The organism is Ruegeria sp. CRTD044 (assembly GCF_059613485.1).
This window is the reverse complement of record NZ_JBXWSP010000017.1, coordinates 1-168,565: the sequence shown is the minus strand read 5'-3', so window position 1 is coordinate 168,565 and position 168,565 is coordinate 1. Positions and strand designations below refer to the sequence as shown.

The window sequence follows — 168,565 nt, the reverse complement described above, 5'->3', positions numbered from 1 at the left end:
GCGGTTGTAGCTCAGTTGGTTAGAGTACCGGCCTGTCACGCCGGGGGTCGCGGGTTCGAGCCCCGTCAACCGCGCCACTTCTCCTTAAAAGTCGTTGCGTTCCCTGTGGACACAGTTTTGCTTTTCTGGACAATCGGTCCCGGCAGGTAGCACGCAGTCGGGGTTTTCGATGGTCAGCTTGAACCGCGTCGTCATGGTTCGGCAAAGCAAGAAATGGATAGGGAGTCTGGGGCCTGAGGCGCTGGATTGCGCCGAAATTTCGGGAAAATGGGGAACGCAGTTCGGGTTTCGCAGCCATACCCAGATCTGGCATCGTCAGCACGATATCTGCAAAGGCCCGCTGATGGATGAGCGCGCGGAGGTTCGGCAATTCGATCTGATACTGGCCAACCAGGTCTGGGAACATCTTGACCGGCCCTATGAAGCCACTCTGAACGTGCTCGAAATGCTGCGGCCGGGAGGGTGGTTTTGGTTGGCCGTGCCGTTCTTCATCCCATTCCATGCCGCACCGCACGACTGTTCGCGTTGGTCGGCGCGGGGATTGCGCAACCTGCTGACCGAATGTGGCTTTGATCCGGAAAGTATACAGGCCGCGCAATGGGGCAACCGTCAGGCGGCTTTGCGCAACCTCGAACCGGTCTGGCCGCCCGTCTATGACCCTGAAACCGACAGTCTGGAAAACGACCCGGATTTTCCGATCTGTGCCTGGGCCATGGCGCGAAAGCCCGAAGACGGGTGACCCAAGCGGAGAAAATCTGCTCGTTCACACTTTGTTCTAACTTTTCGGTTGGAGACTCAGCGTCGCTCGCCTATCTCTAGGACACTTGTGTGTTGGGGGCCTGGATGGCTGAGCTGAAGAATATCGAGGTGCGCGGCGCGCGCGAGCACAACCTGAAAAACATCGACGTGGACATTCCGCGCGATCAGCTGGTTGTCGTCACGGGGCTGTCCGGTTCAGGCAAGTCGTCCTTGGCGTTCGACACGATCTATGCCGAGGGCCAGCGCCGCTATGTCGAAAGCCTGTCGGCCTATGCGCGCCAGTTTCTGGACATGATGGAAAAGCCCGATGTGGATCACATCAGCGGCCTGTCCCCAGCGATCTCGATCGAGCAGAAGACCACGTCGAAGAACCCGCGGTCGACCGTGGGAACGGTGACCGAGATCTATGATTATCTGCGCCTGCTGTTCGCGCGCGCAGGCACGCCCTACAGCCCCGCCACCGGTTTGCCGATCGAAGCCCAGCAGGTTCAGGACATGGTCGATCGGATCATGGCGATGGAGGAGGGCACCCGAGGCTATCTGCTGGCGCCCATCGTTCGCGACCGCAAGGGTGAGTACAAGAAAGAGTTTCTGGAACTGCGCAAGCAGGGGTTCCAGCGCGTCAAGGTCGATGGCCAGTTCTACGAACTGGACGAGCCGCCGACGCTGGACAAGAAGTTCCGCCATGACATCGACGTGGTCGTTGACAGGATCGTCGTGCGCGAGGGGATGGAGACCCGCCTGGCCGACAGCCTGCGCACCGCGCTGGACCTGGCCGATGGCATCGCGATACTGGAGACCGCCCCGCGCGAGGGCGAGCCCGAGCGCATCACGTTCTCCGAGAACTTTGCCTGTCCGGTCAGTGGGTTCACCATCCCCGAGATCGAACCGCGCCTGTTTTCGTTCAACGCGCCTTTTGGGGCTTGCCCGGATTGCGACGGGCTGGGGGTCGAGCTGTTTTTCGACGAACGGCTTGTGGTGCCCGATCAAACGCTGAAACTGTATGACGGTGCGCTGGCCCCGTGGCGCAAGGGTAAGTCGCCCTATTTCCTGCAGACGATCGAGGCGATCGCGCGCCACTATGAGTTCGACAAGAACACGCCGTGGAAGGACCTTCCGGCGCATGTGCAGCAGGTGTTTCTGCATGGCTCGGGCGATGATGAAATCCAGTTCCGCTATGACGAAGGCGGACGGGTCTATCAGGTGACCCGCAGCTTTGAAGGCGTGATCCCGAACATGGAGCGCCGCTATCGCGAAACCGACAGCGCGTGGATCCGCGAGGAATTCGAGCGGTATCAGAACAACCGTCCCTGCCACACCTGCGAGGGTTATCGACTGCGACCCGAGGCGTTGGCCGTCAAGATCGCAGGGCTGCATGTTGGCCAGGTGGTCGAGATGTCGATCAAAGAGGCTCTGGCCTGGGTAGAGGACGCGCCGAACCACCTGAGCGCCCAGAAGAACGAGATCGCCCGCGCGATTCTCAAAGAGATCCGCGAGCGGCTGGGATTTCTGAATAACGTAGGTTTGGAATACCTTACGCTGTCTCGTTCAAGTGGCACCCTGTCAGGCGGCGAAAGCCAGCGCATCCGGCTGGCCAGCCAGATCGGCTCGGGCCTGACCGGCGTGCTTTACGTGCTGGACGAACCCTCGATCGGGCTGCACCAGCGCGACAATGACCGCCTTTTGGGCACGCTGAAGAACCTGCGCGATCAGGGCAATACCGTGATCGTCGTCGAACATGACGAGGAAGCCATCCGCGAAGCCGACTATGTGTTCGACATCGGCCCCGGTGCCGGCGTACATGGCGGGCAGGTGGTCAGCCACGGTACGCCCGAGCAGATCGCAGCGGATGCGGCCTCGATCACGGGGCAGTATCTGTCGGGGGTGCGGGAAATTCCGGTGCCCGCCGAGCGGCGCAAAGGGAACAAGAAAAAGGTAACGGTTGTAAAGGCTTCGGGCAACAACCTCAAAGACGTGACGGCCGAGTTTCCGCTGGGCAAGTTCGTCTGCGTGACCGGGGTGTCCGGCGGCGGCAAGTCGACCCTGACGATCGAGACGCTGTTCAGGACCGCCTCGATGCGTCTGAACGGCGCGCGTCAGACGCCTGCGCCCTGCGAAACGATCAAGGGGCTGGAACATCTGGACAAGGTGATCGACATCGACCAGCGGCCCATCGGGCGCACGCCGCGATCGAACCCGGCCACCTATACCGGCGCCTTCACCCCGATCCGCGACTGGTTCGCCGGTCTGCCCGAGGCCAAGGCGAGGGGATACAAGCCCGGGCGGTTCAGTTTCAACGTCAAGGGCGGGCGCTGCGAGGCCTGCCAAGGCGACGGGGTCATCAAGATCGAGATGCATTTCCTGCCCGACGTCTATGTCACCTGCGAGACCTGCAAGGGCGCGCGCTACAACCGCGAGACGCTCGAGATCAAGTTCAAGGGAAAGTCCATCGCCGACGTTCTGGACATGACGGTTGAGGACGCGCAGGAGTTCTTCAAGGCCGTACCTTCGATCCGCGACAAGATGGATGCGCTGGCTCGGGTCGGGCTGGGCTATATCAAGGTCGGCCAGCAGGCCACGACCCTGTCAGGCGGCGAGGCGCAGCGGGTCAAGCTTTCGAAAGAACTGGCTAAACGTTCGACGGGCCGGACCTTGTACATCCTCGATGAGCCTACCACCGGCCTGCATTTCGAAGATGTGCGCAAGCTGTTGGAAGTGCTGCATGAATTGGTCGACCAAGGCAACACGGTCGTGGTGATCGAACACAATCTGGACGTGGTGAAAACCGCCGACTGGATCATCGACATCGGCCCCGAGGGTGGTGATGGCGGTGGCGAGATCGTTGCCGTGGGCACCCCGGAAGAGGTCGCCGAATGTGAGCGCAGCCACACCGGGCGATACCTCAAGCCGATGCTGAACCCCGAACGCGTGGCGGCCGAGTAGGCTGCCTTCGCTTCAATACAGAATATCCGCCACCGCGCCGATCAGGTTCAGCACTTTGCGCGTGTCGGGGTCGATGCTGTAGACGTAGTCGCCCGCGCGAACGTAGTTGCCGCCGCGTTTCAGACCATAGCGGTACGGATCGTCGATCCAGACATAGTCGCGATCAATCCGGTCGCCGACCTTGTACCAGTTCTTGACTTGGCCGGGCGGGACGCAGGGCACGGCCTTCTTGGCCAACCCGGGCGGGCAGTTGGCAACGGATTTTGCGCCTTTCTGCGGGGCCACGCGCTCGACCGAGAACGTGTCCTTGTTCTTTCCCTTGCCTTTGCCGTTGTCAGCCAGCGTCGAGACCGGGGTCAGTGACAGGCCGGCAAGCAGTGCAATATTCAACAGTGTCTTCATGGGCGGTTCCCCTCGGTTCGTCGCGCCGTCATGCCGCTTTTCCCAGTATTTTGGAATGCCCGCCAGAAGTGCAAGCCCTGGGCGGCGAAATGCCGCCCAAGCTCAGCTGCGGCCGCGCTTTTCGAACCGGGGCAGCATGGCCGAGAAATCCATGCCCTTGCCGTCTTCGGATTCGACGAACTGTTCGTACAGTGCAGTGGCGATCTGGCCCATCGGCGTGTCCGCATCGGCGCTTTCGGCGGCCTGCTGGCTGAGCCGCAGATCCTTGAGCATCAGCTCGGCAGCGAAACCGGGCTTGTAGCCGTTGTCGGCAGGTGACTGCGGCCCGACACCGGGGGCGGGGCAATAGGCATTCATGCTCCAGCTGTAGCCAGACGAAGTGCTGACCACGTCGAACATCTTCTGCCGGTCCAGGCCCAGCTTGTCGGCCAAGGCAAAGGCCTCGCAAGTGGCGATCATGGTGACGCCCAAGATCATGTTGTTGCAGATCTTGGCGGCCTGACCGGCGCCCGCCGCGCCGCAATGCACCGCCTTCTGGCCCATGATCTCGAACAGCGGGGCCGCCTTGGCAAAGGCCGCGTCCGAGCCACCGGCCATGAAGGTCAGCGTGCCTGCGGCCGCGCCACCGATTCCGCCCGAAACGGGCGCGTCCACGGCCAGAAGCCCGGCCTGTTCGGCCTGGTTCGCCACGGCGCGGGCGCTGTCCACATCGACGGTCGAGCAGTCGATGAACACCGCGCCTTTTTCCATGTGTGGAATGATCTGATCGGCCACCGCGCGCAGGATGTCGCCATTGGGCAGCATGGTGATGACCGCCTCGGCCCCGCGGACAGCATCAATGGCCGTTTCAGCCTTGGTCACGCCCTCGACCGACACGCCCGCGGTGTCGAACCCGGTCACGTCGTGACCGGCCTTGGCCAGATTGGCCGCCATCGGCGCGCCCATGTTGCCCAGGCCAATGAATCCGATCTTCATGTTTCACTCCTCCTCGAATGTCAGCGTGTCCGCGCCGAGCGGCGTCAGCATCCGTGATACCGCCGCGGCCGGTACGTTCATGTCCGCAAACTGCCATTTCGGGTTGCGGTCCTTGTCGATGATCTGCGCCCGGATACCTTCGAGAAAGTCGCCATGCTCCATCGACCGGAAGGTAAAGCGGTATTCCAGCTCCAGCGCCTTGCGCATGGTCAGGGCCGGGCCGCGCAGGCGGTGCAGCATCTCGATCGTGCAGGCCATGGACAGCGGCGAATTGCGGCCCATCGCCTCGAGCGCGCCGCGCGTGAATTCGGTGTTGCCATTGCGCAGGTCGGTCAGCACGTCGCCCAGGGTTTCACCCCCGAAGAAACGGTCGATGTCGTCCTGCGGCAAGGTGCGGTCTGGGGCAGGGGCGGCGTGTTCGGTCAGCAGGTCGGCCTGGCCCGAGGCTTCGAGCATCTCGATCAAGTCGGGCCATTGGTCCTGCGGGATGAAGTGGTCGGCGAAACCGGCATAGATGGCGTCACCCGGACCTATGCGCGCGCCGGTGACGCCCAGATATTCGCCCAGCCGCCCTGGCGCCAGCGCCAGCAGCAGCGACCCGCCCACATCCGGCACCAGCCCGATCGAGCACTCGGGCATCGCGATCTTCGAGCTTTCGCCGACGATCCGGTGCGTGCCGTGACAGCCGATGCCCACGCCGCCGCCCATCGTAAAGCCCTGCAGGAAGCTGACCACGGGCTTGGGATATTCAAAGATCATCGCGTTCAGGCGGTATTCATCGCGCCAGAACTTCTGCCCATAGGCATAGTCGCCCTTGGTGCCCGTTGTGTACAACTCGGCAATATCACCGCCCGCGCAAAATGCCTTTTCGCCCTCGGCATCAAGGATGACCAGATCGACCTCGTCATCCTCGCGCCAATTGCGCAGGGCGGTGTCGATGGCCATGCACATCTCGTAGCTCAGCGCATTCAGGGCCTTGGGCCGGGTCAGGGTGATCCGGCCGGCGCGGCCCGTGGTGCGGATGTCGATATCGGACATGGAAACCTCAGCGATGGGCGAGCAGTTGGCGGGCAACGATCACGCGCATGATCTCGTTCGTGCCTTCCAGAATTTGATGCACTCGCAGATCGCGCACAAGCTTTTCGATGCCGTAATCGGCCAAATAGCCGTAGCCGCCATGCAACTGCAGGCACTGATCGACCACTTTCGATCCTGTCTCGGTCACGAATTTCTTGGCCATCGCGCAGAACTTGGTGGCGTCGGGCGCGCCCTGATCCAGCTTCCAGGCCGCCTGACGCAGGAAGGTGCGGGCGGCCTGCAGCTCGATCTCCATGTCGGCCAGCCGGAATTGCAGGGCCTGGAACTGGTCGATGGTCTGGCCGAAGGCCTTGCGTTCGGACATGTACTGCAGCGTCATGTCCAGCCCCGCCTGTGCCGCGCCCAGCGAGCATGAGGCGATGTTCAGGCGCCCGCCGTCCAAGCCCATCATCGCGTATTTGAACCCGTCGCCCTCGGTCCCCACGAGGTTTTCGGCCGGGATCTTGCAGTCGTCGAACTGGACCTGCGCGGTGGGCTGGCTTTTCCAGCCCATCTTTTGTTCCAGCGCCCCAAAGCTGAGGCCCGGTGTGCCGTCCTCAACATAAACCGTCGAGATTCCCTTGGGTCCGTCGCCGCCTGTGCGCACCATGCAGACATAGGCATCGGAATAGCCGCCGCCCGAGATGAAGGCCTTGGTGCCGTTCAGCGTATAACCGTCGTTGGTGCGCTCGGCCCGTGTCTTGAGCGCCGCCGCGTCCGAGCCCGAGCCCGGTTCGGTCAGGCAATAGCTGAGCACCGTGTTCAGGCTGAGAACGTCGGGCATGATGCGCGATTTCAATTCATCGCTTGCAAAGCTGTCCAGCATCTTGGCGCACATGTTGTGGATCGACAGAAAGGCCGCGACCGAGGGGCAGGCCATCGACAGCGCCTCGAACACCAACGTGGCGTCAAGACGGGTCAGGCCCGAGCCGCCGCATTCTTCGGACACGTAGAGCCCTCCAAAGCCCAGTTCGCCGACCTTGGGCCACAGATCCTTGGGTATGGTGCCCTCGGCCTCCCACTGACGGGCGAAAGGTGCGATCTGTTCTTGCCCGAACGCGTAGGCCATATCGAAAATGGCCGTCTGTTCCTCGGTCAGCGCGAAATCCATGGCCGGTCTCCCCCTTGTGGCGACGTGAATTGAACGACTGTTTATTTATTGCGCAATCCTTACAGAAATTTTTCACGCGGAGCAAACCCCGTGATGCATGTGCGGTGGATTTGGGTGATTGCCAAAAGGCGGTTATGCTGAGCTATTCGTTTTAGTGATTGATCGGAGTTGTGGATGTCGAATTACAAGATGGCCGTGGTAGCGATACACGGAATGGGCAGCCAGTCGGTCGGGCCGAACCAGCCGTCCTCGGTGCCGACGTTTTCGAGCGACTTGCACGACCGGGTGGGGCTGCAGTTGGGGCAGGACATGAGCAAAGTTGCCTGGCACGAGGTGATCTGGGCGCAAATCCTGCAGGGGCGGCAGATGGACTATCTGAACAGCATAAGCCCCTATACTGGCTATGACCGCACGCGCCGTTTCGTTGTATGCAACCTGTCTGACGCGGCATCCTATCGCCCGACCCCCGACGGCAGCGACAAAACCTATGCCGCAATCCATGAACGAGTTGCGCAGGTGATACGCATCGTCCGGTTTCAGATCGGCGAGCGTGCCCCCATCCTGATCGTCGCCCATTCCCTGGGTGGGCATATCATGTCGAACTACATCTATGACCTTCAGCGCCATCTGCGCCACGGTGGATTGCCGCAGCACGGTGTTCCGGTGGAAGACATGCAGACAGTGGCCGGGCTGGTCACGTTTGGCTGCAACATCCCGATCTTTCTGTTCGCCTATCCCGAACAGGACATCACGCCGATCCAACGCCCCAACCAGGAATTGCCATTGACCCTGCAATTCCATAACTGGTGGCAGAACTATTATGACAAGCACGACGTTCTTGGCTTCCCCCTTGGACCGATCGCGCCCAGCTATGGGCAGCTTGTCGGAACGGGGGAGATCACCGACCAGGCAATCCGGGTCGGGAATATCTTCACCGGATGGAATCCGTTTTCGCACAATGGGTATTGGAAAGCCCGCAGCCTGTACGAGCCCGTGGCCGACCGGATCAGACAGATCCTCAATGCGGTGTGAGAGTCAGAGATCAGCGTGGAATTCGTCAATCAGGTGCCGGACCACCGCCTGGCCCGGATCGTCGCCATTGGCCAGCGCTTCGGCGTGAACGCGACGCTGTCGCGTGGCTGAGGTGCCGCTCTCGGCGATCTGACGCAAACGGGCCAACTCGGCCATGGTGCCCAATGCTTCGGCATCTTCGGCCAACATGCCCATCAACTCGCCCATCAGGTCGGGCATCGGCTTGATCGAGCGGTCTCCGAAGTCGATAAGCCCTTCACCCACACCGTAGCGCTGCGCTCGCCAACGGTTTTCGCCGATCAGGAACCGATCATATTGCCGCCAGCGCAGGTTGCGGTCTTTCAGACGGCAGAGCATTCGGTTCAATGCCTGTACCATGGCCGCCAGCGACAGCGCGTGTTCCATGCGAGGCTGCACATCCATGATCCGCGTCTCGAGAGTCGGATAGCTGTGCGACGGTCGGAGGTCCCACCAGATTTTCGAGGTATCCTCGATTACACCCAATTCGACCAGGACACCGGTGGTGCGCTCGTATTCGGACCAACTGCCAAAAATGGGGGGCAGGCCGGTGCGGGGCAGGTTGTCGAACACCGTGAGGCGATAGGAAGACAGCCCGGTATCCTGTCCGTTCCAGAATGGTGAGGAGGTTGAAAGCGCCAGCAGATGCGGCAGGAAATAGCTGAGCTGTGGCAGGATATCGGCGCGCTGCGCGGGATCGTCTACACCGACATGCACGTGCATGCCGCAGATCAGCATCCGGCGGGCCACGCCGCCGAGGGCATGTTGCAGGTTGTCATAGCGTTCCTTGCGCGTATGATGCTGGTCTTTCCAATCTGCAAACGGGTGGCAGGACACGGCGATCGGTGCCATGTTGTGCTCGGCGGCGCGCTTGGCGACACCGGACCGCAGCCGCCTGAGGTCCTCTCGTGCGGATTTGACCGTGGTATGCGGGCGGGTTCCAACCTCGATCTGGCATTGCAGGAATTCCGGGCTGACCTGGCCCTCAAAGTCCGCCTGGCAGGACTTCATCAATGCCTCGGGCGCCTGCGCCAGTTGCAAGCTGTCGCGATCGACAAGCAGGTATTCCTCTTCGATGCCGATCGTGAAATCCTGCTGCATGTGCGGGCCTCCCGTTCCCTCTTCAGATTCAGTGAATACGGAATCCGCTCTTTTGCCAAGGCTTTGGCGCCATCGACCTTGCGCTGACCCGGGTGCCGACGGTAAGCACCGCAGAAGCCAGACAGATAATCGGAGCCGTGTGTCGTGAAACCCAGGAAATTCCCGAAGCTAAATGCGTTCTTGGACAGGTTCGGCACACGGTTGATCGACAAGGCCCCCGAGAGGGATGAGCGGGCACGGCTTGAAGCATTCGAGCGGGCAGGCGGCCTGACCCGACCTGCCTATGCCCTGTCACCCGGGATGGAAGGGTTCGATATTGCCGAACTGGTCGCCGAGTATACGGTCCATGCAGAAGCACTGGCTGCTTTGAAGGATCCTGAGCGGAACCAGACCGGCTACCGGATCGGAAACGGGTACTACGACAGTCCGGACGCCGATGCTCTGTACTTGATGATCCGACGGTTCAAGCCGAAACGCGTCGTCGAGGTCGGATGTGGAAACTCCACCCGAGTGACCCGGCAGGCCGTTCTTGATGGTGGCTTGGAAACCCGGATCACGGCGGTTGACCCGTATCCGCGCGCAGACATCGCGCATGTGGTTGATCAATTCGAACAGAAACGACTGGAAGAGGTCGACGCATCCGTGTTCGATCAGCTCGAGGCCGGAGACGTTCTGTTCATCGATTCGAGCCATGTCGTGCGCATGAGCAATGACGTAGCGCATCTGTTCTGCCGCATCATCCCGAACCTGAAACCAGGCGTCGTGATCCATGTCCACGATGTTTTTTTGCCCTATGAATACCCCAAGCGGTTTTTCTATGACTGCCCGGGTTGGGGCGAGCAGTATATGCTGCACGCGTTGCTGCAATCTGGTTCGTTTTCAATGCTTTGGCCCGGTTACTACCTTCAGCAGGCGCGTCCCGATGCCGTCGAAGCCTTGCCCTTTCTGACAGAAGGCCGAGCGCAGAGTATCTGGGTTCAGAAACGATAAAGCTGAAGTTTTTCGTGATCCGCTTTTCGAAAGCGCGCGTACCCCTTTCCATATCACGCTGGAGAGGAGACTAAACATGTTCCGTCGTACATTCATGGGTGCCGCAGCCGCCGTCGCACTCGCACTGCCGATGAAAGCCCAAGCTGCAGACATCGTGGACACCGCCGTTTCGGCCGGGTCGTTCAACACGCTGGTTGCCGCTGTTCAGGCCGCCGGTCTGGTGGACACGCTGAAGGGCAAAGGCCCCTACACTGTATTCGCGCCCACCGATGAAGCTTTTGCCGCTCTGCCCGAAGGCACGGTTGAGACGCTGCTGATGCCCGAAAACAAGGATCAATTGGTCGCCATCCTGACCTATCACGTTGTGCCAGCAAAAGTGATGTCGGGTGACATTGCCGGTAAGCGCGCCAAGGTCCTGACAGTCCAGGGCGAGCGTCTGAGCGTGAATGCCAAGAATGGCGTCAAGGTCGATGGAGCGAATGTCGTTCAGGCCGACATCGAGGCCAGCAACGGGGTCATCCACGTCGTCGACACGGTTCTGATCCCCGAGTAATCAAGCCACTCGCCACAAAATCAAAGCCCCGGTCGCTCGGCCGGGGCTTTGTCGTTTCAAAGCAGTCTGACTTTTGTTCCGATCTGGACCAGAGGATACAGTTCCTCGACATGCTGGTTGTACAACCCGATGCACCCGGATGAACTTTGGCGTCCGATCTTGCGGGTGTCATGTGTGCCATGCACCAGATAAGCCGGCCAGGACAGGTACATGGCGCGGGTGCCAAGTGGGTTGCCCGGATCCCCACCTTCCATGCGGACCGGCAGGTTGGGATCGCGCTCGCGCATCGAAGCGGTCGGCGTCCAGCTGGGATTTTCCGCTTTGCGCACGACTTCGGTGTAGCCACGTTTGGTCAGCTCTTCGCTCATGGGAACCGAGCTGGGGTACAGCTTGTACGTGCCGTCAGGACCCCAATAATGCACCGCCCGGCTGGTTATGTCAGCCAGCAAACAGCCCACGCCCAGTTCATCGAAGTGATCCTGCCAGTCCTGCTTGGAAAAGGACGATACGTTGCGGCGAACGGGAAGCTGAGTACTGATCGCCTCTTCGCTCTGAGGGAAGGCGTCCTGGCTCTGCGCCCGCAACAAGGTCGGCGACGCCAATACGGATGCTACCCCCAAAAGGGCCGAGCGGCGGGAAATTCTGGTTGTCACGATGGCCTCCTGGCGACTGACTGCTCGAATTTTCGGCCAATTTATGCCGAGCAGAGAGGTGAAGCCAGAGGTCGGTGCTGAAATTCTCGTGAACGCGTCCAGACTTGCGCAGTTTTTTGCCAAGCAGAAGCGGTACAAGGCGGCGGTTGGCGGATTGGGTCTGCCTGCGGACAAAAAGGCCGCCTCAATTTAGGGCGGCCTTTGTTCTTAAATTCAGTCTGTTAATCCATCGCTTTGAAGTTGAACTCGCCACCTTCCTTGATGCCCGACGGCCAGCGCGACGTCACGGTCTTGGTGCGGGTGTAGAACTTGAAGCTGTCCGGGCCGTGCTGGTTCAGGTCTCCGAACATGGATTTCTTCCAGCCGCCGAAGGTGTGATAGGCCAGCGGCACCGGGATCGGGACGTTGATGCCAACCATGCCGATATTGACCCGGCTGGCGAAATCACGGGCGGTGTCGCCGTCGCGGGTGAAGATCGCTGTGCCGTTGCCGTATTCATGGTCCATCGCCAGCTTCAGCGCCTCTTCGTAGGATCCGGCACGGACGGTGGACAGAACGGGGCCGAAGATCTCCTGCTTGTAGATGTCCATGTCAGGGGTGACATGGTCGAACAGGTGGGGGCCGACAAAGAAACCGTCTTCATAGCCCTGCAGTTTGAAGTCGCGGTTGTCGACGACCAGTTTCGCGCCCTGTTCCACGCCCGAGTTGATCAGGCCCAGGATGCGTTCCTTGGCGGCGGCGGTCACGACCGGCCCCATATCGACGTCGTCGCCCGCGGTATAGGGGCCGACTTTCAGCTTTTCGATGCGCGGCACCAGTTTCTCGATCAGCGCGTCAGCGGTTTCCTCGCCCACCGGAACCGCCACCGAAACGGCCATGCAGCGTTCGCCGGCAGCGCCGAAACCGGCGCCCACCAGCGCGTCGGCGGCCTGATCCAGGTCGGCGTCGGGCATCACGATCATGTGGTTCTTGGCCCCGCCAAAACACTGGGCGCGTTTGCCGTTCGCCGTGGCGCGCGAATAGATGTATTGCGCGATGGGGGTCGAGCCGACGAAGGACACACCCTGAATGATCTCGCTGTCCAGCAGGGTGTCCACGGCTTCCTTGTCGCCGTTGACGACTTGGAACACACCTTTGGGCAGACCGGCCTCGACGAACAGTTCGGCCAGCATCAGCGGTACCGATGGGTCACGTTCCGATGGTTTCAGAACCACCGCGTTGCCGCAGGCCAGTGCAGGGCCGACATGCCAAAGGGGCATCATGGCCGGGAAGTTGAACGGCATGATGGCGGCGACAACGCCCAGCGGCTGGCGCATGGAATACATGTCAATGCCGGGGCCGGCGCTGTCGGTGAATTCACCCTTCAGCATCTGCGGGGCGCCGATGCAGTATTCGATCACCTCGAGCCCGCGCTGCAGGTCGCCTTTGGCGTCGGGCAGGGTCTTGCCGTGCTCGCGGCTCAGCGCCTCGGCCAGCTTGTCCATGTCGCGATGCATCAGGTGGACCATCTGCATCATTACGCGGGCGCGCTTTTGCGGGTTGGTCGCGCCCCATGCGGGCTGGGCTGCAGCGGCGTGTTCGATAGCTGCCATGGTCTCGGCGGTGCTGGCCATCGGGCATTTGTACTGAACCTCGCCCGTGGCAGGGTTGAAGACGTTGTCAAATCGACCGGATGTGCCGGGCGTGTATTCACCGTTGATGAAATGGGTCAGGTCTTGCATCGCAAACTCCTCCGCTGAATTTGCGCGCAGCATAGGCTTGCATAAATCTCATGAACAGAGGCAATATCCCAAAAGAGTTTTGCAAAAATGCAGGGGTAAAGATGGATCCGAACTGGGATGACATGCGCGTATTCCTGGCGGTTGCGCGCGAGGAAAGCCTGTCTTCGGCCGGGCGGTTGCTCAAGATTGACCCGGCGACAGTTGGGCGGCGGGTTTCCCGGTTGGAATTGGCACTGAAAGCGCCGCTTTTTACGAAGTCACCGCAGGGCTACGTACTGACCTCGGCCGGAGAGCGACTGTTCGAGCACGCTCAAGGCGCTGAAGAGGCGATGCGCGCAGCGGCTGGCGCGATGGAAGGCGCGACCAAGTCGCTGAGCGGTCAAATCCGGATTGGTGCTCCGGACGGAAGCGCCAACTATCTGCTGCCGCAAGTCTGCGCCAAAATCAGCGACTCGAATCCCGACCTGGACATACAGATCCTGGCCTTGCCGCGGATCATCAACCTGTCGCGCCGCGAGGCGGATATGGCCATCACCGTCAGCGCCCCAACGGCCGGCAAGCTGCTGGTGCAAAAGATCAGCGACTACAAGCTGCATATGGTGGCAACCGCCGACTATCTTTCGCGGCATGGTCCAATTCGCTCGGTCAGTGACCTGAAGGGTCACCGCATGATCGGTTATATCCCGGACATGATCTTCGACCGCGAGCTCGATTACCTCAACGATCTGGGTATTGATCGTGTCCCACTTGCATCGAACTCGGTTTCGGTGCAACTGCGGCAAGCCTCGCTGGGTACCGGGGTGTGTATCGCGCATGACTTCACGTTGCCATTCCATCCTCAGCTGAAAAAAATTCTGACGGATCAAGTCAGTCTGACGCGCAGCTTTCACCTGGTGCGCCATCAGGGTGATCAACGCAACGAACGGTTGAACCGATTTGCAGATGCGCTAAGCCGGGGAATTCGCGACGAAGTTGCGCGGCTGGAAGCCGAAGCCCAAGCTTGACAGGCTGATCTAATCGGGCAACGCTTTGGAAAACGGGAAAATTATTTCGGAGGTATTGCCCATGCTTGTACAGGCCATTCTGAAGTCCAAGTCGACGGACGGGGTTGTGACGGTGGCGCCTTCGATGACCGTGTCCGACGCGGCAAAGATTCTGGCCGATAAGCGCATTGGTACGGTTATCGTATCGGAGGACGATGGCGAAACCGCAGCCGGCATCCTCTCGGAACGCGATATCGTGCGGGAATTGGCCGCCAGTGGCAGCGGGTGCCTGACACAGCCGGTCAGCGCCTACATGACTAAGAAACTGGTGACCGCGACCCAACAGGACAAGGTGCAGGACGTACTCGCTCGTATGACCGAAGGTCGGTTCCGCCACATGCCGATTGTCGAAGATGGCAAACTGATTGGGATCGTCACTCTGGGTGACGTCGTAAAAGCGCAATTGTCCGAACTGGCCATGGAAAAAGATGCCCTGCAGGGCATGATCATGGGGCACTAGCCCCATTTGACGACATTGCGGCCTCTTGCAGCTGCGGAAAACTTGTGTTTGCTTGCGCAGAAATTTTCTTGCTCAGGAGGGCGCGATGCGGGTTGGATTATATCCGGGAACCTTTGACCCCATCACCATGGGTCATATCGATATCATCCGCCGGGCAGCCATGCTGGTCGACAAGCTGGTGATCGGCGTCGCGATCAACCGCGACAAGGGTCCGCTGTTCTCGCTCGAAGAGCGGGTGGCCATGATCGAGGCGGAATGCGCCTACCTGACCGAACAGACCGGCACCGAAATTGTTGCGCATCCGTTCGAAAACCTGCTGATAGACTGCGCCCGGGACGTAGGGGCGCAGATCATCGTACGCGGCCTGCGTGCTGTTGCCGATTTCGAATATGAATTTCAGATGGTTGGGATGAACCGGGCGCTCGACGATTCGATCGAGACCGTGTTCCTGATGGCCGAAGCCCGACACCAGGCGATTGCCTCGAAACTGGTCAAGGAAATCGCCCGGCTGGGTGGGGACGTGTCGAAATTCGTCACGCCCCAGGTCAATATCGCACTGAAAGAGCGGTTAGGCTAGGGCGCCCATCGCGGCAGCGGTGTCCAGCATCCGGTTCGAGAAACCCCACTCGTTGTCATACCAGGCCAGAACACGGACCAGCGTGCCGTCGGTCACCTTGGTTTCGGCCAGCGACACGGTCGAGCTGTGGGAATCGTGGTTGAAATCGATCGAGATCAACGGGCGGGTTTCCGCAGCCAGAACGGTCGGGATCTTGGCCGCGGCCTCGGTGAACAGGGCGTTGACCTCGTCTTCGGTGGTGGGGCGCGATACCTCGACCACCAAGTCGACGACCGAGACATTCGGGGTGGGAACCCGGATCGCCTGACCGGTCAGCTTGCCCTGCAACTGCGGCAGAACCAGCCCCACGGCCGAGGCCGCGCCGGTGGTGGTCGGGATCATCGACAGGGCAGCCGCGCGCGACAGGTACGGGTCCTTTCCGGCAGTGTCATGCACCGGCTGGCTGGCGGTGTAGGCGTGCACCGTGGTCATGTTGCCGTGTACGATACCCAAGCCCGCATCCAGCGCGGCAGCGACCGGCGACAGGCAGTTGGTGGTGCAGGATGCGTTGGAAACCACGGTGTCGGCGGCGGTCAGCTCGTGGTCGTTCACGCCGAACACCACGGTTTTTACCTCGCCATCCCCACGTGCTGGCGCCGAGATCAGAACCTTCTTCGCGCCGTTCTTGAAATGGCGAGACGCAGCTTCGCGCGTGCGGAACACGCCGGTGCATTCCAGAACCACGTCGACGTCCGACCAATCCAGCGCCTCGGGGTCGCGCTCGCTGGTCAGCCGGATCGGGCCCGCGCCTACGTCAAGCCCGGCCTCGCTCAGGGTGACCGGTTTGGCGTAACGGCCATGCACGCTGTCGAACTCGAACAGATGCGCATTCATTTCCGGTTTGGCGAGGTCGTTGATCGCGACGATCTGCACATCCGTACGACCGCTTTCCATCAAGCCGCGCAGGACACCGCGCCCGATCCGTCCAAATCCGTTGATTGCAAGTTTGAGTGTCATGTCGCGCTCCGTCTAAATGGCCGCTAAGCCGCGATTGAAATCAGTTAGCGCTAACAAAGGCAGTCAGGCGAAAATGTCAAGCAAAACCTCTGTCAGCGCCAGAACGCGACCCAGTCGAGAAAGTCGTAGAACTTCTTGCCGAGGAACAGGAGATGCTCGGTTCCAAACAGCGCGAAATCCAGCATCAGACCACCAAGGATGAGGACTCCCAGCCAGATCGCGATTTGGTTTGTCATTGCTGCTCCGAACAAAAAAGCCCGCCCAGATAACCTGAGCGGGCGACGCGGTTCAAGCGGTCTTGATGAGATCAGTTAAGCCGTCCCATGGCGACGGCCACATCGGCCATGCGTACCGAGAAGCCCCATTCGTTGTCGTACCACGCCAGCACGCGGACCATGCGGCCGTCCACGACGCGAGTCTGGTCGGGCGCGAAGATCGAGCTTTCTTCGGTGTGGTTGAAATCGGTCGAAACCAGCGGTGCAGGTTCATAGCCCAGAACGCGCTGCATCGGCCCCTTGGCGGCCTCGGCCACGATGGCGTTGACCTCGTCGACGGTCACCTCGCGCGCGGCGCGGAAGGTCAGGTCGACGGCCGACACGTTCGGTGTGGGCACGCGAATGGCCGAGCCGTCCAGACGCCCCTTGAGGTTTGGCAGAACCTCGCCCAAAGCCTTGGCAGCGCCGGTGCTTGTGGGGATCATAGACATGGCGGCGGCGCGGGCGCGGTACAGGTCGCCGTGGCGGCGGTCCAGCGTGGGCTGGTCGCCGGTATAGGCGTGGATCGTGGTCATGATGCCGTTTTCGATGCCGATGCCTTCGTCCAGAACCTTGGCAAGCGGGGCAAGGCAGTTCGTGGTGCACGAGCCATTCGACACCATCCTATCGTTGGCGGTCAGGCTGTTGTGGTTGACGCCGAACACGATCGTCTTGTCCACGTTCTTGCCCGGGGCCGACAGCAGAACCTTATGCGCGCCACGCTCAAGGTGCGTTTTGGCCTTCAGCCCGTCGTTGAACTTGCCGGTGCATTCAAGAACGACGTCGCAGCCTTCCCAGTCCAGCTCGTTCATGTCGTAGGTCGAGAACATCTGCATAGGCCCGCGACCCAGGTCCATCGTGTTGCCGCTGATCGAGACATCGCGTGGAAAGCGGCCGTGGATGCTGTCGTATTTCAGCAGATGCGCCGAGGTTTCAAGCGGTCCGGTGGCGTTGACCTTGATCACTTCGATGTCGTTGCGGCCTGACGCGGCGATGTGCGACAGGGTACAGCGGCCGATGCGGCCAAAACCATTGATGCCGACCTTGATGGTCATGTGACGTCTCCAAATCCGCTTGTGTTCCGGGCGATATAGCGATGATCGGCCCATCTAAAAAGATAGAAAATATCATATTTGCAATGTGTTAGCGCAAACTTCGTGTGGTTGCGCTAACGCTTGCGCTAGCTGTCGGATCGGTTAGGGTCCAAAGTGCGACGGATGAACGGAAAGGATGCGGCATGAGCGGTTTGCTGGCCCTGTTGGACGATGTGGCGGGAATCGCCAAAGTGGCGGCGGCCTCGGTCGACGATGTGGCGGCGGCCGCAGGCAAGGCGGGGGCCAAGACAGCGGGCGTGATCATCGATGACGCGGCCGTCACGCCGAAATACGTCCAAGGGTTCGCCCCTGCGCGCGAATTGCCGATCATCTGGCGCATCGCGCGCGGGTCGATGTTCAACAAGGTCATTCTGCTGCTGCCGGTGGCGCTGTTGCTGGCGAATTTCGCGCCGTGGCTAATAACGCCCTTGCTGATGATCGGTGGGTCATACCTGTGCTTCGAGGGCGCCGAGAAGATTTTTCACGTGCTGTTTCCGCATGGAAGCCACGTGATCGAAGAAGACATGAACGTGCGTGATCCGGGTCATCTGGAGGAGCAGAAGATCAAGGGCGCGATCAAGACCGATTTCATCCTGTCGGCCGAAATCATGACCATCGCTCTTTCTGCCATTGAGGCGCCGAATGTCTGGATGCAGGCCGCGACGCTGGCGGTTGTGGGGATCGGTGTCACGGTGGCCGTCTATGGCTCGGTCGCGTTGATCGTCAAAATGGACGATGTCGGGCTTTATCTGGCCAAGAACGCGCCGACACCGATCGGCCGCGGGTTGGGCCGCGGGCTGGTCAAGGCGATGCCGAAGGTCATGAAGACGCTGTCGGTCGTTGGCACCGCGGCGATGCTGTGGGTAGGTGGCTCGATCATGATCCATGGGCTCGAGGTGCTGGGCTTTGGCTGGCTCGGCCACCACATCCACGATTGGGCCTATGCGGCCGGTGATGCCGTGTCCGATCAATGGGCCGGTGCGGTGGAGTGGATCAGCAAGGCCGCGATGGACGGCGTGTTCGGGCTGGCCTGGGGGTTCGTTCTGATCCCGTTGGCGACCAAGGTCATCGCGCCGCTGTGGCCCAAAAAGGCAGAGCAGACAGCGGACCATTGAGTCCCAAAAGAAAAGGGCGGCACGATGACCGCCCTTTGATTGCTCGGATCGGCTGGATCAGCCCAGCAATTCCTTGACCTTGGCAACCGTCGCCTCGGCGGTGATGCCGAAATGCTTGTACAGTTCGCCTGCGGGAGCGGACGCGCCAAAGCTCGACATGCCGATGAAACCGGCCTTGGCCTCGCGGCCACGCTCGCCCAGCAGCCAGCGGTCCCAGCCGCCGGCACGAACGGCGGCCTCGATGCCGACGCGGACGGGGCCGGCGGGCAGGACCTTCTTGCGATAGGCTTCGTCCTGCTCGGCGAACAGCTCCATGCAGGGCATCGAAACGACCCGGGTGCCGATCCCTTCGGCCTCGAGCCTCGCTTTTGCCTCCATGGCCAGCGACACCTCGGACCCGGTGGCGATCAGGATCGCCTGACGCTTGCCCTCGGCCTCGGCCAGAACATAGGCGCCTTGGGCGGTCAGGTTCTTGGTCTTGTGTTGGGTGCGCACGGTCGGCACGCCCTGGCGGGTCAGCGACAGAACCGAGGGGCTGTCCTTGAAGGTCAGCGCCAGTTCCCAGGCCTCGGCGGTCTCGACGGTGTCGGCGGGGCGGAACACATAGGTGTTCGGCGTCGCGCGCGAGATCGCCAGATGCTCGACCGGCTGGTGCGTCGGGCCGTCTTCGCCCAGACCGATCGAGTCATGGGTCATCACGAAAACGCTGGGGATCTTCATCAGCGCGGCCAGACGCATCGACGGGCGCGCATAGTCAGTAAAGGCCATGAAGGTACCGCCATAGGGGCGGATGCCACCATGCAGCGCCATGCCGTTCATCGCCGCGGCCATGCCGTGTTCACGGATGCCATAGTGGATGTAGCGGCCCTTGCGGTTCTCCGGCAGGAACACGCCCATATCGGCTGATTTGGTGTTGTTCGACCCGGTCAGGTCCGCCGAACCGCCGACCGTCTCGGTCATGATCGGGTTCACGACGTTCAGCACCTTTTCCGACGAGGCGCGGGTGGCCAGCTTGGGTTGATCCTCGGAGACCTGCTTTTTGAAGGTACGGATTGCGCCGGCCAGCTTTTTCGGCGCCTCGAAAGCATAAGCGCGGTTGAACTCGGCCTGCTTGCGCTCGGACAGTTGGGCAAACCGCTCTTCCCATGCCTTCCGTTCCATTGCGCCACGCGCGCCGATCGCTTCCCAGTCCGATTTCACCTCGGCGGGGATTTCGAACGGGCCATAAGGCCAGCCATAGGCTTCTTTCGCGGCTTTCAGCTGTTCGGCATCGGTAAGAGCGCCGTGACCTTTCGAGGTATCCTGCGCGGCATGACCCAGCGCGATATGGCTTTCGCAGGCGATCATGGTCGGTTTCTTCGACGCCTTTGCTTGCACAATCGCCGCATCGATGGCCTTGGGATCATGGCCGTCAATCTCGATCACATGCCAGCCCGAAGCGGCGAACCGGCGCACCTGATCAGTGCGGTCGGCGATGTCCACGGTGCCGTCGATGGTGATGTTGTTGTTGTCCCAGAACACGATCAGCTTGCTCAGCTCGTGCCGACCGGCCAGAGTGATGGCCTCCTGGCTGACACCTTCCATCAGGCAGCCGTCGCCGGCGATTACATAGGTGTAGTGGTCGACAACCTTTTTGCCGTAATGGGCCCGCTGGATTTCTTCGGCCATCGCAAAACCGACGGCATTGGCAATTCCTTGCCCAAGAGGACCCGTGGTGGTTTCGACACCATCAATCAGGAAGTTTTCCGGGTGGCCGGCGGTTTTCGCGCCCAGTTGGCGGAAGTTCTTGATCTCGTCCAGAGTAACTGCGCTGTTGCCCGTCAGATAGAGCAGGGAATAGATCAGCATCGAGCCATGGCCAGCCGACAGGATGAACCGGTCGCGGTCAGGCCAGTTTGGGGCCGAGGCGTCGAATTTCAGGTGTTTTTCAAACAACACGGTCGCGACGTCGGCCATGCCCATCGGCATTCCGGAATGGCCGGAATTGGCGGCGGCGACAGCATCAAGGGTCAGGGTGCGAATGGCCGCAGCCTTCGCCCAGTGTTCAGGGTTGGCATTGCGCAGCGCAGTCAGGTCCACGGGTGTTGTTCCTTTGGATTACGGCAGATTGCGGGCTGAATACCATCCACCCCCCAAAGTGCAAGCGGAACCCGGCGCGGCGCATTGCCATCGCTTCAAGAGTGTTGCTCAAGTCTTTGAAAGCAAAGAGTGGGTATTTTGGCGAACATTCCGTTAGACTAAGTACCGGTACGAGCCGTATTGATTCGGCCATCGGAAAAACAGAACGAACCTTGGTAAAGAGGTGACAGGGGCAATGAGCCAGATCGAAGATTTACAGCGACGCATCATGGCCGCGATGGATCGGATTGGCACCGGGATCGAGGCGTTGCAATCGGCGGGTCCGGTCTCGGGTAGCGAAGATGGACAATTGCGCGCCGCTCTGGACGAGGAAAAGCTGGCCAATGCGCAATTGGAAGAGCGCCTGAAGTCTCTGAAAGAGCGGCATGACCAGGAAATCGACGCTTTGCGCGCCCAGTTGGGCGAGTCCAATGCCAAACTGGCCACCGTCGAGGCCGCGCGTGCGGAGCTGGCCGAAGCCAAGGCCGCGCTTGAAAACCAGGACGAAGGTGCAGCGCTGAAGGCCGAGATCTCCGAATTGCGGCGGCAGTTGGAGGATTCCGAGCGTATCCCCGAATTGAATGCCGAACTGGAAATGCTGCGGGCCGAACGCGCCAGCCACGGCGCCGCCATGTCGCGGCTGGATGACGACCTGCAGCGCTTGCGCAAGGCAAATGACCAATTGCGCGAAGCGGTCGACGAGCTGCGAAAGGCTGCCGAGGACGGCGTTCCCGATGCCGAGCTTCTAAACAAGGCAACCGTGGCCGAACTGGAGGCCACCCGGGCCGCCCACGCCACCGACGCGGCCGAAGCTCACGCGGTTCTGGCACGGCTTGAGCCATTGCTGACCCATGCCAACCTGGCCGAAGGAGAGGTAGAGTAATGCCCGAGGTTACCATTCATATCGGCGGGCGCGGATTTGAGGTTTCCTGCCAAGACGGCGAGGAGCCGTTTCTGCACGCAGCCGCGAAGATGCTGGACGATGAGGCCCAGGTGATGGCCGACCAGATTGGCCGTATGCCCGAGTCGCGGATGCTGTTGATGGCGGGGCTTATGCTGGCCGACAAAGCAGCGGCCACTGAGGATCGCATCAAGACACTCGAGGCGAAGCTGGCCGAAGTTGAAGGCGAATTGGAGCGTATGCGCAGTGCGCCCGCGCCAGAACCAGAACGGATCGAAGTGGCCGTTGTCCCGCCCTCGGTTACCGACACACTTGCAGAGATGGCGGCACGAGCCGAGGCGCTGGCCTCGGTGATCGAAGAGAAGAACGCGAGATGACACATTTACGGACTTTGTGCCTGGCGGCTTTGGTCGGGGCGGTCTCGGGCCCGGCAATGGCGCAGATCGACATCCTATCGGTGACCTTCACCTGCGAAAATGGCGTTGAGCTGCCCGTGACATACTTAAACCCTTCCGACGGCGAAGGGGCTGCGGCGATGATCGTCGATGGTCAGTTGATTGCGTTGCGCCAGGTCCTGAGCGGCTCGGGCATCCGTTACGAGTCGGTCAACGGGCAGGGGACGTATACCCTGCGGTCGAAGGGCTGGAACGCGATGGTCAGTTTCGCGGCGGCCGGAGCCACCGACGAAACCGATATTTTGAAAGACTGTGTCAGCCGCTGAGCGGCTGATCAGGCGTTTGCCTCGCGGATTTTGTCGGCGGCTTCCTTGTTGTAGGCGACACCGTTTTCGTCGAACAGCGTGTCCAGCTCCCCCGACAGGGTCATTTCCGTGATGATATCACAACCACCCACAAATTCGCCCTTGACGTAGAGTTGAGGCACAGTCGGCCAATCCGAATAGTCCTTGATGCCCTGGCGGATTTCCTCGTCGGCCAGAACGTTCACGTCGGTGTATTCGACACCCATATAGTTCAGAACACCGGCCACCCGAGATGAAAATCCGCACTGCGGCATTTCTTTGGTGCCCTTCATGTACAGCACCACATCGTTGCTTTTGACGGTCTCGTCGATCTGGGTCTTAACGTCGGTCATTTCGCGTTTCCTTGTTTACGTTCGTCCGTCTGTCGAGCGGTCATTTCGATCGGCGGCTGCGCCACCAGTTTCTTGGTTCAGTACCCTGGTTCATCGCATGAACCTCGTCGATTACATTGACTTTTGTCACGCCGTCGGCTTCCCATGGTCTGTGTTTCAAAGCGTTGGGGTCGGGGCGCATATCCGACAATCGTCTTGTTCTGTTCCGTTTCAGATAAGCTTCGACGGTTGCCGCGGCAACCACCAGTCCACCGACACATATTCCGATCCAGACAACCCAACCAATCATGTCATATGGCCGAATAGTCGGATGCCATCGGGGTGAACAAGGCAGCAATTGCCATCACCAGTGTGAGCATGGCACTGACCGCCGTGGGTCTCATCACTCGGGTACTTTCGTGGTCAAAGCCAGCGCGTGCAACTCGCCATCCGGGCCGTCCATTTTGCCCTTCAGAGCCGCATAGACCGCGCGCTGCTGCTGGACCCTGTTCTTCCCGCGAAAGCTTTCGTCCACGACCATGGCGGACATGTGTACGCCATCGGTGCCGCCGACCTGGATTTCCGCATTCGGAAAGGCTTCGCGCAGCAGATGTTCGATTTCGTGGGCGCTCATTGGCATTTAGGATACTCCTGAAGGTCTTTTCAAAGATGTAGAGCGATGCCGAAGCCCGCGCAAGGGTGTGCAGCACCCTTGGAAAGGTCAGATCCCGCGCTGATCGAACAGCGCAGGATCCGAGTATGGTTCAGCGTCGTCGCGCTCAGGCGACGGCCTCGGCAAAACTGCTGCAATACAGCGCTGAGAGTTCACTAAGAGGAGCTTCGGACGCTCCGATCCGCACGGTTTCTCCGGTAAAGCGACCGACCGAAACCAGCGGCACGCCCGCCCGGCCTGCGGCGATCATCAGCGCCTCGGCCTGATCGAAGTTGCAGGCCACCAAGTAACGGCCCTGATCCTCACCGAACAGGAATTCGGTCGGGGCGTCATCAAGATGCAAACCCACGCCAGCGGCTTCGGCCAGTTCGAAGGCCGCCAGTGCAAGGCCGCCGTCGCTCAGGTCAGTACAGGCCTTGATCATCTCGCGATTGGCCCGGATGAAGTCGCCGTTGCGCTTTTCAGCATCCAGATCCACGTGCGGGGCGTCGCCATCTTCGCGGTTGAAGACCTCGGCCAGCAGGGCGGATTGGCCCAGATGCCCCTTGGTTTCGCCGATCACCAGCGCCACATGTCCTTCGCGAACTTCGGTGCCGATGATTTCGTCGGCGTGCTCCAAAAGGCCGACCGCACCGATGGTCGGTGTGGGCAGGATCGCCTGACCGTCGGTTTCGTTGTACAGCGACACGTTGCCCGAAACGATCGGCATGTCCAGTGCGGCCACGGCGGCGCCGATGCCTTGGATGGCACCGACGAACTGGCCCATGATCTCGGGCTTTTCGGGGTTGCCGAAATTCAGGTTGTCGGTGGTGGCCAGCGGTTTGGCACCCACGGCGGTCAGGTTGCGATAGGCTTCGGCCACGGCCTGCTTGCCGCCTTCCTCGGGGTTGGCGCGCACGTATCGCGGGGTCACGTCCGAGGTGAAGGCCAGCACCTTGTCGGAGCCATGTACGCGCACCATGCCTGCTCCAACACCGGGCGTACGCGCCGTGTCAGCCATCACCATGGTGTCGTATTGCTCATAGACCCAGTGCTTGCTTGCGTAGTTGGGCGACGAGATCAGCGCCCGCAGCCCGTCGATCGGGTCGATCTGCGGCACCTCGCCCAGATCTTCGGCCGCCGGGGTGGGAACCCAGGGGCGGTCGTATTCCGGTGCGGTCGAGGCCAGCTTCGACAGCGGAAGGTCGGCTTTGATTTCGCCGTTGTGCATGATCAGAAAACGGTCTTCGGCGATGGTTTCACCGACGATGGCGAAATCCAGATCCCATTTCTCGAACACGGCGCGGGCTTCGGCCTCAAGCTCGGGCTTCAGCACCATCAGCATGCGTTCCTGGGACTCGGACAGCATCATCTCATAGGCGGTCATGTTTTCTTCGCGCTGGGGCACGTTTTCCAGGTCCAGCCGGACACCCAACCCGCCCTTGTCGCCCATCTCGACGGCCGAGCAGGTCAGACCCGCCGCGCCCATGTCCTGAATCGAGATCACGGCGCCGGTTTGCATCAGCTCCAGCGTCGCCTCCATCAGGCGTTTTTCGGTGAAGGGGTCACCGACCTGCACGGTCGGGCGCTTTTCCTCGATCGTGTCGTCGAATTCGGCCGAGGCCATGGTGGCGCCGCCCACGCCGTCGCGGCCGGTCTTGGCGCCCAGATAGACGACGGGCATGCCCACGCCCGACGCGGCCGAGTAGAAGATCTTGTCGGCATCGGCCAGCCCGGCGGCAAAGGCGTTCACGAGGCAGTTGCCATTGTAGGCCGGGTGGAACCGAACTTCACCGCCCACGGTCGGCACGCCGAAACAATTTCCGTAGCCACCGATGCCTTCCACCACGCCGTTGACCAGTTGGCGGGTCTTGGGGTGGTCGAGTTCGCCGAAGGACAGCGCGTTCATTGCCGCGATGGGACGCGCGCCCATGGTGAACACGTCACGCAGGATGCCGCCCACTCCGGTTGCCGCGCCTTGATAGGGTTCGATGTACGAGGGGTGGTTGTGGCTTTCCATCTTGAAGACCACGGCCTGCCCGTCGCCGATATCGACCACACCGGCGTTTTCACCCGGGCCGCAGATCACCTGAGGGCCCGAGGTGGGCAGGGTGCGCAGCCATTTCTTCGAGGATTTGTAGGAACAGTGCTCGTTCCACATAGCCGAGAAGATGCCGAGCTCGGTAAAGGTCGGCTCGCGCCCGATAATCTCGAGGATCATATCGTATTCTTCGGGTTTCAACCCGTGTGCGGCAATCAGATCCGGTGTGATGGCGGGCTCTTGCATCGTGTGTCCTGTTTCCAAGGTGGCCGGGATTGCGGGCCTTTTAGGGCAACCGGGCGATTTGGGAAAGGGTCAAGAGCGCGCAGCGAACAGGAACCGGCCTTTTGCTGGCAGAATGCAGCGGTCTGCGACCGGGAAAATGCCGGTCGCACCACCGTTTTGACGGGGACAGTAGCGCGTGCGCCGCTGTCCCACCGCCGTTATTGAGGCGGCTCTTCCTTCTTGTTCACGGCGTCGGCCGCGGCCGCGCCGATCGCCGCTTTCTGTTGTTCGCTCAGGTTTTCGGCCTCTTCCAACCCGGGGATGGCAACGCGTACCTCGCGGCGGGCAAAGTCGATCCCGTTCTCCTTGAACGCGGCCTTGACCCGATTGAAGATCTCCTTGCGCAGGGTGAACTGCTTGCCGGGCTTGGCCATGAACTTGCCGCGGATGATCATGCCGACATCGTCAAAGTCGAACACGCCCTGCGATTTGAAGGGCTGCAGGAAGCCATCCTTGTGGACCGGGTCCTCCATCATCTCGGCGCCGATCTTCTTGAAGATCTTCTTGACCTTGTTCGGGTCGGTGTCGAAGGGCACGGTGAATTTCAGCTTCATGATGACCCAGTCGCGGCTGTAGTTGGTCAGCTTCTGGATCTCACCGTAAGGAATGGTGTGAACCGGGCCGCGATGGTGGCGCAGTTGCATCGAGCGGATCGAGATCTTTTCCACCGTGCCGGTGGTGCCGCCCACATCGACGTATTCGCCCACGCGGAAGGCATCGTCGATCAGGAAGAAGATGCCGCCCACGATGTCCGAGACCAGTTTCTGCGCGCCAAAGCCGATGGCCAGGCCCAGGATCCCGGCGCCAGCCAGAAGCGGTGTGATGTCCAGGCCCAGCGCGCCCAGCGCCAGCAGGGCGAAGATCACCGAGATCGCGACCTGAGCTGTCACGCGCAGCAACGGCAGAACCGTGGCCAGTCGCGAGCCGCCGGCACCGCCGCCTTCGCCGGCTTCCTCATCGGGGCTCTGCTCCGAAGCCGTCTGCTCTTTGGCAAGCCGGCGGTTGATCCAGAGCGAGACGACCTCGTTCAGGATGTAGCCGATTGCGATGATGATGAAGAACTGAACCAGCTTGCTGCCGGTTTCCGAGTCCCCGCCCGCTATATCCTGCAGGTCCAGATTCCAGGCATTCGCAATCATCAAAATGACCAGAATACCGGCCAGAACGCGTCCGATGCGGATGTAGCTACGTTTGGTCGATTTGTAGGCACGTTCCGCGATCGGGCCATCGCCCATCATCGGCGGCAGCAGGTGCCGGGTCAGCCCTCGGATCAGCGTGTCGAGTGCCGGTGCGATCAACAGCCAGAACATCGTGACGAAATGCGCGCCTTCGGCCAGAAGGGCAAACACGGCCGGATTACGCTGAGCGGCGAGGAATTCGACCAAAAGCCAGGTACCCGCCGACACGGCGATCGCGAAATACGGATAGTAGCGGGCGACTTCTTCGTCGAAATGCGTACGATCCGGATCGGAACCACGCATCATGTCGGTCAAGCCGTTGCGGGCCGTCCATGCAATGACGCCGACATAGATGTGGATGGCGGTGTTCAGCCAGAAACCAAGGCGCGATTCACCCGGCATCACGCCATTCATTGCATTGAAATCAAGGATGAAGAGGGTGAACCCGATCAGCAGGAACAGGCCGATCAGGTTCCGATGCAGGTATTTTGCCCATTTGTCATTCACATTGACCAGTCGCAGATTGCTCTGCTTCGGAGCCAGAATGAAACGGGAAATCGCGGCTCCGAGGCGGGGGAACCAGATCAGGAAGAACACGAAGGGTGCCGCCTGGGCAATCTGTTGTTCGTCCAGCAATCGACGCCCGACGAAGACCAGCGTGTAATAAAAGACAAGCAGCCCCAGAAACTCGACGCAGAAGCGCTTGAACAGAAAGACAACGGCGCCTTTTAGGTTGGTCGAGGCATCCCCATCGACGACTTTGATCCACCGGCGGGTCCAAAGGCCAACCGCCGTTTCTGCGGCGTACCCGATTGCCAGCGCCAGGAAGGTGAACCCGAACAGGGTTGCCAGACCGCTTGCGCCAAACTTGTTTCCGAAATTGCTGAACGCTTCGACCTGCGCCGAAACCAGCAGCGGAACCTTGCGGATGACATCCAGCCAAGACGCAGCCATGTCGCCCGCCGAGGATGAGATCGTTTGCAGCAGCCCCTTCCGGGAAGTCTGCGTTTCGGCCTGTTTCGCCGCGACCGCATCAAGCCGTTCCAGCAGAATGGCCCGGACCTGATCGTCAGACATTCTCGCCACCAGATCGTCGACCTGTTCGGGGGTCAGATCTTCGGGGATGGTCACATGGGTGGTTGTGGGTTCGCTGGTGCTCTGGGCCATGCTTGGCCGAGCCAGGAACGTGACGGATACCAACGCCATCAAAAACAGGCGGAGTAGGCTGGTCATAAACTTTGTCCTCGAACACGAAATATTATGGTTTTCCGCGATCATAGGCCCGTTGGCAAAATAATTCCAAACGATTTGGCACCGAGCGCGCGGGTGCAGGCCAAAAAAAAGGCCGAGCACTAAGCTCGGCCGTAGTCCAACAGGGAGGTATGAAGATGATGAGCGTTTCAGCATCATCGCCTTCGAGTGCTCATTTAGGGGTCACTCTGTGAACGATCAAGGTTTTTTGGGCGCATTGAGGGCATGTCCGCTATGCTGAGGGCGCATAGCTACAGTTTTCCCAGATGTTTCAGCTGTTTGCGGTGCGCAATAATTTCATCTTGAACGAAATCACGGAACGCTGCGACCCGTTTTGAGTGCCTCAGTTCTTCGGGATAGGCCAAATATACCGGCACATTCGCCGTCTCGATGTCGGACAGGATCGGGACTAGGTCGGGGAAATCCTCGGTCACGTAGTCGGGCAGGACGCCAATTCCCAGGTCATTCAGAACACCCTGAAGAACACCGAAGTAGTTGTTCACCGTCAGCAGTGAGCTGGGTTCGTAGGTCATCAGGTGACTGACCATCGAAGCGCCAACGCCAACCTGGGGTGCGGCGGGGGTCTGACAGATCAGGCGGTGTTTCGAAATGTCCTCCAGCGTCTGAGGCGCGCCTCCGTGCGAATCCAAGTAGGTCTTGGTCGCATACAACATCATTCGAACGGTCATCAGTCGCTTGCGGACAAGATCGGCCTGACTGGGTTCCTTCATCCGGATCGCGACATCTGCTTCGCGCATCGGAAGATCCAGCACACGTTCTTCGAGCATCAGGTCAATATTCAGGTCCGGATACTGCTCGTACAGCTTGGGCAGGCGCGGCGCCAGCCACAGGGTCCCGAAGCCAAAAGTCGTGGTGACCCGCAGGACTCCAAAGACCTCATCCTCGCTGTCTCGGATTCGCGCCGCGGCTGCGTCCAGACGCTTGGACATGGCCGTTGTTGCATCGAACAGAAGCTCGCCCTGTTCCGTTAGAATCAGACCACGGGCGTGGCGGTGGAACAGTGTGGCGCCCAGCGATTCCTCAAGCGCGCGAACCTGACGGCTGACGGCGGATTGGGACAGATTCAGCTTGTCTCCGGCATGCGTCAGGCTGCCGGCGTCAGCTACCGCGTGAAATATTCTGAGCTTGTCCCAATTCATCGTCGCAACTTTCGTTATCCTTTGGCAGCCCTATATGAAAGAGGTAACAAATTCCATATTCAAACGGGGAAATCGTTACAGAACAGGGGGAATTTTGTATACAGGTCAGAAATTATGACCTAAAATGACGTCAAATGCAGCACACTATTCCGACGTGGGGAGGCGTCTGATGAGTCAGCCAAAGATTTCGCTCAATGACCGTTTCGATCTGACCAAAAGCCCGGTGCTTTTGAATGGTACTCAGGCGCTTGTGCGTCTTATGATGATGCAGAAGGCCCGCGATACCGCCGCGGGTCTCAATACTGCCGGTCTGGTCACCGGTTATCGGGGGTCTCCGCTGGGTGCGGTCGATCTGCAAATGTCACGCGCCGAAAAGCAGTTGGCCGAGTGTGATGTGACTTTTCAATACGGTCTGAACGAGGACCTGGCCGCCACAGCCCTGTGGGGCAGCCAGCAGGCGGGTCTGCGCGGCGATGGAAAATATGACGGCGTTTTTGGCCTGTGGTACGGCAAGGGTCCGGGCGTGGACCGGTCCGGTGACGTGATGCGCCACGCCAACATGGCCGGCAGCGCCAAGCATGGCGGCGTGCTGATGGCGATGGGCGACGATCACACGGGCGAAAGCTCGACCGTGCTGCACCAATCGGAATGGTCGCTGGTCGACATGTACATGCCCGTGGTCAGCCCGGCCGGAGTGCAGGAAATCCTCGACTATGGAATCTACGGCTTTGCCCTCAGCCGGTTTGCCGGGGTCTGGGTCGGTCTCAAGACGATGAAGGACACGATCGAGGTGACCTCGGTCGTGGATGGCCGGCCCGATCGGATGCAGCTGGTGACGCCGGAATTCGACATGCCCGAGGGCGGGCTGAACATTCGGCTGGGCGACACGCCGCACCTGCAGGAGGCGCGGATCATCGACTACAAGCGGTTCGCGGCCGAGGTGTTCTCGCACGCCAACCGGATGGACCGGCGGGTCTGGGGCAAGCCCGGCGCAAAAATCGGCATTGCCGCGGCGGGCAAGAACTGGCTGGACCTGGTCCACGCCATGTCGCTGCTGAACATCGACGAGGCCGAGGCCGAACGGCTGGGGATCACCACCTACAAGATCGGTCAGACCTTCCCGCTGGACATGAAGGGGTTCCATGACTGGGCCGAGGGGCTGGACCTGATCATCATCGTCGAAGAAAAGCGCAAGCTGATCGAAGTGCAGGTCAAAGAAGCGATCTTTGACGACCGTCGCGGACGTCGCGTGTACGGCTGGTACAAGGGCGGGGCAGGCACGCTGCACCGCGAAGAGCTGTTCCCAACCCGTGGCGCGCTTGATCCGATCATGATCGCCGAAAAGCTGGGCGAGATCCTCATCGAGGAAGGCCGCGAAACCGACGGAATCCGCGCAGGGCTGGCCAGCCTGCAGGAAGCGCGGCGCAATGACAACGCGCAAGAGATCGCGACGCGGCTGCCCTATTTCTGCTCGGGCTGCCCGCACAACACCTCCACCAAAGTGCCGGAGGGCAGCCGGGCCTATGCCGGCATCGGCTGTCACTACATGGTGCAGTGGATGGATCGCGAGACCACCGGCTTTACCCAGATGGGCGGCGAAGGCGCCAACTGGATCGGTGAGGCACCGTTCTCGACCACAAAACACGTGTTCCAGAACCTGGGCGATGGCACCTACAACCACTCGGGCGTTCAGGCGATCCGGGCGGCGCTGGCGGCCGAGACCAACATCACCTTCAAGATCCTGTTCAACGATGCGGTCGCCATGACCGGAGGGCAGGAGAACGAGGGCCATCTGACCGCCGAGCGCATCGTGCGCGAGGTCAAGGCCATGGGCGTCCAGCATGTGGCCGTCGTGTATGATGAGAAGGAGGACGTGAACTTCAAGGCGCTGCCGGGCGACGTGGAAACCCACGAACGGGCCGAGCTGATGGCGGTTCAGAACAAGTTCCGCGAGATCGAAGGCGTGTCGGTCATCGTGTACGTCCAGACCTGCGCGGCCGAGAAACGCCGCCGCCGCAAGCGCGGCACCTTCCCGGACCCGGACAAGCGGGTGTTCATCAACTCGGACATCTGCGAAGGCTGCGGCGATTGCGGGGTGCAGTCGAACTGTGTCTCGATCGTGCCCAAGGAAACCGAACTGGGCCGCAAGCGGGCGATCGACCAGTCCAGCTGCAACAAGGATTTCTCGTGCCTCAACGGGTTCTGCCCGTCCTTCGTCACGCTGGAAGGCGCCAGGATCCGCAAGGAAGCCACCACCGAGATCGACATCCCCCATCTGCCGCAGCCGGTTCTGCCGCAGATCGAGGGCACGCATAACGTGGTCATCACCGGCGTCGGCGGCACCGGCGTCGTGACCATCGGGGCGGTTCTGGCGCAGGCCGCCCAGATCGACGGCAAGGGCGCGGGCATGATGGAAATGGCCGGGCTGGCGCAGAAGGGGGGCGCGGTGCATATCCACTGTCGCCTGGCCAACAAGCCCGAGGACATCAGCGCCATTCGCGTGGCCACCGGCGAGGCGCATGCGCTGATCGGCGGCGACCTCGTGGTGTCCGCCGGGGCCAAGACGCTGGGTCTGACGCGCACTGGTCAGACCGGCGCGGTGGTCAACAGCCACGAAATCATCACCGGCGATTTCACCCGCAACACCGAATTCCAGATCCCGGTCGATCGACTGGAACTGGCGCTCGAGGCGCGGCTGAAAGACGGGCTCGCCCTGTTCGACGCGACCGAGCTAGCACGCGCGGTGATGGGCGATTCGATCTATTCCAACATGATGGTGTTCGGGGCGGCGTGGCAGCGCGGTCTGCTGCCGGTCAGCCACGAGGCGATCATGGCCGCGATCGAGCTGAACGGCGCCGCGGTCGAGCGCAACAAGCGCGCCTTCGAGGTTGGCCGCTGGGCGGTTCTACACCCCGATGAGGTGGCGCGCATCGTGACCCCCTCGGTGACCGAGTTGCCCAAGACGCCCGAGCAGGCCATCGCCTTCCGTGCCGATCATCTGGTGGCCTATCAGGGTAAACGATTGTCAAAACGCTATCTCAAGCTGGTCGAGTCGATCGAAGACCCGAAGGTCCGGGATGCCGTCGCGCGTGGGTATCACAAGCTGTTGTCCTACAAGGACGAATACGAGGTGGCCCGCCTGCTGCTGGACAGCCGCGACAAGGCTGCCGCCGAATTTGACGGCGACATCAAGATGACCTTCCACTTGGCTCCGCCGATCCTGGGGGGCAAAGGGCCGGACGGGCGTCCGCGCAAGCGGCAGTTCGGCGAATGGCTGCTGGGGCCGATGAAGGTTCTGGCAAAGCTGAAGGGACTGCGCGGCACTCCGCTGGACATCTTCGGCTATACCGCCGAGCGCCGGATGGAGCGGGCCTTGATCCGTCAATACGAGAAGGACATGAAAGAGGTCCTGCCCAAGCTGGATGACAACACCCGCGATGCGATTGTCGCGCTGGCGCGGTTGCCACTGGACATCCGCGGTTTCGGTCCGGTATTGGCCGCCAACGAAGCCAAGGCCGCCAAGCGGCGCGAGGAACTTCTGGCCGTAATCCGGCAGGGAGGGACCGAGACGCGGGCCGCGGCCGAGTAACGTCATATCGGTGTCATGGAGGCGCGGTAGGGTTCCCGTCCGCGCCGTCCGATGACGGCCACGCCGGAGACCCGTGATGAAATCACGTCGCCAAGTCGCTCGGGACATTTCCTACGCCCATTCTGCTGAGACGCGGGGTGGGCGCATGGTTATCAAACTGATGGAGAACACGACCGGTCGGCTGCGCTTGATCCGGCGTGCCGAAGGCTACGAGCGCGAGGTCGCCAATGGCCGCGATTTCTGGTCCGTCATGGTCGAACGTTACGGGCTGAGCCTGAATGTAGTGGGTGGGGCGCTGTCAAACATCCCCAAGGACGGCCCGCTGATCCTGATCGCCAATCACCCCTACGGGATTCTTGATGGGCTGATGATGGGGCATGTACTGTCCCAGACCCGTGGAGATTTCCGGATTCTGGCCAACCATGTGTTCCACAAGGCCGAGGATCTGAACCGGATCATCCTGCCGATCTCCTTCGATCAGACCAAAGAAGCGATGCGGCTGAACCTGCAGACCCGAAAAACCGCCTTGGATTATCTGGGGCAGGGTGGGGCAATCGGGATTTTTCCCGGCGGTACGGTCAGCACGGCGGCCCGGCCGTTCGCGCACCCGATGGACCCGGGCTGGCGCGGTTTCACCGCGCGGATGGTGGCCAAGTCGAACGCCACCGTGGTGCCTTTGTTCTTCGATGGCCACACCTCGCGCCTGTTCCAGATCGCCAGCCATCTGCATGTGACGCTGCGCATGGGTTTGCTGATCAAAGAGTTCAAAAAGCGCGTCGATACCCCGGTGGATGTGGTCGTGGGGCAGCCCATCGGCCGCGACGTTCTGGACCCATTGGCCGGCGATACACGCAAGATGATGGATTTCTTGCGCAAAGCCACGTATGAGCTGTCTCCAAAGCCGCTGAAGTCGTATGACTATGGCTATGAATTCGAGGAACGGCATCGCGCCTGAAGGGGCAAATGGCAGTAGGCATCTTTGATTCTGGATTGGGCGGGCTGACCGTCCTGAACGCCGCGCAGACACGTCTGCCGGAGGTGGATTTCCTGTACTACGCGGACAGCGCGCACGCGCCTTATGGCGTGCGCGACGCCGAGGATATCTACAACCTGACCCGAAACGCCGTGCAGGACCTGTGGTCGCGCGGTTGCGATCTGGTAATTCTGGCCTGCAACACGGCCAGCGCCGCAGCGCTGCGGCGAATGCAGGAAGAGGGCGTGCCCCAGGGCAAGCGCGTTCTGGGTGTGTTCGTCCCGCTGATCGAAGCACTGACCGAGCGCCAGTGGGGCGACAACAGCCCCCCGCGCGAAGTGGCGGTCAAGCATGTGGCCCTGTTTGCCACGCCGGCGACGGTGGCCAGCCGCGCGTTCCAGCGTGAACTGGCGTTCCGCGCTATCGGCGTCGATGTTGAGGCGCAGGCCTGCGGCGGCGTGGTCGATGCTATCGAGGATGGTGATATGATCCTGGCCGAAGCCCTTGTGCGGAGCCATGTGGACGCGTTGAAGCGCAAGATGCCGCAACCGCAGGCTGCGATCTTGGGCTGCACCCATTACCCCTTGATGGCCGAAGCCTTTCAGGCGGCGTTGGGCCCAGACGTCCAAGTCTTCAGCCAGGGCGACCTGGTGGCCGAAAGCCTTGCGGATTATCTCCAGCGGCATCCGGATATGCTTGGCGGGGGTGAGGCGGGTTACCTGACCACAGGCAATCCGCAGAAGGTCAGTGACCGGGCAACGCAATTTCTCCGACGACAGATCACCTTCAAGGCCGCCTGACTTAGGTCAAGGACCGGCCCCTGTCATGAATTTATTCGGTACCTGTCATGTCGGCCGGTGCCAGACGTGTCACATAAATCTACGAGGTCTGACATGACCCACAAAATCGCAATCCTCGGCGCTTCGGGCTATACCGGTGCCGAATTGGTGCGGCTGATTGCCGAGCACCCGAACATGGAAATCACCGCCCTGGCGGCCGAGCGCAAGGCCGGGCAGACCATGGCCGAGGTGTTTCCGCATCTGCGCCATCTGGATTTGCCGCGTCTGTGCAAGATTGAGCAAATCGACTTTGGCCAGATCGATCTGTGCTTTTGCGCGCTGCCGCACAAGACCAGTCAGGAGGTCATCCGGGATTTGCCCTCTGACCTGAAAATTGTCGATTTGTCGGCGGATTTCCGGCTGAGTGATCCGGCGGAATACGAGAAATGGTATGGCAATCCGCATGCCGCACTCACGCATCAGGATGAGGCCGTCTACGGCCTGACCGAGTTCTACCGTGAGGACATCCGCGCTGCGCGGCTGGTGGCTGGCACCGGGTGCAATGCTGCCACGGGGCAGTATGTGCTGCGGCCGTTGATCGCGGCTGGTGTTATCGACCTGGATGACATCATTCTTGATCTGAAGTGCGCCGTCTCAGGGGCGGGGCGTGCGCTGAAAGAGAACCTTCTGCACGCCGAACTGAGCGAGGGCACCAACGCCTATGCCGTCGGTGGTACCCACAGGCATCTGGGCGAGTTCGATCAGGAGTTCTCGAAACTGGCGGGCCGCGCGGTTCACATCCAATTTACGCCGCACCTGATCCCCGCGAACCGGGGCATTCTGGCGACCTCGTATGTGAAGGGTGATCCGCAGAGCGTTTATGAAACGCTGTGTGCAGCCTATGCAGACGAGCCTTTCATTCAGATGCTGCCCTTTGGCGAAACGCCTTCGACCCACCATGTGCGCGGGTCGAACTTCTGCCATATCGGCGTCGTTGCTGACAGGAACGAACGGCGTGCCATCGTGATAGCGGCGCTGGATAACCTGACAAAAGGTAGCAGTGGGCAGGCCTTGCAGAACGCAAACCTGATGTTAGGTGAACCCGAAACGACGGGGCTTATGATGGCCCCACTGTTCCCATGAGGGCAAGATGAAGACGCTGAAGAAACGTCGTCGTGTACAGATCATTTTGTTGGCTTTTGTGGCTTTGGCCCTGGCGACGGGCCTGATCGGCTATGCCATGCGAGACGGGATCAACTATTTCCGCTCGCCCACCCAGGTGATCGCCGAACCGCCGGCGCCGAACGAGGTGTTTCGCATCGGTGGCTTGGTCGAAGAAGGCTCGATCGTACGCGGGCAGGGTGAAACCGTACGGTTCACCGTCACCGACGGAGGTGAGAGCGTGAAGGTGGCATTCACCGGTGTCTTGCCTGATCTGTTCTCCGAGGGTCAGGGGATGGTCGGCACCGGAAGCTACGTTGATGGTGTGTTCCAAGCCACAGAAATTCTGGCAAAACACGATGAGACCTATATGCCGAAAGAGGTCATAGATGCCTTGAAGGAGCAGGGCGTCTACGAAGAGCCGGCAGACAGCTGAGACAGGACAGCCTTCGGTAGGTTGCCTGAATGAGTGTTCAAGGGCGTTGCGCGATCTGGTCGTGCAGCGCCCTTCTTCGTTTCATGGATTTAAGGATTTCACCTGACCGTGTGCCGCATAGGTACACAGAGGTGCAGCATGCAGTCGGTTCAGCAGATTGCCAACGAGATCGTAACCCGCGAGGGCGGCTTCGTCGATGATCCGGATGACCCGGGAGGGGCCACGAAATACGGTGTCACAATCCACACGATGCGACGGTTGGGCCTTGACCTGACGCGTGACGGGACTGTCGATCGCCGCGATGTGATGGCGCTTGGCCGGGATCAGGCTGTCGCGATTTTCATCACGCATTACTTTCAAAAGCCCGGTCTGGCACGGGTGCCCGACGCGCTGCAGCCGACGCTGTTCGATATGTACGTGAATGCGGGCGGACAGGCGGTGCGCATCCTGCAGCGTCTTTTGGTGCAGATGGGATTTTCGCTCGCCGTGGATGGCGTTCTGGGGCCGCGAACGGCTGGGGCGTGCGATCTGGCCGCAAAACCCGATCCGGTGGTGTTGCGCGACGCGTATGGGGTGGCACGAAGGAACTACTATTTCCGGCTGGCTGACCGACGTCCGGCCTTGCGCAAATACGTGCGCAGCCGCAACGGTGGGAAAGGGGGTTGGATCCGCCGGGCCGAGAAGTTTCTATCTCCGCCCTATCACCTGAGCATGGCCGAGTTTCAGCAAAGGATAGCCGCATGGGACTGATCGCAGGTGTTTTTGATCTTCTGTTCGGGGGTGGGCGCAACGTGGTGCGCGAAACTGCAGAGGTGTTTCGCGAGAACTCGGAGGCCGGTGCGGAACGCGCTGTTGCGCTGCGTGGACAGGCGATGAGTCAGTTCGGCGCGGAATTCGAGGTTCCCCGCAAAGGCGGGTTTGACCGTTTCATGGATGGTTTGAATCGGTTGCCAAGGCCTGCATTGGCGCTGGGGACATTGGGTTTGTTCGTGGCCGCGATGGTCGATCCACTGTGGTTTGCGGCGCGGATGCAGGGAATTGCGCTGGTGCCCGAGCCGCTGTGGTGGCTACTGGGCGTCATTGTGTCGTTCTATTTCGGAGCGCGGCACCAAGCGAAGGTTCAGGACCTTCAGCGTGATATCTCAGTCACGATGATGCGGGCGCCACAGGTCATGGCCAACTTGCAAGCTCTTCACGAGATGCGAGCGGACAGTCCGGGAGCCGCCGATCCGGGGCCGGATGCGGAACTGACGGCCCAGGTGATCATCCCCGATCACAACCCGGCGCTGGAGGACTGGCGGCGTCTGCAGCGCGCTTGACCCGCGACACTATGTGCGCCTGATTGCGGCGAAAGTGATTGGCGCTTGCCCGGGCGCGGGATTATACCCGTGCCCATGATTACCGAGCTTGGACATTTCGCCCTCATCCTGGCCTTCATGGTGGCCATAGTTCAGACAGTCGTGCCATTGATCGGCGCTGCAAAACGCTGGCCGTCATGGATGCTGTTCTCCGAGCCCGCGGCTATTGCGCAGTGTCTGCTGACAGGATTTGCCTTCACTGCGCTGGTGTGGGCCTTTGCGACCTCGGATTTCTCGCTGCGGATCGTGGTGGAAAACAGCCACTCCCTGAAGCCGATGCTGTATAAGATCAGCGGAACCTGGGGAAACCACGAAGGTTCGATGCTGTTGTGGGTACTGATCGTGGCGCTTTTTGGCGCAACGGCTGCGCTTTTCGGCCAGGGTTTGCCACCCACGCTCAAGGCCCGTGTCTTGGCGATGCAGGCCGCAATCGGAGTGGCGTTCTACGCGTTCATCCTGTTTACGTCGAACCCGTTTGACCGGCTTCCCGTGGCGCCGTTTGACGGCCGCGATCTCAACCCCTTGCTGCAGGACCCCGGTTTGGCTTTCCATCCGCCGTTTCTGTACCTCGGATATGTGGGCCTGAGCATGGCATTCAGTTTTGCCGTCGCAGCCCTGATCGAGGGGCGGGTGGACGCGGCGTGGGGTCGGTGGGTTCGACCGTGGACCCTGGCAGCCTGGATATTCCTGACCATCGGCATCGCGTTGGGGTCGTGGTGGGCCTACTACGAATTGGGTTGGGGCGGATTCTGGTTCTGGGATCCGGTGGAAAACGCGTCTTTCATGCCGTGGCTTCTGGCCGCCGCCCTATTGCACTCGGCCATCGTGGTCGAAAAGCGCGAAGCCTTGAAAAGCTGGACCATTCTGCTGGCGATCATTGCGTTCGGCTTTTCTCTGATCGGCACGTTCATCGTGCGCTCGGGCCTTCTGACGTCGGTTCACGCATTTGCAAACGACCCTGAGCGCGGTGTGTTCATCCTGTTCATTCTGGTGGCGTTCATTGGCGGCGCGTTGATCCTGTTCGCCGCTAGGGCCCAGGCGATGGAGGCCAAGGGGCTGTTCGGAATGGTCAGCCGTGAAAGCGCATTGGTGCTGAACAACATCCTGCTGGCTGTCAGCAGTTTTGTCGTGTTCTTCGGGACCCTGTGGCCGATGGTGGCCGAGATGATGTTCGACCGAAAGCTTTCGGTCGGGGCACCGTTCTTCAACGCGGCCTTCACGCCGTTCATGGTAGTGCTGGGAATCGCATTGCCGCTGGGCTCGATGCTGCCGTGGAAGCGCGGCAGGCTGGGCCGCGTCGCATGGCAACTGCGCTATGCGTTTGTTCTGGCCGTTTCGCTGGCCGTACTGGTTTGGGTGTTGCAGACGGGCCGCAGCGCGCTTGGCCCGGTTGGTTTGTTCCTTGGCGCATGGATCACCTTCGGCGCCGCGGTCGATCTGTGGAGCCGCACAGGCCGCACCGGCGGTTTCCGGCGTCTGATGCGCCTGCCGGGTGCGGATTGGGGCAAAGCGATCGCCCATACCGGTCTGGGGGTCACGATCTTTGCGATTGCCGGCCTGACCGCCTGGGAGGTCGAGGACATCCGTGTTGCCCGTATCGGGGAAACCTTCGACGTGGGCGGTTTCTCGTTCACTCTGGACGGTGTGCGCGAGGTTGAGGGGCCGAACTATTTCTCCACCATGGCCGACGTGCAGGTTCAAAAAGATGGTCGAGAGATAGCTACGCTGAACCCGGAAAAACGTACCTATCCGGTGGCCGCCATGCCCACGACAGAAGCCGCGATTGACTACCGTTTTCTGCGTGATGTCTACGTGGTCATCGGGGATCAGCAGGACGATGGCGGCTGGGTCATGCGTACCTATATCAAACCTCTTGCGAATTGGATTTGGGGAGGCTGCATTCTGATGGCTCTGGGCGGATTGTTCAGCTTGTCTGACCGCCGCTTCCGGGTGGCCGCAGGCGCGCGCAAAGCCCCGGCAGGCGGGGTACCTGCCGAATGAAACGTCTGATCGTTTTGTTGTTGTTGCTGGCATCGCCGCTGATGGCGGTCCAGCCGGATGAAGTCCTGGACGATCCGGGGCTCGAAGCCCGAGCGCGAGACATCAGTACGGGCCTGCGTTGTCTGGTATGTCGAAACGAAAGCATCGACGAAAGCAACGCGGAACTGGCCCGTGACCTGCGCATTTTGCTGCGCGAACGGTTGGTCGCGGGCGACACCGATGAAGAAGCGGTTGCCTATATTGTCGACCGCTACGGAGAATACGTGCTACTCAAACCCACGACCACGGGGGCGAACCTGCTGTTGTGGCTGGCAGGGCCGGCCATGCTGTTGATTGCGGCCGGTCTGGGTTGGAACTTCCTGCGCGGTCGTGCGCGGGTTGAGGAGACCTCCGCCGTGGACGGATTGAGTGACGACGAGAAAGAGCGCCTGCGCCGGATTCTTGAAGACTGACGTGCGGTTTGCCTTTCCCTTGCGCGGCATTTGCGTCAGGGTTCGGGAAATTCTGCGCATGTGAGGACTTCATGGAATACGAAACGGTGCTTTTGGACATCACGGACGGTCTGGCTGTGGTCACGCTGAACCGGCCGGACAAGATGAACGCGCTTACGACGAAAATGCGCGCCGAGATTACCCATGCGATGAAAAAAGCCGCTCATGACGCGCGTGCAATCGTTCTGACGGGCGCAGGCCCGGCGTTTTGCTCCGGCCAGGATCTGGGCGATGCGTCCAGCACCGGCAAGATCGATCTGGAACGCGCGCTGCGCGATGAATATGAACCGATGCTGGAAGCCGTTCATGATTGTCCGGTGCCGACGATCGCGGCCGTGAACGGTCCCGCGGCGGGGGCAGGGGCCAACCTGGCCCTGTGTGCCGATGTGGTCATAGCGACCGAAAGCGCCTATTTCCTGCAGGCCTTTGCCCGGATCGGTCTTTTGCCGGACGCCGGCGGGACGTGGTTCATGCCGCGCCAGATGGGTCTGGCCAAAGCCATGGGTGCGGCCCTGTTCGCCGACAAGATTTCTGCGCGTCAGGCCGATCAATGGGGCATGATCTACGAGGCGGTCGCCGACGATGAATTCGCCGCGCATTGGCGCAAGCGCGCCGAATACCTGGCCAAAGGGCCGACTGCGGGCTTTGCCGCGATCAAAAAGGCAATGAGAGGCACCTACGAAAACACCTTGCCGCAACAACTGGCGACCGAGGCGCACCTGCAGGGAGAATGTGGGCGCACCCGTGACTTCGCCGAAGGCGTGGTGGCATTTCTGGAAAAACGCGCCCCCCGGTTCGAGGGGCGCTGAGGATTAGGCCCGGCGGCGGCGACGCGCGCGCCGTTCGGGCATCGCCTCGTCCCCGGTTCCGTCACTGGCCGACGAGAAAGGCCCCAGTACCGCTGTGATTTGCTCGAGCGACGGACGGGCGCCACGGGGTTCAGTGTCCAGTGCCTTGCGCATCTCTCGCAGGTGCGCTGGCATGGTTCCGCAGCAACCGCCGATGATGGTCGCACCTGAATCCCGCGCCATGGCCGCGTAGCGACCCATTAGCTCGGGTGTGCCGTCATAGTGGATGTGGCCATCGACATATTTCGGAATACCCGCATTGCCCTTGGAGATCAGGGGGCGTTCTGTTCCCTGAGCCACAAAACCCAGAACCGTGCGCAGGATGTCAGACGCGCCGGTGCCGCAGTTGGCGCCAAAGGCGATCGGCGGGTTGGGCAGGGTTTCGACCAACTGCGCCAGGTCGGCCGAGGTCACGCCCATCATCGTGCGACCGGCGGTGTCAAAGCTCATGGTGCCGCACCAGGGCATGTCGGCCAGGGCAAAGGCCTCGGCCGCGGCGCGGAATTCCTCCGGCGCGCTTATCGTCTCCAGCCACAGCACGTCGACGCCGCCTACTTTCAGCGCCTCGGCCTGTTCGTGGAACATCTCGACCGCCTCGGCATGGGTCAGGCTGCCTACAGGTTCCAGGATTTCCCCGGTCGGGCCGACCGATCCTGCAACCACCACCGGGCGTCCGGCGGCATCCGCCACCTCGCGCGCCAGTTCGGCGCCGATGCGGTTCAGTTCGGCCACGCGGGTATGGGCGTCGTGCAGTTTCAGACGTGCAGCCGTTCCCCCGAATGTATTGGTCAGGAACAGGTCACTGCCCGCATCCACCGACCCCCGATACAGGGCGCGGATCTTGTCGGGCTGGTCGGTGTTCCACAGCTCGGGCGCGTCACCTGATTGCAGCCCCATGTTGAACAGGTTCGTTCCGGTGGCGCCGTCGGCAAGAATGGCGTCCTTCGTTTCCAGCAGTCTGGTCAGCGCGTTGGTCATTGGAGATGTCCGGAGTTGTGGCCCCAAGGGCCAAAAATTTAGACGCCCCGTGTCGCATGACCGGGACGTCAAATCAAATTCATAATACTCATGAAGATCATGAGGTGGGCGGCATGCCTCAGTTGGCTTCGCTCATCACCTGAGCTTTGGCCACTGGCAGCAGTTCCGCCATCTTGGCGCGGATTTCCTCGGGGCTGGACAGATCGCCCAGATCGGCGGCGACTTTGCGCACCACGTCTTCGTGGCCGGCCTCTTCGAAATCGGCGATCACGACGGATTTTGCATACTCGGCGGCCTCGTCGCCGCTTTTGCCCATTTTTTCCGCAGCCCACAGGCCCAGCAACTTGTTGCAACGGGCTTGTGCCTTGAACTGCATTTCTTCGTCATGGGCGAATTTTGCTTCAAAGGCGTTTTCGCGTTCGTCGAACGTGGTCATGGGTTTTGGGCCTCTTCAAGTAAAAGTGTGTTTCCTGATGATATGACCATACGCGATGCTGGGTGCAAGGTATTTGCGCTGCGTCAAAGCCTCTCGGATGCATGAACTTGCGGGAAAGGGGGGCTTGCACTATGAGAGCGCCAACGCGATGGGACTCATTCCCTCGCCCCAGCCTGGAAAGGTCGCACATGGCGCGTCGCAAGAAGATTTACGAAGGCAAGGCCAAGATCCTGTACGAAGGCCCGGAACCGGGCACGATCGTGCAGTATTTCAAAGATGACGCTACCGCGTTCAACGCGGAAAAGAAAGACGTGATCGACGGCAAGGGTGTTCTGAACAACCGCCTGAGCGAATTCTTCATGACCGGTCTGAATCAGATTGGCGTGCCGACCCATTTCATCCGCCGCCTGAACATGCGCGAACAGCTGGTCCGCAGCTGCGAGATCATCCCGCTGGAGGTGATCGTCCGCAACTATGCCGCCGGGTCTCTGTCGAAACGGCTGGGCATCGCCGAGGGTACGCAGCTGCCGCGTCCGATCGTGGAATACTGCTACAAGGACGACTCGTTGGGTGATCCGCTTGTGACCGAAGAGCACATCGCCGCCTTTGGCTGGGCCAGCCAGCAGGATATGGACGACGTCCTCAGCCTGGCGCTGCGGGTGAACGACTTCATGAGCGGCGTGATGCTGGCCGTGGGTATCCGTCTGGTTGACTTCAAGATCGAGATTGGGCGCGTCTACGAAGGTGACTTCCAGCGCCTGATCATTGCTGATGAGATCAGCCCGGACAGCTGCCGACTGTGGGATATCGAGACCGGTCAGAAACTGGACAAGGACGTATTCCGTCGCGATCTGGGCAGCTTGACCGATGCCTATTCCGAGGTCGCCCGCCGCCTAGGCGTTCTGCCGAAAAGCAACGTGAGCAAGCCCACCCTGATCAACTGATCGCGCCGACAGGCAGGGCCTAACAAGGATGCGCTGCTCCTATTCGGAGCGGCGCATTTTTCATTGCGGGTTTGACAGGTCAGGCCCCCGTCACGCATCTTCGGGTTGACCGACCAACCCGGTCCGCTAACCAAGGTGGCACACTGAATGAGCGCGTTGTTCGATCAAGCGGTTTTCCTGAAATTTCTGGCGGCCGTGCTGGCCATATTCAACCCGCTCTACAACATCCCGATCTTCCTGAGCATGACGCGCGACTGCACACCTGCCGAACGGCGCAGGGTAGCCATGATCGTGATGGCCTCGGTGACGGTGATCGCGCTGATCTCAGTTGCAATCGGCGAAGAGGTGTTGGCTGTCTTCGGGATCGACGTTCCATCGTTCCGCGTGGCTGGCGGGCTGATTATTTTCGGGATCGGCATGTCGATGCTGAACGCGCAAGACAGGGCGCCGGGCGATCAGGCCGCGGTGGTCGATGGTCACGCGCGCAAATTGAACTTTGCCGTTGTTCCGCTGGCGATCCCGTTGACGATTGGCCCGGGCACGATTGCCGTGACGATCGTGTTCTCGCATCAACTGTCGGATGGGGCCGAACTGGTGACCCTTGGCTCGGCGATCCTGATCGCCTGTTTCATCGTCGGGCTCGGCCTGTTGTTTGCTGACAGCATCTCGCGTCTTGTGGGTGAGACGATGATCAATGTGCTGACCCGGATCATGGCGATCCTGCTGGTTGCCGTGGCCGTCGAAATGGTTCTAACCGGCATCTTCAACGCGGTTGATGCACATTATCCCGGCCTGACGGGCAGCGCAGGCAATTGATTTCCTCAAGATGAAGCGCCTGCGGTCATTCGACCGCATCACAAGGCTTGTTCTGCGCGGTCAGTCGCGCTATCCCCCGCGCAACGGAACAGGCCCCGGCGCGGCGGGCCACAGGTGGAGTTGCGACGATGAAGGCACGGGTGCACGTAATGCTCAAGAACGGGGTTCTGGACCCGCAAGGCGAGGCTGTGCGCCACGCATTGGGCGCACTGGGGTTCGACAAGGTGCAGGGCGTGCGGCAGGGCAAGGTGATTGACCTGGAACTGGCCGATGGCGCAACCGAGGCCGATGTTGCCGAAATGTGCGAAAAGCTGTTGGCCAACACGGTCATCGAGCGTTACGAGATCGAACTGGTCTGAGTTCTCTGACCGTTATCCCCAAGGAGGGTTTCCCATGCGCGCAGCGGTTGTCGTTTTTCCGGGGTCCAACTGTGACCGGGATCTTGCCGTCGCCTTTGAGCAGGCCGGATTTCATGTCGACATGGTCTGGCACAAGGATGCCCAACTGCCGCAGGGCGTGGACATCGTGGGCGTGCCGGGCGGGTTTTCCTACGGCGATTACCTGCGCTGCGGTGCGATTGCTGCGCAGTCCCCGATCTGCAAGGCGGTGGTCGAACACACCGAGCGGGGCGGCTATGCCATCGGCATCTGTAACGGGTTCCAGATCCTGACCGAGACCGGCATTCTGCCGGGCGCGCTGCTGCGCAATGCCGGCTTGAAATACATCTGCCGAACCGTCGGGCTGAAGGTTGCGACCAGCGACAGCGCCTTTACTCAGGGCTACAACGCCGGAGACGTGATTCAGATTCCGATCGCGCATCACGATGGCAACTACTTCGCTGATGACGAAACCATTGCCCGCCTGCAGGACGAGGATCGGATCGCCTTCAGCTATACCGACAACCCCAACGGCTCGCGCGGGGATATTGCAGGGATCTTGTCGCACAACCGGCGCGTGCTGGGCATGATGCCCCACCCCGAGCGGGCGGCGGACGAGGCGCATGGCGGCACCGACGGAGTGGCGCTCTTCCGCGCATTGTCGGGTGTGCTTACACCTGCGTGACTTGAGGTCGTGGGCGCGGAAGCGTAGCTTCGGAGCATGAGTTCCGACGCGCAATCAGGCTGGACAAATCTATTTGGCCGCGGTGCCCCTTTGGGGTGGCGCCTGCGGTTGGCCGTGTTCGTGTTGCTGGTTGCTGCTGCGGCAACGGTCTGGGTCACCAACAGCCTGCTGACAAATCGGTTCACGGAATCGACCCGTAACAGGGCTGAACTGCGTCTGGCCCTTTATTCCGGCAACTTGCTGAGCGAATTGCGCCGAAATGCGATCGTTCCGCAATTGCTGGCCCGGGACCCGACCTTGATCTCGGCCTTGCAGTCAGCCGATTTTTCCCTGTCGACGCAGCGGCTTTTGTCCTTTGTTGAGGAAATCGGGGCCGCATCGCTGATGCTGCTCGATCGGGATGGTCGGGTCGTTGCCGCAACAGACCGCAATCGATTGGGCGAGTCCCATCGAAGTGACCCGTATTTCGTGAATGCCGTCAGGTCGAACGCAACGATCTTTTCCGAGATTGCGCGCGAGACTGGCAGTTATGGCTTTCTCTATTCCCGCAGGATCGAGGCCGGGTCGGAAATTCTGGGCGTGATCGTGGTCGAGGTTGATCTGCGCAAGTTCGAGAACGCATGGGCCGGGATCTCGGACGCGGTCATGGTGACCGACAGCACCGGAACGATCATTCTGTCGACCGAACCCCAGTGGCGCGGCCTGAACGAGACAGAGGCGTTGTTGCGGCAGCATCCGCAGGGTGCCATCCAGCGCGCAATTCGGGCGACTACCGATTGGACGGCCTTGCCACCGGACGCCTACGTTGCGGGCGAGGCCGTGATGCGGATGGAAACCCGCATCCCGTTCCGCGGCTGGAAGATGACCTCGTTCACGACCTATTCCTCGATCCGCGAAAAGGTGAACAGCGTGCTGGCGCTCGAGATCATGGGGTTTGCGATTCTCCTGGCGCTGACCTTCTATGCACTGAGCCGCAGGGCCACGTTCCGCATGGCGCTGTTCCAACGCGAGTCGGCGGAGCTTCGCGCATTGAACGCAAGGCTGCAGCGCGAAATCGCCGAACGCGAACGGGTTGAAAAGACGCTGGAAGTGGCGGAACAGACGTTGGCGCAAAGCTCGAAGCTGGCAGCTTTGGGCGAGATGTCGGCGGCCGTCAGTCACGAGTTGAACCAGCCGTTGGCGGCGATGAAGACCTATCTGGCGGGCGCGCGGCTGTTGCTGCGCCGAAACCGCCCCGAAGAGGCGCTGGCCAGCTTTGGTCGGATCGACGGTCTGATCGAGCGGATGGGCGCGATCACGCGGCAGCTCAAGTCTTATGCCCGGAAGGGTGCGGACGCGTTTTCGCCCGTAAATCTTGGGGAGGCGTTGGCGTCATCGCTGTCGATGATGGAACCGCAGCTGCGTCAGAGGCAGGTCAAGATCACCCAGATTCTGCCCGAAGAGCCGGTGATCGTGATGGGAGATCGGATGAGGATCGAACAGGTTATGGTCAACCTGTTGCGAAACGCGCTCGACGCCACCAAATCTGTTGCAGAGCCAGAGGTCGAGATCATTCTCGCCGCAGGCGAGACCGCCGTGCTGGCGGTGCGCGACAATGGCCACGGGATCGAGGATATCGAGAACCTGTTCGAGCCGTTCTACACCACCAAGCGGCCCGGAGACGGGGTCGGCTTGGGTCTTGCCATCTCGTCCGGGATCGTGAACGACCATGGCGGACGGCTGACCGCGCGCAACGGACAGAACGGCGGCGCGGTATTCGAGATGCAACTGCCCATTTTGGGACATGACGGCCTTGAGGCCGCAGAATAACGAGGACGTACCTATGGCACAGGCCATGAAAATTGCCATCGTGGATGATGAACAGGACATGCGCCAGTCGATCAGCCAATGGTTGGCGCTGTCCGGCTATGACACCGAAACCTTTGCCAGCGCCGAGGATGCGCTGAAGGTTCTGGGGCCGGATTACCCGGGGATCGTGATCTCGGACATCAAGATGCCCGGTATGGATGGCATTCAACTTTTGAAAAAGCTGATGGGTGCCGACAGTACCCTGCCGGTGATCATGATTACCGGTCACGGCGACGTGCCGATGGCGGTCGAGGCGATGCGGGTGGGGGCGTTCGATTTTCTGGAAAAGCCGTTCAACCCCGATCGGATGTCGGAACTTGCCAAACGCGCCAGCAACGCGCGGCGGCTGACGCTGGACAACCGGGCGCTGCGGCGCGAGCTGTCGGGCGGCACCCAGATAATGAACAAGCTGATCGGTGCCAGCCCGGTGATGGAGCGCCTGCGCGAGGATATTCTGGACCTGGGCCAGGCCGACGGGCATGTGCTGATCGACGGCGAAACCGGCACCGGCAAGACCCTGGTGGCGCACGCGTTGCATGCAGTGGGCAGCCGGGCGGGCAAGAAATTCGTTCTGGTCTCCTGTGCCGCGCTGGAAGAAGAGGCGCTGGCCAAGCGGTTGTTCGGCCCCATGATGCCGGAGGACACGCAGTTGCCCGCCATCGAAGAAGCCCGCGGCGGTACTCTGGTGCTGGAGGACATCGAGGCGCTGAGCGACACGCTGCAGGCGCGCTTGCTGAGCGTGATGAACGAGCAGGGGACGCCGGCTGAAACCCGGATCGTTGCGATCTCGAACCTGCAGGAAGCTGGCAAGACCAGCGAGGACGTGCTGCGGCCCGATCTGTTTTACCGGCTGGCGGCGCTGCGGATCACCATGCCGCCGCTGCGGCAGAGAGGCGAGGATATCCTGACGCTGTTCACCCGGCTGAGCGAGCAGTTTGCCGAGGAATATGGTTGTGAGGCGCCGCAAGTCAGTGCCCAGGAGGCCGCGCAGCTGCTGCAGGCCCCGTGGCCGGGCAACGTGCGCCAGTTGATCAACATCGCCGAACGCGCGGTTCTGCAGTCGCGGCGCGGCTCGGGCACCATCGCGTCACTGTTGATGTCCGATCACGAAGAGATGCAGCCGGTGATGACTACCGAGGGTAAGCCGCTGAAGGAATACGTTGAGGCGTTCGAACGGATGCTGATCGACAACACAATGCGGCGCCACAAGGGATCCATCGCCTCGGTGATGGAGGAACTTTGCCTGCCGCGCCGGACTTTGAACGAAAAAATGGCCAAGTACGGGTTGCAACGGGCGGACTATCTGTAGGCGAGGGGGCAATCCCTGTTGGCCTTCTGGCCAAAGTGCACCCGGGAAATTTGAAGCCGGAGGAAGCCCGACCTGTCCGTAGATCGGGTTCCTTTGCAGTTTGCCCATTGTGTTTTCCACAGGACTGCTTTTATTGTACCGGGACGGGTCGGGCGCATTTTTGTGCCTGAATGTCCCGAATCATTGAGTTTCGCTGCTTTGCTGCAGGTGGTGACCTTTCCCGCCCGGCCAAGCAGACCGATTGTGCCCCGTTACGGGGCAGTAGAGTACCTGAGCCCGAACTTCGGGCGAAAGGAATAATGGGCAGGCAGCGGCGTGTTCGCGCCTGTCGGAGAAGAACCGCGATGACGCGCGCGCTACGATTGAGTATACGGGCAGGGGGCCACAGCGCCGATCCCTGCCGTGCGCCGTCCGTAATCGCCCAGACAAGACACCACCCCAGATGCGCCTGTCCGCCTGGACAGGTCAGGACAACGCGTTTGGCGCGGTGCACCAAGGACACATGGCAAAGAAAATGCTTATCGATGCCACCCACGCGGAGGAGACCCGCGTCGTGGTGGTGGACGGAAACAAGGTCGAGGAGTTCGATTTTGAATCCGAAAACAAACGCCAGCTTGCTGGCAACATCTACCTGGCAAAAGTAACGCGCGTCGAACCTTCGCTGCAGGCGGCCTTTGTTGACTATGGCGGGAACCGGCATGGCTTCCTTGCGTTCTCGGAAATCCATCCGGACTACTATCAGATTCCGGTCGCAGACCGCGAAGCCCTGATGGAGGAAGAGCGCGCCTATGCCGAGGCAATGAAGGCGCGGGACGAGGCCGAAGAATCCAAGCCCAAGAAGCGCCGCTCGCGGTCGCGCTCGAAAGCGGCAGAGGTCAAGACGGACGATCCGGTCGAAACGCTGGACGTATCCGCCGAGCCGACAGGCATGGAAACCATCGACCTGCTTGAGGAAGAGGCCGCTGATCAGGATGTGCCCGAAGGTACGTCTCCGATGGAGACCGTCGCTGAAACTCCGGTCGAAGAGCCGAGTGAAGACGCGGGTGACGAACCGGCGGACGAAACGGCCGAAGCCGAAGTCTACGCCGCACCCGCGGAACCCGTCGAAGCAGACGAGCCCGACGCAGATCTAGCCGACGACACCGACGCCGAAGCTGATGAGGCCAAGCCGGATGCAGCGGCTAAGGATGACACAATCGAGTCGGTTGCGGATGATGATGATAGCGAGGACATCCGTCCTCCGCGCAAACCACGCCCGCGCCGCTACAAGATTCAGGAAGTCATCAAGGTGCGCCAGGTTCTGTTGGTGCAGGTCGTCAAGGAAGAACGTGGCAACAAGGGTGCCGCGCTGACCACTTACCTGTCGCTGGCCGGACGGTATTGTGTGTTGATGCCGAACACCGCGCGCGGGGGTGGCATCAGCCGCAAGATCACCAACGCCGCGGACCGCAAGAAGCTCAAGGAAATCGCATCCGAGATCGACGTGCCTACGGGCGCCGGTCTGATCATCCGTACAGCCGGTGCCAAGCGTACCAAGTCCGAGATCAAGCGCGACTACGAATACCTGCAGCGCCTGTGGGAGCAGATCCGCGAACTGACTTTGAAATCGATCGCCCCTGCGAAGATCTACGAGGAGGGCGACCTGATCAAGCGGTCGATCCGTGATCTTTACAATCGGGACATCGACGAGGTTCTGGTCGAAGGCGAAGGCGGCTACCGCATCGCCAAAGACTTCATGAAGATGATCATGCCGTCGCACGCCAAGAACGTGAAGCGGTACGAGGACCAACTGCCGCTGTTCGCGCGCTATCAGGTGGAAAGCTATCTGGCGGGAATGTTCAACCCGACGGTCCAGCTGAAATCGGGCGGATATATCGTGATCGGTGTGACCGAGGCGTTGGTTGCCATCGACGTGAACTCGGGCCGGGCCACCAAGGAAGGCTCGATCGAGGAAACTGCGCTGAAGACCAACCTTGAGGCCGCCGAGGAAGTTGCGCGCCAGCTGCGCCTGCGCGACCTGGCCGGTCTGATCGTCATCGACTTCATCGACATGGACGAGCGCAAGAACAACCTGGCGGTCGAAAAGCGCCTGAAGGACAAGCTGAAGACCGATCGGGCCCGTATTCAGGTCGGACGGATCTCGGGCTTTGGCCTGCTGGAGATGAGCCGCCAGCGCCTGCGCCCAGGAATGCTTGAGGCAACCACACAGCCTTGCCCGTCCTGCCATGGCACCGGTCTGATCCGCTCGGATGACAACATGGCGTTGTCGATCCTGCGTCAGATTGAAGAGGAAGGAACACGCCGCCGTTCGCGCGAGGTGCTGGTGCGGTGTCCGGTCAGCATTGCCAACTTCCTGATGAACCAGAAGCGCGAGCATATCGCGCAGATCGAGGCCCGCTATGGCCTGTCGGTTCGGATCGAAGGTGACATTCATCTGGTCAGCCCTGATTTCTCGATGGAAAAGTTCAAGACGGCCAGCCGGATCGTTCCCGAAGCGTCTGCGCCAGTGGTGTCCGCGACGGCATCCTTGATGGATCTGGTGGATTCCGAGGACGAGGTTGAGGACAGCGCCGTCGAGCCGGAACAGGCGGAAGAGGAAGCCAAGCCGAAGCGCAAGCGTCGCCGGCGTCGCCGCAAGAAGAACGGTGGGAACGGCGAGCAATCGGAGGCAACCACTTCTGACGAATCTGCGGAAGACAAGGCGAGCACTGAGGCGCAACCTGAGGACCCCGGGACGGAAAAGACCGCTGAGTCTGAAACCGCTCCGGCTGAGGCCGCAGAAGCTGGTGCTGAAAACGTGACCGAGGGTGAAGCGGAGCAGGCCGAGGAAAAACCGGACAAGCCCAAAAAACGTCGGGCACCGCGCCGCAAGAAAACGGCCGAGGTTGAAGAGGCGGCCGCGCCGGAACCCGAGGTGGCCGAGGAAGCGGTTCAGGCGGCAGCAGAAACGCCTGCCGATGAGGCGTCCCCTGCTGAGGACAATGCCCCCGAAGCGCAAGCTGAGGAGCCGGTCGAAGCGAGTGAGCCCGAGGTAGCGGCAGAAGTCGAAACGCCTGATGCCGAGCCCGTGGCGGAAGCGCCGGAGGCGGCAACAGAAGAAAAAGCCGAGGACACAGCAGAGCCGGTGCTTGAGACGGTAGCGGAAGAACCCGAGCCGTCCCCGTCCAAGCCCAAGCGGCGCGGTTGGTGGTCTCTGGGCCAATAAAACAACAAAGGCGGACAGTATTGTCCGCCTTTTTTCTTTCAGGCCCCGCCGTTTTTCCGAATGAGATAGATGTGGTGATCCGCAGCTTCTTCCATCCCGATCAGCTCGTGCCCGGACTCCGAGCAGAAATGAGGTACATCGACGATAGCGGCCGGATCGTCGGCAAGGACCCGGAGTAGGGAGCCCGCAGGCATGGCCTTGAGCCGTTTGCGGGCTTTCAGTACGGGCAGGGGGCACAGCAGGCCCAATGCATCCAGGGTTTCGGCTTCTTGTGTCATGGCTCTCAGATATTTGCACCGTGCACGGCTGTCCAGCCGGCAACCACGAGGATGTGACCGAATGGCCCCGTGACGCGCCCCATTGGATATCATATGTGCAGTGGCATGTTCGGAATCGATATCATCGACGCGGGGCTGCTGCCCGCCATGTTCATCGCGCTGGTCGGCGGGTTGATCAGCTTTCTGTCGCCCTGCGTTTTGCCGATCGTGCCGCCCTATCTGGCCTATATGAGCGGGGTGACCATCCACGAGATGCAAGATCAGGCGCAAGCCCGGCGCAAGGCGACCCTGTCGGCGCTGTTCTTCGTTCTTGGACTGTCGACGGTATTCCTGCTGCTGGGCTTCACCGCCTCGGCCTTCGGCGCATTCGTGCTGCAGAACCAGGAGCTGTTCGCCAAGGCCTCGGGTCTGGTGGTGATCGTCTTCGGCCTGCATTTCCTGAATGTGTTCCGCATTCCGATCCTGGACCGCGAAGCGCGGCTCGAAACCGGGGACTCAGGCGGCTCGGTTTTTGGGGCTTACATCCTGGGGTTGGCTTTCGCATTCGGCTGGACCCCGTGCATCGGCCCCCAGCTGGGCGCGATTCTGTCGCTGGCCGCGTCCGAGGCCTCGGTGGCACGGGGCACGCTGTTGCTGGGCGTCTACGCGGCGGGTCTGGGCATACCGTTCCTGCTGGCTGCGATGTTCCTGAACCGGTCGATGGCGGTGATGAACAAGCTGAAACCGCATATGGGAACGATCGAAAAAGTCATGGGTGGCTTGTTGCTGGTCGTCGGCATCATGCTCGTGACAGGTCTGTTCACCGAGTTCAGCTGGTGGCTGCTTGAGACATTCCCGGCACTGGCCACTCTGGGCTGACGCGGCGCCCGGTCGCGATGATCGGGCCTTACCTTGGCCACATCGCTGCGCTAACCTGCCCGCAACAAGGGCAAAGGCATGAGCAGTCAGGTTCCGCAATCTGGGGTACAACGACGCCGGGTGTTCTACATCCCCGGCTATGATCCGATCCATCCCCGTCGCTATCGCGAGCTCTACCGGACAGAGGGGCGCGCGCAGTCAGGGATATCCGGGTATCGGTTGGAGGTCTCGGCCAAGACGGGCGATGGCCCCTATGGCTGGTATGTCCGGTCGGAGCAGGACGGGGCCGAAATGCATACGGATGTCGAGGTTCTGGTCTGGTCCGACATCGTGCGCGAGAGCATGGACGGCTCGATCCCGGCGACCTACTGGCAATTGTTGCGCACGGCGTGGATCTACATCTCGACCGGCACGCTGTGGCGGCTGATGTGGCTGCGCAAGGGGCCGGTGATCGCGGCCCTTTATCCGGTGGCGATGTTGCTGGGGCAGTTGGCCCTTGCGGGATTGGTCTTCTACGGAGTGGCAATGTTGTCCGCGTCCGCAATGCATTGGTTGGCTGAAGCTGTAGAAGGACCCGCGCTGTTCGGACCCTATTTTGCGCCGCGGATGTATCTCAGCCTGGCGCTTGGCATGTTGGCGGGATGGTGGGTCTTGCGCTGGTTCCGCAAGATCGACAACCGCCTGTTCGCCTATTACCTGATGCATGACTATGCCTATTCTGCGCGGCTGCGGGGGGAAACGCCGCCTGAGTTGCAGGCCCGGATGGACGAATTCCGCGCCTTGATCGCAGATGCGTTGAAATCGCCGGTCGATGAGGTTCTGGTGGTGGGCCACAGTTCCGGCGCGCATCTTGGGGTCTCGGTTCTGGCCGACCTGCTGCGGCGGGGCGGGGTGCCGCCGAATGGCCCGGTCCTGTCCTTCCTGACATTGGGTCAGGTGGTGCCGATGGTGTCGTTCCTGCCGCGGGCCGATCGGTTGCGGTCCGACCTGCAGTTGCTGTCGCAGACCGAGCAGTTGACATGGGTCGACGTCTCGGCACCCGGGGATGGCTGCGCCTTTGCCCTATGTGATCCGGTTGCGGTCAGCGGGGTTGCCGGGCCGGGCAAACGCTGGCCTCTGGTCCTGTCGGCCGCTTTCACGCAAACCCTGTCGCCCGAACGCTGGGCCGCGCTGCGCTGGCGGTTCTTCCGTCTGCATTTCCAGTATCTTTGCGCGTTCGACCGGCCGGGCGACTATGACTATTTCCGCATCACCGCCGGGCCACTGACACTGGGCGAACGGTTCGCTGGGCGCGCGCCCTCGAAATCGCGGATTGAGCAGGCGGTGTCCAAGTACCGATCGGTGCGCGCATGACACCGCCCAAGCCACCCGCCAGACCGGACAAGGTATCGCTGTGGCAATACCTGCGCCTGTTCCGACGCGACATCCTGTCGGCCCAGCCGCAACGCCTGTACCGCGCCTGGATGGCCGAGTTCCGCACCCCGTTCTTCCGGTCTTACCTGATCAACCAGCCCGAGCTGATCGACCGCGTTCTGAAACACCGCCCCAAGGATTTCCCGAAATCCGACCGGATCAGCGAAGGCCTGCGCCCCTTGCTGGGTCAATCGGTATTCCTGACCAATGGTGCGACCTGGGAACGCCAGCGCCGCATCATCGACCCGGCCTTCGAGGGCGGACGGCTGAAGCAGACCTTTCCCGCGATGCTGGCCTCGGCCGAGGCTTGCGCCGATCGCCTGCGCGACAGGACGGGCGTGCCGATCGAGATCGAGGAGGTCACCAGCCATGCCGCCGCCGACGTGATCTTTCGCACCTTGTTCTCGGTGCCGATCGAGCACGAGGTCGCCGCGCAGGTGTTCGAGAAGTTCCGCGCCTATCAGCGGCAGCAACCGCTGCTGAACCTAGCGGCTTTCGTGCCGCTGCCCGGCTGGGTGCCCCGGATCCACGCGCGCAAGACCCGCGGTGCGGCAGTTGAAATCCGCGCCTTGATCGCCCGCCTGACCCGCGAGCGGGCCGCGCAGATCGCCGCCGGCACCGCGCCCGGCGATCTGGCTACCAAGATCATGACCACGCCCGACCCCCTGACCGGGCAGTGTTTCGATACCGATGAGATGATCGATCAGGTCGCCATCTTTTTCCTGGCCGGGCACGAGACCAGCGCCTCGGCCCTGGCATGGACGCTGTACCTGATGGCCGCCTATCCCGACTGGCAGGACCGCGTGGCCAAGGAAGCCCGCGCGCAGGACGAAATTAGCTTTGCCAGCATGTCCAGACTGCGCATCAGCCGCGATGTGTTCCGCGAGGCGCTGCGCCTCTATCCCCCGGTCCCGATGATGGTGCGCGAGGCCACATGCCCCGAACGTTTCCGCGACCGCGACGTGCCCAAGGGCGCTCAGATCGTGCTCAGCCCATGGCACCTGCACCGGCACGAACGGCTTTGGGAGGACCCCGACAGCTTTGACCCGTCCCGCTGGGCGACCGAAAACGGCAAAGCCTGCCAGCGGGCAGCCTTCATCCCGTTTTCGGCCGGGCCGCGCGTCTGCACCGGGGCGGGTTTTGCGATGGTCGAGGGGCCGTTGATCCTGTCGACCCTGCTGCGGCGGTACCGGTTCGAACCTGTTGAGGGCCGCACCCCGGTACCGGTGGCGCATCTGACGGTCCGGTCGCGAGATGGAATCTGGCTGCGTGTGGTTGAGCGCTAACAAACTATCATCGCCCCGCGCCATGCTGTATGCGGTTGGAAAAGCGGAATCATTACTGAACGGGAAAGTGTTATGTCCAAGGCTGAACAGCGCGAACAGATGATCAACGGTGCGGGCTTCATCGCGGCTCTGGATCAGAGCGGCGGCTCGACGCCCAAGGCGCTGGCGCTGTACGGGGTGGAGCCGTCCGACTATAGCTCGGACGAGGAAATGTTTGCCGAGATCCAGAAGATGCGCGCCCGGATCATCCTGGCCGATGACTTCACCCGCGACAAGGTGATCGGCGCGATCCTGTTCGAACGCACGCTGGGCGAGGAAATCGAGGGCCGCAAGGTGGCCGATTACCTGTGGTCGGTCAAAGGCATCGTGCCGTTCCTCAAGATCGACAAGGGGCTGGAGGACACTGCCAACGGTGTTCAGCTGATGAAGCCCATCCCGGGCCTGGCCGAGACGCTGGCCAAGGCCGAAGGCGTGTTCGGCACCAAGGAACGCTCGGTCATCCACGAGGCCAATGCCGAAGGCATCGCCGCCGTGGTGAAACAGCAATTCGACGTGGCCCGTGAGGTGATCGCCGCCGGCATGGTTCCGATCATCGAGCCCGAGGTGAACATTAAGTCGGACACCAAGGCCGAGGCCGAAGAGATCCTGAAGGCCGAGATCCTCAAGAACCTAGACGACCTGGGCGAGGGGCAGGACGTCATGCTGAAGCTGACCCTTCCCAGCAAGCATAACCTGTATGACGAAGCCGCCGACCACCCCCGCGTTCTGCGCGTGGTGGCGCTGTCGGGCGGCTATTCGACCGACGAGGCCTGTGACCTGCTGGCGCAGAACGGCAAGATGATCGCCTCTTTCTCGCGTGCGCTGACCGAGGGGCTGTCGAAACAGCAGTCGGATGCCGAGTTCAACGCGGCCCTGGGCAGCAATATCGACAAGATCTACCGCGCCTCGGTCTGAGGTCAGATAGGTTTGATGAACGAGCGGCGCATCTGCGCCGCTTTTTCGCGCATGGCGCAGCCGGTGGCGTGGTCATTCACCAGCCCCATCGCCTGCATGAAGGCAAACACCGTGGTGGGGCCGACAAATTTCCACCCGCGCTTTTTCAGATCCTTGGACATGGCAACCGACTCGGGCGAAGTCGAGGCCGTCTGCGGCGCAGGAGGGGTCTCGGGCTCGAACCGCCAGACATAGGCCGCCAGCGAGCCGGTTTCGGCCACCAGCTCCTGTGCGCGGCGGGCGTTGTTGATCACCGCCTCGATCTTGCCGCGATGGCGTATGATGCCGGAATCTTGCAGCAGGCGTTCAACGTCTGCATCAGAAAAACCGGCCATCACGTTGAAATCAAAATCGGAAAAGGCTTTCCGGAAGTTCTCGCGCTTGGCCAGAATGGTGCGCCAGCTGAGGCCAGACTGAAAACTCTCAAGGCAGAGTTTCTCGAACAGGCGCTGGTCGTCACCTACCGGATAACCCCATTCATTGTCGTGATAGTCAAAAAACTCCGGCGCGGCCTGACACCAGCCGCATCGCGGTTGGCCATCCGGCCCGGTCACGAGTTCGCGCATCGAATGTACCCCTTTTGTTCACCACCAGCCTAGACACCGACGGGGATCAGATCAAGGGCTGCGATGGGGTGACCGGTACCAGTTCAGAACAAAGACACGAATGGCCGACGCCAATCCAGTCTCAGGGTCGCGCGCGACATCAATTTCCGAGGCCAAAACATTGATTGGCAAGCCTTTTGCTTTGGCGATGTCCCGAAACGCCTGCCAGAACTCATCCTCGAGCGAAACCGAGGTTCTATGCCCCTTGAGGGTCAGCGATCGTTTGACGGGCGGGCCGCTCATTCGTCCAGCTCGTGATTGTCCAGATCGCGGCGGGCTTTGTTGGCACGGGCCTTGTCCAGCTGTTTGTCCGCTTTGCTGCGCCCGAACGCCGCCGCGTTCCGGTCGGCGCGGGCCTTTTTCTCGGCCCGCGCCTTTTCTTTGCGATACCGGTTCAGATTGACCGGCTTGCCCATCAGTCCTTGGGCCCGATCATCTGCTCGGGGCGCACCACGGCGTCAAAGGTCGCCTCGTCGACGAAGCCCAGCTTGATGGCCTCTTCCTTCAGCGTGGTGCCGTTCTTGTGCGCAGTCTTGGCGACCGTGGTGGCGTTGTCATAGCCGATGGTGGGGGCCAGGGCGGTCACCAGCATCAACGATTCTTTCATCAGCTTGTCGATGCGCGCCTCGTTGGCCTTGGTGCCCAGCAGCATACGCTCGGTAAAGCTGTCCGTTGCGTCGCCCAGCAGCTGGATCGACTGCAGCAGGTTGTAGGCCATCATCGGGTTGTAGACGTTCAGCTCGAAATGGCCCTGGCTGCCAGCGAACTTGATCGCGGCGTCGTTGCCCATCACGTGGGCTGCGACCTGGGTCAGCGCCTCGGCCTGGGTCGGGTTGACCTTGCCCGGCATGATCGACGAGCCGGGTTCGTTCTCCGGCAGGATCAGTTCACCCAGACCCGAGCGCGGACCCGAGCCGAGGAAACGGATGTCGTTGGCGATCTTGTAGCAGCTGCCCGCAACGGTGGCCAAGGCGCCCGACAGGAACACCATGGCGTCATGAGCGGCCAGCGACTCGAATTTGTTGGGCGCGGTGACGAAGGGCAGGCCGGTGATTTCGGCCATGTTGGCGGCGACGGCCTCGGCCCAGCCTTTCTGGGTGTTCAGCCCGGTACCGACGGCGGTGCCGCCTTGTGCCAACTCGTAGATGCCGGGCATGGCGGCGCTCACGCGGGCGATGCCCTGACGGATCTGATGGGCATAGCCGCTGAATTCCTGGCCCAGGGTCAGCGGAGTCGCGTCCTGCGTGTGGGTGCGCCCGATCTTGATGATGTCGTTGAATTCCTCGGACTTCTGCTCGAGCCCGGCGGCCAGCTTCTCCAGCCCCGGCAGCAGCACGTCACGCACGCTCATTGCAGTGGCGACATGCATTGCGGTGGGGAAGGTGTCGTTCGACGATTGCCCCATGTTACAGTGATCGTTCGGGTGTACCGGATCCTTCGAACCGATCACGCCGCCCAGGATCTCGATCGCGCGGTTCGCGATGACCTCGTTGGCGTTCATGTTCGACTGGGTGCCCGATCCGGTCTGCCAGACGACCAGAGGGAAATTGTCGTCGAACTTGCCCTCGATCACCTCGCCGGCGGCCTGGATGATGGCGTCGGCGATGCGTGCGTCCAGCTTGCTGGTGGCCTTGTTCTGCATGGCGCAGGCCTTCTTGACCACGCCCAGCGCGCGCACGATGGCGACGGGCTGCTTCTCCCATCCGATGGGGAAGTTCATGATCGAGCGCTGCGTCTGCGCCCCCCAATACTTGTCGGCAGGAACCTCGAGGGGGCCAAAACTGTCGGATTCGGTGCGGGTCTGAGACATCTGTCACTCCGTCTGGTATGCAGTCGCATGCCGTTTAGCCGCAGCCGGCCTGCGGCGCAATCGGCCAGTTGCGCGCACCTTAGTCCGAAGGGCAAAAAAGGTATAGCCATGCGGTGTGCGTCACTTTTCTTGGTCGGTCAAAGGGCCATACCATTGTGCCCGATCCCGGCTGAGCTAAGATAAAGAAGGCAACCGCGGAGAAAGAACAATGAATCGCTCAGACCGGACCTCATCTTTCGCGCTAATGGCCCGATGGCTGTCGGTACTGGCGATTGGGCTTTTGTTGGCGTCTCCAGGATGGGCGCAGGACATCGGTCCCTTTGTCGGCGACTATGTCGGATCTGCCGACGTGGTGGATGCGGACGGGTCGTCGACCCCGCGCGACATGAGCGTTTCGATCGCAGAGACCGGCGAAGGGTTCGTGGTCAAATGGAAGACTACCACCTACAAAGCCGACGGTCGGGTGAAAGAACAAAGCTTTTCGGTCGAGTTCCGACCTTCTGATCGGAACAACATCTATTCCGCAGCCATGAAGCGGAATGTCTTCGGTCATGAGGTTCCGCTGGACCCAATGAAGGGTGAGCCTTTTGTCTGGGGGCGGATCGAAGGGGAAACGCTGACCGTCTTCTCGCTGTTCATAGATGAGGACGGTGGGTACGAATTGCAGCAATATGACCGGACGCTGGCCGAGGATGGGCTGAACCTATCCTTTTCTCGGTTTAGAGATGGACAGAAGTCGCGCTCGGTCGAAACATTCCTGAAAAAACAATAGGCTCCGCCAAAAAAGCGAAGCCTTGTCCAATGGATGCGAATTACTTGCGGAAGCTGTCCAGCGATACGATATCCGCATCATGATGCGGCTCGTCTTCGGGTTCGACCTCGATCGACTCGGCATCGATTTCCGCCGGGTCCTCATCGTCTTCGTCCGAGCTTTCGAAGCGCAGCCCGAATTCGACCGACGGATCGACAAAGGTCTGGATGGCCGAATAGGGGATATACAGCGGCTCCGGAGCGTCACCAAAATTGAGCGTGATGGCAAATCCGTCCTCGCCAACCTCGAGATTTTCGAACCAGTGCTGCACCACGATCGTCATCTCATCAGGGTAGCGTTCGCGCAGCCAGTCAGCGATTTCGACGCCGGGCTCACGGGTATCGAACGTGATGAAGAAATGGTGCGCGCCGGGCAATCCGGTTTCGGAAACGCGCTTCAGAACAGTCTTGATCAGCCCGCGCATAGCGGTGTGCATCAAGTTGCCGTAGTCAATGCCTTGCGACATGTGTCATCCTCGAAAGTGGTTACCCCAAGCATAAGGGATTTGATCGGAAACGAAAGAGCGGGTTGCGTCTGATTGTTTAAACCAGATGCAGGATTGCGCCTGCTCCTATCATGATGCCCAGCGTCGTTGCCAGACCGGTTTTTCTTATGAAAATCAGGACTCCGGCAAGGGACGTCAATCCAACGGCTGTGATGTCCAAGGTCGAAAAAACCGGAATGGGCAGTGAGATCGGACCAAACTCGACTTCTCCGATGGTTCCAAACAGGACGTGCAGTCCGAACCACACCGACAGGTTGAGAATCACACCGACGACCGCCGCGGTAATTGCGCGCAATGCGCCCGACAGTCTTGGTCTTTGTGCTATGACGTCCAAGTAAGGCGCGGCAACGAATATCCACAGGAAGCACGGAACGAAGGTCGCCCACAGCGCAACGACCCCGGCTGCCAGCGCAAGGGACATCCCGCCCGCCAACTGCCCGGCGAGCATGGCGACGAATTGCGTGACCAGTATCAATGGGCCGGGGGTGGTTTCTGCCAGTCCCAGCGCATCGATCATCTGATCGGTAGAGATCCATTGATAGTTCTCGACGACCGTCTGGGTCATGTAGGCCAGCACCGCATAGGCCCCGCCGAAAGTAACTACGGCCAATCGTGCAAAGAACCAGCCCAGATCGCTTAGCAACGTCTGGCCGGAAAGGGTCAACAACACCAGCGGAGCCAACCAAAGAAACAGCCAGAGCGCTGCGGTCCGCGCGGGCCGAGCCAATGCGGTATCGACATTCTGTGAAACCGAAGGCTGCTCTGAAGGCTTACGTGAAAAGCCCCAGACAGCCGCGGCCAGAATGATCAGGGGGAAAGGTAGATTCAGAGCGAAGATCGCCAGGAACGCCAGTATCGCAAGAATCCCGGGCTCTGCCCCAGATAGAGTTTTGCGGGAAAGATTGAGCACCGCCTGGAGAACGATCACGATAACCGTGGCCTTGATCCCGAGAAATGCAGCCTGGACCACGGGAAGGTCTCCGTAGGCAGCATACAGGCCGACCAGCACGGCTATCACCAGCGCTCCGGGAAAAACGAACAGGCCGCCGGCAATCAGCCCGCCCGGCACGCCCCGCAGCCGCCAGCCGGCATAGGTGGCCAGTTGCATGGCTTCGGGGCCGGGCAGCAACATGCACAGCGAAAGCGCCCGCAGAAAGGTCTGCTCATCCAACCATGGCCGCCGTTCGACCAATTCTTGGTGCATCAATGAGATCTGTGCCGCTGGGCCACCAAATGAGAGGAGGCCAATTCGGCCGAAAACCCGAACCAGCTCTGACAGTGAGGGTTTCAATACCGGGGCTCCGTCACGCATGCGTCGGTTGCGGCGGTCCACGGGTGCTGTCCCCATCCGCTGTCCGGAGCATAGGTGCTGATCCGACCACCAGCGATCATTGAAACTGCGCAGCCATGCCATGTGCCCCTTTGGATCTGGAGACATGCGAACCCGGGCTGCCGCCGGGCAGGGCGTTCACATGCTGACCCCGTGTGCTCTTGCTACTCGGGGTCAGCACGCGCGGTCAAGAACCGGTTCAGGCCCAGTCCAGCCGTTGTCCTGTCATGCAAACAGGCAGAGTGTCCTGCGGGAACTGGCCGAGCTGTTCAAACAGGGAAACGAAGTCGAACTGGTTGTAGGCTTCGACCATCTTGTCACCTTTGAAGCGCGCCATCACTTGGCCTGTGACCTCCAAGGGCGCGCCGTTGTCCGCCCGCGAGGTCCGCACATGCAGAACGGCTGACGCCCAATCGCCGTTTTCGATAATTTTGGGCAAATCCACCTGAATTTCGCCCAGAACGTGCCGGAAGGCCATGACCAGGTCGCGAAAGTCGTCCGCGCCGACCTGCATTTCGGGTATCAGCCCTTCGGCCATCGTTTCCGGGGCAAAATACTGGTCGATCGCGTCAATATTGCCTTTTTCCCAGACCTCGGAATACCAGGCCCTGAGTATCTCTGAATGAGTCATCCCAACTCTCCTGTCTGTCTTCCGCTACTTTGAATGACAGGAGTGAACAGTTTCTGAATGGCTGCCGAATTTGGCGCACAAACTCAGACAAAATCTAGGGAAATGCAGGTTTCTGTTGCCAGGTACCTGCGAACCCCGCCTTACGCGGCTAGGCGCAAGGACTTAAGTTTCGGTCTGGTTACTGCTTACGCAGCAACGGCAACCGGAGCACGATTGTCATTTGCAATTGTACTGTTTTCGCCGGTAACGGTGGCAGACAGCCGGGACAAAGCTAACCCCTTTAGACGTTCGTCGATCCTGTTTCGGCCCCATGATCCCCAAATGAAGGATATATGGTGGAGCCGCCGGGTACCGCCCCCGGGTCCGATCCGCTTATTACGAGCGCGTTTATGTCCATAGTCCCGAAGGACAGCATTTATATAGGTGAGGATTTTTGCGGATGCAAACCCCCAAAGCGCGAGACGATCGCGATTTTTCAACCGTTCACGCGGGCTTGGAGAGGTTGGCGGCGATCAGCCAGATCGCCAGCACCAGCTCTATTCCGCCGAAGGTCAACGCTTTGGCCAAGGGGGGATTGTCCAGCAGAACGGACACGAACCGACCCAGCGCCGCGCCGGCATAGACCACGCCCAACATCGCGTAGGCCATCGGGTGGTTCAGCCACAATACGGCGATGCCGGTCACGACAAACAGCCCGCCGACTGAGGCCCGCATTTCGCTGAGGCCCATCGTGCTGTTGGTGGGCGCAAGGTCAAGCGAGGCCGCCGTCCAGGCCGGGGCCAAAAAGCCGAACAGGCCAAAGCCGATGGTCAGAAGGGCTGCGATGATGTTGAGTGTTCCGGTCATGGGGGCCTCGCGTTTCAAATGCCTGTCCGTCGAACCTAATCTGTTTCGGGGCAGGGGGAAGACCTCAGATTGCGGCCCAGAAGCCGAGCACGCCCACAAGGATCAAGCTGAGCGCCCAAACCATTTCCAGGTTGAACCAGCTGCGCGACAGAAACTGCAGGCCCAGCCAGCGATAGACCGCGAAGGCCAGCGCACCGCCGCCCAGCATCATTGCGCCGGTATGGACCGCGGCCACAGCCAGAACCAGCAAGCCATTGGTGCCCATGATCTCTGAAACGGCTCTGTGGCCGGTATCCAACTCGTCCAGCCCGCACAGACCCAGATAGATCGGGACAAGCATCAGCGCCGCACCATGCGCCAGAGCCACCAGAAACGACCACAGCGCCAGCCGACTGGGCGGGACGCGCGCCAGAAACCGTGGGTGACGACGGGTGATCGCAATGTAAAGGCCCATGGCGATCACGATCAGGGCCGCTCCGATCCGGATTTCGCGCTGATAGTCTACAAGGATGGTCATCAGCGCAAAGGGCAGCAGCACGCCCAGCATCGCCAGGAAATGCCCGCCCGCCAGCGCTGCCAACGCGCGCCAGAGGGCGGATTGGCGTTGCTCCATCAATGCCGCCGACACGGCCAGGGGCCAGCCCATACCGGGGTTCAACCCGTGATAGGCGCCGCTCAGAACAACGGCCAGCCAAAGGCCGGCCGTCGATGTCATCAAGACGTCCAATTCAGACCGAAGGGTAGCAGAAACTGTCGGTGGAGCAGTCTCCTCCCTCAAGCCGGATCTGGTGGCTGCGATACCCTTTCGGGAAATCCACCCAGAAATCCTTGTCCAGTGTCAGGCCGCCTTTTTCGCCCACATCCGCCTTGACCATCGCAGCGCCGCGATCGCCGGGATAGAATTGGTCATCCCACGTGGAATAGAGCGAATTGGTCCAGTAGACGCGTTTGCCGTCGCGGCTGATCTCGACCATCTGCGGGCCATAACCAAAGTCCTTGCCGTTGGGATGCTTGGTTTTCTTGACGATTCCGCCGATCTCGACCTTGCCGGCCAGCTTGGGTTTCATCGGGTCCGAAACATCGTATTGGTGCATTTCACCGGTGCCCCAGCACGCGACGTACAGATATTTGTCGTCCAGACTCAGATCGATGTCGGTCACCAGCGGCGGCACCGCCGAGAACCCTTTGAGTAGATCGGGAAGATCATTCGGATCAGCGGGTTGCGGATCGATCGTGATGGTCTTCTTGGCCTCGAAGCTGCCATCCTTGTTGCGCCACCAGGTAAAGATCGCACCCTGAAGATTGGTGGTGTCGACCACCACGCCGCAGAACCCGTATTGTTTGACCGGGTCATGCGCCGGCCGGATTTCCAGCGCCATCTGGTGGTTCTCGCCCAGGTCGATGGTCTGGATGTTGGTGCGGTCGCGCAGGTTCCAGAAATGGATCCGGTGGCCATATTTGTTCGACAGCAGATCTTCGGCCACGATCCCGTTTTCGAATTGCGGGGGCAGACCCCATTCGGAACTGACCATGTAGTCACGCGGCAGGTTCCACCAGAAATCATAGTGCTTGTCCTGCACGCCGCGCTCGATCTCGTAACGTCCGATGATGTCGAAGGTTTCGCAATCCATGATGAAGATGCCCGGAGGCCCATCGGTGCCATCTGGTCCGCCGCCGCCCAAGGTGCTGACATAGATACCTTCGGGTCCGCAATGGATCGTGTGGGGGCGGGAATATCCCGTCTTTGCAAAGACTTCTTCGGGTTCGATGATCTTGTGGATTTTGGCCTTCAGCGGCTCTTTCACGTCAATCACGTAGATCCGGCTGGAACGGATACCGGGGATGATCAAGTACCGGCGCTCAAGAAAAGCGTGGCCGGTCAGCGGAGACAGGGCCGAGGAACAGGCGTTCCATCCGAAATGGTGAAACTCGTCGCCCTTGTTGGGCATCATCACCTTGTGAACGATCTTGCCATAGTCGCCCGAAGTTGGGTCGACATTCACGACGGCCAGGCCATCGGGCTGCGAAAAATCGGGGCTGAGCATCAGTGTGAAGGCCAAGGTCTCGGGCGGGGCCTCCATGGCCATCTTGGCGGATGGATAGAATGTTGGATCCGGTCTTTTGTTCATAACGTCCTCCCGTAAGTCATTGAAAATCAATTTTATTGAGAGTGCCGGTCTTCCCGCCGGATGATGGTCTGCCTGCTCGAGTGTCCTTTCCGTTGATGTGATGCGTCAAGAAGTATTCAGAGTGTCTTCAGGCCGGTTTCCGCCGACGTTCGGCCACGTCATGAGCCAGGCGGCGTGTGTAGGTTTCCAGCTCGACCAGAGCGGCGTCGACTGTTTCGGCGTCCTGCGCCTCCAGCGCGTCGGCGATCTTGCTGTGCAGGCGGATGATCTCTTCGCGCGAGCGTGCGGTGAAGGTGATCATGTTCATCAGGGGCTGCATCGCTTCGACCGCGCCGGCCAGTTGATAGGACAGGACAGGGTTGCCCGCACCATCGACCAGCGCCCGGTGAAAGGCCACGTCCGACGCACAGAAGGCCTCATCCGTCAGGCCGGGCTGCGCCTGCCGGAAGATCTCCGCGCGCATGGTGGCCAATTGATCCGCGGTGCGCCGTTGGGCGGACAAGGGCGCGCAGGCCCGCTCCAACGCATAGCGGGCCTCGCAAGCGGTGTCGAAACTGACCTCGTTCATCGACAGCAGCAGCGTCGAAGTCGTGATCTGCTGGGAATAGGCGTCCTGGAAACTCAGCCGATTGACGAAGGCACCCCCCGTCGCGCCGCGCTGGGTGCGGATCAGCGATTGCGCCGCCAGCCGTTTCAGAGCCTCGCGCACAGTGGGGCGCGACACCTGGAACTGGTCCGCCAGCTCGGATTCCGAGGGCAGGCGCTCGTCCACGATCAGCTCTCCTGATACGATAGCATCACGGATGGCCTGGGCGATCTGTGCAGACAGGTCGGTGCTTTTCTGAGGATCGATTTTCATATTCTGCAGGCCGCCGTGAAAAATTTATTTGTCTGACATTTAAAAGTCTGACATTTGAAAAGCAAGCACCGAGTCGGGAGGGAACATGAGTCGGGCACTTCTACGCAACGGTTTGTGGCTGGGCTTTTTCGTCCTGATCCTGTGGGCCTGGTGGGTGATGTACACCATGAGCCGCGACATGGGCGTCGATTGGATTGGCCGACCCGGGCCGATGGCCGAAGCGATGCGTGCGATGGATCCCCGCATGGACATGTACATGCCGATGGCCGAGTTCGGCCCGCTGTTCGTGATGTGGGCGATCATGATGGCCGCGATGATGCTTCCGACGTTGGTTCCAACACTGAGAAGCTATGAGGATTTGATCCAGAGCGCCAATGGAACAAGGCTCGGGTGGGTCGGCGTTCTGTTGGGTTATTTCGTGGTCTGGGCCGGGTTCGCCGCGTTGATCACAGGTGTTCAGCTGGCGTTGCTGTTCGGAGGCGTGATCGACATGCTGGGCATTGCCAAATCTCCGCTCTTTGCTGCCGGCCTTCTGATCGCCGTCGGCGCCTTTCAGTTCACCCGAGCCAAGGAGGTGTGCCACGGGGTGTGTCATGCACCCATGACCTATTTCCTTGGACACTGGCGCACCGGATTCTCTGGCGGTCTGCGCATGGGGCTGGGGCTTGGCGCCTTTTGTGTCGGCTGCTGCTGGGGGTTCATGGCGCTTGGCTTCGTCGGAGGCGTGATGAGCCTGCTGTGGATGGGTTTGGCGACCCTGTTCATGGTGTTGGAGAAATTGCCCCAGGTCGGTCATGTTCTGACACGGCCGCTGGGTTTCGCTTTGATTGCAGGTGGCCTTGGGCTGCTGATCTACCCAATTGCATACGGAGGATAAGCCGATGGCAAAAAACAGAAAACCCGATGCCGACAAGCTGCCGGTCAGTCAGCGAATTGACAGCCGGATGCCCAATCCCAAGCGCCGAGAGATGAGCCCGACGGACTGGGCCATCAAGGGTGAGCTTATCCTGAACTGCTCCTGCGACGTGTTCTGCCCCTGCGTGGTTTCGCTGGGGGCGCATCCTCCGACCGAAGGGCATTGTCATGCGTGGATGGGCGTGATCATCGACGAAGGACACTATGAAGGTGAGGACTTGTCGGGTCTGAACGTCGGTCTGCTGGTCGATATTCCCGGCCGGATGGGCGAAGGCCAGTGGAAGGTCGCCGCTTACGTGGATGAGCGCGCAAGTGGCAAGGCGTACAACGGTCTGCTGCAGATTTTTAGCGGGCAAGCCGGTGGAACCACTGGGCTGTTCACGATGCTGGTGAGTGAAATTATCGGCGCCGAGCGTGCTCCGGTGCAGATCGAGCGCGACGGCAACAAACGCCGCATCGTCATCGGCCGCAAGATCCAGGGTGAGATCGAGATGCTGGCAGGCAAAGACCCCGAACATCCTGTCCTGGTTTCGAATTCCAAATATTGGATGGGTCCGGACATCATCGTGGCGCGTGGCACCAAGTCGAAGGTGCGCGACTATGGTCGTGTCTGGGATTTCGGCGGCAAATCGGCCGAAATCTGCCCGATCGACTGGCACGGACCCAAGTGATGATCACCGGCGCCTATGCTCGGCAGATGGCCCGCTATAACCGCTGGCAGAACAGCCAGTTGGCGGGTTTTCTTCAAGAGCTTTCGCCCGAGGAGTTGACCCGAGAACGCGGCGCGTTTTTCGGGTCGATCCTGGGGACTGCCAACCATCTGCTGTGGGGCGACTGGATTTGGATGTCCCGGTTTGACAAAGGGTCGGGGCCTGAAAGCAATCCGCATCGCAAGGGCGGCGGTATTCACGAAAGCGTCCACCTGTGCCCGGATCTGGTGCACTGGCTGCCGCTGCGCGAGACCATAGATGCGCGGATCGATGCTTGGGTTGAAACTCTGGGCGACGACCCGATCTCGTGTCCGTTTACTTGGTATTCCGCGGCAAAAGAAGACGACATTACATTACCTTACGCCGTGTGTGTGATGCATTTTTTCAATCATCAAACGCATCACCGGGGACAAATCCACAAAATGCTGACCGAGGCCGGGTCTGAGGCTCCGGTCAGTGATCTCGTTTTCTTGCCCGAGGAGGTCTAAGTGCCACAGATTTCTTTGTCGCGCCGGCTGCGGCGCACGCCGTTCTCCGACGGGGTCGAGGCGGCCGGTGTCAAAGGTTATACCGTTTACAACCGGATGTTGCTGCCGACGGTGTTTAAAAGCGTCGAGGCCGACTATCGGCATCTCAAGACCCATGTGCAGGTCTGGGACGTGTCTTGCGAGCGGCAGGTCGAACTGCGAGGCCCCGATGCCGCGCGGCTGATGCAGATGCTGACACCGCGCGACCTGCGCGGCATGTTGCCGGGCCAGTGCTACTATGTGCCAATCGTGGACGAAACCGGGGGAATGCTGAACGATCCCGTGGCGGTGAAACTGGCGGATGACCGCTGGTGGATTTCGATCGCAGACAGCGATTTGCTGTTGTGGGTCAAAGGCTTGGCCAACGGGTATCGACTGGATGTTCTGGTGGATGAGCCGGACGTGTCGCCTTTGGCGGTGCAGGGACCCAAGGCGGATGACCTGATGGCGCGGGTCTTTGGCGACCGGGTGCGAGATATCCGCTTCTTCAAGTTCGACATGTTCCAGTTCGAGGGGCGTGATCTGGCGATTGCGCGGTCGGGCTATTCCAAACAGGGCGGGTTCGAGATCTATGTCGAGGGCGGCGACATCGGCATGCCCTTGTGGAACGCGCTGTTTGCCGCCGGAGAGGACCTGCAGGTTCGGGCGGGCTGCCCCAACCTGATCGAGCGGATCGAGGGCGGGTTGCTGTCTTATGGCAACGACATGACTGACGACAACACGCCCCATGAGTGCGGGTTGGGCAAGTTCTGCAACACGCATACGGCCATTGGCTGCATCGGGCGGGACGCTCTGCTGCGGGTGGCCAAAGAGGGGCCGGTTCAGCAAATCCGCCCGATCGCGATCGAGGGAGATGCGGTGCCACCCTGTGATCGGCCGTGGCCGGTCTATGGTGGCGGCAAGCGCGTGGGTCAGGTGACCTCGGCCACCTGGTCGCCGGATTTCCAAACCAACGTGTCGATCGGTATGCTGCGGCTGAGCCACTGGGAACCGGGAACGCAGGTCGAAGTCGAAACGCCGTCTGGAATGCGGACTGCAATCGTGCAGGACAAGTTCTGGATTTGAGCCGGAAAGGGCGCTCGGGACGCGCCCGGGAAGTATTTGGGCCAGATGAGAGATCGGTCGGGCCACGGTCAAAGAAAGGAATTGGAATATGTTCAACGCTTTGGTGATGGAAAAGGACGAGGAAAGCGGACTGGCCAGCCCGGTGATCAAGCAGATCTCGGAAGATGACTTGCCGCATGGTGAAGTGCGTGTGGCCGTCGAGTTCTCGACCGTCAACTACAAGGATGGTTTGTGCATGTCGCCCATGGGCGGCGGTTTGGTGCGGAATTACCCGCATGTGCCGGGGATCGATTATGCCGGAACGGTCGAAGAGTCCTCGGACGACCGGTACAAACCCGGTGACAAGGTCGTGCTGACCGGTTGGCGCGTGGGTGAGGCGCATTGGGGCGGATACGCCCAGAAGGTCAGCGCCTTGGCCGATTGGCTGGTCCCTCTGCCCGAGGGGTTGAGCACGCGCCAGGCCATGGCCGTGGGAACTGCCGGTTTTACCGCGATGCTGGCGGTGATGGCGCTCGAAGATCACGGTTTGACGCCTGACCGCGGGCCGGTTCTGGTAACCGGTGCAGCCGGGGGCGTCGGCTCGGTTGCCACTGCGATTCTGGCCAATCTGGGATATGAAGTTGCGGCTGTGACCGGGCGGCCTGAAACCGAAGGCTATCTGAAGGCGCTTGGCGCCACGTCGATCGTGCCCCGTGACGAGTTGAACGAAACCACCAAACGTCCGCTGGAAAGCGAAACCTGGGCTGGCTGCGTTGATGCCGTCGGGGGCGCAATGCTGGCGCGCGTACTGGGCCAGATGAAGTATGGCGCCTCGGTGGCAGCGGTCGGTCTGGCCGGTGGCGCGGGCCTGCCGGCGACCGTCATTCCGTTCCTGCTGCGCGGCGTCAACCTGTTGGGAATCGACAGCGTGATGCAGCCGTTCGACAACCGACTGCGGGCTTGGCAGCGGGTAGCTTCGGATCTGCCGATGGACAAGCTGGAAGCGATGATCCAACCCGCCACTCTGAATGATCTTCCGAAGTTGGGTGCCGACATCCTCAACGGTCAGGTCAAGGGGCGCGTGGTCGTTGACCTGAACGCCTGAGGCTTGGTTTTTTCTGTGCCAGACCGGCCCGCCACAGGGCCGGTCTTTTTTGTCCGGGGGATCGGTTTTTTCGCGGAAACAACTCTGGTCATTGCCACATTTCCTGATCATGATTGCTATACATCCCAGGTGCGATGGCGTAAGAGCCATTCCAACATCACCTGAAGACGGGGAGTGAGCAGCATGTCTGACGATTTTGAACTGGACACCGATGATCTGAAACGCCGCATGGATGGCGCGATGGCCAACCTCAGAACCGAATTCGCGTCGCTGCGCACCGGACGTGCGTCGGCTTCGATGCTCGAGCCGGTTATGGTGGATGCGTATGGGTCGATGACACCGATCAACCAGGTCGGCACTGTAAACGTTCCCGAGCCGCGTATGGTCACCGTGAATGTTTGGGACAAGGCTTTGGTCGGCAAGGTTGAAAAGGCGATCCGGGAAAGCGGACTGGGCATCAACCCGCAGCTGAATGGCACGATCATCATGCTGCCGATCCCCGAGTTGAACGAAGAGCGCCGCCGCGAGCTGGGCAAAGTGGCCGGGCAATACGCCGAACACGCCCGCGTTGCTATTCGCAACGTGCGGCGCGATGGGATGGATCAGATCAAGAAAGCCAAGGCCGACGGCCTGTCGGAAGACGATCAGAAGTTCTGGGAAACCGAGGTTCAGGAACTGACCGATCAGATGATCAAGGCCGTCGATACGGCCCTCGAGGCCAAGCAGGCCGAAATCATGCAGGTTTGAGCGCAAGCCATGCCCGCTGATCCCCAAAACGAGCCCCCCTGTGGTCCGCGTCACGTGGCCATCATCATGGATGGCAACGGTAGGTGGGCCCAGGCGCGCGGCCGGCCACGGCTGTACGGGCATCACGCCGGTGCCCGTCGGGTGCGCGAAGTGGTCGAAGCCTGTCCGGGGCTGGGGATCAAGTACCTGACGATTTTTGCCTTTTCGACGGAAAACTGGAAACGGACCCAGGTCGAGGTTGCCGGTCTGATGAGCCTGTTCAAGCGCTACATCATTAAGGAAACCCGTACCTTGGCCCAAAACGGTATCCGCGTTCGATTCATTGGCGACAGGGTGCGGCTGGATGCCAAACTGATCGAGTTGATGGACACGCTGGAGCGCGAGACGGCCGAAAATGACCTTGTCCACCTGACCGTCGCTCTCAACTATGGTGGTCGGGACGAAGTGGCGCGGGCAACCAAGCGGCTGGCGCGGGACGTTGCCGCAGGCAACCTGCGACCCGAAGATGTCGACGAGGAAACGCTGCCCAGATATCTGGACACGCGCGTCCTGCCTGACCCCGATCTGGTCATTCGCACCAGTGGCGAGGCGCGGATATCGAATTTCCTACTCTGGCAATCCGCTTACTCGGAATACGAATTCATCGACACGCTCTGGCCCGACTTCACCGCGGCCGAGCTGGAACGGCTGTGCAAGAGCTTCGGGTCGCGCGAACGCCGGTTCGGAGCAGTTCCGGCATGACGGACGGCCGATGGTCCGACCTGACCACCCGGGTGTTGTCTGCCCTGGTGCTGGTCGCTATTGGAGCGGTCGAGGTTTGGCTGGGCGGACTATGGTTCGAGACATTTGTTGCTGCCGCGTGTGGTCTGATGACCTGGGAACTGGTTCGCATGATCGATTCCGATCGGGTGGGCGTCGCGGTTCAGTTAGGAATCCTGACCGGCGTTGCCGTCATGCTTAGCTATCATGTGCCACCGCTCTACAAACTGCCCTTTCTGATCGCACCCGCACTGGTCGGGGCAGGGCAGGTCTCGCACTCGCGCGGGATCTACGTGCTGTTTGCCATGTGGATTGCCTGTGCGGGTTACGGGTTCATCCAGATCCGCGAGACGATGGGGTTTGGCTGGATGGTCTGGTTGATCCTGGTCGTCGTTGCCACAGACGTAGCTGGGTACTTCGTGGGAAAGACGTTCGGAGGCCCGAAGTTCTGGCCGCGCGTCAGCCCCAAGAAAACCTGGTCGGGCACGGCGGGCGGCTGGGTGGCGGCCGCGCTGGTGGGCGCAGCCGTTGCCGCGTATGCCGGGTTTGGCTACCGGTTTGTTTTGGTTTCGGTCCTGGCCTCGATGGCCAGCCAAGCCGGTGATATCGTGGAAAGCGCTGTCAAGAGGCGGTTCGGGGTCAAGGACAGCTCGAACTTGGTGCCGGGGCACGGCGGTTTTCTGGATCGATTTGACGGCATGATGGGTGCATCGCTGATGGTTCTGATCGCGTCACTGGTCTATTCGCCCGGGGAAATCTGATGCGAAAGGTTTCGATATTCGGCGCGACCGGATCGATTGGCCAGAATACGATCGATCTGATTGCGCGAGCCCCGGAGGATTACAAGGTGGTCGCCGTCACCGGCGGGGCGAATGTCCGGCAGCTGGCGCAGGACGCCCGCCGGCTGGGCGCTGAAGTGGCGGTAACCGCCTTTGACCAGCATCTGGACGATCTGCGCGATGCTTTGTCCGGTACCGGGATCGAAGCCGCTGCGGGCGCAACCGCGCTGATCGAAGCGGCCGCTCGCCCGGCGGACTGGGTCATGTCCGCCATTGTTGGCTCGGCCGGTTTGGCGCCGGGGCTTGAGGCTTTGAAGCAGGGCGCGACCCTGGCCTTGGCGAACAAGGAAACGCTGGTGTGTGCCGGCCCGCTTGTTCTGGAAACCGCGGAACGCCAGGGCGCGCGTCTACTGCCTGTCGACAGCGAGCATTCGGCGGTCTTTCAGGCGCTTGTGGGTGAAGACATGGATGCGGTCGAACGCATCATCATCACCGCCAGCGGCGGCGCCTTTCGCGACTGGCCGGTCGAAAAGCTGGCCGGCGCTACGGTCGAGCAAGCTTCTAGCCACCCAAATTGGGACATGGGCCAGCGGATAACGATCGACAGCGCCTCGATGTTCAACAAGGCGCTGGAAGTGATCGAGACCAAAGAGTTTTTCGGGATAAACCCTGACCGTATCGAGGTTGTGGTTCACCCCGAATCCATCGTGCATGCTCTGGTCGGCTTTCGCGACGGCGCAATGATGGCGCATCTGGGCGCTCCTGATATGCGGCACGCGATCGGCTATGCACTGCATTGGCCCGAAAGGCGGGACCTGCCGGTGCCGCGCCTGGACCTGGCCAAGCTGGGTCAGCTGCGTTTTCGTGATCCGGACCCGGCGCGTTACCCGGCCCTACGGCTGGCCCGCGAGGTCATGCAACGCGGTGGCTTGTCAGGCGCGATCTTCAACGCCGCCAAGGAGCGTGCGTTGGATCATTTCATCGGTCAACGCATCGGCTTTCTGGACATGACCGACGCCGTGGCTGCCGTTCTGGACCGTTTCGACGACGCAGGCGGCCTTATTGATGCCCCTTTGACCCTTGATAACGTCCTGAAAACGGACCATCTCGCACGTCAATGGGTGGATGACGCCGTACTACGAAGAGCAGGATAGAATTTTGGACATACTCTCGCTGATCCCGCAATTTGGTGGGCTGGTCTATACGATTGCCGCATTCGTCGTGGCGTTGTCCGTCATCGTGGCGGTGCATGAATACGGGCATTACATCGTTGGCCGCTGGTCGGGGATCCACGCCGAGGTGTTCTCGTTGGGGTTTGGTCCGGTGCTTTGGAGCCGAATGGACAAACGCGGCACCAAATGGCAGATCGCTCTGTTGCCTTTTGGCGGTTATGTGAAATTCCTGGGCGATGCCAATGCGGCCTCGGGCAAGGATACCGAGACGATGGCCGAAATCACCACGCAAAGCCCCGAAGAATTGCGTCGGACGATGCATGGCGCACCGCTTTGGGCGCGGACTGCCACGGTTGCGGCCGGGCCGGTCTTCAATTTCGTTCTGTCGATCCTTGTCTTCGGCTTGATCTTCTGGTCGCAAGGCGTGACCCGCGAGCCACTGACGGTCGGATCGCTGAAACCTTTGCCGGGCACCGTGCAGGAGCTTCAGGAGGGGGACGAAATCGTTGCGATCGCTGGCATTCCCACGCCTGATTTCGATCAGGAGGGGGCCTGGACCGAGTTTACCGAGGCGCTGCCGGTGCAGCCGGTTCTCGAATACACCGTCATCCGCGACGGCCAAACCCTCGACGTGTCGGCCCCGTGGCTGTTCCCGCCCTTGATCCAGCAGGTCGCCCCGCGCAGTGCTGCGATGGATATCCAGTTGCAGGCGGGCGACGTCATCACCTCGGTTGATGGCGACCCGATTTTTGCTTTCGAACAGCTTAAAGATAAGGTCGAAAGCTCGGACGGAAAGGTACTTTTGCTGGATGTCTGGCGCGACGGCGCCGAGTTGGAATTTGCACTGGCGCCGCGTCGCACGGATGAACCGCAGGCGGACGGCGGCTTCAAAACCGAATGGCGGATTGGAATCGTCGGCGGCATGATGCTGGTGCCGGCGACCGAACCCGCAGGTCTCGTTGACTCCCTGCATGGCGGAGTTATCCAGACCGGCCGCATCATCGAGGGGTCGCTGTCCGGCATATGGCACATGGTCACAGGTGCGATCAGCACCTGCAACATGTCCGGACCCATTGGTATCGCGGAAACCTCAGGCGCGATGGCGAGCCAAGGGGCACAAAGCTTCATCTTCTTCATCGCGGTTCTGTCCACTGCTGTAGGCTTGCTGAACTTGTTCCCAATCCCCGCATTGGACGGGGGACACCTGGTTTTTTACGCCTATGAAGCCGTCGCAGGGAAACCGCCCAGCGACCGTGCTTTGCAGCTGTTGATGGCGGTGGGCATCACGCTGATTCTCAGCCTCATGATCTTCTCGGTAAGCAACGACTTGTTCTGCTGATTGTGGCGGCATTGACGCGTTGCGGTCGCAAAATTGCCTCAATTCAAACCTAGTTTATTTGGGGTAATTTTGCCGAGACATGCAATTAAGCGGGCTGTGACCAATGACCAAGGCATTGCGGAATTCCTACCGAGGCTTCAGTTTCCTGTTCGTGTTGAACTGGGACGCGTTGCTCAGCTTTGGGCTGACCGCTCTGGCATTGGCCGGTGCCGCATATCTGGCCGGCATGTGATTCCCCATACCCAGCTGAACGAGCCGAGCGCGACCGATCCGGTCGCGTTTTTCGTTTGTGCTTTTGACAAGGCCCACCAGAGCGGCTACTCAACTTCTAAAGTCCGAAATTCTAGGTAGAGACAAAAATGGCTTACAGGAGAGGCGCGGGCACATCCTGCGGTACTGCGCAACCGCACGGCAACATTTTGTGGCGAGCACTAACGATTTTTTTCCTCTTTGCGGCAATGAGTTTTACGGCGGTACCGCAAGTCGCCCAGGCCCAGACCTACACGATTTCGTCGTTCGATGTTCAGGGCAACCGTCGCATTGAGACGTCCACCATCATCGCCCGGACAGGAATCACACCCGGCCAGTCAGTCACTGCGGGCCAGTTGAATGACGCCTACCAGCGTTTGCTTGACAGTGGTGTTTTTGAGACAGTCGAATTGACCCCGCGCGGGAATACTCTGGTGATCGAGGTCGCCGAGTATCCGACGATCAACAAGATCAGCATTGAGGGCAATCGCCGCGTCAAGGACGACGTGTTGATTCAGGCAATCTCGTCGCAGCCGCGCCGGGTGTTCACGCCGCAGGTCGCGGAATCCGATGCCGACAAGATCGCCGAGATCTACTCGGCGCAAGGTCGTGTGTCGGCCACAGTCATTCCGCGGATCATCCGCCGCAGCGACAACCGGGTGGATCTGGTTTTTGAAGTCGCCGAAGGCACCACGATTGAGATCGAGCGCGTCAGCTTTGTAGGAAACCGCGCCTATTCCGACCGTCGTCTGCGCCGTGTCCTTGAATCCAAGCAGGCCAACATCCTGCGCACCTTCCTGCGCGGTGACACATTCATTGCCGACCGCATCGAATTCGACAAACAAGTTCTGCGTGATTTCTACCTGTCGCGCGGCTATGTCGATTTTCGGATCAACAGCGCCAATGTCGAGTTCACGCGAGAGCGTGACGCCTTCTATCTGGTGATGAACATCACCGAAGGTCAGAAATTCTCGTTCGGCAACATCTCGACGGTCAGCGAAATCCCGGGCGTTGATGCGGCCGAGTATCAGAAGGCCCTCAAGATCAAACCTGGTGTCACGTATTCGCCCACGCTGATTGAGAATTCGATCGCGCGGCAGGAGCGTCTTGGCCTGAAGCAGGGCGTCGACTTCCTGCGCGTTGAGCCGCGTGTGACCCGCAACGACCGTGACCTGACGCTGGATGTTCAATTCGTGCTGACCAGAGGCCCGCGCATCTTTGTCGAACGGATCGACATCGAGGGCAACACGACCACTCTGGACCGGGTCATCCGGCGCCAGTTCGACACGGTCGAGGGTGACCCCTTCAACCCGCGCGAAATCCGGCAGAGCGCCGAACGCATCCGGGCCTTGGGTTTCTTCTCGGTCGCGGATGTGGAAACCCGCGAAGGGTCCAGCCCCAGCCAGGTGATCGTGGACGTGGATGTCCAGGAGCAGCCGACCGGTTCACTGGCGTTGGGCGGCAGCTACTCGGTTTCCGACGGTTTCGGGATCGCCATCCGGCTTGAGGAGCGAAACTTCCTCGGGCGTGGTCAAGAATTTGGCCTGACGCTGTCGACAGCGCAGGACTCTGAGCAGTACGTCATCAACTTTGCCGAACCATATCTGTTGGGCCGGAAACTGCGTTTCGATCTGGGCTTTGGTCTTTCAAGGACCAATTCCAGCTTTGCCAGCTATGACACCAAGAGCGTGTTCATCAATCCGCAGCTCAGCTATGCGATTGGCGAACTGTCCTCGTTGCGCCTGCGGTACAACTGGAACAAGTCCGAGATGTCGCAGCAGGACGACGAGGTCAACGGGGCAGTCATCGCGTCGGAAATCGCGCAAGGCAAGCGTTCGACAAGCTCGCTGGGGCTGGCCTATGTCTATGACAGCCGACTGGGTGGCCTGAACCCGAATGCAGGTGTTCTGTTCGAGGTCGGCGTGGACGCGGCTGGCCTTGGTGGAGACAACAAGTACTTCAAGACCTCGACCCGGGCGATTGCCCAAACAAAGGTCCTGAACGAGGAAATGACGCTGCGCGCGTCTTTCGAGGCCGGCGCGCTCCATTGGCAAGGTGACGACTTCAGCCGGGCAATTGACCGTTATGTCCTGGGTCCGACAACGTTCCGTGGCTTCGAGCCGGCCGGTATCGGCCCTCGTGACCTGTCGAACGGGCAGGATGATGCGATCGGCGGCAACTACTACTGGGTCGCCCGGTTTGAGTCGGACTTCCCGTTGGGTCTGCCCGAGGAGTTGGGGCTGCGCGGCGGTGTCTTCTATGACATCGGCAACCTGTACAACATTAACAATGTTGATACGACGGGTGCCAATATCGTCGGCGCAGACGGCTCGATCCGTCAGGTTATCGGCGTCTCGCTGCTGTGGGATACGCCGTTCGGTCCGCTGCGGTTCAACTTCTCACAAGCCGTGAAGAAGGAAGACTTCGACAAAGAGCAGAACTTCGACTTTACCATCCAGGCGCGGTTCTGACGTCCATGGTCAAGACGATATCGAAGTTTGTACAGGGCCCATTACGGGCCCTGTGTGTTTTGATCTTCCTAGTAGTGTCGTTCCCAGTGGCCGCCCAGCAGTTGGGGGTTCCGCAATCCGGCGTGCTGACCATCTCGAGCGACCGGATCTTCACCGAGTCAGCATTCGGGCGACGGGTTTTTGATGAGATCGAAGCAGAAAGTGCTGCGCTGGCCGCAGAAAATGAACGCATCGTTGCCGAACTGAGCCGCGAGGAAAAAGAGCTGACGCAAAAGCGCGAAGTTCTGAGCCCTGAGGAGTTCCGCCCGCTTGCGGAAGCCTTCGACCGAAAGGTCCAATCTCACCGCGAGGGGCAACGCGCGAAACTGGATGCTCTGGCGCGCCGCAGTGACGAGGCGCGCAATCAGTTCTTTGAGCTGGCGCAGCCCGTGCTCATCGACCTGCTGCGCGAAACAGGCGCATCCCTGATCATCGAACGATCCAACGTATTTCTCAGCTCGGACGCCTCGGATGTTACGGCCATCGCCATCCGCAAGATCGACGCTGCCATTGGCGATGGATCGCAGTTGGAAGAGGGCGACAAGCCATAGCGTGGCTTGCCCTTGGGTACGGGTATTGCTAACCACGCGTGAACGAGACCCCGAGAACAGGACATCCTGAAAATGACCACGGAAACCAAGAGCGCCGACATTCAGCTGATCCAGCGGATCCTGCCGCATCGCTATCCGTTCCTGCTGGTTGACAAGGTTGTCGAGATCGACGGCTATCAGTCGGCGGTCGGCATCAAGAACGTCACCATGAACGAGCCGCATTTCCAGGGCCATTTCCCCGGTACGCCGATCATGCCCGGCGTGACCATCGTCGAAGCGATGGCGCAAACCGCAGGTGTTATGCTGGGCGTCGGCATGGATGTCATCGACAGCGAACTGCTGATCTATTTCATGAATATCGACAAGTGCAAATTCCGCCGCAAAGTGGTGCCGGGTGACGTGCTGAAAATGCATGTCGAAACCGTGCGCGGCAAGAAGGGCGGCAAGATCTTCAAGTTCAGCGGCCGTGCAACCGTGGACGGCGAAGTGGCGGCCGAGGCCGAGTTCTCGGCCTATGTCGATTGGGATATGGAAAAAACAGCATGAGCCGAATTCATCCCAGCGCGATCATCGAAGACGGCGCTCAGATCGGCGAGGACTGCGTAATCGGCCCGTTCTGCCATGTGGGGCCACAGGTGCGTTTGGGCGACCGAGTCGAATTGAAGTCGCATGTGGTGGTCACCGGGGATACCTCAATCGGTGACGACTGCGTCATCTTCAACTTTTCGGTGATTGGTGAAATCCCGCAGGACCTCAAGTTCGGGGGCGAAAACACGCGGCTGGAAATCGGCAAGCGAAACCGCATCAGGGAACACGTTACGGTCAATACCGGCACCGAGGGTGGCGGCGGCGTGACCCGCATCGGCGATGACTGCCTGCTGATGGCCGGGGTTCATGTGGCGCATGACGTGCAGATCGGCAACCGAGTGATCATGGTGAACCATTCCGGCGCCGCCGGCCACTGCATCATCGAGGATGACGTGATCCTCGGCGGCATTTCCGGCTTGCATCAATGGGTGCGCGTGGGCCGCGGCGCCATCATCGGTGCGCTGACCATGGTGCCCAACGATGTTATCCCTTACGGCCTGGTTCAGGCCTCGCGTGGCGAATTGGAGGGGCTGAACCTTGTCGGCCTTAAACGCCGAGGCGTTTCCCGGGCGGACATTTCGGCGCTGCGTGCGGCCTTTCGCGAACTGTCCGAAGGCGAGGGCACCTTCATGGACCGCGCCAAGCGACTGGGCGACAGCACCGACAGCGACTATGTGCGTCAGATCGTGGAATTCGTGACGGGCGAAAGCGATCGTTCGTTCCTGACACCAAGGAAATAGGATCATGCTGGCTCTGATCGCGGGAACAGGGGTTTTGCCGGACGAACTGGTTGCGCACCTGCCGGAACGCCCCTTGGTTTGCGCGATGGAGGGATTTCAGCCTGACACTCTGACGCCAGACGTGACCTTCCCGCTGGAGCAGTTGGGCAGTTTTATCGCCGAGCTCAAAGCGCGCGGCGTCACAGATGTATGCCTCGCAGGTGCCGTTCGCAGGCCAGACATAAACCCCGCCCGGATTGACGCGCAGACCATGCCCTTGGTTCCGATCATACAGCAGGCGTTGATGTCGGGTGACGACGGAGCCTTGCGGGCGGTGATCGGCATTTTGGAGGACGCCGGACTGCGCGTGCGGGCCGCACACGAGATCGCTACGGGCCTGCTGCCTCCTCTCGGATGTCTGACCCAGGCACAGCCGACCGAGGCGGAGTTGGGCGATGCAAACCGGGCCGTGGGTGTCCTGCGGGCCATGGGGGCAGCGGATATCGGACAGGCTTGCGTTGTTCACAAAGGCCAGGTTCTGGTTGTCGAAGGGGCCTTCGGTACGGCCTGGATGCTGCAATCGCTGGCCGCGCGCCCGGATGCGGGCGGCGGTATTCTGTTCAAGGGCCCCAAGCCGGGCCAAGACCGACGTGCCGATCTGCCTGCCATCGGCCCCGACACCGTATCCAGCGCCGTTGCCGCCGGATTGTCCGGCATCGTCATCGAAAAGGGTGGGGTGATCGTGTTGGACCGGCCTCAAGTGATCGCGGAGTGCGACCGCCTGGGCCTGTTCCTGCACGTACATGAGCGGGCCGTCTGATGCGCGTCTTTCTGGTCGCCGGTGAACCGTCGGGCGACCGTCTGGGCGGTGCGCTGATGGAGGGGTTGCAGACCCTTGTTCCGGACGTCGAATTCGACGGGGTTGGCGGGCCGCTGATGCAGGCCCAGGGTCTGGTCAGCCGCTTTCCGATGTCCGAGCTCAGTGTGATGGGCCTGGTCGAGGTTCTGCCCAAGTTCTTTCACCTCAAGCGCCGCATCGCCGAAACCGCTCAGGCCGTTCTGGACACCCAGCCCGACGTTCTGATCACCATCGACAGCCCCGACTTTTCGCTGCGCGTGGCCAAGCAGGTCAAGGCGCGCAGCAGTATACGAACCGTGCATTATGTCGCGCCCAGCGTCTGGGCCTGGCGCCCCAAGAGGGCGGACAAGATGGCCAAGGTCATCGACCATGTTCTGGCCCTGCTGCCGTTCGAGCCACCCTATATGGAAAACGCCGGAATGGAATGCGATTTCGTCGGCCACCCGGTGGCCAGCGAGCCGGTTGCAACCGAAGCGCAGATCGAGCAGTTCCGCGCCGATCACGGTCTCGGCGACGCGCCGATCCTGCTGGCCTTGCCCGGCTCGCGCCGGGGCGAAGTCGATCGGCTGGCGCCCGTATTCGGCGCGGCGCTTGCCTTGTACCTGAAGGACCGCCCCGACATTCGGGTGGTAGTTCCGGCGGTCGCGCATGTGGCCGATACCGTGGCTGCCCATGTCCGGTCCTGGCCGGGCCAGCCGGTCGTGGTGGACCCGCGCAACATCGACACGGATCAGGCGGTGGCCACCAAGCGTGCGGCCTTTGCGGCCGCCGAGATCGCCCTCGCCGCGTCCGGCACGGTCTCGCTGGAACTGGCGGCCCAGTCCACGCCGATGGTGATTGCATACAAGCTGACCTGGCTGACCCAGAAGATCGCCGAGCGCATGGTCAAGCTGGATACGGTCACGCTGGTCAACCTTGTGTCCGAGACCCGAACGGTGCCGGAATGCCTGCTGGATGACTGCACGCCTGAAGCCATCGCCGCCGCGCTTGGCGCGGTGTCTGCCGCGCCGAACGCGCAGGAGCAGGCCATGGCCGTCACGATGGAACGTCTCGGCCGGGGTGGCGAAGCGCCCGGTCTTCGGGCCGCGCGTGCGGTGTTGGAGCGGATGACGCCGTGATGCTGGACTATGCGGTCTTTGCGGCCTCGGCCTTCATGGCGCAGGTGCTGACCAATCTCGACAACCTCATGGCGCTGGTCGCCCTGATGATCGTCACTGGGCCGCAACGCGCCGTTCTCGGGTTTCTGCTGGCACAGGGGCTGGTGATCGGCGCGGCTTTCCTGCTGGCGCTGGGGGTCGAGGATGTGGTGCCGCACTGGGCGGGCTACCTCGGCGCCATCCCGCTGGCCTTGGGGCTTTTCGGGGCCGTTCGACAGCTTCGCGGAGCAAATGGCCAGGACGCAACCGCTGTGCCGGGCAGCACCTCGGCGCTGGTGACAATGCTGTTGTTCACAAGCCTTTCGATGGACACGTTTGCAGTCCTCGCCCCCTTGCTGGCCGACTCGACCCCCGATTTCCGGCTGGCAGGTGTGCTTGGGGCAGGTCTCGCCGCGCTCTCTCTTGCGGGTGTGGGGCTGATCGGTGGGCGCGCCCAGATCATGACGGGGCGCCTGGCGCAACGGTTGGAGTACCTCGTGCCTTACGTCATGATCTGCGCCGGGCTTTATATCCTCAGCAATTCGTGGACCGACGCGGTTCAGTAACCGCGCCAGATCCAGCCACCGCCAAAGATGCGGCTGCCCCCGGTTTCATAGAACACGCAGGCCTGCCCGGGCGAGACACCTTCCTCGGGGGTCAGCAATTCGACCTCGGCGGTGGTGTCGGTCAGCGGACGGATGATCGCCTCGCGCGGGGGGCGGGTCGAGCGGACCTTGACCGAAACATGCCATTCCTTTTTCGAGGTGAAGGGTTCGTCGCCCAGCCAGTTGATCTCGCGTACGGGGATGGTGCGGGTGGCCAACAGTTCCTTGGGGCCGACGACAACCTGCTTGCGATCAACGTCCAGCTTGACGACATAGAGCGGCTCACTGAGCCCGCCGATGCCAAGGCCACGCCGCTGGCCGATCGTGTAGTGGATCACGCCGTCGTGCTGGCCTAGAACACGGCCGTCGGCGTGAACGATCTCGCCGGGCTCGGCCGCGCCGGGGCGCAGTTTCTCGATCACACTGGCATAGTTGCCGTTGGGCACGAAGCAAATGTCCTGACTGTCGGGCTTGTCGGCCACGCTCAGCCCGTATTGCGCGGCCATCTCGCGGGTTGCGTCCTTGGACGGCAGGTGCCCCAGCGGGAAGCGCAGGAATTCCAGCTGCTCGGGCGTGGTCGAGAACAGGAAATATGACTGGTCGCGGTTGGCATCCTCGGCGCAGTGCAGTTCAGGGCCATTGGGACCCATCTTGCGCTGGATGTAGTGGCCGGTCGCCATGCAGTCGGCTTCCAGATCCTTGGCGGTTTCCAGCAGGTCCTTGAACTTGACCCGCTCGTTGCAGCGGATGCAGGGCACCGGAGTCGCGCCGGCCAGATAGCTGTCGGCGAACTCGTCGATCACGGCGTCCTTGAAGATGTTTTCATAATCCAGAACGTAGTGCGGAAAGCCGCGTTCCTCGGCCACGCGGCGGGCGTCGTGGATGTCGATCCCGGCACAGCACGCGCCCTTCTTGGCCAGCGCCGCTCCGTGGTCGTAGAGCTGCAGCGTCACACCCACCACGTCATAACCCTGATCCGCCAGATACGCCGCCACGACCGAGCTGTCGACACCACCCGACATGGCGACGACCACCCGCGTTTCCGACGGGGGTTTGGCAAAGCCAAGCGAGTTGCGCGGAGTCTCGGTATCGAGGGCCATGGGCTGTTCCAGTCCGGGTTAAGAAAGACCGGCAGAATATAGGAAAATTCTACGCACTCTCAAGGGGCGGTTTCACCGCGCATTAAGTAGACTGCCGTCAGCTTTGTGGCACCAGAAAAAGGGTCAAAAGATGTATTTGCACAAAGTTGAGGGACCAAGGTCAGTTACCCTGCCGGATGGGTCTGTTTTGTCCCGAGCGGATTTGCCGCCTGCGGATACGAAACGCTGGGTCGCATCAAGAAAAGCGGTAGTCGTCCGAGGCGTGCTTTACGGATTGATCTCCTTGTCGGATGCCAAGAAACGATACGGCCTGAGTGACGAAGAGTTCAACACATGGGTGTCTGCGGTCGCCGAACACGGAATCGATGCCTTGAAAGTGACGGCGTTAAAAAAATATAGACAACCTAAAGGCGAAAGCGAATAAATGATTCAACGGTAACGTCAGATTAACCATTTGTGATCAGGGTTAACCAGAACTGGAATAGTTGACCTGAATTGGAGCAGTGCAATGCGAATTCTTCTTGTCGAGGATGATCCGACCACGTCCAAAAGCATCGAGCTGATGCTGACGCATGCCAACCTGAACGTGTATGCGACGGACCTGGGCGAGGAAGGCATAGATCTGGCCAAGCTGTATGACTACGATCTGATCCTGCTTGACCTGAACCTGCCGGACATGAACGGACATGAAGTCCTGCGTCAGTTGCGCATTGCAAGGGTTGAAACGCCGATCCTGATCCTGTCCGGAGCCGACGACACTGAAAGCAAGATCAAGGGCTTCGGTTTCGGGGCCGACGACTACCTGACCAAACCGTTCCACCGCGAGGAGTTGGTGGCGCGAATCCATGCGATCATCCGCCGATCCAAAGGTCATTCGCAATCGATTATCCGAACCGGACGAATCGCGGTCAATCTGGATGCCAAGACGGTCGAGGTTGACAATCAGGCGGTGCATCTAACCGGCAAGGAATACCAGATGCTTGAGCTTCTGAGCCTCCGCAAGGGCACGACCCTGACCAAGGAAATGTTCCTGAACCACCTTTACGGCGGCATGGATGAGCCGGAACTCAAAATCATCGACGTTTTCATCTGCAAGCTTCGTAAAAAGCTCAGCAACGCCACGGGCGGCGAGAACTACATCGAAACGGTGTGGGGCCGGGGGTATGTATTGCGCGATCCCCAGATGGACACGGTGGAAAACACTCGCTTGGCCGTCGGCGCCTGAAAATCTGACCCATCCGCCACCGCGGTCCAGGGTGGCACTCGCACTCACGGCTCAGCACATCTGGACCTGACCATGACCTCGCCCTATCACTGGGGTCCAAGACGATGTGACAGGGCGAGGCCATGAGCAATTTGATTGCAGTAGAAGATCTGACCGAGGACCAGGCTCGAGAGGAATTGGCACGCCTTGCGGAACTCTTGCAGCAGGCCAACGACCTGTATCACGGCCAGGACGCGCCCGAGATCTCGGATGCCGAATACGATGCCCTAAAACTTCGGAATCTCGAAATCGAGTCGCGGTTCCCGCAGCTAAAGCGCCCCGACAGCCCCAGCGATCAGGTTGGTGCGCGACCGGTGGACGGTTTCGGTAAAGTGACCCATGCGGTCCGCATGATGTCGCTTGGCAACGCATTCGACGATGAGGATGTTGCAGACTTCGTTCGGTCCGTTCGAAAATATCTTGGGCTGAGCGAAGAGGCGTCCCTCGAATTCACGGCCGAACCAAAGATCGACGGTTTGTCGCTGTCTCTGCGTTACGAGGACGGCGAACTGGTGCAGGCGGCAACACGGGGCGATGGTGAGGTCGGCGAAAACGTCACGGCCAATGCGTTGACCGTCTCAGATATCCCTCAACAGATCGCCGACGCGCCGGGGATTCTGGAGGTTCGCGGCGAAGTCTATATGTCTCATGACGATTTCGAGAAGCTGAATGCCAAGCAGGTAGAGGCGGGCGCGAAGCTGTTTGCGAATCCGAGAAATGCGGCCGCGGGTTCGCTACGCCAGCTCGACCCAGAAGTTACGCGCGCAAGGCCCCTGCGGTTCTTCGCCTATGCCTGGGGCGAAGTGTCCGAGCCGTTGGGAACCACTCAGTCATCTGCGTTGGATCGATTGAAGTCCCTTGGCTTTTCCACCAACGACCTAACTGCCGTATGCAGCTCGACCGCGCAAATGCTGGAGCACTACCGTGCAATCGAAGAGCAGCGCTCCACGCTTGGCTATGACATCGACGGCGTCGTCTACAAAGTGAACGATTTGTCGTTGCAGGCCCGTCTTGGGTTTCGCTCGACCACACCAAGATGGGCGATCGCTCATAAATTTCCTGCCGAACTCGCCTGGACCCGGCTTGAGGAGATTGACATTCAAGTTGGCCGAACCGGAGCGCTTAGCCCGGTTGCGCGGCTGCACCCGGTGACGGTTGGCGGTGTTGTGGTGTCAAATGCAACCTTGCACAACGAAGACTACATCGCCGGTCGGGATTCGAAAGGCGAACAGATCCGCGACGGCAAAGATATCCGGGTCGGCGATTGGGTGCAGGTGTACCGCGCCGGCGATGTGATCCCAAAAATAGCCGACGTCGACCTGAGCAAAAGGCCGGAACAAGCTGTCCCGTTTGAGTTTCCGACGAAATGTCCGGAATGCGGCAGCGACGCGATCCGCGAGGAAGGCGACTCGGTGCGCCGCTGTACCGGAGGGGTGATCTGCCCGGCGCAAGCGGTAGAGAAACTGAAGCACTTCGTTTCCCGCAAGGCGTTTGACATCGATGGGTTGGGGGCCAAGCAGATCGAAATGTTCTACAACGACCCGGACCTGCCGATCCGTACGCCGGCAGACATTTTCACATTGCAAAAGCGGGACGCTGCAAATCTGAACAAGCTGGCCAATCGAAAAGGCTGGGGCAGTCAGAGCGCCGCAAAACTCTTTGCCGCGATCGAGGAAAAGCGGACAATTCCACTGAGCCGCCTTCTGTTTGCCCTGGGTATTCGACACCTTGGTGAAGTCGCGTCGAACCTGATTGCCAATCACTACGGCACGTGGGATGCGTTCGAGCAGGCTGTCACGGCCGCCAGCCAATTCAGCGGACCCGAATGGGATGAGCTGCTGAATATCGACGGCGTCGGTGAAGTCATGGCCCGGACCCTGGTTTCGACATTTGCTCAGGACGCAGAGCGCCAAAGCATCGATGCGCTGGTCGCTCAACTGAACGTACAAGAGGCCAAACGGCCGGATACATCGGGCAGCCCCGTCGCGGGAAAAACGGTTGTCTTTACGGGTACGCTCGAAAAAATGACCCGGGCCGAAGCAAAGGCCCGCGCGGAAGCCCTGGGGGCCAAAGTGGCTGGGTCGGTCAGCGCAAAAACGGATTATCTGGTGGCCGGCCCCGGCGCAGGGTCCAAAGCCAAGAAGGCGGCAGAGCTGGGGATCGAAACCTTGGATGAAGACAGCTGGCTGCAGTTGATCGGGGACGCATGAGCGGCCGTCCAGAGCAACTGTACCCGCTTTTTGCAGGGCTCGAGACGCTGGATGGTATCGGTCCCAAGACCGCACGCCTGCTGGCGCAGATGGGGCTGGAAACGCCACGCGATCTGCTGTTTGCATTGCCATATGCGGTGGTTGACCGGCGGCGGCGTGATACGATCCGGGGCGTGGATTTGCCCAAAACACTTACGGTGGAAGTCACCGTTGGCGCCCACCGTCCGGCGCACAACAGGGGCGGAGCCTATCGGATTTTCGTGCAGGACAGTCAGACTGATTTTCAACTGGTCTTCTTTCATGCCCGGGCCGACTACCTGAAAAAGGTCCTGCCCGAAGGGGCGAGACGGGTGGTGTCCGGCAAGCTCGAACTGTTTGACGGAACTGCGCAGATGGTTCACCCGGACCACATTCTGCCGGTCGAGCAGGCGCATAACATCCCCGAGTTTGAACCCGTGTACCACCTAACCCAAGGTGTCACCCAGAAAACGGCCTACAAGGCGGCGCAAAGCGCGCTGGCACGCCTGCCAGATCTGGCGGAATGGGCGGATCCTGCACAGGTTGCCCGCCAGAGCTGGCCGACCTGGGCCAATGCCGTCCGGGCGGCCCACACACCGCAAGGTGCCGATGACGTGGCGGCCTTTGCTCCCGCGCGCGAACGTCTGGCCTATGACGAACTGTTCGCCCATCAACTGACTCTGGCTCTGGCCCGCCTGCGGGAACGCAAAACACGTGGGACCATAAGTGTCGCAACCGGGGCGTTGCAGACCCGTGTAATGGATGCGCTTCCGTACAAACCCACTGGGGCTCAGTTGCGTGCGATACGAGAGATAACCGAGGACATGGGCGCTCCGACCCGAATGAACCGCCTGCTGCAGGGGGACGTCGGATCAGGCAAGACACTGGTTGCGTTCATGGCGCTTCTGGTAGCGGTAGAGGCCGGTGGTCAGGGTGTCATGATGGCTCCGACCGAGATCCTCGCGCGCCAGCATCTGGAGGGCCTTCGCCCCCTGGCCGAAGACGCCGGCGTGGTTCTCGAAATCCTGACGGGACGGGACAAAGGGGCCGAGCGCAAGGCGAAGCTGGCCGCGCTCAAGGCGGGTGACATCCAAATTCTGGTGGGCACTCACGCGGTTTTCCAGAACGATGTGGCCTTCCATGACTTGCGTCTGGCCATTGTCGACGAGCAGCACAGGTTCGGGGTCCGTCAGCGGATGGAGCTCTCTGAGAAGGGGCAGGGGGCCGATGTTCTGGTCATGACGGCCACACCGATCCCACGCAGCCTTGCGCTTGCACAATATGGGGATATGGACGTCTCGGTCCTGGATGAGAAACCGCCGGGACGCAAACCGGTCAAAACGGCGATTGTCAGCACTACACGTATGGAAGAGGTGGTCGATCATCTGCGCCGCGCGATCGAAGACGGCAAGCAGTGTTATTGGGTCTGTCCGCTGGTCGACGAATCCGAGGTCTCCGACCTCACCGCGGCCGAGGAACGGTTCAAACACTTGCGGGCCCAGTTGGGTGACGGAATCGTCGGCCTTGTGCACGGACAGATGCCCCCGGCCGAGAAAGATGCGGCAATGGCCGCCTTTCAGGACGGGCGGACCAAGGTTTTGGTTGCGACGACGGTCATTGAGGTGGGGGTAAACGTCCCCAACGCCACGATCATGGTTATCGAGCGGGCGGAAATCTTCGGGCTGGCTCAGTTGCACCAGTTACGCGGTCGGGTCGGACGCGGGCATGATGCGTCGACCTGCCTGTTGATGTATCAAGCGCCGCTCAGCGAAGGGGGCCGACGACGGCTTGAAGTTTTGCGGGAAACCGAAGATGGATTCAGAATTGCCGAAACGGACCTCGAGATGCGCGGGGCAGGTGACCTGATCGGAACCGCGCAATCCGGTCTGCCCCGGTTCCAGATTGCCGATCTGGAACGGCAGGCTGGACTTATGGCTGTTGCCCAAACTGACGCGCGTGCGCTGCTGGCTTCGGATCCGAAATTGACCTCGGAACGAGGTCAGGCCGCCCGTGTTCTTCTTTGGTTGATGAAACAGGATCAGGCCATCCGTTTGATTTCAGTGGGTTAGCGGGTTGCGCGCAAAAAGTTCACAAATGTTCTCATAAAGTTCTTTACTGATCTCCGGAAATATGAGAACAAAAGGTCAACAAAGGATTAATTCCCGACCGGAGGTGAAACATGCTGACCCAGATCAAAAGTGCTTTCAGCCGTTCGCAAGCCACGCTTTTGCAGGATGCAGCCGGCGTGGCTTCGCTGGTTGTCATACTGATGGTGGCGCTTCACTTGCCCGTCGGGTTCTAAGCCTTTCTGCCTGCGATCTCGTGCCGATCAACCCGCGTATGTCATCCCCATTTCAGTCAAGGGTGACCTGCCTGTCCCAAACCCCTTGAAGGGGCCGTGCCTCGGCCCCACGCGGTAATCCGGACCCCACGCGAGAAACGCATTAACTGCCGCCGCCCTTTCCGCCCGGAAGGAGCGGCGGTTTTTTTTACAGTTGACCGGTTTTGAATATCTCAAGCAGGGCTGACAGGACCGAGTTGACGGCCACTGAAGCCAGTATCATTCCCATGACCCGGCTGATGATTGCTGCCCCCGAATGACCGATCAGCCGGATGATCGGCTCGGCCAGCAGCATCAACACGAAGGCACAGGCCAGTACGGACAGCATGACCAGCGCAGTAATGCCCTGATCCGCCACGCTGTAGCGGTGGTTGTCGGTCAGAATGACGATGGCCAGCATCGCACCGGGTGATGCCAATGACGGGACCGCCAACGGGAAGATCGCCGGGTTGTGCCTGTGCAGCTTGTCTTCCATGTCTTCTTCGGCCTGGCGCTGTTCGATTTCCTGTTTGCTTTCGCCAAAAATCATCGTCAGCGCGAACAGGAACAGGATGATCCCGCCGGCGACCTGAAACGAGTTGAGGCCGATATCCAGCGCTTCGATCAGCAATTGCCCAAAGACCAGAAAGAACAGAAGGATCCCGGCGCTGATCAGTGCGGCGAGCAGGGCAGTGCGCCGGCGCGCGGCGGCTTCGATACCCGCGGTGACGGCAATGAACACCGGGATGGTTCCGATCGGGTCGATGACGACCCACAAGGTTACAAAATGTTCCAGAAGGTTGTTCAATTGGCTTCTCCGTCAAATTGGTCAGGAGGTTAGCCGCCTTCGGATCAAAAGACCATGTTCAGGCGCAGTTGGCTTGTTCAGCCTTCTCGAAAGCCTCGGCGGTGGCGTCCAGCGCAAGCATGATCGACGCGTGCCGGTTCTTGTAATCGCGGGCGGGCCGCAGAACTTCCAACTCGTCAAACGGCGCATCCGGGGTAGGGCCATCACTCTTGAGCATGGCCGCCAACTGGTCGCGCGCGGTTTCGATTTGGGGGCGGGTTGCCCCGATGACCGATGCACCGACTACTGCCGCTGCGGCCTGACCCAGCGCGCAGGCTTTCACGTCCTGGCCAAACTCGGTGATCCTTCCGTCCCGCACTTTGATGTCCACGGCAACCGTCGAGCCGCACAAGGGCGACCGTTTCTTGACGGTCGCATCCGGATCTTCCAACCGCTGCAGGTGCGGAATGTCGGCCGCCAGCGCCAGAATGCGCCCGGAGTAGAGCTTGATCAGGTCGGTTTCGCCGGACATGGGTTTCCCTCGGTGGCTGTTCCCCATACATAGTGGCCATGTTCTGGGATGCAAAAGGTTTTTGCGATGTCGCGCTCTGCTACGTTCGACCCGTCTACACTCAAATTCAATGAGGCTGGGTTGGTCCCGGCCATCGCGCAGGAGGAGAGCACCGGCGAGGTTCTCATGATGGCCTGGATGAACGCCGAGGCGATCCGAAAGACGCTGGAAACCGGGCGCGTCACCTATTGGTCGCGCTCGCGCCAGTCCTTCTGGATCAAGGGAGAAAGCTCGGGCCACGTACAAGAGTTGGTGGATTTTCGCGTCGATTGCGATAGGGATTGCCTGTTGGTTCTGGTACGACAAAGCGGCCCCGCTTGCCACACAAACCGCCGAAGCTGCTTCTACACCGCCGTCCGGGATGGGGAAGAGGTCGAATTGATGTCGCCGATGGTTTGACGGCGCCTAGCGGACCTAAAGACCGACCATTGCGCGGACGTCTTCGGGCGTCGCTCCTTCGGCCCGGTATTTCGCAATCGCCCTGGCGTCATCTCGCTTGGCCAGCCGTTTTCCGGTTTCGTCCCGGATCAGTCGGTGATGGTGATAGGTTGGCGTCTCCAACCCCAACAAGCGCTGCAGCACCACGTGAATCCCGGTTGCGTCAAACAGATCCTGACCGCGAACCACATGTGAGATGTTCTGGGCCGCATCATCCAGTACGACTGACAGGTGATAAGACGTGCCCATACCCCGCCGGGCGAGGACGACATCGCCGACGCCGTGCAGCATCTGTTCGTCCGACAATTCTATCCAGCCAGTCGCGCCATCCGGACCGGACCCGGTCTCGTGAAACCTCAACCCGGTGGCGTCCCTCGCGATCCGGCGCAGCGCTTCGGACATATTGAGACGCAGGGCCACATCCTCCGGGATCGCGGACTGCACCTGATATGTCCATTTTTCACGGCATGTTCCGGGATATATGACGCCGTCAGGTCCGTGCAGAGGATACCCTTCCTGCGGCGCACTGGCGGCGGCCGCGATATCCTTGCGATTGCAGGTGCACGGATATAGCAGTCCTTGGGACCACAGCCGGTTCAAGGCCTGCCGATAGAGCGACATACGATCGGATTGCCGCAACACAGGGCGAGGCCACGTCAAACCCAACCACGTCAAATCGTCATAGATCTGATCCTCCCAATGCTGACGCGAACGGGACTGATCGATATCCTCGATCCGTAGCAGGAACGTGCCGGAGTTTCGGACAGCAAGGTCATACGCCAGCAAAGCCGAATACGCATGACCAAGATGCAATGGCCCGGTTGGAGATGGGGCAAATCTTGTGGTGAATTTCACGTCTTTTCAACGATATATACGTCGGATTTCAAGTCTAGCCCTGGCAGGTGCGGTCCGTGTTCGCGAAACAGAAGGCGCGCCGCTCCCATGTCCAGCCATTCGTTCAGGCGCCCGGTATAGCCGGGGTCTTCCAATGTATGGTCGTTGAACGAAAACGCCAGCAGGCCACCTTTGGGCAAGACTTTCATCAGCATGTCGAATGTCTGCGGCGGCGCGGCGCCGGCGCCGATCACTCCGATCGCGGCGATAGCCTTGTATGCCCCCGTCACCAAAGGGTTGGGATCGGTGATGTCGATTGCAGCAAGATTGCGGTAGACGCCCTTGGCAGCAGCACCTTTCAGCATCTCGGGTGTCGGATCGACGCCGTCGATTGCCCGGTATCCGACCTTGTGCAAGGCGACACCGGACAACCCGGTCCCGCAGCCATAATCAAGGATATGTGTGTCCGGTTGCGGCAATTTGGACCACAACGCCTCGGCAACGCGGCCCGGAGTGGCATATCCGTGCTCGGCCACCTCATCTTCGTAAGAGGCCGCCCATTTCTGATAATGCGCCTGGGTTTCCTGCGGCGTATTCAGATGATATGTGTTTTTGAGGAACTTCTCGCTCATGCCGTCAGTTTAGGCCCGTGGCCCGGTCTGCGTCCAGTCAGCTTTGCGTCAGCCACTGCTGCCATGCCTCCTTGGCGCGGTCGGTATAAGCCTTGTAGCGGTCCTTGCGGCCGCGCCGTCCGCCCTTCAACCCGTCGACCGGCCGGAACAGGCCGAAATTCACGTTCATCGGCTGAAAGGTCTTGGCCTCGGCCCCGCCGGTGATGTGATGGATCAGCGCGCCCATGGCACTGTCCTGCGGAACCGGGGGCAGGGAGTGGCCCAAGATCTCGGCCGCCGCGAGACGACCTGCAAGCAGGCCCATCGCGGCGCTCTCGACATATCCTTCAACCCCGGTGATCTGCCCGGCAAATCGGATGTTCGGCTTGGATTTCAGGCGCATCTGCGCATCCAGCAAGGTGGGCGAGTTGATGAAGGTGTTGCGATGGATGCCGCCCAGACGGGCAAAACTGGCATTCTCGAGCCCCGGAATCATCCGGAACACCTCGGTCTGTGCGCCATATTTCATCTTGGTCTGAAACCCAACGATGTTGAACAGCGTGCCCAAAGCGTTGTCGCGACGCAGTTGAACCACGGCATGAGGTTTTACGTCCGGCTGATGCGGATTGGTCAGGCCCACCGGTTTCATGGGCCCGTGGCGGAGGGTCTCGCGCCCACGCTCGGCCATCACCTCAATCGGCAGGCAGCCATCAAAATAGCCAGCTGTTTCACCTTCGTGGAACTCGGTCTTGTCGGCGGCCAGCAGGGCGTCGATGAAGGCCTCGTACTGGTCACGGTCCATCGGGCAGTTCAGATAGGCAGTACGCTCTTCCTCGGTCTCACCCTTGTCATAGCGCGACTGCATCCACGCCTTGCTCATATCAATCGTGTCAGCGTAGACGATCGGGGCGATCGCGTCGAAAAAGGCCAGCGCCTCGGCCCCGGTCTCGCGCTGGATCGCTGCGCCCAACGCTGGCGAGGTCAGCGGACCGGTGGCAAATATCCAATGCCCATCGTCCGGAAGCGTAGTGACCTCCTCACCGGTGACGGTGACGCGTGGATGCGCCTTCAGCTTGGCGGTCACCGTTTCGGCAAAGGGTTCACGGTCTACGGCAAGAGCGCCGCCCGCAGGAAGTCGGTGGGCGTCAGCGGTGGTCATGATCAACCCATTGGCCGCGCGCATTTCCCAATGCAGCAAACCAACGGCGTTCTGCTCGTCATCATCAGACCGGAACGAGTTGGAGCAGACCATCTCGCCCAGGTTGCCGGTTTGATGCGCAAAAGTGCCCACTTTGGGGCGCATTTCGTGAATCACGACGTCCACGCCCATTTCGGCGGCCTGCCAGGCGGCCTCGGATCCGGCCATTCCGCCGCCAACGATATGCAATTTCTGTGTCATGTGCGTCCAAATAGGGCAGGTGGCCGGCGCGTGCAACGGCCAACGAAAACAGCCGCCACTAGGGCAGCAAAGCTATGAAATTATTGGGAAGTCTTGGGGTCGCCGCTGCGGGAATGTCTGCGCCGGTGAGAGAAACCAGCTTGGAGGGACCTTCCGCCCACGGCGACCCAAAAGATAGTGAAGGCCTCAGCCCTGTCCCAGCTTTGCCACAGAGATGCCCTTTTGAAAAGTGCAAAAATGCGAACAGTCGATAATTTTAGCCATAACAATTGCGTCATTGGGTCCAATTTGGTGAGCGTTTTTCGATAAATGCGGAAATACCTTCCTCGGTATCCCGGTGCAGCATATTTTCGGCCATTACGCCGCCGGTATAGGCATATGCCTGATCCAAAGGCATCTGTAGTTGCTGATAAAACGCCTGTTTCCCGATCTTTACCGCCGCGCCCAGTTTGGACGCCAACTGCTCGGCCAACGACAGGGTTTCATGCTCCAGCAGCGTTTCCGGAACGACACGATTGACCAGGCCCAGTTCGGCGGCCCGCTCCGCTGGTATGAAATCACCGGTGGTCAGCATCTCAAACGCCAGTTTGCGCGGAATGTTGCGGCTCAGCGCCACCATCGGCGTCGAGCAGAAGAGACCGATGTTCACGCCATTGACGCCGAATCGCGTTCCTTCGGCTGCGACGGCCAGATCGCAGGTCGCCACCAGTTGGCAGCCGGCGGCCGTTGCAATGCCATGGACCTGCGCGATCACCGGTTGGGGCAGGGATTGAATCGACATCATCATTCGGGCGCAGCGATCGAACAGATCGGTGAAGTAGGCCTTGCCGCCATCTTCGGCCTGCCGGCCCACGGTCATCTGCTTGAGGTCATGACCGGCGCAAAACGCCTTGCCTGCCCCTGACAATATCACAGCGCGGATCGTGCGATCATCGCGCAGCGTATCCAATTCAGATTGCAGTGCCTCCAGCATTTCGTCGCTCAGGGCGTTCAGCCGCTCGGGCGTATTCATTTTCAGATGAGCGATCGCGCCCGTGTCGTTACGTTCCAAAATTGCCATCTTGCCCTCCTGCCGGCTGTGGGGCCAACTCTAGGTCGGCAAATCGAGGAGGGGAAGCATGTCATTGGCAATGAACAAGGAAGAGCTGACGGAATATTTGGCGCAGGTCTTCCCGCAGGTGCACAAGGATTTCGTCGTCATGGATCTGACCGACGACTCGATCCGCATGCGCCTCGTTGTCGAAGATCGGCATCTGCGTCCGGGCGGAACCGTGTCCGGGCCTTCGATGTTCGCCCTGGCCGATGTCTGTGTCTATTCAATGGTTCTGGCGCGAAAGGGTCGTCAATCCCTGGCCGTGACCACCAGCAGTTCCATGGATTTTCTGCGCAAACCTGCCGGTGGGGCCGACATGATTGCCGAGTGCAGGTTGCTGAAACTGGGGCGTACGCTGGCTGTTGGTGACGTCCTGATGTACTCGGAAGGGCAGGAGGCGCCGGTGGCACGCGCCAGCATGACCTACTCGCTGCCACCTGCCGGCTCCGCCGCAGCTGCGTTCGGATAAAAAATGCCGGGGACAAGCCCCGGCACAGGAAGAGGTCCCGTAATTGGGACTGGGGATATTCTAGCCAAGCCAGAATTGGCGGCGCGCTTCGCGGTCAGCCTCAAAGCGCGTCAGCCCGACATCCTTCAGCAGACGGTCATCCAGCCTGCTCAGGTTGACGCGGCTGCGGCGCCGGCGTTCCCATTGGGTGACAGTCGCCGCAAAACGCACGGCCAGCGCAGCGATCAGAGGCAGCCGGGGGCTGTCGTTCAGCAGCAAGAGGGCGGGGGTGTGCATTGCGCGTGTCATGGTAAGTATCCTTTCAAATTGTATTGACACAAAGCATAAATGTTCGGTACATTGTTGTGATACATTCAGGATTGTACTGAACGCAAAGGAAGAATTGTAATGGATACAATTTGGCCGACAGAGCTGCCAAAATCCAAGGGGCCAAAGTACACACTGGTCGCAGATACAATTCGAAAAGCTATCGAAAACAAGCAGCTGGAAGTCGGGGTGAAACTTCCTCCGGTGCGGGAACTGGCGTATCGACTGCAAATCACACCGGGAACGGTCGCCCGGGCTTATTCCATTCTGACCGAGGAGGGGTTGCTGCAGGCCGAGGTCGGGCGTGGTACATTCGTGGCACCACCGAAAATGCCATTGTTGGACGATGTCTGGTCACGGCAGCTTCATCTTCGGGACGACAAGTATGACGCCAATGTCAGCCTGTTCAGCCCGCGACTGCCAGATGTGGGGCAGGTGTCGCTGATACGGTCATGCCTTGCCAAGGTTGCGCAGGGGGATCCGAAGATGTTCATGAACTATCCCACCCGCGACGCTTACCTACCTGTGCGCCAGGCGGTCGTAGATTGGCTCTCCGACTTGCCGCTGGGTGCTTTGAACGCCGATGACATCGTTCTTACGCATGGCGGGCAAAGCGGACTGTGCGTCGTGTTCCAAACCGTTCTGCGTGAACCGAAACCCGTTGTTCTGGTCGAGGACCTCTCATATGCGGGATTCCGTCGCGCCGGTGAGTTGATGCGCGCCGAAGTTGTCGGTGTGAAAATGGACAAATGGGGTATCAGCCCGGATGCGCTGGACCACATCCTTCGTCAAACTCGGGCGCAAGCGATTTGCGTGTCGCCCGAAGTTCAGAATCCGACTGGTGGGCATTCTCCTCTTGAACGCCGAAACGAGGTGATCGAGATCGCCCGCCGCCACGATCTGCAAATCATCGAAGACGATTGCTATCGTATGGGCGAGGCCCGCGCACCCAGCTACAGGGCTCTTGCACCTGAACGGGGCTGGCACGTGTCGTCGATTTCCAAGACCCTCACGCCGGCGTTGCGCGTGGGGTTCGCCATCGCTCCGCGGGAACGCAGCGGAGACCTGCGCCGATCGGCGGAATACGGGTATTTCGGGTTGGCGCAGCCATTGGCCGAATTGACCCGCTTGCTCCTCAGTCACCCTCAATCCCGGCAAATAGCACGGGATGTTCGCGCGAAGATGGGTGAATATGTACGGGTGGCCGTCAATGCACTGGGTGGCTTCAATCTGAACTGGGACCCCGATATTCCCTTTGTCTGGCTGAGCCTGCCGTCCGGCTGGCGTGCTGCAGCTTTCAGCAGGGCTGCCGAGCGTGAAGGCATTCAACTCCGATCGGCAGATGAATTCGCGCTGAGGGATGGAAGGGCGCCAAATGCCGTGCGCATTGCGATGAACGGGCATGTCTCGCTGAAGCAGTTCGAATCCGCCATGTTGCGTCTGCGCGCCTTGCTGGACAATCCGCCCGAACAAATCAGTGTTTGATTTGGGGTAAATAGATACCTATTTTTTAAGCTACTGTTTTTTAGCCTTAAATTGGACATTACCGTTCTTGACGTGCACTTTCGAGCCATCTAAATACCCAATCATCGAATTCGGGCCGCTCCGCCTTGGGGGCGGTCTTTCACATCAAACAGGATTGTCCTGACATGAAAACCTTCTCTGCAACACCTGCAGACATCGACAAGAAGTGGATCCTGATCGACGCTGAGGGCGTTGTTCTGGGCCGTCTTGCCTCGATCGTCGCCATGCGCCTGCGTGGCAAGCACAAGCCGTCGTTCACCCCGAACATGGACATGGGCGACAACGTCATCGTCATCAACGCCGACAAGATCCAGATGACCGGCAAGAAGCGCGACGAGCACTTCTACTGGCACACTGGCCACCCGGGCGGCATCAAATCGCGCACAAAACAGCAGATCCTGGAAGGCGCGCACCCCGAGCGTGTGGTCTTTCAGGCCGTCAAGCGCATGCTGCCGGGCAACCGTCTGTCGCGTCAGCAGATGACCAACCTGCGCATCTACGCCGGTGCCGAGCACCCGCACGAAGCCCAGGCCCCCGAAGTTCTGGATGTCAAATCCATGAACAAGAAAAACACCCGGAGCTAATGACCGATGGCTGATCAGATCAATACTCTCGAAGAGCTGAGCGCCGTCGCAGGCGTTGAAACCGTGGCCGAAGAAGTTGTTGTGCGCGAGCCCGTGCGTGATGAACTGGGTCGCTCCTATGCAACCGGCAAGCGTAAAGACGCTGTTGCCCGCGTTTGGATCAAGACGGGTTCCGGCAAAGTCACCGTGAACGGCAAGGACCAGGACGTGTATTTCGCACGGCCCGTTCTGCAGCTGATCCTGCGCCAGCCGTTCCAGGTTGCCGGTGTCGAAGGTGAATTCGACGTTGTGGCAACCGTCAAGGGCGGTGGCCTGACCGGTCAGGCCGGTGCGGTCAAGCACGGCATCTCGAAAGCGCTGCAGCTGTACGATCCCAGCCTGCGCGGCGCGCTGAAAGCCGCGGGCTTCCTGACCCGCGACAGCCGCGTCGTGGAACGCAAGAAATACGGCAAGCGCAAAGCCCGCCGTTCGTTCCAGTTCTCGAAGCGTTAATCGCTACCGAGTTTTTCAAATGCAAAGGGCTCGCATCCGCGAGCCCTTTTTTCGTTGTGTTTCTTTGGTTTTACTCTTCGTAGACCATTTTCCACGCGCCGTTTTCCACCACGTTGACGTAGACCGTATCGGCGCCCTGATGGTCATCGGGTCCAAAGGTCATGTGGTTGCCGACCAGTTCATCCTGATAGTCCAGCGTCTCCATTGCAGCGATAAAGCTTTCCTGGGTCAGGTCGGGGCCGGCGGCCTCCAGCGCCTTGACCATCATTTCGGCCGCGGCATATCCCAGCATTGAAAAGCCCACCGGGTCTTCGCCGGTGGCAGCCTTGTATTCCTCGATGAAGACCTTGGGGGCGGGTTCATCCGCGCGGGCCCACAGGTCCTGCCACGAGGCGGCGGCGTAGAAGCCATCGGTCACGCCACCCGGCACCTGTGCCACCACGGTCAGGAAACTGGCCGAGGTGCCCAGGAACTTCATGTCCGTCAGGCCCATCTTCTTGGCGGTGCCGACCACGGTGATGGCCTGCCGTACGCCCAGGGCGATGGTGACGATGTCGCAGCCTTCTTCCTTCAGCTTGCTCAGCGAGCCCACGAAATCGGTTTCGTCAGGTTTATGAGTGGTTTCCGCGGCAAAGGTAATGCCGGATTCCTTGGCGCCTTCCTGGCTGCCTTCCAGGATTTCCTTGCCGAAATCGGTGGGCAGATACATCGTGCAGACCTTGTCGCCGCCGAATTCCTGCGCCAGATATTTCACGCCCACGCGCGCCTGGTCGTAATAGCTGGAAAACGAGGTGAACTTGTTCTTCATCGGTTCCTGCAGCATCTGCCGTGCGGCCGACAAGGGGGCGACGTTGGGAATGCCCTTCGGATCCAGCAGCTTGAACCCGGCCAGGTTCATCGGCGTGCCCAGCGATTGCAGCATGGCAAACACCTTGTCGCGGTTCAGCAGCTTGTTGTAGCCCTGCATCGCGCGCGGCATCTGGTATCCGTTGTCCTCGACCACATAGCGGATCTTGCGGCCATGCACGCCGCCATTTGCGTTGACCCGGTCGAACACCACGTTCGCGCCCTTGGTGGCCGGAACCCCCACGGCGGCGAAAATGCCGCTGAGGTCATTGACCGAGCCGATGACGATTTCGTCGTCGGTCACGCCTTGCGTTTCGGCCCAGCCCATCGAGGCCAGGGCGGACAGGGCGGTTGCCGCCGCCAGCCGTCTGATTGCTTTGGTCATGTTTCTTCCTCCCTTGGGATTGATCCCTGTTCTATTTGTACATGTCTTCAATGAGATGCGCGTGTTTCTTTTCCACCAAGCTGCGTTTCAGTTTCATCGTCGCGGTCAGTTCGTCATCTTCGGCGGTCAGCAGCACGTCGATCAGGCGGAAATCCTTGATCTGCTCGACCCGCGCGAATTCCTTGTTCACCGCCGCCACTTCGGCACCGATCAGTTCGCGCACCTCGGCGGCGGCGCAGAGCGAGGCGAAGTTCGAAAACGGCACCTTGCGGTCCTGCGCGAACTTCTCGACGTTTTCCTGATCGATCATCACCAGCGCCGTCAGGTACTTGCGGCGGTCGCCGATGATCACTGCGTCCGAGATGTAATGCGAGAACTTCAGCCGGCTTTCGATCTCGGCCGGGGTGATGTTCTTTCCGCCGGCGGTGATGATGATGTCTTTGAGGCGGCCGGTGATGGTGACATAGCCGTCCGCGTCCACGTGCCCCATATCGCCTGTGCGCAGCCAGCCGTCGGCGGTGAAGGTCTCGGCGGTTTTGGCATTGTTGCGCCAATAGCCCTGGAACACGTTCAGGCAGCGGATCTGGATTTCGCCCTCGTCCGAGATGCGTAGGTCGATCCCCGGTGCGGGCTTGCCGATGGTACCGATGTGGTTGGCTTCGGGTGTGTTCAGCGTGGCGATTCCCGAGGTCTCGGTCATGCCGAAACCTTCGACCAGCGGCACGCCGATGGCCCAGTACCATTTCAGCAGCTCGGGCGAGATCGGGGCCGCACCGGACCCGCCGCGCCGCAGCCGATCCATGCCCAGCATCCGGCGCAGGTTGCGCAGCACCAGCCGGTCCCACAGCCAGAAATTCGCGGCCACCGCCGGTGGCACCGGTTTGCCCTGCAGGATGTATTCGGCCCGCTTCAACCCGGCCTTCAACGCCATGCCAAAGGCGGCGCGCCCTGCCGGGGTGGCCTCTTGCGCCATGATCAGCACCTGCGAATAGATCTTCTCCCACACGCGCGGCACGGCGGTGAAGGTCGAGGGCGACACTTCCTGAAGGTTGGCAAAGACCGTCTCGGGGCTTTCGGCGAAGTTCACCGTGCATTTCGAGGCCAGCGGGAAATAGATCGAAACATCGCGTTCAAGGATATGACACAGCGGCAGAAAGCAAAGCTGCTCGTCCGTTTCCAGCGCGGGCAGGCAGCGTGCGCCGCATTCGATCGCGGCCATGATGTTTTCGTTGCTCAGCATCGCGCCTTTGGGCATGCCGGTGGTGCCCGAGGTATAGATCAGCAGCGCCGTGTCCTGCGGCGTGGCCAGTGCGATTTCGGCTTCGAACCGGCCCGGTTCTTCGCGCTCGGCCGCGCGGCCGAGGGCATAGAGATCCTCGATCATCATGCAGCGGGGATGGGCCAGGTCGTGCAGGCCTTCGTCCTCGAGGATGATGACCTTCAACAGGCCGGGCACCTCGTCTTCTATGTCCAGAAACTTGTCCAGCTGCTCTTCGTCTTCGACGATCAGAAAGCGGCTGTCGCTGTCATTGACCAGGTATCTCAACTGGCTGGCGGAATCGGTGGTGTAGACGCCCGAGGCGATGCCGCCGACGCATTGGATGCCCAGATCGAACCACGCCCACTCCTTGCGGTCCTCGGACAGGATCGAGACGACCTCGCCGCGTTGCAGCCCCAGCTTGCGCAGCGCCAGACCGATCCACTTGGCGTGCTGCCAATAGTCGGCCCAGGAGTAGGATTTCCAGATGCCTAGATCTTTTTCCCGATGCGCGGTGCGGTCGCCCAGGGCGGCGCAGCGTTTCTGGAACAGCTCCGGGATGGTGACGCAGCCATCGACCCGCACGGGGCGCTGGCCGGGGGTGGCGTTGAACTGAACGCCGTTGATGGTGGTCTGCGGGGGCAGGGTGGTCATGTTCATCCGGCTCACCTCCACGTCTTCTTGCGTTTCCAGCGGCGGTTTTCCCGCGCGCCTTCCTCCTGCACGCCCAGATAGAAGTTCTGGATGTCCTCGGACCGCATCAACACGTCGGCGAGGCCGTCCATCACGATGCGCCCGACCTCCATGACATAGCCATGATCGGCCAGTTCCATCGCGGCGTTGGCGTTCTGCTCGACCAGCATCATGGTCATGTTCTGCTCGTCATTCAGGCGTCTGAGGATGCCGAAGATCTCTTGGACCAGCAGCGGCGACAGGCCCAGCGAGGGTTCGTCCAGCAGCATGATGCGCGGGTTGGCCATCAGACCGCGTCCGATGGCCAGCATCTGCTGCTGCCCGCCCGACAGGGTGCCGGCCTCTTGATTGCGGCGTTCCTTCAGAACCGGGAAGTAGGAAAACACCAACTCGCGATCGCGCTCGATCTGGGCCTTGTCATGCAGGGTGTAGGCCCCGAGGCTGAGGTTTTCGTTCACCGTCAGCAGCGGAAACACCTCACGCCCCTCGGGCACATGCACGATCCCCTTCTGGACGATCTTGTGCGGCTCCAGCCCCTGAATTTCCTCGCCGTCGAAGGTGATCGTTCCCTTTTCCGGGTCCATCACGCCCGAGACGGTCTTCATCAGCGTCGTCTTGCCCGCCCCGTTGGCACCCAGGATCGAGACGATCTGGCCCGGATGCACGTCCAGCGACACGCCACGGATTGCCATGATCGGGCCATAGAAGCTTTCGATGTTGCGGATGCTCAGGATCGGTGCGCTCATGAGGCTTTACCCAGATAGGCTTCGACGACGGCGGGGTGCGATTGCACCTGCGCTGGTGTCCCAAGGGCCAGTTTCGCCCCATCGGCCATGGCCAGCACCCGGTCGGACACTCCCGAGACCAGCCCCATGTCATGTTCGACCATCAACACCGTGATCCCCATCTGCCGCCGGATGTCGTCGATCCACCAGCGCATGTCTGTTGTTTCCTCGACCGACAGCCCCGAGGCCGGTTCATCCAGCAGCAGCAGCTTGGGGTCGGTGGCCAGCGCACGCGCGACCTCGACCACCTTGCGGACGCCGTAGGGCAGGCCGGCGATCATCTTGTCGCGATAGGCCTGCAGATCGAGGAAATCGATGATCTCTTCGACCTTCTCGCGGTTCTCCAGCTCTTGCAGGCGGGCCGAGGGGGTAAAGAACACCTCGGACAGCAGGTTGGTACGCCGGTGGCGGTGCCGCCCGACCAGCAGGTTCTGCAACACGGTTGCATGTTCGAACAACTCGATGTTCTGGAAGGTGCGCGCGACGCCATAGGCGGCCACGCCCGAGGGCTTGACCTGCAGCAGATCGTGCCCGTCGAACCGGATCTGGCCCGCGAACGGGTCGTAAAAGCGCGAAATCAAGTTGAACACCGTGGATTTGCCGGCCCCGTTCGGGCCGACGATGGCAAAGACCTCGCCTTCCTCGACCGAAAAGGACAGATCGTTCACCGCCGTCAGGCCACCGAATTTCAGGGTGACGTTCTCGAATTCCAGCAAGCTCATCTCAGGCGCTCCGTCTTGAGATAGGATTTCTGCCGCTTGAACATGTCCTTGCGGTAGAAAGGGAACAGCTCGAACCAGGTGCGGATTTTCAGCCAGCGGCCATAGATACCCATCGGCTCGAACAGGATGAACCCGATCAGGATCATGCCGAAGATGCCGAATTCCAGCCCCGGAATGGCGACGGTTCCGCCACCGAACAGGGCGCCTGCGTATTCCTTGGCGATCGACAGGAACTGCGGCAGAAACCCGATGACGATGGCGCCCAGAAACGCGCCGTGGATCGAACCCAGCCCGCCGATCACGATCATCATCAGCAGCTGGATCGAGATCACCACGCTGAAGGTTTCGTTGTTGAAGGCCCCGGCATAGAGGCCCATCAGCGCCCCCGCCCATCCGGTCACGGCGCAGGACAGGGCAAAGGACACGGTCTTGGTACGCGCGATGTCGATGCCCATCGCCTGCGCGGACACTTCCGAGTCGCGCACCGCGATGAAGCTGCGCCCCAGAGGCGTGCGCAGAAGGTTGATATAGCCCAGCGTGACCAGAACCGTGACGGCCAGCACCAGCCAGTAGAACTGCTCGGGCGTGCCCCAGCGATCGACCAGATGGCCAAATATTTCGACCCCGCCCATGTACTTGCCCGCCACGCCGCCGGTGATCGGCTCGGCCAGAACGATGAGGTCGTCCATCAGGATCGACAGGGCTAGGGTGAAGATCGCCAGATAGATGCCGTGCAGCCGCAGGGCAGGGATGGCGACCGTGACCCCGGCGATGCCGGTCAGAATGCCGGCCAGCGGAAAGGCCACCAGAAACGGAACGCCGGCCTCGATCAGGATCACGTTGGCATAGCAGCCAAAGGCCAGAAACGCCGCGTGGCCCAGGCTGGCCTGGCCGGTGTGCCCGGTCAGGATCATCAGGCCCAGCCCGGCTATGGCCCAGATCAGAACGTTGGTCAGCTCTCCCAGATAGAACGCGTCCAGCCACCACGGCGCGGCAATGACCACCGCAAGCAGGATCAGGTAGAGCGACAACTGGTATCCGTCCTTCCACGGTCGGATGTCCTGCATATAGTCGGTTTTGAAAACGATCCTCATGCGCTCAGACCTTCTTGACCCGGACCTGGCTGAACAGGCCGTGCGGGCGGAAGATCAGCACCGCCAGCAACAGCGCATAGGGCGCGATCTGGCTGTATCCTGCGGCGATGTAGCGGCTGGCGAAGGGTTCGATCACGCCGACGATCAGACCGCCCGCCAAGGCTCCGGGCAGGCTGCCGAACCCGCCGATGACCGCGGCCGCAAAGGCCTTGATCCCCAGCAGCCCGGTGGTCGGATCGACCGAGCCCTTGGCGGCGAACAGGATGCCCGCGATCCCGGCCACGACACCGGCCAACCCCCAGATGAATCCCTGCACGCGCTTGACCGGGATGCCCATGTAATAGGCCGCCAACTGGTTCTGCGAGGCGCCCTGCATCGCCAGACCCAGCTTGGTCTTGCTGAAAAACACATACAGCCCCCACGTCAGCAGCACCGTCACGACGATGACCGCCACGTCCTCCATCCCCAGAACCAGCCCGCCAAAACGGACCTCCTTGCCGGCCAGCGGATTTTCCAGCGTCTGTGGCTCGTGGCCCCAGATCAGCCCGGCGACAAAGCGGATCACGAAACCCAGGGCGATGGTCAGGATGACCACTGCAGTCTGGCTTTCCCCGAACAGGCGGCGGATGATCAGCCGGTCCAGCAGATACCCCAGCGCGCCCATGATCCCCAGCGAGATGGGCAGGGCCAGCCAGAAGGGCAGGCCCATATATTCGGTATTGGTCAGCCCGATGGTGACGAAGGCGCCCAGCATCATGAAATCGCCCTGGGCGAAGTTCACGGCCTCGGTCGCCTTGTAGATCAGAACGAAGCCAAGCGCGATCAGGCCGTAGACACAGCCATTCGCCAGCCCGCTGATCAGCAGCTGTGCGTTGTCCAAATTCTCCTCCCCATGCCGGTTTGCCCGGCGTCCTAACGCCCCGGATCTCCTCCAATCACCGGGGCGCCTGTTCTACTATGGCGTGATTATTACCTTACCGTCACTCTTTTTCAGTGCAACTGCCAGATCGGAAACGATTTTGTTCAGCGGGACATGCGCCGAGACATCCGTTTTCCACCGTCCGTCTGCAAAGCGGGCCTGCACCTCGGCAACCGCGCGCATCTGCGCTTCGGGTGGCGTGGACATCATCCATTTGGTCAGCCAGAAGCCCTCGATCTGCTTGCTCATGAAGATCAACTGGCCCATCTGGGTCAGCTTCGGCAGCTCGCTGCTGAGTTTGCCATAAGACACCCAGCGCGCGCCGTTGGGCATGGCGCAGAATACTTGCTCGGACAGCTGATCCGAGACCGCATCCAGAAACACCCGCGGCTTGAGCTGAGCGCTGATGGCAGCAAATTTGGAGACGGCATCGCCTTCGGTGGTTACGATAACCTCGGCCGCTCCGTGGCTTTTGAGCAAGTCGACCGTTTCGGGGCGCCGCACCATCGCAATCGGCTTCAGGCCAAGGTCTCGGCCCAGCCCGCACATCAGCTTGCCCAACTGGCTGGTGGCCGCAGAGACGACAAAGGCCTCACCTTCGGAACGCGCGATCTCAACCATTGCCATGGCGGTCAGCGGATTGACGATCTGTGCGGCACCGTCATCGTCCGAGATCTCGGGCCGCAAGGGAATGCACATCTGCGCCTGTGTCAGGGCATACTCGGCCCATGCACCGGACCCGGAGGCGACGAAGGCGACCCTTTGCCCCTTCAGCGCCTCGGCGCCCGCGCCGGTGGCCACGACGTCCCCGCAACCTTCGAAACCGGCCGGGGCACCCTTGACTCGCGGCTGACCGTACTCACCCTTGATGAAATGGAGGTCCGAGGGGTTCACCGATGCGGTGCGCAATTTGATCAGCACCTGGCCGGGGCCCGGCGTGGGCACCGGGATCTCGGCATTCTCAACCCAGTCGGCGGCGTCATCGATCGCCGGGCCCGTGGCCGTACCGGAGTATCCGTCGAATTTCTGGATCACGGCAAACATCGATTTGGGGAGGTCAGTCATTCTTTTTCCTTTGTTTCCGACACTTTCAAGCAAACGGGTCGATCCGAGTGCACGCCCCAGGGCAGGGCGCACCGATGCCGACAATAGGTCGTCCCGACTTGATGCGACTGGTTGAGCCAAGCCAAACAAATGGCACCGGACAGGTCAATCGACCACAGGGTTAACGTTGGGGAATTGGGAAGCCGGTGCAGGTGTGACAAGGCCGGAAAAATGCCGGCCTTGTCGAAGGCCTTATTGCGTCAACAGGTTGCGCAGTTCCTGGATCTTGAGCGCAGCCGTTTCCGGCGCTTCCTTGATGCCATCGAGGATCTTGATCACCTGGTCCTGAATCTCCTGGCTCAGCTGACTGTTCTTCACGGATTCAACCATCGCGTCATAGTTGAACTGCTCGGCCGACAGCATTCCTTCGTCAACCCAGGTATTCAGCAACATCTGCCCTTGGGCAGTAAGTGCTGCAACCTGATCGCCTGCCTGGTTGGCCAGATCCGTGGCTGCATCGCCGGCCTGGTTTGCCAGATCCGTGGCTGTCTGACCGGCTTGCTCGGCGGCTTCACCGGCCTGTTCGACGGCGGCCGAGGCTGCGTCACCCGCTTGTTGCGTCGCCGTCGACAACGCCTCGCTGGCGGCTTCCTGAGCTGCGGTTGCGGCCTCGCCGACGGCCTCGCCGGCTTCTTTGGCGGCAGATTGCAGTTTCTCGGCCGGGGTGGGCTTGGGCTGATTCAGGTAGAAATACGCGCCGGCACCCAATCCGGCGATGATAATCAGGATGATAATGCGGGACATTGGGGTCTCCTTTTCGGATGTGTGCCGCTGATGTGGGGAGAAACTACCTGAGATCAAAGGGGAAATCCCAAAAATTCGGCGCATGTTCGGGGTTTGGGCCACTCGGCGCTGATCAATCAGACTATCGGCGGCAACAACACGCCACCGGCGAAAATACACGGTTGCAACCATCAGGCGAACAAGAAAGGGGGGCGTCATTGGGAAGTAATGGCGGAGAGACAGGGATTCGAACCCTGGGTGGGCTTGCACCCACAACGGTTTTCGAGACCGCCCCGTTCGACCACTCCGGCACCTCTCCGCGGGGGTCTGTGAGGGGGGGATTTAGTTGTGATCGCCGAGGGGTGCAAGCAGAAAATTCCCGAATTCGCCAAACCGAGGATTTTCCATTGCCAGTCCGACGAAATCTCCTAGGCTGACATGTATGAGACATCTTCTGCACCGCATTTCGCTTCTGCTCATCCTGCCCGTGTTCGCGTTCGCTCTGACGGCTCAGAACGCCTTGTCCGCCAGTCGGGATCGGATCGAGGCTTTTCTGACCACGACGGGTTTTGACGTGGCGCTGGAAAGCATCGCACTGGCCTCGGCCTCGGCGCCTCAGATGCTGGGGATCGACCCCGAGGGTTTTGGCTCGCAATGGACGCGTCTGACGGAAGAGGTGTTTGACACCGATGACATGCATGAAACAGCGGTTGCGATTCTCGAACAGACGCTGAGCGACGAGGCCCTGAACCACGCGGTCGAGTTTTATGCCTCGGATCTGGGGCAACGGCTTGTCGAGGCGGAAAATGCCTCGCACCTTGTCGAGGATGACGAAGCCAAGCAACTAGAGGGGCAGGAGATCATATCCGATCTGGTCAAGTCCGGTTCGAGCCGCATCGAAAGCCTGAAGCGGATGAACAGCGCCATCGATGCCAGCGAAACCTCGTTGCGGGCGCTGCAGGAGATCCAGCTTCGGTTCCTTCTGGCCGCCAGCGCCGCCGGAGTGATCGACCTGCAATTGGACGCGGACGGGCTGCGCCAGATGATGAAGCTGAACGAACCCGAGATGCGGCAGTCGCTGCAACTGTCCGCCTTGGCCAACGCGGCCTACACCTATCAGGATTTCTCTGACGCGGATGTCGACGCCTATACCAAAGCGCTGGAACAGCCGCTGATGCAAGAAGTCTATGAGCTGTTGAACGCCATCCAGTACGAGATCATGGCCATGCGGTTTGAAGTGCTGGCGGCGCGCATGGCCGAGCTGCGTCCGGCTCAGGACATCTAATGCGGTTGCTACTGGCTCTGTGGCTGGTTCTGGCTGGTTGGGCCAGTGCGGTCACGGCAGATGAGGTCGACCGTCTGACCAAGGCCATGCATTTGTCCGACGTGATGCAGATTCTGCGTGATGAGGGTGTCGCGCAGGGGCGCGAACTGGACAAAAGCCTGCTGGACGGTGAGGGCGGATCGTTTTTCGAGGCCCAGGTTGAAGATTTGTACGACAAGGCCTGGATGCAGGCCAAGATTCATGATGCGCTGGCTGGCGGTATGTCCGAAGGGCAATTGGAGCAGGCCGCGCTGTTTTTCGAAAGCGACCTGGGCCGCGCCGTTGTGTCTTTGGAAAACTCGGCCCGCCGAACGTTTTCCGACGAAGCCATCGAAGAGATGGCCATGGCCGCCTATCGGGAGGCCGATCGTGATGCGGCCTATTTTCGCCTGATCGATGAGTATGTCGAGATCAACGACCTTGTTGATCGGAACGTGCGTGGAGCGTTGCAGGCCGATTACAATTTCTTCCGTGGGTTGGCGGACGGGCAGGGCATCACAGGCGACGACGGCGAAATGTTGGCCCAATTGCTGGCGCAGGGTGCGCAGTCCGAGCAACAAACCCGCGAGTGGCTGTACTCATTCCTTTTGTTTGCGTACCAACCGCTCAGCGAGGCCCAGCTGCGCGAGAATATCGCCTTTTCACGTACCGAGGCCGGGCAGGCCTTGAACAACGCCTTGTTCGCTGGTCTGGACACCATGTTCAACGAGTTGTCATACCAGCTGGGCGTGACGGTGGCGCAGGTTCTGCAAGCGTCGGATCTTTAGGCCGGTTTGCTGTTGACTTTGCCCTGTGATCCGTGGATAAGCGCGCATCCCGGCCGGAACCTCCGCGCCGGGTATCGTTATTGTTGGCCTGACGGGTGCGCCCTGACGGTCGTTCATCCGCCCGAAAAGGGCGCGCTGTTCGAGGTGGCCTTGGCCGAAACACCCGTCTGACGGGGACCACAGAACGCGGTAGAAAAAGGAAAGACGCATGTTTGCAGTCCTCAAGACTGGCGGCAAGCAGTACAAGGTTCAGGCGGGCGACGTGCTCCGCGTTGAAAAACTGGCTGCCGACGCAGGTGAAAAAGTCCAATTCAACGACGTTTTGATGCTGGGTGGCGATGCTCCCGTTGTCGGTGCGCCGTTCATCGATGGCGCGGGCGTTCAGGCGGAAGTGATCGAACAGATCAAAGGTGACAAGGTCATCAAATTCGTCAAGCGCCGCCGCAAGCACAGCTCGAAGCGCACCGTTGGTCACCGTCAGAAGCTGACCCTGGTCAAGATCACCGACATCCTGCCCTCGGGCGCGGACAAGTCGGGCGTCAAGGCCGCTACCGGTTCGGCTCCGGCAGGTGAAGTTGCGAAAGCAGCGAAACCCGCCAAGAAAGCCGCTGCCAAGGCAGAGGCTCCGGCCGCTGCTGCTGCCGCTGACGATCTGACCCAGATCACCGGCGTTGGCCCCGCAGCTGCCAAGAAACTGGCCGAAGCTGGTATCGAAAGCTTTGCCGCTCTGGCCGCCTTGTCGGACGAGCAGATTGCTGCTATCGAGACGGTCAAAGTGAAACCCGAATGGGTTGAGCAGGCCAAAGAGCTGGCCAAAGGCTAAGGAGAGAGAGAATGGCACATAAAAAAGCTGGCGGTTCCTCCCGTAACGGCCGCGACTCAGCGGGTCGTCGCCTTGGCGTGAAACTGTATGGTGGCCAGGCCGCCGTTGCAGGCAACATCATCGTGCGTCAGCGCGGCACCAAGTTCTGGCCGGGCGAAGGCGTGGGCATGGGCAAGGATCACACCATCTTTGCAACTGTCGATGGCGCCGTGAAGTTCCACAAGGGACTGAAAAACCGCACCTTTATTTCGGTCCTGCCAGTGGCGGAGGCCGCAGAGTAAGCCGAAACCCAGAAGGTTTAAGAAAAATTCATGGGGGACCGGCACAAAGTGCCGGTCCCCTTTCTCGTTTTGACGCAGATTTGATCGAAAGCCCCGATGCCCGTTGCAACCACCAGTTTCCTGATCTTTGCCGCCAGCCAGGTCGGCACGCCGGGACCGGCCAACATGGTCCTGTTGGGAACGGGTGCGCGCTATGGGTTCCGCGCGGCGCTGCCTTTCGTGGCGGGCGTAATTCTCGGCAAGCAGCTGATCATCTGGCCGCTGGGCTTTGGCCTTCTGCAACTGGCAGAACAGGCTCCGACAGCGTTCGCGGTTCTGAAATATGCTTCGGCGGCCTATATTTGCTGGCTTGCGTGGAAAATCGCCAACCTGCGCCTGTCGCATCAGGACGCGGGCGAGGCGGTTCCCGGATTCTGGGCCGGGTTGGTGGTCCATCCGCTGAACCCCAAGGCCTGGGCGATGATCATCGCTGGATTCACCGGGTTCGTCGCGGCGGGAACATCGGTGCTGAGTGCGACGCTCACGATCGCGCTCGTTTTGTTGACCTGCCAGGTGGTCCTGCACCCGATCTGGACCTTTGCGGGCGATAGAATTGCCCGCGTGGTTGCGGGACGGCCGGCGGAAAAATATCTGATGTGGACTCTCGCGGGTCTGACTGTTGCATCCGTACTTTTCGTGTTGTTCGGAGGAGGAACACACCAATGAAACTTGAGGCAATCATAAATCAGCCGGTCATTGAAACCGAGCGGTTCGACCTGCGCCCGCTGCGCCGGTCAGATATGGGCCTGATCGAGCACTACGCAGGGGACGAGCGCGTGGCGCGCATGACCACGTCGATCCCGCACCCCTTGCCGCCCGGTTCGATCGAAGCTTTCGTCACCCGCGCCATGGCCGAGGACCGGGACGAGGACGTCTGGGCGATGGACGCCACCAAGGACGGCGGTCCCGAGTTGATCGGGGTGATCTCGCTCAAGCGGCTGGATCGCAATCAGTCCGAAGTGGGCTATTGGGTCGCGCCCTTGTATTGGAATACGGGCATCGCCTCGCTGGCGGTGGAAACGCTGGTTCATTCGAACCCGCTGGAAAACGCCACGATGTTTGCCAGCGTGTTTCAGGACAATCCCGCCTCGGCGCGGGTCCTGACTCATTGCGGGTTCCAGTACCTTGGCGATGCCGAAAGTTTCTCGGTGGCGCGCGACGCAAATGTGCCCACCTGGACGTACAGCAAAAAACTCTGACTTGTGGCCGATGGGGCCTTTGCAGTAGGGGACTGACATGAAATTTCTCGATCTTGCAAAGGTCTACATCCGGTCCGGGGCCGGCGGTAGCGGGTGCGTCAGCTTTCGACGCGAAAAGTACATCGAATACGGCGGCCCCGATGGCGGGGACGGCGGCAAAGGCGGGTCCGTCTGGGCTGAGGTCGTGGACGGGCTGAACACCCTGATCGACTTCCGCTATCAGCAGCATTTCTTTGCCAAGAACGGACAGCCCGGCCGGGGCCAGCAACGCACCGGCAAGGATGGCGACGACATCATCCTGCGCGTGCCCGTCGGAATCGAGATCCTGGACGAGGATCAGGAGACGGTGATCGCCGACCTGACCGAAGTGGGGCAACGTGTCCTTCTGGCGCGGGGCGGCAATGGCGGTTTCGGCAACCTGCATTTCAAATCGGCCACCAACCAGGCGCCGCGCCGTGCCAATCCGGGGCAGCCGGGCGTGGACCGTACGATCTGGCTGCGTCTGAAGCTGATTGCCGATGTGGGCCTGCTCGGCCTGCCGAATGCGGGCAAGTCAACCTTTCTGGCCGCCACCTCGAACGCCCGGCCCAAGATCGCCGACTATCCCTTTACCACGCTGCACCCAAATCTGGGCGTCGTCGGCGTGGACAACGTGGAATTCGTGGTGGCCGACATTCCCGGCCTGATCGAAGGCGCGCATGAAGGCCGCGGCATCGGCGACCGTTTTCTGGGCCATGTCGAACGCTGCGCGGTGTTGCTGCATCTGGTCGATGGCACGTCTGAGACCATCGCGCAGGACTATCACACCATCATCCACGAGCTTGAGGCCTATGGCGGCGCGCTGGCCGACAAGCCCCGGATCACCGTGTTGAACAAGATCGACGCGCTGGACGAAGAACAACTCGAACTGGCCAAGGCCGAGTTGGAAGAGGCCGTGGGCGGCCCGGTCATGACAATGTCGGGCGTGGCCCGACAGGGCGTGACCGAGGTTCTGCGGGCCCTGCGCTCCCAGATCGACGAAAACCGCCTGCGCCAGAAACCCACCGAGGAGCGCGAGACGTGGCAGCCCTGACCGACGCAAAGCGCCTGGTGGTCAAGATCGGCTCGGCGTTGCTGGTCGATCGTGCGACCGGCAAGCTGCGTTCGGACTGGTTGCATTCGCTGGCGCAGGACGTGGCGTGGCTCAAGGGGCAGGGGGCCGATGTGGTTCTGGTCTCCTCCGGGTCGATCGCCCTGGGGCGCGGTGTTCTGGGCCTGCCCGCAACCACCCTTTCGTTGGAGCAGTCCCAGGCCGCCGCCGCCGTCGGGCAGATCAGGCTGGCGCGGGCCTATGAAGAGGCGTTGGCCCCCCACAACATCACCACGGCGCAGGTTCTGGTGACGCTTGAGGACAGCGAGAACCGCCGCCGGTACCTAAACTCGCGCGCGACGCTGGAAACTCTGCTGGGGTTGGGTGTCGTGCCCATCGTGAACGAAAATGACACGGTGGCCACGGATGAAATCCGTTACGGCGACAATGATCGCCTGGCCGCGCAGATCGCCGTGACCGTCGGTGCGGATCAATTGATTCTGCTGTCCGATGTCGATGGGTTCTACACCGGCAACCCCGCCGAGGACCCGTCCGCCACCCGGTTTGCCGTGATCGACGCGATCACGCCCGAGATCGAGGCGATGGCCGGTGATGCCGGTTCGGGGCTGTCCAAGGGCGGCATGAAGACCAAGCTGATGGCCGCGCAGATGGCGACGGCGGCGGGCTCTGACATGGCGATTACGGAAGGATCGCCGTTGAACCCACTGAAACTGCTGAACAATGGCGCGAACAGCACTTGGTTCAAAGCCAAGTTGGACCCGCATGCGGCGCGCAAACGCTGGATCTCGGCGATGAAGCCGCGGGGCGAGATCACGGTCGACGCAGGGGCCGCGCGGGCGCTGGAGAATGGCAAAAGCCTGTTGCCGGCCGGCATCGTCGAGGTGACGGGCGATTTCGGACGGGGCGACCCGGTGGCCATCAAGGACCACGAGGGCCGGCGTCTGGGATTGGGCCTCAGCCGCTATACCGCGCACGAGGCCGACGCCATCAAGGGGCGCAAATCCTCCGAGATCGAGGACGCACTCGGCTATCCCGGCCGTGCGGTGATGATCCACCGTGATGATCTGGCATTGTAGCGGCGAAAACTGATAGATTTGGCTGGTCCGACGACCGGAAAGGCAGATGACATGAAGGACTTTAACAGCATTCCCGCCCTGATGGCCGATCTTGGCAAGCGCGCCAAGGATGCGTCTCGGGATCTGGCCTTCGCCTCGGCCGAGCGCAAACACGCCGCGTTGATCGCCGCCGCCGACGCCGTGTGGAAGAACCGCGCGCAGATCATCGAGGCCAACAAGAAAGACTTGGACTATGGCCGCGAAAAGGGGCTGAGCCCGGCCATGATGGACCGCCTGATGCTGGACGAGGCGCGCATTCAGGGCATGGTCGACGGGTTGCGCACCGTGGCCGAGCAGACCGATCCGGTGGGTGAGGTTCTGGCCGAATGGGATATGCCCTCGGGGCTGAACATCCGCCGCGTACGCACCCCGCTGGGCGTGATCGGCGTGATCTATGAAAGCCGCCCGAACGTGACCGCGGATGCAGGGGCGCTGTGCCTCAAGTCGGGCAATGCCGTGATCCTGCGCGGCGGGTCGGAAAGCTTTCATTCCTCGACCGCGATCCACGCCTGTCTGGTCGAGGGTTTGAAGGCGGCCAACCTGCCCGAGGATGCGATCCAACTGGTGCCGACCCGTGACCGGGCCGCAGTGCAGGAATTGCTGACCATGACCGACTATGTCGACGTCATCGTGCCGCGCGGCGGCAAGGGGCTGGTTGGGCTGGTCCAGCGCGAGGCGCGGGTGCCGGTCTTTGCCCATCTTGAAGGGATCGTGCACATCTACATCGACAAGGCGGCGGATCCGCAGAAAACGCTGGACGTGGTGCTGAACGCCAAGACTCGCCGCACTGGCATCTGCGGGGCGGCCGAATGCCTGCTGGTGCATCAGGATATCGCGGAAACGCTGGGGCGCGACGTGATCGCCGCGCTGCTGGCCGCGGGCGTCGAGGTCCATGCCGCAGGTGCGCTGGCCATCGACGGCACCGTGCCGGCCAGCGATGACGATTGGGGTAAGGAGTTTCTGGACAGCATCATCGCCGCAAAACCGGTGGCTGATATCGACGAGGCAATTGCGCATATCCGGCAATACGGATCGAACCACACCGATTGCATCATGACCGAGGATCAGTCCGCCGCCGACCGCTTCTTTGAACGGCTCGACAGTGCGATCCTGATGCACAACGCTTCGACCCAGTTTGCCGACGGTGGTGAGTTCGGAATGGGCGCCGAGATCGGAATCGCCACGGGCAAGATGCACGCGCGCGGCCCGGTGGGGGCGGCGCAGCTGACCAGTTTCAAATACCTGGTTCGCGGCAACGGCACGACGCGCGCCTGAGGCGCCGGGTCAGAACCGCAGCACCACGCGGGTCGCGCCCGTCTCGGCCGAAACTCGACGGTCCTGCGCTGCCGCCGTCTGCGGCAGCAGGGCGAACTGGACCTGCGCCGGTGTCACATTGTTGGCGAAGGTGCCGGTCGGGAGACCTTTCCACAGGTCCGGATCGACATTCATGCGGTCGGCCGTACCGGTGACCGTCCATTTGTCGCCCACGCTGTCAATTTTGACCTCGCCGCCCATGGGCATGGCGCTTTCGCAGCACATGATGGCCAGAAAGGCCAGTTTGATCTGATTGCGCGGCATCGCCTCGGTGACGTTCCAATGCACCCGGACTCGGCCCGCACGCTCGACATCGCGCAGCAGATCCGTCACTTCGCTGCGGCCCAGCGGCTGATCGCTGGCCGCGCCAAAGGCCACGCGGAAAAACCGGATCCGCGCCCCGGCGCTGCCGACGCTGCCGGTAATCAGCTCCATCTCGGGGCCCTGGGTGCCGCCAACCATCTCCAACAGTTCCAGACCGTTCGTGATTGCGCCGATCGGGCTGATCAGATCGTGGCAGATCCGAGAGCCGATCAACTCGGCCAGGTTGACGTTGGTGTCGCCCATGCGTACCTCCTGTGGTATCCGCCCATGCCCGACCCGGAGCCGCCGCATGACAGATCTGAATGCCATTCTTGCACCGGGCATGTATGTCCGCCATCCCGATTTCCCCGACTGGGGCGTCGGACAGGTCCAGTCCAACATCGGGGGCAAGATCACCGTGAACTTTCGCGACCAGGGCAAAGTGGTGATTGACGGAACACGCATCGCCTTGATGCCGGTTCTTGATCCCTGAAACTGGTTTAGGAAAGGTTAACGGGGCTCGCCACCCGGTTCGTGTTGCCATTCGCCGCGCAGCTGCGGTATCAGCGCTGGGATCGCAACAAGACGACGACCATTCCACATGCCGGATACGGGCCCTTCATTCACTGTCAAACTTGCCGAAACCGACGAGGAACTGCGCGCGGCGCAGCGGCTGCGTTATGACGTCTTCGTGCGTGAACTGGGCGGCGGCGGCGAGATGGTCGATCACGCCGAAGGTCTGGAGCGCGACCAGTTCGACCCGTATTTTGATCACATGCTGGCCTATGACGACGCCACCGGACAAGTGGTCGGTGTCTACCGGCTGTTGCCGGGTGACCGCGTAGCTGAAGTCGGACGGTTCTACTCCGAGGATGAATACGACCTTACCGTTCTGAAAAACAGCGGCCGCAAATTGCTGGAACTCGGCCGGTCCTGCCTGCATCCGGACTATCGCGGCGGAACCGCAATGTATCATTTGTGGAATGGCCTCGCGAAATATGTGTCCGAACGGGAGATCGAGGTTCTGTTCGGCGTTGCCAGTTTTCATGGCACAGACGTCAAGCACCTTGCCCAGCCTCTGTCGATGCTGCATCACAACCACTTGGCGCCACCCGAGCTGCGGGTGCGGGCGCAGCTGGATGTTTTTCAGAACATGAACCTGGTTCCGAAAGATGCGCTGGATCGACGGGGTGCGATGTTGCAAGTTCCGGCCTTGATCAAGGCCTATCTTCGATTGGGTGGGTTTGTGGGCGAGGGGGCATTCATCGATCATGCGTTCAACACCACCGACGTTTGCCTGATCCTCGACACCACTCGGATGAACGAAAGACAGAGACGCATCTATGGCGGAGCGTGACGTGCCAAACGGCGCTGTCTGGCACAGCTCGGACGACCCGGACCCGGTTGAATTGGGCGTGTCGGGTTGGATTTTGGTGATCCTGCGGGGGCTTCCTCTGGCTGTGCTGGTGTTCGGTGGTCTGATCGTTCTGTTGCTTGTGCGCCTGGTCGAAAGACCAATCTTTGGCCTGCGTCGGCCGGTAACGCCGTTCATTGCCCAATTCGTATGTCGCAATGCGTTTCGAATTCTTGGTATCGGATTTTCCAGCTCGGGTGAGTTGATGCAGCAGCGCGGGGCAGTTGTGGCCAATCACACGTCCTGGCTGGATATCTTCGCGCTCAACGCCCGCAAGCGTGTATACTTCGTGTCCAAGGCCGAGGTGGCGAATTGGCCCGGCATCGGTTGGCTGGCCCGGGCCACCGGAACCGTGTTCATCGAACGTAATCCAAAAAAAGCGCGCGAGCAGACCAGATTGTTCGAAGACCGTCTGAAGGCCGGGCACAAGCTGTTGTTTTTTCCAGAGGGCACATCGACAGATGGCCTTCGGGTTTTGCCATTCAAAACAACGCTTTTTGCGGCATTCTTTGCAGATGAACTGCGTGATTTTATGTATGTTCAGCCGGTTTCGGTTGTCTACCACGCGCCCGATGGGCAGCCGGACCGGTTCTATGGCTGGTGGGGGGACATGGATTTTGCCCCGCATCTTCTGAAGACGCTGGGCGCGCGGCGGCAGGGGCGGGTCGAATTGATTTATCATTCTCCGGCGCGGGTCAGCGATTTCGACAACCGCAAGGCTTTGGCCGCGCATTGCGAGCAGGCCGTTCGCCACGGGCATGCCTTGGCGCGGCCAGAAAAATAGGGGTAAAAGCCCCTTGCACCATCAGTCAACCTGCCGTATACGCGCGGCATTCAAATCCGCAGGCGGGGTTTGGTCGTTTTGAGGGAGACATCCTCATCAAGGCCGCCGGTTGGAGCAAACGCTTCTTTCACCCCCGCCAAGGCGAAAACCGGAAAAGGAAAAAATAGCATGGCTCTTCCCGAGTTCACCATGCGTCAGCTGCTGGAAGCTGGCGTTCACTTTGGTCACCAAACACAGCGTTGGAACCCCCGCATGGCGCCGTTCATCTATGGCGCGCGCAACGGCATCCACATCATGGACCTGACCCAGACCGTTCCGATGCTGGACCAGGCGCTGCAGGCGGTGCGTGACACCGTCGCCAAAGGTGGCCGCGTTCTGTTTGTCGGCACCAAGCGTCAGGCAGCACAGCCGATCGCCGAAGCCGCTGAAAAGTCGGCCCAGTATTACATGAACCACCGCTGGCTGGGCGGCACGCTGACCAACTGGAAAACCGTTTCCCAGTCGATCAACCGTCTGAACCAGATCGACGAAGCCATGGAATCGGGCGCTGAAGGCCTGACGAAGAAAGAGCGTCTGGGCATGGAGCGTGACCAGGCCAAGCTGCAGGCTTCGCTGGGCGGCATCCGCGAGATGGGCGGCGTTCCTGACCTGCTGTTCGTCATCGACGTCAAGAAAGAAGCCCTGGCCATCGCCGAAGCCAACAAGCTGGGTATCCCGGTTGTGGCTGTCGTCGACACCAACTGCTCGCCGGATGGTGTGGACTACATCATCCCCGGCAACGACGATGCTGCCCGTGCAATCGCACTGTATTGCGACCTGGCCGCACGTGCTGCGCTGGACGGCATGACCGCACAGCTGGGCGCCGCCGGCGTCGACCTAGGCGAGTTCGAAGAAGCACCGGTTGAAGAAGCCGTTGCAGAAGAAGCCGAAGCGTCGGCCGAAGCGTAAGCTGCCCGTCACGTAAATGACATATGGGGCAGGGTAGACCTGCCCCAATTCCGTTTGAATTGAGGAGAGCCAAGAGATGGCAATCACTGCAGCAATGGTGAAAGAACTGCGCGACTCGACCGGCGCAGGCATGATGGACGCGAAAAAAGCGCTGACCGAAACCGGCGGCAACATGGACGAGGCCGTTGACTGGCTGCGCACCAAAGGTCTGGCAAAGGCCGCAAAGAAATCCGGCCGTACCGCAGCAGAAGGCTTGGTTGCCGTTCACGTCGAAGGCGGCAACGGTGTTGCTGTCGAAGTGAACTCGGAAACCGACTTTGTCGCGAAGAACGCCGAGTTCCAGGAAATGGTCGACAAGATCACCTATGCAGCCCAGGGCGTTGACTCGGTTGAGGAACTGCTGGCTGCTGATCTGGGCGGCAAGTCGGTTGCCGACACGCTGACCGACAAGATCGCCACCATCGGCGAAAACATGTCGGTCCGCCGCATGGCCAAACTGTCGGGCGACACCGTAGTCTCGTATGTCCACAACGCGGCGACCAACGGCATGGGCAAGATCGGTGTTCTGGTTGCTCTTTCGGGCGGCGATGAAGCCATCGGCAAGCAGGTCGCGATGCACATCGCAGCCGTGAACCCGGCCGCTCTGTCCGAAGCCGACCTGGATCCGGCCGTTGTCGAAAAAGAAAAGCAGGTCCAGATGGACATCGCGCGCGAATCCGGCAAGCCCGAGCAGGTCATCGAAAAGATGATCGAGGGCCGCATGAAGAAATTCGTCGCGGAATCGACCCTGCTGAGCCAGCAGTTCGTTGTGAACCCCGACCTGACCGTGGAAGCAGCGGCCAAGGAAGCCGGCGCAACCATCACCGGTTTTGTACGTCTGGAAGTTGGCGAAGGCATCGTGGTCGAAAAAGAAGACTTTGCTGCCGAAGTCGCCAAAGCGGCTCAGGGCTGACGCCTGTTCAGCCCGGGTTTTCCGGGCTGCTCCAAAAACATCCGAAACCGGTTGCGCGACGCGCGACCGGTTTTTTATTGGCGAGTTTCCGATTGATCAGAGTAGTAATTGGAGGGCCCCGCAAGATGGGGATGGTCGAGGCCCCCCAAAATTTCCGACATCGGCACGCGGACGAATAAGCGCCCTTTGTCAGAGCGAACGGAGAGCCTTGGGAATACAAAGATCCGTCCAAATGTTCCTTGGCTAAAGCCACCACTCACGGAACGGGATCAATGTGCAATTTCTGCGCAGTTTTAGGAAGTCATGTATTCCTTACCTAAGGTCAACTGTCGTGCGACAGCGGCTTCAAACCTCCATTACGAACATCTGATTCTGCAGCGAAGCCTTCAAAACCGCCTGTGCGGTCGTTTCGACGGAAAGAGCCTCGCGCGCCAGCCTGAGGTGTTTTTCAACAGTTGCCGAAGTCAGTCCCATCAGCAGGGCAATGTCCTGGGTCGTTTTGCCGTCACCCACCCATTCCAGAGCCTCGCGCTGCCGCTTGGTCAAGGCGCGGTTCGGGGGATTGTAGGGTAGGGTCAGGATCTTGAGATGGGCGATGTTGTTCATCAGCAGGATGTCATCACCATGCTCGGCCCACATCTCGTCCATCTCGTCCTGGCTGCGGTTCAGAGCGGCCAGCGAAATTGCCCCCTTCGACCGCATGGACACCGAAGTGAAACTGATCGTGTAACCGACAGTGATCCCTTTCGAGCGGTTGAACTCGTACACCTTGCGTTCTTCGTTGGTCATCGTGCCGCTGGACATCATCTCACGGATCATGCTCCAGCTCGCGGCCCCTTCGTGATCCAGTGCCCATTTCAGCATGGGCGCATGGAAATACAGACCATCCCGAAGGAAACCGTCCATGTATTCCTTGCAGTGATTGGTTAGGATCACGAAATCTTCGGGGTCGCCCAAAGACGTTTGGGTGCGGTATTGTGTATGTCCGTACAACAGGCGGTCAAAACCATACTTGGCCATCTGTTCGGTGTGCGCGGCCCAAAGCTCCTCGAGGGTTTTCACATAGCTCAGAAAGTTGAGGTATTCCTTGAGCGTCATCATGCGCCGCCACCCTCCTGAAGATGCGCGGCCAGCGCTTCCAGCGCCAGAACATAGCTTTGAGCGCCAAAGCCGCAGATCTGCCCGATGGCGACGGCCGAGATGTAGGACTTGTGCCGAAATGCCTCGCGGGCGTGGATATTGGACAGGTGAACCTCGACCACCGGCAGTTGCGCCGACGAAATGGCGTCCATCAACGCTATTGACGTATGGGTATACGCGCCGGCGTTCAGGACGATCCCGTCATGGGTCCCGCGCGCGGCGTGGATGGCATCGATCAACACACCTTCATGGTTTGATTGGGCGCACTCGACACGCAACCCGATCGATGCGCCATGCGAAACGCACAAGTCTTCGATCATCTTCAAGGTGGTATGACCATAAACCTCGGGCTGCCGTGTGCCCAAAAGGTTCAGGTTAGGTCCGTTCAATACAAGAATACTACGCATTATTTTTCTGTCCCCATACCTGTTTCATAGCCGCGAATTGAAAACGCGTCTACCGGCTTTGCTCTCATGAGGCGAGCGGGTGCAGGTCAGGTCATGGGGTCATGCTGTGAAACGACCGTGAATGTCGTTCCTAGTCGATGGACACAACAACTTTGCCGAGAACCGACCGATCGCCCAACATCTCCAAAGCTTCGGCGGCGCGGGGCAAGGAAAAGCGGGCGCTGATACGCGGCTTTATCTTGCCGCCATGATACATGGCAAACAGTTCCCGCAAGTTTTCGGCATGTCCGGCCGGATCGCGGAATACGGACGCGCCCCAGAACACGCCGACGATCTCACAGCCTTTGAGCAAAGGCAGATTCAACGGGATGTTGGGGATACCGGCCGGAAAGCCAACGACCAGAAACCGCCCCTTCCAAGCCATCGCGCGCAATGCTGGCTCGGCGTAGTCGCCGCCAACCGCATCATAGACCACATCAACGCCATCACCGCCCGCCAGCTTCTTGATTTCTGACGAGAACGCTTTTTGCGCCTCTCGCGTCATCTCTTTGGAGTAGACGATCGCCTCATCAGCGCCCAAATCCTTGCAGAACTGAGCTTTGTCTTCCGTGGACACCGCGGCAATTACACGCGCGCCCATCGCTTTGCCCAACTCAACCGCGGCCGAGCCGACACCACCGGCGGCCCCAAGAACCAACAAGGTCTCACCGCCCTTGAGCCCGGCGCGATCCTTCAGCGCATGGTAGGACGTTCCGTAGGTGAAGATGAAACAAGCCGCATCCTCGTACGGCATGGACTCCGGGATCGGAACGGCGCTGGCGGCCGGAATGCACAGCTGCTCGGCGAAACCTCCGTGGCCTGTCAGGGCCAGAACACGGTCACCGATCTTCAGATCGGAAACACCATCTCCGACGGCGATCACATCGCCTGACACTTCCCCTCCGGGCGCGAACGGGCGCGGTGGTTTCATCTGGTACAAATCGCGGATGATCAGCGTGTCAGGATAATTCACACCTGCCGCACGTACCCGGATCAGCACCTGACCCTTTTTGGGCGTTGGATCGGGCAGGGTGGTCAGTTCCAGTGTTTCCGGACCACCCGGGGCGACGCTGAGTAATGCTTGCATTTCGTATTCCGATCCTCGCCATTTGTCGGCCCGAAGGTCGGGTCCTGACACCATGTTGTCAAGGCAGATGTGAAATGCAATTCTGCACAGTGAAACTGACCCGACCTGAAATAGAACTCAGGACGCAACAAAAACGAATTATGGGGAGAGGCCGATGACACCGGAGAACTTATTTTCGCTAGCGGGCAAGACTGCTCTGGTCACGGGCGGCGCGACCGGCATTGGTCGGATGGCAGCCGAGGCTTTGCTGCGCGCGGGTGCGCGGGTGCTGATCGCCTCGCGCAAGGGCGAAGCTTGCGAAGCTGTAGCCGCCGAACTGAACGCGCTGGATGCTCTCGGAACCGCAGTAGGGTTTGCAGGTGACGTCAGCAGCGAGGCCGGCATTGACGCGCTGGTCGAAGAGGTGAGCAACCGCACCCAAAGGCTTGATATCCTTATGAACAATGCCGGCGTGTCATGGGGTGCGCCTATGGGACAGTTTCCCTATGACGCCTGGGACAAAGTCATGTCCGTGAATGTTGCCGGCATCTTTCACCTGACCCAGAAGCTGCTGCCTCTGCTGATGCAATCAGGCTCGGACGATGATCCTGCACGGGTGATCAACGTCGCATCGGTGATGGGAGAGGTTCCCATGGGAGATGGCGCCTACAGCTATTCCGCGTCCAAGGCGGCCGTCATCCATCTGACCAAGATCATGGCAAAGGAGCTGTCGCCCTACCGCGTGACCGTGAATGCCTTGGCGCCGGGACCGTTCGTTTCGCGCATGACCGCCTTTGCCACGGCTGACGAGGAAAAACGCGAGAAAGTGGGCAAGTCGGTCCCGCTGGGCCGTGTCGGGCGCGACGAGGACATCGCGGGCTGTATGCTGTTCCTCAGCGGGCGCGGTGGCAGTTACGTGACCGGCGCCGTGATCCCGGTTTCGGGTGGAATCAACGTTCTGACCGGAGGAAACATCTTTGCCGATGCCCTGTGAAACCCGGTCCAGTATCAAGCGAGGCCGATCGCATGAGCGATGACCCGAACACCCTCGACCTTGTCGCCGTAGATGCCTATCTGCGCGCCAACCTGCAAGGCTATGCCGGTCCGCTTGAGGCGACGAAGTTCACGGTTGGTCAGTCCAATCCGACCTACGAACTGCGCACGCCGGGCAAATCCTATGTTCTGCGGCGTAAACCGCCCGGAGTTCTGCTGAAATCCGCCCACGCGGTCGACCGCGAATTCCGTGTTCAGACCGCGTTGGCGCACAGCAATGTACCGGTGCCGCGCATGTACGTGCTGTGCGAGGATGACAGCATCATCGGCTCTGCCTTCTATGTCATGGAGCGTCTTGTCGGCCGGAATTTTCTGGAACCGACCATGAAGGGCGAAACCAACGAAACCCGCAGCGCCGTTCTGGATGAGATGAACCGGGTTCTGGCCGAATTGCACATGGTCGACATCGACGCCGTGGGCCTGTCCGACTATGGACCGACCGGCAACTACTTTGAACGCCAGATCGCGCGCTGGACCAAACAGTATCGCGCCTCGGAAACCGAAACGGTTGCCGACATGGATGCGCTGATCGATGCGCTGGAAAGCTCGATCCCGGCGGATGATGGTCAACGAACGCTGGTTCATGGCGACTATCGCATCGATAATCTGATGTTCGAGCGTGACGGCACCACCTGCATCGGGGTCCTTGATTGGGAACTGTCCACCATCGGCCATCCCTATGCCGATCTGGCGGCCGTAATCATGCAATGGCAGATGCCGCCGAGCAAAGAGGGTCGGGGGCTGGCCGGCGTTGATCGCGGCAGCCTCGGGCTGCCCAGCGATCAGCAGTTCATCGCCTCATATTGTCAGCGGCGCGGATTGGCGGGGATCGACAATTTCGGTTTCTATCTCGCGTTCAACTTCTTTCGCATGGCCGGAATTCTTCAAGGCGTCTACAAACGCGCCCTGGACGGGAACGCCTCCGATCCGGCCCGGGCGCGTGCATTCGGAGCCTATGTGCCGATGTTCGCCAAACATGGTCTGGCAGCGCTGGGATAGAGGGGCGGGCGTGGTATCCGAGACATCATCAAGCGCCGACTCTGGCAAGGATCGGAACTTCGTCACTGCACTGGCGCGGGGGCTTGAACTGCTGCGTTGCTTTCGCCACGGCGAAACGGCCCTGACCAACACGGATTTTGCGGAACGCACGGGTTTGCCCAAGCCAACGATCTCGCGGTTGACCCATACGCTGTGCCAACTGGGTTATCTTGTTCAGGATCACGCAGGCGGTTCTTATCGGCTTGGTGTCGGAGTGCTGCGGCTGGGATTTGGAGTTCTGGGGGCGGCTGACATATGCGAACGTGCCGTCGAGGTACTGAGGGAACTGCGCGATGGAGCCAATCCGTACCTGACGGCCGCCCTGGGCGAAGCGCATCGGGCCGAGGTCGTATACGTCGCGGTCAGCAGGTCGACGCAGAACGTGGCGCTTACCATGCATGTCGGATCCCGGCTGCCGTTGTTCTCCTCGGCCATGGGGCGGGCCATTCTGGTTGGCATGACCGAGGATCAAAGGGAAACCGCGGTTTACGCTGCACGACGCGATCTGAACCTGCCCGAAAATCACCTGCGCGACTCGATAAAAACCGCGTTGGATGAGTACGATACACAAGGTTATTGTACCGGATATTCTCTGTGGCGGGACGACGTCCATGCCATTTCCGTTCCAGTAGCCACCGCCAGCGACGGGCGGGTATTTGGATTGAATATCGGCGGGCCCAGCTTTTACGTGACCCCGGAAGAGCTTGAAAAAGACCACGCGCACAAGCTTATTGATGCTGCCCGGCAATTGGGACTGCGTCCTTGAAACCTCAGTGCAACGCCTCGAGTTCGAGTTCTACGTTGGCCAGGCTGTTCTTACCAAAAAACATCTCGGAACCGACAAACAAGCTAGGCACCCCAAAAACTCCGCGGCGAACGGCCGCCTTTGTCTGATCCTTCAGAGTCTGCTTGCCCAAATCGCCGGTGATCGCCTCGCGGATTTTTCGTACGGGCAGGTCACGTTCTTGAACGATGTCGGTCAACACATTCAGGTCGTCAATCTTCTGCCCGTGCACCCATATTGCGTCAAAAACGGCATCTATGTATCTGCCTTCCCAAGGTTTTCCCATCGCCGCGACTGCCCCACGCATAGCGAACTTCGTGTTCAGCGGATAATAGGGGCTCATATGAAAGTTCAGGCCTCGCCGCCGCGCAAAGCGGTGCAGGTCATGGGTCAGATACGCCGATTTCTTCCGATTCTCCGAAAACGCCTGAAATGGGTTCTGGTTGTTCGTCGCCTTGAAGACTGTGCTCAGCAGAACCGGCACATATCGGATCCTGGCCGCGTGCCGCGCGGCGAGATCTGGCAAAACCTTATGAGCGAGGTAAGCGTTCGGGCTGCAAAAGTCGTATACGAATTCCACGTTCTGCGTCATCTGGCACCTCCGGCCGGTGGCGAAATCAGGGGGTAACGGCTGCAAATCACGAATCCAGAACGCCGTCAGTCTAACAGCGTCGTGGGTCGTGGCCGAGAGCAGACTTGCTGATCGCCCGCCCGGCAATTTTTGCCGGCTTTGTTTTTTGGGCTGTTTTTCTCTGCCACGGGGCGGCAGGATTGCGCGTAGGTGACAAAAAAAGGGGGAAATTTCGGCCAATGCAGTTTGATCGGACGAGGCTGAACCGCATTCGGACATGGATGCAAAGGTATGTGGACGAACGAAAATACCCCGGGTGCGCCTTTCTGTTGAAGCAGCACGGGCGCGAAGAGTTCTTTCACGATTGCGGATTGCGTAGTCTCGAGGGTGATTTGCCATTCGACCGCCAGACCTTGGTTCGCATCTACTCGATGACCAAGCCAGTAACCACGACAGCGCTGATGATGCTGATAGAACAAGGTCTAATGCACCTTGAGGCGCCGGTGTCCGAGTTTCTGCCGGAATTCGCCGACATGAAGGCGTTGCGGAAAGACGCGCAATCCATTGATCAAACAGAAGACTCGACGTCGCCGACCCTGCATCAACTGCTGACACACACCAGCGGGCTAAGCTATCCATTCAACCCGGGCAATCTGCCCGCTGCGATGGATGCTCAGGACCTGATGTTCAAGCCGGATCAGGGTCTGCTGGCCGATCAGGTTCGGGCCGTGGCTGCATTGCCGCTTGCATTTCAACCCGGCAGCCGCTGGGAGTATTCGGTTGGCATCGACGTTATCGGACGGGTGGTCGAAGTCGTGTCCGGCAGGAGTCTGGACCAATTCTTTGCCGATGAGATCTTTGGGCCGCTTGAGATGGACGAAACCGGGTTTTCGGTTCCCAAAGAGGCTGGGGACCGGTTCGCCTCGCTCTACACACCGCTCGAGGGAGACGCGATGGCCCTGAACGCGGCCAGGTCCGGCGGTGAAACGTTGCGATTGGTGGATCAGGCCGGAGACTCGCCATTCGAAGCGGCCACGCTGTTTTCCGGCGGTGGTGGGCTGGTCAGCTCGATCGACGATTTTGCCCGTTTCGCCGAGATGCTGCGCGCAAAAGGGCAGGTGGGCGATCAACGACTGCTGGGCCCGAGCACAGTGGACTTCATGATGCGCAACCACTTGCCGGGCGACATCGCGTCCATGGGACCCCAAAGCTTTGCAGAACAGCCAATGGACGGCATGGGGTTCGGGCTTGGCGGCGCTGTGGTTTTGGACCCGGGCCGTGCACATACCCCCGGATCGGTTGGAGATTTCAGTTGGGGCGGCATGGCGTCGACCTTTTTCTGGGTCGACCAAAAGAACGACCTGTCGGCTGTTTTCTTTACTCAGTTGTCGCCCTCCAGCTCTTACCCGTCACGCTCAGAACTCAAAGCCCTGGTTCACGCCGCCCTCATTGAATGACCCGCGCGGGCCTGCTAGGCCGATCACGAACAGAACCAGAGAGAGTCGAATGACCGAAGCCGAACGCATCCTGTTGGATTTGCTGGACATTGAACGCCTTGAGGTAGACTTGTTCCGAGGCACCGGGTCCGGCGGTGAAACGCCCACGCGGATATTTGGTGGTCAGGTCATCGCACAGGCTCTGGCGGCCGCGTACCGAACAGTCGAAAACCGCCTTTGCCATTCGCTGCATGCCTATTTCATCCGTCCGGGAGATCCGGAAATTCCGGTTATCTATCAGGTGGATCGCGCACGGGATGGCGGGTCGTTCACCACACGGCGCGTGGTGGCAATCCAGCACGGCAAGCAGATCCTCAACATGTCGGCCTCGTTCCACATTCAGGATGAAGGCTGGGACCATCAGCACGCGATGCCTGATGTCCCAGCGCCCGAAACGCAACCGTCCCGCGATGAATTGCGGCAGAAATACCTGAACCGCGTTCCCGAAAGGCTACGCGCCGAATTGCTGCGCGAACGTCCGATCGAGGTGCGCGAGATTGATCCCCTGGACATATTTCAGCCCGAGAAAAGCGACGACCGAAACCATCTGTGGTTCCGCATGGGAGCAGCGGAACAGGCTGATCACGTGACCCAACACCTATTGCTGGCCTATGCCTCGGACATGGCGCTGCTGAGTTCCGGCATGCGTCCGCACGGGTTGAGCTGGTTCACGGGCGAAATCAATGGCGCGAGCCTGGATCACGCAATCTGGTTTCATGCGCCGGTTCAATTCCAGAACTGGCATCTCTATTCCATGGAGTCGCCATGGACGGGGCAGGGACGCAGCTTCAACCGCGGGTCAATCTATGCGCAGGACGGTACTTTGGTCGCGTCCGTCGCGCAGGAAGGCCTTCTGCGCCGCGCTCGTAACAAAGACTAGGTATCGCCTGCAAATTGCTGATTCAACTTGTTCATTCCCGAAATCCAACGGTCGTAATCGGCGGTTTTCAAGCGCATGTAGTCCAGAACCTGCGGGTGCGGCAGAACCAGAAAGGTCTCGGTGCCAATGGCCTCGACACATGCCTGTGCCACGTCCTCGGGTTCAAGCATGCCATCAATCGCGGCAACTGAGTTTTCAAACCCTTTGGTCATTTCCGATCGGACGGCCTGAGGACACAAGACCGAAACCCGGATTCCTTTGTCGGCATAGGTCAAAGCCAGCCATTCCGCGAAACCAACCGCCGCATGTTTGGTGACGCCGTATGGCGCGGCTCCGGGCTGGTTGAGCAGCCCCGCAGCGGAAGCGGTGATCAATATGTAGCCGCCGCCGCGCGCAATCATCCGCGGCACCAGATGGCGTGCCGTCCACACATGAGACATAACGTTGATCTTCCAGATCCTGTCCCAATGCGCATCGGGAACATCGAGACCGCCAAGCGTCAGGATGCCGGCGTTCGCGCAGAACAGATCAATGGGGCCGATGCTGGATTCGACGCTTTCGATCATTGCCTGGATTTCGTGTTCGTCGGCCACATCGCATTTGAACGAATGCCCGCCAATGTCCTGGGCGACGGCTTCTGCGCCGGTTTCATCAATATCTGCACAGATCACACGCGCGCCATCCGCGGCGAAGCGCGTCGCCATTCCTTTACCGATGCCTTGGGCTGCACCGGTAACAACTACGATTTTGCCTTGAAGGTCCATCACCGCATCCTGTCTTGGTTTCACACAGGACCGTAACAGGTTGAAATAGCACCGCCAACGCGAACGTGGCGGTGCCAGGCACTGCAGTTTCATTACATAATACCGATTACGCGAACTTTAGACTGCGGTTCAGTAGAATGCCTGCAACCCGGTCTGCGCCCGCCCAAGGATCAGCGCATGAACATCATGCGTGCCCTCGTAGGTATTGACGGTCTCAAGGTTGACCATGTGACGAATGACTTGGAACTCCAACGAGATCCCGTTGCCACCATGCATGTCCCGCGCCATCCGCGCGATATCCAACGCCTTGCCGCAATTGTTCCGCTTGATGATCGAGATCATCTCAGGCGCGGCTTCGGCTTTGTCCATCAGCCGTCCGACCGTCAGGCTGGCCTGCAAACCCAACGCGACTTCAGTCTGCATGTCCGCCAGTTTCTTCTGGAATAGCTGTGTCTGCGCCAAAGGACGATTGAACTGCTTGCGATCCAATCCATACTGACGCGCCGCGTGCCAGCAGCATTCTGCGGCCCCCATGACACCCCAACTGATGCCATAGCGCGCTCGGTTCAAGCATCCGAACGGTCCCTTCAGGCCCTGGACGTGCGGCAACAACGCACTGTCGTCGACCTCAACGCCATCCATCACGATTTCGCCGGTGATTGACGCGCGCAGGCTAAGCTTGTTTTGGATCTTGGGCGCGCTCAGACCCTTGGCGCCTTTTTCAAGTACGAAGCCGCGGATCTTTCCGTCATGCGCATCGGACTTGGCCCAGACAACAAACACATCAGCGATTGGCGCGTTTGAAATCCACATCTTGCTGCCGGTCAGACGGTAGCCGCCGTCGATCTTTTCTGCCCGGGTTTTCATACCAGCCGGATCAGACCCCGCATCCGGTTCGGTCAGGCCAAAGCAACCGATCCATTCACCACTGGCCAGTTTCGGCAGGTATTTCCGGCGCTGCTCTTCGCTGCCATAGGCATAGATCGGATACATCACCAGCGAGCTTTGCACCGACATCATCGAGCGATAGCCGGAATCCACACGTTCGACCTCGCGCGCGACAAGACCGTAGGTTACGTAACCGGCTCCAATCCCACCGTATTCCTCGGGAATGGTGGTGCCCAGCAGGCCCATTTCGCCCATCTCGCGGAAGATTTCAGGATCGGTTTCCTCGTTCTGAAACGCCTGAGTTACCCGAGGTTGCAGCTTTTCCTGCGCATACGCACGAGCGCTGTCAGCGATCAGGCGTTCATCCTCGGTCAGTTGATCAGACAGGCGGAACGGATCGTCCCAGGTAAAGCGGCCAAGATCGGGCGCATCCTTTGCGCGCAATGCAGGTTTGGTGTCGGGGGCGTTCATCTTCTGGCTCCAAACTGAATTTCATACGCACCCTACCCTGCAATTTACGCAAAAAACAGCGAGACATTTGCAAGTTTTCATGAGTAAAACGCATAGATGGATACGCCTCGTCGACTCTTTCCGTCAATTTCTTCGCTTCGCGCGCTCGAAGCGTTGGACCGGCTGGGTTCTGCCTCGGCCGCCGCGGAAGAGCTTGCTCTGACCCAGAGCGCCGTCAGCCGGCAACTGCAAACGCTCGAGACCCAATTGGGCGTGCAGCTCATTCTGCGTGACAAGAAGCGATTGGCGTTGACGCCGGTGGCGCAGGACTATGTCGCGGAAATACGACAAGGTCTGAACCAAATTGCGCAGGCCTCCCTGAAACTGCACGTCGCGCCAGTGGGTGGAACGCTGAATCTGGCAATCCTGCCGACATTCGGAATGCGTTGGCTGGTGCCACGGCTGCCGGATTTCGCCCGTTTGCATCCTGACATCACGATCAACATGTCCACGCGTCTGAGACCGTTCAACTTCTCATCGGAACCCTTTGATGCCGCTTTACATTTCGGGGAGCCGGATTGGCCCGGAACCGAGCGTCTTCTGCTGAAGGTGGAAAGGGTTCTGCCGGTATGCGCACCCTCGCTGCTGCCAGGAGGCGCGCCGGACGATCCGCGCGAATTGCTGAAACTGCCCCTGCTTCACATCCAGACTCGCCCGCGCGCCTGGCAAGACTGGTTCAAGCAAATGGGCGTTCCGCATACGGGCGCCCTGCCCGGCACGGTGCACGATCAATTCACGACCATCAATCAGGCCGCCCTGCATGGGCTGGGCGTCGCCTTGCTGCCCAACTACCTGATCGAGCAAGACTTGGCGACCGGCAGGCTTGTTGCGGCCTGCAAGGATCCGGTTGAAACCATGGGGGCCTATTACCTGGTCTGGCCAAGCTCAAAGTCCGAAGATCCGACACTTCGGCACTTCCGTCACTGGTTGGCTTCTCAGGCCCAAAACGACGAAACACTGCCTAGGTAGGCTAATCCAGCGCGTATCCAGCACCTCGAACCGTTCGAAGGGGGTCGGATCCGCCGAATGCCGTCAACGCCTTGCGCAATCGACCAATATGGACATCCACGGTGCGGGAGTCGACATAGACGTCACGCCCCCAGGCACGGTCCAATAGCTGATCGCGACTGAACACGCGCCCCGGCTTTTCCATGAAGGTGCACAGCAGCCGGAATTCGGTTGGTCCCATCCGGAGCGGCTTGCCGGCCCGACTGGCCTTGTGGCTTTCGAGGTCCACGATGATGTCGTCGTATTCTAGGGTTTCCGCAGCCGCCGCCGGGCTTACCCGACGCAGTTGAGCTCGGATCCGCGCCATCAACTCCGCCATCGAATACGGTTTGGCCACATAGTCATCGGCCCCCGTCTCCAAACCGCGCACCTTGTCCGCCTCATCGGACCGCGCCGACAGCATGATAATCGGAATCGCGCGGGTCTGCGGGCGTGCCTTTAACTGACGACACAACGCAATCCCGCTGAGATTTGGCATCATCCAGTCAAGAACGATCAGATCAGGCTTCACCTCTTGGACCAGCACCAGGGCTTCTTCGCCGCTTGCCGCCTGAACCACTTCGTACCCGGCGGACTGCATGTTGTAGGCCAGCACCTCGCGCAGCGCCGGCTCATCATCGACGATCAGGATAGTCGGCTGGCCCGTCGGCATGCCGGCCACTCCCTACAGAGATTGCGAGGTGTTGTCTGCTTTCGGGCGCGCTTCGGTCGGCCGTTCGCCGGTCACCAGATAGATCACCTGTTCAGCGATGGCAGTGACGTGGTCACCCATCCGCTCGATGTTCTTGGCGATGAAATGCAGATGCATGCATGCCGTGATGTTGCGCGGGTCTTCTGCCATGAAGGTCAGCAACTCGCGGAACAGGCCGTTGTACATCTGGTCCACTTCCTGGTCCCGATCGATGACGTCACGGGCCAGCTCAGCATCCCTTTGAATATAGGCATCCAATGCGTCACGCAGCATCCGCTCGACCTCACGCGCCATGCGGCGCAGCGCGGCGGTACTGCCGCCGATCTGGTTGGCCTCGACCAGAATGGTGGTACGCTTGGCGATGTTCTTTGCGTAATCGCCGATGCGTTCCAGGTTGGCCGAAACCTTGAGAACCGACAGCACCAACCGCAGGTCGCCGGCGGTGGGCGCCCGCAAAGCGATCACCCGGGCGGTTTCTTCGTTGATCAGGTCCTCAAGCGCATCAATGGCCTTGTCGCCCTGCCGCACCTGCTGCGCCAGTTCCTCGTCCCGTGTTTCCAGCGAACGGGCCGCACCTGTGATCGCGGCCTCGACCAGACCACCCATTTTCATGATGTGGGCTTGAACCGCCTCAAGATCGCGGTCGAAGGCAGATGCAATATGTTGTTCGCTCATGGTCTTTTACCTGTTCTCAGCCGATACGGCCGGTGATGTAGCTTTCGGTACGCGGGTCTTCGGGGTTGGTGAAGATTTGGGCGGTATCACCGAACTCGACAAGATTGCCCAAGTGAAAAAACGCCGTTTTCTGGCTGACGCGCGCCGCCTGTTGCATCGAGTGGGTGACAATCACGACCGAAAACCTCTCACGCAGTTCATCAATCAGCTCTTCGACCTGGGCGGTGGCAATCGGATCCAGCGCCGAACAGGGCTCGTCCATCAACAGAACTTCGGGTGCTGTGGCGATGGCGCGGGCGATACACAGGCGCTGTTGTTGCCCCCCTGACAAACCAGTACCAGGGGCATCCAGGCGATCCTTCACCTCGTCCCAGATGGCACCGCGGCGTAGGGATTTCTCGACGATCTCGTCAAGTTCGGCCTTGGTCTTGGCCAGACCGTGAATGCGCGGGCCGTATGCGATGTTGTCATAGATCGACTTTGGAAAAGGGTTGGGTTTCTGAAACACCATGCCGACCTTGGCGCGCAGTTGCACGGGGTCGATCCGCCTGTCATAGATGTCATCCCCATCCAAGCGAATTTCCCCCTCGACCCGACAGATGTCGATGGTGTCGTTCATCCGGTTCAGACATCGCAAAAAGGTAGACTTGCCGCACCCCGAGGGCCCGATGAACGCCGTAACGGTCTTGTCTTGGATTTCTACATTCACGTCTTTGATGGCGTGCGTGTCACCATAGAACACGTTCACGTTCCTGGCTGAGACCTTCAGGGTTTCGGGTTCCAATGCGCTATCCACGGGTGGCGGGTCCTTCGTTTTTTGGTCCGAGTGCTCGGCTTGACCGTTCCTAGCCTATCACGCGCCGGTCTTACATGGGCAATATGACGGTGAACACCGCGCCCTTTCCCAAATCACTTTCCACCCGCAACCGGCCGCGGTGGCGGTTGATGATGTGCTTGACGATAGCTAGGCCCAGCCCCGTACCCCCCAGTTCGCGCGAGCGATGGCTGTCGGCGCGGTAAAACCGTTCGGTAAGCCGGGGCAGATGAACCGGGTCAATGCCAGGGCCCTTGTCGATGACCCTCACCCGGGCGGCCGGTCCCCGGATGGCGGTATCCTGATCTGAGACCGACACTTGCACATCCACACTGCCACCGCTGCCACCATATTTGATTGCGTTTTCAACAAGGTTTGTGAAAACCTGCCGCAGCTGATCATTGTCGCCCGGAAGGCGAACGGGGTTTTCCGGGGCGCTCAGATTCAGGGAAACGCCCGCGTCATCAGCCAAGGGGCGTAGCGTCTCGAGCGTCACGCGCAGCAGCTCGACCAGTTCGATCTGCTGCCTTGGCCGAATGCGCTCTTCGCTTTCGACCCGATTCAACGACAACAGGTCACCAACCAGACGATTCATCCGGTTGGCCTCGGATGTCATGATCTTCAGGAATCTGTCCCGGGCGGCCGCGTCATCCTTCGCTGGTCCTTGCAAGGTCTCGATGAAGCCCATCAGAGCGGTCAGTGGGGTACGAAGTTCGTGGCTGACATTGGCAACGAAGTCACGACGCATCTGGCTGGCCTGCTCGAGGTGGGTCACATCCATAAACGTTGCCAGAACCGCGCCACCGGAAACCGCGCCGACGCCCTGCATGTACCGACAGTGGACCTGAAACGCAGTGTCCTGTGCGCCGTCGTTCGCCAGATGCCGGCTGTTGGCCGGCCCCTTGCTTCGCAAGCTTTTCTCCATCGCTTCGATGACCTGCGGCTGTCGCAGGATCGTCGCAAAATGGCGACCGTCGATGTTTCGGCCCAACAACGCACGCGCATCCGCGTTCGAAGCGATGATCCGCTCGGTCTGATCGACCATCAATGCGGGCATCGGCAAGGCAGAGACGACTTCGGCAAGCAATTCGTTGCTCATGACCGGTTCACAGGACCTATGCGCCGGGCGAAACAGGCGTCAGCGTTTCCCGGAACTTGCGCATGTTCTCTTGATAGTGGAGCGCGCTGAACGTGATCCGCTGAGCCGCCGCCTCGTCCAGTTGCCGGACCACCTTGCCCGGGGCTCCCATCACCAGAGAGTTTTCGGGGATCTCCTTGCCTTCCGTGATCAGGGCCCCTGCCCCGATCAGGCAGTTCCGGCCGATCTTCGCGCCGTTCAAAACGATGGCCCCCATACCAATCAGGCTGTTGTCACCGATGGTGCAGCCATGCAGCATCACTTTGTGGCCGATGGTGCAATTCTTCCCGATCGTCAGCGGAAATCCGGCGTCGATATGCATCACGCAGTTCTCCTGCACGTTGCTGCCCTCGCCCACGCGGATTTCTTCGTGATCGGCGCGGATCGTGCACCCGAACCAAACAGATGCACCTTGTTCCAGGACGACTTTGCCGATCAGGTTCGCGTCCGGTGCAACCCAGCTGTCTTCGTGAATCTGCGGGACGTCCTGTCCCAATGCGTAAATGGTCATGACATGCTCTCGAATTCGTATTGCAGGGCGCGGACGTGATCCTGCAACCGGGGCTGCTGAATACGGCGCATCCGCTCGGCGCTGACGATCGTCTTCAGCTTTTCCTCGGTTGTGGCCAGATCGTCATTGATCAACACATAGTCGTAGTAGCCCCAATGGCTGATTTCGTCCCAGCTTTTCATCATGCGCTTGGAAATGACGTCGGCGCTGTCCTGACCGCGAGTTTCAAGCCGGCGGCGCAGCTCTTTGATCGATGGCGGTAGAATGAAAATGGACAACGCATGTTTGCCCAGCTCGGAATTCCGTATCTGCACTTCACCCTGCCAGTCCACGTCAAACAGCACGTCCCGCCCGCTCTGGATCGCTTCGCGCACTGGACCAGCTGGTGAGCCGTAGAAATTGCCGAACACATGGGCATGTTCCAGCATCTGCCCATTTGATACCTGCTGGCGGAAATCATCTTCGCTGAGAAAATAGTATTCGCGTCCATGTTCCTCACCCGGGCGCGGAGCGCGTGTGGTGGCCGAGATCGAAAATTCGAGATCGGTGTCCCACTCCATCAGGCGACGGGCCAAAGTGGATTTTCCGGCACCCGAGGGCGACGACAGGATGATGAGTAGACCGCGGCGATCCGCCATTACACTTTTCCTTGCTTATTCAACATTTTGCACCTGCTCTCTCAACTGGTCGATCACCGCCTTCAACTCCAGACCGACCGATGTCAGTTCCGAGTTCTGGGATTTGGAGCACAGCGTGTTGGCCTCACGGTTGAACTCCTGCATCAGGAAATCCAGCTTGCGGCCGACCGGGGCCTCCTGCTCCAGCAGTGCGCGCGCGGCTACGACATGCGCGGCCAGGCGGTCCAGTTCTTCGGTGATATCCGCTTTGACCGCGATCAGGGCCAACTCCTGCGCCACCCGGTCGGGATCAGCGCCCTGGCTGTTTTCCATGACCCGCGCTAGGTTCTGGCGCAGAGTGTCGGACATGGCTTCTGTGCGCCGCTCGGCCAGCTCGGTGGCCTGCTCGGTCAGGGTCTGGATCTGATCCAACTGGGCCGACAGGATGGAAGCCAGGGCTTGGCCCTCATCCCGGCGCATTTCCACAAACTCGGCCAGCAGACTGCCAAATTCGGATTTCAACGCCTCGACCAGCGGCGCGGGATCGTCGTCTTCGGCTGCCGCGTCCAGCATCCCTTTGATCATCAGCAGATCGCTGCCCTTTGACGGTGCAAGCGCGACGCCCTTGTTGACCGCCAATTCCTCGGCATGCGCCAACGCATCCAGCGCAGCGCTCATTGCGCCTTCGTTCAGCTTCAACTCGGCAGCGGTTTCCTCGCGGGCGACGCGCAGGCTCAGCGTCACGTTGCCCCGGCTGATCTGTTTGGACATATCCGCGCGCAGCGCAGCCTCAAGTCCTGTAAGCCAGTCCGGCACCCGCAACCGCATGTCCAGCCCCTTGCCGTTGACACTGCGCAGTTCCCAGCTCCAGCTGTGCGGCCCCAATGCGCCCTTTCCGGATGCAAAACCGGTCATGGATTTGATCATGCCTGCCCTTTCCCACTGCTGCGCAGCCTTGTTCTGCTGCACCTAAAGCTATCGTACCCCATAGGGCAAGACCTTGCCGGATGTGCAATTCAACGCAAGAAGTTAACCATTCCTTAAAGATTTGGTCCAAAATTGAATAAACCCGTGTCAATCTGTCAGTCGAAGGATGGGTCGGCCGCTATCGCTTTGCATGGCGCACGGACCGGATGGCAGCCAATCGACACGAGGTGCATGGTAATGAAAACCTTCTTCTGGAATGGTTCCGGGTCGAAAGCTGGAAAGATCATCGCAATGGATCGCTTTGACAGTGGGCGCAGTCTGTCCCCCATCCGTCAGGCTGAAGCGTATTGGACCGCGCTGCTGAGCGGCGACGGCGTTCCCAAGCGTTCCCAGATCGACCCACGCGGCCTCGAAAACATTCTGGAATACACATTTATTCTGGAACGCATCGCGCCTGGCCTCGCCCGGTTTCGACTGGCGGGAAGTCATCTGAACAAGATCGCGGGGATGGAGGTGCGCGGAATGCCCCTGACCGCCTTCTTTGATCCCAGCGCCCGTGATCAGGTGTCAGAGGCGCTGGAAGAGGTGTTCGCCGCTCCGGCGATCGGTGAGTTCAGCCTTTATTCAAAAGGCAAGCTCGGCCGGACGCGGCTGCAGGCCCGCATGATCCTGTTGCCCCTCAGAAGCGATCTGGGTGATGTCAGCCGAGTGCTGGGTGTGATGGTCAGCGATGGCACGATCGGCGCTACACCGCGCCGGTTCGGAATCGAGGACACTCGGATCCGCGCACTGGTGAACATTCAGGATCAGGCCCACAACAGCCGGCCTGTCGAGGCGGGCTTTGCCGAGGATCAGGCCGATTTCAAGAGACCGGCGAAACACCTGCGGCTAGTATTCTCTCGCGACGAGTGAAATGCAGAACGGCGGACCCGAGGGCCCGCCGTTTGCGTTTCAATCCGACATGCCTCAGCTTGCCGCGCGGTCCTTTCGGTCACGGCGCAGGTTGGTCAGCTCTTCAGCCACCAGGAACGCCAGCTCCAGCGACTGCGACGCGTTCAGACGCGGATCGCAGGCGGTGTGGTAGCGGTCCGACAGGTCCTCTTCGCTGACGGCGCGGACGCCGCCGGTGCATTCGGTCACGTCCAGACCGGTCATCTCGAAATGCACGCCGCCGGGGATCGTGCCCTCGGCCTGATGCACGCCGAAGAAATCCCGCACCTCGCGCAGGACCGATTCGAACGGACGGGTCTTGTAGCCGGTGGCCGACTTGATCGTGTTGCCGTGCATCGGGTCGCAGACCCAGGTCACCTTGGCGCCCTCTTCCTTGACGGCCTTGATCAGGCGCGGCAGGTGCTCGCCCGCCTTGCCCGCGCCAAAGCGCGCGATCAGGGTCAGACGGCCTTCTTCGTTGTCCGGGTTCAGCTTGGACATCAGAACCTTGAGGTCCTCGGCCGTGGTGGTCGGGCCGCATTTCAAGCCGATTGGGTTCAGCACGCCGCGGCAGAATTCGACATGCGCGCCGTCGGGCTGACGGGTGCGGTCGCCGATCCAGATCATGTGGCCCGAGCCGGCCAGCCACTTGCCCGAGGTCGAATCCAGTCGCGTCAGCGCCTCTTCGTATTCCAGCAACAGCCCTTCGTGGCTGGTGTAGAACTCGACGGTCGAGAATTCATGGGTGGTATCCGCGGTGATGCCGGCGGCCTCCATGAAGTCGATCGTGTCCTGAATGCGGTCGGCGATCTCGGAGTATTTCTGCACGTCCTGTTCGTTGGTAAAGCCCAAGGTCCAGGAATGCACACGGCTCATGTCCGCAAAACCGCCGGTCGAGAACGCGCGCAGCAGGTTCAGAGTGGCTGCAGCCTGGGTATAGGCCTGCAGCATCTTTTCCGGGTTCGGGATACGCGCTTCGGGCGTGAAGGCCAACTCGTTGATGATATCACCACGGTAGCTGGGCAGTTCCACGCCATCGACCACCTCGGTCGGCGCGCTGCGCGGCTTGGCGAACTGGCCGGCCATACGGCCCACTTTGACCACCGGAACCTTGGCACCATAGGTCAGAACCATCGCCATCTGCAGCATCACCTTGAAGGTGTCGCGGATCGCATCGGCGCTGAACTGGTCGAAGCTTTCGGCGCAGTCCCCACCCTGCAGCAGGAAGGCCTCGCCACGGCCGGCCGCGCCCAAATGCTGTTTGAGACGTCGGGCCTCGCCCGCAAAAACCAGCGGGGGATACTGCGAAAGCTTGGCCTCGACTTTGGCCAGCGCGGCCGCGTCGGTATACTCTGGCATCTGAACCCGCGGCTTGCTGCGCCAGTTCGTTTTTTGCCACTCGGTCATAGCTTTGATCTCCGCTGAGGTAATTCAGGTGGTCTCTATACAAAATCCATAGACCAGAGACCATATCCGATTTGCGCCTCTTGACGTCGGAAACAAGCTTTGAGCATGGTGTCGGTCAAATTCGCCGCAGGCCTCGGGCCTCGGCCCGCCGAATCAAGGACAGTTCGCCATGCAAGAGCAACGCCAAGTTGTCACTGTGGACAAGCGCGCGGCCAAGCCGCTCAATTTCGTATTCGTGTTGCTCGACAAGTTTTCGTTGCTGTCTTTTGCCTCGGCACTGGACAGCCTTCGGATTGCAAATCGTATGGCGGATCAGCAGATCTATACCTGGTCGCTGGCCGGCGAAGGCGGAGAGGTCGTCACCTGCTCGGCCGGCACGACGTTCGAGCTTGACCGCGACCTGGACGAACTGCAGCGGGACGAGGTGATCCTTGTTTGTGGCGGCGTCGATGTTCAGGCGGCGACCACCAAAAAGGTTCTGAACTGGCTGCGCCGCGAGGCCCGCAAAGGCCTGAAGATCGGTGGCTTGTGCACGGCGGCCTATACCCTTGCCAAGGCCGGCCTGCTGGACGGCAAACGTGCCACCATCCACTGGGAAAACGCCGACAGCTTTGCGGAAGAGTTCGAAAATGTCGAACTGACGAAATCCGTCTTTCTGATCGACGGCAACCGGATGACAACGGCTGGTGGCACCTCGTCAATCGACCTGATGTTGAAGCTGATCGCCGATGATTACGGCGAGGAGTTGGCCAATGCGGTGGCCGACCAGATGATCTATTCCTCGATCCGCACCGATCAGGACACCCAGCGCCTGTCGACGCCCACGCGGATCGGCGTGCGTCACCCCAAGCTGAGCCAGGTCATCCTGATGATGGAGAAGAACATCGAGGAGCCGATTTCTCCCTCGATCCTGGCCAAGGATGTTGGCATGTCGACCCGCCAGCTCGAACGGTTGTTCCGTCGGTATCTGAGCCGTTCGCCCAAGCGCTATTACATGGAACTGCGGTTGCACAAGGCGCGCAACCTGCTGATGCAGACCGACATGAGCGTGATCAACGTGGCCTTGGCCTGCGGTTTTGCAAGCCCTAGCCATTTCTCGAAATGCTACCGCGCGCATTACAACACCACGCCCTATCGCGAGCGTGGGACGCAGAGCGGGCGGCTGTCGGTCTGACGCCTAGAACATGCCCAGAATGGGCTCGGCGCGCGTGTTGATGCTGAACTGCAGAACTATCACGCCGTCGTCGCGTTGATGCAAAAGAGCGTAATAGTAGAGATAGCTGTTCTTGTCGTTCCAGTAGATCCGCATTTCCTGCGCGAACCCGTTCTCAAGCTCGACCCGTTTGGCAACGTCGGCATTGGTCAGGTAGTACGGAACAAGGTCACTTAGCTGCCCTTGCAGGACTTGCATCTGCTGCGGCGTGTATTCGTCGGCGCCGCCCAACCGGGTGATGACGTTCGAGAACTCGCGGTTCTTGACCTTGGTGTCGACGAAAGTTTCGTAATCGGCATAGGTCGGAAAGACCTCGTCGGCCGCGGCGGGAAGTGTCGAAAGGGACAAAAATATCGCTGCGAGAATGCGGAGCATATTAATCCTCTTAGAAGTCTATCGCTGCACTCCTAGGACGAACGGGAAATCCTGAAAACCGCACCCTGCCCGACCGAGATGAACCAGATCGCACCGTCTGGGGCCTGCACGATGTCACGGACCCGTTCGGTCTCGGCGCCTTTGATCTGCTCGACCTCGCGCAACGGGTTTCCGGACAATCGTGCAATATAGTCGAATTTCAGCGAGCCCACGAAAATGTCACCGCGCCATTCGGGAAACATCCCGCCCGAATAGACCATCAAGCCCGACGGAGCGATGGACGGATCCCAATACAAGCGCGGCTGTTCCATTCCGGCCTTGCTGGTGCCTTCGCCAATCTTCTCTCCAGAATAATGCGTCCCGTAGGAAATGACCGGCCAACCGTAGTTAGCGCCGGGTTTCACAAGGTTCACCTCGTCCCCGCCCTTTGCGCCATGTTCCGATACCCACAACCGGCCGCTCGTATCAACATCAGCGCCTTGCGGGTTGCGATGACCAAAGGACCAGATCTCGGGGCGGATGCCTTCTTGCGCGACAAACGGATTATCCGCCGGGATCGAACCATCGCGGTTGATTCGAATGACCGTCCCCATGTGGTTCGAGCGGTCCTGCGCACTTGGCCTGTCGCCACGATCCCCCAAAGTGATGAACAGCGTCCCGTCCTGCGCCTCGACCACGCGCGATCCGAAATGCCGGCCGCCCGAGCCGCCGGGAACCGCTTCGAATATCACATTCAGGTTGGCCAGCCTCTTGCCGTTCTCGGACAGGCGCGCCACGGCGACCGCCGTACCGGCCCCGCCGCTCTGTGGCTTCGAGAAAGAAAGAAACACCTCTCTTGTGCGGTCAAAATCGCGGGCGACGGTTACGTCCAGCAGACCGCCCTGCCCTTGCGCTGCGACCTTTGGAACGCCCTGGACCTTGGTGGCCTTGCCATCACGCGCCAAAAGCAGCTGGCCGTCGCGCTCGGTGACCAAGAAACTGCCATCCGGCAGCAGGCCGATCGCCCAGGGTGTATCGAGGCCGGCAAGCATGGTCGTGACCGAGACCTCGCCTGCGGATGTCTTCAATGACTCCGCCCACGCGACGCTGCCGCAAATCATCAGAATGAGAATCGTAAAAACCCTAATCATATCTATCGCTCCAATCCCGGTCAGAATGAGCCGCCCGGGAACCAAACCTTAGAAAACAAATAGAGTTGTTCAGCCAAAAGACACATTCCTGTTTGGACTTTTCTTTTCTGAACAGCTTGCCTAGGGTCTTGCTCAGAACGAATACGTTCCAACAAGGGAGTAACCTAATGAAAAAGCTGCTTACTGCGACTGCAGCAACCGCATTGCTGGCCGGTGCCGCAATGGCCGAAGACGTCAAACTGGGCGTTCTGTTCGGATTTACCGGGCCGATTGAATCGCTGGCCCCCGCAATGGGCGCGGGCGCCGAACTGGCAATCGCCGAAGTTACCGAATCCGGCAAGCTGCTGGGCGGCGCCACCGTGACACCGATGCGCGCCGATACCGGCTGCATCGACAACGGTCTGGCCACCTCGAACGGCGAACGCATGATCGCCGATGGCGTTGCCGGCATCATCGGCGGCGACTGTTCCGGTGTGACTGGCGCAATCCTGCAGAACGTCGCTATTCCGAATGGCATGGTCATGATCTCGCCGTCGGCGACCTCGCCCGGTCTGTCGACGATGGAAGACAACGGGCTGTTCTTCCGCACCGCCCCGTCGGATGCGCGTGAAGGTCAGGTTATGGCCGACATTCTGAAAGATCGCGGCATCAAATCGATCGCTCTGACCTATACCAACAACGACTACGGCAAAGGTCTGGCCGACGCGATCCAGTCGTCGTTCGAGGCCGTGGGCGGTGAAGTGACCATCGTCGCAGCACATGAAGACGGCAAGGCGGACTATTCGGCCGAAGTCGGCGCATTGGCCTCGGCGGGTGGTGACATCCTCGTGGTTGCCGGCTACCTGGATCAGGGTGGCCTGGGCATCATCCAGTCGGCCCTGGACAGCGGAGCATTCGACACGTTCGGTCTGCCGGGCGGCATGATCGGTGACTCGCTGCCTGCGAATGTCGGCCCTGATCTGGATGGATCGTTTGGTCAGATCGCCGGTTCGGGCGGTGAAGGCGCCGAGAAATATTTCGCCATGGCCGAAGCCGCGGGCTTTGACGGCTCGTCGCCCTATTCGCCTGAAAGCTATGACGCAGCCGCGCTGTTCATGCTGGCCATGCAGGCCGCAGGGTCGGCCGATCCCGCCCAATACGGTGGCAAGATCCTGGATGTGGCCAACGCCCCCGGCGAGAAGATCTATCCGGGTGAACTGGCCAAGGGTCTGGAACTGCTGGCAGCTGGTCAGGACATCGACTATGTCGGCGCTTCGGGTGTCGAACTGATCGGTCCGGGCGAAAGCGCTGGGTCCTACCGCGAGATCGAAGTGAAAGACGGCAAGAACGAGACCGTCAAGTTCCGTTGATCCGTTAGCTGACCGCATGATACCAAGCAGCCCGGGCCTTGTGCCCGGGCTGTTTCAATGACAAAAGGCGCCACCTTATCTTGGGGATGGGGCAACACGAAGAACCGCGAAAGCCGCGGACAGGGGAACACATGATCGTCGTCGAGGACGTGCACAAGCATTTCGGCGGTTTCCACGCGGTGGACGGGGCATCGCTGGAGATCGAAAAGGGCTCGATTACCGGCCTGATCGGTCCAAACGGGGCCGGAAAAACCACTCTTTTCAATGTGATCGCGGGCGTTCTGCCACCGACCAGCGGCAAGGTCTGGATGGACGGCGAAGACATCACCGGCCTGCCGCCCCATGATCTGTTTCACAAGGGGCTGTTGCGCACGTTCCAGATCGCGCACGAGTTCTCGTCGATGACATGCCGCGAAAACCTGATGATGGTCCCCGGTGGCCAATCCGGTGAATCGCTGTGGAACACATGGTTCGGCCGCAAGCGGATTGCGGATGAGGAACGCGCCCTGCGCGCCAAGGCCGACGAGGTGCTGGAGTTCCTGACCATCGAACACTTGGCCGACCACAAGGCGGGTCAGGTCTCGGGCGGCCAGAAAAAGCTGCTGGAACTGGGTCGCACGATGATGGTGGACGCCAAGATCGTGTTTCTGGACGAGGTCGGCGCAGGCGTCAACCGCACCCTGCTGATGACCATCGCCGATACGATCCTGCGTCTGAACAAGGAACGCGGCTATACCTTCGTCGTGATCGAACACGACATGGATTTCATCGGCAAGATCTGCGACCCGGTGATCTGCATGGCCGAGGGCAAAGTTCTGGCACAAGGCACGCTGGACGAGATCAAGGCCAATGAGCACGTCATCGAGGCCTATCTGGGTACTGGGCTCAAGAACAAAGACCAGTTGGAGGCCGGGGCATGAGCGACAATCCCTATCAGGACGACAAGGGCAACAAGGACGCCTCGATCACCAACGCGCATGGCATTGGCACGATGACGCCCGCCCATCGGGTCAGCGGCAAGTCCCACCGGGTAGAAGGCGGTCCATTCCTGATCGGTGACACCATGACCGGCGGGTACGGCAAAGGCCCCGACATTCTGCACGATTGCACGATCGCCGTGGACAAGGGCGAAATCGCCGTGATCGTTGGCCCCAACGGCGCTGGTAAATCCACCGCGATGAAGGCCGTTTTTGGCATGCTGGACGTGCGCGCCGGATCGGTGCGGCTGGATGGCGAGGACATCACCAACCTCAGCCCCCAGGACCGGGTGATCAAGGGCATGGGCTTTGTACCCCAAACGCAGAACATTTTCACCTCGATGACGGTTCAAGAAAATCTGGAAATGGGCGCGTTCATTCGCACGGATGATTTCTCGGACACGATGGAACAGGTGTTCGAGCTGTTCCCGATCCTGAGAGACAAACGCAACCAGGCGGCGGGCGAGCTCTCGGGCGGACAGCGCCAGCAAGTGGCCGTCGGCCGCGCGCTTATGACCAAGCCGAAGGTGTTGATGCTGGACGAACCGACCGCGGGCGTTTCGCCGATCGTGATGGACGAGCTGTTCGACCGCATCATCGAAGTGTCGCGCACCGGCCTTCCGATCCTGATGGTGGAACAGAACGCCCGCCAGGCGCTTGAGATCGCGGACAAGGGTTATGTGCTGGTCCAGGGGCGCAACGCATACACTGGTACCGGCAAGGAACTGCTGGCGGACGAGGAAGTGCGCAAGTCGTTTTTGGGCGGCTAACCGACGCTTTTCAGAAATCGGTTTTTTCATGGGGCCGGTCGGGATTCTCGACTGGCCCTTTTGCTTGATCGCTTTGCGCAAAATTGAAGGCCAGAAGATGGCAATCGGTGTTTCCAGCTATGCCCTTCTTCCTGAGAACCCTTATTAGGCATCTGAAAAATATAAATTATTTCCTGGCAGCGCACCGGTTCAAAAAGCCTGTGGAATTTCCCAGAATGCCAATCTGCTGCTTTAATCAGGTCAAATTTCAAAAATATCGCTGCGCCCGAACCACCACACCAATCCCCGAAACGCGCCCCAGTTGGGGGCACAGAAATTGGAAGTCAAAATGAAGAAATGGATGATCGCCGCACTGGTCGCACACTTGGCAACTGGCGCTGTGGCTCAGCAACGCGAATTTGTGTGCATATCGGATATTGATGGAACCGAGTACCGGCTGACGCGGCTTGAAGGCAAGCAAAAGGGATCGGTCAAATTCGGTGACACGACAGGGGATGCTCAGGTGTTTCCTGGCCTGAACAACATGACGTTCATCCTGGCGACCGAACAGCATGTCATGACCTTCTTCGTCAAAAGCCCGGATCTGTCCTACAACCTGTCCATTCGCCGTCCGGTCCTTCAGAATGACCGCGGCCAATGCACGGAAACCGGTGCCTAGCCCCGCAATCATCTGTGATTTCAGGCCGCGCCCCACATGGTGGCGCGGTCTTTTTCTTTCGGGGATCAGCAGACGGTTGGAGCGCGCGTGATCAATGTTCGCCAAACCGCATAAAAACATGCACAAAGCCGCAAAAATCATGCTCCAAATTGTTGTGTCTTTCGTCGGCGTCGTGCCATAAAGCCGCACCCGGACAGTGAGAAGAACATAATGGACCTACTGAATGCGCTTGTTGCGCTTGCGAACTTTGTGATCGTGCCTGCGGTTGCCTATGGCAGCCAGTTGGCACTTGGGGCGCTGGGGGTCACCCTGATCTACGGCATCCTGCGATTTTCCAACTTTGCCCACGGGGATACGATGGCCTTCGGCGCAATGATCGCCGTGCTGGTCACCTGGGGTCTTCAGGCAGCAGGGATCGGGTTCGGGCCCCTGCCGACGGCGCTTCTGGCGCTTCCGTTTGCGATCCTCGGGTGCATCCTTCTGGTGCTGATCACCGACAGGCTGGTCTATCGTTTCTATCGCGAGCAAAAAGCCAAACCTGTGATCCTGGTGATCGTATCCATGGGTGTGATGTTCATCATGAATGGGCTGGTGCGTTTCATCATCGGCCCCGATGACCAACGGTTCTCGGATGGGGCTCGGTTCCTGATTTCTGCGCGGGATTTCAAAAAGATGACCGGGCTGGATGAGGGGCTTGCGATCAAGACCTCGCAGGGCATCACCGTGATCGTCGCCGTCGTTGCCGTAGCCTTGCTGTTCTGGTTCCTCAACAAGACCCGCACTGGTAAGTCGATGCGCGCTTATTCCGACAACGAGGATCTGGCCTTGTTGTCCGGCATCAACCCGGAACGTGTGGTGATGATCACCTGGATCATCGTTGCGGCGCTGGCCACGACGGCCGGGGTTCTCTATGGACTGGACAAGAGTTTCAAGCCATTCGTCTATTTCCAGCTGCTTCTGCCGATCTTTGCTTCGGCCATCGTGGGCGGATTGGGTAACCCGATTGGGGCTATCGCAGGCGGATTCATCATCGCCTTCTCCGAAGTCACGATCACTTACGCATGGAAGAAGGTGCTGACTTACCTTGCCCCGGAAAGCCTCGAACCTTCGGGCCTGGTGCAGTTCCTGTCCACCGATTACAAATTCGCCGTCAGCTTCGTCATCCTGCTGATCGTGCTTCTGTTCAAGCCAACGGGTCTGTTCAAGGGGAAAGCGGTATGAACGAAGCAGTCAAAAACACCCTGCTTTTCGTGATTGTCGGCGGGCTGATCCTGCTGACCGGTTTCGTCCAAAGCTGGAACACGGCGATCCTGATTCTGAACATGGGTCTGATTTCCGCGATCATGGCGATCGGTGTGAACCTGCAATGGGGCTTTGCCGGACTGTTCAATGTCGGCGTCATGGGTTTTGTCGCGCTGGGCGGACTTGCGGTTGTGCTGGTCTCGACCCCGCCGACACCCGGAGCCTGGTCCGCAGGCGGGTATGGGATCGTGCTGGCGCTTCTGCTGGGGGCAGCGACCGTTGTCGCAGCCGTGATGGCCGCGCAAAAGATGCCCAAGGGCCGGGCACGAACGCTGGCAATCATCGCAATCCTCGTCGTCGGGTTCTTCGTCTATCGCGCGGTGTTCGACCCGAGCATCGCTGCCGTCGAAGCCATCGACCCAGCCATTGCCGGAAATATCGGCGGGCTGAATCTTCCGGTGCTGCTTGCATGGCCGGCGGGTGGGCTGTTGGCCGCGGGCGCTGCCTGGCTGATTGGCAAGACGGCCTTGGGTCTGCGCTCGGACTATCTTGCGATTGCCACGCTGGGTATCGCCGAGATCATCATTGCGATCATGAAAAACGAGGACTGGCTGGCCCGAGGGGTCAAGAACGTCTACGGCATTCCCCGCCCTTCACCCGTCGTAGGCTATGAGATTGACCTGCAGAGCGATCCGACCTTCGTCGAACGTGCAGCCTCATTCGGGCTGGACCCGGTGACCGCTTCGACCCTGTGGGTGAAACTGGGTTATGCATTCCTGTTTCTGATCGTGCTTCTCATCCTGCTCTGGATGGCTCAGATGGCGCTCAAAAGCCCGTGGGGCCGCATGATGCGCGCGATCCGCGACAACGAGATCGCTGCCGAAGCCATGGGCAAGGACGTCACCCGTCGCCATCTGCAGATCTTCGTTCTGGGCTCGGCCATCTGTGGCATTGCCGGGGCGATGATGACGACGCTGGACGGGCAGCTGACACCAAGCGCTTACCAACCGCTCCGGTTCACCTTCCTTGTTTGGGTGATGGTGATCGTCGGTGGTTCCGGCAACAATTTTGGCTCAGTCCTGGGAGCCTTTCTGATCTGGTTCCTGTGGGTCGAGGTCGAACCGATCGGTCTGTGGCTTATGAACCTGATCACTTCCAGCATGCCGGACGGCAGCGCGTTGAAGGCCCACCTGATCGAAAGCACGGCACATATGCGCCTGTTTACGATGGGGCTTATCCTGCTGATTGTTCTCAGATTCAGCCCAAGGGGCCTGATCCCCGAAAAGTAGACATCTTTCATCACGAAACCGTCAGGCCGCGCCATGCAAATGGCGCGGTTTCTTGATTGCGGCTTGAAAAATCAATAGACGCATTCACACACTATCAACCATACCGGCGCATATTGTTCGAAACACCACTCACCTGATGCGCCGTTCTTAACGAGTAAACTCTGACCCAGAAGAAAAGCTTTTTTGCACCATGAAGACTTCCACAAAGAAAATTGCCCTTATGGTTCCGGTCCTGGCTGTTGTGGCCGGATGTATCCCAAGCCCCCGTGAACTGGAAACCACACCCGTTCAGGTACAGACGCCCAAGGGCGTCGTGACCTGCCAACTGTATCGCCAGGATCGGGTTGACTGGGATCGCGCGATTGATTTCCCGGCCACCAAGATGTCGGTTCCCGAAGCTGACGCCTATTGTCAGCAGGAAGGACAGCGGCGCCTCAAGCGCTGATGCGGCACGCCCCGCCGGTTCGGTTGGCAGGGCGATGATGTTCAGCGGTTGCGAAACAGCCCGCCCAGGATGCCGCGAACGATGCGGCGTCCTGTGGTTCCCTTCAGCTCTTTGATGACTGCCTCGCTCATGGCAGAGGCAAAGCTGTCTTGCTTTCGGACCGATCGCGCAGACGATCGCCCTACCCTGCTGCCGCTGTATCTGCGCGCCGCCGAATACTCCCGCTCGGACACCGACCGGGTGTCGTCTTGCTCCTCGGGTTCGGCTTCCTCGGCCTCGGCCGCGGCCTTCGCCGCGCGCGCCTGCAGGATTTCGAATGCCGATTTGCGATCTAGAAGCGTTTCGTACTTTCCGGCCATCGGAGACGCCGCCATCACAGCCTTGCGCTCGGCGTCGGCAATCGGCCCCAGTTGTGAACCCGGCGGACGTATCAACGTCCGCTCGACCATACCGGGCGCACCCTTCCGTTCGAGCATCGAGGTCAACGCCTCGCCCACTCCGACTTCCCGGATCGCGGTTTCCGTGTCGAAGGCCGGGTTTTCCCGATAGGTTTCCGCGGCCAGCCGCAAATTCTTGCGATCGCGCGCGGTGAATGCGCGCAAAGCATGTTGGACGCGGTTGCCCAACTGCCCGAGGATATCTTCGGGAATATCGGCCGGGTTCTGAGTAATGAAGTAAACTCCAACGCCCTTGGATCGGATCAATCGCGCGACCTGCTCGACCTTGTCCACCAGAACCTTGGGCGCATCATCGAACAACAGATGGGCTTCGTCGAAGAAAAAGACCAGCTTGGGCTTGTCGGGATCGCCGACTTCGGGCAGTTCTTCGAACAGTTCGCTCAGCAGCCACAAAAGGAACGTGGCATACAGCCCGGGCGCGCCCATCAGCTTGTCAGAAGCGAGGATGTTGACCATCCCGTGGCCGTTTTCATCCAGGCGCATCAAATCCGAAAGTTCGAGCGCAGGCTCACCAAACAGCCGTGCGCCGCCTTGGTTCTCCAGCACAAGCAATCGGCGCTGTATGGCGCCAATCGAAGCGGTCGAGACATTTCCATAGCGCAGGGACAACTGCGACCGGTTTTCGCCAATCCAGACCAGAAGAGCCTGCAGGTCCTTGAGATCCAGCAGCGGCATCCCTTCTTCATCCGCAACCCGGAAGGCGATGTTCAGCACACCTTCCTGCGCTTCGCTCAGGTCCAGAAGCCGGGAAAACAACAGCGGCCCCATCTCGGTAACCGTTGTCCGGACAGGGTGGCCTTGCTCACCAAACAGATCCCAGAACGTGACTGGGCACGCGGCATAGGAATAGTCGGCAAACCCGATGCGTTGGGCACGGTCCATGAAGGCCTGGTGCAACTTGTGATCGGGGCTACCGGGACGCGCCAGTCCGGACAGGTCACCTTTGACGTCTGACAGGAAAACAGGAACGCCCTGCTGCGAGAACCCTTCGGCCAGGATTTGCAGGGTCACGGTCTTGCCCGTCCCCGTTGCACCGGCAATCAGACCGTGCCGGTTTGCATATTTCAGCGTCAAACCCTGCGGCTGCTCGTAATCAACACCGCCACCGCCGACAAAAACGTTTTCCGTCATATTGATACGTCCCAAAACTTAGCGTCCCGGCACCACCATACAAACTTAACCTTTGACTGCGATAGTGATTTTGCCCGCCTCGCAATTCCCTCGTGTGGTGGGCAAACTTCCTCCCTGTCGACTGGCTGTGCTTTCGGGCACAGCCCTTTTTTTGAAATTGCCAAGTTTCTGCTTGTGGAAACATTAAATTTCGCTGTTAGCAGTTGACCACTGGGTTCGCCTCTCGTAACGTTCGGGCATAACTAAGTCGGCCAGTCCGACGGGGAGATACATTGATTGAAGGGAGCCGCACGTACGGCTCCCTTTGTCGTTTGTACTCAAAGGCTTCTCGGCGTCACTTCAGGTGGCCTCCGATGGGTCGGCGAAAATCCGTCCAATCCCGCGTGCAGCGCGCGCTTTGCAACTGACATGGCCGAGCAGGAATGCTAGAGACGTTTGAAAAAGCTGTATCAGCACAATGAGGCACTGATGATCACCAAACTTGTTCCAGCCACCCTGGTAACGGCTGCATTGCTGGGCTCAGGCGCGTTCGCCCAGGAAGCCACGACTGAGACTCAAGAGCAGACCCAAGCCGGTCAGACCACGGATACCGGCTCCGACCTGGATCTGGGTCAAAGCGGCCCGCGTGTCGGCGAGCAATATGTCCGCGAGAAGTCGGGCGACTGGGAGATCTCCTGCATCAAGGCGCAATCCGGCGATGACCCCTGCGCGATGGTTCAGATTCTCAACGGTGCGCAGAATGAACCTCTGGCTGAGATCACCGTTGGCAAGCTGCCCGCCGGTGGTGCCGCCGCAGCCTGGGCGAACGTTATTGTTCCGCTGGAAACCCTGCTGCAGGCACAACTGGCCATCTCGATCGATGGCGCACCGCGCAAGCTGTACAACTATCATCACTGTGTTCCGGTCGGTTGTGTTGCACAGCTGGGTCTGACGCAGGGCGACATTGACGCGATGAAAGCAGGAACGAAGGCTACCATTTCACTGGTGCCCGCACGCGCGCCCGATCAGGTTATCAACATGGATCTGTCGCTGAGCGGATTTACCGCTGCCTTTGACGGCCTGGAGGTCAACACCAACTGATCACGCCAAGATGAATGACCAAAGCCGCCATCCCCCGATGGCGGCTTTTTTCATACCTTCTTGAGGGCTAAGACCGCGTTCAGACCGCCAAACGCAAAGGCGTTGCTCAATGCCACATTCACCTCGGCCTCGCGCGCCTCGTTTGGTACGACGTCCAAAGCGCATTCCGGGTCGGGTTCTTCATACCCTATGGTCGGCGCTATCACGCCGTCACGGACAGCCATGATACAGGCCAGCAGTTCAACCGCGCCGGTTCCGCCGATAAGGTGGCCGTGCATGGATTTGGTCGACGAGATCATCAGATCGTCGGCATGGCGTCCGAACACATCCGCTACTGCTGCGCATTCGGTCTTGTCATTGGCGGCGGTTCCGGTGCCGTGGGCGTTGATATAGCCCACGTCACTTGCGTTCAGCCCGGCGTCCTTCAAGGCCCCGGCCATGGCACGGGCCGCGCCCTGCTTGCTGGGCATCACGATATCCGTCGCGTCCGAAGACATCGCATAGCCCGCAACCTCACACAGAATTTCAGCGCCTCGAGCACGCGCATGTTCGTATTCCTCGAATACGAACACACCGGCGCCCTCGCCCTGAACCATGCCATTGCGATTTGCGCTGAACGGCCGGCAGGCGTCCTTCGACATAACCCGAAGGCCTTCCCAGGCCTTGACCCCGCCAAAACACAACATGGATTCCGACCCGCCGGTAATCATCGCCGGGGCGGCGCCACTGCGCACCATCTGGAACGCCAGCGCCATCGCGTGGTTGGACGATGCACAGGCCGTCGAAACGGTGAAGCTGGGGCCTTTGAGGTTGTGCTCCATCGAAATGTGGCTTGCCGCCGCGTTGTTCATCAGCTTCGGCACGACGAATGGATGGACCCGGTTCTTCCCGTCTTCGTAAACCGAGCGGTAGTTGTCATCCCAGGTCGAAACACCACCGCCGGCCGTTCCCAGAACGACCCCCGACCGCACGGCCAATTCGCCGTGAAACTCCAGCCCCGACTGGTCGATCGCCTCTTTGGCCGCAGTCAGAGTGAATTGCGTGAAACGGTCATACAGCGCCATCTGCTGGCGATTGAACCGACCCTCGGCCTCGAACCCGCGGACCTGGCCGCCAATTTTGATGCTCAGTCGGTCGACATCACGAAATTCAAGCTCGGAAATGCCGCAACGGCCTTCGCGCATCGCTTCCAGGGTGTCGGGCACGGAATGGCCCAGCGAATTGATCGTGCCAGCGCCGGTGATGACAACCCGTTTCATGACCGCGGATCAAACCTTTTCCGCGACCAGCTTTTCGATCCCGGCAATGATCGCCGCAACATTCGAAATGTCGAAATCACTTGCCGTCGGTTCGTTGGCGTTGAAGGGGATCGAGATGTCGAATTCTTCCTCGATGGCAAAGATGCTTTCAACGAGGCCCATGCTATCGATCCCGAGATCTTCAAGAGAGCTTTCGGGCGTCACGTCGGACGGCTCCAGCACGGCCTGCTCTGCAATGATTGCGATGACGCGGTCGCTGATGCTCATGTCGTTCCCCTGATTGTCGCGTTGCGGTTGATTTAGTCGCTCGACGAGGGTTTGAAAACCGTCTTTTTAAGCGCCTCTACGTCACGGGCCATGCGTGGAAGCCGACGCTGCGCCTTGTAGATTTCGGTGTGCGTTTCCATTTTCACGCCCGGATAGCCCATGATCACACGACCTGCCGGGACATTCGAAAGTATCTTGGTTCCACCGCCCGCGATCACGCCGTCACCGATGAAAATATTGTCGACGACTCCGGTCTGGCCACCCAAAACCACGTTGTTGCCGATCTCGACCGAACCGGACACGCCGGTTTGACCGCACAGCAGACAGTCCCTGCCGACCTGGGTGTTGTGCCCGACATGAACAAGATTGTCCAACTTGGAGCCGTCTGCGATGACGGTGTTGCGGATCGTACCGTTGTCGATGGTGCAGTTCGCGCCGACCTCGACATCATTGCCGATCTGGACCGCACCGAGCGAATGGATGCGCAACCAGCTCTGCGCCTTGGCGTCTCCGGCGTCGCCCATGGTCTTGCGCACGTTTTCCACCCCGGACACCTCGGGCGTGACAAAGCTGAACCCATCCCCGCCGATCCTCGCTCCGGGCTGCGCAATAAAGCGATCGCCGATGATGGCGCGCGCACCGATGCTGACCATTTCGCGCAACAGGCAGTTCTCGCCCAGCACGACATCCATACCCACGTGGCACTGGGCGCCGATCACCGTTCCGGACCCGATGCGGGCCCGGGGGCCGACAACGGCCAGAGGCCCGATGGACACATCTCCGGCGATCTCGGCCGTCGGGTCCACGACCGCCGAAGGATGGATCCCGGGTGCGACGCCCTGCCCCCGGTCCAGCATCGTGGTAATTCCGGCCATTGCCATACGGGGGCGGCCGACAAACACGGCGCCCTCCAGACCCAGTGCGCGCCAGTCGGCACCTTCCCACAGAACAGCACAGCGCGCCTGACCCTCAGCCAGCGCCTGGGCGTATTTCGGAGCCATCGCCATAGCCAAATCGGTCGGACCGGCATCCTTGGGCTCGGCCGCCCTCAGAATCGTCAGGCTGGTGTTTCCCTCGGCCGGCGCCCCCAGAGCATCGGCGATTTGCTGTAAGGTGAACTGCATCGCGGGCTTCCTTGTCGCAGGATTTGCGCCCCGTGCTTACCCCTGAACGTTCGGCAGGGCCACCCCTGCTTTTTGCAGGGCATCCCAAATCTTCTGATCCCGCCCATAGACATCGCGCCGATACTGCACGTCGCCCTTCGGCCCGACGAATGCGGTGCGGTAAATCAGATGAACCGGGACCGGCTGCTTGAGGTCAACCTTGGTTTCACGCCCGGTGCCCAGAACCCTGTGGAAAAAGGTCTTGGGGTCCTCTTCCTGTTTTGCCAGCAAAGCATATGCGAAATCAAAGGGTTGCGCCAAACGAATGCACCCGTGAGAGAAGGCGCGCACTTCGCGTGCGAACAGGCTCTTCTGCGGGGTATCGTGCAGATAGATGTTGTACTTGTTGGGGAACATGAACTTGACCAGCCCCAGAGCGTTGCTCTGCCCCGGAGGCTGGCGCATCGCAAACGGGAAGCTGCGAGCCGTGAACTGGTTGAAGTCCACAGCATTGCGGTTCACCTGTCGCCCACGCCGATCGGTTATCTCTAGATGCCGCACGGCATTGGGGTTGGCCCGCAACTTCGGCAGGTATTCCTTGGTGATGATCGAGCGCGGCACATGCCAACTGGGATTGATCACCATGTGCTCCATCACATCCGAAAACTCGGGGCTTTGGCGATCGCTGGTGTTTTTGCCGATCACCGCACGTGTTTCAAATGTCACCCGACCATCGTCGACGATTTTCGCGGAAAAGTCGGCCTGATTGACCAGTACATGCCGTTCACCCCTCTCGCGAGGGAGCCAGCGTTCACGTTCCATCGCAACCATCACCGCCTTGAGCCGGTCAGAAGGTGAACGGTTGATTTCGGCAATCGTTCCCTGGCCTGCGACACCATCTGGTTCAAGTCCATGGGCGCGTTGGAAGGCTTGCACCGCGGCCACCATAGAGTCGTCATATTCCGGGCTGGCCGTGGGCTTGAGGAACCCCATCGCAACCAGACGATTACGCAGCCTTAGTACACTCGGCCCTGTATCGCCGCGTTCGTATTTTCCGGTTGGAATGGTCGGCCCCCATTCACCATGTTCGTTCAGTGACTGCAGCGCCATCTTCTGCTTGAGCAGCGCCCGGTACTGACTGGACTGCGGCGGAAGCTGCGCGAGATAAGAGCCGTCGGAGGACTTCATCATCGCCGCAAGATGTTCCGAGGCCGGCTTCCGTTCGACCGCACGCACGAGGCCGGCGTCGATCTGAGCCGGGCGCAGCAGCCCGGACTGAATATCCTGTGCATAGCGGACAAACGCCTCGCTCAATGCCGCTTCAAGCGCTCCGAGATCGCGGTTTGACCGAGCGCTCTGCATCTGCGCCATCAGGCCATCAACGTCATATCGTTCGGCCGGAAGACCGTGCATCTGAGCATGGGACAATGCTTTGATAAGTGTCGATCGGCGTGCCGCGTGACCAGAGGTAGCACCGACCCAAATCGGCGCGAACTCCTGTTCTCGGTAAAAGGACGCGATTTCCGGGGTTGTCCCTGCACTTTCCGCGACAGCCATCCGAAAGGCGAAACTCTCAGGCTGGGTCGGAGCCGCCTGAACGGATGTGGCCGACACGGCGATGCTTGCGGCAAACAGAAAAATCGTACAGGTCCGACGGACAGAATTCATGGGATAGCCTTGGTTTTCAATAACTTGGAACATTAGTTTTTGCGCCCGACAATTATGTTTCACGCGTCGGGGGATTGTCCACTCACATTTCCAACAGCACATCACACCGCTGGCCCCCTGATGCGCGTTTGCATCGTTTGAAAAAAAAACGAAAGGGATTCAGGCCTGTTCGCCACATTTTTTGTCACTTGCGCAGATTTTCGCCGAAAATTCCCCGTAAGAAGGCACAAGACCAAAAGATCACTTGGCGCAAGAATCCCTCTGTGGCATAAAATCCGCATCTGGGATGGGAAAGAATTAAGAAAGCGCACGTAACATCGTGTGCAGGCAGGAACTGTACGGGACGAAACACGCTATGACCAAGAGCAGTACCTCGGGGATGACCCGGCGTGCCCTATTGGGCGCATTCGCGGCAACGGCAGTTGTTGCAGCACCAACCTACTCAAACGCAGCAGGCTTCCTTCGCGGGGGCGGAGACATCCGCAGGATCCGTATGTATTCGGGTCGTACCGGCGAGCGTTTGGACATGATCTACTGGGTCGATGGCAAATACGTCAAAGACGCGGTCAAGGAAATCAACCACTTCATGCGTGACTGGCGCACCGATCAGTCAAAGGACATGGATCTGCGCACGATCGACATCATGGCCGCGGCCCACAACCTTCTGGATGTGAACGAGCCCTACATGCTGTTGTCGGGCTACCGCTCTCCGCAGACCAACGCCATGCTGCGCCGCCGGTCGCGCGGCGTCGCCAAGAACTCTCTCCACGTCAAAGGCCAGGCTGCGGATCTGCGGCTTGCCTCCCGCTCGGTCTCACAGATGGCCAAGGCAGCCATTTCGTGCCGTGCCGGCGGTGTCGGCCAATACTATGGATCAAATTTCGTGCACATGGACTGCGGCGACGTTCGCTCCTGGCGCGGCTAATTCACTACCACTCACCAACCCCGCAAAAGGCCCCGGCGCATCACTGCCCGGGGCTTTTTGCTGCGCAGCGCCCATCCGGCAGTGGCGGACACAGGCGCAGAAGCGCTACGCCTTGAAACTCTGGCAGAAAGTGGCGCACCTGAGAGGATTCGAACCTCTGGCCTCTGCCTTCGGAGGGCAGCGCTCTATCCAGCTGAGCTACAGGTGCGTTGGCCGTTAGCTAACCTTGTTCCGATCCGGGTGCAACTGGATTTTGCACGTCCGAACGCGGTTTAGCGACGAACAATCAGGCAAACAATTCGTGCGCCAGTTCCAGCGCATCGATCAGCGTGTCGACCTCATCGGTGGTGTTGTACAGACCAAAACTCGCGCGGCAGGTGGCCGTAACCCCGAGATGATCCATCAATGGTCCGGCGCAATGATGCCCCGCCCGAACGGCGACGCCCTTCTTGTCGAGAATGGTGGATACATCGTGCGCGTGGCCCGCACCATCCAGCGTAAAGCTGAAGATAGCGGCCTTGTCAGGCGTCGTCCCCTGAACCTGCAGCCAGTTCAGCCCGGTCAGGCGCTGCATTGCGTAGTCGCGCAAGCCCGCCTCATGGGCCGCGATATTATCCATCCCCAAACTCATCATGTAGTCCAGCGCAACGCCCATGCCGATTGTCTGGACGATACCCGGAGTTCCGGCCTCGAATTTCATCGGCGGATCGTTGTAGGTCACCGTGTCTTTCGACACCTCCTTGATCATATCGCCTCCTCCGATGAAGGGGCGCATCTCGGCCATGCGTTCCGATTTGATGAAGATCGCGCCAGATCCCGACGGACCATACAGCTTGTGTCCGGTAATAGCGTAGAAATCACACCCGATATCCTGCAGATCCACCGGCATGTGAACCGCGCCCTGGCTTCCGTCGACCAGCACAGGCACGCCTTTGGCATGGGCGCCTTCGGTAATCGCCTTAACGTCAACCACGGTACCCAGAACGTTGGAACACTGGGTCACCGCCACCAGTTTGGTCTTGGGCCCGATGGCGTCGATCACGGCCTGCGGATCCAGCGCACCACTTGCATCCACGTCCACCCATTTCAGAACGACGCCCTGGCGTTCGCGCAGAAAATGCCAGGGTACGATGTTGGCATGATGCTCCATGACGCTCAGAACGATTTCGTCGCCGGCCTGCATCCGCGGCATGGCCCACCCATAGGCGACAAGGTTGATCCCCTCGGTCGTCCCGGAATTCAGGACGATCTCATCCTCATTCGCGACATTCAAAAACCGGGCGACGGTCCCGCGCACGGATTCGTATTTTTCGGTCGCTAGGTTCGACAGGTAGTGCAATCCGCGATGCACGTTCGAATACTCGTGCGCATAGGCATTGGTAACCGCATCTATCACCACCTGAGGTTTCTGCGCCGAGGCCCCGTTGTCGAGATAGGTCAGGGGTTTCCCGTTCACCTCACGCGAGAGGATCGGGAAATCGGCGCGGATTTTCTGGACGTCATACATGATCGAATTCCCTAAACAGGCCCGCTTGGGGTCATCAACAGGACGAAAGGTATCGCCAGCAATCCCGAGATGAGGATGACCACAAAGGATTTGCCCAGCGAGTCGAAATGGTGCGCCTGATTGATGAAATGCAGGCTGATGTAGAGGCTGTACAGGCTCATCCCCAATACGAGGATCAGGAACATAGTCGGCGCAATCATCACCATGACGAAGATGATCAATTGGCCCAGAATCTGCAGGAATTGCAGCCAGACCATCAGCAGCATCATACCGTCCAGGCTGCCGGTGCCGCCAATCATCCTGCCGACAAAATGAAACGCGAAGATGCCCAAGAGAACGGCTCCGGCCGAAGTCGCCAACGACTGCACGACCGGTTCAAACGCCATATCCAGCGATGGATCAAGCGCCGGAAACACAAGGGTCGATAGTGATTGAGACAAAGCGTTCAGGACAACGACCAATGCCAGCGCTGTCCAAAGCACATCCCGACCGGGTACTCCGGCCAACAGACGCCTTGCCGCCTCGGCCGGATTTGCCAATGTCAGAACGGCCAGATGTCCCAGAAATGCGGCGTTCATGCCCGCGCCCTTCGTGTTTGAGAAAACCCGGAAAACCAGAACCAGACGAATACCGCAACCCAAAGGGCTCCGGTCAGTGTCTGGACAGGGCCCGGACCGATGAAACCAGCCACCAGCCCGTTCAACAACACCAGCGGTGATGAGGCGAGCAGAGCCCAGAACAGCGCAAGCCGCGCCTGATAGGACGTGGTTGCACCGCCGAACATGCGAGAAATCAGGTGAGTCCCCCATGCAAGGACGTAAAACAGCAACGGCAGAATGAAGACCGACCCCAACAGGGCCCCACCCATCAGCATGTTCAGGTCCAGCCCCTCAAGATGGGCACGGCGCGCAAGGCCCGGCAACTGTGCGATAAAGCCAATCACACAGAACGCCATGACAAAGGCCAGCGCGCGGTCTTCGCGCGGGCCCATGTCCAGAAGTCGACGCACAACTCGACCGGGCCCGCGATACGAGGCGACGATATCGGTGGTCACCGGCATCAGCTGTGCCGCGCCAACCAGCCTTCCAGCCGCGAGACGATGTCCTCGGCCAGCGCTTCGTCTTCGATCTCTTCCACGGCTTCTGCCAAAAAGGCCAGCGTCAGCATGTTGGTCGCGTCCTTGGCCGGAACCCCGCGCGAACGCAGATAGAACATCGCGGTCTCGTCGATCGCACCCGAGGTCGACCCGTGCGAACAGGCCACGTCATCGGCATAGATCTCAAGCTCGGGCTTGGCCAGAAACTGACTGTCGTCATCCAACAGCAAAGACTGGCTGATCTGGTAACCGTCGGTCTTCTGGGCGCCTTCCTTGACCAGGATCTTGCCCTGGAACACGCCGGTCGCGCCGTTGCGCAGAACCTTCTTGAACACCTGACGGCTTTCGCAGTTCACCGCGTCATGGGTGATGAACACCGTGTCGTCATGGTGGAAGTCGCCATCGCCCACACAGGCGCCGGCCACATGCGCCACCGCGTCGTCACCGGTCAGCTCGACCACCTGTTCATTGCGCGTCAGCACACCATTCACGGTCAGGGTGAAGGATTTGTAGACGGATTCCTTGCCCAACCGGGTGAACATATGCGTCGCGGCGCGGCGCTGATGGTCCCTGCCCTGCGCCCGGACATGGTGCAGCGTGCCGCCATCGGCGATGTCGATCTCGATGCATTTGTTGAACCGCGAGGCCGCCGGACCATTCTCGAGAATTGTCACCTCGGCGCCGCTTTCCACGCGGATCACGTGGTGCAGGATCGCGTCCGAGGTCTCGGAGTCGTGGCGATAGATCAGGCTGATCGGCTTGGACGGTTTACCGGTCACATGGATCGCCACGCCGTCCTGCGCAAAGGCGGTGTTCAAGGCCGCGAGCGGGCGCTGAACCGGGGTCTGGCCCCTTTCTTCCAGCACGCCATACAGCTGCTTGGCCCAGTGGATGTCCTTGCAGCAGATATCCTCAAGCCGGTCGATGCTCACGCCCTCCAGCGTCAGATCATCGCTGTCCTCGGGGCTGAATACGCCATCGACGAAGACGATCTTCAAGCGGTCAAACCCGTCAAAGACCATCGGCTCGTCGGTGTGGAATACCTCGGCCACCGGAACCTCGGGCGAGATCAGCGTATCGGGACGCGTGTATTTCCAATACTCGTCGCGCCGCCCGGGCAGACCCATGGCGCGCAGCCGGGCCAGGGCCACCTCACGCGCTTCGCGGGTGCAGCCGGCTTCGGGCATGCGCAGCGTGGCGAGCCGCGCCTCGGTCGCGGATTGTTTCACATCGGGCAAGGCCATCAGTTCACCTCGGCAAGAATGTCGGCGTAACCGTTGTTTTCGACCTCCAGCGCAAGCTCAGGCCCGCCGGTCTTGACGATCCGGCCATCGGCCATGATGTGCACCACGTCGGGTTTGATGTGGTCCAGCAGGCGCTGATAGTGCGTGATCACCAGAAACCCGCGGCCTTCGTCGCGCAGTGCGTTCACGCCCTCGGCCACCAGCTTCATCGCATCCACGTCGAGGCCCGAGTCGGTCTCGTCCAGGATGCACATCTTGGGCTCGAGCATGGCCATCTGCAGGATTTCGTTGCGCTTCTTCTCACCGCCCGAGAAACCAACGTTCACGGGGCGTTTCAGCATGTCGGCGTCAATCTTCAGCGACTTGGCCTTTTCGCGCACCAGTTTGAGGAAATCCGCAGCCGAGAGTTCTTCTTCGCCGCGCGCCTTGCGCTGGGCGTTCACGGCGGTGCGCAGGAAGGTCATGTTGCCCACGCCCGGGATCTCGACCGGGTACTGGAACGCGAGGAACACGCCGGCGGCGGCACGCTCTTCCGGCTCCATCTCCAGCAGGTCGGCGCCATCCAGAGTCGCCGAACCCTCGGTTACCTCATACCCGTCACGGCCCGAAAGCACATAGCTGAGCGTCGACTTGCCCGAGCCGTTCGGCCCCATGATCGCGTGTACCTTGCCGGCCTCGACCGTCAGGTCCACGCCCTTGAGGATCTGCTTTTCCTCTTCCTCAAGTTTGACGTGCAGGTTCTTGATTTCCAGCATGTTTTTTCCTTTTGCGTATCGTCGGGACGCGCCGGCCCCGGTTTGTCCCTATCCCAGCACTCTGCGCAGCAGCCGCGCCGCGATCCATCCCAGGACCGCCCCGCCGCCGATTGCCCAGACCGGGTTGATGAAATCGGTGTAGTTGACGTTGACATAGGCCACGCCCAGCAAGCCGCCCAGAACCGGCAGCGCATAAGACGCTGCGGTCAACGCATCATCCCTGCGGTTGCGCGGCGAGCGGGCCATCAGCCGACCGAGCCTTCCAGCGAGATCGCGACAAGCTGCTGGGCTTCCATGGCGAACTCCATCGGCAGCGCCTGCAGCACGTCCTTGCAGAACCCGTTGACCACCAGCGCCACGGCCTCTTCCTCGTCCATGCCGCGCTGGCGGCAATAGAACAGCTGATCGTCATCGACTTTCGAGGTGGTGGCCTCGTGCTCGACCCGGCTGCTGTTGTTCTTGACCTCGATATACGGAACGGTGTGCGCCCCGCATTTGTCGCCGATCAGCAGGCTGTCGCACTGGGTATAGTTGCGGCTGTTCTTGGCCTTGGGGTGCATCGACACCAGCCCGCGATAGGTGTTCTGGGCCTTGCCCGCGCTAATGCCCTTGGACACGATACGCGACTTGGTGTTCTTGCCCAGATGGATCATCTTGGTGCCGGTATCGGCCTGCTGGTAATTGTTGGTGATGGCGATCGAGTAGAACTCGCCCTGGCTGTCATCGCCGCGCAGGATGCAGGACGGGTATTTCCAGGTCACGGCACTGCCGGTCTCGACCTGCGTCCACATCACCTTTGACCGGTCGCCCCGGCAATCGGCGCGCTTGGTCACGAAGTTGTAGATGCCGCCCTTGCCGTTCTCATCCCCCGGGAACCAGTTCTGAACGGTCGAGTATTTCACCTCGGCATCTTCTTCGACGATGATTTCGACCACTGCGGCGTGCAGCTGCGCGGTATCACGCTGCGGCGCGGTACAGCCTTCCAGATAGGACACGTACGAGCCCTTGTCGGCGATGATCAGCGTCCGCTCGAACTGCCCCGTGTTTTCTGCGTTGATGCGGAAATAGGTGCTCAGCTCCATCGGGCAGCGCACGCCGGGCGGCACATAGACGAAAGATCCATCCGAGAACACGGCCGAGTTCAGCGTGGCGTAGAAATTGTCCGAAACCGGAACCACCGAGCCCAGATATTTCTTGACCAGTTCGGGGTGCTCCTTGATCGCCTCGGAGATCGAGCAGAAGATGACGCCGGCCTTCTTCAGCTCGGCCTGGAAGGTCGTACCCACCGAAACCGAGTCGAACACTGCATCCACCGCGACCTTGCGGCCCTCGGCCGGAGCATCCTCGGCGCCTTCGACGCCTGCCAGAATCATCTGCTCTTTCAGCGGGATACCCAGCTTTTCGTAAGTGGCCAGCAGCTTGGGATCGACCTCGTCCAGCGACTTGGGCTTGGTCTCCATCGACTTGGGCCGGGCATAGTAATACTGGTCCTGAAAGTCGATTTCAGGATAGTGGACCATTGCCCATTTGGGCTCTTCCATCTGGGACCAGCGCTCGAAGGCCTTCAGACGCCATTCAGTCATCCACTCGGGCTCTTCGTTCTTTTCCGAGATCAGTTTTACGATATCGGGGTTCACGCCCTTGGGCGCATACTCCATCTCGATATCCGTATCCCACCCGTATTTGTAGGTTCCGACCTCGCGTACCGCGTCAACGGTTTCCTGATCGACACCTTCTTTTACCTGGGTCTGGTCCAAAGCGGCCATGTTCCACCCTCCGTCAGATCACGCGGCCCGCGCGCGATGCTTTTTCTCTTTTTCCAGCCACGTTTCGGCGAAACGCAACACGTCTTCTTCACTCGTCTCGGGGCCCAGCGAAACGCGCACCGCGCTGGCCGCCGTGGCCTCGTCATATCCCATCGCGGTCAGTACCGCGCTTGCCCTCACCTTGCCGCTGGAGCAGGCCGAACCGGCGCTGATCGCAAAGCCCGACAGATCCATCTGCATCACCTGCGTTTCGCCCTTCCAGCCGGGCGTCGCAAAACACAGGGTGTTGGGCAACCGATCCTGATCTTTCCCGACAAAAATAGTAGATTTAGAACCAGCCTCAAGGGCCTTCTCTAGAATATTTCTAAGTTCTGCAACCTTTTCCCAAATCCCGTTTGCTAGATCCCGCGCCGCCGCTTCAGCCGCAGCGCCGAACCCCGCGATTCCAATGACATTTTCCGTTCCCGAGCGGCGCCCCATTTCCTGGCCACCGCCCTTGATCCGGGCCTCAAGATCGGTGCCGCGTTTCATCACCACCGCGCCCACACCCTTTGGCCCGCCCATCTTGTGCGCCGAGACCAACGCCATCTGCACATCCAGCCAGTTGAAGGCGATCGGCAGTTTCCCGAACGCCTGCGTGGCATCTGTGACAGCCAGTCCCTTGGGCAGGGCCTGAATGATTCCGGTTTCAGAATTGGCGAGCTGCAACGTGGACCGGGCCGGGTCGGCCACGGTGACAACGCCTTGGCTCGAGACCGGTAGATCCTCGACGGTCCAAGCCCTTACGGCATCATGTTCGATCGCCGCGCCATGCAGGTCTCGCCCCTCCAAGGCCAGCGCCGCGCCTTCCGTCGACCCGGATGTGAACACGATATCGGCCCCATCCGCCCCAAAGGCCGCGGCCACCTGCGCACGCGCCTTTTCGATGACGGCCTTGGCCGCTCGCCCCTCGGCATGCACCGAGGACGGGTTCCCGCAGACCTCCATCGCGGCGATCATCGCGTCGCGTGCCTCGGGGCGCAGCGGGGTCGTGGCGTTGTGATCCAGGTAAACACGTCTCATGGACTCACCTTTTCATCCACGGCCACACCCTTCGAGATTCCCAATCCACTCACCGGTCAATCATCCACGACCGAGAACAGCCCAGGCACCGCTGGACACGGCGCAAGGTCGTTCTGGATCACATCGGACAAGCGTGTCTGGTGCAGGAACACGTAGACATGCGCGCTGAGACTTTCCCACAGGCGGTTGGTCAACGACTGCGCTCGGCTGCCCGAGGATCCCCCCGAAGCCCCGGCCCCCTTGTGCATGGCATCAACTGTTTCATCCACGGCTGACAGAATCTCGACCACGCGGATCTCCGACGCCGGCCGCGCCAAACGATAGCCGCCGCCCGGCCCGCGCACGGATGCAACCAGATCGGCACGGCGCAGCTTGACGAACAGCTGCTCCAGATAGGGCAGCGAAATGTCCTGACGCTCGGAAATCTCTCCCAGGGTCACCAGCGTGTCGGCGGGCTGAAGCGCGATGTCCGCCAACGCAACCATCGCGTAACGGCCCTTGGTTGACAGCTTCATTCTTCGATCCTCGTGGCTTGAACCGCGTGAAAACATTGACGTCGCCGCGGTCAGTGCGTATCTCCGACTGACAGCGTGTTCACGCTGCGATACTCAATTAGAACCGTTCTAAGGTGCCTGACGATAACCGTCAAGTATATCCCGGCGCCCGCGAGAAAAAGACAGGACAACCGCACACATGCCCGAGGTGATTTTTCCCGGACCTGAAGGCCGACTGGAAGGCCGTTACCACCCCCAAAAGGAAAAAGACGCACCGATCGCCATCGTGCTGCATCCGCACCCCCAGTTCGGCGGGACCATGAACAACAAGGTCGTCTACAACCTGCACTACGCGTTCTACAACATGGGCTTTACCGTCCTGCGCTTCAATTTCCGGGGCGTCGGCCGCAGCCAGGGCGAGTATGACCAGGGCGTCGGAGAACTCAGCGACGCGGCATCGGCGCTGGACTATCTGCAGTCGATGAACAACAACTCGAAACACTGCTGGGTCGCAGGCTTTTCGTTCGGAGCCTGGATCGGCATGCAGTTGCTGATGCGTCGCCCCGAGATCACCGGCTTCATCAGCGTGTCGCCGCCCGCGAACATGTATGATTTTTCGTTCCTTGCCCCCTGCCCCTCGTCCGGGCTGATCATCAACGGAACGGCCGACCGTGTGGCACCGCCGGCGGACACCACCGCACTGGTCGGAAAACTGCACGAACAGAAGGGTATCACAATCACCCATACCGAGGTTGAAGGAGCCGACCACTTCTTCCAGGGTGAGCACATGGATACGCTGATGACCAACGTGACCGACTACGTCAAACGCCGCCTGACCGAGAACACACGCTGATGTCCGACACCATCACCATTCTCGCGGCGAAACTGGCCGAGGATACGATGAAGGTCATGGACGAAACCGGCCAGGATCGGTTCTACGTCGAAGTCGGTGACGTGCTGGGCGCAGCCTCCCAATCGCTTGAGGAGGCTTTCCTCACCGAAATCCGTGTCCGGTTGGCCGAGCGCAAGGCGCGGCAATTCCTGATCAAGAGGCTGTCGGATCACCGGTCCAAAGTGAAGGCGATCGAAAAGCAATAGGCGCACAAAAAAGGAGCCCGCGGGCTCCTTTTTCGTTTCATTCGTGGCGTTCAAACTGTTGTTGCGCTTGACCTATCAACCAATTTGGCTGCGTCAGTATCGACGGACCCCCCGTCAGCAAGCCACCCAATCGCCACGATTATTGCCGAAGCAAATACGACCGTTTTTGCAAATGTCGTCATGAAACACACTCGTTAAAAAAGTAATCGAAAACGTGTATTAGTTTACACGCTTTATGGCCTTGCCATAGTCGGGTTTACCTGACCCTAGGTGAACCAACGAAAGGGGCGACTGCCTGAATTTCCTTGCACCGTTTCTGAATTCTGTGCTCAACGTCGCAGCAGATGCATCAAGGGTTCAAGAACCATGCCCCAAGCCTACCTGATCCTCCTTCTCGCTGTTATTGCCGAGACAATCGGAACGACCGCACTGCAGGCCAGCCAGCAATTCACCCGGTTCTGGCCCTCGGTGCTGGTAGTGGTGGGCTATGGGTTTGCCTTTTACCTGATGGCGCTGACGCTGAAGGTAATGCCCGTCGGCATCGTTTATGCAATCTGGTCCGGGCTTGGCATCGCTCTGATTGCGCTGATCGGCTTTGTGGTTTTTGGCCAACGGCTGGACTGGCCCGCGGTTCTGGGCCTTGCGATGATTCTAGGCGGCATTCTGGTCATCCACCTCTTTTCGCAGACTGCGGGCCACTGATCGCGCGTTAGGGCTGGTAACTTGTGCCGCGCCGCGTTATGCGCGCGGCAACTTCCCGTTCAAAGGCTGACCTCATGGACCTGCGCAACATCGCAATCATCGCTCACGTGGACCACGGCAAAACGACCCTGGTGGACGAGCTACTGAAACAATCCGGTGCATTCCGGGAAAACCAGGCCGTGGCCGAGCGTGCCATGGACAGCAACGATCTCGAACGTGAACGCGGCATCACCATTCTGGCCAAAGCCACCAGTGTCGAGTGGAAAGGCACGCGCATCAACATCGTTGACACCCCCGGCCACGCCGATTTCGGCGGCGAGGTCGAGCGTATTCTCAGCATGGTTGACGGCGTCGTGCTGTTGGTCGATGCCGCCGAAGGCCCGATGCCCCAGACGAAATTCGTGACCTCGAAGGCGCTGGCGCTGGGTCTGCGTCCGATCGTGGTGCTGAACAAGGTCGACAAGCCTGATGCCGAGCCCGACCGCGCGCTGGACGAGTGCTTTGACCTGTTCGCCAACCTCGGCGCCGACGATGACCAGTTGGATTTCCCCGCCATGTATGCCTCGGGGCGGTCGGGCTGGGCCGACATGGAACTGGACGGCCCACGCAAGGACCTGTCCGCCCTGTTCGATCTGGTAGTCGACCACGTTCCCGCCCCCAAACAAGCTGAGCGCAAGGATGAACCCTTCCGCATGTTGGCGACCACGCTGGGCAGCGACCCGTTCATCGGTCGCATTCTGACCGGCCGTGTGGAAAGCGGCACGCTCAAAGCGGGTGACAGCCTCAAAGCGCTCAGCCGTGACGGCAAGCTGATCGAGAATTTCCGGGCCACCAAGATCCTGGCCTTCCGTGGTCTCAGCCAGCAACCGATCGACGTCGCCGAAGCGGGCGACATCGTAACCATCGCAGGCATGAGCAAGGCCACCGTGGCGGATTCGCTGGTGGCGCCCCAGGTGGATGAGGCCCTGCCCGCCCAGCCGATCGACCCGCCGACCATCACGGTGACCTTCGGCATCAACGACTCGCCGCTGGCGGGTCGGGACGGCAAGAAGGTCCAGTCGCGCGTCATCCGCGACCGCCTGATGAAAGAGGCCGAATCGAACGTGGCCATCCAGATCACGGACACCCCCGGCGGCGAAGCCTTCGAGGTCGCGGGCCGCGGTGAATTGCAGATGGGCGTTCTGATCGAGAACATGCGTCGCGAAGGATTCGAACTCAGCATCTCGCGTCCGCAGGTTCTGTTCCGCGAGGAAGACGGCCAACGCCTGGAGCCTATCGAGGAAGTCACCATCGACGTGGATGACGAATTCTCGGGCGCAGTCATCGAAAAGGTGACAGGCGCGCGCAAGGGCGAGTTGGTTGAGATGCGCCCCGCAGGCGTTGGCAAAACCCGCATTATCGCGCATGTACCGTCGCGCGGTCTGATTGGCTATCACGGTGAATTCCTGACCGACACCCGCGGGACCGGCGTTCTGAACCGCGTGTTCCACGGCTGGGCACCGCACAAGGGCCCGATCCCCGGACGGCGTGCCGGCGTTCTGATCTCGATGGAGAACGGCCAGGCCGTCGCATACGCGCTGTGGAACCTGGAGGAGCGTGGGCGGATGTTCGTCGGCCCCCAGACCGATGTGTACCAGGGCATGATCATCGGCGAACACTCGCGGGACAATGACCTTGAGGTGAACCCGCTGAAAGGCAAGAAACTGACCAACGTGCGGGCCAGCGGTTCGGACGATGCCGTTCGCCTGACACCGCATGTCCAGTTCTCGCTGGAGGAGGCAATCGCCTACATCGATGACGATGAGCTGGTCGAAGTAACCCCGAACGCGATCCGGCTGCGAAAGCGGTTCCTTGACCCGCACGAACGCAAGCGCATGGCCAAGTCAGCCTGACTTCGGTCCGTTCGATTTTGAACGGGTCGGAAACAATGGCGCGAATGTGACATTTTTGCGTCCATCTGAAACGGTGTTTTCTCAGGGAAGCCATGAATGGTTCATGGCTTCCCTTTTGTTTTACCTGCAATTTCGTCCATAAGATGAGTTAATTCCGCATCGCTATCGCGGTGTTGCCCTTGAAAATGCGCCGTGATAGGGGTGTATTTGTGTTCAAAGTGTGTCATCGCCAGGTTGTTCGGTGATGAGTTTAACGAGTTTAAGGAGGCGCGATATGCGCATCAAATCCCGTCTACTGACAATAGTATTTGCTTCAGCTTCATTGCCTCTGATGTCCGGTGGACCTGTTGTCGCCGCGGACAAGTGTACGATCCAGACAGCCCGGCAGTCGGTTTCCACAGAAACCCTGTGTGCCTGTACGGTCGTGGATGCACGGATGCTGCGTTACATCCAGCGTCGTGCCGATTTCGAAGACATTCTTGCACGCACTTTGCAGACCTGTCCTGCCTTTGCGGCCGTACTGACGGATTTCCCGACCGCGTCGATTGGTACGGTTGATCAAAGATCCGGCGACGGCCCTTCGGAACAGAGCGGGAGCTCAGGCGGTGGTAGCTCCAGCGGCGGTAGCTCCAGCGGTGGCAGCTCCAGTGGAGGCGGTTCCAGTGGTGGCAATCCTCCACCGGCGGCACCTCCGGGAGGTTCAGGCGGTAGCTCCAGTGGTGGCAGCTCCAGCGGTGGTAGCTCCAGCGGTGGTAGCGCCAGCGGTGGTAGCTCCAGCGGTGGTAGCTCAAGCGGCGGCAGCTCCAGTGGTGGGTCCGGCGACGGCGGTGGCAGCTCCAGCGGCGGCAGCTCCAGCGGCGGTTCTGGCGATGGTGGAAGCTCCAGCGGAGGCAGCTCCAGCGGCGGTTCTGGCGATGGTGG

174 protein-coding genes, 3 tRNA genes and 1 other RNA gene are annotated in these 168,565 nt (G+C 60.4%); 97 read left to right on the top strand and 81 right to left on the bottom strand.

Annotated features, from left to right (window positions below; genetic code table 11):
- The 3 genes from AC2FNL_RS16180 (at position 1) to uvrA (ending at position 3,702) form a co-directional block, all read left to right on the top strand.
- Positions 1-77 (top strand) — tRNA-Asp (locus AC2FNL_RS16180).
- A gap of 92 nt (positions 78-169) precedes the next feature.
- Positions 170-739, top strand: coding sequence for a methyltransferase domain-containing protein (locus AC2FNL_RS16175; RefSeq protein ID WP_170368387.1), 570 nt, complete (start codon positions 170-172; stop codon positions 737-739).
- Positions 740-843: 104 nt separating this feature from the next.
- Positions 844-3,702 carry an excinuclease ABC subunit UvrA gene (gene uvrA, locus AC2FNL_RS16170; RefSeq protein WP_496834305.1) on the top strand — a complete coding sequence of 953 codons (2,859 nt, stop codon included), beginning with the start codon at positions 844-846 and terminating at the stop codon, positions 3,700-3,702.
- A 12-nt stretch (positions 3,703-3,714) separates the two neighbouring features.
- Here the strand turns inward: uvrA and AC2FNL_RS16165 are convergent, their stop codons facing one another.
- From AC2FNL_RS16165 to AC2FNL_RS16150, 4 genes are all read right to left on the bottom strand, one after another.
- On the bottom strand, positions 3,715-4,104 hold the full coding sequence (locus AC2FNL_RS16165; protein ID WP_170338803.1) for a hypothetical protein: 390 nt from the start codon (positions 4,102-4,104) through the stop codon (positions 3,715-3,717).
- Between the two features lie 102 nt (positions 4,105-4,206).
- Entirely contained in the window at positions 4,207-5,079 is an 873-nt protein-coding gene (gene mmsB, locus AC2FNL_RS16160) for a 3-hydroxyisobutyrate dehydrogenase (RefSeq protein WP_170338801.1), read from the bottom strand.
- A 3-nt stretch (positions 5,080-5,082) separates the two neighbouring features.
- Positions 5,083-6,117 (bottom strand): enoyl-CoA hydratase/isomerase family protein, encoded by a 1,035-nt coding sequence (locus AC2FNL_RS16155; protein WP_170586529.1) that lies wholly within the window; start codon positions 6,115-6,117, stop codon positions 5,083-5,085.
- A 7-nt stretch (positions 6,118-6,124) separates the two neighbouring features.
- Complete coding sequence (locus AC2FNL_RS16150) at positions 6,125-7,267, bottom strand: acyl-CoA dehydrogenase family protein (RefSeq protein ID WP_496834302.1); 1,143 nt, start codon at positions 7,265-7,267, stop codon at positions 6,125-6,127.
- 174 nt (positions 7,268-7,441) lie between these two features.
- Here AC2FNL_RS16150 and AC2FNL_RS16145 point away from each other — a divergent pair, with 174 nt between their 5' ends.
- The gene (locus tag AC2FNL_RS16145) at positions 7,442-8,299 is read left to right on the top strand and encodes a hypothetical protein (RefSeq protein ID WP_496834301.1); all 858 of its coding nucleotides are present in this window, start codon (positions 7,442-7,444) and stop codon (positions 8,297-8,299) included.
- A gap of 3 nt (positions 8,300-8,302) precedes the next feature.
- On the opposite strand, the gene AC2FNL_RS16140 is transcribed toward AC2FNL_RS16145, so the two are convergent.
- Positions 8,303-9,418: a carboxylate-amine ligase gene (locus tag AC2FNL_RS16140; RefSeq protein ID WP_496834299.1), complete on the bottom strand. Its 1,116-nt coding sequence runs from the start codon at positions 9,416-9,418 to the stop codon at positions 8,303-8,305.
- Positions 9,419-9,562: 144 nt separating this feature from the next.
- Here AC2FNL_RS16140 and AC2FNL_RS16135 point away from each other — a divergent pair, with 144 nt between their 5' ends.
- A complete protein-coding gene (locus AC2FNL_RS16135) occupies positions 9,563-10,408 on the top strand; it encodes a class I SAM-dependent methyltransferase (protein ID WP_496834298.1) in 846 nt (281 codons plus the stop codon).
- Between the two features lie 76 nt (positions 10,409-10,484).
- Positions 10,485-10,961, top strand: coding sequence for a fasciclin domain-containing protein (locus AC2FNL_RS16130; RefSeq protein ID WP_170338788.1), 477 nt, complete (start codon positions 10,485-10,487; stop codon positions 10,959-10,961).
- Between the two features lie 56 nt (positions 10,962-11,017).
- Here AC2FNL_RS16130 and AC2FNL_RS16125 read toward each other — a convergent pair whose 3' ends face one another.
- Positions 11,018-11,614 (bottom strand): L,D-transpeptidase, encoded by a 597-nt coding sequence (locus tag AC2FNL_RS16125; RefSeq protein WP_437342558.1) that lies wholly within the window; start codon positions 11,612-11,614, stop codon positions 11,018-11,020.
- Between the two features lie 221 nt (positions 11,615-11,835).
- On the bottom strand, positions 11,836-13,335 hold the full coding sequence (locus AC2FNL_RS16120; protein ID WP_496834296.1) for a CoA-acylating methylmalonate-semialdehyde dehydrogenase: 1,500 nt from the start codon (positions 13,333-13,335) through the stop codon (positions 11,836-11,838).
- A 101-nt stretch (positions 13,336-13,436) separates the two neighbouring features.
- Here AC2FNL_RS16120 and AC2FNL_RS16115 point away from each other — a divergent pair, with 101 nt between their 5' ends.
- The 3 genes from AC2FNL_RS16115 (at position 13,437) to coaD (ending at position 15,415) form a co-directional block, all read left to right on the top strand.
- A complete protein-coding gene (locus tag AC2FNL_RS16115) occupies positions 13,437-14,339 on the top strand; it encodes a LysR family transcriptional regulator (RefSeq protein WP_496834294.1) in 903 nt (300 codons plus the stop codon).
- A 61-nt stretch (positions 14,340-14,400) separates the two neighbouring features.
- Positions 14,401-14,838 carry a CBS domain-containing protein gene (locus AC2FNL_RS16110; protein WP_093961953.1) on the top strand — a complete coding sequence of 146 codons (438 nt, stop codon included), beginning with the start codon at positions 14,401-14,403 and terminating at the stop codon, positions 14,836-14,838.
- A gap of 85 nt (positions 14,839-14,923) precedes the next feature.
- Positions 14,924-15,415: a pantetheine-phosphate adenylyltransferase gene (gene coaD, locus AC2FNL_RS16105; protein ID WP_093961954.1), complete on the top strand. Its 492-nt coding sequence runs from the start codon at positions 14,924-14,926 to the stop codon at positions 15,413-15,415.
- Here the strand turns inward: coaD and gap (AC2FNL_RS16100) are convergent.
- The 3 genes from gap (AC2FNL_RS16100) to gap (AC2FNL_RS16090) form a co-directional block, all read right to left on the bottom strand.
- The gene (gap, locus tag AC2FNL_RS16100) at positions 15,407-16,411 is read right to left on the bottom strand and encodes a type I glyceraldehyde-3-phosphate dehydrogenase (RefSeq protein ID WP_093961955.1); all 1,005 of its coding nucleotides are present in this window, start codon (positions 16,409-16,411) and stop codon (positions 15,407-15,409) included. The two genes, coaD and gap (AC2FNL_RS16100), sit on opposite strands and share 9 nt — an antisense overlap.
- A gap of 92 nt (positions 16,412-16,503) precedes the next feature.
- Entirely contained in the window at positions 16,504-16,647 is a 144-nt protein-coding gene (locus tag AC2FNL_RS16095; protein ID WP_170338780.1) for a hypothetical protein, read from the bottom strand.
- A 71-nt stretch (positions 16,648-16,718) separates the two neighbouring features.
- Positions 16,719-17,720, bottom strand: a complete 1,002-nt coding sequence (gene gap, locus AC2FNL_RS16090; RefSeq protein WP_496834293.1) for a type I glyceraldehyde-3-phosphate dehydrogenase — start codon at positions 17,718-17,720, stop codon at positions 16,719-16,721.
- A gap of 182 nt (positions 17,721-17,902) precedes the next feature.
- Between gap (AC2FNL_RS16090) and AC2FNL_RS16085 the strand changes: the two genes are divergently transcribed.
- Positions 17,903-18,874: a DUF808 domain-containing protein gene (locus AC2FNL_RS16085; RefSeq protein WP_496834291.1), complete on the top strand. Its 972-nt coding sequence runs from the start codon at positions 17,903-17,905 to the stop codon at positions 18,872-18,874.
- A gap of 57 nt (positions 18,875-18,931) precedes the next feature.
- Here the strand turns inward: AC2FNL_RS16085 and tkt are convergent, their stop codons facing one another.
- Positions 18,932-20,953 carry a transketolase gene (gene tkt / locus AC2FNL_RS16080; RefSeq protein ID WP_496834290.1) on the bottom strand — a complete coding sequence of 674 codons (2,022 nt, stop codon included), beginning with the start codon at positions 20,951-20,953 and terminating at the stop codon, positions 18,932-18,934.
- Between the two features lie 235 nt (positions 20,954-21,188).
- Between tkt and AC2FNL_RS16075 the strand changes: the two genes are divergently transcribed.
- Genes AC2FNL_RS16075 through AC2FNL_RS16065 form a run of 3 tightly spaced genes read left to right on the top strand, consistent with a single transcriptional unit; the run spans position 21,189 to position 22,614 of the window.
- The gene (locus tag AC2FNL_RS16075) at positions 21,189-21,875 is read left to right on the top strand and encodes a hypothetical protein (RefSeq protein ID WP_496834288.1); all 687 of its coding nucleotides are present in this window, start codon (positions 21,189-21,191) and stop codon (positions 21,873-21,875) included.
- Positions 21,875-22,270, top strand: coding sequence for a cell division protein ZapA (locus AC2FNL_RS16070; RefSeq protein WP_170339348.1), 396 nt, complete (start codon positions 21,875-21,877; stop codon positions 22,268-22,270). Before AC2FNL_RS16075 ends, AC2FNL_RS16070 begins: the two co-directional genes overlap by 1 nt.
- The gene (locus AC2FNL_RS16065) at positions 22,267-22,614 is read left to right on the top strand and encodes an MliC family protein (RefSeq protein ID WP_496834286.1); all 348 of its coding nucleotides are present in this window, start codon (positions 22,267-22,269) and stop codon (positions 22,612-22,614) included. The genes AC2FNL_RS16070 and AC2FNL_RS16065 overlap by 4 nt, the downstream gene beginning before the upstream one ends.
- Before the next feature lie 8 nt (positions 22,615-22,622).
- Here the strand turns inward: AC2FNL_RS16065 and grxD are convergent, their stop codons facing one another.
- The 5 genes from grxD to AC2FNL_RS16040 form a co-directional block, all read right to left on the bottom strand.
- Positions 22,623-22,985, bottom strand: a complete 363-nt coding sequence (gene grxD, locus AC2FNL_RS16060) for a Grx4 family monothiol glutaredoxin (protein WP_170338767.1) — start codon at positions 22,983-22,985, stop codon at positions 22,623-22,625.
- 382 nt (positions 22,986-23,367) lie between these two features.
- Positions 23,368-23,604, bottom strand: a complete 237-nt coding sequence (locus AC2FNL_RS16055; protein WP_093961963.1) for a BolA/IbaG family iron-sulfur metabolism protein — start codon at positions 23,602-23,604, stop codon at positions 23,368-23,370.
- A gap of 139 nt (positions 23,605-23,743) precedes the next feature.
- Positions 23,744-25,903: a phosphoribosylformylglycinamidine synthase subunit PurL gene (purL, locus tag AC2FNL_RS16050; RefSeq protein WP_496834284.1), complete on the bottom strand. Its 2,160-nt coding sequence runs from the start codon at positions 25,901-25,903 to the stop codon at positions 23,744-23,746.
- 197 nt (positions 25,904-26,100) lie between these two features.
- Entirely contained in the window at positions 26,101-28,353 is a 2,253-nt protein-coding gene (locus AC2FNL_RS16045) for a mechanosensitive ion channel domain-containing protein (RefSeq protein ID WP_496834283.1), read from the bottom strand.
- A gap of 269 nt (positions 28,354-28,622) precedes the next feature.
- Positions 28,623-29,531: a LysR family transcriptional regulator gene (locus AC2FNL_RS16040; protein ID WP_093961966.1), complete on the bottom strand. Its 909-nt coding sequence runs from the start codon at positions 29,529-29,531 to the stop codon at positions 28,623-28,625.
- A 169-nt stretch (positions 29,532-29,700) separates the two neighbouring features.
- Between AC2FNL_RS16040 and AC2FNL_RS16035 the strand changes: the two genes are divergently transcribed.
- From AC2FNL_RS16035 to AC2FNL_RS15990, 10 genes are all read left to right on the top strand, one after another.
- A complete protein-coding gene (locus AC2FNL_RS16035) occupies positions 29,701-33,120 on the top strand; it encodes an indolepyruvate ferredoxin oxidoreductase family protein (protein ID WP_496834282.1) in 3,420 nt (1,139 codons plus the stop codon).
- 76 nt (positions 33,121-33,196) lie between these two features.
- Positions 33,197-34,075, top strand: a complete 879-nt coding sequence (locus tag AC2FNL_RS16030; RefSeq protein WP_093961968.1) for a lysophospholipid acyltransferase family protein — start codon at positions 33,197-33,199, stop codon at positions 34,073-34,075.
- Between the two features lie 8 nt (positions 34,076-34,083).
- Positions 34,084-34,893 (top strand): glutamate racemase, encoded by an 810-nt coding sequence (locus AC2FNL_RS16025; RefSeq protein WP_170357695.1) that lies wholly within the window; start codon positions 34,084-34,086, stop codon positions 34,891-34,893.
- Between the two features lie 93 nt (positions 34,894-34,986).
- Complete coding sequence (gene argC / locus AC2FNL_RS16020; protein ID WP_496834281.1) at positions 34,987-36,015, top strand: N-acetyl-gamma-glutamyl-phosphate reductase; 1,029 nt, start codon at positions 34,987-34,989, stop codon at positions 36,013-36,015.
- A gap of 7 nt (positions 36,016-36,022) precedes the next feature.
- Positions 36,023-36,469 (top strand): cytochrome c maturation protein CcmE, encoded by a 447-nt coding sequence (gene ccmE / locus AC2FNL_RS16015; protein WP_093961971.1) that lies wholly within the window; start codon positions 36,023-36,025, stop codon positions 36,467-36,469.
- A 138-nt stretch (positions 36,470-36,607) separates the two neighbouring features.
- On the top strand, positions 36,608-37,219 hold the full coding sequence (locus AC2FNL_RS16010) for a holin-associated N-acetylmuramidase (protein ID WP_496834280.1): 612 nt from the start codon (positions 36,608-36,610) through the stop codon (positions 37,217-37,219).
- The gene (locus tag AC2FNL_RS16005) at positions 37,210-37,788 is read left to right on the top strand and encodes a holin family protein (protein WP_496834278.1); all 579 of its coding nucleotides are present in this window, start codon (positions 37,210-37,212) and stop codon (positions 37,786-37,788) included. The genes AC2FNL_RS16010 and AC2FNL_RS16005 overlap by 10 nt, the downstream gene beginning before the upstream one ends.
- A gap of 75 nt (positions 37,789-37,863) precedes the next feature.
- Positions 37,864-39,828, top strand: a complete 1,965-nt coding sequence (locus AC2FNL_RS16000; RefSeq protein WP_170340057.1) for a heme lyase CcmF/NrfE family subunit — start codon at positions 37,864-37,866, stop codon at positions 39,826-39,828.
- Complete coding sequence (locus tag AC2FNL_RS15995; RefSeq protein ID WP_170368403.1) at positions 39,825-40,280, top strand: cytochrome c-type biogenesis protein; 456 nt, start codon at positions 39,825-39,827, stop codon at positions 40,278-40,280. Before AC2FNL_RS16000 ends, AC2FNL_RS15995 begins: the two co-directional genes overlap by 4 nt.
- 71 nt (positions 40,281-40,351) lie before the next feature.
- Positions 40,352-41,128 (top strand): enoyl-CoA hydratase-related protein, encoded by a 777-nt coding sequence (locus AC2FNL_RS15990; protein WP_093961976.1) that lies wholly within the window; start codon positions 40,352-40,354, stop codon positions 41,126-41,128.
- A gap of 3 nt (positions 41,129-41,131) precedes the next feature.
- Here the strand turns inward: AC2FNL_RS15990 and bmt are convergent, their stop codons facing one another.
- Entirely contained in the window at positions 41,132-42,145 is a 1,014-nt protein-coding gene (bmt, locus tag AC2FNL_RS15985) for a betaine--homocysteine S-methyltransferase (RefSeq protein WP_496834276.1), read from the bottom strand.
- A gap of 118 nt (positions 42,146-42,263) precedes the next feature.
- A complete protein-coding gene (locus AC2FNL_RS15980) occupies positions 42,264-42,581 on the bottom strand; it encodes a DUF1476 domain-containing protein (protein ID WP_170403268.1) in 318 nt (105 codons plus the stop codon).
- A 188-nt stretch (positions 42,582-42,769) separates the two neighbouring features.
- Between AC2FNL_RS15980 and purC the strand changes: the two genes are divergently transcribed.
- From purC to AC2FNL_RS15945, 7 genes are all read left to right on the top strand, one after another.
- A complete protein-coding gene (gene purC / locus AC2FNL_RS15975) occupies positions 42,770-43,525 on the top strand; it encodes a phosphoribosylaminoimidazolesuccinocarboxamide synthase (RefSeq protein WP_170338739.1) in 756 nt (251 codons plus the stop codon).
- A gap of 147 nt (positions 43,526-43,672) precedes the next feature.
- The gene (locus tag AC2FNL_RS15970) at positions 43,673-44,341 is read left to right on the top strand and encodes a MarC family protein (protein ID WP_093961980.1); all 669 of its coding nucleotides are present in this window, start codon (positions 43,673-43,675) and stop codon (positions 44,339-44,341) included.
- Positions 44,342-44,469: 128 nt separating this feature from the next.
- The gene (gene purS / locus AC2FNL_RS15965; protein ID WP_093961981.1) at positions 44,470-44,700 is read left to right on the top strand and encodes a phosphoribosylformylglycinamidine synthase subunit PurS; all 231 of its coding nucleotides are present in this window, start codon (positions 44,470-44,472) and stop codon (positions 44,698-44,700) included.
- Between the two features lie 34 nt (positions 44,701-44,734).
- Positions 44,735-45,403, top strand: a complete 669-nt coding sequence (gene purQ, locus AC2FNL_RS15960; protein ID WP_093961982.1) for a phosphoribosylformylglycinamidine synthase subunit PurQ — start codon at positions 44,735-44,737, stop codon at positions 45,401-45,403.
- 36 nt (positions 45,404-45,439) lie between these two features.
- Positions 45,440-47,212 carry a sensor histidine kinase gene (locus AC2FNL_RS15955; RefSeq protein WP_093961983.1) on the top strand — a complete coding sequence of 591 codons (1,773 nt, stop codon included), beginning with the start codon at positions 45,440-45,442 and terminating at the stop codon, positions 47,210-47,212.
- A 13-nt stretch (positions 47,213-47,225) separates the two neighbouring features.
- Positions 47,226-48,560 (top strand): sigma-54-dependent transcriptional regulator, encoded by a 1,335-nt coding sequence (locus AC2FNL_RS15950; RefSeq protein ID WP_093961984.1) that lies wholly within the window; start codon positions 47,226-47,228, stop codon positions 48,558-48,560.
- 502 nt (positions 48,561-49,062) lie between these two features.
- Entirely contained in the window at positions 49,063-51,765 is a 2,703-nt protein-coding gene (locus AC2FNL_RS15945) for an Rne/Rng family ribonuclease (RefSeq protein WP_496834273.1), read from the top strand.
- A 38-nt stretch (positions 51,766-51,803) separates the two neighbouring features.
- Here the strand turns inward: AC2FNL_RS15945 and AC2FNL_RS15940 are convergent, their stop codons facing one another.
- A complete protein-coding gene (locus AC2FNL_RS15940) occupies positions 51,804-52,043 on the bottom strand; it encodes a sulfurtransferase TusA family protein (RefSeq protein WP_496834272.1) in 240 nt (79 codons plus the stop codon).
- 105 nt (positions 52,044-52,148) lie between these two features.
- Here AC2FNL_RS15940 and AC2FNL_RS15935 point away from each other — a divergent pair, with 105 nt between their 5' ends.
- The 4 genes from AC2FNL_RS15935 to AC2FNL_RS15920 all read left to right on the top strand — a co-directional run bounded on the left by AC2FNL_RS15935 (position 52,149) and on the right by AC2FNL_RS15920 (position 56,554).
- On the top strand, positions 52,149-52,901 hold the full coding sequence (locus tag AC2FNL_RS15935; protein ID WP_170338729.1) for a cytochrome c biogenesis CcdA family protein: 753 nt from the start codon (positions 52,149-52,151) through the stop codon (positions 52,899-52,901).
- Between the two features lie 78 nt (positions 52,902-52,979).
- Positions 52,980-54,254 carry a hypothetical protein gene (locus AC2FNL_RS15930; protein ID WP_496834270.1) on the top strand — a complete coding sequence of 425 codons (1,275 nt, stop codon included), beginning with the start codon at positions 52,980-52,982 and terminating at the stop codon, positions 54,252-54,254.
- Positions 54,251-55,600, top strand: coding sequence for a cytochrome P450 (locus AC2FNL_RS15925; RefSeq protein ID WP_496834269.1), 1,350 nt, complete (start codon positions 54,251-54,253; stop codon positions 55,598-55,600). The genes AC2FNL_RS15930 and AC2FNL_RS15925 overlap by 4 nt, the downstream gene beginning before the upstream one ends.
- 72 nt (positions 55,601-55,672) lie before the next feature.
- Positions 55,673-56,554, top strand: a complete 882-nt coding sequence (locus AC2FNL_RS15920; RefSeq protein WP_496834268.1) for a fructose bisphosphate aldolase — start codon at positions 55,673-55,675, stop codon at positions 56,552-56,554.
- A gap of 2 nt (positions 56,555-56,556) precedes the next feature.
- Here AC2FNL_RS15920 and AC2FNL_RS15915 read toward each other — a convergent pair whose 3' ends face one another.
- Genes AC2FNL_RS15915 through fumC form a run of 4 tightly spaced genes read right to left on the bottom strand, consistent with a single transcriptional unit; the run spans position 56,557 to position 59,008 of the window.
- The gene (locus AC2FNL_RS15915; RefSeq protein ID WP_496834267.1) at positions 56,557-57,159 is read right to left on the bottom strand and encodes a DNA-3-methyladenine glycosylase I; all 603 of its coding nucleotides are present in this window, start codon (positions 57,157-57,159) and stop codon (positions 56,557-56,559) included.
- A gap of 51 nt (positions 57,160-57,210) precedes the next feature.
- Positions 57,211-57,441: a ribbon-helix-helix domain-containing protein gene (locus AC2FNL_RS15910; protein WP_170338719.1), complete on the bottom strand. Its 231-nt coding sequence runs from the start codon at positions 57,439-57,441 to the stop codon at positions 57,211-57,213.
- Positions 57,438-57,614 (bottom strand): DUF4169 family protein, encoded by a 177-nt coding sequence (locus AC2FNL_RS15905; protein ID WP_170338717.1) that lies wholly within the window; start codon positions 57,612-57,614, stop codon positions 57,438-57,440. The genes AC2FNL_RS15910 and AC2FNL_RS15905 overlap by 4 nt, the downstream gene beginning before the upstream one ends.
- Positions 57,614-59,008: a class II fumarate hydratase gene (gene fumC / locus AC2FNL_RS15900; RefSeq protein WP_496834266.1), complete on the bottom strand. Its 1,395-nt coding sequence runs from the start codon at positions 59,006-59,008 to the stop codon at positions 57,614-57,616. The genes AC2FNL_RS15905 and fumC overlap by 1 nt, the downstream gene beginning before the upstream one ends.
- 244 nt (positions 59,009-59,252) lie before the next feature.
- Between fumC and AC2FNL_RS15895 the strand changes: the two genes are divergently transcribed.
- Complete coding sequence (locus tag AC2FNL_RS15895) at positions 59,253-59,780, top strand: hypothetical protein (RefSeq protein WP_496834264.1); 528 nt, start codon at positions 59,253-59,255, stop codon at positions 59,778-59,780.
- A 40-nt stretch (positions 59,781-59,820) separates the two neighbouring features.
- On the opposite strand, the gene AC2FNL_RS15890 is transcribed toward AC2FNL_RS15895, so the two are convergent.
- From AC2FNL_RS15890 to AC2FNL_RS15855, 8 genes are all read right to left on the bottom strand, one after another.
- Complete coding sequence (locus AC2FNL_RS15890; protein WP_170368414.1) at positions 59,821-60,285, bottom strand: SspB family protein; 465 nt, start codon at positions 60,283-60,285, stop codon at positions 59,821-59,823.
- 76 nt (positions 60,286-60,361) lie between these two features.
- Positions 60,362-61,636: a chromate efflux transporter gene (chrA, locus tag AC2FNL_RS15885; protein ID WP_496834307.1), complete on the bottom strand. Its 1,275-nt coding sequence runs from the start codon at positions 61,634-61,636 to the stop codon at positions 60,362-60,364.
- Positions 61,637-61,853: 217 nt separating this feature from the next.
- Positions 61,854-62,285: an ester cyclase gene (locus AC2FNL_RS15880; protein ID WP_093961996.1), complete on the bottom strand. Its 432-nt coding sequence runs from the start codon at positions 62,283-62,285 to the stop codon at positions 61,854-61,856.
- Between the two features lie 101 nt (positions 62,286-62,386).
- Positions 62,387-62,734: a transfer-messenger RNA gene (ssrA, locus tag AC2FNL_RS15875) on the bottom strand.
- Positions 62,735-62,768: 34 nt separating this feature from the next.
- On the bottom strand, positions 62,769-63,131 hold the full coding sequence (locus AC2FNL_RS15870; RefSeq protein ID WP_093961997.1) for a DUF4345 family protein: 363 nt from the start codon (positions 63,129-63,131) through the stop codon (positions 62,769-62,771).
- 64 nt (positions 63,132-63,195) lie between these two features.
- Positions 63,196-63,846 carry a hypothetical protein gene (locus AC2FNL_RS15865; protein WP_496834263.1) on the bottom strand — a complete coding sequence of 217 codons (651 nt, stop codon included), beginning with the start codon at positions 63,844-63,846 and terminating at the stop codon, positions 63,196-63,198.
- A 13-nt stretch (positions 63,847-63,859) separates the two neighbouring features.
- Positions 63,860-65,260: a selenium-binding protein SBP56-related protein gene (locus AC2FNL_RS15860; RefSeq protein ID WP_170338710.1), complete on the bottom strand. Its 1,401-nt coding sequence runs from the start codon at positions 65,258-65,260 to the stop codon at positions 63,860-63,862.
- 127 nt (positions 65,261-65,387) lie between these two features.
- The gene (locus AC2FNL_RS15855; RefSeq protein WP_005983321.1) at positions 65,388-66,119 is read right to left on the bottom strand and encodes a FadR/GntR family transcriptional regulator; all 732 of its coding nucleotides are present in this window, start codon (positions 66,117-66,119) and stop codon (positions 65,388-65,390) included.
- A gap of 85 nt (positions 66,120-66,204) precedes the next feature.
- Between AC2FNL_RS15855 and AC2FNL_RS15850 the strand changes: the two genes are divergently transcribed.
- From AC2FNL_RS15850 to AC2FNL_RS15765, 18 genes are all read left to right on the top strand, one after another.
- Positions 66,205-66,996 (top strand): DUF2182 domain-containing protein, encoded by a 792-nt coding sequence (locus tag AC2FNL_RS15850; RefSeq protein WP_170528489.1) that lies wholly within the window; start codon positions 66,205-66,207, stop codon positions 66,994-66,996.
- A 4-nt stretch (positions 66,997-67,000) separates the two neighbouring features.
- Positions 67,001-67,705 (top strand): DUF1326 domain-containing protein, encoded by a 705-nt coding sequence (locus AC2FNL_RS15845; protein ID WP_496834261.1) that lies wholly within the window; start codon positions 67,001-67,003, stop codon positions 67,703-67,705.
- Positions 67,705-68,232 carry a DinB family protein gene (locus tag AC2FNL_RS15840; protein WP_496834259.1) on the top strand — a complete coding sequence of 176 codons (528 nt, stop codon included), beginning with the start codon at positions 67,705-67,707 and terminating at the stop codon, positions 68,230-68,232. The genes AC2FNL_RS15845 and AC2FNL_RS15840 overlap by 1 nt, the downstream gene beginning before the upstream one ends.
- Entirely contained in the window at positions 68,233-69,336 is a 1,104-nt protein-coding gene (locus AC2FNL_RS15835; RefSeq protein WP_496834257.1) for a dimethylsulfoniopropionate demethylase, read from the top strand.
- A gap of 88 nt (positions 69,337-69,424) precedes the next feature.
- Positions 69,425-70,420 (top strand): acryloyl-CoA reductase, encoded by a 996-nt coding sequence (gene acuI, locus AC2FNL_RS15830; protein WP_496834255.1) that lies wholly within the window; start codon positions 69,425-69,427, stop codon positions 70,418-70,420.
- Positions 70,421-70,603: 183 nt separating this feature from the next.
- Positions 70,604-71,167, top strand: coding sequence for a ribosome recycling factor (gene frr / locus AC2FNL_RS15825; RefSeq protein ID WP_093962005.1), 564 nt, complete (start codon positions 70,604-70,606; stop codon positions 71,165-71,167).
- 9 nt (positions 71,168-71,176) lie between these two features.
- A complete protein-coding gene (uppS, locus tag AC2FNL_RS15820) occupies positions 71,177-71,908 on the top strand; it encodes a polyprenyl diphosphate synthase (protein WP_170450047.1) in 732 nt (243 codons plus the stop codon).
- Entirely contained in the window at positions 71,905-72,687 is a 783-nt protein-coding gene (locus tag AC2FNL_RS15815; RefSeq protein ID WP_093962007.1) for a phosphatidate cytidylyltransferase, read from the top strand. Before uppS ends, AC2FNL_RS15815 begins: the two co-directional genes overlap by 4 nt.
- Positions 72,687-73,859 (top strand): 1-deoxy-D-xylulose-5-phosphate reductoisomerase, encoded by a 1,173-nt coding sequence (gene dxr, locus AC2FNL_RS15810; RefSeq protein ID WP_496834254.1) that lies wholly within the window; start codon positions 72,687-72,689, stop codon positions 73,857-73,859. The genes AC2FNL_RS15815 and dxr overlap by 1 nt, the downstream gene beginning before the upstream one ends.
- Positions 73,860-73,863: 4 nt before the next feature.
- On the top strand, positions 73,864-75,216 hold the full coding sequence (gene rseP, locus AC2FNL_RS15805; protein ID WP_496834253.1) for an RIP metalloprotease RseP: 1,353 nt from the start codon (positions 73,864-73,866) through the stop codon (positions 75,214-75,216).
- A gap of 103 nt (positions 75,217-75,319) precedes the next feature.
- Positions 75,320-75,448, top strand: a complete 129-nt coding sequence (locus tag AC2FNL_RS15800; RefSeq protein ID WP_254920122.1) for a hypothetical protein — start codon at positions 75,320-75,322, stop codon at positions 75,446-75,448.
- Between the two features lie 127 nt (positions 75,449-75,575).
- Positions 75,576-77,936 (top strand): outer membrane protein assembly factor BamA, encoded by a 2,361-nt coding sequence (gene bamA / locus AC2FNL_RS15795; protein ID WP_496834252.1) that lies wholly within the window; start codon positions 75,576-75,578, stop codon positions 77,934-77,936.
- A 59-nt stretch (positions 77,937-77,995) separates the two neighbouring features.
- Positions 77,996-78,526, top strand: a complete 531-nt coding sequence (locus AC2FNL_RS15790; protein WP_496834251.1) for an OmpH/Skp family outer membrane protein — start codon at positions 77,996-77,998, stop codon at positions 78,524-78,526.
- Between the two features lie 72 nt (positions 78,527-78,598).
- Positions 78,599-79,072, top strand: coding sequence for a 3-hydroxyacyl-ACP dehydratase FabZ (gene fabZ, locus AC2FNL_RS15785; RefSeq protein ID WP_093962012.1), 474 nt, complete (start codon positions 78,599-78,601; stop codon positions 79,070-79,072).
- The gene (gene lpxA, locus AC2FNL_RS15780; protein WP_496834250.1) at positions 79,069-79,854 is read left to right on the top strand and encodes an acyl-ACP--UDP-N-acetylglucosamine O-acyltransferase; all 786 of its coding nucleotides are present in this window, start codon (positions 79,069-79,071) and stop codon (positions 79,852-79,854) included. The genes fabZ and lpxA overlap by 4 nt, the downstream gene beginning before the upstream one ends.
- A gap of 4 nt (positions 79,855-79,858) precedes the next feature.
- Positions 79,859-80,653 (top strand): LpxI family protein, encoded by a 795-nt coding sequence (locus tag AC2FNL_RS15775; protein WP_496834248.1) that lies wholly within the window; start codon positions 79,859-79,861, stop codon positions 80,651-80,653.
- Positions 80,653-81,810 (top strand): lipid-A-disaccharide synthase, encoded by a 1,158-nt coding sequence (gene lpxB, locus AC2FNL_RS15770; protein ID WP_496834246.1) that lies wholly within the window; start codon positions 80,653-80,655, stop codon positions 81,808-81,810. Before AC2FNL_RS15775 ends, lpxB begins: the two co-directional genes overlap by 1 nt.
- Entirely contained in the window at positions 81,810-82,394 is a 585-nt protein-coding gene (locus tag AC2FNL_RS15765) for a hypothetical protein (RefSeq protein ID WP_496834245.1), read from the top strand. The genes lpxB and AC2FNL_RS15765 overlap by 1 nt, the downstream gene beginning before the upstream one ends.
- On the opposite strand, the gene mnmA is transcribed toward AC2FNL_RS15765, so the two are convergent.
- A complete protein-coding gene (gene mnmA, locus AC2FNL_RS15760) occupies positions 82,388-83,533 on the bottom strand; it encodes a tRNA 2-thiouridine(34) synthase MnmA (RefSeq protein WP_496834243.1) in 1,146 nt (381 codons plus the stop codon). The two genes, AC2FNL_RS15765 and mnmA, sit on opposite strands and share 7 nt — an antisense overlap.
- A 130-nt stretch (positions 83,534-83,663) precedes the next feature.
- Here mnmA and sciP point away from each other — a divergent pair, with 130 nt between their 5' ends.
- The 5 genes from sciP to AC2FNL_RS15735 all read left to right on the top strand — a co-directional run bounded on the left by sciP (position 83,664) and on the right by AC2FNL_RS15735 (position 89,327).
- Positions 83,664-83,957 carry a CtrA inhibitor SciP gene (gene sciP, locus AC2FNL_RS15755; protein ID WP_093962955.1) on the top strand — a complete coding sequence of 98 codons (294 nt, stop codon included), beginning with the start codon at positions 83,664-83,666 and terminating at the stop codon, positions 83,955-83,957.
- Positions 83,958-84,041: 84 nt separating this feature from the next.
- A complete protein-coding gene (gene ctrA / locus AC2FNL_RS15750; RefSeq protein ID WP_093962018.1) occupies positions 84,042-84,758 on the top strand; it encodes a response regulator transcription factor CtrA in 717 nt (238 codons plus the stop codon).
- A 122-nt stretch (positions 84,759-84,880) separates the two neighbouring features.
- Positions 84,881-87,007, top strand: a complete 2,127-nt coding sequence (ligA, locus tag AC2FNL_RS15745; protein ID WP_496834241.1) for an NAD-dependent DNA ligase LigA — start codon at positions 84,881-84,883, stop codon at positions 87,005-87,007.
- Complete coding sequence (recG, locus tag AC2FNL_RS15740) at positions 87,004-89,094, top strand: ATP-dependent DNA helicase RecG (RefSeq protein ID WP_496834240.1); 2,091 nt, start codon at positions 87,004-87,006, stop codon at positions 89,092-89,094. Before ligA ends, recG begins: the two co-directional genes overlap by 4 nt.
- A 110-nt stretch (positions 89,095-89,204) precedes the next feature.
- Positions 89,205-89,327 carry a hypothetical protein gene (locus AC2FNL_RS15735; RefSeq protein ID WP_254920125.1) on the top strand — a complete coding sequence of 41 codons (123 nt, stop codon included), beginning with the start codon at positions 89,205-89,207 and terminating at the stop codon, positions 89,325-89,327.
- A 187-nt stretch (positions 89,328-89,514) separates the two neighbouring features.
- Here the strand turns inward: AC2FNL_RS15735 and AC2FNL_RS15730 are convergent, their stop codons facing one another.
- Complete coding sequence (locus tag AC2FNL_RS15730) at positions 89,515-90,153, bottom strand: MarC family protein (protein ID WP_093962021.1); 639 nt, start codon at positions 90,151-90,153, stop codon at positions 89,515-89,517.
- A gap of 58 nt (positions 90,154-90,211) precedes the next feature.
- A complete protein-coding gene (locus AC2FNL_RS15725) occupies positions 90,212-90,664 on the bottom strand; it encodes an iron-sulfur cluster assembly scaffold protein (RefSeq protein WP_093962022.1) in 453 nt (150 codons plus the stop codon).
- A 48-nt stretch (positions 90,665-90,712) separates the two neighbouring features.
- Here AC2FNL_RS15725 and hisI point away from each other — a divergent pair, with 48 nt between their 5' ends.
- A complete protein-coding gene (hisI, locus tag AC2FNL_RS15720) occupies positions 90,713-91,102 on the top strand; it encodes a phosphoribosyl-AMP cyclohydrolase (protein ID WP_496834238.1) in 390 nt (129 codons plus the stop codon).
- Positions 91,103-91,117: 15 nt separating this feature from the next.
- On the opposite strand, the gene gluQRS is transcribed toward hisI, so the two are convergent.
- From gluQRS to AC2FNL_RS15700, 4 genes are all read right to left on the bottom strand, one after another.
- Positions 91,118-91,996, bottom strand: coding sequence for a tRNA glutamyl-Q(34) synthetase GluQRS (gene gluQRS / locus AC2FNL_RS15715; RefSeq protein WP_496834236.1), 879 nt, complete (start codon positions 91,994-91,996; stop codon positions 91,118-91,120).
- The gene (locus AC2FNL_RS15710; protein WP_496834234.1) at positions 91,993-92,607 is read right to left on the bottom strand and encodes a class I SAM-dependent DNA methyltransferase; all 615 of its coding nucleotides are present in this window, start codon (positions 92,605-92,607) and stop codon (positions 91,993-91,995) included. Before AC2FNL_RS15710 ends, gluQRS begins: the two co-directional genes overlap by 4 nt.
- Positions 92,608-92,644: 37 nt before the next feature.
- Entirely contained in the window at positions 92,645-93,985 is a 1,341-nt protein-coding gene (gene trmFO / locus AC2FNL_RS15705) for a methylenetetrahydrofolate--tRNA-(uracil(54)-C(5))-methyltransferase (FADH(2)-oxidizing) TrmFO (protein ID WP_170439273.1), read from the bottom strand.
- A gap of 274 nt (positions 93,986-94,259) precedes the next feature.
- Positions 94,260-95,045, bottom strand: a complete 786-nt coding sequence (locus AC2FNL_RS15700; RefSeq protein ID WP_093962027.1) for an enoyl-CoA hydratase — start codon at positions 95,043-95,045, stop codon at positions 94,260-94,262.
- 58 nt (positions 95,046-95,103) lie between these two features.
- On the opposite strand from AC2FNL_RS15700, the gene AC2FNL_RS15695 reads away from it, so the two are divergent.
- On the top strand, positions 95,104-95,547 hold the full coding sequence (locus tag AC2FNL_RS15695) for a PaaI family thioesterase (protein ID WP_093962028.1): 444 nt from the start codon (positions 95,104-95,106) through the stop codon (positions 95,545-95,547).
- A 60-nt stretch (positions 95,548-95,607) separates the two neighbouring features.
- Here the strand turns inward: AC2FNL_RS15695 and AC2FNL_RS15690 are convergent, their stop codons facing one another.
- The gene (locus AC2FNL_RS15690) at positions 95,608-95,835 is read right to left on the bottom strand and encodes a DUF1127 domain-containing protein (RefSeq protein ID WP_093962029.1); all 228 of its coding nucleotides are present in this window, start codon (positions 95,833-95,835) and stop codon (positions 95,608-95,610) included.
- Positions 95,836-95,934: 99 nt separating this feature from the next.
- On the opposite strand from AC2FNL_RS15690, the gene AC2FNL_RS15685 reads away from it, so the two are divergent.
- From AC2FNL_RS15685 to rpsI, 3 genes are all read left to right on the top strand, one after another.
- Positions 95,935-97,338, top strand: a complete 1,404-nt coding sequence (locus AC2FNL_RS15685; protein WP_496834231.1) for an aminotransferase-like domain-containing protein — start codon at positions 95,935-95,937, stop codon at positions 97,336-97,338.
- 164 nt (positions 97,339-97,502) lie between these two features.
- Positions 97,503-97,961 (top strand): 50S ribosomal protein L13, encoded by a 459-nt coding sequence (rplM, locus tag AC2FNL_RS15680; protein ID WP_170339225.1) that lies wholly within the window; start codon positions 97,503-97,505, stop codon positions 97,959-97,961.
- A 6-nt stretch (positions 97,962-97,967) separates the two neighbouring features.
- Positions 97,968-98,453 (top strand): 30S ribosomal protein S9, encoded by a 486-nt coding sequence (gene rpsI, locus AC2FNL_RS15675; RefSeq protein WP_496834229.1) that lies wholly within the window; start codon positions 97,968-97,970, stop codon positions 98,451-98,453.
- A 70-nt stretch (positions 98,454-98,523) separates the two neighbouring features.
- On the opposite strand, the gene AC2FNL_RS15670 is transcribed toward rpsI, so the two are convergent.
- From AC2FNL_RS15670 to AC2FNL_RS15630, 9 genes are all read right to left on the bottom strand, one after another.
- Positions 98,524-99,684 carry an ABC transporter substrate-binding protein gene (locus AC2FNL_RS15670; protein WP_496834228.1) on the bottom strand — a complete coding sequence of 387 codons (1,161 nt, stop codon included), beginning with the start codon at positions 99,682-99,684 and terminating at the stop codon, positions 98,524-98,526.
- A 31-nt stretch (positions 99,685-99,715) separates the two neighbouring features.
- The gene (locus tag AC2FNL_RS15665; protein WP_496834226.1) at positions 99,716-101,602 is read right to left on the bottom strand and encodes an AMP-dependent synthetase/ligase; all 1,887 of its coding nucleotides are present in this window, start codon (positions 101,600-101,602) and stop codon (positions 99,716-99,718) included.
- Between the two features lie 5 nt (positions 101,603-101,607).
- Positions 101,608-102,381 carry an ABC transporter ATP-binding protein gene (locus AC2FNL_RS15660; RefSeq protein WP_496834225.1) on the bottom strand — a complete coding sequence of 258 codons (774 nt, stop codon included), beginning with the start codon at positions 102,379-102,381 and terminating at the stop codon, positions 101,608-101,610.
- Positions 102,378-103,142, bottom strand: a complete 765-nt coding sequence (locus tag AC2FNL_RS15655) for an ABC transporter ATP-binding protein (RefSeq protein WP_170368431.1) — start codon at positions 103,140-103,142, stop codon at positions 102,378-102,380. Before AC2FNL_RS15655 ends, AC2FNL_RS15660 begins: the two co-directional genes overlap by 4 nt.
- Positions 103,139-104,236, bottom strand: a complete 1,098-nt coding sequence (locus AC2FNL_RS15650) for a branched-chain amino acid ABC transporter permease (protein ID WP_496741195.1) — start codon at positions 104,234-104,236, stop codon at positions 103,139-103,141. The genes AC2FNL_RS15655 and AC2FNL_RS15650 overlap by 4 nt, the downstream gene beginning before the upstream one ends.
- Positions 104,237-104,240: 4 nt before the next feature.
- Positions 104,241-105,116 (bottom strand): branched-chain amino acid ABC transporter permease, encoded by an 876-nt coding sequence (locus AC2FNL_RS15645; protein ID WP_149775119.1) that lies wholly within the window; start codon positions 105,114-105,116, stop codon positions 104,241-104,243.
- Positions 105,117-105,191: 75 nt separating this feature from the next.
- Positions 105,192-106,220 (bottom strand): alcohol dehydrogenase catalytic domain-containing protein, encoded by a 1,029-nt coding sequence (locus tag AC2FNL_RS15640; protein ID WP_496834222.1) that lies wholly within the window; start codon positions 106,218-106,220, stop codon positions 105,192-105,194.
- Positions 106,221-106,451: 231 nt separating this feature from the next.
- Positions 106,452-107,003: a hypothetical protein gene (locus AC2FNL_RS15635; RefSeq protein WP_496834221.1), complete on the bottom strand. Its 552-nt coding sequence runs from the start codon at positions 107,001-107,003 to the stop codon at positions 106,452-106,454.
- Positions 107,004-107,211: 208 nt separating this feature from the next.
- Positions 107,212-107,301: transfer RNA gene (locus AC2FNL_RS15630), tRNA-Ser, on the bottom strand.
- 123 nt (positions 107,302-107,424) lie between these two features.
- Between AC2FNL_RS15630 and AC2FNL_RS15625 the strand changes: the two genes are divergently transcribed.
- From AC2FNL_RS15625 to AC2FNL_RS15585, 9 genes are all read left to right on the top strand, one after another.
- The gene (locus AC2FNL_RS15625) at positions 107,425-108,267 is read left to right on the top strand and encodes a DUF2059 domain-containing protein (RefSeq protein ID WP_170357817.1); all 843 of its coding nucleotides are present in this window, start codon (positions 107,425-107,427) and stop codon (positions 108,265-108,267) included.
- Positions 108,267-109,073 carry a DUF2059 domain-containing protein gene (locus AC2FNL_RS15620; protein WP_496834219.1) on the top strand — a complete coding sequence of 269 codons (807 nt, stop codon included), beginning with the start codon at positions 108,267-108,269 and terminating at the stop codon, positions 109,071-109,073. Before AC2FNL_RS15625 ends, AC2FNL_RS15620 begins: the two co-directional genes overlap by 1 nt.
- 208 nt (positions 109,074-109,281) lie before the next feature.
- Positions 109,282-109,896 (top strand): 50S ribosomal protein L21, encoded by a 615-nt coding sequence (locus tag AC2FNL_RS15615; RefSeq protein ID WP_496834218.1) that lies wholly within the window; start codon positions 109,282-109,284, stop codon positions 109,894-109,896.
- Positions 109,897-109,907: 11 nt separating this feature from the next.
- A complete protein-coding gene (gene rpmA / locus AC2FNL_RS15610; protein ID WP_005983052.1) occupies positions 109,908-110,177 on the top strand; it encodes a 50S ribosomal protein L27 in 270 nt (89 codons plus the stop codon).
- A gap of 96 nt (positions 110,178-110,273) precedes the next feature.
- Positions 110,274-110,882 carry a LysE family translocator gene (locus AC2FNL_RS15605; protein ID WP_496834216.1) on the top strand — a complete coding sequence of 203 codons (609 nt, stop codon included), beginning with the start codon at positions 110,274-110,276 and terminating at the stop codon, positions 110,880-110,882.
- Positions 110,879-111,415 carry a GNAT family N-acetyltransferase gene (locus tag AC2FNL_RS15600; protein ID WP_170523758.1) on the top strand — a complete coding sequence of 179 codons (537 nt, stop codon included), beginning with the start codon at positions 110,879-110,881 and terminating at the stop codon, positions 111,413-111,415. The genes AC2FNL_RS15605 and AC2FNL_RS15600 overlap by 4 nt, the downstream gene beginning before the upstream one ends.
- 37 nt (positions 111,416-111,452) lie before the next feature.
- Positions 111,453-112,487, top strand: a complete 1,035-nt coding sequence (gene obgE, locus AC2FNL_RS15595) for a GTPase ObgE (RefSeq protein ID WP_496834215.1) — start codon at positions 111,453-111,455, stop codon at positions 112,485-112,487.
- Positions 112,475-113,581 carry a glutamate 5-kinase gene (gene proB, locus AC2FNL_RS15590; RefSeq protein WP_496834213.1) on the top strand — a complete coding sequence of 369 codons (1,107 nt, stop codon included), beginning with the start codon at positions 112,475-112,477 and terminating at the stop codon, positions 113,579-113,581. Before obgE ends, proB begins: the two co-directional genes overlap by 13 nt.
- A gap of 51 nt (positions 113,582-113,632) precedes the next feature.
- Positions 113,633-114,895 carry a glutamate-5-semialdehyde dehydrogenase gene (locus tag AC2FNL_RS15585; RefSeq protein WP_496834211.1) on the top strand — a complete coding sequence of 421 codons (1,263 nt, stop codon included), beginning with the start codon at positions 113,633-113,635 and terminating at the stop codon, positions 114,893-114,895.
- A 9-nt stretch (positions 114,896-114,904) separates the two neighbouring features.
- Here AC2FNL_RS15585 and AC2FNL_RS15580 read toward each other — a convergent pair whose 3' ends face one another.
- Positions 114,905-115,501: a histidine phosphotransferase family protein gene (locus AC2FNL_RS15580; RefSeq protein WP_496834209.1), complete on the bottom strand. Its 597-nt coding sequence runs from the start codon at positions 115,499-115,501 to the stop codon at positions 114,905-114,907.
- A 46-nt stretch (positions 115,502-115,547) separates the two neighbouring features.
- On the opposite strand from AC2FNL_RS15580, the gene AC2FNL_RS15575 reads away from it, so the two are divergent.
- The 5 genes from AC2FNL_RS15575 to tsf all read left to right on the top strand — a co-directional run bounded on the left by AC2FNL_RS15575 (position 115,548) and on the right by tsf (position 119,335).
- Entirely contained in the window at positions 115,548-115,730 is a 183-nt protein-coding gene (locus tag AC2FNL_RS15575) for a DUF3553 domain-containing protein (RefSeq protein ID WP_496834208.1), read from the top strand.
- Between the two features lie 108 nt (positions 115,731-115,838).
- Positions 115,839-116,594 carry an L-ornithine N(alpha)-acyltransferase gene (gene olsB / locus AC2FNL_RS15570; RefSeq protein WP_496834207.1) on the top strand — a complete coding sequence of 252 codons (756 nt, stop codon included), beginning with the start codon at positions 115,839-115,841 and terminating at the stop codon, positions 116,592-116,594.
- Positions 116,581-117,435 (top strand): lyso-ornithine lipid O-acyltransferase, encoded by an 855-nt coding sequence (gene olsA / locus AC2FNL_RS15565; RefSeq protein WP_170338628.1) that lies wholly within the window; start codon positions 116,581-116,583, stop codon positions 117,433-117,435. Before olsB ends, olsA begins: the two co-directional genes overlap by 14 nt.
- Before the next feature lie 168 nt (positions 117,436-117,603).
- Positions 117,604-118,383 (top strand): 30S ribosomal protein S2, encoded by a 780-nt coding sequence (gene rpsB / locus AC2FNL_RS15560; RefSeq protein ID WP_093962056.1) that lies wholly within the window; start codon positions 117,604-117,606, stop codon positions 118,381-118,383.
- Between the two features lie 76 nt (positions 118,384-118,459).
- Positions 118,460-119,335 carry a translation elongation factor Ts gene (gene tsf / locus AC2FNL_RS15555; RefSeq protein WP_496834205.1) on the top strand — a complete coding sequence of 292 codons (876 nt, stop codon included), beginning with the start codon at positions 118,460-118,462 and terminating at the stop codon, positions 119,333-119,335.
- A gap of 345 nt (positions 119,336-119,680) precedes the next feature.
- Here the strand turns inward: tsf and AC2FNL_RS15550 are convergent, their stop codons facing one another.
- The 3 genes from AC2FNL_RS15550 to AC2FNL_RS15540 all read right to left on the bottom strand — a co-directional run bounded on the left by AC2FNL_RS15550 (position 119,681) and on the right by AC2FNL_RS15540 (position 122,008).
- Positions 119,681-120,433: a LuxR family transcriptional regulator gene (locus AC2FNL_RS15550; RefSeq protein ID WP_093962957.1), complete on the bottom strand. Its 753-nt coding sequence runs from the start codon at positions 120,431-120,433 to the stop codon at positions 119,681-119,683.
- Positions 120,433-120,882 (bottom strand): type II 3-dehydroquinate dehydratase, encoded by a 450-nt coding sequence (gene aroQ / locus AC2FNL_RS15545; RefSeq protein WP_170339183.1) that lies wholly within the window; start codon positions 120,880-120,882, stop codon positions 120,433-120,435. The genes AC2FNL_RS15550 and aroQ overlap by 1 nt, the downstream gene beginning before the upstream one ends.
- Positions 120,883-121,012: 130 nt before the next feature.
- Positions 121,013-122,008, bottom strand: a complete 996-nt coding sequence (locus AC2FNL_RS15540; RefSeq protein ID WP_496834204.1) for an NADPH:quinone oxidoreductase family protein — start codon at positions 122,006-122,008, stop codon at positions 121,013-121,015.
- Positions 122,009-122,162: 154 nt separating this feature from the next.
- On the opposite strand from AC2FNL_RS15540, the gene AC2FNL_RS15535 reads away from it, so the two are divergent.
- The 3 genes from AC2FNL_RS15535 to AC2FNL_RS15525 are packed head-to-tail and all read left to right on the top strand — an operon-like array spanning position 122,163 to position 124,844.
- The gene (locus AC2FNL_RS15535) at positions 122,163-122,981 is read left to right on the top strand and encodes an SDR family NAD(P)-dependent oxidoreductase (RefSeq protein WP_496834203.1); all 819 of its coding nucleotides are present in this window, start codon (positions 122,163-122,165) and stop codon (positions 122,979-122,981) included.
- A gap of 32 nt (positions 122,982-123,013) precedes the next feature.
- Positions 123,014-124,039 (top strand): phosphotransferase family protein, encoded by a 1,026-nt coding sequence (locus tag AC2FNL_RS15530; RefSeq protein WP_496834202.1) that lies wholly within the window; start codon positions 123,014-123,016, stop codon positions 124,037-124,039.
- Positions 124,040-124,049: 10 nt separating this feature from the next.
- Positions 124,050-124,844 (top strand): IclR family transcriptional regulator, encoded by a 795-nt coding sequence (locus AC2FNL_RS15525; RefSeq protein ID WP_496834201.1) that lies wholly within the window; start codon positions 124,050-124,052, stop codon positions 124,842-124,844.
- A gap of 4 nt (positions 124,845-124,848) precedes the next feature.
- On the opposite strand, the gene AC2FNL_RS15520 is transcribed toward AC2FNL_RS15525, so the two are convergent.
- The gene (locus tag AC2FNL_RS15520) at positions 124,849-125,454 is read right to left on the bottom strand and encodes a 2-hydroxychromene-2-carboxylate isomerase (protein WP_496834200.1); all 606 of its coding nucleotides are present in this window, start codon (positions 125,452-125,454) and stop codon (positions 124,849-124,851) included.
- Between the two features lie 218 nt (positions 125,455-125,672).
- Here AC2FNL_RS15520 and AC2FNL_RS15515 point away from each other — a divergent pair, with 218 nt between their 5' ends.
- Together AC2FNL_RS15515 and AC2FNL_RS15510 are read left to right on the top strand one after the other, a co-directional pair.
- Positions 125,673-126,890, top strand: a complete 1,218-nt coding sequence (locus AC2FNL_RS15515; protein WP_496834199.1) for a serine hydrolase domain-containing protein — start codon at positions 125,673-125,675, stop codon at positions 126,888-126,890.
- 49 nt (positions 126,891-126,939) lie between these two features.
- Positions 126,940-127,809 carry an acyl-CoA thioesterase gene (locus AC2FNL_RS15510; protein ID WP_496834198.1) on the top strand — a complete coding sequence of 290 codons (870 nt, stop codon included), beginning with the start codon at positions 126,940-126,942 and terminating at the stop codon, positions 127,807-127,809.
- On the opposite strand, the gene AC2FNL_RS15505 is transcribed toward AC2FNL_RS15510, so the two are convergent.
- Positions 127,806-128,573 carry an SDR family oxidoreductase gene (locus tag AC2FNL_RS15505; RefSeq protein WP_496834197.1) on the bottom strand — a complete coding sequence of 256 codons (768 nt, stop codon included), beginning with the start codon at positions 128,571-128,573 and terminating at the stop codon, positions 127,806-127,808. The genes AC2FNL_RS15510 and AC2FNL_RS15505 overlap by 4 nt on opposite strands.
- Positions 128,574-128,702: 129 nt before the next feature.
- On the bottom strand, positions 128,703-129,932 hold the full coding sequence (locus tag AC2FNL_RS15500; protein ID WP_093962065.1) for an acyl-CoA dehydrogenase: 1,230 nt from the start codon (positions 129,930-129,932) through the stop codon (positions 128,703-128,705).
- Positions 129,933-130,028: 96 nt separating this feature from the next.
- Here AC2FNL_RS15500 and AC2FNL_RS15495 point away from each other — a divergent pair, with 96 nt between their 5' ends.
- Complete coding sequence (locus AC2FNL_RS15495; RefSeq protein ID WP_170459115.1) at positions 130,029-130,940, top strand: LysR family transcriptional regulator; 912 nt, start codon at positions 130,029-130,031, stop codon at positions 130,938-130,940.
- 1 nt (position 130,941) lies between these two features.
- On the opposite strand, the gene phoB is transcribed toward AC2FNL_RS15495, so the two are convergent.
- The 7 genes from phoB to AC2FNL_RS15460 form a co-directional block, all read right to left on the bottom strand.
- Complete coding sequence (gene phoB, locus AC2FNL_RS15490) at positions 130,942-131,631, bottom strand: phosphate regulon transcriptional regulator PhoB (protein ID WP_496834196.1); 690 nt, start codon at positions 131,629-131,631, stop codon at positions 130,942-130,944.
- A gap of 12 nt (positions 131,632-131,643) precedes the next feature.
- Positions 131,644-132,345, bottom strand: coding sequence for a phosphate signaling complex protein PhoU (gene phoU, locus AC2FNL_RS15485; protein WP_093962068.1), 702 nt, complete (start codon positions 132,343-132,345; stop codon positions 131,644-131,646).
- Between the two features lie 16 nt (positions 132,346-132,361).
- Positions 132,362-133,141, bottom strand: coding sequence for a phosphate ABC transporter ATP-binding protein PstB (gene pstB, locus AC2FNL_RS15480; RefSeq protein ID WP_496834195.1), 780 nt, complete (start codon positions 133,139-133,141; stop codon positions 132,362-132,364).
- 70 nt (positions 133,142-133,211) lie between these two features.
- Positions 133,212-134,258 (bottom strand): sensor histidine kinase, encoded by a 1,047-nt coding sequence (locus AC2FNL_RS15475; protein ID WP_496834194.1) that lies wholly within the window; start codon positions 134,256-134,258, stop codon positions 133,212-133,214.
- A 16-nt stretch (positions 134,259-134,274) separates the two neighbouring features.
- The gene (locus AC2FNL_RS15470; protein WP_496834193.1) at positions 134,275-134,808 is read right to left on the bottom strand and encodes a gamma carbonic anhydrase family protein; all 534 of its coding nucleotides are present in this window, start codon (positions 134,806-134,808) and stop codon (positions 134,275-134,277) included.
- Complete coding sequence (gmk, locus tag AC2FNL_RS15465) at positions 134,805-135,446, bottom strand: guanylate kinase (protein ID WP_170338600.1); 642 nt, start codon at positions 135,444-135,446, stop codon at positions 134,805-134,807. The genes AC2FNL_RS15470 and gmk overlap by 4 nt, the downstream gene beginning before the upstream one ends.
- Positions 135,447-135,461: 15 nt before the next feature.
- Positions 135,462-136,352, bottom strand: coding sequence for a YicC/YloC family endoribonuclease (locus AC2FNL_RS15460; RefSeq protein ID WP_496834192.1), 891 nt, complete (start codon positions 136,350-136,352; stop codon positions 135,462-135,464).
- Positions 136,353-136,589: 237 nt separating this feature from the next.
- Between AC2FNL_RS15460 and AC2FNL_RS15455 the strand changes: the two genes are divergently transcribed.
- The gene (locus tag AC2FNL_RS15455) at positions 136,590-137,264 is read left to right on the top strand and encodes a PAS domain-containing protein (protein WP_496834191.1); all 675 of its coding nucleotides are present in this window, start codon (positions 136,590-136,592) and stop codon (positions 137,262-137,264) included.
- A gap of 54 nt (positions 137,265-137,318) precedes the next feature.
- On the opposite strand, the gene AC2FNL_RS15450 is transcribed toward AC2FNL_RS15455, so the two are convergent.
- A complete protein-coding gene (locus AC2FNL_RS15450; RefSeq protein WP_496834190.1) occupies positions 137,319-138,689 on the bottom strand; it encodes a class II 3-deoxy-7-phosphoheptulonate synthase in 1,371 nt (456 codons plus the stop codon).
- A gap of 169 nt (positions 138,690-138,858) precedes the next feature.
- On the opposite strand from AC2FNL_RS15450, the gene AC2FNL_RS15445 reads away from it, so the two are divergent.
- Positions 138,859-139,863 (top strand): GlxA family transcriptional regulator, encoded by a 1,005-nt coding sequence (locus AC2FNL_RS15445; protein WP_093962075.1) that lies wholly within the window; start codon positions 138,859-138,861, stop codon positions 139,861-139,863.
- Positions 139,864-139,866: 3 nt separating this feature from the next.
- On the opposite strand, the gene AC2FNL_RS15440 is transcribed toward AC2FNL_RS15445, so the two are convergent.
- Together AC2FNL_RS15440 and AC2FNL_RS15435 are read right to left on the bottom strand one after the other, a co-directional pair.
- Entirely contained in the window at positions 139,867-140,277 is a 411-nt protein-coding gene (locus AC2FNL_RS15440) for a hypothetical protein (RefSeq protein WP_496834189.1), read from the bottom strand.
- A 32-nt stretch (positions 140,278-140,309) separates the two neighbouring features.
- Positions 140,310-141,407, bottom strand: coding sequence for a PQQ-dependent sugar dehydrogenase (locus AC2FNL_RS15435; RefSeq protein ID WP_496834188.1), 1,098 nt, complete (start codon positions 141,405-141,407; stop codon positions 140,310-140,312).
- Positions 141,408-141,574: 167 nt separating this feature from the next.
- On the opposite strand from AC2FNL_RS15435, the gene AC2FNL_RS15430 reads away from it, so the two are divergent.
- The 3 genes from AC2FNL_RS15430 to AC2FNL_RS15420 all read left to right on the top strand — a co-directional run bounded on the left by AC2FNL_RS15430 (position 141,575) and on the right by AC2FNL_RS15420 (position 144,503).
- Positions 141,575-142,756, top strand: coding sequence for an ABC transporter substrate-binding protein (locus AC2FNL_RS15430; protein WP_496834187.1), 1,182 nt, complete (start codon positions 141,575-141,577; stop codon positions 142,754-142,756).
- Between the two features lie 131 nt (positions 142,757-142,887).
- Entirely contained in the window at positions 142,888-143,676 is a 789-nt protein-coding gene (locus AC2FNL_RS15425; RefSeq protein WP_093962961.1) for an ABC transporter ATP-binding protein, read from the top strand.
- On the top strand, positions 143,673-144,503 hold the full coding sequence (locus tag AC2FNL_RS15420; protein WP_496834186.1) for an ABC transporter ATP-binding protein: 831 nt from the start codon (positions 143,673-143,675) through the stop codon (positions 144,501-144,503). The genes AC2FNL_RS15425 and AC2FNL_RS15420 overlap by 4 nt, the downstream gene beginning before the upstream one ends.
- 247 nt (positions 144,504-144,750) lie before the next feature.
- Here AC2FNL_RS15420 and AC2FNL_RS15415 read toward each other — a convergent pair whose 3' ends face one another.
- The gene (locus AC2FNL_RS15415) at positions 144,751-145,350 is read right to left on the bottom strand and encodes a hypothetical protein (protein ID WP_496834185.1); all 600 of its coding nucleotides are present in this window, start codon (positions 145,348-145,350) and stop codon (positions 144,751-144,753) included.
- 21 nt (positions 145,351-145,371) lie between these two features.
- Here AC2FNL_RS15415 and AC2FNL_RS15410 point away from each other — a divergent pair, with 21 nt between their 5' ends.
- The 3 genes from AC2FNL_RS15410 to AC2FNL_RS15400 all read left to right on the top strand — a co-directional run bounded on the left by AC2FNL_RS15410 (position 145,372) and on the right by AC2FNL_RS15400 (position 148,137).
- Entirely contained in the window at positions 145,372-146,382 is a 1,011-nt protein-coding gene (locus tag AC2FNL_RS15410) for a branched-chain amino acid ABC transporter permease (protein ID WP_093962081.1), read from the top strand.
- Entirely contained in the window at positions 146,379-147,692 is a 1,314-nt protein-coding gene (locus AC2FNL_RS15405) for a branched-chain amino acid ABC transporter permease (RefSeq protein WP_093962082.1), read from the top strand. The genes AC2FNL_RS15410 and AC2FNL_RS15405 overlap by 4 nt, the downstream gene beginning before the upstream one ends.
- 190 nt (positions 147,693-147,882) lie before the next feature.
- Positions 147,883-148,137, top strand: a complete 255-nt coding sequence (locus tag AC2FNL_RS15400) for a hypothetical protein (protein ID WP_093962083.1) — start codon at positions 147,883-147,885, stop codon at positions 148,135-148,137.
- Between the two features lie 41 nt (positions 148,138-148,178).
- On the opposite strand, the gene AC2FNL_RS15395 is transcribed toward AC2FNL_RS15400, so the two are convergent.
- Positions 148,179-149,726, bottom strand: a complete 1,548-nt coding sequence (locus tag AC2FNL_RS15395; RefSeq protein WP_496834184.1) for a helicase HerA-like domain-containing protein — start codon at positions 149,724-149,726, stop codon at positions 148,179-148,181.
- A gap of 468 nt (positions 149,727-150,194) precedes the next feature.
- Between AC2FNL_RS15395 and AC2FNL_RS15390 the strand changes: the two genes are divergently transcribed.
- Positions 150,195-150,806, top strand: a complete 612-nt coding sequence (locus AC2FNL_RS15390; protein ID WP_093962962.1) for an invasion associated locus B family protein — start codon at positions 150,195-150,197, stop codon at positions 150,804-150,806.
- Between the two features lie 50 nt (positions 150,807-150,856).
- Here the strand turns inward: AC2FNL_RS15390 and AC2FNL_RS15385 are convergent, their stop codons facing one another.
- The 4 genes from AC2FNL_RS15385 to AC2FNL_RS15370 are packed head-to-tail and all read right to left on the bottom strand — an operon-like array spanning position 150,857 to position 155,103.
- Positions 150,857-152,065, bottom strand: a complete 1,209-nt coding sequence (locus tag AC2FNL_RS15385; protein WP_093962085.1) for a beta-ketoacyl-[acyl-carrier-protein] synthase family protein — start codon at positions 152,063-152,065, stop codon at positions 150,857-150,859.
- Positions 152,066-152,074: 9 nt separating this feature from the next.
- Positions 152,075-152,332 (bottom strand): acyl carrier protein, encoded by a 258-nt coding sequence (locus AC2FNL_RS15380; protein WP_093962086.1) that lies wholly within the window; start codon positions 152,330-152,332, stop codon positions 152,075-152,077.
- Between the two features lie 32 nt (positions 152,333-152,364).
- Positions 152,365-153,456, bottom strand: a complete 1,092-nt coding sequence (gene lpxD, locus AC2FNL_RS15375) for a UDP-3-O-(3-hydroxymyristoyl)glucosamine N-acyltransferase (protein WP_496834183.1) — start codon at positions 153,454-153,456, stop codon at positions 152,365-152,367.
- 36 nt (positions 153,457-153,492) lie between these two features.
- On the bottom strand, positions 153,493-155,103 hold the full coding sequence (locus AC2FNL_RS15370; protein WP_496834182.1) for a L,D-transpeptidase family protein: 1,611 nt from the start codon (positions 155,101-155,103) through the stop codon (positions 153,493-153,495).
- A gap of 355 nt (positions 155,104-155,458) precedes the next feature.
- Here AC2FNL_RS15370 and mepK point away from each other — a divergent pair, with 355 nt between their 5' ends.
- Positions 155,459-156,028 carry a peptidoglycan L,D-endopeptidase MepK gene (gene mepK / locus AC2FNL_RS15365; protein ID WP_170338571.1) on the top strand — a complete coding sequence of 190 codons (570 nt, stop codon included), beginning with the start codon at positions 155,459-155,461 and terminating at the stop codon, positions 156,026-156,028.
- A gap of 131 nt (positions 156,029-156,159) precedes the next feature.
- On the opposite strand, the gene AC2FNL_RS15360 is transcribed toward mepK, so the two are convergent.
- The 10 genes from AC2FNL_RS15360 to iscR all read right to left on the bottom strand — a co-directional run bounded on the left by AC2FNL_RS15360 (position 156,160) and on the right by iscR (position 163,973).
- Positions 156,160-156,236: transfer RNA gene (locus AC2FNL_RS15360), tRNA-Arg, on the bottom strand.
- A gap of 78 nt (positions 156,237-156,314) precedes the next feature.
- Positions 156,315-157,535, bottom strand: a complete 1,221-nt coding sequence (locus AC2FNL_RS15355; RefSeq protein WP_496834181.1) for a cysteine desulfurase — start codon at positions 157,533-157,535, stop codon at positions 156,315-156,317.
- A gap of 11 nt (positions 157,536-157,546) precedes the next feature.
- The gene (locus tag AC2FNL_RS15350; protein WP_093962091.1) at positions 157,547-158,113 is read right to left on the bottom strand and encodes a Yip1 family protein; all 567 of its coding nucleotides are present in this window, start codon (positions 158,111-158,113) and stop codon (positions 157,547-157,549) included.
- Positions 158,110-158,595, bottom strand: coding sequence for a YIP1 family protein (locus tag AC2FNL_RS15345; protein ID WP_093962092.1), 486 nt, complete (start codon positions 158,593-158,595; stop codon positions 158,110-158,112). Before AC2FNL_RS15345 ends, AC2FNL_RS15350 begins: the two co-directional genes overlap by 4 nt.
- Positions 158,595-159,875: a Fe-S cluster assembly protein SufD gene (sufD, locus tag AC2FNL_RS15340; RefSeq protein WP_496834180.1), complete on the bottom strand. Its 1,281-nt coding sequence runs from the start codon at positions 159,873-159,875 to the stop codon at positions 158,595-158,597. The genes AC2FNL_RS15345 and sufD overlap by 1 nt, the downstream gene beginning before the upstream one ends.
- Complete coding sequence (gene sufC / locus AC2FNL_RS15335) at positions 159,875-160,630, bottom strand: Fe-S cluster assembly ATPase SufC (RefSeq protein WP_170357887.1); 756 nt, start codon at positions 160,628-160,630, stop codon at positions 159,875-159,877. Before sufC ends, sufD begins: the two co-directional genes overlap by 1 nt.
- Positions 160,631-160,678: 48 nt before the next feature.
- Entirely contained in the window at positions 160,679-160,876 is a 198-nt protein-coding gene (locus AC2FNL_RS15330) for a hypothetical protein (RefSeq protein ID WP_093962095.1), read from the bottom strand.
- Complete coding sequence (sufB, locus tag AC2FNL_RS15325) at positions 160,876-162,396, bottom strand: Fe-S cluster assembly protein SufB (protein WP_496834179.1); 1,521 nt, start codon at positions 162,394-162,396, stop codon at positions 160,876-160,878. The genes AC2FNL_RS15330 and sufB overlap by 1 nt, the downstream gene beginning before the upstream one ends.
- Positions 162,397-162,414: 18 nt before the next feature.
- On the bottom strand, positions 162,415-163,458 hold the full coding sequence (locus AC2FNL_RS15320) for a cysteine desulfurase family protein (protein WP_496834178.1): 1,044 nt from the start codon (positions 163,456-163,458) through the stop codon (positions 162,415-162,417).
- A 56-nt stretch (positions 163,459-163,514) separates the two neighbouring features.
- Complete coding sequence (gene iscR / locus AC2FNL_RS15315) at positions 163,515-163,973, bottom strand: Fe-S cluster assembly transcriptional regulator IscR (protein ID WP_093962098.1); 459 nt, start codon at positions 163,971-163,973, stop codon at positions 163,515-163,517.
- A gap of 178 nt (positions 163,974-164,151) precedes the next feature.
- On the opposite strand from iscR, the gene AC2FNL_RS15310 reads away from it, so the two are divergent.
- The 4 genes from AC2FNL_RS15310 (at position 164,152) to typA (ending at position 167,644) form a co-directional block, all read left to right on the top strand.
- Positions 164,152-164,805, top strand: a complete 654-nt coding sequence (locus AC2FNL_RS15310; protein ID WP_093962099.1) for an alpha/beta hydrolase — start codon at positions 164,152-164,154, stop codon at positions 164,803-164,805.
- Positions 164,805-165,050, top strand: coding sequence for a hypothetical protein (locus AC2FNL_RS15305; protein ID WP_093962100.1), 246 nt, complete (start codon positions 164,805-164,807; stop codon positions 165,048-165,050). The genes AC2FNL_RS15310 and AC2FNL_RS15305 overlap by 1 nt, the downstream gene beginning before the upstream one ends.
- 366 nt (positions 165,051-165,416) lie before the next feature.
- Positions 165,417-165,752, top strand: a complete 336-nt coding sequence (locus AC2FNL_RS15300) for a DMT family transporter (protein ID WP_093962101.1) — start codon at positions 165,417-165,419, stop codon at positions 165,750-165,752.
- Between the two features lie 74 nt (positions 165,753-165,826).
- On the top strand, positions 165,827-167,644 hold the full coding sequence (gene typA, locus AC2FNL_RS15295) for a translational GTPase TypA (RefSeq protein ID WP_170338557.1): 1,818 nt from the start codon (positions 165,827-165,829) through the stop codon (positions 167,642-167,644).
- The last annotated feature ends 921 nt before the right edge of the window (positions 167,645-168,565 follow it).

Excerpts from the sequence above, each read along its gene's own strand:
- AC2FNL_RS16175 (WP_170368387.1), top strand. The coding sequence starts at position 170 with ATGGTCAGCTTGAACCGCGTCGTCATGGTTCGGCAAAGCAAGAAATGG.
- uvrA (WP_496834305.1), top strand. The coding sequence starts at position 844 with ATGGCTGAGCTGAAGAATATCGAGGTGCGCGGCGCGCGCGAGCACAAC.
- AC2FNL_RS16165 (WP_170338803.1), bottom strand. The coding sequence starts at position 4,104 with ATGAAGACACTGTTGAATATTGCACTGCTTGCCGGCCTGTCACTGACC.
- mmsB (WP_170338801.1), bottom strand. The coding sequence starts at position 5,079 with ATGAAGATCGGATTCATTGGCCTGGGCAACATGGGCGCGCCGATGGCG.
- AC2FNL_RS16155 (WP_170586529.1), bottom strand. The coding sequence starts at position 6,117 with ATGTCCGATATCGACATCCGCACCACGGGCCGCGCCGGCCGGATCACC.
- AC2FNL_RS16150 (WP_496834302.1), bottom strand. The coding sequence starts at position 7,267 with ATGGATTTCGCGCTGACCGAGGAACAGACGGCCATTTTCGATATGGCC.
- AC2FNL_RS16145 (WP_496834301.1), top strand. The coding sequence starts at position 7,442 with ATGTCGAATTACAAGATGGCCGTGGTAGCGATACACGGAATGGGCAGC.
- AC2FNL_RS16140 (WP_496834299.1), bottom strand. The coding sequence starts at position 9,418 with ATGCAGCAGGATTTCACGATCGGCATCGAAGAGGAATACCTGCTTGTC.
- AC2FNL_RS16130 (WP_170338788.1), top strand. The coding sequence starts at position 10,485 with ATGTTCCGTCGTACATTCATGGGTGCCGCAGCCGCCGTCGCACTCGCA.
- AC2FNL_RS16120 (WP_496834296.1), bottom strand. The coding sequence starts at position 13,335 with ATGCAAGACCTGACCCATTTCATCAACGGTGAATACACGCCCGGCACA.
- AC2FNL_RS16115 (WP_496834294.1), top strand. The coding sequence starts at position 13,437 with ATGGATCCGAACTGGGATGACATGCGCGTATTCCTGGCGGTTGCGCGC.
- AC2FNL_RS16110 (WP_093961953.1), top strand. The coding sequence starts at position 14,401 with ATGCTTGTACAGGCCATTCTGAAGTCCAAGTCGACGGACGGGGTTGTG.
- coaD (WP_093961954.1), top strand. The coding sequence starts at position 14,924 with ATGCGGGTTGGATTATATCCGGGAACCTTTGACCCCATCACCATGGGT.
- gap (WP_093961955.1), bottom strand. The coding sequence starts at position 16,411 with ATGACACTCAAACTTGCAATCAACGGATTTGGACGGATCGGGCGCGGT.
- AC2FNL_RS16095 (WP_170338780.1), bottom strand. The coding sequence starts at position 16,647 with ATGACAAACCAAATCGCGATCTGGCTGGGAGTCCTCATCCTTGGTGGT.
- gap (WP_496834293.1), bottom strand. The coding sequence starts at position 17,720 with ATGACCATCAAGGTCGGCATCAATGGTTTTGGCCGCATCGGCCGCTGT.
- AC2FNL_RS16085 (WP_496834291.1), top strand. The coding sequence starts at position 17,903 with ATGAGCGGTTTGCTGGCCCTGTTGGACGATGTGGCGGGAATCGCCAAA.
- AC2FNL_RS16075 (WP_496834288.1), top strand. The coding sequence starts at position 21,189 with ATGAGCCAGATCGAAGATTTACAGCGACGCATCATGGCCGCGATGGAT.
- AC2FNL_RS16070 (WP_170339348.1), top strand. The coding sequence starts at position 21,875 with ATGCCCGAGGTTACCATTCATATCGGCGGGCGCGGATTTGAGGTTTCC.
- AC2FNL_RS16065 (WP_496834286.1), top strand. The coding sequence starts at position 22,267 with ATGACACATTTACGGACTTTGTGCCTGGCGGCTTTGGTCGGGGCGGTC.
- grxD (WP_170338767.1), bottom strand. The coding sequence starts at position 22,985 with ATGACCGACGTTAAGACCCAGATCGACGAGACCGTCAAAAGCAACGAT.
- AC2FNL_RS16055 (WP_093961963.1), bottom strand. The coding sequence starts at position 23,604 with ATGCCAATGAGCGCCCACGAAATCGAACATCTGCTGCGCGAAGCCTTT.
- purL (WP_496834284.1), bottom strand. The coding sequence starts at position 25,903 with ATGCAAGAGCCCGCCATCACACCGGATCTGATTGCCGCACACGGGTTG.
- AC2FNL_RS16045 (WP_496834283.1), bottom strand. The coding sequence starts at position 28,353 with ATGACCAGCCTACTCCGCCTGTTTTTGATGGCGTTGGTATCCGTCACG.
- AC2FNL_RS16040 (WP_093961966.1), bottom strand. The coding sequence starts at position 29,531 with ATGAATTGGGACAAGCTCAGAATATTTCACGCGGTAGCTGACGCCGGC.
- AC2FNL_RS16035 (WP_496834282.1), top strand. The coding sequence starts at position 29,701 with ATGAGTCAGCCAAAGATTTCGCTCAATGACCGTTTCGATCTGACCAAA.
- AC2FNL_RS16030 (WP_093961968.1), top strand. The coding sequence starts at position 33,197 with ATGAAATCACGTCGCCAAGTCGCTCGGGACATTTCCTACGCCCATTCT.
- AC2FNL_RS16025 (WP_170357695.1), top strand. The coding sequence starts at position 34,084 with ATGGCAGTAGGCATCTTTGATTCTGGATTGGGCGGGCTGACCGTCCTG.
- argC (WP_496834281.1), top strand. The coding sequence starts at position 34,987 with ATGACCCACAAAATCGCAATCCTCGGCGCTTCGGGCTATACCGGTGCC.
- ccmE (WP_093961971.1), top strand. The coding sequence starts at position 36,023 with ATGAAGACGCTGAAGAAACGTCGTCGTGTACAGATCATTTTGTTGGCT.
- AC2FNL_RS16010 (WP_496834280.1), top strand. The coding sequence starts at position 36,608 with ATGCAGTCGGTTCAGCAGATTGCCAACGAGATCGTAACCCGCGAGGGC.
- AC2FNL_RS16005 (WP_496834278.1), top strand. The coding sequence starts at position 37,210 with ATGGGACTGATCGCAGGTGTTTTTGATCTTCTGTTCGGGGGTGGGCGC.
- AC2FNL_RS16000 (WP_170340057.1), top strand. The coding sequence starts at position 37,864 with ATGATTACCGAGCTTGGACATTTCGCCCTCATCCTGGCCTTCATGGTG.
- AC2FNL_RS15995 (WP_170368403.1), top strand. The coding sequence starts at position 39,825 with ATGAAACGTCTGATCGTTTTGTTGTTGTTGCTGGCATCGCCGCTGATG.
- AC2FNL_RS15990 (WP_093961976.1), top strand. The coding sequence starts at position 40,352 with ATGGAATACGAAACGGTGCTTTTGGACATCACGGACGGTCTGGCTGTG.
- bmt (WP_496834276.1), bottom strand. The coding sequence starts at position 42,145 with ATGACCAACGCGCTGACCAGACTGCTGGAAACGAAGGACGCCATTCTT.
- AC2FNL_RS15980 (WP_170403268.1), bottom strand. The coding sequence starts at position 42,581 with ATGACCACGTTCGACGAACGCGAAAACGCCTTTGAAGCAAAATTCGCC.
- purC (WP_170338739.1), top strand. The coding sequence starts at position 42,770 with ATGGCGCGTCGCAAGAAGATTTACGAAGGCAAGGCCAAGATCCTGTAC.
- AC2FNL_RS15970 (WP_093961980.1), top strand. The coding sequence starts at position 43,673 with ATGAGCGCGTTGTTCGATCAAGCGGTTTTCCTGAAATTTCTGGCGGCC.
- purS (WP_093961981.1), top strand. The coding sequence starts at position 44,470 with ATGAAGGCACGGGTGCACGTAATGCTCAAGAACGGGGTTCTGGACCCG.
- purQ (WP_093961982.1), top strand. The coding sequence starts at position 44,735 with ATGCGCGCAGCGGTTGTCGTTTTTCCGGGGTCCAACTGTGACCGGGAT.
- AC2FNL_RS15955 (WP_093961983.1), top strand. The coding sequence starts at position 45,440 with ATGAGTTCCGACGCGCAATCAGGCTGGACAAATCTATTTGGCCGCGGT.
- AC2FNL_RS15950 (WP_093961984.1), top strand. The coding sequence starts at position 47,226 with ATGGCACAGGCCATGAAAATTGCCATCGTGGATGATGAACAGGACATG.
- AC2FNL_RS15945 (WP_496834273.1), top strand. The coding sequence starts at position 49,063 with ATGGCAAAGAAAATGCTTATCGATGCCACCCACGCGGAGGAGACCCGC.
- AC2FNL_RS15940 (WP_496834272.1), bottom strand. The coding sequence starts at position 52,043 with ATGACACAAGAAGCCGAAACCCTGGATGCATTGGGCCTGCTGTGCCCC.
- AC2FNL_RS15935 (WP_170338729.1), top strand. The coding sequence starts at position 52,149 with ATGTTCGGAATCGATATCATCGACGCGGGGCTGCTGCCCGCCATGTTC.
- AC2FNL_RS15930 (WP_496834270.1), top strand. The coding sequence starts at position 52,980 with ATGAGCAGTCAGGTTCCGCAATCTGGGGTACAACGACGCCGGGTGTTC.
- AC2FNL_RS15925 (WP_496834269.1), top strand. The coding sequence starts at position 54,251 with ATGACACCGCCCAAGCCACCCGCCAGACCGGACAAGGTATCGCTGTGG.
- AC2FNL_RS15920 (WP_496834268.1), top strand. The coding sequence starts at position 55,673 with ATGTCCAAGGCTGAACAGCGCGAACAGATGATCAACGGTGCGGGCTTC.
- AC2FNL_RS15915 (WP_496834267.1), bottom strand. The coding sequence starts at position 57,159 with ATGCGCGAACTCGTGACCGGGCCGGATGGCCAACCGCGATGCGGCTGG.
- AC2FNL_RS15910 (WP_170338719.1), bottom strand. The coding sequence starts at position 57,441 with ATGAGCGGCCCGCCCGTCAAACGATCGCTGACCCTCAAGGGGCATAGA.
- AC2FNL_RS15905 (WP_170338717.1), bottom strand. The coding sequence starts at position 57,614 with ATGGGCAAGCCGGTCAATCTGAACCGGTATCGCAAAGAAAAGGCGCGG.
- fumC (WP_496834266.1), bottom strand. The coding sequence starts at position 59,008 with ATGTCTCAGACCCGCACCGAATCCGACAGTTTTGGCCCCCTCGAGGTT.
- AC2FNL_RS15895 (WP_496834264.1), top strand. The coding sequence starts at position 59,253 with ATGGCCCGATGGCTGTCGGTACTGGCGATTGGGCTTTTGTTGGCGTCT.
- AC2FNL_RS15890 (WP_170368414.1), bottom strand. The coding sequence starts at position 60,285 with ATGTCGCAAGGCATTGACTACGGCAACTTGATGCACACCGCTATGCGC.
- chrA (WP_496834307.1), bottom strand. The coding sequence starts at position 61,636 with ATGCGTGACGGAGCCCCGGTATTGAAACCCTCACTGTCAGAGCTGGTT.
- AC2FNL_RS15880 (WP_093961996.1), bottom strand. The coding sequence starts at position 62,285 with ATGACTCATTCAGAGATACTCAGGGCCTGGTATTCCGAGGTCTGGGAA.
- AC2FNL_RS15870 (WP_093961997.1), bottom strand. The coding sequence starts at position 63,131 with ATGACCGGAACACTCAACATCATCGCAGCCCTTCTGACCATCGGCTTT.
- AC2FNL_RS15865 (WP_496834263.1), bottom strand. The coding sequence starts at position 63,846 with ATGACATCGACGGCCGGCCTTTGGCTGGCCGTTGTTCTGAGCGGCGCC.
- AC2FNL_RS15860 (WP_170338710.1), bottom strand. The coding sequence starts at position 65,260 with ATGAACAAAAGACCGGATCCAACATTCTATCCATCCGCCAAGATGGCC.
- AC2FNL_RS15855 (WP_005983321.1), bottom strand. The coding sequence starts at position 66,119 with ATGAAAATCGATCCTCAGAAAAGCACCGACCTGTCTGCACAGATCGCC.
- AC2FNL_RS15850 (WP_170528489.1), top strand. The coding sequence starts at position 66,205 with ATGAGTCGGGCACTTCTACGCAACGGTTTGTGGCTGGGCTTTTTCGTC.
- AC2FNL_RS15845 (WP_496834261.1), top strand. The coding sequence starts at position 67,001 with ATGGCAAAAAACAGAAAACCCGATGCCGACAAGCTGCCGGTCAGTCAG.
- AC2FNL_RS15840 (WP_496834259.1), top strand. The coding sequence starts at position 67,705 with ATGATCACCGGCGCCTATGCTCGGCAGATGGCCCGCTATAACCGCTGG.
- acuI (WP_496834255.1), top strand. The coding sequence starts at position 69,425 with ATGTTCAACGCTTTGGTGATGGAAAAGGACGAGGAAAGCGGACTGGCC.
- frr (WP_093962005.1), top strand. The coding sequence starts at position 70,604 with ATGTCTGACGATTTTGAACTGGACACCGATGATCTGAAACGCCGCATG.
- uppS (WP_170450047.1), top strand. The coding sequence starts at position 71,177 with ATGCCCGCTGATCCCCAAAACGAGCCCCCCTGTGGTCCGCGTCACGTG.
- AC2FNL_RS15815 (WP_093962007.1), top strand. The coding sequence starts at position 71,905 with ATGACGGACGGCCGATGGTCCGACCTGACCACCCGGGTGTTGTCTGCC.
- dxr (WP_496834254.1), top strand. The coding sequence starts at position 72,687 with ATGCGAAAGGTTTCGATATTCGGCGCGACCGGATCGATTGGCCAGAAT.
- AC2FNL_RS15800 (WP_254920122.1), top strand. The coding sequence starts at position 75,320 with ATGACCAAGGCATTGCGGAATTCCTACCGAGGCTTCAGTTTCCTGTTC.
- bamA (WP_496834252.1), top strand. The coding sequence starts at position 75,576 with ATGGCTTACAGGAGAGGCGCGGGCACATCCTGCGGTACTGCGCAACCG.
- fabZ (WP_093962012.1), top strand. The coding sequence starts at position 78,599 with ATGACCACGGAAACCAAGAGCGCCGACATTCAGCTGATCCAGCGGATC.
- lpxA (WP_496834250.1), top strand. The coding sequence starts at position 79,069 with ATGAGCCGAATTCATCCCAGCGCGATCATCGAAGACGGCGCTCAGATC.
- AC2FNL_RS15775 (WP_496834248.1), top strand. The coding sequence starts at position 79,859 with ATGCTGGCTCTGATCGCGGGAACAGGGGTTTTGCCGGACGAACTGGTT.
- lpxB (WP_496834246.1), top strand. The coding sequence starts at position 80,653 with ATGCGCGTCTTTCTGGTCGCCGGTGAACCGTCGGGCGACCGTCTGGGC.
- AC2FNL_RS15765 (WP_496834245.1), top strand. The coding sequence starts at position 81,810 with ATGCTGGACTATGCGGTCTTTGCGGCCTCGGCCTTCATGGCGCAGGTG.
- mnmA (WP_496834243.1), bottom strand. The coding sequence starts at position 83,533 with ATGGCCCTCGATACCGAGACTCCGCGCAACTCGCTTGGCTTTGCCAAA.
- sciP (WP_093962955.1), top strand. The coding sequence starts at position 83,664 with ATGTATTTGCACAAAGTTGAGGGACCAAGGTCAGTTACCCTGCCGGAT.
- ctrA (WP_093962018.1), top strand. The coding sequence starts at position 84,042 with ATGCGAATTCTTCTTGTCGAGGATGATCCGACCACGTCCAAAAGCATC.
- ligA (WP_496834241.1), top strand. The coding sequence starts at position 84,881 with ATGAGCAATTTGATTGCAGTAGAAGATCTGACCGAGGACCAGGCTCGA.
- recG (WP_496834240.1), top strand. The coding sequence starts at position 87,004 with ATGAGCGGCCGTCCAGAGCAACTGTACCCGCTTTTTGCAGGGCTCGAG.
- AC2FNL_RS15735 (WP_254920125.1), top strand. The coding sequence starts at position 89,205 with ATGCTGACCCAGATCAAAAGTGCTTTCAGCCGTTCGCAAGCCACGCTT.
- AC2FNL_RS15725 (WP_093962022.1), bottom strand. The coding sequence starts at position 90,664 with ATGTCCGGCGAAACCGACCTGATCAAGCTCTACTCCGGGCGCATTCTG.
- hisI (WP_496834238.1), top strand. The coding sequence starts at position 90,713 with ATGCAAAAGGTTTTTGCGATGTCGCGCTCTGCTACGTTCGACCCGTCT.
- AC2FNL_RS15710 (WP_496834234.1), bottom strand. The coding sequence starts at position 92,607 with ATGAGCGAGAAGTTCCTCAAAAACACATATCATCTGAATACGCCGCAG.
- trmFO (WP_170439273.1), bottom strand. The coding sequence starts at position 93,985 with ATGACACAGAAATTGCATATCGTTGGCGGCGGAATGGCCGGATCCGAG.
- AC2FNL_RS15700 (WP_093962027.1), bottom strand. The coding sequence starts at position 95,045 with ATGGCAATTTTGGAACGTAACGACACGGGCGCGATCGCTCATCTGAAA.
- AC2FNL_RS15695 (WP_093962028.1), top strand. The coding sequence starts at position 95,104 with ATGTCATTGGCAATGAACAAGGAAGAGCTGACGGAATATTTGGCGCAG.
- AC2FNL_RS15690 (WP_093962029.1), bottom strand. The coding sequence starts at position 95,835 with ATGACACGCGCAATGCACACCCCCGCCCTCTTGCTGCTGAACGACAGC.
- AC2FNL_RS15685 (WP_496834231.1), top strand. The coding sequence starts at position 95,935 with ATGGATACAATTTGGCCGACAGAGCTGCCAAAATCCAAGGGGCCAAAG.
- rplM (WP_170339225.1), top strand. The coding sequence starts at position 97,503 with ATGAAAACCTTCTCTGCAACACCTGCAGACATCGACAAGAAGTGGATC.
- rpsI (WP_496834229.1), top strand. The coding sequence starts at position 97,968 with ATGGCTGATCAGATCAATACTCTCGAAGAGCTGAGCGCCGTCGCAGGC.
- AC2FNL_RS15670 (WP_496834228.1), bottom strand. The coding sequence starts at position 99,684 with ATGACCAAAGCAATCAGACGGCTGGCGGCGGCAACCGCCCTGTCCGCC.
- AC2FNL_RS15665 (WP_496834226.1), bottom strand. The coding sequence starts at position 101,602 with ATGAACATGACCACCCTGCCCCCGCAGACCACCATCAACGGCGTTCAG.
- AC2FNL_RS15660 (WP_496834225.1), bottom strand. The coding sequence starts at position 102,381 with ATGAGCGCACCGATCCTGAGCATCCGCAACATCGAAAGCTTCTATGGC.
- AC2FNL_RS15655 (WP_170368431.1), bottom strand. The coding sequence starts at position 103,142 with ATGAGCTTGCTGGAATTCGAGAACGTCACCCTGAAATTCGGTGGCCTG.
- AC2FNL_RS15650 (WP_496741195.1), bottom strand. The coding sequence starts at position 104,236 with ATGAGGATCGTTTTCAAAACCGACTATATGCAGGACATCCGACCGTGG.
- AC2FNL_RS15640 (WP_496834222.1), bottom strand. The coding sequence starts at position 106,220 with ATGACTGACCTCCCCAAATCGATGTTTGCCGTGATCCAGAAATTCGAC.
- AC2FNL_RS15635 (WP_496834221.1), bottom strand. The coding sequence starts at position 107,003 with ATGTCCCGCATTATCATCCTGATTATCATCGCCGGATTGGGTGCCGGC.
- AC2FNL_RS15625 (WP_170357817.1), top strand. The coding sequence starts at position 107,425 with ATGAGACATCTTCTGCACCGCATTTCGCTTCTGCTCATCCTGCCCGTG.
- AC2FNL_RS15620 (WP_496834219.1), top strand. The coding sequence starts at position 108,267 with ATGCGGTTGCTACTGGCTCTGTGGCTGGTTCTGGCTGGTTGGGCCAGT.
- AC2FNL_RS15615 (WP_496834218.1), top strand. The coding sequence starts at position 109,282 with ATGTTTGCAGTCCTCAAGACTGGCGGCAAGCAGTACAAGGTTCAGGCG.
- rpmA (WP_005983052.1), top strand. The coding sequence starts at position 109,908 with ATGGCACATAAAAAAGCTGGCGGTTCCTCCCGTAACGGCCGCGACTCA.
- AC2FNL_RS15605 (WP_496834216.1), top strand. The coding sequence starts at position 110,274 with ATGCCCGTTGCAACCACCAGTTTCCTGATCTTTGCCGCCAGCCAGGTC.
- AC2FNL_RS15600 (WP_170523758.1), top strand. The coding sequence starts at position 110,879 with ATGAAACTTGAGGCAATCATAAATCAGCCGGTCATTGAAACCGAGCGG.
- obgE (WP_496834215.1), top strand. The coding sequence starts at position 111,453 with ATGAAATTTCTCGATCTTGCAAAGGTCTACATCCGGTCCGGGGCCGGC.
- AC2FNL_RS15585 (WP_496834211.1), top strand. The coding sequence starts at position 113,633 with ATGAAGGACTTTAACAGCATTCCCGCCCTGATGGCCGATCTTGGCAAG.
- AC2FNL_RS15580 (WP_496834209.1), bottom strand. The coding sequence starts at position 115,501 with ATGGGCGACACCAACGTCAACCTGGCCGAGTTGATCGGCTCTCGGATC.
- AC2FNL_RS15575 (WP_496834208.1), top strand. The coding sequence starts at position 115,548 with ATGACAGATCTGAATGCCATTCTTGCACCGGGCATGTATGTCCGCCAT.
- olsB (WP_496834207.1), top strand. The coding sequence starts at position 115,839 with ATGCCGGATACGGGCCCTTCATTCACTGTCAAACTTGCCGAAACCGAC.
- olsA (WP_170338628.1), top strand. The coding sequence starts at position 116,581 with ATGGCGGAGCGTGACGTGCCAAACGGCGCTGTCTGGCACAGCTCGGAC.
- rpsB (WP_093962056.1), top strand. The coding sequence starts at position 117,604 with ATGGCTCTTCCCGAGTTCACCATGCGTCAGCTGCTGGAAGCTGGCGTT.
- tsf (WP_496834205.1), top strand. The coding sequence starts at position 118,460 with ATGGCAATCACTGCAGCAATGGTGAAAGAACTGCGCGACTCGACCGGC.
- AC2FNL_RS15550 (WP_093962957.1), bottom strand. The coding sequence starts at position 120,433 with ATGACGCTCAAGGAATACCTCAACTTTCTGAGCTATGTGAAAACCCTC.
- aroQ (WP_170339183.1), bottom strand. The coding sequence starts at position 120,882 with ATGCGTAGTATTCTTGTATTGAACGGACCTAACCTGAACCTTTTGGGC.
- AC2FNL_RS15540 (WP_496834204.1), bottom strand. The coding sequence starts at position 122,008 with ATGCAAGCATTACTCAGCGTCGCCCCGGGTGGTCCGGAAACACTGGAA.
- AC2FNL_RS15535 (WP_496834203.1), top strand. The coding sequence starts at position 122,163 with ATGACACCGGAGAACTTATTTTCGCTAGCGGGCAAGACTGCTCTGGTC.
- AC2FNL_RS15530 (WP_496834202.1), top strand. The coding sequence starts at position 123,014 with ATGAGCGATGACCCGAACACCCTCGACCTTGTCGCCGTAGATGCCTAT.
- AC2FNL_RS15520 (WP_496834200.1), bottom strand. The coding sequence starts at position 125,454 with ATGACGCAGAACGTGGAATTCGTATACGACTTTTGCAGCCCGAACGCT.
- AC2FNL_RS15515 (WP_496834199.1), top strand. The coding sequence starts at position 125,673 with ATGCAGTTTGATCGGACGAGGCTGAACCGCATTCGGACATGGATGCAA.
- AC2FNL_RS15510 (WP_496834198.1), top strand. The coding sequence starts at position 126,940 with ATGACCGAAGCCGAACGCATCCTGTTGGATTTGCTGGACATTGAACGC.
- AC2FNL_RS15505 (WP_496834197.1), bottom strand. The coding sequence starts at position 128,573 with ATGGACCTTCAAGGCAAAATCGTAGTTGTTACCGGTGCAGCCCAAGGC.
- AC2FNL_RS15500 (WP_093962065.1), bottom strand. The coding sequence starts at position 129,932 with ATGAACGCCCCCGACACCAAACCTGCATTGCGCGCAAAGGATGCGCCC.
- AC2FNL_RS15495 (WP_170459115.1), top strand. The coding sequence starts at position 130,029 with ATGGATACGCCTCGTCGACTCTTTCCGTCAATTTCTTCGCTTCGCGCG.
- phoB (WP_496834196.1), bottom strand. The coding sequence starts at position 131,631 with ATGCCGACGGGCCAGCCGACTATCCTGATCGTCGATGATGAGCCGGCG.
- phoU (WP_093962068.1), bottom strand. The coding sequence starts at position 132,345 with ATGAGCGAACAACATATTGCATCTGCCTTCGACCGCGATCTTGAGGCG.
- AC2FNL_RS15475 (WP_496834194.1), bottom strand. The coding sequence starts at position 134,258 with ATGAGCAACGAATTGCTTGCCGAAGTCGTCTCTGCCTTGCCGATGCCC.
- AC2FNL_RS15470 (WP_496834193.1), bottom strand. The coding sequence starts at position 134,808 with ATGACCATTTACGCATTGGGACAGGACGTCCCGCAGATTCACGAAGAC.
- gmk (WP_170338600.1), bottom strand. The coding sequence starts at position 135,446 with ATGGCGGATCGCCGCGGTCTACTCATCATCCTGTCGTCGCCCTCGGGT.
- AC2FNL_RS15460 (WP_496834192.1), bottom strand. The coding sequence starts at position 136,352 with ATGATCAAATCCATGACCGGTTTTGCATCCGGAAAGGGCGCATTGGGG.
- AC2FNL_RS15455 (WP_496834191.1), top strand. The coding sequence starts at position 136,590 with ATGAAAACCTTCTTCTGGAATGGTTCCGGGTCGAAAGCTGGAAAGATC.
- AC2FNL_RS15450 (WP_496834190.1), bottom strand. The coding sequence starts at position 138,689 with ATGACCGAGTGGCAAAAAACGAACTGGCGCAGCAAGCCGCGGGTTCAG.
- AC2FNL_RS15445 (WP_093962075.1), top strand. The coding sequence starts at position 138,859 with ATGCAAGAGCAACGCCAAGTTGTCACTGTGGACAAGCGCGCGGCCAAG.
- AC2FNL_RS15440 (WP_496834189.1), bottom strand. The coding sequence starts at position 140,277 with ATGCTCCGCATTCTCGCAGCGATATTTTTGTCCCTTTCGACACTTCCC.
- AC2FNL_RS15435 (WP_496834188.1), bottom strand. The coding sequence starts at position 141,407 with ATGATTAGGGTTTTTACGATTCTCATTCTGATGATTTGCGGCAGCGTC.
- AC2FNL_RS15430 (WP_496834187.1), top strand. The coding sequence starts at position 141,575 with ATGAAAAAGCTGCTTACTGCGACTGCAGCAACCGCATTGCTGGCCGGT.
- AC2FNL_RS15425 (WP_093962961.1), top strand. The coding sequence starts at position 142,888 with ATGATCGTCGTCGAGGACGTGCACAAGCATTTCGGCGGTTTCCACGCG.
- AC2FNL_RS15420 (WP_496834186.1), top strand. The coding sequence starts at position 143,673 with ATGAGCGACAATCCCTATCAGGACGACAAGGGCAACAAGGACGCCTCG.
- AC2FNL_RS15410 (WP_093962081.1), top strand. The coding sequence starts at position 145,372 with ATGGACCTACTGAATGCGCTTGTTGCGCTTGCGAACTTTGTGATCGTG.
- AC2FNL_RS15405 (WP_093962082.1), top strand. The coding sequence starts at position 146,379 with ATGAACGAAGCAGTCAAAAACACCCTGCTTTTCGTGATTGTCGGCGGG.
- AC2FNL_RS15400 (WP_093962083.1), top strand. The coding sequence starts at position 147,883 with ATGAAGACTTCCACAAAGAAAATTGCCCTTATGGTTCCGGTCCTGGCT.
- AC2FNL_RS15395 (WP_496834184.1), bottom strand. The coding sequence starts at position 149,726 with ATGACGGAAAACGTTTTTGTCGGCGGTGGCGGTGTTGATTACGAGCAG.
- AC2FNL_RS15390 (WP_093962962.1), top strand. The coding sequence starts at position 150,195 with ATGATCACCAAACTTGTTCCAGCCACCCTGGTAACGGCTGCATTGCTG.
- AC2FNL_RS15385 (WP_093962085.1), bottom strand. The coding sequence starts at position 152,065 with ATGAAACGGGTTGTCATCACCGGCGCTGGCACGATCAATTCGCTGGGC.
- AC2FNL_RS15380 (WP_093962086.1), bottom strand. The coding sequence starts at position 152,332 with ATGAGCATCAGCGACCGCGTCATCGCAATCATTGCAGAGCAGGCCGTG.
- lpxD (WP_496834183.1), bottom strand. The coding sequence starts at position 153,456 with ATGCAGTTCACCTTACAGCAAATCGCCGATGCTCTGGGGGCGCCGGCC.
- AC2FNL_RS15370 (WP_496834182.1), bottom strand. The coding sequence starts at position 155,103 with ATGAATTCTGTCCGTCGGACCTGTACGATTTTTCTGTTTGCCGCAAGC.
- mepK (WP_170338571.1), top strand. The coding sequence starts at position 155,459 with ATGACCAAGAGCAGTACCTCGGGGATGACCCGGCGTGCCCTATTGGGC.
- AC2FNL_RS15355 (WP_496834181.1), bottom strand. The coding sequence starts at position 157,535 with ATGTATGACGTCCAGAAAATCCGCGCCGATTTCCCGATCCTCTCGCGT.
- AC2FNL_RS15350 (WP_093962091.1), bottom strand. The coding sequence starts at position 158,113 with ATGAACGCCGCATTTCTGGGACATCTGGCCGTTCTGACATTGGCAAAT.
- AC2FNL_RS15345 (WP_093962092.1), bottom strand. The coding sequence starts at position 158,595 with ATGCCGGTGACCACCGATATCGTCGCCTCGTATCGCGGGCCCGGTCGA.
- sufD (WP_496834180.1), bottom strand. The coding sequence starts at position 159,875 with ATGGCCTTGCCCGATGTGAAACAATCCGCGACCGAGGCGCGGCTCGCC.
- sufC (WP_170357887.1), bottom strand. The coding sequence starts at position 160,630 with ATGCTGGAAATCAAGAACCTGCACGTCAAACTTGAGGAAGAGGAAAAG.
- AC2FNL_RS15330 (WP_093962095.1), bottom strand. The coding sequence starts at position 160,876 with ATGGCCCGCTCGCCGCGCAACCGCAGGGATGATGCGTTGACCGCAGCG.
- sufB (WP_496834179.1), bottom strand. The coding sequence starts at position 162,396 with ATGGCCGCTTTGGACCAGACCCAGGTAAAAGAAGGTGTCGATCAGGAA.
- AC2FNL_RS15320 (WP_496834178.1), bottom strand. The coding sequence starts at position 163,458 with ATGAGACGTGTTTACCTGGATCACAACGCCACGACCCCGCTGCGCCCC.
- iscR (WP_093962098.1), bottom strand. The coding sequence starts at position 163,973 with ATGAAGCTGTCAACCAAGGGCCGTTACGCGATGGTTGCGTTGGCGGAC.
- AC2FNL_RS15310 (WP_093962099.1), top strand. The coding sequence starts at position 164,152 with ATGCCCGAGGTGATTTTTCCCGGACCTGAAGGCCGACTGGAAGGCCGT.
- AC2FNL_RS15305 (WP_093962100.1), top strand. The coding sequence starts at position 164,805 with ATGTCCGACACCATCACCATTCTCGCGGCGAAACTGGCCGAGGATACG.
- AC2FNL_RS15300 (WP_093962101.1), top strand. The coding sequence starts at position 165,417 with ATGCCCCAAGCCTACCTGATCCTCCTTCTCGCTGTTATTGCCGAGACA.
- typA (WP_170338557.1), top strand. The coding sequence starts at position 165,827 with ATGGACCTGCGCAACATCGCAATCATCGCTCACGTGGACCACGGCAAA.